This window comes from Hafnia alvei, from assembly GCF_034424155.1.
Lineage (GTDB): Bacteria > Pseudomonadota > Gammaproteobacteria > Enterobacterales > Enterobacteriaceae > Hafnia > Hafnia alvei.
On sequence record NZ_CP139992.1, the window covers coordinates 4,203,957 to 4,434,642 of the forward strand.

Genomic DNA, 230,686 nt, shown 5'->3' on the forward strand with positions numbered 1-230,686 from the left:
TCACGGCAGTAAATGGATTAACGTTAAATTTCTTCGCAGCGGTGTAAGCCACCATCACCGGCAGGAAAGTAAAGCCGGTCCATGAAACGAAGTTCAAGATACGGTACGTTCCGCTGGCAGGATCCATCCAGCCTAAAACGGCAAACAGCGAAATCAGCCCCTGCAAAACACCACATGCCGCCAGCGGGTAGAGGAAAGGCGCAAAAATACTGGAAATGATATCCATCAGACGGCTAACAATGCCGACGTTAGGTGCGCTGACGGCGGCATTTTCATCCACCTGAATCAGCTTTAGCACTTCTCGATAGGCATCACCCACATGGTTCCCAATCACCACCTGTAATTGCCCGCTAGACTCAATAACCGTAATAACGCCTTTAACACGCTTAAGGGTTTCTTTATCTACCTGCGAATTATCTTTTAATACAAATCGTAGACGCGTTGCACAATGTGTGACATTAATCACATTATTATCGCTACCAATTAATTTTACAATTTCCTTGGCCGAGTCCGCATAATTAATTGCCATAGAATGAGTCCTTCTGTAGGAACAGAACCCCCTTTTAATAAACGGAGGGGAATATTTATGATTTATAATTTGGATAGTAGCAAAGAATTAATTAATGTCACGATATAACAAAAAAACGCAAATGTGATTTGTTACGTCAAAGAAACACGCTGTTTTTTATCAGATCAATGTCTCAATTATTAACTAGAAATATTCTTTGCTAATTTCTTTCCTATTGCCTCTAGCATATAAATAACCGGAACCTGAGTGGTGATATTATATTCACTGGCAATCAGGATTTGTGGCATGTGATAGGAAAGATTGAAGTCTGCCATGCGGGCTAAAGAGGAGGTTTCACTGTTGGTAATGCTGATGATTTTACAGTGATGTAGGCTAAACTGGCTCGCCAGTTTTAATATCTCTGGAGTTTCACCAGAAACGGATAAAATAATCGCAATCGCGTTTTTATACATATCCGTACTAATAGGATAATAGGGATCATCAATATAATTACTAAACTTGCCTACGTTAGAGAAAAAACGTGCACCGTATTTCCCTAGCGTGCCGGACGTACCAGCACCAACAAATATTATTCTTTCCGCCTCAGCAATTTGTTCCGCCGTGCGCGTAATAAGTTCTTCAAACTCATCATTATGAATACTTTTAAAGAAGCTCATTATTTCACTCGCTCCGGAGGTCAATAATAATTTCTCTTCTTGCTCAAGATAAAGTTTAAAACGAATACGAAATTCAGAATAGCCACTGCAATTCATTTTTTTGCAAAAGCGTAATATGGTGGTGGTGGAGACATCCGCTTCATCCGCCAACTCGCGGATAGTCATATACATCACCTTATCTTTATTTTTGATGACATAGTTATATACCATCAATTCCAAGCCATTCAGCGTCGATAAGGCGATATGGGTAAACATGCGAGTATCCAGTAACAAGTTATCGTGACAAAGTATCAGAACATCATAGCGATGACAAAGTATCTCAGACCTCAGAGGCGAAGCCCCCCTAAACAAGCTTTATGCCTGAGCACAAAAAATATGCGCGTGCTCAGGCAGATTATCTTTACTCTCCTTGAATGTCTTTCGCTATCGCGGTTTTAAAATCATCCATTGGGCAGAAACCGTTGGCATCAATTTTACAACCATCGATTTGTAAAACCACACGCTGAGCCGGTGATGACAATGATAACGGCGTAGCATTGCGGATTTGATCGGTTGACTGATATACGTATTCAATCTTCATCAAATCACGATTGTCGTTTTTATCATGCCAACGTTGGAAAACAATTTTCCCGCTGATTGGGGTTTTCTCATATTGCTTAGGCAGTTCATATTCGGCCGTTTTCATGGCTGCTAATAAAGACGCAATGTTGGAATCATGCCCCACCAGCACCGCAACCTTCGCTTTATGAGCGTCTGCCGCAAGCGCGTTGTTATCTGGCGTTCCCACCAGCGCTGCGCTGACAAAACGCATCAAAGGTGCCGCCGCATTTTGGGCGACTGCCGACGAGCCAAACAGGGTTTCATGATAAAGATTCTTTATCTCTTCCAATTGCTGCCACTGTTTTTCATCGGTGATTTGTCCCCAAGCCACCTCTTTCAGCGGATATCCTTCGTAATACTGCAGCATAAACCCATCAGATGCGCCGGTTCCTACGCGTAGCGGCCCCGTAATCCCAGGTTCTTTGTCCTGAACGATATTGACCGTATTTGGCTGTTCCGCCAAAGAGCAGGTTTTTTTCTCGGTACAAACTTTCGATTGCCCGTAGTCCATCACCTGCTGAAGTACCGCATAGTTAGGTTTCAAGCGCTCGTTAAGACCGTCAATCCCCCCCTGTCCCGCATGTTGGTTAATCGACTCGATGGCTTTTTGTTTGAACTCATCAGTGACTTTCGCGGTAATTATCGGGTTAAACGTTGGGTCCATGGTGCCAATTTTGGCCTGATGATTCACCTTGAGTGAACACTCGGGAAATGCGCCGCTGACAAAGCTTTTCGCGGTATCAATGGTGCGAGGTAGGCTATTCGCATAAACAAATACGGCACCGTCGGTTGGGCAACCCCCCGCAGGCAAAATGCCGGTTTGGGCAAGCCAATCGCGCATATATTTACCAAAGAGTGTTTCTACTTCAGCCCCTTTCGGCGTCAGCAATCCCCCTTCCGTTTTCCATACTGGCCATTGGTGTGGCGTCGATTCTGCCAAGATATCGCCATATCCCACCAGCGGTGCACGAATACCATGACGGCTAAAAATGAGAACTTGCTCTAGCTGGTAACCCTCAGGCGCGGCGGGAGAAACATCCGCAGACTGAGCCGCCAGCGGAATGAATAACGCCAATGCGCTCAGTGAGAAAAAGCCCTTAGTTATTTTTTTCATTTGCTCGTTTCCTTATACAAATTGAAGGGTTACCGAATGGAATTAACAGGACTTAGTGTAGATAGGTATCTCCGTGATGTTCTTGTCACGCTTCACATAACAGGGCTAATCATGCTCATTGCGCAGAGCGCCATGCAGGATCTCTCTTCCAGAAAAGTCCGGTTGTCCCACATTTTCAATCCGCTATGGTCTGTGCCTATAAGAGAGAACAATGGGAGAGTCAGCATGTATTTACGCCCTGACGAAGTCGCACAGGTACTTGAACGAACTGGGTTTATTAGAGATTACGTGACCGATAAAGCCTATGGTTTTCACAAAGGCGATCACTACGTCTATGTTAACCGTGAGGCCAGAATGGGCCGAACTGCGCTGGTAATCCACCCAGCGCTCGGACAGAAAAGTCTTAAATTTGCGCACCCCGCCGAACCACTACGTAGCAGCGTGGCCTATACGCGTTTCCCTCAGGATCCCCATGCCGTAGAGACCGCGTTCGTTGGTATTCCACATGGTTTTACCTCGCGCGCGCGCCTCAGCCAGTATTTGGAAAAAATGTTCCAATAGCGACAGCGCTGAAAATGGGGCAAAAAAAACCTCTGCCGTGCGGGTGCTAGGCAGAGGCAAACTCTTGCAGCTATAGCGCTGTTTTATACAGGCTTATTATTAAAATTCATGACCACATCACATGGCCGATCAGCGGGGCTAGAACCACGGTCACTACCCCCGCTAACATCATAACTAAACTTGAAACCACGCCTTCGGTCTGCCCTATTTCATAGGCTTTCGCGGTCCCCGCGCCATGCGACGAAGCCCCTAATCCGGCTCCTTTCGCCATACCGCTGCGCACCGCCAACCGTAGGAATAAAATATCGCCAACCGCCATACCGAAAACGCCGGTAATCACCACAAACAGCGCCACTAAATCAGGTTGCCCACCTAGCTGTTTAGCCGCTTCCAACGCAAATGGCGTGGTGATTGAACGCACAGCCAAGCTGCGCTGAACTTCCTCCGGCAACGTTAACAACCGAGCCAACCAAACCGAACTGCTCACCGCAACGACCGTTGCCGTAATCACGCCCGCGCTCAATGACATCCAGTGGCGGCGAATGACCGTCATGTTTTCATAAACTGGCACCGCAAACGCGATGGTGGCTGGGCCCAATAGCCAAAGCAGCCAATGGCTCTCTCCCATGTAGTCCTGATAGGAAACATGTGTTACCACTAAAAACAGCACCAAGATCAGCGGCGTTAAAACCAGCGGCATCATCCAAATGGTGTGAAGGCGACGGTATATTTTCTTATTGGCAAAATAGAGCGCTAACGTCATCAACAGGCACAGCACACTAATACTTAAACTGCTCATGCGCGATCTCGCTTATAGGCCGCAGATTGCTTTTTACGCTGTAGATAAATCTCGAAACGATAAACCCGATCCACTACCAGCGCGGTCAAACCAAGCGTAAGTGTGGTACTCACCGCAATCACGGCAAAAATTCGCCAACCTTCTACCATTAATAGCGAAGCGTAATTCACTACCGCGACCACGGCAGGAACAAAAAACAGCAACATTTCAGCCAATAACCAACGCGACCCTGCCTTTACCCACTTGATAGGCAAAACGCGTAAAACGATCATCGCCAGCAGCATCAGCATACCCACGATATTGGCAGGAAGAGGAAGGTGGAATCTAACCACAGCCCATTGTGCAACCAAAAACAGTGCGGCATACAAAGCAACCTGAACAGGCACCTGTAAGCGGCTTAGGACGAACGGTGCGCGAGAGCGCAACGCCAGAGACATGATAACCTCAGAATGAGCAAAAGTGTGAATGAGCGCACAGTATAGGCAGTAAACAATACCTGCATAAAATGAATTAATATTATTGCCTTTATGCCAAATTGGCATACTTTGTTATTCCATCAACAAAACGCTCTTATGGAGACACCATGGACGTCAGAACGCTGCGCTATTTTGTCGAAGTGGTACGCCAACAAAGCTTTACCCGCGCGGCGGAAAAACTGTTTGTTACCCAGCCAACCATCAGCAAAATGCTGCGCCATCTAGAAGATGAGCTGGGATGTACGCTGCTCATTCGTGAAGGACGCCGTTTACATCTTACCGACAGTGGACAAGCGGTTTATCAACGCGGCCTAGCCATACTGGATCAATTTAGCCAATTAAGAGCAGAGCTAGAAGATATCAGCACGGTGAAACGCGGCCAGCTTAAGTTAGGTATTCCTCCAATGGTCGGTACCCAAATGGCCGGATTGATTAATGAATTCCGCCATAACTATCCGGGAATCGAACTGATTATCTCCGAGTTTGGCGGGCTTACCGTTGAGCAGGCCGTATTATCAGGTGAACTCGATCTCGCCCTGACCGCGCTCTCCGGTGATACCGACGGCGACATCGCGTCGCTGCCGCTGTTCAGCCACCCGCTATGCGTTTTAGTGCCTCGCACCGAAGAGTGGCTATCGCGCACCAGCATTGCTATGCCCGAACTCGCCGAGCAAAACATTCTGATCTACAACGAAGATTTCGCGCTCTACAAACAGCTAATGCAGGCCTTTGCTGCCCATAATGTAACGCCACAAATTGCGGTTCGCAGCGGACAGTGGGACTTTCTCGCCGCCATGGTTCAGGCTGGCGTAGGCATCGCGATTTTGCCAGAACCTATCTGCCAACGACTCGATCCAAAGACCCTACTTTGGCTGCCATTAGAGCCAAAACTGATGTGGGAGCTAGGTTTGATTTGGTGTGAGGGCAGGTACTTGTCGCACAGTGCTCAGGCGTGGATCGCGCGCTGCCGCGAATATTGGCCGAACGGCGAGATGCATCCAGAGTGGATAACGTTGAAGTAATTAGATGACCCCACCCTAACCCTCCCCTTAGCAGGGGAGGGAATCGTTCAGCGTTGATCGAAAGATTCTCGAGCAACTCCTCCCCCTGCGAAGGGGAGGCTGGGAGGGAACCGTTCAGCGTTGATTGAAAGATTCTCGAGCGGCTCCTCCCCCTGCGAAGGGGGAGGTTGGGAGGGGGTTATATTTCGATAAGTGGAAGTAAACCTAAAATACCCTACCCACTCTTCTCCACCAGCAACGCTTCCAGCAAATCAAGGTCGTGCAGCAGCTTCTGCAACGTTTCATTGCTGATTTTTTGTGTGGCACGCAGATGGTAAAGCTCGCCGCGCTCAGCGCGTAGCGCGGTTAAACGGAAGCGACGTTCAAGGTTTTCCACCTTACGCATCTCTTCGGCATTTTCCTTGGTGCTAATGCGCCGACGCAGGCTCCCTATCACTCGCGAGCTCACCTCTGTCAGCAACTGAGGATCGATATTTTCCTCGGTATCAACTTCCAAGCGTTCCTGCATTTTCTTCAGGCTCTCAATCGCGACTTCTGCCGTCACCGATTTGGCCATCGACTCTTCTTCACGATAGGTATTCGTATCGTTGACCTCCATGCCTTTCAGCAGCAATGGTAGCGCAACGACCCCGACGATAAGCGAGAACAAAATCACTCCGGTGGCGATAAACACAAGCTGATATCGGCCAGGGAACGGCGTGCCATCGGTCAAGAACAGCGGGATAGAGAGCACACCGGCTAAGGTAATTGCACCGCGCACACCCGCAAACGACGCAATCCACAGGTCACGCAGGCTGTAGCTGGCGAACTGAAGCGGATTACGTTTGATGAAGCGCAAACTTAAGCGACGCATGCACCATAGCCACAGGAAACGTAATACCAGCAGCACGCCGTACACTAACGCAACGTCAGTGAACAGGAACCATGTCTGGATGGTAGGATCGCGCTCCGCCTGAATAATGGAACTCTCCAAAATCCCCGGCAGTTGCAGCCCCAACATGATAAAGACCATGCCGTTAAACACAAACTCGAGCATTGCCCAAACGCTGTTAGCGCGCAGTCGCATCGTCAATGGTGCATTACGAATCACGCCCGACTGGCTGATGGTCATGCCCGCCGCAACCGCGGCCAAAATACCGGAAACGCCCACGTGTTCAGCAATCAGATAGCTGGCAAACGGCAGCAGCATCAAGAATACGATTTGCGTGGCAGGATCATCGCCCGCCCAGCGGCTCATAAGGCGCAGCGATTTACTGTATAGCCATGTCACGGCAACACCGGCGAGCAGACCACCAATCGCGACTTTAAGGAACTCAAGCGTCGCACCGCCCACGGTGAACACCATCGTGCCCATCGCAACGGCGATAGCAAACTTCAGCGCAACCAGACCAGACGCATCGTTCATCAGGGCTTCGCCTTCCAGCACGCCCATAATGGTTTTTGGAATGCGGCCTTTGCCCACGATCCCACCTAACGCCACGGCGTCAGTTGGCGAGAGCACGGCGGCCAGAGCAAACGCAGCCACCAAAGGAACTTCAGGCAACAGGATGTGCAGGAAATACCCGACGCCAACCACCGTGATGAGCACCAGCACCAGCGCCAGACCTAAGATCTCACGCCCGTGGTGTAAAAATTCTCGCGTTGGCGTTTTCCACCCGTCAGCAAACAGCAGCGGAGGGATAAACAGTACGAGGAAAAGTTCAGGGTCAAAATCGACGTGCAGGCCAAAATGCGGCCATGCCAGCAGAGCCCCGATAGTAATCTGCATCAGCGGCAACGGTATTTGGAACGGCAACATACGCGTTACCACCCCAGATAAAGACACCACTAGGATCAGGATCAGAATAGTAAAGAAGATTTCCATGCTTTCCTTAGTCTCACTACAAAATACAACCGCGTTTTGCTTATAAATACCCTTCCAAACATATCACCTTATGATTTTTGTCCTAAAGGAAAAAGTGTGCAAATAGGCTGAGATTTACCTGAAAGTAACCAATGGTATTATTTCTGTTGAAGATAGCGACCGCAAGCGGTCATCACATAAAAACAAAGAGCGCCCTTAGGCGCTCTTATAAACGTTATCGGTTTTCACGCAGCAAACTTAAATTGCCCAGCCGCCTGCATAAAATGCCACCAAGGCAATCGCAATGATTACCGTGCCCACATTCAGCTTGCGCCACTCATTGGAGAAGATACGCCCAACCACTAAAGTGGTGAAGCCCAGCATAATACCGGTCACGATGTTACAGGTCAGAACGATAAACACCGCGCATACCAAACCAGACATCGCATCAACGAAGTCATTGAAATCCAGCTTGGAAACATTGCTCAGCATCAGCAGGCCAACATACATCAGCGCCGGTGCCGTTGCGTATCCCGGAACCAAATAAGACAGCGGAGACAGGAATAAAATCAGCAGGAACAGCACGCCAACAACGGTAGCCGTGAGTCCGGTTTTACCACCGGCTGCCGTACCCGCCGCAGATTCGATATACACGGCCGCAGGGGAAGCACCCACAAAACTCGAAACAATGCTGCTTACGGAGTCAGCGGTTAACGCCTTGCCACCGCTGATGATTTGGCCGTCTTTATCCAACAGGTTTGCCTGACCAGCCACCGCACGGATCGTACCGGTCGCATCAAAAACTGCCGTCATCACTAACGCCAGCACGCTTGGCAGTACCACTGGCTGCAATGCCCCCATGATATCGAGGCTAAAGATCAGCGATGAACCATCGGCTGCAGACAGGCTTGGCAATGCAAACAGTCCCTGATATTTCACGCTTGGGTCAAAAATCAGCCCGACGATTGAAATACCAATGATCACCAGCAAAATTCCGCCTGGAACTTTTAGCTTTTCCAAGCCGAAGATAATGGCAAGCCCTAGCAAGGACATCATCACAGGGAAAGAAGTGAATGCCCCCAGCGCCACCGGCAGCCCTTCAAGTGGGTTTTTAATCACTAAGCCCACGCCATTTGCGGCAATCAATAGCAGGAATAGCCCAATACCAATCCCCGTTCCGTGAGCAATCCCCATCGGCAGGTTATGTAATATCCACGAACGGATCCCCGTGACCGAAATCAGGGTAAACAGAACGCCCATCAAGAATACAGCGCCTAAAGCCACTGGAATACTGATGTGCTGCCCAAGCACCAAACTAAACGCGGTAAACGCCGTCAGGGAAATCGCACACCCGATGGCCATTGGCAGATTCGCCCACAGCCCCATTAGCAAGGAACCAAAAGCCGCCACTAAACACGTTGCAACGAACACGGCTCCAGGGGGGAATCCCGCCTTACCCAACATGCTCGGCACAACGATAACGGAATACACCATGGCAAGAAAAGTAGTCACCCCCGCCAACACTTCTTGGCGAACGCTGCTGCCACGAGCCGAAATTTTAAAGTAAGCGTCAAGCGAACCGCCCGATTTACCCGCTGACCCTTCTTGAGATGAATTGCTAGACATATTGATGTCCTCTGAGTGTTTTAACATTGCGCATGATGACAATAATGTTGTTCAAGATTGCTAACGCCTGAACCTGCGTTTTTCTTATTACCGTAACTTTGCGATATCCATTTGCGGTATCTATAACTTGCTACGAAACCACAAAGCAAACGATTACCCCATCAAGCACATCAGTCATAAAAATGGGACGGTTATTTAAGGCAAACGATTATCTGGCCTATAAACCGTCATTTCAACTAAAGATATCGACATTTTAGGTGCGTTCGTACACTAATTGTCCATCCACGTAGGTTCTGTAGATCGAACGGTCATCGCCAAGCGTCATCATCACGAATAATTTGTCCATGAGAGTCACAGAGTTATCGTAACGGAGCTGCTGTAACGGCGTTGCCGTTGGCTCTAAAACCACAAAGTCAGCCTCTTTGCCGACATTGAAATTACCGATGATGCCATCAAGCCCTAATGCTTTGGCACCGCCTAGGGTCGCCAGATAAAACGCTTCATAGGCCGACATTCGCCACCCTTGAAGCTGCATCACTTTGTACGCCTCATTCAGCGTTTGCAGCATATTGAAGGTGGTTCCAGCGCCGATATCCGTTCCCATGCCGACTTTAATCTGCTTATGCCACGCTTTTCTCAGGTTGAACAAGCCGCTGCCGAGATACAAATTCGACGTTGGACAAAACGCGATCGACGAGCCGGTGTCGCGCAAACAGTCCCACTCGGGCTCTTCTAAATGTACGCAGTGCGCAAAAACGCTATTTTTACCGGTTAACCCATAGTGATGGTAAACGTCTAAATAGCCCTTCCGCTCTGGATACAGAGCTTTAACCCACTCAATTTCGTCTTTATTTTCACAAAGATGGGTATGTAGATACGTGTCGGGATACTCTTCACGCAGCCGCTGCGCCATTGCCAGCTGTTCTGGCGTTGACGTTGGGGCAAAGCGCGGCGTAATGGCATAGAGCAAACGCCCATTGTGGTGCCAGCGTTCGATCAGCGCCTTGCTTTGGCTATAGCTGGTTTCCGCCGTATCGAGCAAATAATCAGGGGCATTGCGATCCATCATCACTTTGCCCGCAATCATTCGCATATTGATGTTATGCGCGGCCTCAAACAGCGCATCAACCGATTCGGGGTGAACGGTGCCAAATACCAGCGCCGTGGTGGTGCCGTTGCGCAATAGCTGCTTGATAAAGAAAGCTGACATTTCGCGCGCGTATTCAATGTCGTTGTAACGCCGCTCGGCGGGAAACGTGTGTTTATTCAGCCATTCCAGCAACTGTTCACCATAGGCCCCCACCATTTCGCTTTGCGGATAGTGAATATGGGTATCCACAAAACCGGGCACGATCATTTTTCCGCTGTAGTCACGTACGCGGATACCTTCTGGAATGAGATGCTTACCTTCCTGCCATGTGCCAAACCACTCAACTTTCCCACTGCGGAGCAGCATTAAGCCGTCTTCAATAAAACGCAGATGAGATTCAATTTCCTCAGGCTGCTCTACTGTTTTGACGATATCTAAAAAATTACCGCGTATCGCTTTCAAAGAATGTTGTCCAGACATGATGTTTTCTCCATAAACATGTCAGTGTGATGAACGACTACTTCGCTTGAGTAAAATTCTCAGTCACGGGCTTAATCAGTTCTTCCAACTCATCTTCTTGACCACGCTTATTCACTCTAGGGATCAGCAGGTTAAGAATGATGGCGGTTACGCCACCCGCACAGATAGGGTTTTCAAACAGCACATAAATAGAATCAGGAAGAACACGGAAGATTTGCGGATCGTAGGAAACACCCAGCCCAATCCCCAGCGCAGTTGCCACAATCAGGGTTTCACGCCGATCCATACCGCCACACAGAATGATTTTTATCCCGGCGAGGGCAATCATCGAAAACATCAGTGTCATTGCGCCGCCTAAAATAGGCGCGGGGATAGTGGTAAAGAAACGCCCAATAACCGGAAACAGCCCAAGGATCACCAATATCGCCGCGATGTATTTCCCCACGTGACGAGAGGCCACGCCGGTCATTTGGATCACGCCGTTGTTTTGCGCAAACGTGGTCAGCGGCAGGGAGCCCAATGCACAGGCAATCACCGAAACCAAACCATCTGCCAGCACACCACCGGATAATCGTCGGTCGTATTCCTCACCCACGATTGGGCGTTCGGAAATAATCGCCGTTGCGGTGATGCTGCCCACCGCTTCCAAAATGCTTAAAAGATAGATGGTAGCGGCAACCAAAAAGGCATGAAAATCAAACGAGAAACCATATTTAAACGGCTGAGGAATGGTGATAATCGGCAGATCTTTTAGAGGCGAGAAATCAACAATACCCATAAATAACGCACAGACATATCCCACGATTAAGCCAATGGCGATCCCCCCCATCCGCAACAGCGCGTTCTGGCAGCAGTTGAAGCCAATCACCACGCACAGCACCAGAAATCCCAGACCGAGATTTTGATAGCTGCCAAAGGAGCCATCGCCTTTGGCGGGCAAACCTCCGCCAAAATCAATAATGCCGACTTTGATCAGGCTAAGACCAATCATCAGAACCACAACGCCGCTCACGGTGGGCGTGATCACGCGTTTGAGATAAGGAAGAACCTGTGACGAGGCAACAACCAGAAACGCGCCGACAAAAGCCACACCGAGTAGAGCGGAGATAATCGCCTGTTCGTCGAGCCCGTCTTTTTTCATCGAACCACCCAGCGCAATCATGACGGTCACGAACGAAAAATTGACCGACTGAATGGAGAGTAACCCTGAGCCAACGCGACCAAATCGATTTACCTGGATGAACGTACCAATCCCCGAGGCAATCATCGCCATAGAAACTAAATAGGCGGTGATCTCTGAAGATAGCCCTAGTGCAGTGCCGACAATCAGCGCAGGAGCAACCATGGGGACGAAAATGGCGAGAAGATGCGTCACAGCGCCGATCAACATTTCATGCAACGGCGGTTTATCATCAAGATGGTAAATAAGCTCTGAATCCCCAGAATATAAGGACTCATTTTTAACGGTTTTATCTGCAACTTGCTGTACATCAGACATTTTCTACTCCAGTGAGAAATTGAATATCTGATTCAATAAATGCGGGAAAAACCATGCAGAAACCCTGCCCAGATTAAAGTGAATCCAGACTTAAGCTCATGCTTAGTTAACTATTGAATCGTAGAGGCGCGGGAATGCTCTCCCCGCGCCTTATTACGCTTACGCCTCGAGTTTGTTCAGTCCTCGGAGGATTTTTTCCGGTGTAAAGTGCCACTCGCGTAGCCAAACACCGCAGGCGTCGTGAATCGCCGTCGCTATTGCAGGCGCTGCGCCGTTGACACCGATTTCAGAAATGGATTTGGCGCCGAATGGGCCAACCCTATCGTCGCTGGGCACCAGAAATGCGCGGAAATCTCGTGGGATATCACCAATTTTGGGTGCCCCGTAGGTCTGTAGATCGCGCGTTATTGGGCTACCGTTTTCATCGTAAAACAGCTTTTCTGTCAGGCTGTGTCCGATGGCACGCATAGAGGCGCCATAGATTTGCCCTAACGCCAGTTCTGGATTAACCGGCGTACCGCAGTCGAGCAATGCATAGAACTTATCGAGCCGAATCTCACCGGTTCGCACATTGACCGCAACCTCGGCAAAGTTCGCGCCAAACGGGAAAGCAAAATCAGGCGTGATATAACACGCGGTAGCAACCAGCGTACCAAAGCCCGTCCCCGTTTCCGCTTTATGTGCAATCTCAGCAAAGCTCACTTCGCCCTGTTTACCCCGCACGATGCTTGGGTGGACGATCACCACGTCGTCGATAGGTTCACCCAACATCTGGGCTCCGTGGAAACGGATTTTTTCTTTCAGATTTTCAGCCGCTTTCTTGGCAGCGTTGCCGGAGAAACACGTACCTGAGGACGCATAAGCCCCCTTATCAAAGAGCGCATGATCGGTGTCACCCGAAATAACATGCACATCAGCCAGTGAACAACACAACACTTCTGCGGTAAGTTTAGTGACAACCGTATCCAATCCCGTACCGATGTCTGCGCCGCCAGAATGAACGATAATCGTGCCGTCAGATTCCAGCTTCACCATGCAGTTTGCTTGGTCGATATCTGGAATGCCGGATTTCTGCATGATAATCGCCACGCCTTGCCCAATTCGCCAATCTCCCTGTGGTGCCTTATTGGCTCCCCAATTCATCAGCTCACGTCCTTTACGCAAAATCGGTTCTAACGCACAGCTCGCTGCGGTGGGTACCGACGTTGGCATTTTACCTTCGCCAATCGCGCCCAGTATTTTCAGCTCTTGCCCTTCGATGACGCGGTTGAGTTCAATCATATCCAGCAGATCGATATCGAGCTGTTCAGCTAACTCGGCCAGCGCCATGGTTAGCGCAAAGTTTCCTTTCGGCGCACCGTAGCCTTGGTAAGCACCGGTTGGGCAGATATTGCTGTAGTACGTCGTCACTTGGAAATTGACGTTGTCGCAAGGATAGAGGGGCAATGAAAGCGCGGGACCATTGCTGGGAACCGTTAACGAATGGTTGCCATAAGGGCCAGTGTTGGCACGGAAATCCATATCAATGGCGGTAAGCTTCCCTTCTTTCGTTGCCCCAATTTTCACCTTCACTTTGGCAACGTGTCGCGTGGTGTTACTGATAAATTCTTCTTCGCGAGTGTAATGGAAATAGACTGGGCGCCCCGTCACACAGGTTGCCCATGCACAGACTTCCTCTAACAGAATGTCCTGCTTAGAGCCAAATCCACCACCCACACGCTCTTTGATAACGTGGACTTTATTTTGCTTCAGCCCAACCAAGCGTGCTACCTGACGACGAACATGCCACGGTACCTGCGTAGATGCGTGGATCACCAACCGTTCACCGTCCATATAGGTGAAACAGACATGAGTTTCCGTCGGGCACTGCTGAGCTTGGGTCGATTCATACGTGCGTTCAATCACGACATCCGCCTGAGCGAATCCCTTTTCAACATCCCCAATACGGCCGTGAACGCCAGCGGCAATATTGCTATGTGGTTTTGCACCAATCGGGAAGTTGATAATCATGTGCTCGCCCCGCGTCGCCGAGCCCCGATTCTGCACCTCAAGGTCAGCCGGTGCGCCGTTCACATAAACAATAGGTTCATCATGAACAAGCGGAGCACCGTCGGCCATTGCCTCATCAATCGACATGACCGGTTTCAATACTTCAAAACTGACGTCTATCAACGCTAATGCCGCCAACGCAATCTCTTCGCTTTCAGCCACGACCGCAGCCACACGATCGCCCACATGGCGCATCTTCTTACCAAACATACGGCGATCGAGCGGAGAAGGCTCAGGCGCGCTTTGTCCACCCGGCGTGTAATAAATATCAGGGCAGTTTAAATGCGTAATCACATGTACTACGCCCGGCAATGCTTCCGCCTTGCTCACATCTAAATGCGTAATCAGCGCGTGCGGATGCGGGCTGCGCAGCATCTTGATAATGCAGGCATTGGCAGGGACGCGATCTTCAACATAGCAAGGTTTAGCCTGCACCATTTTGGCAGAATCGACCTTTGGGCACAGCTTGCCCACCACCTGTAAATCATCGCGAAACTCCGGCGCGATCTCCTGCTGGCAGAAAGGATCGGCCATACGAGCCTGGGCTAATTCAACCACCTGATAAAACTGCTGATAGCCCGCATCGCGGCTAAATAATCCCGATAATGCATCATCGATCTGAGCTCGCGTTGGCGACGGAATGCGCTCAAGCAACTCGGTAAGGATTAACGCTGCGGCAGGATCGTTATAGCCTGATTGCACAATCCCCACATCCACCATAGCCTGTTGTACTGGGCTAAGTTGATTCCACGTGCCCAGTGATTCTGCGGTGCGTACCACAGATCCCTCAAGTTGGGCTGCGATCAACAGTGAAGCGTTAACCACCACACCGTCGAAAATAATGGCGTCTGAACCCGCAAATCCAAACCCATCGTCACTGTTACGTACAGAATGCAGGCCTAGATTAAACAAGACCTTCTGCACGTTATCCCCCGCCTCACATGACAACGTGCAAGGGGTACCATTTAGCGTAAAGCGAATATTCATATCACTTTTCCTCACTCATCTGCTGACAGTCAGCCAACAGTTCTGCAACGACAACACCCGCGATATAGCGTTTGTATGCTTCGCTGCCTCCGATATCAGCACGTGGGGAAATGGCATCGCTCACGGCCTTCTCTAGTTCGTCATCACTTAGGCCACGAGACTCCACGTCACGCAGTCGTATTGCTCGTTCAGACACACCATCTAGCGCAATTTTCATTTCACCATGGGAGCCGGTTGCTACCGCCGCGGTTATCACGGCCAAGCCTGCCGCAGAGCGTGCGATCTTACGCGTTGAACAGTTTTGGTATGGATCGGGGAGGATCACCTCTAGCAGAAGATCGTCACGATCGTTATCCAGATACTCTTCTAGATTGAGCGTTTCACCTGTAGCCGTTACCACCTGCGCATCAAGCACTAACAGCACGGGAAGTAGAACGCGCTCTTTCTGCTTGGCGACAATTTCGCCTGCTAAAGTGGCCTGATTACGGAGATGGCGAGAGTAGATAAACCCCAGAGCATGACGCAGCGCGTCGGGGATCAGCGGGGTATCAATCAGCCGCTGTAGCGTTGCCTGAGAACCAATGTGTAGTTTTCCCTGCTGCAAACTCACCTTATCAAGTCCGAGCTTTGATAAAGCGATACCAAACTTCTTTGTCGTTTTGGTCGGCGTCGCATTTAACTTGCTACCTCCGCCAAAATAGACCGCCTCATCCTGAAACTGGCGCTTGAGTTCAAGTGCCTGCTTAACGGATTCTGGCCAGAAAAATTGCTCAATCATTTTTCATCCTCTTGTTATTTGCCCCTAGAAGGACAAACCGCCCCTAATAAGGGGCGGTATAACAGTTATGCTAAGTCATCCATCCGCTTCCATAACCGTGCCGCCACCTTGCTGGCTTCGGCATAAATTGGCGTTACATCAAATGGGAATTGACCGTTTTCATAAACGAAGCGTCCTTCAACCATCACACTTCGGACGCTGCCTGAGCCCATACCAAACGCGAGATGTCCGCCAATATTTTGGGCCGCTAGCGGCGTTGGCTCTGGATAATCACACACGGTAAGATCGGCTTTGTAGCCTGCGGCTAAGCAACCGAATTGAGCGCCGAAGTTGCGTTCCAGTAAGCGATTACCATTCCATAAGAAACGCGTGAAACTGTCTGGCCACATTGGACCTCCGGCATCACGGTGTTTAAAGAAGGCAAATTTCAGCTCTTCAAACATATCTGAGCCTATGCCGTCCGTTCCCAAGGCCACATTCTGGTATTCGCCAATGCGATGGTTATAGCCAACGTGATTGTTCATATTGGAACGGGCGTTATGCACCAAAAATGCATCCTGCTGGTTGATGATCTGAATATCGGCCTCAGAGAGATACAGACCGTGCGCCACCAGCGTTTTGGCGTCGATCAGATCGTGCTCCGCCAAGCGTACAATCAGATCCTTGCCATATTTATCGTGGCTGTGAGATACGTCATAACTGTCTTCCGCCGCGTGAATATGCAGGCCTCGCCCCGTGGCTTTAATCGCTTCACGCAGCATATCCAGACCCGCATCCGACACGGTGAAAGGCGCATGAGCACCAATATGTGCCTCCACCAAATAGGGCTCACTCCCCTGCTTCTTCGCGTTATCAATCAACCGGGCAAAGGCAATGTTCTCTTCCACACCCGCCTGAAGCTCTTTATTGCCACCGTTACGATCGGTGGTTTCAAAGCAGGTCATACCGCGCAGTCCTGCTTTAATAAACCCCTTACGCAGCGTATTTAATGACCCCGCGATGTAGTTAGGCGAAGCATGGTGATCGATAACAGCGGTACAGCCGCTTTTGATGGCTTCCAGCGAACAAATTAGCCCACTGTAATACAGCGACTCCTCATCTAAGGCGCGATCCAAGCGCCACCACAGATTTTTCAACGTGGAGATAAAATCAGGGCTAGGCGCAATATTGGCCATAATCCCGCGCGATAATCCGGAGTAGAAGTGGTTATGCGCGCAGACAATGCCCGGCATAACCCATTTACCCTGCATATCTTTCACATCTGCCTGCGGATATTTGGCAACCAGCTGGCTGCCTACCTCTTTGATAAGCGAGCCTTCAATCGCAATATCAATACCGTGTTGTACCCAAGCCGGTTCGAACTGAACCGCCGTCACATTTTTTAGGATCAGCATAATTAAACCTCCACTCGGCCAAGCAGGTAGTGATGATGGTTGTGAACATGGCTAATGATGCGGCACATGTCTTCCAGCTCAGGGGGAACATCATCAAGCTGGCCTTGTTTATCAATATGCAAATGCCAGATTTGCTTACCTTGTCGAACGCTGACGTTATCGTTATCGACAAAGAATCCTGGGTTGGTGCTGTTGGTAAAATCTTCTGGCAGGCTGTAGATGGTAATTTTGTCTTTGTAAGGTTTTCCCTGCCACGGACAGAACTGCGCACAGTTGCCACACTCGTTGCAGTAAGCATCTAAATGCAGGGTTTGGAAACGATCGTGGAAGCCGGGAACGGCGATAGACACGTTGGCGCGGTTTGGGCAAACGTCGACACACTTGCTGCAGATATAGTTACACTCCAAGCAACGCTGCGCTTCCTGAGCCACAAAGGCTTCACGCTCTTCTTTATCCACCATCAGCACGCTGATCGCACCTTTACGCTGGTAAATCTCCGCCGGATCGACGTTAGACCACTGCTTATCGCTGTGATGAGTACGGATATTTTCACGCTTGAGCACTTCGTCCGTCGCACGGCGAGCAGTACTGATAGCCGCAACGATGGAGGATGGACCACTTTGCACATCACCAATTAAGAACACGTTAGGACGTGGAGTTTCACCGGTCTCTGCGTTTACCGCAGGCCAACCCTCGGCATTTAATGGCACACCCATCGCGCTAAGCGCCGCGCAGTCGGCCTGTTCACCAATGGCGGTAATCAGCGCGTCCATGCGTAGTTTGATGGTTTTATCCGTGGCCACTGGGCGACGACGGCCTTTCTCATCGGGTTCGCCGAGCTCCATCACCCGCGCAGTGAGCGTGCCGTCGGCATCGAACTGCTCTGGGTTAGTTAGGAACATAAACTTCACGCCGTCTTCAACCGCTTCTTCATACTCTTCGCGGTAGGCTGGCATTTCATTTAAGGTGCGACGATAAATGACGGTCACATCTTCTACGCCGGGAACCTTCAGCGCAGCACGCGCGCAGTCCATGGCGGTATTCCCCGCGCCAACAACGGCCACATGACGGCCTAAAGAGAGTTTATCGCCACGGTTATAGCTACGCAGGAACGGCAGCGATTTATAGACATTGCGGTTGTCACCCGCCAGTTTCACACCGCTGTTTTTATCGGTGCCCACCCCAATAAAGACATAGCGAAAACCTTGCTGGGTAAGCTTATCGACGGTTAATGCAGGATCGCAGCCGAACTCAAACTTCACCCCGTGTGCGGCAACAAAATCGATATCATGCTGGATAGTTTCAGCCGGAATACGGAACTGAGGAATAATGTTTTTCACCACCCCACCCGCGTTGGCTTCACGCTCAAACAAAGTGACCTGATAGCCCGCTCGCGCCAAGAAATATCCTGCGGAGAGTCCTGCTGGCCCTGCGCCTAGCACCGCAACCGGATGCTTAGAGCCAGAGCCCGCAGGTTTATGCCAGCGTTTCTGATATTCATCCCAGCCTTTTTCCAATGCCACCTTTTTCAGCTCGCGAATGTTTAGCGCGCTGTCATAGTCCATACGAGTACAGTTGTACTGGCACTGATGATCGCAGATGTGCCCGGTGATGGCAGGCAGCGCATTGCGCTGATAAATCAGCTCTAACGCATCGGCGTAGCGTTGTTCACCGAGCAAACGAATATATTCAGGAATATCTTGTTTGATTGCACAGGCGGTGACGCACGGTGCCACATAGCAATCGGTCATTGGCAATGGGCCGCCTGCATCAATACGATCCTGCGCTTTCCAATGTTTCTGGGTGTATTCCATGCTAACGGCTTTCTTCGCCAGCGCTTCCAAACGCTCAACGTCGACTTTAGTCATACCCCACGAATCAGACTGATCCAGCTCACGCATGCACTCTAGCTGGCGTAAGTACCCGCCCGGCTTGAGTAAATCCGTTGCCATCGTGATAGGACGAATGCCAGTATCAAAGATATCGCGAATATTAAATTTGCTCGCGCCGCCGGAGTACGAGATTGGCAGCTTGCCGTCGAACGCACGTGATAAGACGGCAGCCACGTTGATAGACAGTGGGAATAGCGCACGCCCAGACATATACATCTCTTCACCCGGCAGCGCGCCTTTGTGATTGATGGTGCCGAGCGTGTTGGTGAGTTTCACCCCGAAGCTAAGCTGCTTTTGCTGGCCTAGAGCCGTCAATCTTTGCAGCATAGAAATGGCCTGCTCTAGCTTCAAATCATGCTCAAAGGACTCTTCTTTCAGGCCAATATAATCAAAGCCGCAGGTGTCGAGAATTTCACGCACGCGAGGGTAGCCAAGCAGCGTTGGGTTTAATTTAACAAAGGTGTTGAGCCCTTTTTCCTCCAGCATATAGCGGCAGATCGCCTCAATTTCATTAGGTGGGCAACCGTGCATCGTGGAGAGCGTGACCCCATGAACCATTTGCGCGGGGATTTGCTGTGGTAGTTGGCTGAGCTGCGCTGAACGCGATTCAAACTGTTCGCGAATGAAATGAGACAGGATAGACTGATATTCGGCATATTTCGGATGTTGGCCTGAATCCATCATGCTATGAATAAAGTTCTGCATGGCGGGCTGCTTGATGCCTTCAAGGTTATAGCCAACGCTCATATTGAAGATGAATGACTTAGCTTCACCCTGTGTGCGAGGGTCAAAAAGAGCTTCGAGTAAATGCAAAACAAACCAGGCTTTCAGATATTCGTCATGGGCTTTTTGCAGCGTGAATTCCGTTGACCATTCGGTGTTAAAGCATTCGTCTTCAGCATCGATACACGGTTTGTCTAATTCTAAGCGGTCAAGAATTTGCACCGTTTTCAACTCAATAAAGCGCCCACCGGTCAACCAAGACACAATGATATTTTGCGCAAGCTGTGTATGCGGCCCTGCGGCTGGCCCCATAGGCGTTTCACAGGTTTCGCCAAATACCTTGATAAGTCGGTCGTTATCTTTGCGATAGAACTGCTGTTCCGGTATCCCGAAGATTGAGTGGCTTTCGTTATACTCGTCGAAAACACGCGTCAAAAGTTCCTTGAAAGGAACGGGGCGCATAATATCTCCCATGACTATCTCCTTGCTGCGACATGCTCAAATGTAAAATGGCAGAGGATTCTCAATCCTCTACGGATAGGAAATATGGGAGCAACAATCGAGCCAAAGGTTTTCTAGCCATAAGAAAAAAGCTAATTCCGTGAGCCAACTCGAATAGTGATTTTTATTTGTGAAATTGCTCACTAAACAAATGAGAATATAAATCAATGCGGCAGTAACACATAATTAGCCAATTATCTAACTCAGGAATAAATTATCAAATTAGAATAATACGGTATCAGTTTGATAAAAAATAATAAGCGTTACTTTGAAAAATGAGAGCGCAATCGATAAACCGAATTAAAACATCTATTCCTTACTAAATATCCAGTAAGGAATAAAATACCCCACGACCATATAGATTATATTTTTAGCAAGCGCTGATATGCCTCTGGTGTATCTATATCCATAATCGTTTGCGGCTGCGGCATATTAAGATAGCGGTACTCCCCCGCGAGTAAAAACTCGCGCATTGATGATACAGACACATCATCTTGGCAAGCTCGCTTTATAATGTTTTGAGGCAGCAAAACAGGGTGTCCCGGCGTTCCTTGGTGGCAGGGCAACAACGCGTATGGTCCGCGTTTAAGCCAAACTTGATGGAAAATATCACGGTTCAAACAAGGAATATCACCGTGAGTGATAAAGCAATAATCTGTTTTAACGATCGGACCTGCCGCCTGTATGGAAGAGAATAGCCCGCTGACGTAATTATTATTTACAACAACTGTGACATCACTCGCAGTATTATAACGGTCATACAGTTCATCACCGCGATATCCAACTACTAATATAATACGGCTACAAAATTGCCTCGCATTTTCTATACTTGAATCAAGAATTGTTCCCTCTTTATAAGGTAGCATCATTTTCCATTGCCCCATTCGAGAGGAAAGGCCCGCAGCGGTAATGATACAGTCAACATTTTCACGCGGTTTCAAATTCTCAACCGGAGATATATTCGCGTACGGATGTTTTCCTCTTTTCTGATTCATCATTCCCTCTCTGCATAACCTTTAATGAATGCTTATGAACTTTGACCTAGACGTACTATTTAATGATGTACTTTCAAGCGTGAAAAATAATAAGTCATACCTGATAAGCCTCATTGGAGCCGGAGGTAAAACCAGTACGCTTTTTTGGCTTGCCCAGCGATTTTCTCAGCAAGGCCTGAGCGTATTAATCACCACCACCACGCATATGTACCGACCTGAACCGTCACAGGCCCAGACTATCATTGAAAAAGAGGAGTGGCATGCTCTGCTTACCCACCAAAAAGCATCATCCTCCACTCCTAGGATCGTAGCACTATTCACTGAATATAACGCGGCCACTCATAAAGTTTCAGGCATTACACCTGAGCAGGCCGACATGCTACAAGCTGCTCAACTCTTTGATGTCATCTTAGTTGAAGCTGACGGTGCTCATCAGCAATTACTCAAAGCGCCAGCAGGGCATGAACCTTGCATCCCCCAAAGCAGTAAATGTGTCATTGCACTGACTGGAGGCCTTGTCATTAATAATCCTGCCGATCCTGAGCAAATCCATCGTTGGCCGATTTTTGCCGATCTTTGCGGCATAAAAGCTGGAGATAGATTAAATATTTCGGTATTTGAGCGATTCATCGCCCATCCGGATGGAATGTTTAAAGGCACCCCACCGCACGCGTTACGGGTTTGGTTTATTAACCGACTTTATCAGATTGATAATGCGCTATTGGGTTCATTGACTGCGCTGCTAAAGGCACGGCCTGAGCTCAACACTATTTGGATTGGCGCAGTTCAAGAGTCACCTCCGATTACACACCAGTTATGTCAGTCGCAAACCACATAAAGGAATTGACGAACAATTACGGGGATCTTGAGGTTGCTATGAACATTTTTGCACAAGCAGCACGACTGGAAGAAGAGAACAAACCCTTTGCTTTGGCACAGATTATTGAGAGTCGAGGATCAACGCCGCGTCACTCAGGCCAAATGCTGGTATTGGCCGATGGCAGCATCGTTGGCACTATCGGCGGCGGCATGGTTGAGCGCTTGGTCATCGATCAGGCACTCGAAGCCTTATCTGAACGCAAAGCACGTGTTTTCCATGGACGCATGGCGCGTAACGGCCAAGATGCCGTTGGTTCTGACTGCGGTGGGGCTATGTCGGTTTACATTGACGTGCATGGTTTACGCCCTCGCTTAGTTTTAATTGGTGCTGGCCATGTTAACCGCGCAATTGCTCAGGCCGCAGCCTTGCTCGGTTTTGATTTGCACGTTGCTGATACCTACGCTTCCAGTCTTAATCCATCACTGTTTCCTGCGGGCACTACGCTGGTTCATGCAGAGACCTTCAGCGCGGCCATTGAAAAACTGAATATCGAAAAAGAAAACTTCGTCATCATTGCAACCAACAACCAAGACAAAGAAGCCCTTGATGTCTTAATCGAAAAACCCGTTAGCTATCTCGGTCTGCTCGCGAGCCGCAGAAAAGTGCAAACGTTCACACAGGCTTTACGTCAGCAGGGCATCACGCAAGAACATCTTGAACGGCTGCACGCCCCGATTGGCTACAACATCGGAGCAGAAACGCCGGAAGAGATCGCCGTCAGCATCATGGCCGAAGTTTTACAGATAAAAAACCATGCTGCCGGTGGGTTAAAACAGGATGATGTGAGATTGAAGCGCGACAAACTCGTCGTCATTCGCGGGTCTGGCGATATCGCCACCGGCGTCGCGTTACGGCTTTATCATGCAGGTTTTCATGTCATCATGTTAGACATTGCTAAGCCCACCGTCATCCGCCGAACCGTCGCGTTTGCTCAGGCTATTTTCGATAACGAAATGACGGTTGAAGGCGTAACGGCGAGAAAAGCGAGCAGCATCGACGAGGCTTTCAGCATACTTGATCGCGCTGAAATTCCCGTGCTTGTTGATGAACAAGCCAGCTATCTCAGCGAACTCAAACCGCGTTTTTTAGTGGATGCCATTTTGGCGAAACAGAACTTAGGCACCCACAAAGATATGGCGCCGGTGACTGTCGCTCTGGGCCCCGGATTTAATGCCGGACATGACTGCGACGCCGTCATTGAAACCAATCGCGGACACTATCTTGGCCGCGTCATCTATCAAGGTTACACCCAACCCAATACGGGTATCCCAGGCAATATTGCCGGTCACACCACGCGCCGTGTTATTCGAGCCCCAGCCTCTGGCATCATGCATTGCTGCGTTGCGCTGGGTGACTTAGTCAAAGAAGGTGATGTGATGGGGCATATCGGAGAAACACCGGTGTTTGCTCCGCTGTCAGGAATGGTGCGCGGTTTATTGAGTGAAGGATTAGAGGTGAGTGCCGGATTTAAAATTGGCGATATCGATCCGCGCGGCGCTGAGGCTGACTACACCACAGTTTCAGATAAGGCGCGCGCCATTGGTGGTGCGGTTCTGGAAGCCATGATGAAGCTGAGTCGAAAACACTAACTTCTTCTTTCTAAATGACTTATTCGCTCGCTCCATCTCTTTTCTTTAGTCTGGTAAGGCATCAAGAAAAGAAAATGGAGCGAGCTCACTACTTCACAATTTAATGAGAAATCACCGTTCCGGTTTTTCCCTCAATGCCTTGCTGGGCTTTACTCAACACGGTAATCAGAGCTTGGCGACCAGGGCGAGACTCTGCAAATGAAACCGCAGCTTCGACCTTAGGCAACATCGAACCCTTGGCAAAATGTCCCTCTTCAATGAAACGCTGAGCATCGGCGATACTCAGTTGATCAAGCCATTGCTCATTGGGCTTACCAAAGTTAATCGCCACTTTTTCAACCGCGGTTAAAATAATCAGCATATCTGCATCAATCATTTCAGCCAGTTTGGCGCTCGCCCAATCTTTATCGATAACCGCGCCCGCGCCGCGTAAGTGATTGCCTTCACGCAGAACAGGAATACCGCCACCGCCAACCGTAATCACCACTTGTCCCGCATTTAGCATCGCGGCCACGGTTTCTTTCTCAACGATATCAACCGGTTTTGGCGAAGCTACCACTCGGCGATAGCCACGACCTGAATCCTCCTTCATGGTGTAGCCATTTTGCGTCAGCAGTTTTGCTTCTTCCTGTGAGAAGAAAGAGCCTATTGGCTTCGTTGGGTTAGCGAAAGCGGGATCTTTGGCATCAACGATGACCTGCGTAATAATCGTGGCAACCGGCGTATGTAATCCACGGTCGAGCAGTTCTTCACGCAGCGCATTTTGCAGATCGTAGCCAATGTAGCCCTGACTAAGCGCGACACAAACCGACATGGGCAGCATTGGCGTATGCGCTTCCGTTTTCGCCGCGGCTTCAAAAGCCTGATTGATCATTCCCACCTGTGGGCCATTGCCGTGCGTCACCACCACTTGATGACCATGGGCAATCAAATCCACAATCGCTTTCGCCGTCGATTTCACCGCCTGCATTTGCTCGGCGAGTCCTTCACCTAACGCATTGCCGCCCAGCGCAAGCACAATTTTCTTTTTCATCCTATCCCTCGCAAATATTGGTGACGTAAGTTAAACGCTTAAATAATGGTGGATTGAGCAAAAGGCTGACGGTGAATAAAGCGACCAAAGCCAGCCTGCCCGGTAAATTTTTTGTCTTGATATACGCATTCACCCCGGCAAAGCGTGGTGATAATTTCACCTTGGCAGCGATAGCCTTCATAGGGTGAATAATCAGCATTATCATGGAGGTGAGCGTGTTCGATGGTGACGTTTTTCTGTGGGTCGATAATGATGACATCAGCATCAGCCCCCACAGAGAGATTGCCTTTCTGAGGCCACAAGCCAAACAGGCGAGCAGGATTGGTACTGGTTAGCTGCACAAAACGCGCTGGCGAAATTCGGCCTGTCATCACCCCCTCAGAGAACAACAGTTGCATACGGTTCTCAACACCGGGCAAGCCGTTTGGGCTGCGGGTAAAATTCCCGTCCGACATCGTAATGCGTTGTTGATAAGGGAACGTGCAGTGGTCGGTCGCAACCGTATCAATAGCGCCGTCAGCAATACCGCACCACAATTTGTCCTGCTCTCGATGGTTACGTAGCGGAGGGCTGAGAATAAACTTCAGCGCATCTTCCCGTTGATAGCTACGTTCATCTAGCAGCAAATATTGCGGGCAGGTTTCCACCCAAACAGGCTGGTGCCTTTCTCGCGCCAATCGTAAATAGTCCAGCCCCAATCCGTTGGAGAGATGAACGATATACAACGGTGCATTTCCCGCGAGCTGGGCTAGATTAATCATTCGGCTAATGGCCTCAGCTTCGCACTCAAGCGGGCGGCTCAATGCATGGTACATCGCCGCCGTTTTGCCTTCGGAGATAAACTGCTCGCGCCGCAACGCAATCGCAGCGTCATTTTCAGGATGCACCGTCGCCAACGCGCCGACCTTATGTAGCTGCTGCAAAGCGCGCAGCACATCGGCATCGCCTAGCTTGTAGTTGTACGTCAGATAGAGCTTAAAACTGCTAATCCCTTCTTCATGCACCATGGATGACATTTCATTAAGAATGTCGTCATCAATATGCTGGATCACCCCGTGAAAGCTATAATCCACCACGGCTTTTCCCGCCGCATATTGATGATAAGCGTTTAGCTGGTGATGCAAATTGCATCCCGCTGGCCCAAAGCCCATATGGTCAATAATGGTTGTTGTACCGCCGCAGGCTGCTGCGCGTGTGCCGGTAAAAAAATCATCACAGCTACGGGCTATTCCAACATCGATATTAAAATGCGTATGAACATCAATTCCTCCGGGCATCACGTAGCACCCATTGGCATCGATCACCTCTTCAGCCTCATCGTCGGAGATGTGTGCTGCCACGCGTGCAATCACCCCGTTCTCGATCAGCAGATCCTGACGAACTTCACCGTTTTCGCTAACGACTACGCCATTTTTAATCAGCTTTTTCATTGAAGCAGTTTCCTTGAATGCCATACTGAAAAAACCACTCCAGCCAAATTTCGGCGGGAGTGGGTTACGCAATAAACGCTAATTATTTTTTCAGTTCATCAAGGTAAGACAGAGGGATAGCAGCGTACATGGCAGCACAGGTCACCAAATGATCTTTCCAAGTTTTTTCATTTGGCGCATGCGCTTCTGGCTCTTTGCCTGGGCCAAAACCGATAACTGGAATGCCATGACGACCCATGATAGAAACGCCATTTGTCGAGAAGGTCCACTTATCTACAACCGGTTTTTTGTTAAACAGTCCTTCGTAGGCTTTGCTCAGGGTTTTCACCGTGATGTGGTCTTCTTCCACTTTCCATGTTGGGAAGTAGCACTCGGTTGGATAGACCAAGCCGGTGTAAGAAGGTCGTTCATAGTTGTACATTGATACCACGGCATTTGCCGCTTTCACCGCTGGCAGCGCACGGATCTCGTCCAGTGCCCCTTCCCATGTTTCACCCCAGGTCAAGCGGCGGTCAATGGAAACTGCGCAGCTATCAGCAACGGCGCAACGGCTTGGTGAGGTGAAGAAAATTTCAGATACGGTTAACGTCCCTTTGCCCAAGAAATCATCGTTACCTAAATGGTTCGACAGTTCTTTTAATTCATTAAGAATTGGGCCCATTTTGAAAATGGCGTTGTCACCGCGTTCTGGCGCCGAGCCGTGGCAGCTGATGCCTTGTACGTCCACGCGAATTTCCATACGTCCACGCTGGCCGCGATAGATTTGGCAGTCTGTCGGTTCAGTACTAACAACAAATTCAGGGCGAATTTTGGATTGCTCGATAATGTACTGCCAGCATAGGCCATCACAGTCTTCTTCTTGCACAGTCCCGGTCACCAGCAGCGTGTATTGATCTTCCAGCCCCAGATCTTTAATGATCTTACCGGCATAAACCATCGATGCCATGCCGCCTTCCTGATCCGATGCACCACGTCCACCGATCAGCTCATCATCTTCCATCCCCTGATAAGGATCGAAGTTCCAGTTTTTAATATTACCAATCCCAACGGTATCGATATGGGCATCCATTGCAATCAGATGCGGCCCATGGCCGATATACCCTAAAATATTACCCATTGGGTCAATTTCTACTTTATCGAAACCGACTTTTTCCATCTCTTTTTTAATGCACTGTACAACCAGTTTTTCATCGCAGCTTTCACTTGGGATAGCGATCATATCGCGCAGAAAGCGGGTCATTTCATCTTTGTACTGATACGCTTTTTCCAACACCATTTCGAAAGGAACTTGCTTAGCCATTTTCTTAAACTCCAATGTGTTAGCTCGCTTACGGCGAGAAAATAAAGGTCAAAAAGTCGTTAATTTCATCGCTTTCAGCTACAGGCGGGATGTTTCCCTTCCCAAACGACTTCTCGGTAATGTTTAACGTCGGTATCGCCTTCCGTGCTAATAAGCAACACAACGGAATCATGATTTAAACCCAGTTGTTGCATCAGCTCTTCACTTTTTGGATGGTGGTGAACGGCGGCCAAGACGCCCAGCCCTACGGCACCAGATTCACCAGAAACAATGCGCGGATCGCTTCCCAGCGGATTGCCGAGAACGCGCATACCTAACGCAGCGACTTTGTCTTGGCAGGAGATAAACTGAGTGGCGCAGTTGCGCAGCAGTGGCCATCCGAGCGGGTTAGGTTCGCCGCAGGCTAAACCAGCCATAATGGTGGCCATATCGCCGCCCACATTGACGATTTCACCTTTCAAACCTGAACGGAAAACACAGTCGGCAAGATCGGGTTCAACAATCACGGAATGCAGTTTTTCGGCACCGAAGACATCAACCAGATAGCCCAAAACGCCGCCGGCCATTGCGCCTACGCCCGCCTGTAAGAAGACGTGTGTTGGTCGCTGAATGCCCATCGCCTGCATTTGTTCGACGGCTTCATCGGCCAGCGTGGAATAGCCCTGCATAATCCACGTTGGGATCTTGGTGTATCCCTCCCACGCAGTGTCTTGCACGATTTCCCAGCCGCGTTCTTTGGCAGTTTTCATGGTCAAACGCACTGTGTCGTCGTAGTTCATATCGGTGACGATGCACTCCGCACCCAGATTGCGGATATGATCTACGCGCTCACGCGCGGAGCCTTTCGGCATATAAATCACGGCGTTTTGACCCAGTTGCTGAGCGGCCCATGCCACGCCACGTCCATGATTACCATCGGTAGTGGTGGCGAAGGTCATTTTTTCCGTCAGCGTCGACTTCAGCTTTTCGAAAGAAAACGTATTGATGTCGATCTGGTATTTTTCACACAGCAAACGCGCAATCGCGTAAGCCCCGCCCAACATTTTGAAAGCGTTCAAACCGAAACGCTGAGACTCGTCTTTGACTAAAATTTTATTAACGCCAAAAAGCTGAGCCAGTTCGTCTAAAGAACAGAGCGGCGTAGGCTGATAACCCGTTATTTTTTTGTGGAAGGCACGGGCCTTTTGCGCTTCTGCGCGTGAGAAAAGTGGAGACGTTTCACCGTTGAAAAAACGGTTTTGCGCAATATCCACTTTCATAGAGAAAACAGACATAACCCATCCTCATCAGGAGAGTATCCGCCAGAGGCGGAAATACCGACGCATCGACAGATGCGCCGGTGCAGACAGTATTACTTGATACGTTTTTGCGCTTCTTTCAGCAGTTGTTCTAACACCAGACCTGGTTTCGAGAATTTACGCGCGACGATCATGGCGGCGATGATATAAGGCTTCCAGCTGGCTTCTTTGTAAGTAGCAATACGGTATTTTTCAAAGACGCCTTCGGTGACTTCGCCTTCCTTACAAGACACGCCTGAGATATCCGCTGGCAGGCAGTGCATATAGAGCGCCTCGCCGCCTTTGGTGTGCTTCATCATCTCTTCGGTGCAGTGCCAATCTTTATGTTTGGCATTCTCTGCTAAACACTGTTTTTCTAATGCTTTGAGACCGTCATGATCGTTCGCACGCAGCAGTTCGGTGCGCTCTTCCATGACTTTATAAGGCGCCCAAGATTTCGGATAAACGATATCAGCGTCTTTGAATGCTTCAGCCATAGAGTTCACCTGACGGAAGCTGCCACCAGAGGATTCAGCGTTTTGTTTTGCCACCGCAACCACGTCTGGAATGAGGTCATAACCTTCTGGGTGAGCCAGCGTGACATCCATGCCAAAGCGGGTCATTAGACCGATGATGCCCTGCGGCACAGAGAGCGGCTTGCCGTAGCTTGGTGAATACGCCCACGTCATCGCAATTTTTTTGCCTTTTAAGTTTTCTAGACTGCCGAAATGTTCTTGGAGCCAAGCCAGATCGGCCATCGACTGCGTTGGGTGGTCGATGTCACATTGCAGGTTTACCAATGCCGGACGCTGTGGCAGAACGCCTTGTTCATAGCCTTCATCCAGCGCGGCGCCGACTTCGCGCATATAAGCGTTACCTGCGCCGAGGTACATGTCATCACGAATACCAATAGCATCAGCACAGAAAGAGATCATGTTCGCGGTTTCACGCACGGTTTCGCCATGCGCAATCTGTGATTTACCTTCATCCAGATCTTGTTGGGTTAATCCCAGCAAGTTCAGGGCTGATGCATAAGAAAAGCGCGTTCTTGTGGAGTTATCGCGGAAAACGGAGATGCCTAAACCACTGTTGAAAATCTTGGTCGCAATGTTCTCTGCGCGCATGGTTTTTAATGCTTCGGCCAGATCCAGAACCAGTTTCAGCTCATCTGGGCTTTGCTCCCAGGTCAGCAGAAAATCTTTTTCATGCAGATTCGACTTAAGCGCATTGATATCCTTAATTAATTCGTTAACTGTTCTCATCTCATGGCCCTACAAAGTAAGTGATTGGCGTTTGATTTAATCTGCTATGGCGTACGTATGGCGGGTGGTTCAACGCTCGCCGTGAATAGCGACTGTTAACTCTTAAACAATAACTATGCCAAGCTGTGATTAATGGAGAGAGAACGTATGAAATAGGGGGGATAATGTGAGCCACGCCTCATTATTTATTCAAAATCAGCGTGTGCAGTTATGAATATCAGTAATAGTTGCATTATTAACTCACTAAGAAAGCTATTTCACTTTGCATACATCGCAAATAAAAACGTTATTCTCAGATGGGTGACAACCCAGAATGATAACAAAAACCATATTCTTATCAGTTTGATAATAAAGTGTGATGCCAACAACAGAAACTCATCCTAGTTAAGAAAAGGCAATTGATGTTTATCAAACCACACTTTCTATTCATGTATTATCGTAAGGTGAAAAGGACATAATTCCCGCTAACCATAAACGCGAATAATTTAGCGTTAGAGAAAGGTTCTGATTATGACACCCGTAAATGCTCAGTCCATATTGATGCAAATTCAGCCGACGATCTTACGCTTCACAAAAATGCTCGCCAGCGTCTTACAATTGGAAGTCGAAATCGTGGATGCCAATATGACGCGAGTATCGGGCACCGGCCCCTACGGGAAATTTTTTGGCCGAAAGCTCAACAGTAATTCAAGACTTCTTAGGTATGTTCTTGATACAAAGCAGGAAAAAGTTGTTATCCATTCACGATTCGATCCGGTTTGCGACGGCTGCACCAGCAAAGACAGCTGCAAAGAAAAAGCCTTTCTTGGGATCCCCATTATTTTTCAAAACGCCTGCATCGGAGTGATCAGCTTGGTGGCATTTACGCCCGAACAACAAGAGAGAATAAAAGATAATATTCATGAGTTCTCTGACTACGTCCGCCATATATCCAATCTTTTTGTCTCTAAGCTCCTAGAAAACCAAGGAGGTAGCGATGGAATAAATAAAATACTCATGAGCCTAATTGAGAATATGGACCAAGGCGTACTGGTTATTGATAATGAGAATAGAGCTAAATTTGCTAATCCCACGGCATTAAAACAGCTTAATGCGTCTCAAGATCAAATTATGGGTAAAACCTTTAATATCAGACCTCTTACTTTTCAACAAAATTATACCAGTGGCCATCTGCAACATATTATTTCCTTTGATGAACAACAGGAACTTATTATTGGTCAGCTGCATGATATTCAAGACCATCAGCTTTTTTTAATGGCATTTCATCAATCTCATTCACCGATGAATGTTGATTTTAATCCTGACGATCCACGCATTGAACATTTAGTTGGGGAATGTCGCCCAATTCGTACTTTAAAGCGTCTGATCACCCGCGTTGCACCTAGTCCATCCAGCATTCTCGTGGTTGGTGAAAGTGGAACCGGTAAAGAAGTGGTGGCGCGTGCTATACATCAACTGAGCGATCGTAATAACAAACCATTTATTGCCATCAACTGCGCAGCTATTCCAGACCAACTGCTAGAAAGTGAATTATTTGGCTATGTGAAAGGCGCATTCACCGGTGCTTCGGCGAATGGGAAAATAGGCCTGATTCAGGCGGCTAACAATGGCACGCTTTTTTTAGATGAAATCGGAGATATGCCTCTGACGCTGCAGGCTAAACTACTGCGTGCGATTGAATCCCGTGAGGTCCAACCGATTGGTTCCAGTAAGCCAATCCCTGTAGATATCCGAATTATTTCCGCGACTAACCAAAATCTTGAGCAATACATTGCCGACGGAAAATTCCGCGAAGACCTCTACTATCGCTTGAACGTTATTCCTATGACGCTACCACCGCTGCGTGAGCGCCAAGGTGATATTGAGCTCCTAGTGCATTATTTTTTAAATTTGCATACCAAACGTATCGGGATTGTTTATCCCGGCATGGCGCCAGAAGTAATGTCTTTGCTCAAGCTTTACCGCTGGCCGGGCAACGTGCGCGAACTCAGCAATTTGATGGAATATTTGATTAACGTGGTTCCAAGCGGAGAAGTGATTGATATCTCGCTGCTGCCTCCGAATTTGGTCAATGGGCAGGTGATACGCAGCTATAGAGAAGATGTCCCCTATCAAAGCGCGGCAGCGTGCGAAGAGCACGGCGCAACAGGGCTTGAAGACATGGAGCGGCAGATGATCCGCGAAGCGCTAAGCCGCCACAATAATAAAAAACAGGCCGCAGACGAACTTGGCATTGGTATCGCAACGCTGTATCGGAAAATCAAAAAATACGAACTCACGTCATTGTAGGCACTGAGCCCCTTGCGCTAAAGCTGTGCAGGGGCTTGCCCACATTCCACATTTGGCACGATAGCCAATGCGCAGGTCGTGTTAACCGTGAACCAACAACATGCCCATAAGGAACAGGCACAACATCATCGGCAGAGCTAAAATCAGTAATTCCAGCATGCGCTTGCCCGGATGCAAAACCTCGTCCTCTTTCGTTTTGGCTAGCGCCATCGCCCCCAGCAGCACCGCCAGCAAAGACAGAGCACCGGCAAAGCTAAAATCGGCAAACAGCACCGACATCTTCCATGCATTATAAGCTTCTGGCGATACCGTTGCTTGATGCTGCCCTTCTGCCATCCATTGCCACAGCAGCAATACCAGCGGCAGCAGCCATGAGCCTGCGCCAGCAATCCATGAAATACGTCTAATCATTGCCTTCTCCCTAAAACCAAACCCGAGAAAGAGTTAAATCTCGATTTCCACTCAAAAAAAAGCCCCGCAATGCAGGGCTATGAGCTGATTTCTTTAACAGAAATCAGAATGGAATATCGTCATCGAAATCCATTGGAGGTTCATTGCTTTGTGGCTGAGCTGCCGGTGCATTCTGTGGGCGAGCCGCTGGCTGAGAACCGCCGCTAAACTGATTGCCCTGTGGCTGCTGAGGCTGACCCCAACCGCCCTGCTGCCCTTGTGCCTGACCGCCGCCCATAGGAGCGCCGCCGCCTTGACGTCCACCCAGCATTTGCATGGTGCCGCCAACGTTTACGACGATTTCAGTGGTGTATTTTTCAACGCCAGCCTGATCGGTCCACTTACGGGTCTGCAAAGCACCTTCGATGTAAACCTGAGAACCTTTGCGCAGATATTCACCTGCAACCTCTGCCAGCTTGCCAAACAACACTACACGGTGCCATTCGGTTTTTTCTTTCTGTTCGCCGGTTTGCTTGTCGCGCCAAGTCTCGGAGGTGGCCAGAGTAATATTGGCTACAGCACCACCATTCGGCATATAACGGACTTCTGGATCTTGACCCAGATTCCCGACAAGAATCACTTTGTTAACGCCTCTGCTGGCCATTTCGATTCTCCTGATGAAGTAAATTTGTACGCACTCAAAATAATTATAGCGCGTAGTCTAAACCGTTAATTCTATCACGCCAGAGCCCTAACAGCATCACTGTTCGCTTCTGTGAAGTGGATTCCTTAATTGTTTAAGCATAGAACAATTTTGCATTTATATACTGGATATTCATTCAGGTTTTATTGTGCCATAATTGATCGTTTCAAGCATCGTTGTGTACTCCTAAACTGGCTAAATATTGCAGCAGACCGCGCCGTTACTGGTCTCAGCCCATTTTACCGACCGAGAGCACAACGCTGTACTAAGATTATCCAGAGCCTATCCCAATAGGTACTCCGCTGTTGCCCGCTGTGTACGATTTATCAGCAAACTGCGGTAGGTAAGCCTAATGAGATGGGTTCTTCATCCGGGAAGTCGTTAATGGATAAAATAGAAATACGGGGTGCTCGCACCCACAACCTGAAAAATATCAATCTGATCATTCCTCGCGACAAGCTGATTGTTGTGACCGGTCTGTCAGGCTCAGGCAAGTCCTCTCTGGCGTTTGATACGCTGTATGCTGAAGGTCAGCGTCGGTATGTCGAATCGTTGTCTGCCTATGCGCGTCAGTTTCTTTCTTTGATGGAAAAGCCAGACGTTGACCACATTGAGGGTCTATCTCCGGCAATTTCCATTGAGCAGAAATCTACCTCGCACAACCCGCGCTCAACCGTGGGGACAATCACTGAAATCCATGATTATCTGCGTCTACTGTTTGCCCGCGTTGGTGAGCCACGCTGCCCGGATCATGATGTTCCCTTGGCCGCACAAACCGTTAGCCAAATGGTTGATAACGTACTGACGCAGCCAGAAGGCAAACGTCTGATGCTGCTGGCACCGATCGTCAAAGATCGCAAAGGTGAGCATACTAAAACGCTGGAAAATCTGGCGGCACAAGGCTACATCCGCGCCCGTATCGACGGCGAGGTCTGCGATCTTTCCGATCCTCCTAAGCTGGAGCTTCAGAAAAAACACAGCATTGAAGTTGTGGTCGATCGTTTCAAAGTGCGTGATGACATGGCTCAACGCTTGGCGGAATCTTTTGAAACCGCGCTAGAGCTGTCTGGCGGCAGCGCCATTGTTGCCGATATGGATGACGATAAAGCGCCTGAGCTTCTGTTTTCCGCTAACTTTGCCTGCCCAATTTGTGGCTACAGCATGCGTGAGCTTGAACCACGGTTGTTCTCGTTCAACAACCCGGCTGGCGCTTGCCCAACCTGTGATGGTTTGGGGGTGCAGCAATATTTCGATCCCGATCGCGTGGTGCAAAACGCCGAGCTGTCACTGGCCGGCGGCGCAATTCGCGGCTGGGATCGCCGTAACTTCTACTATTTCCAAATGCTGAAATCGTTAGCAGATCATTATCATTTTGATGTGGAAGCGCCATTCGGTAGTTTGGATGCTAAAACGCAGAAAGCCGTGCTGTATGGCTCCGGCAAAGAGTCGATTGAGTTTAAATATATCAATGACCGCGGCGACATTACGGTACGCAACCATCCGTTTGAAGGCGTATTGCACAATATGGAGCGCCGCTACAAAGAAACGGAATCTTCTGCGGTACGCGAAGAGCTGTCGAAATTCATCAGCAACCGTTCATGCGCATCGTGCCACGGCACCCGTCTACGTGAAGAAGCACGTCATGTATTCGTTGAGAACACTACGCTACCTGTGATTTCAGATCTTAGTATTGGCGATGCTCTAACGTTCTTCCGCGATCTTAAACTACAGGGCCAGCGTGCCCAGATTGCCGAAAAAATCCTGAAGGAAATCGGCGACCGCCTGAAGTTCTTGGTTAACGTGGGCCTGAACTATCTAAGCTTGTCTCGCTCTGCTGAAACACTGTCCGGCGGTGAAGCGCAGCGCATTCGCTTGGCGAGTCAGATCGGCGCAGGTCTGGTTGGTGTGATGTACGTACTGGATGAGCCTTCAATCGGCCTCCATCAGCGCGACAACGAACGACTTCTGGAAACCTTGATCCACCTGCGCAATCTGGGTAACACCGTGATTGTGGTTGAGCATGATGAAGATGCCATTCGCGCAGCAGATTACGTCATTGATATCGGCCCAGGCGCGGGCGTGCACGGTGGTGAAGTGGTTGCTCAAGGCTCCGTGGATGAGATTATGGCGGTGCCTGAATCTCTTACCGGCCAGTTCCTTAGCGGCAAGCGTGAAATCGCGGTGCCTGCGGAACGCGTTCCTGCCGATGCCACCAAAGTGCTTAAGCTGATTGGTGCCAGCGGAAACAACCTGAAGGACGTTACGCTGACGCTACCTGTCGGTCTTTTCACCTGTATCACCGGCGTTTCTGGCTCCGGTAAATCCACGCTGATTAACGACACCCTGTTCCCGATTGCGCAAACCCAGCTAAACGGTGCAACGCTCGCGGAACCTGCGCCTTATCGCGCGGTGGAAGGAATGGAACATTTCGATAAAGTTATCGATATTGACCAAAGCCCAATCGGCCGTACGCCGCGCTCGAACCCAGCAACCTATACCGGCATCTTTACGCCGGTACGCGAGTTGTTTGCAGGCGTTCCAGAATCACGCGCGCGCGGTTATAACCCAGGACGCTTTAGCTTTAACGTTAAAGGCGGACGTTGCGAAGCCTGCCAAGGCGATGGGGTTATCAAGGTCGAAATGCATTTCTTGCCGGATATCTACGTACCTTGCGATCAATGTAAAGGTAAGCGTTATAACCGTGAAACGCTGGAGATTAAATACAAAGGCAAGAGCATCCACGAAGTGCTGGATATGACGATTGAAGAAGCGCGTGAGTTCTTCGATGCGGTTCCGGCGCTAGCGCGTAAGCTGCAAACGCTGATCGATGTCGGCCTGTCCTATATTCGCTTAGGTCAGTCAGCAACCACGCTGTCTGGCGGCGAAGCACAGCGCGTGAAGCTGTCTCGCGAACTCTCCAAACGCGGAACCGGCCAAACGCTGTATATTCTGGACGAGCCAACTACCGGCCTGCATTTTGCTGATATTCAGCAACTGCTGGCGGTATTGCATCAATTGCGCGATCAAGGCAACACCATCGTGGTCATTGAGCATAATTTGGACGTGATTAAAACGGCTGACTGGATCGTTGATTTGGGGCCAGAAGGCGGCGGCGGCGGCGGTCAGATTCTGGTATCAGGCACACCGGAAACGGTGGCTGAGTGTGAGCAATCACATACTGCTAGGTTCTTGAAACCGTTACTGAATAAAAAATAGAGTACCGTTACAAGCCTAAAATTAATGCGCCCCGATGAGAACGATCACCGGGGCGTTTTATATTTTGGCATTCGCTATCCGCTTACCTATTAAAAAAGATTACAGCCCTTGGCGGGTTTGCTCACCGATATGGTTAAGCGCTAAAGAATAAGAGCCATCAACCAGTTTATAGAGCAAAGAATCCTTGAGGGTGCCGTCGAGGAAAATCGTACTCCAATGTGCCTTATTCAGGTTAGGGCTTGGAACGATATCTTTATGTTCGCTGCGCAGTTGCGCTGCCTGCTCACAGCTCATTTTAAGCGCCACTGCAGGGCGACCTTCAACATGGTCGACCATCGCAAACATCACGCCGCCTACTTTAACCTGATTGGCTCGCCAACGATTTTGAACGCTTTGCTCCGCTCCCGGTTTAGCCATGCAGTATTGCAAAAATGCCGAATTATTCATGAACAATATCCCCTTGTATAGTTGCGACGATCCGGCGCGTACCGCCGTGCACGCGGTGTTCGCCAAACCATATCCCCTGCCAGGTTCCCAACTGTAGCTTTCCCCGACATATCGGTAACGTTAGGGAGGCCCCTAACAGCGAAGACTTAATATGCGCAGGCATATCATCATCGCCTTCATAGTCGTGCTCATAGGGAGCATCTTCGGGGACCGTTCGCATGAAGTGTCGCTCCATATCGTAACGGACAGTGGGATCACAGTTTTCGTTGAGGGTTAACGACGCGGAGGTGTGCTGCAGCAGCAGATGCAATATCCCAACCTCGACAGAGGCTAGCTGTGGGAGTTTTTCGATAATTTCATCGGTGACCAGATGGAAACCACGCGGCTTTGCATGCAAAACAATAGTGTGCTGATACCACATCTTCAGACGTCCTTAACTAGTATATTCTTTGTACAATAGTCGGCAACTTTTGAGCGTCAAAAGTTATGTAAAGACCTATTTAGCCTACGCCCCAGACAGACAGTTTGCAGCAGTCAATTTTCCTCTCTATGCAAAATACGCATAAAAAAGCCCATGTGCTTTTGCTACATGGGCTATAGAAATCTTAATCAACTTATTGAATATTAATTAGTTAAACTCATCTGCCAGCGATTTGCCATCCATGTTCCGCTGCTTTGCATCAGGAAACCGAATATTCCTCCTAGGCACAACGCCAAAACTACCGCTAGCCACTCGGACTGTGAGCCAAACAGCGCACAGGCACCGATAAAACTGCCGGGAACAAAGCAAAGCAGGCGAAACCGAGATTGGGCACACATCATGAAGGATATCGCCCCAGTAATGACTGCAGCATAGCTAAAATCGGTCGAGGCAGTCAGTGCCATAGCCATCGAAGCCCAGCTTGCACCACTCACATTAGCCGCAAGGCCACGACATAAACCGAGTAGTCCTTTGCTAGGAATAGCAAAATAGGTTGTACAACCTAAAAAGCCAATCCAGCTCATGAGTACCAACTGTTCAGCTAGCCATGCCCAAACGCCGGATAAAATGCCGGTGCTTAGCGCAAGACAAAGCAGCAATCGCATGTCTTTTGTCATCATGACGCTATCGCTAATGCCCCAAGACCGATAAACAGCCCAGCAATCGTTGCACTCATCAAGTTAGAGAGCGTCGCCGCAAGCAAAGCGCGTAATCCTAAGCGTGCAATATCCGATGCACGCTCTGGAGCAACGGCGCTAAATGCCCCCACCACCACCGCAATCGAGCCGAAGTTGGCAAAACCGCAGAGTGCAAAAGAGATAACGGCAATGGTTTTTGGATCTAAGGCACCGGCCGCTTCCTTGAGATAGGGAGAGAAATTCACATACGCGACAAATTCGTTAATAGCCAGTTTCTGCCCAATCAAACCGCCGGCCAGCGCAGAGTTATCCCAGCTTACGCCCATGATGTATGCCAACGGTGAGAAGAGATAACCTAGCAGGCTTTCCAAGCTGACGCCTGACCAACCAAACAAACCACCAACCCCGCCGATGATGCCGTTAATCAACGCAATTAACGCAACAAACGCCATCACCACCGTCGCCACACCAACGGCAATCTTAAGACCTAACATTGCCCCGCTCGCCGCCGCTTCAATAACACTCGCGGGGCGCTTATCGCTAAACGACATCTGGCTAAATTCAACCTGAGACTCCTCCGTGGCGGGGCTGAGCATGCGCGCAAACAAGATCCCGCCCGGAATCGCCATCAACGATGCAGCCAACAAGTACTCAATGGGCACGCCTAAGCCTGCATAACCCACCAACATGGAACCTGCAATTGACGCCATCCCACTACAAATGACCGTAAAAAGTTCGTTGCGGTTCATTTTGCTAATAAATGGTTTGAGCACCGCCGGGAGTTCGTTTTGCCCAAGAAATATCGTGGTGACCGCTGCAAACGCCTCTACTTTGCTCACTCGCATCATTTTCTGGAACACATAACCAAGAATATTAATAACCCAGCCCATCACGCCAATATAATAAAGAATCGAGATCAGCGAGGTAATAAAAATAATGGCGGGCAATACATGAAATGCGAAAACGAAACCAGCACCGTCAAATAACACATTCATTTTAGGGCCAACCAGACCACCAAAAATAAATGAACTACCGGCATCACTGTATGAGATAACCTTATTAACCCCACTCGCAATGGCGTTAATCAGCCATTTCCCCGCAGGTACATAAAGCATCACCGCACCTAGAACAATCTGTAATAAAAGTGCTGCACCAACCGTTCTTATTTTAATTTTTCTTCGATTATTAGAAAAAATAAAAGCGATTAAAAGAAGTATACCAATACCAAGCAAGCTGCGTAATAAGTCCATAAATCCGTCCCTTCGATATATGCAGCCATAGCCAAAATAATTCGAGTTATATTGAGGCGGTAAGTAAATCCCGATGAGCTTACTCAAGTAAGTGATTCGGGTGAACAAACGTAGCCAACAAAAATGCAGCTTGAAGTATGATGGATATATACCTGAAAGAGGATAAGCGTAGAAACCCATCCACCTTTCAGGTTGGCATTTTATTTAATTGTTAATATCAGGATAAAACTTAAGGAGTAACGCTATTTTTATGCTGCGGTCTCCTGGTAGCAACATGCAATCTGAGCGGCTAGTTTTGCATTATTAAATACCAATTGGATATTGGAGTGCAGGCTATCGCCCCCCGTGAGTTCAGCCACTCTGGCCAGCAAGAATGGCGTGCTGTCTTTCCCATGAACGCCCTGTTCTACCGACTCCTGAACGGCTTGCTCAATCGCCGCATTGATTTTAGCTTCAGGCATCGCAAATTGTTCGGGGATCGGATTAGCAATCACCATTCCACCATCCAAACCAGACTGCCACTTGGTCGCCATTGCCTTCGCTATCTGCTCGGGCTCATCTAATTGAATGCTGACGGAGAACGGACTAGTACGGCAGAAAAATGCGGGTAGCACCTGAGTTTGATAGCCAATCAGCGGCACGCCGTGCGTCTCAAGATATTCGGTGGTTAACCCTAAATCCAGAATCGATTTGGCTCCGGCACAAATTACGGCCACGTTGGTTTTTGCTAGCTCTTGTAAATCAGCTGAGATATCAAATGTTTGTTCAGCCCCGCGATGAACACCGCCGATACCACCGGTGGCAAAGACATGAATACCGGCCATTTCGGCAATAATCATGGTCGAAGCCACGGTTGTTGCACCGTTTTTGCCTGCTGCAACGATGAATGGCAAGTCACGGCGGCTCACTTTCGCCACGTTGTGGCCTTCTTTGCCGAGCAGCTCAATCTCTTCGCGGGATAAGCCTGCTTTCATACGGCCGTTAATAATCGCAATCGTCGCAGGCACTGCACCATTTTCACGAATTTGCTGCTCAACCGCCAACGCCGTTTCGGCATTTTGCGGGTAAGGCATACCATGGGAAATAATGGTAGATTCTAAAGCCACAACGGGGCGGTTATTGGCTAGTGCCTCAGCAACTTCCGGCGAAATATCCAGATACTCATTGGTCATAATGTTATTTTTCATGATTGTAATTCCAACAGTTTTTGAACACTGCCATTCGACAGATTAGGGTTATTAGTAAATTCAGAGGAAAGAGTTAACGCGGAGCATCCCTGCGCAAAACGGATACTTTCGGCAAGCGTCATATCTTCAAGCCAACAGCTAGCCAGCCCGGCCATCATGGCATCACCAGCCCCTGTCACATTGACGATATTCACCGGCAAAGGACTCGACCAACCGCTTTGCCCATCAATCTCGCTGTAAAAAACACCGGCCGCTCCCATGCTTAGCGCAATTCGCTGTACGCCTTGTTCATGGAACCATTTAGCCGCTTTAGGTGCATCTTTTGGGCTCGTAATCGTCATTCCACTGAGGATTTCGGCCTCAAGGCGATTAGGCTTCAAGGTATGAATATGTGATAGCCAATTTCGGATCTTGGGTGCTTTAAATGCAGATACGGTATCAACAAATATTGGCACACTGCCTGCATGGCTAAATAACCATGCCAAAGCATCTTCGGTAAGGTTGCAGTCAACGATCAATACACCGGCATGCTGAATAAGATCTTTTGACGTTGCTAATAATGCTGGCGTCAGTTTTTCTAAAATGCGCATATCATTAATAGCGACCAGCATTTCACCGCCTTCGTCTAATAACGAGACATAGGTCGATGTGGTTTCACCATGCAGTTTATGGAAACTATCAATATGAACACCGGCTAATTTGGCCTGTTCTAATAAGGTATCCCCATAAAAATCATCGCCTACCACAGAAATCAAATGGCACTCTCGACCCAATAAGGCAATGTTTTGTGCTATATTTCTGCCGACGCCGCCGGGAGTACATTTTATTTTCCCTGGATTAGAATCTTCATAAACTAATTTAGAGGATGAGTATCCACAAACATCCATATTCGTAGAGCCGACGGTAACAACATAGCTGTGCTCAGATAATATATATCCTTTTCCTTTTATATATCCTTTCTTCATTAAGTTCATAATATGTCCTGCTACACCAGAGCGGCTAATACCTAAAACATCGGCAATTTCCTGCTGTGGGATCAAAGGATCACGTCTCAGAAGCTGCAATATCTGCTTTTCTCGGCTAGTCATATTGGACACTTGTTTGTTTTTAAACATGCGTTTGTTTTAATCTGCCATTGAAAAACAGTAAAGTGGGATTTAGAAGTTTAAGAAGGAATTGGGAAGGCGATCGTAATTAGGGTGAATACGTTTTCATTCATTATTTTGTGAGCAACATCAAGCTATCAACCACTCGATTTAAACCTAATAACCACAAAAACAAATCATTAAAAATAATGCAGAATTTTATTCTTTTAATAAATATTAAAAATCATAGAGATGGGAATTTTCTTATAAAGCGCTAACTTTTGTTTGCATGGACACTCATTATCGATTTTGAGTGATCCATCAGCATCTGCTATTTAAATTACAACGAGATCTGTCTCACAGTCGGCATCGCTGTTTTCAGTGGAACTCTGCTGGGGATGAGAAATAAAAAAGCTCCCTAAAATATCGGGAGCTTCATTAACGATAGGAATTAAACGGCAGCAAATGACTGGGCAACGCGCTGCGCATTAGCGTGATTCATTCCCGCTACGCACATGCGACCGCTGGCGATCAGGTATACGCCAAACTCTTCACGTAGCCGGTCCACCTGCTGAGCACTGAGGCCGGTATAGCTAAACATGCCGCGCTGCGACATCAGGTAGTCAAAGTTGCGCTGTGGTAATACGGTTTTCAAACCATCCACCAGCGTGCGGCGCATTTCGATAATGCGCAGGCGCATACTTTCAACTTCATCAAGCCACAAAGCTTTCAGCTTCGGATCGTTAAGCACCGTTGCCACCACCTGTGCGCCGAAGTTAGGCGGGCTGGAGTAAATGCGGCGCACGGTTGCTTTTAACTGGCCTAATACTCGGTTTGCGGCTTCTTCGCTTTCACACACAACGGATAACCCGCCAACGCGTTCACCGTAGAGGGAGAAAATTTTTGAAAACGAATTACTCACGAGGCAAGGCAACTCTGCCTGCGCCATCGCGCGGATAGCATAGGCATCTTCTTCCATTCCGGCCCCAAAACCTTGATAAGCAATATCAAGGAATGGGATCAGTTCACGCGCTTTCGCGATTTCAATCACGCGATCCCATTGTGCATCGGTGAGATCTGAACCTGTTGGGTTATGGCAGCATGGATGCATCAACACAATGCTACGCGCTGGCAGTTGATTGAGCGTGTTGAGCATCGCATCAAAATTTACCCCCAGCGTTTCAGGGTCAAAATAGGGATACTGATGCACTTTGAAACCCGCCCCCGAGAAGATCGCAATATGGTTTTCCCACGTTGGATCGCTGACCCATACCTCTGAATCAGGGAAATAATGTTTTAAAAAATCAGCTCCAACTTTCAGCGCACCGGAGCCACCAATGGTTTGCACTGTAACAATTCGCTTTTGAGCAACCATAGGATGTGTATCACCAAACAACAGGCTCTGAATGGCGCTACGGTATGGCGCTAAACCTTCCATCGGCAGATACAACGACGCAGCACCCTCGCGAGCATTCAGGATCTCTTCCGCAGCAGCAACGGCTTTCAACTGTGGAATGGTTCCCTTTTCGTCATAGTACAGACCGATACTGAGATTAACTTTATCGGCTCGAGGATCCTGTTTATAGGTATCCATCAGCGAGAGAATCGGATCGCCTGCATAGGCGTCTACATGCTGAAACACGGGTGCTCTCCTTGAAATCACGGGGGTAAAAATAGCTTTAACAACACAATAACCTTGTCGCAGGTCATAAAGCTATAGCCAATTACTTCGTCCATACCGATCTTTTTGAGCTAGGCTTAAAGGATAGGTTTCATCATATCCAAAATAATTTGAGCTACCTTGAGGCGGCAAAGAGGCAGCAAATTCAGCGCGGCCATCAAAAGTGCAGCTTGAAGTACGGCGGGTATGGAACGGATGGGGCTTCTATTTAGCCTCTCCAGCAGAAGGAGAAAACGATGTCCACACAACCTCTTATCAAGCTGAGCGACGGAAATACCATGCCACAGCTCGGTTTAGGCGTATGGCAAGCCTCGAATGAGCAAGTCATCACCGCTATCGAAACCGCGTTAGAGACAGGTTATCGCTCAATCGATACTGCGGCCATTTATGCTAACGAAGAAGGCGTCGGCAAAGCGTTAGCAAACTCGTCAATTGCTCGCGACGAGCTTTTCATCACCACTAAATTATGGAATACAGACCAAGACAACGCGGCGAAGGCGCTGGAAGAAAGCCTGAAAAAGCTGCGGTTGGATTACATCGATCTGTATCTGATTCATTGGCCAGCGCCTGCGCAGGATAAATACGTTACCGCATGGAAGTCGCTGATTGACCTCAAGAAACAAGGGCTGATCAAGAGCATCGGCGTATGTAATTTTAATATCCCACACCTACAACGCCTGATCGATGAAACGGGCGTTTCACCCACCGTGAACCAAATTGAGCTTCATCCTTTGATGCAGCAAAAAACCATGCACGCATGGAATGCCACACATCACATTGCTACCGAATCTTGGAGCCCGCTGGCACAGGGCGGCGAGGGTGTTTTTGATACTGAAATCATTCATAAGCTGGCGCAGAAGTATGAGAAAACCCCAGCTCAAATTGTCATTCGCTGGCACTTGGATTCTGGATTGATTGTGATCCCTAAATCCGTTACGCCAAAACGCATTCAAGAAAACTTTGGGGTATTTGATTTTCGGTTGGATAAAGATGAGCTGAGCCTGATTGCCAAGCTCGATAGCGGAAAACGCTTGGGGCCCGATCCTGATACGTTTGAAAAGCTGTAATGAATCGGTAAAAAAATCCCCGCGCTGCGGGGATTTTTTATCGTTATTTACCTTTGGTCACGCGAGGTGCCTTGCGCCCTGATGGCTTCGCAGCCGTTTTTCCCGCTGGCGTATGCGCCGTTGGTCTAGCCGCTTGCGGTTTACCTTTAACAGGCTTGCCCGCCGGAGAAGCCTTATCATGCGCTTTTCCATTGCGCTCCGCTGACGGCGCTTCACCGCGAATCGTTTTAGGTTTGGCTGCACGCTGTTCAGGCTTCGCTGGAGCACCGGTATGCTTAGTCATCGCCGGACGCATATTTCTCTGGTATCCACGACGCGCTTCGCGTTGTTCTTCAAGCGTTGGGGCCGGTACTAAACATTCACGGCGCGAACCGATCAAATGCTTCATACCCATCTCTTCCAGCGCACCACGGATCAGCGGCCAGTTGGCTGGATCGTGATAGCGCAGCAGCGCTTTGTGTAAGCGGCGCTGGCGATCGCCTTTCGGCACCACAACATCTTCGCTTTTATAATCGACTTTACCCAGCGGGTTTTTACCCGTGTGATACATCGTGGTGGAATTCGCCAACGGCGACGGATAGAAGTTTTGTACCTGATCCAAACGGAAACGGTTTTTCTTCAACCACAGCGCTAAGTTGACCATATCTTCATCTCGCGTTCCCGGATGCGCTGAAATGAAATACGGGATCAAATACTGCTCTTTGCCAGCCTGCTTGGAATAGGTATCAAACAGCTCTTTAAAGCGATGATAGCTTCCCATGCCCGGCTTCATCATCTTAGACAGCGGCCCTTCTTCGGTATGTTCTGGCGCAATCTTCAGATAGCCCCCCACATGATGGGTTGCCAGCTCTTTGATATAACGCGGATCTTCAACCGCCAGATCATAACGAACCCCAGAAGCAATGAGGATTTTCTTCACACCGTCTAGATCACGCGCACGACGATACAAATTGATGGTCGGCTCATGGTTGGTGTCCATGTGCTGACAAATCTCAGGGTAAACGCAGGATGCACGACGGCAGGTTTGCTCGGCGCGCGGTGACTGGCAGCGCAGCATATACATGTTGGCCGTTGGGCCACCCAAATCGGAAATCACGCCGGTAAAGCCAGGGACTTTGTCGCGGATCTCTTCGATTTCACGAATAATTGAGTCTTCTGAACGGCTCTGGATGATGCGGCCTTCGTGTTCGGTAATCGAACAGAATGAGCAGCCGCCGTAGCAACCACGCATGATGTTGATGGAGAAGCGGATCATCTCATAAGCAGGAATACGGGTGCTGCCGTAGGCTGGATGAGGAACACGCTGGTAAGGCAGCGCAAATACGCTGTCCATTTCTTCCGTGCTCAATGGGATAGCCGGAGGGTTAATCCAAATATAGCGATCGCCATGTTTTTGCATCAAAGCACGCGCGCAGCCGGGGTTAGTTTCATGATGCAAAATGCGTGACGTGTGCGCATACAGTACTTTGTCATTTTTAACTTTTTCATAAGACGGCAGCAGCACGTAGGTTTTTTCCCACGGCTTAGGCTTTGGCGCACGCACGGTGATGGTTTGTACGCTATCGTCTTTCTTCTTATCGGCATCTGGCGCACAGGCCAAATCGTCGCCGTAAGGGTTGGGAATCGGTTCGATACGGCCCGGTTTGTCTAAGCGAGTGGAATCCACGCCGCTCCAGCCCGGCAACGCCTCTTTGCGCATGACCGCGGTATTACGCACGTCGATAATGCTGGCAATCGGCTCACCGGAGGCCAAACGATGCGCAACTTCCACCAGTGGGCGTTCGCCGTTGCCATACATCAGCATATCGGCTTTAGAGTCCACCAGCACCGAACGGCGTACGGTATCAGACCAATAATCGTAGTGAGCAATACGGCGCAGGCTGGCTTCAATCCCACCTAAAATCACCGGAACATCGCTGAAAGCTTCTTTACAGCGTTGGGTATAAACCAGCGTTGCACGATCTGGACGTTTGCCGCTTTCATTGTTTGGCGTGTAAGCATCGTCGTGGCGCAGTTTGCGATCGGCGGTATAGCGGTTAATCATCGAATCCATGTTGCCCGCAGTGACGCCATAAAACAGGTTCGGTTTCCCCAGACGCATAAAATCGGCTTTGCTGGTCCAGTCCGGTTGCGCAATGATCCCCACACGGAAACCCTGAGCTTCCAGCATGCGGCCAACGATTGCCATTCCAAAGCTTGGATGGTCAACGTAGGCATCACCGGTAACTAAAATGACGTCACAGCTATCCCAGCCGAGAGTATCCATTTCCTCACGCGACATCGGTAAGAACGGGGCCGTGCCGTAGCACTCTGCCCAATAGGGCGTGTAGGAGAACAAATCACGTTCTGGCTGGATCAGGCTGATACTACTCATGACATCACTCTTTTCTATTTATCTGGGGAAGTTTGCGCTGAAGCGGAACTGCAATACGTTGTGCCGTTAACAATTTGGGTGGTTAACAAAGCATCAATATCAGGGCGGCGATTATACGCATTTGCACACGTAAAAGAGAGGGATATTTGAGATTGGCCTGTTATCACCCCTATCGTTCCCTGAATGAGCTGCGGCAAAGTTCATGACGGGGGCTTGCCTTAGCGGCTTTTACCCACAACAATAGCATTCTTATCACTGACTTTGCGTGGCGTTACGTTATGTCCGAACGATTGACGATTAAAGATATTGCTCGCCTCAGCGGCGTGGGTAAATCCACCGTTTCTCGGGTGATCAATAAAGAATCTGGCGTGAAACCTGAAACGCGGGCGCGGATCGAAGAAATCATCAGTCAACATAACTTTGCCCCATCAAAATCGGCTCGAGCCATGCGCGGGCAAACGGATAAAGTCGTCGCCATCATTGTTTCGCGTTTAGATTCCAACGCTGAAAATCAGGCCGTGCGCGCCATGCTTCCCCTGTTGTATGCCCAAGGCTACGACCCTATTTTATTAGAAAGCCAGTTTGAGCCGGAGCGAGTGCAGGAACATTTGACCGTTCTATCGCGTCGTCACGTTGATGGCATTTTGCTGTTCGGCTTTACCGGTCTGGATGAATCAATGCTGCTGCCGTGGCGAGAGAAAATCGTTGTTCTGGCATGGGAGTATGAACAGCTGACCTCGGTACGTTATGACGATAGCGGCGCTGTCACCTTGCTGATGAACGCGCTCATCGCCAAAAAACATCAACACATCGCTTTCGTTGGGGTCAAACTTTCGGATGCCACAACGGGTGGACGCCGTTACGACACCTATCACGCGCACTGCAAAAAGCACCAGATAACGCCTTGTGCCGCGCTCGGGGAGCTTACCTTTCAGAGTGGATATCAGTTGGCTCAGCAGGTTATCTCTGAGGATACCAGCGCTATCATCTGCGCGTCAGATACCATTGCTCTCGGCGTAAGTAAGTACTTACAGGAGCGGTCAAAAAACGATGTGATCGTCTGCGGCATGGGGAATAACTCGCTGCTGGAGTTCTTGTATCCCAAGACCTTTTCCGTCGACTTAGGCTATGCCGAAGGCGGACGAATGGCGGTACAACAGTTACTCTCCCTGCAAAGCGCGCCACAGCCCGGCAAGCACATTACGGTGCCTTGCACATTACGCCGCCCAAACTGATTAACGCTGTGCAAATCGGCGCTTACGTCGATAGGCAAAGACATCATCAACCACGCCGTTACTGATCCGCTGCTGCAAACTACGCCAATAGTTTGCAGTAAATAAATCACCGTGCATTTCGGCAAACAACGTTCTAATTCGCGCATCACCGCATAAGAAATGCTGGAACTCTTCAGGAAACACATCATTTGGCGACACGCTATACCATGGCTCGCTGGCCATTTCGTCCTCAGGATAACGCGGCGGTGGAATATCGCGGAAGTTAACCTCAGTCATGTAGCAAATTTCGTCGTAATCATAAAACACCACTCGCCCATGTCGGGTTACACCAAAGTTTTTAAACAGCATATCGCCGGGAAAAATATTCGCCGCAGCTAGCTGCTTGATCGCATTGCCATACTCTTCAATGGCGTCATGTAACTGGCGCTCATCGGCCTGCTCCAGATAGATATTGAGCGGAATCATGCGACGCTCAATATACAGATGACGGATCACGATACGATCGCCTAAATCTTCCAATTTCTCAGGAACTTCCCGTTGTAATTCCGCCATCAGCTCAGGGCTGATGCGCCACTTTTCAATCACAAAGTTTTCATATTCTTGAGTATCAGCCATGCGGCCAACGCGATCGTGTTCCTTAACTAGCTGGTAGCAGGCTTGAACCCGTGCAGGATCGACCTCTTTTTGCGGCGCAAACTTATCTTTGATGATCTTAAATACGCGGTCAAACGAAGGCAGCGTGAAAACCAGCATCACCATTCCTCGAATGCCTGGAGCAATAATGAATTGTTCTTTAGATTCGGCAAGATGCTTTAAATACTCGCGGTAATATTCTGTTTTCCCATGCTTTTGGCAGCCAATCGCCATATAGAGCTCAGCGGTTGTTTTCCCCGGTAAAATCTCGCGCAGCCAGTCAACCAACGCGGCCGGCAAAGGTGCATACACCATGAAGTACGAACGAGCGAAGCCAAAAACAATGCTGGCCTCATCTAAACGCGTTAAGCAGGTATCGACAAACAGCGCGCCTTGTTCGTTATGATGAATCGGCAGCAGAAAGGGATAAATGCCTTCTGGCGTGTGCAGCTTCCCCACCAGCCAAGCCGCTTTATTGCGATAAAACAGCTCATTGGCTACCTGTAGGCGGCTGTGATTCAGCGTATTTTCACCGAAGGTACTTTCTAAATGGCTGAGAATATAGTCCACATCACGGGCGCGATCCTCCCACGGTAATCGAAGTGGCAGTTCGCCGAGTAAATCATTGATTAGCGCATGCCAACCGGCATCAGGCTTAAAGGTTCTGGCTAATGGACGGGGAAATTCGCGCCAATGGCGCTCTGGCTGGGAGCTAAAAACAAATAGCTTATCTGGGGTTAGCTCACGATGATTGAATAAGCGGCAGTACACGGAGTTAAAAAAGCTTTCGGCAATTTCAAAACGCGGATATTCAGGCAGCATGTCGGTGTAGACCGTCTTCACGCGAGCCAAGAATTCAGCATCATGACATAAAGGCCCCGTCATCCTGCGTAGCTGCTCCACCACCAGCCCCACATGGTGATCGTAGAGGTGAATACGTTTTTTCATCGCCAGTTGAACAGCGCCCCAGTTAGCTTTCTCAAAGCGCTGTTGGGCTCCCGCGGTCACTTCGAGAAAACGACCATACTGAGCATCGAAGCCCTGTAAGATCGTCTGCGCAATCAGTTGTTCCATACCAATAGCCATCTCGGTCACCTCGCTGACTCTCAGACAAAACGGGCAGAGCGCATTGCCCTGCCCGTTTTAGCGTTCATGCTTACCCGTGTTTTTAGAATTGCTGCTCTTCAGTTGATCCGGTCAAAGCCGTTACCGATGATGCACCACCCTGAATCACATTCGTCACTTTATCAAAGTATCCCGTGCCCACTTCCTGTTGGTGGGAGGCAAAGGTATAACCCTGTTTCTGTGCCGCAAACTCGCGCTCCTGCACTTTCTCAACGTAGTGTTTCATGCCCTCTCCATTGGCGTATGCGTGCGCCAGATCAAACATGTTGAACCACATGCTGTGAATGCCTGCCAGCGTGATGAACTGGTATTTATAGCCCATCGCAGAAAGCTCATCTTGGAAGCGTGCGATAGTCTGATCGTCGAGGTTCTTTTTCCAGTTAAAGGAAGGTGAACAGTTGTAGGCCAGCAGCTTGCCCGGATACTGGGCGTGAATCGCATCGGCAAAGCGCTTCGCCGCGTCTAAGTCTGGGGTAGACGTTTCGCACCAAACTAAATCGGCATAAGGCGCGTAGGCGAGGCCACGACTGATAGCCTGTTCAATACCAGCATGAGTACGGAAAAAGCCTTCAACGGTACGCTCACCGGTAACAAAAGCGCTGTCGTAGCTATCGCAATCTGATGTGATCAGATCGGCAGCATCGGCATCGGTACGGGCAATCACCAGAGTTGGAACACCCAATACGTCTGCGGCTAAACGCGCGGCGACTAATTTTTGAATCGCTTCCTGCGTCGGAACCAGTACTTTGCCGCCCATATGACCGCATTTTTTCACCGATGCCAGTTGGTCTTCGAAGTGAACTCCGCCTGCACCAGCTTCAATCATCGATTTCATTAATTCAAACGCATTCAGCACGCCACCAAAACCGGCTTCAGCGTCGGCAACAATCGGTAAGAAGTAATCGGTAAATTTGCTATCACCCGGCTCCACGCCGTTCGACCATTGGATTTGGTCTGCGCGACGGAATGAATTATTGATACGTTCAACTACCGCTGGCACCGAATTAACGGGATACAGTGATTGATCCGGATACATGCTGGATGCCAAGTTGGCATCCGCCGCCACCTGCCAGCCAGAGAGATAGATGGCTTCGACACCGGCTTTTGCCTGCTGTAATGCCTGTCCACCGGTTAATGCCCCGAGGCAGTTAACATAGCCTTTGCGTGAACCGCCATGCAGCAGCTCCCAAAGTTTAGCGGCGCCCTTTTGCGCTAAAGTACATTCTGGATTCACCGAACCACGCAGATTAACCACGTCATTTGCGCTGTAGGGACGCGTAATGCCCTCCCAACGCGGGTTAGTTTTCCAATCCTGTTCCAACTGCTGAATTTGCTGATTACGTGAGGTAGACATGGCAAGCGCTCCTTGGCTTTTTTCTCTATTTTATGGTTTCGGTGTAGGGTTAATTTTCGTGCTTAATTCAACAGTTCATAACCAGGTAGTGTCAGGAAATCGATCAGCTCATTGCTGGTTGTAATACGCTCCATCAGACTGGCAGCCTCAATAAAACGGCCGCTGTCGAAACGTTTATCACCAAGCTCTTGACGAATAACCTGCATTTCTTCTTTCAATAACTGACGGAAAAGATCTGGGGTAACCTGCTGGCCATTGCTCAGCGTTTTCCCGTGGTGGATCCACTGCCAGATTGATGTGCGAGAGATCTCCGCCGTCGCCGCATCCTCCATCAAGCCGTAGATTGGCACGCAGCCATTACCCGAAATCCAAGCCTCAATGTATTGAACGGCAACGCGAATATTGGCACGCATCCCCTCTTCGGTACGTTCACCAGGGCAAGGTTCCAGCAGTTGAGCTGCGGTAATAGGTTCATCCTGCGAACGCGTTACCTCAAGCTGATTGCTGCGCTCACCCAACACGCGGCCAAAAACCTGCATCACTTCATCTGCTAAGCCCGGGTGTGCAACCCAAGTGCCGTCATGGCCGTTATTTGCTTCAAGTTCTTTATCAGCACGGACCTTATCCATCACCCATGCATTGCGCTCAGCGTCTTTGCTAGGGATAAATGCCGCCATTCCGCCCATCGCAAAAGCGCCGCGTCTGTGGCAGGTTTTGATCAGCAAACGTGAATAAGCACTTAAGAACGGTTTTTCCATCGTCACGGACTGGCGATCGGGTAAAACACGGTCGCTATGGTTTTTCAGCGTTTTGATATAGCTAAAGATGTAATCCCAGCGACCGCAGTTCAAACCAACGATGTGATCACGCAGGCTATGTAAGATCTCATCCATCTGGAATACCGCAGGCAGGGTTTCAATCAATACAGTGGCCTTAATTGTTCCACGCGGTAGATCAAAACGATCTTCGGTAAAGCTGAAGATCTCACTCCACCATGCAGTCTCATGGTAAGACTCTGTTTTAGGCAGATAGAAATAGGGGCCGCTGCCTTTTTCCAAGAGTGCTTGGTAGTTATGGAAAAAGTAGAGCGCGAAATCAAACAGCCCTCCGGGGATAGCCTCACCCTGCCACGTTACATGCTTTTCAGGCAGATGAAGACCACGCACACGAGCAATCAGCACCGCAGGATTCGGTTTTAGCTGGTAAATTTTTCCTGCTTCATTGGTGAAGCTGATCGTGCCATTCACGGCGTCACGCAGGTTAATTTGGCCCTCAATCACTTTGTCCCAGTTTGGAGCAAGTGAATCCTCAAAATCAGCCATAAAAACTTTAACGTTCGCATTAAGCGCATTGATCACCATTTTGCGCTCGACCGGCCCCGTGATTTCAACGCGGCGGTCTTGAAGATCGCGAGGAATACCGCGAATTTTCCAATCGGAATTTTTAATGGAATTAGTTTCCGAAATAAAATCTGGCAGTTCACCGCGATCTATTTTTTGTTGTTGCGCCTGACGAGCCGTAAGTAACTGCTTGCGTTGAGGCGCAAATCGAGCGACTAAATCAGTTAAAAACTCAATAGCCTCTTCGGTAAGAACTTGCTGCTCCTGACTGCCAAATTGCTGGGTAAATGCCAGCTCAGTATCAACGATCTGTTGTGTCATATGTTTGTCTCCGCCCTCTGCTAGGGGTACAACCAGAACCCCACTCCTGTCATTTAGCTCACTTTTGCACTTCTCATTAGCGACTAAATTTCGTACCAACAGATTAAAGCGTAGACAGTGATTCAACAAAATCAAAAACAATTTCCATTTTTATTATAATTATTTTTATATTCTTTAAATTTCATATGGATAGGTAAATATATTAATAACAATAAGAAGAAAACCGGTTCCATTAGATTGTTTAAACACAATAGACTGTTAATTAAGAAAAAGAATTGAGGGGAGATAAAATTTGAGGATGCTGCTAAACAGACATTCAGCAGCATTAGGGAAAAGTTGAAAATATAGTGAAGTAGGCTTATTCCAGCGTAGGGTTCATATAACGCAGATCAAACGGCGTGATCTGGTAAACATAGTAGTTCAGCCAGTTAGTAAACAGTAAGTGTCCATGGCTACGCCATGACGCTTTGGGGCTATGTTCAGGATTATCATCGGGGAAGTAATTCACAGGAACATCTGGAGAAAGGCCCGCCGCAACATCGCGGAAATACTCTCCCGACAAAGTATGTGCATCATACTCAGGATGCCCCGTCACAAAAGCCATCCGCTTATCTTTGGTCGCAAATAGGTAAGCGCCTGCCTGCTCAGACTCAGCCAAAATATCGAGATCGCTATATTCTCGCAGCACCTCGGCTGGGAAGTCAGCATAGCGAGAATGTGGAGCCAAGAAAGTTTCATCAAAACCGCGGGTCAGAAGCGCTAACGGCTGTAGCGTTTGATGATGATAAACACCTGAGAGCTTAGTCTCACGCGTCAGTTTAGGAATGCCATAGAGAACGTTTAATGCGGCCTGAACCGCCCAGCATACAAACAGCGTAGAGGTTACGTGCTCTTTAGCCCAGTGAACGATCTGTTCAATCTGCGGCCAATACGCTACGTCACAAAAATCGACCAGACCGAGAGGTGCACCGGTGACAATCAACCCATCAAAATTTTGGTCTTTAATGTCTTCAAAATTACAGTAGAAATTATCCAGATGCTCGGCAGGCGTATTTTTCGACTCACGGCTATCAATGCGCAGTAGCTGTATATCAATCTGTAACGGCGAATTCGAAAGTAATCGAAGAAATTGGTTTTCTGTCTCGATCTTTTTAGGCATCAGATTGAGTACCAAAACTTTAAGCGGACGGATCTCCTGCGTTGCCGCTCGTGAGGAGGGCATGACAAAGACATTTTCATTCCGCAAAAAGCTTACGGCAGGTAATTCATCTGGCACCCTGATTGGCATAATCGCTAGCTCCTAGACTCTGTTAAGAAAGCATCCATATAAACGTTTAGACTTCTAGATGCCTGAAGATAACGAGTTTTCACCAGCTTGTACAGCATGCAGGATGAAGTTGAAAATCTTTCATCCTGCATTTTGCTAGCAGCAATGCTTACATCCTGATTTCTTGGCCTTTTTTATGTAATAGCAATGAAACCAGCATCGCCATAAAGCACATACCTGAAACGTACCAGAAGAAAGCTGTTTCAATGCCAGCCGCTTTCATCGACAAGGCGACATATTCAGCAGAACCACCAAACAAAGCGTTACCAACGGCATAGGAAAGGCCAACGCCTAATGCGCGAACCTCCGGCGGGAACATTTCTGCCTTCAGCAGCCCACCGATTGAGGTGTACAAGCTCACAATCGTTAGCGCAGCAACGATGAGGACAAAGGCAAGATAGGGATTCGTCACATCTTGTAGCGTGGTAAGTATCGGTACCGTCAGCAATGAAGCCAAGGCGCCAAAAGCGATCATTGAGTTTCGACGCCCAACTTTATCTGACAATCCGCCAAAAATAGGCTGCAACAACATAAAGACGAACAAGGCAGCCGTCATTATTCCGCTCGCCATTTTGGCATCCATACCTGCGGTGTTGACCAGATATTTCTGCATATAGGTTGTAAACGTATAGAAGCTCAGCGAGCCCCCTGCGGTAAAACCAAGTACCATCAGAAAAGCTTTTTTGTTATTCCATAATCCAGATAACGTTCCTGCATCCTTACGCGTTCTGGTTTCTTTGGTTGATGTCTCATGCAGTGAACGGCGCAGATAAAGTGCCACCACCGCTAATAACGCGCCAAGCACAAACGGGACTCGCCAGCCCCACGAGCGTAGCTCTTCGGTGCTCAGCGTCTGCTGTAAGACCACCAAAACCAGCAGTGCTAGCAGTTGGCCGCCAATCAGCGTGACGTATTGAAACGATGCATAAAATCCGCGCTTACCTTCTACCGCAACTTCACTCATATAGGTGGCACTGGTTCCATACTCACCGCCGACGGAAAGCCCCTGAAATAATCTAGCAAGCAACAGGAGTGCCGGGGCCCAATTCCCTATTGCGGCATAGGTTGGGAGGCAAGCGATCACTAACGATCCGCAACACATCATGCAGACCGAAATCATCATCGATGTTCGACGGCCATGTTTGTCTGCAATGTAACCGAACATCCACCCACCAATTGGGCGCATGAGAAAACCTGCCGCGAACACGCCAGCGGTTTGTAAGAGTTGTGTCGTGGAATCCCCACTGGGGAAGAATACGGGAGCAAAATACAACGCACAAAACGAATATACGTAAAAATCGAACCATTCGACGAGATTGCCTGATGATGCACCAACAATCGCCAAAATACGCTTACGCGTGTCTTGATCGTCAGGTTGCTGCTCCGCCAGCGACGGGGTGGTATCTGCCATAACAATATCCCTACAGAGGTAAAGTGTGCGGTGGTCATGTCGCCACGCGCTTCAATGCAAGTTAATTGTTATATATTGGTTAAATAAAGACTTCAATAGCCAACTAACCAATGAAAAAATCATCGGTCACTTGCAGAGTATTTTGTGATATTGGGTGGGAAATAGCCGCGTTAGCGGTTATTTATTTGATAACTTTTTCAAATTCCCCATAGCAAAAAACCCCAGTCTTTCGACTGAGGTTCTTTCGATGACGTTTGACCGTTCCCTACAATACTCGTCTCATCCTGAGACTCGCCCTTCGGGCCAACGCTGCGCGTTGTTCAAAATCGTTCCCGACGATTTTGTCGCATGATACGCCCCTGCGGGCCGTTCCATGCTCAAGTCGGCAATTATCAAATTATATAAAGCAAAAAACCCCAGTCTTTCGACTGAGGTTCTTTACTTTATTTAAAGCCTGGCAGTTCCCTACTCTCGCATGGGGAGACCCCACACTACCATCGGCGCTACGGCGTTTCACTTCTGAGTTCGGCATGGGGTCAGGTGGGACCACCGCGCTATCGCCGCCAGGCATATTCTGTTAATTAACCCGTGCTCCGTATTTCTACAGCTCACCAGCTAATCCAATCTGTTCACAAGCTTACTCTTTGTGTTTTCGCGTCTCTGCGTCTTAAAACACCTTCGGTGTTGTAAGGTTAAGCCTCACGGATCATTAGTACTGGTTAGCTCAACGTATCGCTACGCTTACACACCCAGCCTATCAACGTCTTAGTCTTAAACGTTCCTTTAGGAGACTCAAGGTCTCAGGGAAGACTCATCTCGAGGCAAGTTTCGCGCTTAGATGCTTTCAGCGCTTATCTTTTCCGCATTTAGCTACCGGGCAATGCCATTGGCATGACAACCCGAACACCAGTGATGCGTCCACTCCGGTCCTCTCGTACTAGGAGCAGCCCCTCTCAATCTTCCAACGCCCACGGCAGATAGGGACCGAACTGTCTCACGACGTTCTAAACCCAGCTCGCGTACCACTTTAAATGGCGAACAGCCATACCCTTGGGACCTACTTCAGCCCCAGGATGTGATGAGCCGACATCGAGGTGCCAAACACCGCCGTCGATATGAACTCTTGGGCGGTATCAGCCTGTTATCCCCGGAGTACCTTTTATCCGTTGAGCGATGGCCCTTCCATTCAGAACCACCGGATCACTATGACCTACTTTCGTACCTGCTCGAGCCGTCACTCTCGCAGTCAAGCTAGCTTATGCCATTGCACTAACCTCACGATGTCCGACCGTGATTAGCTAACCTTCGTGCTCCTCCGTTACTCTTTAGGAGGAGACCGCCCCAGTCAAACTACCCACCAGACACTGTCCTCAATCCCGATTAGGGACCGGAGTTAGAACATCAAACATTAAAGGGTGGTATTTCAAGGTTGGCTCCACGCAGACTGGCGTCCACGCTTCAAAGCCTCCCACCTATCCTACACATCAAGGCTCAATGTTCAGTGTCAAGCTATAGTAAAGGTTCACGGGGTCTTTCCGTCTTGCCGCGGGTACACTGCATCTTCACAGCGAGTTCAATTTCACTGAGTCTCGGGTGGAGACAGCCTGGCCATCATTACGCCATTCGTGCAGGTCGGAACTTACCCGACAAGGAATTTCGCTACCTTAGGACCGTTATAGTTACGGCCGCCGTTTACTGGGGCTTCGATCAAGAGCTTCGCCTTGCGGCTGACCCCATCAATTAACCTTCCAGCACCGGGCAGGCGTCACACCGTATACGTCCACTTTCGTGTTTGCACAGTGCTGTGTTTTTATTAAACAGTTGCAGCCAGCTGGTATCTTCGACTGGCTTCAGCTCCATCCGCAAGGGACTTCACCTACGCGCCAGCGTGCCTTCTCCCGAAGTTACGGCACCATTTTGCCTAGTTCCTTCACCCGAGTTCTCTCAAGCGCCTTGGTATTCTCTACCTGACCACCTGTGTCGGTTTGGGGTACGATTCAATGTTACCTAGAGCTTAGAGGCTTTTCCTGGAAGCTTGGCATCAACTACTTCATCACCGTAGTGACTCGTCATCACGCCTCAGGGTTAATAAAAGCGCGGATTTACCAACGCTTTCCCCCTACACGCTTAAACCGGGACAACCGTCGCCCGGATAGCCTAGCCTTCTCCGTCCCCCCTTCGCAGTAACACCGAGTACAGGAATATTAACCTGTTTCCCATCGACTACGCCTTTCGGCCTCGCCTTAGGGGTCGACTCACCCTGCCCCGATTAACGTTGGACAGGAACCCTTGGTCTTCCGGCGAGCGGGTTTTTCACCCGCTTTATCGTTACTTATGTCAGCATTCGCACTTCTGATACCTCCAGCAACCCTCACGAGCCACCTTCAACGGCTTACAGAACGCTCCCCTACCCAACAACACAATGTGTCGCTGCCGCAGCTTCGGTGCATAGTTTAGCCCCGTTACATCTTCCGCGCAGGCCGACTCGACCAGTGAGCTATTACGCTTTCTTTAAATGATGGCTGCTTCTAAGCCAACATCCTGGCTGTCTATGCCTTCCCACATCGTTTCCCACTTAACTATGACTTTGGGACCTTAGCTGGCGGTCTGGGTTGTTTCCCTCTTCACGACGGACGTTAGCACCCGCCGTGTGTCTCCCGTGATAACATTCTTCGGTATTCGTAGTTTGCATCGAGTTGGTAAGTCGGGATGACCCCCTAGTCGAAACAGTGCTCTACCCCCGAAGATGAGTTCACGAGGCGCTACCTAAATAGCTTTCGGGGAGAACCAGCTATCTCCCGGTTTGATTGGCCTTTCACCCCCAGCCACAAGTCATCCGCTAATTTTTCAACATTAGTCGGTTCGGTCCTCCAGTTAGTGTTACCCAACCTTCAACCTGCCCATGGCTAGATCACCGGGTTTCGGGTCTATACCTTGCAACTTGACGCCCAGTTAAGACTCGGTTTCCCTACGGCTCCCCTATTCGGTTAACCTTGCTACAAAATATAAGTCGCTGACCCATTATACAAAAGGTACGCAGTCACCCCATAAAAGAGGCTCCCACTGCTTGTACGTACACGGTTTCAGGTTCTATTTCACTCCCCTCGCCGGGGTTCTTTTCGCCTTTCCCTCACGGTACTGGTTCACTATCGGTCAGTCAGGAGTATTTAGCCTTGGAGGATGGTCCCCCCATATTCAGACAGGATGTCACGTGTCCCGCCCTACTCATCGAACTCACAACGTATGCATTTTCAAGTACGGGGCTATCACCCTGTATCGCCGGACTTTCCAGACCGTTCCTCTGACACATACGCTGATTAAGGTTCTGGGCTGCTCCCCGTTCGCTCGCCGCTACTAGGGGAATCTCGGTTGATTTCTTTTCCTCAGGGTACTTAGATGTTTCAGTTCCCCTGGTTCGCTTCGTTAAGCTATGTATTCACTTAACGATAGTGCAACGAATTGCACTGGGTTTCCCCATTCGGAAATCGTCGGTTATAACGCTTCATATCAGCTTACCGACGCTTATCGCAGATTAGCACGTCCTTCATCGCCTCTGACTGCCTAGGCATCCACCGTGTACGCTTAGTCACTTAACCTCACAACCCGAAGGTGTCTTTTTAGTGAACGCGGTTACGAACCGGTTCAAGACAGCATTCAAGATTGCAAAAAATTGAGAGACTGCTTAATGCAAACTGTGTCAGTGTGTCTCACAGTTGCTTAAGCTTTCAAATTTCAGCTTGTTCCAGATTGTTAAAGAGCAATATCTTAAACACGACTTAATAAAGTCATCTTTAAGATATTCAGGTGATAATGTCTTTCACTCATTATCGGAATGGCGTCCCCAAGGGGATTCGAACCCCTGTTACAGCCGTGAAAGGGCAGTGTCCTAGGCCTCTAGACGATGGGGACACGAAAATACCGACAAAGCTTTCGCCTTCTCGCTTCGTATCAGCATGAGTCTTAAAAACTCACAACATCAACAGGTGCTCTTGCTCATTAATTTCATCAGACAATCTGTGTGGACACTGCACTTAACGCTATCTTTAGGTAAGGAGGTGATCCAACCGCAGGTTCCCCTACGGTTACCTTGTTACGACTTCACCCCAGTCATGAATCACAAAGTGGTAAGCGCCCTCCCGAAGGTTAAGCTACCTACTTCTTTTGCAACCCACTCCCATGGTGTGACGGGCGGTGTGTACAAGGCCCGGGAACGTATTCACCGTAGCATTCTGATCTACGATTACTAGCGATTCCGACTTCATGGAGTCGAGTTGCAGACTCCAATCCGGACTACGACATACTTTATGAGGTCCGCTTGCTCTCGCGAGTTCGCTTCTCTTTGTATATGCCATTGTAGCACGTGTGTAGCCCTACTCGTAAGGGCCATGATGACTTGACGTCATCCCCACCTTCCTCCGGTTTATCACCGGCAGTCTCCTTTGAGTTCCCACCATTACGTGCTGGCAACAAAGGATAAGGGTTGCGCTCGTTGCGGGACTTAACCCAACATTTCACAACACGAGCTGACGACAGCCATGCAGCACCTGTCTCAGAGTTCCCGAAGGCACTAAAGCATCTCTGCTAAATTCTCTGGATGTCAAGAGTAGGTAAGGTTCTTCGCGTTGCATCGAATTAAACCACATGCTCCACCGCTTGTGCGGGCCCCCGTCAATTCATTTGAGTTTTAACCTTGCGGCCGTACTCCCCAGGCGGTCGACTTAACGCGTTAGCTCCGGAAGCCACGCCTCAAGGGCACAACCTCCAAGTCGACATCGTTTACAGCGTGGACTACCAGGGTATCTAATCCTGTTTGCTCCCCACGCTTTCGCACCTGAGCGTCAGTCTTTGTCCAGGGGGCCGCCTTCGCCACCGGTATTCCTCCAGATCTCTACGCATTTCACCGCTACACCTGGAATTCTACCCCCCTCTACAAGACTCTAGCTTGCCAGTTTCAAATGCAGTTCCCAAGTTAAGCTCGGGGATTTCACATCTGACTTAACAAACCGCCTGCGTGCGCTTTACGCCCAGTAATTCCGATTAACGCTTGCACCCTCCGTATTACCGCGGCTGCTGGCACGGAGTTAGCCGGTGCTTCTTCTGCGAGTAACGTCAATCACTGCGGTTATTAACCACAATGCCTTCCTCCTCGCTGAAAGTACTTTACAACCCGAAGGCCTTCTTCATACACGCGGCATGGCTGCATCAGGCTTGCGCCCATTGTGCAATATTCCCCACTGCTGCCTCCCGTAGGAGTCTGGACCGTGTCTCAGTTCCAGTGTGGCTGGTCATCCTCTCAGACCAGCTAGAGATCGTCGCCTAGGTGAGCCATTACCCCACCTACTAGCTAATCCCATCTGGGCACATCTGATGGCGTGAGGCCCGAAGGTCCCCCACTTTGGTCCGAAGACGTCATGCGGTATTAGCTACCGTTTCCAGTAGTTATCCCCCTCCATCAGGCAGTTTCCCAGACATTACTCACCCGTCCGCCGCTCGTCACCCAGAGAGCAAGCTCTCTTGTGCTACCGCTCGACTTGCATGTGTTAGGCCTGCCGCCAGCGTTCAATCTGAGCCATGATCAAACTCTTCAATTAAAAGCTTGATTTGCTTCAACAAGTGAAGCGATGCTCGAAAATTAACTTTCGTAATAATTCACTAAATGAATTACTGCTTGGTCACTCTTCAAGACTTTAATATTTTATCGTCCGAGGACGTTAGATATTGTCTTGTGAGTGCCCACACAGATTGTCTGATAAATTGTTAAAGAGCAGTGAGTTAGGAGACTAAGCTTGCTAACTCGAGGTGGCGTATAATACGCTTTCCTCTTTCAGAGTCAACCCTAAATTTCAGGATTTTTTCTCTTGCGATTTCTTATCGAAACCGCCGATACGGTGTGAAGTGATTCACATGTTCCGTGTCGATGGAGGCGCATTATAGGGAGTTCTCGCGGGCTGACAACCCCTAATTTTCATTAAATTGATCGTTTGCTGCATTCCACAGCAAAACCCCGCTTTATACCCATTTGTGCACAAACTTATCCACAGATATAAGGATCCATCAGTTGAGTTTTCACTTCTGCGCGATAGTATTGGGTGTATCCATCTTTCTTTTGGCGCTCTTTTTATGTCTTTTTCTATTCGTCCCTATCTCTCTTTACATCCAAAGATCGCAAATCGCGTCTTTATTGATCCCACCAGCACAATAATTGGTGCAGTAGATCTGGCAGACGACGTCAGTATCTGGCCTCTGGTCGCGATCCGAGGAGATGTTAACTCTGTTTCCATTGGTGCGCGTTCCAATATTCAGGATGGGACAGTTATTCACGTCACCCATAAATCGGCAAACAGCCCTGAAGGCTTACCTACGATTATTGGCGAGGATGTCACCGTAGGTCATAAAGTCATGCTTCACGGCTGTACCCTTGGAGATAGAGTGCTGGTTGGTATGGGGAGCATCATCTTGGATGGTGCAATAGTAGAAAACGATGTGATCATTGGTGCAGGGAGTTTAGTTTCGCCAGGTAAACGCTTGGAGAGTGGGTATATGTATTTTGGTAGCCCTGCTCGCCAAATTCGCCCATTAACGGAGGAAGAGAAAGCAGGGTTGCTATATTCAGCGAATAACTATGTCCGTTGGAAAGACGATTATCTCTCTCAACCAGAGATCCATACCCAGCCATCATCGCTATAATCTTCATTCAGGATCTTGTGTTCTGCTATATCTTCAAGATCCCAGCGTAGCGATCTAAAAAGAACGAGAGGATCAACATTCTGTCGCTCCTCTGACATGCGTTGAAGTTCTTCTATATAGATAGCACAACATATTTGAAAACCGTTTAGTGTTGCAGGGAATAATACGGCTCTCTTATTCGCATCCCATTCTTCTTGATCGGGAAACTGTATCGCTTGATTCATAACGCCGATTCTTCACGCATGATTTGCAGCACCGGTGAGATTTCAGGCATTACATCATTCCACAATAAGAATGCATGAGCAGCCTGCCCCACCAGCATGCCAAACCCATCGGCTAGCTGACCCGCGCCTTGTGCTTTTGCCCAAGCTAAGAAAGGTGTAAGTCCTTTCTGATAGAACATGTCATAGCAGGCCGTGTGCTCATTAATGACGGCTTCGGGTATTTGCGGGATTTCACCGTGAATACCCGAAGCTGTAGCATTGATGATGAGATCAAAGCGCCTTGTTGATAGCGCGCCAAACTCCACGGCGTCTATATTTCCCAAATGGCTAAACACGCTTGCCAGCTCTTGAGCCCGGCTATCGGTTCTATTCGCTATCGTGAGATCACAATCTAAAGAGAGAATCGGCTGGATTACACCTCGAGCGGCACCGCCGGCCCCTAACAGCAAAACTTTTGCCTGAGGAGCGATCATGCCTAAACGTTCAAGATCGCTAAGCAAACCGATGCCGTCGGTGTTATCACCTAGTAATCGGCCATCACCTAATAATTTAAGTGTATTAACCGCCCCCGCCAGTGAAGCTCTTTCCGTTAGTTCATCGGCGAGTTCATAAGCTTGCTCTTTGAAGGGGGTAGTTATGTTTGCCCCAGTAGCGCCACCAGCAAAGAACAACTGGATACTTTTCAGAAAATCATCAAGTGGAGCGAGCCGAGTTTCATAATTAAGCTCAATCCCAGTCTGCTGGCTAAACAGCTGATGAATGCGTGGCGACTTGCTGTGTTTAATCGGATTACCGAAGACGGCAAACTGCTTCATCACTATTATCCTTGTCTAAACAATTCGCCGGTCAGCGCATCACGGATTTCGGATGGGTTCAAACGCCCACCCACATCCGCATCAACGACAGGGAACGCGTCACCAAACTGCACTCGAACCTCTTGAGCTGTGCGGCAAGGTTCTAGGCCACTGAGGTTGGCACTTGTCGATACCAGCGGTTTACCAAACTGCGAACATAAGGTTTGAACCAATGGGTGATCGCTAACTCGAACCGCTATCGTTGAGAACCGGCCCGTAAGCCACTTTGGCGTAGTGCTTTTGGCAGGCATCACCCATGTGACGGGGCCAGGCCAATAAGAAAAGACCTCTGCGCGTCTTTCTCCCGACAATTTGGCATCATCGACATACGGCAATAACTGCTCATAATTTGCGGCAATCAGGATCAGACCTTTTTCCCATGTCCGTTGTTTTAGGTCGAGTAATGCATGCACAGCACGTTCACTATCAGGATCACATCCCAAGCCAAAAACAGCCTCGGTAGGGTACGCCACAACTTTTTCATTTTTTAGCGCATTCAGTACTTTCTCTAACGATGTATTTTGTTCTTTATTCATTATCTTCTATTCATTTACCACGGCTTTGCCGCAGAGTTTGCTAGCACAAAATAATTTAACGCCCTGTGCAGTCCGTTTTTCTACTAACAGCGGGTAGTGGCAATAAACACATACCCCCTCGATAGGTTTTAGATTTATCGCGAATTGGCACTCTGGATATCGATCGCAAGCGTGGAAAATTTTGCCATAGCGAGATTTTCGTTGAAGTAGCTGTCCTTGTTGGCACTGAGGACAAGTAATCGAGGTGGTATCCGGTTTATCGATAACTTCAGTATGGTCACAATCAGGATAGGCACCACAGCCAATGAACATCCCATAGCGCCCCTGCCGCAATACCAACGTTGTGCCACATTTTGGACACAGCTGACCATCCAGAACTTTAACGACGTGTCCATCCGCCTGCGGTTTAAGCGGCCGAATGAACTGGCATTCTGGATAGCGTGAACAGCCGAGAAATGGCCCATGTTTGCCGCTGCGCATAACTAACTCAGCGCCGCACTCTGGGCAATTTTCCGTATTTTTAACCGCAAGCAATGTTGCCTGACTCATAAATAGTTTCTTAATTCTTAGGGCATCCTTTAGTGCAGGTAACCCTCGTTAACTTCAAACAGCAGTTCTTCCATCTGTTCATAGGCGTGCTCATGGCCAGGTACATTAAACAAAACCATCAGCACTACCCATTTCAAATCTTCGAGATCGAACTGATCCGCATCCAGCGCCATCACACGATCAATGACCATTTCTCTTGTCTCTGGGGTTAACACCTGTATTTGTTCAAGAAAAAGTAGAAACCCTCGGCAGGCACAATCAAGGCGTATAGCCTCATCATCCGTATAAATGCGCATAACATGGGGGTCTGCGCATGAAATATACGGCATAGCGTCAGCTTCTTGCATCATAGCAAGTTTTTCTAACCAACCGAGGGCACTATATATATCTTCCCGCTCAAACCCCGCACGCGTTAAATCATCGGTTAACTTATCTTGATCAACCTGCATCCCTGATGCTGTGTGTATATAGGTTTCAAACAGGTACATTAATACGTCGAACATGGCTAGCCCTCTTCAGTCGGACATAGCCGCCGGACACAGCTTTAATCCATCCTGCTAACTCCAGATCGAGCAAAGCCACCGCAATCTCTGGCACAGGTTGGCCGACACGTTCGGCGACGACGTCAACAGATGTCACCTCATATTCTACGTTAGCCAACACCTCGGCAAATGGCAATTCCGCAACGTCTTGCTCAGGATAAATAATTTCTGGGTTAGGGCTTGGTAACCAATGCAAACCACCAATTTGTTCAATAATATCCTTAGGATGCGACACTAAATAAGCGCCCTGCTGAATCAGCCAATTGGAACCTGCACTTTGTAGACTCTCAATAGAACCAGGGATCGCAAAAACGTCCTTTCCCTGCTCGAGGGCACAACGCGCAGTTATCAACGTGCCACTTTTCTCTGCAGCCTCAACAATCAGCACTCCCTCACTCAATCCACTAATGATACGATTCCGACGCGGGAAATACTCCGCTCTTGCTTTGGTGCTAGGAGGAAACTCAGAAACAATCGCACCATGGTTTGCCACAATGCGCGACGCAAGATGTTCATGACAGGCAGGATAAAGCTGCGCTATTCCACAACCCAATACCGCAATAGTTGTACCCTGAGTTTCTAGGCAAGCACGATGCGCGATACCATCAATTCCTAATGCAAGACCGCTGGTTATCACCAGACCCGCCGCTGAAAGTTCACTGGAAAAATAGGTCGCGCACGTTTCGCCATAATCGCTATAACGCCGGCTCCCTACGATAGCAATTTGAACCAGAGAGAGGCATTCAACGTTTCCCTTCACAAACAAAACCGGTGGTGGATTCGCTATATTTTTCAGTTTTTCTGGATAGCGAGGATCATCACAGGCAATTAACGCGTTTTCCTGCTGACTAAGCCAGCGTAGATCGGCCTCAATATGTTCAGCGGCTAGAAATTTCTGTGCTTGGGTCTGCGTCAGCCCCAGTTTTCTCAACAAGAGAACGTTTGGTTTACCTTCAGAACAATGCTGCGCAATAGCAAGACACTGCGGCAAAGAGACTTTTTGCAATCGACTTAGTCGAAGCCATATTTCCTGAACATCCATGTTTGCCCCTTGTGCAGCCTGCACCTATGTGTTCAATAGGTGAACAATACTGTCAATCAGGGCCGGAAATGTCTAGAATAGTGAGTGACAATCATTCCACTACTCAGAGACAGATCGAATAATTTATGGCGGTATTGCAGGTATTACATTTCCCCGATGAGCGGCTCCGCACAGTGGCGCAGCCGGTAAAAGAAGTCACTCCAGAAATTCAGCGTATCGTTGATGACATGTTTGAAACCATGTACGCAGAAGAAGGTATTGGTCTGGCTGCCACCCAGGTAGACGTTCACCAGCGTATTATCGTCATTGATGTGTCTGAAAACCACGATCAGCGCTTAGTTCTGATCAACCCAGAATTACTCTCCAGCGAAGGTGAAACGGGTATTGAAGAGGGTTGCCTCTCTGTTCCTGAACATCGCGCATTGGTTCCACGCGCTGAGCGAGTCAAAATTCGTGCTCTCGATCGCGAAGGTAAACCTTTCGAGCTTGAAGCAGACGATCTGCTCGCTATCTGTATTCAGCATGAAATGGATCATTTGATCGGAAAATTATTTGTCGATTACCTCTCGCCTCTGAAGCGTCAGCGTATCCGTCAGAAACTGGAGAAGCTGTATAAACAGCAAACCAGAGGCTAATTAGTCCATCATTAGCAGGAAACAACATTGTCTGATTCTTTGCGTATTATTTTTGCGGGAACTCCCGATTTTGCAGCGCGTCATCTTGACGCGCTTTTGTCTTCCCAGCATCAAATCGTTGGCGTATTTACTCAGCCCGATCGCCCTGCTGGACGTGGCAATAAACTTACACCAAGCCCAGTCAAGGTATTAGCACAGCAGCATGATCTGCCGGTGTACCAGCCCGCATCGCTACGTCCTGAAGAAAACCAGAAATTGGTTTCTGACCTTAACGCGGATGTTATGGTCGTGGTTGCCTATGGATTGATCCTGCCTAAGGCCGTATTAGACATGCCTCGCCTTGGCTGTATTAATGTTCATGGTTCTCTGCTTCCACGTTGGCGTGGCGCTGCGCCTATCCAGCGTGCACTCTGGGCGGGCGATGCAGAAACCGGTGTTACCATTATGCAAATGGACGTAGGTCTAGATACCGGCGACATGCTGCATAAAGTCTCTTGCCCAATTACCTCTCAAGATACCAGCGCAACGCTGTACGATAAGTTGGCAGACTTAGGTCCACAGGGCCTTATCACCACGCTGTCTCAATTAGCCAACGGAACCGCGGTACCAGAGAAACAAGATGAAGCATTAGTCACCTATGCTGAAAAACTCAGCAAAGACGAAGCTCGTCTGGATTGGACTCTTTCAGCCGTTCAGCTTGAGCGCTGCGTTCGCTCTTTCAATCCATGGCCTGTCAGTTTCTTTATGATTGATGAGCAACCGGTAAAAGTGTGGCAATCTCAAGTATTAGACGCTGAGCATAACCAAGCACCGGGGACCATCATCGGTGCTGATAAACAGGGCATCGCCGTGGCTACCGCACAAGGTATCTTACTGATGACTCAGCTACAGCCTTCCGGCAAAAAAAGCATGTCCGCACAGGATTTACTGAATTCTCGTCGCGAATGGTTCACTCCAGGCAATTGTCTCGAGTAAGCGATTTACGATTGCGTAAAGGGCCCATTTGGGCCCTTTTTGTTTGAAATTGACGCAAAGCGGTCTCTAAACTTCAAACCAGCCCCTTATTCGCGGTAAACTTCGCGTAATTATTCAAATTCTTAATTTATGCTGCAATGGTCAGCCTTACGCTATGAAAAACACTCCTTATAATTTGCGTGCTATTGCTGCTAAAGCTCTCAGTTCGGTGCTCGATCAAGGGCAATCCCTCAGCACGGCTCTTCCTGCACTGAGCAAAGAAGTCAGTGAAAAAGATCGCGCACTGCTGCAAGAACTTTGCTTCGGGGTGCTACGCGTGCTACCTCAGCTTGAATGGTATATTCAGCAATTGATGGCCAAGGTTCTTACCGGCAAGCAGCGCTCACTGCATTACCTCATCATGGTGGGCATTTACCAGCTGGTTTATACCCGAATTCCGCCTCACGCCGCTTTGGCAGAAACGGTCAATGGTGCGGTAGCGTTAAAGCGTCCGCAGTTGAAAGGATTGATCAACGGCGTACTGCGTCAGTTCCAACGCCAAGAAGATCAGTTAAAAGAGCGGTCGCAAAATAACGAATGCCGTTTCCTCCACCCTTCTTGGTTACTTAAACGCTTGCAGCAGGCTTATCCAGAGCAGTGGGAATCTATCGTTGATGCCAATAATCAGCGCCCGCCGATGTGGCTACGCGTTAATCGTCTTCATCACACGCGCGATGAATATCTGACATTGCTGACAAACGCTGAAATCAACGCTTTTGCCCATCCACAGTTTCCTGATGCAATTTGCCTTGAAGAAGCCTCCCCTGTCGGACGCCTGCCAGGATTTGAACAAGGGTGGGTCACAGTACAAGATGCCAGCGCCCAGCACTGCGTCGATCTTCTTGATCCACAAAACGGCGAACAGATCCTCGACCTCTGCTGTGCACCAGGGGGAAAAACGACCCATATTCTGGAAGCAGCACCAAAAGCACATGTGCTTGCCGTTGATGTTGATGAAAATCGCCTGAAGCGCGTAAAAGAAAACCTGCAACGTTTGCAACAGCAGGCCGAAGTGAAATGCGGCGATGGACGCTATCCTGAAAACTGGTGTGGCGACAAACAATTTGATCGCATCTTGCTTGATGCCCCGTGCTCCGCGACCGGCGTAATCCGTCGTCATCCTGATATCAAGTGGTTACGCCGCGATCGCGATATTGCAGAACTCGCTGCGTTGCAGAAAGAGATCATCGAAGCTATTTGGCCACGCTTAAAATCAGGCGGTGTGATGGTGTATGCAACCTGCTCCGTTTTACCTGAAGAAAATGCTCAACAGATGCGCGAGTTTCTTGCCCGCCATCCTGAAGCAAAGCTTGTGGCCACCGGAGATAAAGAAAATCCAGGGCAGCAACATCTTCCCCATGCACAGGATGGTGATGGGTTCTTTTACGCTAAGCTGATTAAAGCATGAATGTGTCTGCCTGCGGACGACACAGGCTTATAGATAGCGCAAAGCAGAGAGCACAATGAAGATAATTATTCTTGGCGCCGGACAAGTGGGCGGCACACTGGCTGAAAACCTAGTGGGTGAAAACAACGACATAACCATTGTCGATACCAATAGCGATCGTCTTCGCCAATTGCAGGATAAGTTCGATCTCAGAGTCGTTCAAGGCCACGGTTCTCACCCGCGCGTATTACGAGAAGCGGGCGCAGATGATGCAGACATGCTCGTGGCAGTGACAAGTTCTGATGAAACCAACATGGTTGCCTGTCAGGTTGCCTACTCGCTATTTAATACACCTAACCGTATCGCCCGTATTCGTTCGACAGAATATATACGCGAAAATGAGCGTTTGTTTAATGCTGAAGCAGTCCCTATAGACCATCTCATATCACCTGAGCAGCTGGTGACTGATTATGTCTATCGCTTAATCGAATATCCTGGTGCATTGCAGGTTGTGAACTTTGCTGAAGGAAAAGTCAGTCTTGCGGTGGTAAAAGCCTATTATGGTGGCCCACTGGTGGGTAACGCATTGGCTTCCCTAAAAGAACATATGCCGCATATTGATACGCGCGTTGCTGCTATTTTCCGCCAAGATCGCCCGATCAGGCCTCAAGGTTCTACGATCATTGAAGCCGGTGATGAAGTCTTTTTTGTTGCCGCATCACAGCATATCCGCGCCGTAATGAGCGAGCTTCAGCGCTTAGAGAAACCTTATAAGCGTATCATGATTGTTGGCGGCGGGAACGTCGGCGCAGGTCTAGCGCATCGCTTAGAAAAAGACTACAGCGTGAAGCTGATCGAGCGTAATCAACAACGCGCTGCTGAATTAGCTGAAATTTTGCATGACACCATCGTATTCTACGGCGATGCCTCTGACCAAGAATTGCTGATGGAAGAGCACATCGATCAGGTTGATGTATTTATTGCCCTGACTAACGATGATGAAGCTAATATCATGTCAGCGATGCTAGCTAAGCGCTTAGGTGCCAAAAAAGTCATGGTACTGATTCAAAGAAGCGCATATGTCGATTTGGTTCAGGGCAGTGTTATCGACATCGCAATCTCGCCACAGCAAGCCACTATTTCTGCCCTGCTCGGGCACGTTCGAAAAGCAGACATCGTCAGCGTTTCTTCTTTACGCCGTGGCGTTGCTGAAGCCATCGAAGCCATCGCGCACGGCGATGAAAGCACATCGAAAGTCGTCGGACGTAGAGTCGAAGAAATCAAGCTGCCACCGGGCACAACTATCGGCGCTATCGTTCGTGGTGACGACGTTATCATCGCCAATAGTGAGTCTAAAATTGAGCAAGGTGACCATGTCATTATGTTCTTAACAGACAAAAAGTTTATTACCGACGTCGAGCGCTTGTTCCAACCAAGCCCATTCTTCTTATAGCAATACAAATGAGTAATAGCGTTGTATTCATGTCTGGACGCTTTAGGGACTGTTAATTTTGCATCTGAATTTTGTCAATTAATGCTATGTTTGTTAAGCTTGTGTTATTGATTTTATAAGGGGTGGTCTATGAGTTTATTAAAAGAGTTTCGTGAGTTTGCCATGCGTGGCAACGTGGTTGATTTAGCGGTCGGTGTTATTATCGGTGCGGCTTTCGGCAAAATTGTCTCATCTTTGGTTGCCGATATTATCATGCCTCCATTAGGCCTGCTCATTGGCGGTGTTGATTTCAAACAATTCCATTGGGTCATGCGTGCCGCCGAAGGAGCAACACCGGCGGTCATCATGAACTATGGCCAATTTATCCAGAATATCTTTGATTTTGTTATCGTTGCTTTCGCTATTTTCTTAGCTATTAAGCTGATGAACAAAATGCGCCGCCAAGAAGCCGATGTCCCAGCAGCACCGCCTGCCCCAACCACAGAAGAAAAACTATTAACTGAAATTCGCGATTTGCTGAAACAGCAGCAAAAATAATTTGTTGGTGTTAATAAAAAAGCCGCTTAATAAAGCGGCTTTTTTGTTTCTGATAGAAAACAGAAGGCTGTAGGTAAAATACATCATCATTAATGCAGTTTGCCTACAGCCTCCCAGCTGCCTTTTTTGCCATGTTTAGCTTTACGGCTATAGCTGCCTTTACCTTTGCTATTTTTCTCTACGCGCTGTTTAAACAATGGATCATGCAAAAGAGCCTGAATAGCATTATCAGTAATTACGCCTTTGGTGTGTTGATATCTAGTCGTCATAACTTCCTCACTAACAATATGATGGTTTGGGATAAACCCCGCGTAAATCTATACTCGTCAATCGCTCGGCAGCCCCCTGTTCCAAGGCTTCAAGAATAGAACAGTAAGTGCTCGTATGCGCTTTTCCACAACAGGCATCACTTAAACGTTTTAAAGAACTACGCATAAGCTCCAGCTCACTAATCTTACTTTCCACCTCAACCAATCTGGCGTCAACGATCGATTTCGATTCTTGACAAGTATGATGCATAGGATCGACTCGGATCGAAAGTAACTCGCGGATCGACTCTAACGTAAAACCCAGTTGCTTAGCATAACGGATAAAGCGTAATCGTTGAAGATCATGATCGGTGTAGAGCCGATATCCACCTTCGGTCCGCACTTCATGATCCATCATCTTTTGCTTTTCGTAATAACGAACGGTGTCTGGCGTTACGCCAGCAAGCTTCGCTAATTGCCCGATACGATACATAATTTATCTCTACTCAGGATCAAAATGCTGTTTAAATTTATCCGCATACTCAGTATGCAAAAAGTCAGTGCTCATGCCTGATTGCCGCAAACGAAATTCTAATACAGCCAATCTTTTATTAAGCTCTATAAAATCAGGATGCTCACGAGAAAGGCCACGAATTAGTGATGCTAGCGTTGCGGCTTCCTTTCTTTGCTCGATCTCAGGAGGTAAACACCCAGCATTTTTTAAAAGACGGTAACCAGCACGCAAGTCTGCCGGAACATGAGAGTCATCATCCAGCTGCAGAGGTTTGCCCTCACCAGATAGATTCTCAAGCTCACCGCGTTTCAATGCTGAACTAATATGGCGCTCGGCCCATTCATCGATTAAAAACATCGCACTCAACCCAAATAAATCTATCTATAGCTTATAGCAGGATGGCAGTAAAAATGAAGGAGTACGTGGAGGATTAAGTAAAGGCGATAAGTTTTAGATATAAAAAAGCCGGGCCTAAGCCCGGCATTTTCATTGCTTCTACAGATTACTCTGCAGTTGCTTCTGCATCAGATACAGAACGATCAACGAGTTCGATGTAAGCCATCGGCGCGTTGTCGCCTGCACGGAAGCCACACTTCAGAATTCGAGTGTAACCACCGGCGCGGCTCGCGAAACGCGGGCCTAGCTCGTTAAACAGTTTTGCCACGATCTCGTTATCACGAGTACGGGCGAATGCCAGACGACGATTAGCAACGCTGTCGGTCTTGGCAAGAGTAATCAGCGGCTCAACCACGCGACGCAGCTCTTTCGCTTTCGGCAGGGTCGTCTTGATGATTTCATGACGAACCAAAGAGCCGGCCATATTGCGGAACATAGCTTGGCGATGGCTGCTGTTACGGTTCAGTTGACGACCACTCTTACGATGGCGCATGACCTTATCCTTCTCAGTAAAACCTTAACCTGTGACCTAGTTACTCGTCAGCAATGCTAGCTGGCGGCCAGTTTTCGAGGCGCATGCCCAGAGACAGACCACGTGAAGCCAGCACGTCTTTAATCTCAGTAAGAGATTTTTTACCCAAGTTCGGCGTTTTCAGCAACTCAACTTCGGTACGCTGTACTAGATCACCGATGTAGTGGATAGCTTCTGCCTTGAGGCAGTTAGCAGAGCGGACAGTCAATTCCAGATCGTCAACAGGGCGCAGCAGGATCGGATCGAACTCCGGCTTCTCTTCTTTAACTTCCGGCTGACGCACATCACGTAGGTCAACGAAAGCTTCAAGTTGTTCAGCCAAGATAGTTGCCGCACGGCGGATTGATTCTTCCGGATCAATCGTACCATTGGTTTCCATCTCGATAACCAGCTTGTCCAGGTCGGTACGCTGTTCAACACGAGCCGCTTCAACATTGTAAGCAATACGCTCCACAGGGCTGTAGCAAGCATCGACTAACAGACGGCCGATCGGGCGCTCATCTTCTTCCGAATGAATTCGGGCAGAAGCCGGCACATAACCACGACCACGCTGAATTTTGATACGCATACTAATTGATGCATTTTCATCAGTCAGATGGCAGATCACATGCTGCGGCTTGACGATTTCGACATCACCATCATGGGTGATATCGGCTGCAGTCACAGGGCCAATGCCAGACTTATTCAGGGTAAGAATAACTTCATCTTTGCCTTGAACTTTCACCGCCAGCCCTTTCAGGTTGAGCAGGATTTCCAGGATATCTTCCTGTACACCTTCTTTGGTGCTGTACTCATGTAGTACACCATCAATCTCAACCTCGGTCACCGCGCAACCCGGCATAGATGAAAGCAGAATACGGCGCAGTGCGTTACCAAGAGTATGGCCAAAGCCACGCTCTAACGGCTCAAGGGTCACCTTGGCGTGCGTCGAACTCAGTTGCTCGATATCTACCAGGCGCGGTTTTAGAAACTCTGTCACAGAACCCTGCATTGTGTCCTCTCTTTGGTACTAAGCTTTACTTAGAGTAAAGCTCGACGATCAGGTGTTCGTTAATGTCCGCAGACAGGTCGGAACGTTCAGGATTACGTTTGAACACACCTTCCATCTTAGCAGCATCAACTTCCAGCCAAGTCGGCTTTTCACGCTGCTCAGCCAGCTCCAGAGCGGCCTTCACACGAGATTGCTTTTTAGCTTTCTCACGTACGCTGACTACGTCATTAGGAGATACCTGATAAGAAGCGATGTTAACAACGCGACCATTTACTACGACTGCTTTATGGCTAACCAACTGACGTGCTTCTGCACGAGTGGCGCCGAAGCCCATACGGTAAACGACGTTGTCCAGACGACCTTCCAGCAGTTGCAACAGGTTTGCACCAGTGTTGCCTTTAAGGCGGGCTGCTTCTTTATAATAGTTACGGAACTGACGCTCCAGAACGCCGTAGATACGACGAACTTTTTGCTTCTCACGTAACTGAACACCATAGTCAGACAGACGCGGTTTACGCGCACCGTGCTGGCCTGGTGCCTGCTCAATTTTACACTTGGTATCGATCGCACGAACGCCAGACTTAAGGAATAAGTCTGTGCCCTCACGACGGCTCAGCTTGAGCTTAGGACCCAAATATCTTGCCATTTTCTTTCTCCAACAATCCGAGGAACGACGTTATACGCGACGTTTCTTCGGCGGACGACAACCGTTATGAGGGATCGGAGTCACATCAGTAATATTAGTGATGCGGAAACCAGCCGCGTTCAACGCGCGGATAGTAGACTCACGGCCAGGACCAGGTCCTTTAACCATAACTTCCAGATTCTTAATTCCGTACTCTTTTACTGCTTCGGCGCAACGTTCTGCTGCTACCTGTGCGGCAAACGGAGTGGATTTACGAGAACCACGGAAACCGGAACCACCGGCTGTTGCCCAACCCAGTGCGTTACCCTGACGATCAGTAATGGTAACAATGGTGTTGTTGAAAGAAGCATGGACGTGAGCCACACCGTCAGAGACTTGCTTTCTTACACGCTTACGTGCACGAATAGGTGCCTTTGCCATTATTCAATCACCCCGATTATTTCTTGATCGGTTTACGCGGACCCTTACGGGTACGTGCGTTGGTCTTAGTACGCTGACCGCGAACCGGTAGACCACGACGATGACGCAAACCACGATAGGTACCAAGATCCATCAGACGCTTGATGCTCAGGGTTACTTCACGACGCAGGTCACCTTCTACAGTGTACTTGGCAACTTCGTCACGCAGCTTATCGATTTGCTCTTCAGACAGCTCACTGATCTTAACATTTTCAGCAATGCCCGTTGCTTCACAGATAGCCTGTGAACGGGTCTTGCCGATACCGAAGATCGCAGTTAATGCGATTACAGTATGTTTCTGATCAGGAATGTTAATGCCTGCTATACGGGCCACTATGCACTCCTAAATTTTTATACAACAGCACCACTCTGAAAAGCCCGTTTTCAGGATACTCAAATGATACTGTAGCAACATACAAAAGATTGGCTGGCTAATCTAGCCAGCTCAACCCAACTTTGCAAGAAAAATATGCGAGATAATCAGCCTTGACGCTGTTTATGCTTCGGTTCTACGCTGCAAATCACACGCACAACACCGTTGCGCTTAACAATTTTACAGTTACGACATAATTTCTTGACGGAAGCACGAACTTTCATTTTACTCTCCGTAACTTCTCAAACTCACCAAGATTAGCGGTTATAGCCTTTCAGGTTCGCTTTCTTCAATGCAGACTCGTACTGACTTGACATCATTAGAGTTTGCACTTGAGCCATAAAGTCCATGATGACCACAACTACGATGAGTAGTGATGTACCACCAAAGTAGAATGGTACTTTCATTGCATCACGCATGAACTCCGGGATCAGGCAGATAAAGGTAATATACAACGCACCAATTAAGGTTAAACGAGTCATTACTTTATCGATATACTTCGCCGTTTGCTCTCCCGGACGAATTCCTGGTACGAATGCACCGGACTTCTTCAGGTTATCAGCTGTTTCTCTTGGGTTGAAAACCAACGCCGTATAGAAGAAACAGAAGAAGATGATTGCAGACGCATAGAGTAACACATAAAGCGGTTGCCCAGGCTGCAAATACAGCGAAATTGTAGTCAGCCAGTTCCAACCGGTGCCGCCCCCGAACCAAGATGCAATCGTGGCTGGGAACAGAATAATGCTGGAAGCGAAGATAGCAGGGATTACACCGGCCATATTCACTTTCAACGGTAAATGTGTGCTCTGTGCTGCATAAACACGACGACCTTGCTGACGCTTCGCATAGTTAACGACAATACGACGTTGACCACGTTCTACGAAAACAACGAAGAAGGTTACTGCAAATACTAACACTGCAACCAACAGCAACAGGAGGAAGTGCAGGTCGCCCTGCCGCGCTTGCTCGATAGTATGGCCAATTGCCGGCGGTAAGCCCGCTACAATCCCCGCAAAGATAATGATTGAAATACCGTTACCGATACCACGCTCAGTTATCTGCTCACCTAGCCACATTAGGAACATCGTCCCTGTAACCAAGCTCACGACTGCAGTGAAGTAGAACGCAAAGCCAGGGTTTATAACCAGACCTTGCATTCCTGGCATATTCGGAAGACCGGTAGCAATACCGATCGACTGGAATATGGCTAAAACCAGCGTACCGTAACGGGTGTACTGACTAATCTTACGACGGCCAGCCTCCCCTTCTTTCTTAATTTCCGCTAACGCTGGATGAACCACCGTCAGCAACTGGATAATAATTGACGCAGAAATATACGGCATAATACCCAGAGCAAAGATAGAAGCACGGCTGAGAGCACCACCAGAGAACATGTTAAACATTTCAATGATGGTGCCTCTCTGCTGTTCGAGCAGTTTGGCAAGTACAGCGGCATCAATACCAGGGATCGGAATGAAAGAGCCAATACGGAAAACTATGAGCGCCCCAATTACAAACAATAGTCTGCGCTTGAGTTCGCCAAGTCCACCCTTGGCACTTTGAAAATCTAATCCTGGTTGCTTAGCCATCTGCTACTTATTCCTCAATTTTACCGCCAGCAGCTTCGATAGCAGCACGAGCGCCTTTGGTGACACGAAGGCCACGCAAAGTCACAGCACGATTGATTTCACCAGAAAGCATAACTTTCGCGAATTCAATCTGTGGGCCAACTACGTTAGCGGCTTTCAGAGTGTTCAGGTCGATAACATCGCCTTCAACTAAAGCGATCTCTGACAGACGAACTTCTGCAGTGATCATTGCTTTACGAGAAGTAAAGCCGAATTTCGGCAGACGACGGTACAGAGGCATCTGACCACCTTCGAAACCACGACGTACGCCACCGCCAGAACGTGAGTTCTGACCTTTGTGACCACGACCGCCGGTTTTACCCAGGCCAGAACCGATACCACGACCCAGACGCTTGGAAGCGTGCTTGGACCCTTCGGCCGGAGACAGAGTATTTAAACGCATCTCTTACTCCTCAACTTTAACCATGTAGGAAACCGCGTTGACCATACCACGTACAGCAGGAGTATCCTCGCGCTCTACGGTGTGGCCAATACGACGCAGACCCAGGCCAAGCAGCGTTGCCTTGTGTTTCGGCAAACGACCGATTGCACTGCGGGTTTGAGTTATTTTAATAGTCTTTGCCATGGTCAATTACCCCAGAATTTCTTCAACGGATTTACCACGCTTGGCAGCGACCATTTCTGGGGACTTCATGCTAGCCAGACCATCGATAGTTGCACGAACCACATTAATTGGGTTGGTGGAACCATAGGCCTTAGCTAGAACGTTGTGCACCCCAGCGACTTCCAGAACGGCGCGCATTGCACCACCGGCAATAATACCGGTACCTTCGGAAGCCGGCTGCATGAACACACGAGAACCCGTATGAGCACCTTTAACAGGATGCTGCAGGGTGCCGCTGTTCAGCGCGACATTCATCATGTTGCGACGGGCTTTTTCCATCGCTTTCTGGATCGCTGCTGGAACTTCACGCGCTTTACCGTAACCAAAACCTACGCGACCATTGCCATCACCCACTACAGTTAGTGCGGTGAAGCTAAAAATACGGCCACCTTTTACAGTTTTAGATACGCGATTTACCGCGATCAGCTTTTCCTGCAGTTCGCCAGCTTGTTTTTCGATGTGAGCCATCTTACACCTCTACCTTAGAACTGAAGGCCAGCTTCACGGGCAGCATCTGCCAGTGCCTGGACACGACCATGATATTGGAAACCAGAGCGGTCAAAAGATACGCCTTTGATGCCCTTCTCCAACGCGCGCTCAGCAATAGTTTTACCTACAGCGATTGCAGCATCTTTGTTCCCAGTATATTTCAGTTGTTCACTGATTGCTTTTTCTACAGTAGAAGCAGCGACCAGAACTTCAGAACCATTCGGAGCAATTACCTGTGCGTAAATATGACGCGGGGTACGATGTACCACCAGGCGAGTTGCACCCAGCTCTTTGAGCTTGCGGCGTGCGCGGGTCGCACGACGGATACGAGCAGATTTCTTATCCATAGTGTTACCTTACTTCTTCTTAGCCTCTTTGGTACGCACGACTTCGTCGGCGTAACGGACACCCTTGCCTTTATAAGGCTCAGGACGACGGTAAGCGCGCAGATCTGCTGCCACTTGTCCGATCAACTGCTTATCAGCGCCTTTCAGCACGATTTCAGTCTGGGACGGGCATTCAGCAGTAATACCTGCTGGCAGAGCATGTTCAACTGGGTGAGAGAAGCCTAAAGCTAAATTCACAGAGTTGCCCTTAACTGCTGCACGGTAACCGACACCTACCAACTGAAGCTTCTTAGTGAAGCCATCGGTAACACCAACAACCATTGCGTTAAGCAGCGCACGAGTGGTACCCGCTTGGGCCCACGCATTTGCAAAACCTTCGCGTGGAGCGAAAGTCAGTGCGTTATCAGCATGCTTAACTTCAACGGCGTCGTGGACTGTACGAGTCAGCTCGCCGTTTTTACCCTTAATCGAAATTACCTGACCGTTGAGTTTGACCTCTACGCCGGCAGGAATGACGACGGGTGCTTTTGCAACACGAGACATTCTTTCCTCCCGATTAAGCTACGTAGCAGAGAATCTCGCCACCAAGACCAGCCTGGCGAGCTGCACGATCAGTCATAACACCTTTAGAGGTAGAAATAACAGCGATACCCAAACCGGCCATAACTTTTGGCAGCTCATCTTTTTTCTTATAGATGCGCAGACCTGGACGGCTGATACGTTGAATGCTTTCTACCACTGCCTTGCCCTGGAAGTACTTCAGTACTAATTCCAGTACAGGCTTGGTGTCGCCTTCGATTTTGAAATCTTCAATAAAACCTTCTTCCTTCAGCACGTTGGCAATTGCCACTTTCAGCTTGGAGGAAGGCATGGTGACCGCAACTTTGTTCGCGGCTTGACCGTTACGGATACGGGTCAGCATATCCGCGATCGGATCTTGCATGCTCATCTGTCTTTACTCCCGTGATTCAATTGGTGACAATTACCAGCTAGCCTTTTTCAGACCCGGGATTTCACCGCGCATAGCGGCTTCACGGACCTTAATACGGCTCAACCCGAACTTACGCAGGAAAGCGTGCGGACGGCCAGTTTGACGGCAGCGGTTACGCTGACGGGACGGGCTGGAATCACGCGGCAGAGTCTGCAGCTTAAGAACAGCATCCCAACGATCTTCGTCAGAAGCGTTCACGTTAGAGATGATCGCTTTCAGTTCAACGCGTTTGGCAAAGAACTTATCAGCTAATTTCACGCGCTTGACTTCGCGTGCTTTCATGGATTGCTTAGCCATTAGTAACCCTACCTTACTTGCGGAACGGGAAGTTGAAAGCAGTCAGCAGCGCACGGCCTTCATCATCGGATTTCGCAGTAGTGGTAATGGTAATATCCAAACCACGAACGCGATCGACTTTATCATAATCGATTTCCGGGAAGATGATCTGTTCACGCACGCCCATGCTGTAGTTACCACGACCATCGAATGACTTAGCAGACAAGCCACGGAAGTCACGGATACGAGGTACAGCAATGGAAATCAGACGCTCAAAGAACTCCCACATGCGTTCGCCACGCAGAGTTACTTTACAGCCGATCGGATAGCCCTGGCGGATTTTGAAGCCTGCAACTGATTTGCGTGCTTTAGTGATCAACGGCTTTTGACCGGAGATTGCTGCTAAGTCAGCTGCTGCATTATCCAGCAGTTTCTTATCAGCGATCGCTTCACCAACACCCATATTCAGGGTAATCTTCTCGACCCGTGGGACTTGCATGACAGAATTGTAGCCGAACTCAGACATGAGTTGCTTGACTACTTCGTCTTTGTAGTAATCATGCAGTTTCGCCATCGTACTACTCCAAATTACTTGATAGTTTCGCTGTTAGATTTGAAGAAACGGACTTTTTTGCCGTCTTCGAATCTAAAGCCTACACGGTCAGCCTTACCGGTTGCCGCATTGAAGAGAGCAATGTTAGAAACCTGAATAGCAGCTTCTTTTTCAACAATGCCACCTGGTTGGTTCAGGGCCGGAACCGGCTTCTGATGTTTCTTAACCAGGTTAATACCTTCAACGATGACCTTGCCAGAAGACAGGACATTTTTTACTTTACCGCGCTTACCTTTATCTTTACCGGTTAGCACGATAACTTCGTCATCACGACGGATTTTCGCTGCCATGGTTCGCTCCTTAGAGTACTTCTGGTGCCAGAGAGATAATTTTCATGAACTTTTCATTACGCAGTTCACGAGTTACCGGCCCAAAAATACGCGTACCGATAGGCTGCTCAGAGTTATTGTTTAAAATAACACAAGCATTGCCATCGAAGCGAATGACAGAACCGTCCGGGCGACGAACACCCTTCTTGGTGCGCACCACTACCGCCTTCAGCACATCGCCTTTCTTGACCTTGCCACGAGGAATTGCTTCCTTGATGGTGATCTTGATGATGTCGCCGACGCCTGCGTAGCGACGGTGCGAGCCACCTAGAACCTTGATACACATTACGCGACGTGCACCGGAGTTGTCGGCCACGTTCAGCATAGTCTGTTCTTGGATCATGTTAGTGCTCCGCTAATGTCAACTACAACTTTGGACCCAGAATGGGTCGTTTGAAATCCCCACAATTGAGGGCGCAGCATTATAACACCGCTTCCAGAATATGGGTAGAAAAAATAAACGGCTCAGTTTTTGAGCCGTTTATAGTACTCGAGATGCGTACTGTATTACAGAACGGCTTTCTCTACAACGCGAACAAGTGTCCAAGACTTAGTCTTTGACAGTGGACGGCATTCGCGGATTTCTACCACGTCACCGATACCACATTCATTGTTCTCGTCGTGTACGTGCAGCTTGGTCGTACGTTTGATGAATTTACCATACATTGGGTGCTTCACCATACGCTCGATCGTAACAACAACGGATTTCTCCATTTTGTCACTAACTACTCGACCTTGCAGAGTACGGATTTGATCAGTCATTACGCACCCGCCTTCTCAGTCAGTAAAGTCTTAACGCGTGCGACATCACGACGCACTTGCTTCAACAGGTGAGATTGTTGCAGCTGACCGCTTGCCGCTTGCATGCGCAGGTTAAATTGCTCACGCAGCAGGCTCAGCAGTTCAGTGTTCAGCTCTTCAACACTTTTCTCACGCAGCTCTTGTGCTTTCATTACATCACCGTCTTAGTTACAAAGGTGGTTTTGATAGGCAGTTTCGCTGCTGCCAGCTTGAAGGCCTCACGGGCCAGCTCTTCAGGCACGCCGTCCATTTCGTACAGGACTTTACCCGGCTGGATCAAGGCAACCCAATACTCTACGTTACCTTTACCTTTACCCATACGAACTTCAAGCGGCTTTTCAGTGATCGGCTTGTCTGGGAACACACGGATCCAGATTTTACCCTGACGCTTAACTGCACGAGTCATCGCACGACGAGCTGCTTCGATTTGACGAGCAGTCAGACGGCCACGGCCAACAGCTTTCAGACCGAAAGTGCCGAAGCTAACATCCGTACCTTGCGCCAGACCACGGTTGCGGCCTTTGTGCACCTTACGGAATTTTGTACGCTTTGGTTGTAACATTCAGCGACTCTCCTTACTTGCGGCCTTTACGCTGCTGCTTTTTAGGTTGAGCAGCCGGTTTTTCCGGTTGTTCAACTGCAGCCATACCACCCAGGATCTCACCTTTGAAGATCCATACCTTAACGCCGATTACACCATAAGTGGTGTGCGCTTCAGAGGTGTTGTAATCGATATCCGCACGCAGAGTATGCAACGGAACACGACCTTCACGGTACCATTCGGTACGCGCGATTTCAGCACCGCCGAGGCGGCCGCTTACTTCAACTTTAATACCTTTAGCGCCCAGACGCATTGCGTTCTGTACAGCACGCTTCATAGCACGACGGAACATAACACGACGTTCCAGCTGTGAAGTGATGCTATCAGCAACCAATTTTGCGTCCAGTTCTGGTTTACGAACTTCGGCGATATTGATTTGCGCAGGAACGCCAGCGATATCCGCTACGACCTTACGCAGTTTTTCGACATCTTCACCTTTCTTGCCGATAACGATGCCTGGACGAGCAGTGTGAATAGTCACACGGATGCTCTTCGCAGGACGCTCGATAACGATGCGAGAAACGGAAGCCTTCGCCAGTTCCTTAGTCAGGAATTGACGAACTTTAAAGTCGCTGTCCAGGTTGTCAGCGAACTCTTTGGTATTCGCGAACCAAGTAGAGTTCCAAGGTTTGACAATACCCAGGCGAATACCATTAGGATGTACTTTCTGACCCATTGCTAGTCTCCAGAGTCTCAGCGATCGGACACAACCACTGTAATGTGGCTGGTGCGCTTCAGGATACGATCTGCACGACCTTTAGCACGCGGCATAATGCGCTTCATGCTTGGGCCTTCGTCGACGAAGATTTTCGTCACTTTCAGATCATCGATGTCAGCGCCATCGTTGTGTTCTGCGTTAGCAATAGCAGACTCAAGTACTTTCTTAACCAGACCAGCAGCTTTCTTGTTGGTGTAGGCTAAAGTTTCCAGAGCTTGCGACACTTTCTTACCGCGGATCAGGTCAGCAACGAGGCGAACCTTCTGAGCAGAAGAACGAGCGTGGCGATGTTTAGCGATAGTTTCCATCTCTTCCTCCTACCTTAGCGCTTTTTAGCTTTTTTATCAGCCGCATGGCCGCGATAAGTACGAGTCGGCGCGAATTCACCTAACTTGTGACCGACCATTTCATCGGCTACAAATACTGGAACGTGCTGACGACCATTATGGACAGCGATGGTCAAACCGATCATGTTTGGAAAGACCGTTGAACGACGGGACCAAGTCTTAATAGGCTTTTTGTCTCCGCTTTCCACCGCTTTCTCTACCTTCTTCAGCAAGTGCAGGTCAATGAAAGGACCTTTCTTGAGAGAACGTGGCATGGCTTATCCTCTAATTATTTTTTACTACGGCGACGTACGATGAATTTATCAGTACGCTTGTTGCTGCGGGTCTTCTTACCTTTGGTCTGCAGGCCCCATGGGGAAACAGGGTGCTTACCAAAGTTACGACCTTCACCACCACCGTGTGGATGGTCGACTGGGTTCATCGCAGTACCGCGAACGGTAGGACGAACACCACGCCAGCGGCTTGCACCTGCTTTACCCAGAACGCGCAGCATATGCTCAGCGTTACCAACTTCGCCTAAGGTAGCACGGCAGTCGGATGGGATTTTACGCATTTCACCAGAACGCAGACGCAGGGTGACATATGCACCATCGCGAGCAACGATCTGAACGTATGCGCCAGCAGAACGAGCTAGCTGACCACCTTTGCCTGGTTTCATTTCTACGTTATGAACGGTAGAACCAACCGGGATGTTACGCATCGGCAAGGTGTTGCCAGGTTTGATAGCAGCATCAACACCAGACTGAATCTGGTCACCCGCTTTCAGGCCTTTAGGCGCCAGGATATAACGGCGTTCGCCGTCTTTGTACAGAACCAGTGCGATATTCGCAGAACGGTTCGGATCATATTCCAGACGCTCAACAACAGCAGGGATACCATCTTTGTTGCGTTTGAAGTCAACCAGACGATAATGCTGTTTGTGACCACCACCGATGTGACGAGTGGTGATGCGGCCATTGTTGTTACGGCCACCGGATTTGCTCAGTTTTTCAAGCAACGGGGCATACGGTTTGCCCTTGTGCAGCTCAGGGTTAACCACTTTAACAACGTGGCGACGACCCGGAGATGTCGGTTTACATTTAACAATTGCCATTGTTCGCTACTCCTCCGACTTACTCTGCGCCGCCGATGAAGTCCAGATTCTGGCCTTCTTTCAGGGTGACGTAAGCTTTTTTCCAGTCGCTACGACGACCAACACGCTGACCGTGACGCTTCACTTTACCTTTAACTACCAGGGTGTGAACTGCATCAACTTCAACTTCGAACAGTTTCTTAACTGCGGCTTTGATTTCTGCTTTAGTTGCGTCTTTAGCAACTTTGAGAACGATGGTGTTGGTTTTTTCCATCACCATAGACGCTTTTTCAGAAACGTGCGGCGCGCGCAGTACTTTCAGCAGACGTTCTTCACGGATCATGCCAGCATCTCCTCAACTTGCTTCACAGCGTCAGCAGTCATAACCACTTTGTCGAAGGCGATCAAGCTAACTGGGTCGATACCTGTAACGTCACGCACATCAACCTTGTACAGGTTGCGAGCGGCCAGGAACAGATTTTCGTCGACTTCGCCGGTTACAATCAGCACGTCTTCCAGCGCCATGTCTTTCAGTTTCTGTGCCAGCAGCTTAGTTTTAGGCGCTTCTACAGAGAACTTCTCGACGACGATCAGACGATCTTGACGTACCAGTTCGGACAGAATGCTTTTCAGCGCGCCGCGGTACATCTTTTTGTTAACTTTTTGACTGTGATCCTGAGGCTTCGCAGCGAATGAAACGCCACCGGAACGCCAGATCGGGCTCTTAACAGAACCAGAACGAGCGCGACCAGTACCTTTCTGACGCCACGGTTTTTTGCCTGAACCAGTTACTTCAGCACGGGTCTTCTGAGCACGAGTACCTTGACGGGCACCAGCTGCATAAGCAACTACAACCTGGTGTACCAGCGCTTCGTTGAAATCACGACCGAAGGTAGTTTCGGAAACAGTCAGCGCGCTTTGCGCGTCTTTCAATACTAATTCCATTCCTATCTCCTCACGCCTTTACAGCTGGTTTAACGATCAGGTCGCCACCGGTTGCACCCGGAACAGCACCCTTAACCAGCAGCAGGTTGCGCTCAGCGTCAACACGTACTACATCCAGGCTCTGAACGGTTACGCGTTCGTTACCCAGTTGGCCTGCCATTTTCTTGCCTTTGAACACTTTGCCCGGAGTCTGGTTCTGACCGATAGAACCCGGAACGCGGTGAGACAAGGAGTTACCATGGGTAGCATCTTGGGTACGGAAGTTCCAGCGCTTAACTGTGCCAGCAAAACCTTTACCTTTAGAAGTACCGGTAACGTCAACTTTTTTAACGTCAGCAAAAATTTCAACGCTAATGCTCTGACCTACGGTGAACTCTTCGCCTTCATTCAGACGGAATTCGCGCAGGGTGCGGCCAGCTTCTACGCCAGCTTTAGCGAAGTGACCAGCTTCTGGCTTAGATACACGGTTTGCTTTTTTAGCACCCGTAGTTACCTGTACAGCGCAGTAGCCGTCGTTATCCAGGCTTTTCACCTGAGTAACACGGTTTGCTTCGATTTCGATAACGGTTACTGGGATAGATACGCCATCTTCAGTGAAGATGCGGGTCATACCCACTTTTTTACCGACTAAACCAATCATTGTTTCAACCTCTCAATCGTTCAATGACCTGATTAACCCAGGCTGATCTGCACGTCTACACCAGCAGCCAGATCCAGACGCATCAGAGCATCAACGGTTTTCTCGGTTGGCTCAACGATGTCAACCAGGCGCTTATGAGTGCGAATCTCGTACTGATCGCGCGCGTCTTTGTTGACGTGCGGAGAAATCAGAACGGTAAAGCGCTCTTTGCGGGTCGGCAGCGGGATCGGACCACGGACTTGCGCACCAGTGCGCTTAGCAGTCTCGACGATTTCCGCAGTTGATTGATCGATCAGACGATGATCAAACGCTTTCAGGCGGATACGGATTCTTTGGTTCTGCATGAGACCAGAGCTCCAATTATTTTATAAACGTAAAAAATTACTCCTCACACCCATTTCGATTGATGGGGGAGTGTAATCGTTCAACATATAACCCCCATATCGGGAGTATTGTTCGATAGTCTAGGACTATCTCTGATTCAGAATCAGACTTACCAAGATTAGGTAAGCCCGCGCATTATACGTAAACCAGCTCAGGAAGCAACCTAAATGCGCAAAAATAGTGGAAAGGCTCTTACTCTATCCTGCCTGCACGATCTGATATCCTTCAAATACGCACGTATAAAATACCCGTCCGAGCCTTGAATTGCATAAAATTCATACAGCCCTGTGACAATGATTCCAATAAAATGTCCTCTATAGCTCAATATGCTCAGATATGATGGTGTGCATATTGAATGGAGGAAATACAGATGGAATTGCTCACGGATATCTATTCTTGCGTCATTTCTGATAGCGGAAAACGTGTAGCGCTATGTATCGTATTTGCTGTTTGCAGTGGTTGCGCCGCTTACATTGCAAGACAAGCGATACCTAGGCAAATTCTTTCTCCAGCTCCAACTGCTCTTCTCACTTTGGGCACGCCGTCGTTTTCTTCAATCTACAGAGGCAGCTTAAAGGCGCAAATCGGCTATGGACTGTTTTTTCTGGCTATATCCTTCTGGCCTCATATTAGTCTATCAATCGTGCCCATTGTTTGGCTAATCAGCTGGTTTCTCATCACCTTGTCTCTTTTGGATTTTCAGCATTACCTATTACCGGATGTATTGACACTCCCCCTACTCTGGCTCGGCCTTTGTTTTAATGCATACACTAACGCGACTCCAATAGAACACGCCGTTGCTGGCGCAGTCGCGGGTTATATCTTTATTTGGTTTCTAGGCTGGATAACTAAGCATTTAGCAGGAAAAATGGGTATCGGATTAGGTGACGCTAAACTGTTGGCCGCACTCGGTGCATGGGCAGGGTATGAAAACTTGGCATTGATATCTGCCAGTGCGTCCTTTGGTGGAATTGTTTGGTGGGGAGTCCGGAAGTTTTGTTCACTGAAAAAGAACCACCCTCTGCCTTTTGGTCCTTGCTTGGCCATCGCCGGCTGGGTGGTTATTTTCGATATATTGCAATCATGGAAATTAAGCTTCTTCTTTAACCTGAGCTAATAGGTAATTTTGGATTCCCAGACGTTGGATAAGATCTAACTCAGTTTCCAGCCAGTCGATATGTTTTTCTTCATCAGACAGGACTTCAATCATAAGATCACGGCTGACATAGTCATGGACTGAATCTGCATAAGCGATACCTTCACGTAAGTTTTTTGCACCATCGAGTTCTAATTTAAGATCGGATCTCAACATTTCTTCCACGTCTTCTCCGATATTAAGTTTCCCTAAATCTTGAAGATTTGGCAGTCCTTCTAAAAAAAGAATTCTTTCGATGTAACGGTCAGCATGTTTCATCTCATCGATCGACTCGTGGTACTCAATGTCATTGAGTCGTGTGAGCCCCCAATTCTTAAACATACGGGCATGAAGGAAATACTGATTGATGGCTACGAGTTCATTTCCAAGTAGCTTATTGAGGTGGCCAATAACTTTTTTATCGCCTTTCATAAACAAAACCCTCCGCTTCCAGTTCTTTTAGTGTAGAACCAGAGTCTGAAGAGTCAAAAAATAACCATACTTTTATGCCACGTTTATGAAGCTACTTTGAAGTACCGTGGTTTCCTCATCGAAAATCTCTCGAGCCTGACGGATACATTTGCCGCATTCAGATCCTAATGGAACTATTTTACGCAAATGATGGAGAGAGCTCGGCTGATATTTACGGATTGCATGACGTATTGTTTTGTCCGAAATCCCATTACATAAGCAAACGTACATATTTTACTCTTTACTGATTTGATAATAAGAGTCTAAATAATAAACGTTATCATTTCAATAAAAGCATCTCATTTTACTGCTTATAAATCGTACTGACCTGAATCAGTTCATGTTTTTCTTGTAATAAAAAAGGGCGCCTAAGCGCCCTTTTACTGCATTTGGTTCAAAAGCTAAATATTAGCTCATTACCTTAGCAACAACACCAGCACCAACGGTACGGCCGCCTTCGCGGATTGCGAAACGCAGACCATCGTCCATTGCGATTGGGTGGATCAGGGTAACGATCATTTTGATGTTATCGCCTGGCATTACCATTTCCACGCCTTCTGGCAATTCGATGGTACCGGTCACGTCAGTTGTACGGAAGTAGAACTGTGGACGGTAGCCTTTGAAGAACGGAGTATGACGGCCGCCTTCATCTTTGCTCAGAATATAAACTTCTGATTCGAACTTGGTGTGTGGCTTGATAGAACCTGGTTTAGCCAGAACCTGACCACGTTCGATGTCTTCACGCTTGATACCACGCAGCAGAACACCAACGTTCTCGCCTGCACGACCTTCGTCCAGCAGTTTACGGAACATTTCAACGCCGGTACAAGTTGATTTAACGGTATCTTTGATACCAACGATCTCAACTTCTTCACCAACTTTAACGATACCGCGCTCTACACGACCGGTAACAACAGTACCACGGCCAGAGATAGAGAATACGTCTTCGATTGGCAGCAGGAATGGCTTGTCGATAGCACGTTCTGGTTCTGGGATGTAAGAATCCAGAGTTTCAGCCAGTTCTACGATCTTAGCTTCCCACTCAGCTTCGCCTTCCAGCGCTTTCAGAGCAGAACCACGGATGATTGGAGTATCATCACCTGGGAAGTCGTACTGAGACAGAAGTTCACGAACTTCCATTTCTACCAGTTCCAGCAGCTCTTCATCATCAACCATGTCGCATTTGTTCAGGAATACGATGATGAAAGGAACGCCAACCTGACGACCCAGCAGGATGTGCTCACGAGTCTGAGGCATAGGGCCGTCAGTCGCAGCAACAACCAGGATAGCGCCGTCCATCTGTGCAGCACCGGTGATCATGTTTTTAACGTAGTCAGCATGCCCTGGGCAGTCAACGTGCGCGTAGTGGCGTGACGGGGTGTCATATTCAACGTGAGAAGTGTTGATGGTGATACCACGTGCTTTTTCTTCTGGCGCGTTATCGATCTGGTCGAATGCACGTGCAGAACCACCGTAGGTTTTAGCCAGAACGGTAGTGATTGCAGCAGTCAGGGTAGTTTTACCGTGGTCAACGTGGCCGATTGTACCAACGTTAACGTGCGGTTTTGTACGTTCAAATTTTTCTTTAGACACGGCTTTATTCCTTACTCTTGTGCTCTCCCTTCATAGAGAGAGCACGGGATCAATGTTTTAAACTAGTAGCTTATTTGCCACGAGCTTCAATAACGGCCTGAGCAACGTTGTTCGGCGCATCATCATACTTCAGGAATTCCATGGAGTAAGATGCACGACCTTTGGTCAGAGAACGCAGCTGAGTTGCGTATCCGAACATTTCAGACAACGGCACTTCAGCGTGAATCTGAACGCCAGTAGCGTTAGATTCCTGACCTTTCAGCTGGCCACGACGACGGCTAAGGTCACCGATAACGTCACCAGTGTTCTCTTCTGGAGTTTCAACTTCAACCTTCATGATAGGCTCAAGCAGAACTGGTTTCGCTTTCTTAAAGCCATCTTTGAAGGCAAGAGAAGCGGCCAGTTTAAACGCCAGCTCAGAGGAGTCAACGTCATGGTAAGAACCGAAGTGCAGACGCACGCCGAGGTCAACAACCGGATAACCCGCCAGTGGACCAGATTTCAGCTGCTCCTGGATACCTTTATCAACGGCAGGGATGTATTCGCCAGGAATTACACCACCTTTGATGTCGTTGATGAACTCGTAACCTTTCGGATTTGAGCCCGGCTCCAGTGGGTACATGTCGATAACAACATGACCATACTGACCACGACCACCAGACTGCTTGGCGTGTTTACCTTCGATATCAGTAACTTTCGTGCGAATAGCTTCACGATAAGCAACCTGAGGTTTACCGACGTTCGCTTCAACGTTGAATTCACGCTTCATACGGTCAACGATGATGTCGAGGTGCAGCTCACCCATACCTGCGATGATGGTCTGGTTAGATTCTTCATCAGTCCATACGCGGAATGATGGGTCTTCTTTAGCCAGACGGCCCAGAGCCAGACCCATTTTTTCTTGGTCAGCTTTGGTTTTCGGTTCTACTGCGATGGAAATTACCGGTTCAGGGAATTCCATACGCTCCAGAATGATCACGTTATCCGGATCACAAATGGTGTCACCAGTAGTCACGTCTTTCAGGCCGATTGCCGCAGCAATGTCGCCTGCGCGAACTTCTTTGATCTCTTCACGCTTGTTAGCGTGCATCTGAACGATACGACCAAAACGCTCACGCGCCGATTTTACCGGGTTAAATACGGTATCACCGGAGTTAACAACACCAGAGTACACGCGGAAGAATGTCAGGTTACCAACAAACGGGTCGGTAGCAATTTTGAACGCCAGAGCAGCAAATGGCTCTTCATCGCTCGCATGACGCTCAGCCGGAGTATCTTTACCGTCGTCCAGCATACCGTTGATTGCAGGTACGTCAGTCGGTGATGGCAGGTAATCAATTACCGCATCCAGCATCGCCTGAACACCTTTGTTCTTAAATGCAGAACCACAAGTAACAAGAATAATCTCGTTACGCAGTACGCGTGAACGCAGGGCAGTTTTGATTTCTTCCTCGGTCAGCTCTTCGCCGCCCAAGTATTTATCCATCAGCTCTTCAGAAGCTTCTGCTGCAGACTCAACCAAATTCTGGTGCCATTCAGCAGCCAGCTCAGCCATATCAGCTGGGATCTCTTCGTATTCGAAGGTCACGCCCTGATCGGCATCGTTCCAGTTGATCGCTTTCATTTTCACCAGGTCAACAACACCGGTGAAACCTTCTTCAGCGCCAATTGCCAATTGAAGCGGAACAGCGTTCGCGCCCAAACGGGATTTGATCTGGCCTACAACTTTCAGGAAGTTAGCACCCATGCGGTCCATTTTGTTAACGAACGCAATGCGTGGAACTTTGTATTTATTAGCCTGACGCCATACGGTTTCAGACTGTGGCTGAACACCACCAACCGCGCAGTAAACCATTACCGCACCGTCAAGAACACGCATGGAACGTTCAACTTCGATGGTGAAGTCAACGTGCCCTGGGGTGTCAATGATGTTTACGCGATGCGGTTCATACTGCTTAGCCATACCTGACCAGAACGCAGTAGTTGCAGCGGAAGTGATGGTGATACCACGTTCTTGTTCCTGTTCCATCCAGTCCATGGTGGCAGCGCCGTCATGAACTTCACCGATTTTATGGTTTACACCGGTGTAGAAAAGGATACGTTCGGTAGTAGTAGTCTTACCGGCGTCGATGTGTGCGCTGATACCGATATTACGGTAGCGGGCAATGGGTGTTGTACGAGCCATTTGATTCCTCTATTCCTAGGACGTTCAAGTTAAGTTACCCACAGCGGGCGGCTTGCTTGAAGCGCCCGCTTGGTGACTAACACTATGAAGGGATTACCAACGATAGTGAGCGAACGCCTTGTTGGCTTCGGCCATACGGTGAACGTCTTCACGTTTCTTAACTGCAGTACCTTTGTTTTCTGCAGCATCAGAAAGTTCGTTCGCCAGGCGCAGAGCCATGGATTTATCACCGCGTTTACGAGCAGCTTCAACGATCCAACGCATTGCCAGAGCATTACGACGAACCGGACGGACTTCTACTGGTACCTGATAAGTAGAACCACCAACGCGACGGGATTTAACTTCGACGGTTGGGCGGACGTTGTCCAGGGCTACTTCAAAAGCTTCCAGTTCGTTTTTACCAGAACGCTGAGCCAGGGTCTCCAGCGCGGTATATACGATTGCTTCTGCGGTAGATTTTTTACCATCTACCATCAGGATGTTTACAAATTTAGCCAGCAGTTCTGATCCGAACTTAGGATCCGGCAGAATTTTACGCTGACCAATGACGCGACGACGTGGCATGGAAATACTCCGTTGTTAATTCAGGGTTGTCCAAAACTCTATAGTTCGAGTTTGACATTAAAGTTAAAACGTTTGGCCTTACTTAACGGAGAACCATTAAGCCTTTGGCTTCTTCACGCCGTATTTGGAACGTGATTGCTTACGGTCTTTAACGCCGGAGCAGTCAAGCGCACCACGAACGGTGTGGTAACGAACACCTGGCAAGTCTTTTACACGACCGCCACGGATCAGGATCACGCTGTGTTCCTGCAGGTTATGACCTTCACCGCCGATGTAGGAGGTAACTTCAAAACCGTTAGTCAAACGCACACGGCAAACTTTACGCAGTGCGGAGTTTGGTTTTTTAGGAGTGGTGGTATATACGCGAGTACATACGCCACGTTTCTGCGGGCAAGCTTCCAGCGCAGGAACGTTGCTTTTAGCAACCTTCATGGAGCGTGGTTTGCGTACCAGCTGATTAATTGTTGCCATTAATAGCTCCTGGTATTTGCTTCGTTTTTTGCTTCGTAAACAAGTGTGATAAATCTCCCCATAAAGCCATGGGCAAAATATGAGGACGCAGAATTTTATGGCTGCCCAGTATAGGTGTCAAGAAATATACAAGATCGCATTCTCACCAAGATACTTGCTGAAGGTGTTTGGCACTCAGTTCAACGAACTGATTATAGTCTAACAACACGATATTGGATGAAATTCGAGCACTCAAACCTCGAGCAATAACATCGACATTCAGCGCATATAGGGATGTGGAGGCAGAAATGAGCTTTTCAAGGGCATGGGTATTTGCTAGCCCGCACAGAACACCATCCTGAAGAAGCACGATAGCGTCATTATTGCCCACAATAGCGCAAAGAGTTGTCAGATCTGCTGAGGTTGGAGACTTTGCCAGCGTATGTAACATGTAAAATATCACCAAAGGCTAAAAGGTTAGCACAACATCGCGTTGTTCAAGATTTTGTCGAATCTGTGCCGCAGTTCGCAGTTGAACGTCGATAATCCACTGCTCATTGTCATGTAAACCTCTTTCACGCAGTGACTCGGAACAGATATAAACGTCTTCAATATCGTAAAGCGGCATCACGCCAAAGGTTGAAACATAGTCTCGACAAAGAATTTCAGCCGGTTTTTGATTGGGCAAAAGTTGGAAAACACCATCCCCAACAAAAAACACCTGAATATCCTCGCTAAAGGCAGAAGCAGCCAATAAGGCATCCAATCCTTCACGTCCTGCGCTTGATGTATGCGGAGGCTGAGTAAAAATAAAAGCTAAACGTTTCATCCCATCCCCTCAGAATTGCATGATGCGATCGCAGGTCAATGCGGCTTCAGCCAGTGAACCTAACCCACTCAAGACAAAGCCATCCTGCAAATTGGCGGCAGGTAAGCCCAATTGTGCAGCCTCATCTTTCGAAACCACACCGCGACGCAGCGCTGCCGCGACGCACACATTCAGCACCACGTTATGTTCCTGCGCTAATTTATGCCACGCACGAACGAGATCGAATTCATCACTCGCCGGAGATGTCAGCTGATTAGCGTTACTCACGCCCTCTCGGTAGAAGAACACGCTGACCAATTGGTGCTCGCTGGCCACCAGTGCCTGAGCAAACTGGTAGGCGCTACTCGCCGCCTGCGTGCCATAAGCAGGGCCTGTCACAAACAAGGAGTAGCTAAGCATTAGCGATCGCTGCCCTGTAGGTCGCCGCTTTTGAACTGACGAATATACAGATACACCGTGTGCTTAGAGATATTCAGACGGTCGGCAACCTGATTAATGGCGTCTTTGATATCAAAGATGCCTTTTTCATGTAGGTTCAGCACAATTTGGCGATTCTTCGCATTGTTTGATACAGAACGGTCAGCATTCACTTCTTCGATGGTGAACTCTAACGTCTGCGCCACTAAGTCATCCACGGAAGAGGCAAAATTCACTGAAGAAGCAACGTCTTGTGAAGCCTTAGGAATAAAGGTTTCCATGATCTGTGAGAAAGGCACATCCAGATTCATGTTGATACATAGCAGACCAATAACGCGCTGCTCTTTGTTACGAATGGCAATCGTAACCGACTTCATCAACACGCCGCTTTTTGCGCGCGTGAAGTACGCTTTTGACACGCTGCTATCTTCACCGGCCATATCGTGCAGCATGCGCAGGGCTAAATCGGTAATCGGCGAGCCGATTTTGCGCCCCGTATGTTCACCGTTTGCAATACGTACCGCTGAACATTTCAAGTCCTCAAGCGAATGCAAAACGATTTCGCAATGAGAGCCAATGAGCATAGCAAGACCATCAACAACGGCTTCGTATGATTTCAGAATTTCATGATCGGTCTGGCTGAACGGACGCTCATCCAGTAAATCGAGCTCACTGGTGTCACCAGGCATAAGCGTATTGGACATTGAAGACAACCCCCACGGAGGATTTAGCTACGCATCCATCGATGGATGCAGATTCAAGAAAACGTGCTAGTTAGCAAATAAAGTTTAGCAAAGCTGCCCTATTAAAATCCTTGAGGCCAGCGGGGTAAAAGTTTTTTTTACCTTCCAACGATAAAAAACAAAAAAGCCGTGGAATATTCCACGGCTTTTTTTAAACATTCAAGTTAATTACTTGCCTGCTTTCGCTGCGTCAGCTTTTGCTGGAGCTTCTGCTTTCGCGTCAGCTTTTGGTGCAGCTTTAACATCCAGCAGTTCTACATCAAATACCAGCGTAGAGTTTGCAGGGATGCCTGGGACGCCAGTTTTGCCATATGCCAATTCTGGTGGGATGACCAGCTTGATTTTGCCGCCTTTTTTGATGTGTTTCAGGCCTTCAGTCCAGCCTGGGATAACGCCATCAAGACGGAAAGACAGTGGCTCACCGCGGCTGTATGAGTTATCAAACTCAGTACCATCGGTCAGAGTACCTTTGTAGTTAACCACTACGGTATCGCTGTCTTTTGGCTCAGCACCGGTGCCTTCTTTATCAACTTGATACATCAGGCCAGTTTTGGTGGTTTTAACGTTTTTCTCTTTAGCGAACGCATCACGGAATTTTTTACCCGCGTCTGCGTTAGCTTTAGCATCCTGTTCCATCTTAGCCTGTGCAGATGCTTTTACGCGTGCTTCAAAGCCCTGCAGAGTGCCTTCGATTTCTTGGTCGGTCAGCTTGCTTTTACCTGCGAAAGCATCTTGGACACCGGAGATCAACTGGTCTTTATCCAACTTGATGCCCAGTTTTTCCTGCTCTTTCAGGGAGTTTTCCATATAACGTCCCAGAGAAGCACCTAATGCGTATGCTGCCTGCTGATCGTCATTCTTGAATTTGCTGTTAGTTGCTGTCGGCGCAGCATCTGCAGCTTTAGCTGCGTCAGCGGCGAACGCTGATGCATTCAGAGCCAGAGCCATTGTGGTTGCCAGCACAGTAACTTTAAAAAAAGATTTCATCCATTTCTCCAAACTTTAAGGCAAATTACCTTAAATAACGATGAGCTAAATGTAGTTGGCTACTATAGCGGTCTGTTGACGCATAAAACAATCACTAAGCGTGCCAGTCTGATAAATTCAGACTACAACATGCCCAAAAAGTTTCACTCGCTTAGCCAATCAACAAGCGTAACGCGCAATTCGCCTGCTTTACGGGTAAAATAACGATTATGAGGTGAAATTTCACCTATGAAATTGTGAACAGAAACTACACCGTTTTCAGAGGAAAGATTATGCAACCATCGGCTTGGGATCGCGAAGAGCTTGAATCCCGATTTGAAATGCTCGAAAGCCGACTGGCTTTTCAGGAAATAACGATTGAGGAGCTCAACCAAACGGTTATTGCTCTTCAGCTAGAGATGAATAAATACCGCGAGCAAATGCATTTACTGGTGGATAAGCTTAAAGCAGCTCAGCCGTCGATGATGGCTCACCCATCAGAAGAAACACCGCCGCCCCACTATTGAGCGATGATTTAACAACAAAAAAGCGGCCAAGGCCGCTTTTTTCATTCTGCTTATCAATCACAGAATTAATGACAGCCGCAACCACCGTTGCCTTTGCCATTACCACCACAGCAACCACCTTCTTCACCATGGTCGTGACCGTGTTCGTGGCCATGACCACCACAGCAGCCTTCGCCGTGTTCGTGGTGATGATCGTGCTCGCCGTGTACGTGACCATGCTCCAGCTCTTCAGCAGTTGCTTCACGGATGGCGATCACTTCAACGTGGAAGTTCAGGTTCTGGCCAGCCAGCATGTGGTTACCATCAACAACAACGTGGTCGTCGTCAACTTCGGTAATTTCTACTGGAACTGGACCCTGATCGGTTTCAGCCAAGAAACGCATGCCAACCTGCAGTTCGTCAACGCCCATGAAAACGTCTTTAGGAACGCGCTGAACCAGATTTTCATCGTAGTTACCGTAAGCGTCATTGGCGCCAACGTGAACGTCAAAGCTATCGCCTTCAGCGTGACCTTCCAGAGCTGCTTCCAGCCCAGAAATCAGGGAGCCATGTCCGTGCAGATAATCCAACGGTGCACTCACCGGAGATTCATCAACTAAAACACCGTCTTCTGTACGTACCTGATAGGCCAAGCTGACCACCAGGTCTTTTGCTACTTTCATGATATCTCCTAGCGTTGGAAACTAAATTGGCGCAGATTGTAGCGGAATTTTGCGCCACTGTACCCACAAGGATAAAAAATCCCTCGCAGAAACGCCACCCTTGCCACTTATTCTGGCTTAAAAATACCGATCATTTGGTTGTTATGCTGAACATGGTCACTGACATTCGCTTCTGGCTGACTTAGCTGATGCCCGCACTTAACACACTCAGCATGCTCAATATTATTCTCTCGCCATACCACCAACGTATCCTGTGCCTTACAGCTGGGACAGGTTGCTCCTGCAATAAATCTCTTTTTCATTTTGTTACCCTATTCGTAGGCCTTTTCACAGGTCTTCTTCGTCCCAGTCATTCATCTGCCGCCGCTCATGCTGCATCTCGCGCTGAAAAATATCTTCCAGTTCGCGTCTGGCCTCTTTAACACGCGAAATTTGCGTCACATCTCCCTGATGATGCGGCATCAACTCACGCAGCATGCGCATATCTAAACGGCGAAAATGCTGCTGTGCCCGATGCGCCTGATGAGGATGCATACCCAGTTCCATCAGCGCCTTACGCCCCAGTTCTAGCGCGCTAGAAAACGTTTCACGGCTAAATTGATTCACACCAGCCATCAACAATTCATGCGCCTCAACGCGGCCACGCGCACGCGCCAGAATTTTCAAGTGTGGGAAATGCTGCTGGCACAAATGCACCACGGCGAGGGTGTCTTCTGGCTCATTACAGGTCACAACAATCGCCTCCGCTTTCTCTGCCCCAGCTGCGCGCAGCAGCTCAAGCTCAGTGGCATCACCGTAATAAACTTTATACCCATAGCGACGCATCATACTGACAGCGCTCACATCACGTTCTAAAACCGTGATCCGCATTTTATTCGCCATCAGTAGGCGACCAATCACCTGACCAAAACGCCCAAAGCCGACGATAATCACCTGGGGATCATCATCCTCCACAAACGGCGCCTCTTCGTCCTCTTCCTGCGGGTTGTAGCGTTTCTCTAAAATACGGTCGACCAACTGCATTAACAGCGGCGTAGTCACCATTGAAAGCGTTACAATCACCAGCAGCAGCGCCATCTGATCGCCCTGCAATAATTTTTGCGTGCTAGCCGCTGAGAACAGAACGAAGGCAAACTCTCCCCCTTGGCTCAACACCGCCGCAAACTGCATTCGCACCGAGCGGCGGATGCCGGCTATGCGAGCAAGCAGATATAACACGCCGCCTTTTACCGCCACCAAAATGGCGACACCAGCCAATACCTCAGGTAAATGGGTGTAGAGAACCCCCAAATTCAGCGCCATACCGACTGAGATGAAAAATAGCCCCAGCAATAGGCCCTTAAACGGTTCAATCGCAATTTCTAATTCATGTTGGAACTCGCTCTCCGCCAACAGCACACCCGCGATAAACGTCCCCATCGCCATCGACACGCCTAACGCGTCCATGAACATGGCGGAGCCAAGCACTACTAAAAGTGCGGCGGCGGTGAAAATCTCACGCACGCCGGTCGCGGCAATATAGCGAAAAATCGGTCGCAGTAAGTAACGGCCACCAATCAACATGCCCAGCAAAGCACCCACTTTGATGGCAATAAACGTCCAATCCGTATCTTTATTGCTGGAACCGACTAAAACAGGAATTAGCGCCAGCGCAGGGATCACGGCCATATCTTGAAACAGTAATACCGAGAATCCGAGCTGACCGCCTTCGTTGCGGTTCATCCCCTTCTCGCGCATCATCTGCAAAGCCATCGCGGTGGAAGACATCGCCAACCCAATTCCACCAATAACCGCAGCCTGCCATGAAAAATCCGTTAACAGCAATAAACCGCCCAGAATGACTGCGGTAAGTAAAACCTGCCCAGCCCCCACGCCAAAAATCGAGCGTCGAAGCGACCACAGCTTGCTAGGATTAAGCTCTAAGCCAATGATGAAAAGCAGGAATACAACACCCAGTTCCGAAAAATGCAGGATCTCATCCACGTCACGGATAAACCCTAACCCCCACGGACCAATCGCAATACCCGCAATCAAAAAACCCAGCACGGTACCAATACCAATCCGCCGAGCAATCGGCACTGCCACGACGGCTGCAAATAGGAACAGCAGTATCGCTGGTAAGAGTGAGCCCTCTTCGGTCATAAACTACCGCCTCCCGCCAAAGGTGATTCCAACCATTGCCCGTAGGCTTTGGCATGCGTTTGCAAAACGTCGGGCTTAAGCCGGCGAGCCCAATAAACCACCATCGGCGTCATCCAATGCATATGGCACATGCCTGCCGTTAACTCAAATGGACGCAAAACTTCATCCATGGTGTAACGGTTATAGCCACCCATTTGATAAGCCCCCTCAGGCTCACCGGTTGTAACGACGCTACGCCAATATTTTCCGCGCAGAGCATTTCCGCCAACGCCGCTGGCAAAACCGCGCGACAGCACGCGATCCAGCCACTCTTTCAATAAGGCAGGACAGCTATAGGTATAAAGAGGATGTTGAAAAACAATAACTTGATGCTCACGCAGCAGTTTCTGCTCATGGTGAATATCAATAAAAAAATCAGGATAGTGCGCGTAGAGATCGTGCACGGTGACATGTTCTAGCTGCTGTGCCGGCTGCAGTAAAACTCGGTTTGCAACCGAGTCCTGTGATTCCGGATGGGCATACAGCAGCAATACTTTCGGTGGCTGCGACATCTATTCCCCTCCCCAAAGCGTCGTCATCGGTGAGCATTTCAGCTACCATGCAGCGCTAAGATTAAAATTAATAGTGTGCGTGTTCTGAAAACTTATTATTGTTCACGCAAAAACAACCGTAATTTAACACATTTCTAATAGACGGCGCTTTATGATTGTTTTCTCATCGCTACAAATTCGACGCGGTACCCGCGTTCTGCTAGACAATGCCAGTGCAACGGTTAACCCCGGCCAGAAAGTGGGTCTGGTGGGTAAAAATGGCTGTGGGAAATCAACGCTGCTGTCGCTGTTAAAAGGTGAAATGAGTGCCGATGCTGGCAGTTTCAACTTTCCTGGTAACTGGGCGCTGGCGTGGGTCAATCAAGAAACCCCTGCACTCGACGTGCCCGCTTTAGAGTATGTACTCGACGGCGACCGTGAATTCCGCCAGCTAGAGTCTGAGCTCAACGATGCAAACGAAGGCAACGACGGCAACGCCATCGCATTAGTGCATGGCAAGCTAGACGCCATTCAAGCGTGGACCATCCGCTCTCGCGCTTCCAGCCTGCTACACGGTTTAGGCTTTAGCCAAAGCCAGCTCGAAGAGCCGGTAAAATCCTTCTCCGGCGGCTGGCGTATGCGCCTTAACCTTGCACAAGCGCTAATTTGCCGCTCCGATTTACTGCTGCTCGATGAGCCCACTAACCACCTCGACTTAGATGCGGTGATTTGGCTAGAACGCTGGCTAAAAAGCTACACCGGCACACTGATTCTTATCTCCCATGACCGTGATTTCCTCGATCCGATCGTCGACAAAATCTTGCATATCGAGCAAGAACAGATGTTCGAGTACACCGGCAACTATTCATCGTTTGAGCTACAACGCGCCACTAAGCTTTCACAGCAACAATCGATGTATGAAAGCCAGCAGCAGCGCGTCGCGCATCTGCAAAGCTACATCGATCGCTTCAAAGCCAAGGCATCAAAAGCTAAACAGGCGCAAAGCCGCGTGAAGATGCTAGAGCGAATGGAGCTCATTGCGCCAGCTCACGTCGACAATCCATTCCACTTCAGCTTCCGCGAGCCAGAAAGCCTGCCAAACCCATTGCTGCGGATGGAAAAAGTGAGCGCTGGCTACGGTGACAAAACCATTCTGGATTCCATCAAGCTGAATCTCGTTCCCGGTTCTCGCATTGGTCTGCTAGGCCGCAACGGCGCAGGTAAATCCACGCTAATCAAGCTGTTGGCGGGTGAACTAGCACCGCAAAAAGGCGAAATCGGTTTAGCCAAAGGCGTGAAGCTGGGCTACTTCGCTCAGCATCAGTTGGAATATTTACGCGCAGATGAATCACCGTTGCAGCATCTTACCCGCATCGCCCCACGCGAAACGGAACAGCAACTGCGTGACTATCTAGGCGGTTTTGGTTTCCGCGGCGATAAAGTCACCGAGCACACCGCGCGTTTCTCCGGTGGAGAAAAAGCACGTCTGGTATTAGCACTGGTTGTTTGGCAGCGCCCTAATTTGTTGCTGCTCGATGAACCCACTAACCACCTCGATTTAGACATGCGCCAAGCGCTGACCGAAGCCCTCATCGACTTCGAAGGTGCATTGGTGGTGGTTTCCCATGACCGTCACTTACTACGTTCAACGACCGACGATCTGTACTTGGTACACGATGGTCAAGTTGAGCCGTTTGCTGGCGATTTGGAAGATTATCAACAGTGGATGATTGACCTGCAACGTCAACAGGCACAGCAAGACTCCAATAAAAGCGAAAGCGAAACTAGCGGGAACAGCGCTCAGGCGCGCAAAGATCAAAAGCGCCGTGCAGCCGAATTCCGCACCCAGACTCAGCCGATCCGCAAGCACATCATGAAGATGGAACAGCAAATGGAAAAACTGAGCGCTCAGCTAGCCGTACTCGAAGAAAAATTAGCCGATAGCGAACTGTATGATATCAGCCGCAAAGCGGAGCTGACCGAATGCCTACAGCAACAGAATCAAACCAAGGCCGCGCTCGAAGAAGCTGAAATGGAATGGTTAGATGGGCAGGAAAAGCTGGAAGTCATGACCCGAGCCTTTGAGGCTGAAAGCGAATAGGCCTCGCAAAGAGGCTGTAATCGATTGCCAGCGATGAAATATTCGCTGGAATCCACTTCGCATAATCTCATAGACCCACTGTTAAGCCCCCGAAAGCGCATTTACTCTGCGCTTGGGTGCTTAGGACTGTCTGTCTTAAGCATAGAGTGGTATGGCAGATAGGAAAAAGCCCCACCTGATATTAAATCAAGGTGAGGCCAACCCTCATACGCAGCAGTGTGAGGTTAGCCTCTTCCCCGTTGCAAAACAAGGAAAAGGAAAACCAAAAATGCCACAAAAAACTGTTATTTGGTGTCTATTGATCGTCTGTATAACACTTCTGACGTTCATTAGAATCACACATGGATACCTGTGTGAAATACACATCAAAAACGGTAACAAAGAGGTTGCCGCCGTTTTAGCCTACGCATCTAAACGGTAAGTGGCCTTACGTCGAGGTATTCCACTAGGAATACCTCGTTCGTTGGCTGGAATCTGTTGTGTATCAGTCTCTAAGCACCCTTCGTTTCGCTGCGATAAAACGGCTTATCCCCCAGAATAGTCGCTCGATGCATAATTCGCCGCTGAGGCAAATAGTCTGCATTGGCATAATGCTGCGTCACGCGGTTATCCCAAATCGCGATATCGTCTTGCTGCCAACGCCAGCGAACTTGGAATTCAGGCTTCGTCGTATGCTGGAAAAGGAACTGTAACAGCGCATCGCCTTCCTGCTGAGGGATACCCACCAGACGCGTGGTAAATCCTTCGTTCACAAATAGCGCCTGACGCCCGCTCACCGGATGCGTTCGCACCACCGGATGCAACAGCGGTGGATGCTGACGTTTTGCCTGCAGCCAGCGCTGGTGCTCCTCTTCCGAGCGAAGATGCTTATATTCAGGGAACGACTTTTCAAAATCATGCTCGGCTTGCAGGCCACTCAATAATATCTTGAGCTGAGGTGAAAGCGCCTCGAAGGCGGCAATGCCGCTCGACCACAGCGTATCACCGCCCACCTCTGGCAGACGTTTGGCGGCCAAAATCGCGCCCAGCGGAGGATTCTCGATAAAGGTCACGTCGGTGTGCCAGTTATCGTTGTCCGGAGGATTATCGTTATGCGTGTCGAGCTCAATGATCTCCTCCACGCCCGCCGCATGCGGATAGACAGGATGTATATGCAGATCGCCAAACCGCGATGCTAGCTCGCGCTGCTGTAACGGCGTAATAGCCTGCCCACGCGCAAACAACACCTGATGTTTTAGCAGCGCATGATAGAGCTGTTCAAACTGCGAATCACTCAGCGGGCGGGTGAGGTCTATATTGCTAACGACTGCACCAATGGCAGGGCTTAAAGGCTGAATAGCGATACGTTCATTCATTTTTTCACTCCATGCCACGGGGTTAAGCGGCGCTGCAAGGCTCTCAGGCCCAATTCCAATGCAAAAGCAATCAACGCAATAACGCTAATGCCAGCGATAACGACATCCGTGGCTAAAAATTCACCGGCGGACTGAATCATAAATCCTAAACCGCGCGTCGCGGCAATCAGCTCTGCGGCCACCAGCGTAGACCAACCCACGCCGAGCCCGATACGCAAGCCGGTTAAAATCTCAGGTAGCGCATTGGGAAGCACTACATACCACAACACCTGCCAGCGGTTTGCCCCTAAAGCTTGAGCCGCTCGCACGCGAACCTGTTCGACGCTCCGCACACCTGCGGCAGCAGCCAGCGTGACCGGCGCAAAAATCGCGAGATAAATCAGCAATATCTTGGATGTTTCACCAATGCCAAACCAGATAACCATCAACGGAAGATAGGCTAACGGCGGCACCGGACGATAGATTTCAATAATGGGGTCCAAAATACCGCGCACGGTGGGGTTGAGCCCCATCGCAATTCCCACCGGAACGCCAATAACCACGGCGGCAAGCAGCGCGACCAGGATGCGTCCCAGGCTAGCGGCTAAATGCTGCCCCAGCGTGGCATCCATAAAGCCCTGCGTGCTGATGCTTACCAGTTGCTTCAGCACCTGCTGGGGTGCAGGCAGAAACAGCGGGCTGATAAGCTGCATCGCGGTTACGCCCCACCACACCACTAAGATGGCCAGCAACGTGAGTGCGCTGATGACCACGTTTGATGGGATAGTTCTTTTCTTCTGGTATACGGTCAGCTTATGCGCGTTATCAGCGGTATTACCCTTCAGCGTGGAATGAAGACTCATGACCAAACTCCTTGCGCATGCGGTGTTCGCTGCTCGAAGACGCGGCTAAGCACATATTCCCGGCGCGCAATAAACGCGGGATCGGATTTAATCGCTCGGCACGGCTCACCATCGGCATAGCGCTGGCCAAAATTCAGCGCCAAACGTTCAACAATGCGTCCCGGCCCCGGCGACAACAGGATCAGTTCAGAGGCCAAAAATACCGCCTCTTCAATGTCATGGGTAATCAGTAAGATCTGTTTACCCGTTTTACGCCACACGCCCAGCAGCAATTCTTGCATTTGCTCACGCGTGAACGCATCAGTGCACCGAAAGGTTCATCCAATAACAGCAGTTGAGGATTTGCCGCCAGCGCACGGGCGATACCTACTCGCTGGCGCATTCCGCCCGATAGCTGCCAGATAAAGTGCCGTTCATAACCTTCCAGCCCAACCAAGCGCAGCATCCGTAGCGCAATAGCGTTTCGCTCATCGCGTGCCACACCTTGTAGCTGCAAACCAAATACCACGTTAGCTAAAACATTTCGCCACGGCAGTAGGCCTTCATTTTGAAATACCACGCCACGCTCAGCGCTTGGCCCTGTAACTTCGCGACCAGACAGCGTTATCGAACCCGAATCTGGCTGGCTAAATCCCGCCACCAGATTCAACAACGTGGTTTTTCCACACCCAGACGGCCCGAGCACCACCACCAGTTGTCCACTCGCGATTTGTAATGAGACGTCTTCCAGAACAGGTTTTCCATCATAGGAAGCACTGAGATGATTCACTGACAGCATGGGTAACTCCTTATGACTGAGGCTCAGCCTGCACTTGCTTCACAAACTGGTTATTCACGAAGCTACGATAATCTGCTGCCACCTGAGGAATTTTGCCCTGCTGCTGTAAAAACACGGCGGTATCATGAATGGCTTTATCAACCGGCTGGCCCAGTTCATTAACCTGCTCGGCAACGGGCAGATAGCGGTTTCCCTTCACTAACCCCGGAACCTGATCTTGCGGTACGCCGCTCAGCTTGGAGAGCTTGTCGACGTTCTGTCCGTCTTGCAGCCACTGTTCAGGCGCTGCCAAATAGGCCTTCTGTGCCGCTAACGTCGTGCGCGCAAAAGCCGTTACTACATCGGGATGCTGTTGCGCGAAATCTTTGCGTACTACCCATACGTCCAGCGTCGGTGCACCCCATTTGCCGACCTGTTCTGAGTCGGTTAACACGCTACCGGTTTTCGCCAATTCGTTAACGGCAGGTGCCCAAACATAAGCGCCATCAATATCACCGCGCTGCCATGCCGCCGCAATCGCCGGTGGCTGAAGGTTTAAAATGGTGAGCTGATCGGGTTTGATCCCCCAATGCTTAAGCGCTGCAAGCAGGCTGTAGTGCGTGGTTGAAACGAAAGGAACGGCAATACGCTTCCCGATAAGATCCTGCGGGGATTTAATCTCTTTTTTCACCACTAGCGCTTCTGAGTTCCCCAACTGCGAGGCCAACAGGAAAACTTCAATTGGTAGTCCTTGGCTCACCGCAGCGGCCAACGGGCTAGATCCGATATTGCCAATCTGCACGTCGCCGGAAGCTAAGGCTTTCACTACGCTTGAACCGCTATCAAACTTGCGCCAATCCACCTTCGCGCCTGAGGCTTTGGCAAAGGCGTTATCCGCCTGTGCCACTTTGGCCGGTTCCGCAGAAGTTTGATACGCCACGGTCACATCAAGTGCATAGGCACTCGTGGCGGCTAACGAGAGGGTGAGAAACGCAGCCACGCTACGTAAAGAAAAGGGTTTGTTCGCCATCATCTGCTCCGCTTATTTTTCGGTGTCAGGAGCACAATGCCCCGCGTTGAACACAGTTTTAGCTGAGCAAGATTTAGTTAAGAAGGAATAAAAAAGTATTCTTTATTCCAAATAGAGATAATTGAAGTTTGATGTCTGAGCGACTAGTGTCAATGCTATCGACGGTATACAACGAAGAAATAAGCGCGTCTCCAGCGAACTGGAGACGTCAAAATCAGTGCCAAATAAGCAAGACGCAGGCTGCTGTTAGCAGTCCCATGGAGATATTGAACGTAAACCAGGCGCGACGGCTGTTCAGCAAGCGGCCAATCACAGTGCCAAAACCTAGCCAAATAATGCCGGAGACTAAATTGACTAAGAACATTGCGATGCTGATCGCAATAATAGAATGGTTATATTCAGAGCCCGACAGGCTGAAACTGGCGACGGCGCCTAATCCCATCAGCCATGCTTTGGGATTTAAAAATTGAAGCAACCAGCCTTGGTACCAGTTAACCGGCTTTTTGACTTTTACCGCGGTAGGGTCAAGCTTTTCATAGCTGGAGGTCGCTATTTTCCAAGCGATGTACAGCAGATATAAGCTACCCAATATTTTTAGGGTGGTATGCAACGTAGGGTAAACCAGCAGCAGGCTACCAACACCAAACGCCACTAAAAGCAGCAGCGACTGCATTCCAAGCATAATACCCAACATCAACGGCACCGAACGCATAAAGCCAAAGTTCGCCCCCGACGAGGTCAGCAGCATATTATTTGGCCCAGGCGTGATCGCCGCTACCCACAAAAACCCTAGCATTGAAAGAAATAGACCAAGTTCCATTTGTTGGGCACTCCCACCCCTTTATGTTTGTCGTGACCTTGAAGCTATCAGTGTGATATTGATCGCACAAGAACGATGACATGAAAATTAATCACCTTATGAATAATCAATTCTCTCCTATGCGCGGAATAAGTAATCCGCACCTGCAAACCATTTTGCCAAGGCTATTCCGCCGCAAGCCGTTGCTACAGCCACATTGGCAGCGCTTAGCCTTACCCGACGGCGACTTTATTGACTTAGCGTGGAGTGAGCCACCAGAGCAGGCGCAGCATAAGCCGCGAGTGGTGCTGTTCCATGGTTTAGAAGGGAGTTTCTACAGCCCCTATGCACATGGTTTGCTGCACGCATGGAAAGAAGCCGGATGGCTGGGCGTAGTGATGCATTTTCGCGGCTGTAGCGGCGAGCCAAATAAAATGAACCGCATCTACCATTCAGGCGAAACCGAAGATGCTCGCTTCTTCCTCAACTGGCTACGGGAAACTTACGGTGAGGCGCCCACTGCCGCGGTGGGTATTTCACTCGGCGGCAATATGCTGGCTTACTATTTAGGCCAAGAAGGCGCCAATGCCACGCTCAATGCTGCCGTCATTGTATCCGCCCCGCTGATGTTAGAGCCTTGCTCATATCGGCTAGAACAAGGCTTTTCGCGCGTTTATCAAAGTTATCTCTTAGGCCAGCTAAAGCAGAACGCCCAGCGTAAGCTCGAACGCTACCCAAACACCTTACCGTTGAACTTAAAAACGCTGAAAGGCTTAAAACGCATTCGCGATTTCGATGATGTAATTACCTCACGTATCCACGGATTTGATAACGCCACAGACTACTACCGTCGCTGTAGCGCCCTACCGCTGCTGCCAAAAATCACCGTGCCGCTGCTCATCATCCATTCTAAAGACGATCCGTTTATGACACCGGAAGTGATCCCACGGCCGGAAGATTTACCGCCTAATATTGAATATCAACTCACCGAATTTGGTGGACACGTTGGCTTCATCGGTGGCAGTTTTAACAAACCTCAGATGTGGTTAGAACAACGCATCCCCTCTTGGTTAACCCCATTTTTGGAGAACACGCAGTGATTATCCCTTGGGAGAATTTAGCCGCAGATACGCTGGATAGTTTGATCGAATCCTTCGTTCTGCGCGAAGGCACCGACTATGGCGTGCATGAAAAGTCATTGACGCAAAAGGTTGAGGACGTACGTCGACAGCTAAAAAATGGTGAGGCCGTTTTGGTGTGGTCAGAGCTACATGAAACGGTGAATATCATGCCCAAAGGGCAGTTCCGAGATACACCGGAAGAGTATGAGTAACCTTTAAACATCCGTTTAATAAAACCAATATTAAGTAAAGGCATCCAAATATTTTGGCTGGTTTGATGTCAAAAACGGCGCTTAAACAATCAGGAGAAGCATGGATGTCTCTACTTTCACAACACGTCACCCAACGTAGTTCAGAATCTAAAATATCGCCCTCTGAGTTACCATTCAACACTCGCATATTGATTATTATCACCTGCCTCATACAGGGTGCATTACTCTACCTAAGCAACGACTTTAGCACTCAAGAGTGGAGGCTAGACCATAAAACCACACTGCTGTATGTGCTGGTATTATCACTATCTCTACCTTTAGTGTTCGTCTTGTCGGTGAATACATTACGCAACAAAACGCTCTGGAAAGTACTGCTTGCCTACGCCGTGATTTTTATCGCCATGACAACGTGGGTAAATTGGAACGATGTTGGTCTAAGAGATTATGGAACCGGCATTTTAGCGACATTTTATTTTTCTCTTGCCGCGATTATCTTTGTTACACTGCCATGGCTGCAGGTGCGAATAGAAAACCCAAACTCGCCAGTCAACTATCCTGATTTGCACGACGCTATTTGGCAAAATACCATCACCGTAGTATTAACCCTGCTTATTGCGGGTTTGATGTGGGGGATTTTGTCGCTGGGCGCAGGTCTCTTCAAATTGATTGGTATTGATTTCTTTTACAATCTTTTCTTTGAGCACCAAATATTCACCTACCTTGCCAATAGCTTAGTTCTCGCCATCGGCGTTCTAATCTGTCGAACCAACTCAAAGTTAATCATCACGGTACGCAAGCTACTCTCTCTGGTGGTGAAAGGCTTGCTTCCTCTACTGTCGTTTTTCGCGCTGATTTTTATCTTCAGTCTGCCGTTTACAGGAATAAACACCTTAGCCAAGCAGTGGTCGTCAGCCACTACGCTGCTGACCACTATGTCTCTGCTATTGGCTCTGTTGGTCAATGCGGTACACCTTAGCGCTGATAATGCTGAGCAAAAAACCTATCCCAAAATCATTCGCTATATCATCAACGGCTCCCTGCTTGCTTTGCCCATCTACGCGATATTGTCCACGTATTATTTAGGTCTACGGATCGTGCAATACGGCTGGACACCCGAGCGGCTATGGGCTGCTGTCGTCGTTGGTTTGTCGCTTTGTCTGAGCCTTGCCTATGCAACTGCCGTAGTACGCAAAAACACGATCTGGCTTCACTCGCTGGGCAATATCAACAAAAAGATGATGTGCCTGATCGCGGCTATTCTCATTCTGTGCAATTCGCCCATCATCGATCCGTATCGCATTAGCGTGAACGATCAAATGCAGCGTTATGCCACTGGCAAAATATCACCGGATAATCTGGATCTCATCATGCTGCGGTTTGACGCAGGCCGCCGAGGCAACGATGCACTTCAAGCACTACGCCATGATGCCAAATTTATCAGCGATCCCGCCCGGAAATTAAGTCTGGAAAAAATACTGATACAAACCAATCGCTGGGGGAGTTATGACGATGATGACAATAAACAAAAACCCGCGATATTTACGGTGGAGCGCGCGCGTAAAAACATACTGCTAGCAACAGGCGTAACGCCGCCAGATTCCAGTTGGTGGGCATCGCTATCAGAAAATAACTATCAGGCAGAGCGCATGAGTGATTGCTATCTGCTAGCCAATAGCTGCGTTTTAACAACGTTGGATCTCAATGCCGATGGAAAGCCAGAACCTATCCTGTGCAGTTTCAGCGCTCCTCAAGCGCCATTCTGCCAAGTTTATGCCCTAAGTGAGGGGAAATGGGTCGTAATTAGCAGAATGGATTTTGACGAGTATTTAGCTCAAAACAAGTCTGATAGCGCTAAGCTCAAAAGCCTCATCTTGAATGGCCAATTAAAAACAAAGCCAAAAGAGTGGAGCGATATCCAGATTCAGGATAAAACCATAGAGATGAACTATTACGGTTTAAGATAAACCGTTAATCCCTAATTATTGGAGCCGTGTTACCTATGTCAGCCAAACACCCAATTATTGCAGTAACCGGCTCCAGTGGTGCCGGTACCACCACCACCAGCGTCGCCTTCCGCAAAATCTTTCAGCAATTCCATCTTAAGGCGGCTGAACTGGAAGGCGACAGTTTTCACCGTTACACGCGGCCAGAAATGGACGCGGCTATTCGCAAAGCTCGCGAACAAGGCCGACATATCAGCTATTTTGGCCCAGAGGCCAATGATTTTTCTTTTCTAGAACAAAGCTTTCTTGAATACGGCCAGCACGGTCGCGGGCGTTCCCGTAAATATCTGCATACCTACGATGAAGCCGTTCCCTACAATCAGGTTCCGGGTACGTTTACCCCGTGGGAAGCACTGCCAGAACCTACCGACGTGCTCTTTTACGAAGGGCTACACGGCGGCGTCGTCACCCAGCAGCATAACGTGGCGCAGCATGTCGATTTACTAGTGGGCGTGGTGCCGATCGTCAATCTGGAGTGGATCCAAAAATTAGTACGAGACACCGGCGAGCGCGGCCATTCACGTGAAGCCGTGATGGATTCGGTGGTGCGTTCAATGGAAGATTACATCACCTACATTACGCCGCAGTTCTCTCGCACCCACATTAACTTCCAGCGCGTGCCGACGGTTGATACTTCTAATCCTTTTGCCGCCAAAGCGATCCCTTCCTCCGATGAAAGTTTCGTCGTGATCCATTTTCAGGGCTTAGACAACATTGATTTCCCTTATCTATTAGCGATGCTGCAAGGGTCGTTTATTTCACACATCAACACGTTAGTGGTTCCCGGTGGAAAAATGGGGCTGGCGATGGAGTTGATCATGACGCCGCTGGTGCAGCGTCTGATCGAAGGGAAAAAAATCGAATAACCGCGCGGGTTATTCAGCCATTAATAGATACTGAATAAAGCCCAAATGTAGCTTCAGGCCGATACGCATAGCGTCCTCATCCAATTTAAATTTTGGATTGTGGACGCCATAAACCGCACCCAAATCTTCATTCCCGCTGCCGATAAACAGAAAACAGCCCGGTACTTTTTCCAGATAAAAAGAGAAGTCCTCGCCGCCAAACATCGGCGCAGGCATTTCAAGCACGCTTTCTTTTCCGAGTTGCTGTTCAATAACTTCGCGCGCAATCCGGCTCGCCTCAACGTCGTTATTGCCGATGGTATAGCCTCGCGTCCAGCGAATATCATAATCCGCGCCGTGCGCCTGCGTAATTCCGGCAACGGTTTGCTCAACCAGCTGTGGTACTTTCTCGCGCACGCTCGCCACATGGGTGCGTAAAGTGCCTGCCAAAGCAGCCGTTTGCGGGATCACGTTGTAGCCGCCCTCTGATTTAAACGTCGCCACGGTTAATACCGGTGTCTGCAAAGGATCGATTTTACGCGCGACAATATTTTGCAGCGCAGTCACCACCTCAGCGCCAATGACCACCGGATCGATACACAGCTGCGGCATAGAGCCATGGCCGCCTTTTCCTTTGATGGTGATATCAAAGTTGTCGCTGGATGCGCAAAACACCCCCGATTTCCAGCCCACGACGCCCGTTGGGAAGTTCGGCATGACGTGCAAACCAAAAATCATGTCCACGCCGTCTAAAACACCGAGTTTAATCAGCTCTTGTGCGCCACCGGGCGGAACTTCCTCGGCGTGCTGAAATATAAAGCGCACCTGCCCACGTAATTGGCGGTGACATTGAGCTAAAACACTGACCGCCCCCATCAACATGGCCGCATGTGAATCATGTCCGCATGCGTGCATCACACCAGAGTGCGTTGAGGCAAAAGGCTCTTCGCTCTCTTCCTGAATCGGCAATGCATCAATATCAGCACGTAGCGCATAGCGAGGGCCACTCAATGCCCCGACTAAATCAACCACCACGCTGTTATTCGTCGGGCGCGATATCGAAATGTTCTCTACATGAGACAGTTCTTCGGCAATATAGTCGGCTGTTTTCTGCTCTTGGAAGGAGAGTTCAGGGTTTGCATGAATGTGCCGACGCCAACGAATAACATCCGGCATAACAGATAACAACATAGCATCAAGTTCACGTTTCATCGTACATCTCCCCTGTTACGCAGTTTCACGAACTGGGCTATAGGTTTTTCCTGCCAGCGGCAGGATCACCAGCCCAGAGACAATCATGACCACAACCAGAAAAACAAAAGTTGAAAAATAACCTTGGCTCATCTTCACCAGATACCCCATGGCAATCGGCGCAACAAAACCGCCCAAGGTGCCACCGGTGTTAATAATCCCCATCGCGGCGCCCATTACGTCAGTCGGCAAACGTTTCATTGGTAAAGTGAAGACGGTGACAAACGACGCCATGAGGAACACATAGCCGAAGAATAAAAACAGGCTGGCCGAAATAGCCGAAGATGTGGCGTAAACCAACCCAATACAGACCGCGCTCAGCAACGAACACGAACAAACCACTTTGTGCTCTTTACCCTGCATGTATTTGCCAACGAAATAGCCGGTGCACAAAGACGAAATCCACATCCCCAGACCGCCCGCCGCGGCCACTAAGCTGGATACGCCCAACGGCAGCCCACGGTTTTGCACCAAGAATTTAGGCAGCCATGCCATCAGGCCGTAGGACGGAATGTTCAAACAAAAAATGGCGATAAACAGCAAAATAACGATAGGGCTTTTCAACAGCTGGCGATAAGGCCCGCTTTTCTGCTGGGTAGAAGATGTTGGCCATGCCTTCTGTGGATTTGGCACCAGCCACAAAATGCAGCCCGAGATGATAAAGGCCAAAATACCCAACGAAGCAAAAGACCCGCGCCAGCCAATATGCTCAAGACAATATACCGCCACCAACGGGCCTAACGTCATCGCCAGCCCCGCCGAGGACAGCAGAATAGACTGCGCAAAAGTGCGCTGCTCAACGGTGAAATTTGCCGTCACCGCTTTCGCACAGGAGGTCGGATAGCCCGCATGTCCCATACCCGCCAGAAAACGAAACGTCAGCAATAAACCAAAAGTGAGCCCCACCCAGCCGAAGCACATAGCAAACCCACCCAGCAGAAAGAGTGAGCTACACAAGACTTTTTTGAATCCAAAGCGATCGTTCAGCCAACCGGCGGGGATCTGAAAAATGGAATAGGCGAGAAAAAAAACGCCGGTGATATAGCCTAATTGCTCAGGCTGGAGAGAAAACTCCCGCTCGATAGGCAACAGAGCAAACCCCACCACGGTTTTGTCGATATAAACAATGGCGTAACCGATAAACAGTAAAAAAATCATCAATGAACGGCGCTGAAATTGCATAGCCAAACTCCTCGCTGAACGGCGTCAACCCTGACAGAGGCTCAAACGCATAGGGGTGCTTATGTGATGTGCATCGCTTTCTTTTTATTAACTGCGCGCCAGATGGCATTGATGAAAATATCGTCTTTACCCACACCGTGTAAGATGTCATTTTTTTTGGGGTGATGCTTTTTATTGATAGGGGAAGCGCGGTGAAATATCTGCCAAAAATTCAGCAGCTAAAAACGTTTCAGGAAGTGATTCGTCGAGGAAGTATTCGCGCCGCCGCGCGCGCGTTAAACCAGTCACAGCCTGCAATAAGCAGAGCGATCAAAGAATTGGAACATACGCTGAATACGCAGCTTATCGTGCGCGGAGCCAAAGGAATGATGCTGACTGAAACAGGAAGCGCGTTTGCGGCACGCTCGCAGCTTATTTTGGAAGAACTCCAGCGCGCGGCAGATGAAATTGAGCAAATAAGCCAATATTCTCAAGGGTCGGTGTCTGTAGGCTTTTCATCGCTGATTGCGCTAACCGTGTTTCCTCAGGCCGCTGATACCTTTAAGTCTCAGTTTCCACAGGCCAATATACACGCCAAAGAAGCGCAGCTCTCGACGCTTCTACCGGCCTTGCGTGAAGGGCGACTCGATTTTGCCATCGGCACGCTAACAGTCGAAACTACGCCAATAGATCTGGTCCGTGAGCCGCTATTTGAATCGCCCTTTTGCATTATCGCTCACCGCGATAACCCATTTTCTCAGGCTAAGTCGTTAGAAGAGCTGAAGCACGCAAAATGGCTGATACCTGAAACCGATATGGGCTACTACCAGCAGCTAGAATCAGCCATGGGGAATTTTTACCACCAGCTTAGCCAATCACCGATCCGAACGGACTCCGTGGTGTGCGGATTAAGCATGGTGCAACAGGCACAATACCTCACCATCGTGGCCCGGGCGATGCGGGAACCGCTGGGATTAGACAATACGCTCTGTGCATTGCCTATCGACGATTTACCCACCGCCCAGTATTGCGTGTTCTATTCACAAAAATCGCCGCTGACCTTAACGGCGCGGCGATTCTTGGATTTATTACGTTGGGAATGCCAAAACTATGCTTGGGAGTAAAAACGTTACTCAACCACGATAGTTTCAAAGCTGTGGGTAATATTCACCGCTTGACCCAACATCAGCGCTACCGAGCAATACTTCTCGGCCGATAAGGCGACTGCGCGTTCAACGGCTTTATCAGTCAGTCCTTTGCCGGTAACCACGAAATGCAGATTGATGTGAGTAAACAAACGAGGGGCTTCTTCGCGGCGCTCAGAGGTTAATTTTACTTCACAGTCGCGCACGTCCAGTCGCCCTTTCTGTAAAATAGAAACCACGTCAATCGCGCTGCATCCACCCGCAGACATCAGCACCATTTCCATTGGGCTTGGTGCTTTATCGCCAGCGTTTCCATCCATAAGAATTTGATGCCCTGAAGCGGATTCACCCAGAAAAGTCATCCCTTCAACCCATTTCACTCGTGCCTGCATGTTTATCACCCCTTTGGTTAAATTTTGGCATCAGACTACGCTTTCTATAAAAAACAGGCAATCCGAGGCCTCACTTCTTGATGCTGAAGCGAGACAACACAAGACACCTGCACAAAGCTGTGCTACAAACTATGCCGAAATGGATCTTTATGGATTGAAACGGGTATAGATCAATAACTCTAGGAAATAATTACCTTAGCCTATTACTCTATATCTCGATTATGAAGTGCTATACAAGTTAATAAGCAAAGCCCCGTGCCACGATAAGCACACTGTCAGGATCAGTATCCCGATATTAGGGCAGCGATAACAACAGAGGATAATAGCGAATGGTTCTCGGCAAACCGCAAACAGACCCGACTCTTGAATGGTTCTTGTCTCATTGCCATATCCACAAGTATCCGTCCAAAAGTACCCTGATCCACCAAGGTGAAAAGGCTGAAACCCTGTACTACATCGTTAAGGGCTCCGTTGCTGTATTGATTAAAGATGAAGAAGGCAAAGAAATGATCCTTTCTTATCTCAATCAGGGCGATTTCATTGGTGAACTAGGCTTATTTGAGGAAGGGCAAGAACGTAGCGCCTGGGTTCGTGCAAAAACCGCCTGTGAAGTGGCTGAAATTTCTTACAAGAAGTTCCGCCAGCTCATTCAGGTCAATCCAGATATTCTGATGCGCCTGTCTGCTCAGATGGCTAGCCGTTTACAGGTTACCTCTGAAAAAGTCGGCAACCTTGCATTCTTGGACGTAACCGGTCGTATCGCTCAGACCCTGCTGAATCTGGCCAAACAGCCAGATGCCATGACTCATCCAGATGGTATGCAGATCAAGATCACTCGTCAGGAAATTGGCCAGATCGTTGGCTGCTCCCGTGAAACCGTTGGTCGTATTCTGAAGATGCTGGAAGATCAAAATCTGATCTCCGCACACGGAAAAACCATCGTCGTTTACGGCACTCGCTGATAGATGACGCCCGTGTAGCCTTGCTGCACGGGTTTCTTTAGCTATGTGGCGGCGGTTCATCTACCACCCGGAAGTCAACTACGCACTGCGTCAAACGCTGGTGCTGTGTCTTCCTGTGCTATTCGGCCTGTTGATAGGTAATCTACAACTTGGGCTGATGTTCTCTTTAGTTCCCGCCTGCTGCAATATCGCCGGGCTCGATACTCCGCATAAACGCTTTATTAAACGATTAGTCGTTGGCGGCAGCTTATTTGCCTTCAGCAGTTTTCTGCTACAGCAATGCTTACTCTGGCAAATTCCCCTACCGCTGATCATGCTCGGTTTAGCCTTGTTGCTTGGCGTTAACGGTGAAATTAGCCCGCTACACGCACGGCTTATGCCTGCCGCGCTGGTTGCCTCTATTTTTACCCTGAGCATGGCGGGAAGCGTGCCGATCTGGCATGGGCCACTGCTGTATATTGTCGGCACTATTTGGTATGGCGCTTTCACCTGGTTTTGGTTCCTGCTGTGGAAGGGGCAACCGATCCGCGAAAACCTCAGCCAGCTCTACGTTCAGCTTGGCGACTACATGGAAGCCAAATACAGCCTGCTAACTCAGCATATCGATCCTGAAACCGCGCTGCCTCCGTTGCTACAACGCCAGCAAAAAGTGATGGATCTCATTGCTCAGATATACCAACAAATGCACATGCTTTCATTGGTGCATAACCCTGAATACAAACGCCTGCTGCGTTATTTTCAGGTCGCATTAGACTTGCAAGAACACATCACCGTTAGCCTGTCTCAGCCCGATGAAGTGCAGAAGCTGGTCGAAAAAAGTCAGGCCGAGGCGATATTACGCCGCAATGCTCAGGTCATTACCGAGCGACTTAAAACGGTTGCCGACGATATTTTGTATCACCGTTATCCCCAACATTTCTCGATGGATAATGAGCTATCGGCGCTAGAAAAACTGTCTAATCAGCACCCAGATAACCCCGTTGGCAAATTCTGTTATTATCATTTTAGCCGTGTGGCTCGCCTGCTAGAGCGCCAACGCCCACTATATCAACGCAATCTGATGTCCACTCAGCAGCGGCTTCCCTTCTGGCCTGCGCTGCGCGCCTATCTTTCGCTGAAGTCGGTAGCACTGCGCAACGCCGCACGATTAGGTATTACGCTGGCTGCGGGCAGTAGCCTCGGCATGTTATTCCATCTGCCAAAGCCCTATTGGGTTTTGCTGACCATCATGTTGGTGATTCAGAATGGCTATAACGCGACGCGCGTTAGGATCCAGCACCGTGCGCTAGGCACCTTTGTTGGATTAATTGTTGCCGCAGGACTACTGCAGCTCAACCTACCGTTGAACGTCACGCTTAGCTGCATGCTGGTAATTACCATCGCGGCTTATTTGGTGCTCAGGAAAAACTACGGTCTGGCCGTGATCGGTTTCACCATCACGGCGGTGTACACGCTTCAGCTGTTACAGCTTAACGGATTACATTTCTTGGTTCCGCGCCTCATCGATACGGTTCTCGGTTGTATTCTTGCCTTTGCCAGCACCATCTGGCTGTGGCCACAGTGGCAAAGCGGCTTGCTGCGCAAAAATGCGCATCAGGCATTGGAGGCCTACCAAGACGAACTGCGCCTTTTACTGTCGCCTGAGCCAAAAACGTCCGCGCTGGCCTATGCGCGTATGAAAGTGAATCAGGCACACAATGCCGTCTTTACTTCGCTAAATCAGGCGATGCAGGAACCGGGATTTGACTCACGTTACTTAACGGATATGCGCCTGTGGATCACCCACAGTCAGTTTATCGTTGAGCATCTCAATGCCATGACGATCCTCGCACGCGACCACTACATGCTCACCGAGAATCTAGCACAGGATTATTTACAGCGTTGCGAAATTGCGTTGCAGCTTTGTCAGCAACGTTTGGAACATGATGGTCCAACGCTCAATGACAACGCCGCCGTATTTCAGTCTGACGATCAAGAAACTAACGGTATGCCCGTTACGCAAATTGAAGTGCATCTTCGACGCATCATTGCGCACTTACGCGCCATGCATACCATTTCGTCGATAGCATGGCGGCAACGGCCACATCACGGGATTTGGATGAGCCGTAAACTCAGGGATTAATTGCCACCCACGACTTTGGCAATCGCTTTTTCCAGCCGTGCCATGCCCTCATGGATATCGGCAAACTCGATAACCAACGAGGGCGCAAAGCGCAAAATATCCGGTCCCGCGTTCAGCAGCATAAGTCCTTCACTCGCGGCGGCATGCAAGATATCTCGCGCCTTACCGTGATAGGCAGGGCTCAGTTCAGCGCCCAGCAACAGCCCCATTCCACGCACCTGAGTGAAGATATTGTACTGGGTATTGATCTTCTCTAGGGCCTCCACAAACAGGCCGTGGCGCTCTTCAATTCCCGCCATCACCTCAGGTGTATAGATCACGTCCAGAGCCGCCTCTGCAACCGCACAGGCCAGTGGATTACCGCCATAGGTGGTACCGTGGGTACCCACCTGCATGGCGCTGGCAATTTCGTGGGTTGTTAACATGGCGCTAATCGGAAAACCGCCCCCCAGCGCTTTGGCAGTGGTGAGAATATCCGGCGTCACACCGTAGTGCATGTAGGTAAAGAGTTTACCGGTTCGGCCCATACCGCTTTGTACTTCATCGAAAACCAACAGCGCCTGATGCCGATCGCAAAGTTCACGTACGCCTTGCAAGAAGCTTTGCGTCGCAGGCATCACGCCGCCTTCGCCTTGAACGGGCTCAAGCACCACTGCACAGGTATGATCGTCGATAACTGCACGAACGGCGTCTAAATCATTAAATGGCACATGCACGATGTCGGCAGGCTTCGGGCCAAAGCCGTCTGAATATTTTGGCTGCCCCCCCACGGAAACCGTAAATAAGGTACGGCCATGAAAGGCATGGTGGAAGGCAATAATCTTGGATTTGAAAGGGCTAATTTTGCTGGAGGCATAGTAACGAGCCAGTTTAAACGCCGCTTCGTTTGCCTCCGCGCCGGAGTTTGCAAAGAAGACACGCTCGGCAAAGGTGGCATCAATCAGCTTTTGTGCCAGACGTAGCGCAGGCTCATTGGTGAAAACATTACTTACATGCCACAGCTTTTCGCCTTGCTCATGCAGTGCAGCAACCAGCGCAGGATGGCAATGCCCTAAGGCCGTCACGGCAATCCCCCCCGCAAAATCCACATACTCTCGCCCTTGCTGATCCCACACTCGGCTTCCTTTACCGCGCACGGGAACGAAATCTGCCGGTGCATAGATAGGCAACATCACCTTTTCAAATGTGTCTCTTGCAACTGACTGCTGCTTCGCCATCACTTTTCCACCTTATTCACATCGCCAACAACGATTTGCCAGCTATTAAATGAAAATATAATCATAAAATATGCATAATAAATCATTTTATGGCAACCGTAATTTGCGTTTGTTTTGCCAAAACCTCCCCGTTCAATAACAGCGGTTAAAGTTGAGACTAAGATTCAGCGTGCTTATACTTTGAACTTGGAAGTTACGTTCCGCCTCTTCACTTAAGGACTGACCATGAGCGCTCCGCTTACCATTGCTAAGAATCAAAAAGTCACGCTGCAACTACTTCCGGCGCTGGCCAACCGCCACGGACTGATTACCGGCGCAACGGGTACGGGGAAAACCGTGACCCTACAAAAAATGGCAGAGCAGTTCTCTCGTATTGGTGTTCCCGTATTTTTGGCCGACGTAAAAGGCGACTTGTCCGGTATTGCCGCTGCCGGCACGCCTTCCGATAAATTACAGAAAAGATTAGATGCTTTGCAGGTGACCGACTGGTCGCCGCAGGCGTGTCCGATCATTCCGTGGGATATTTTTGCCGAAAAAGGTCACCCTATTCGTGCCACGGTGTCAGATTTAGGCCCGCTGTTGCTGTCTCGCCTGCTGGATTTAAACGACGTGCAATCCGGCGTGTTACAGCTGGTGTTTAAGATTGCCGATGACAGCAACCTGCTGCTGCTCGATATGAAAGATCTCCGCGCCGTGGTGCAGTTTGTGGGGGACAATGCCAAACAGTTCACCACCCAGTATGGCAATATTTCTACCGCGTCTATTGGCGCGATTCAGCGCGGATTACTGACGCTGGATCAGCAAGGCGGCGATCATTTCTTTGGCGAGCCGATGTTGGATATTAAAGATCTGATGCGCTGCGACGCCAATGGGCAAGGCATTATTAATCTACTGGCCGCCGACAAACTGATCAATCAGCCGAAGCTCTACTCGGTATTCCTTCTGTGGCTACTGGCGGAGTTATTTGAACAGCTGCCTGAGGTCGGTGACGTTGAGCAACCAAAGCTGGTGTTCTTCTTCGATGAGGCTCATCTGCTGTTTAACGACGCGCCTAGCGCCCTACTGGATAAAATAGAACAGGTCGTGCGCTTAATCCGTTCTAAAGGCGTAGGGATCTATTTCGTTACCCAGAACCCACTGGATATCCCTGACAACGTTCTCGGACAACTGGGCAATCGCGTTCAACATGCGCTACGTGCGTTTACCCCACGCGATCAAAAAGCCGTGAAAGCCGCAGCACAAACCCTGCGCGCAAATCCCGAATTCAGCACCGAGCAGGCCATTACCGAGCTGGGCGTAGGCGAAGCATTGGTTTCATTCCTTGATGAAAGCGGTCGCCCAACCATCGTTGAGCGCGCAATGGTTATCGCGCCCAAATCCCGTATGGGGCCGTTAACCGCCGATGAATTGAATCACGCCCTAAATCATTCACCGTTATATGGTCGCTATGACGAAGCCGTCGATCGTGAATCTGCCTATGAAAAAATCACCCAGCAGGGCTTCAGCACGGTTGAAAGCGGGGATGAAAAAGCCAGCGCTGACGACGTGAAAAAACCAGAGGCCAACGCGCAAGAAGGCGGCGGATTGATGGGCAGCTTGAATGAAATTCTGTTCGGCACCACCGGCCCTCGCGGTGGTAAGAAAGATGGCGTGGTACAAACCGCCGCAAAAAGCATGGCGCGTCAGGTAGGAAGTTCGCTCGGCCGCCAAATTTTGCGCGGCGTTTTAGGCTCGATTATGGGCGGACGTAAATAACTCCCTGCTTTCTTATGCTCTTACTTATGCCCTGCATGATTTATCATCGGGGCATCTGATGTCATTTCCGTACAAAGCGAACCTCTGATGCTGTTGCTGATCGATAATTACGACTCCTTTACCTACAACCTCTACCAATACTTTTGCGAACTCGACGCCGACGTTATCGTCCGCCGCAACGACGATCTCACGCTTGAGCAAATCGAAGCGCTGGCGCCTTCACATCTGGTGATATCACCTGGACCTTGCACACCAAACGATGCTGGGATTTCTTTAGCAGCCATCGAACACTTTGCGGGGAAAATACCGTTGTTAGGCGTGTGCTTAGGTCATCAGGCACTGGGGCAGGTTTTCGGTGCCAACGTGGTTCGCGCCCGTCAGGTCATGCATGGCAAAACCAGCGCAATTCGCCATACCAACGGCGGCGTATTCCATGGCTTAAACAATCCGCTAACGGTAACGCGCTACCATTCACTGATTCTGGAAAAAGAGACGCTGCCCGACTGCTTGGAAATTACCGCGTGGAGTGAACGCAACGGCGAACCCGACGAGATTATGGGCGTACGCCATCGCACCTTAGACGTTGAAGGCGTGCAGTTTCACCCTGAAAGCATTTTAAGCGAACAAGGCCACCAGCTATTGAAGAATTTTTTGCAGCGCTAGAAACAAAACTCCCGCCAACAGCGGCGGGAATCTCAGCTCATAACATCAAACCGAATATCAGAGATTATGGCAGTACTTTTGCCGATGTAATCACGATCGGCTTAGAAGGGACATTCTGGTATGGGCCGACGTTCTCAGTACGCACCTGAGCAATTTTGTCGACAATGTCCATCCCCTTCGTCACTTTACCAAATACCGCATAGCCAAAATCACGCTGGCCGTGATCTAAGAAAGCATTGTCGGCAACGTTAATGAAGAACTGGCTGGTTGCGCTGTCTTTTTCAGCAGTACGCGCCATAGCGATGGTGCCGCGCAGGTTACGCAAACCGTTATCCGCTTCGTTTTTGATTGGTGCATTCGTGGTTTTCTGCTGCATATCCGCAGTAAACCCACCGCCCTGCACCATAAAACCAGGGATCACACGATGAAAAATCGTGTTGTTGTAATACCCGCTGTTCACGTAGTCGAGGAAGTTCTTCACCGACACCGGCGCTTTTTGACTATCCAACTCAATTTCAATATTACCAGCGGTCGTCGACAGTAAAACATGGCTGTTGGCAGCCAATGCGGCCGGAGCCAATACCGTCAGCGAAAATAGCGCGGTTAGGGTGACGAATACTCTCTTGAACATGACACATCCTTTCTCTGCGGGCTTTTTCAAAGCAGGTGAACAACAAATTAACTTATCGATTCTAATTAGGCGCTAGCCTATTAGCTACCCATTTACTCACATTTACTTAACGATGGGATAAGTCTGAAAAAATGCCGCCTCTTAGCGACGAAAAACACCTAGTTTTGCAATCAAGATCACACTTCATCCCCTACCTAATTATTCAAAAATGAATTTTTGCGAACTGACTCGCAAACCGATTGATGGAAGTTGCTAGTCTTAAACTTAAATGAGAGCGCTCTCATTTTATGATCAACGCAAAATACGCTATCTGATTTATCAGGTTTATGAGGCGGGTGATAAACCCACGCTATTTATCTCGCTGCTCCTCGTGTTGTCCTGATGATCATCGAAATCCTCATTGCCAGATAAAACGGAGATACTCGCATGATCCCGATAAAAGTTGCCATCATCGGCGGAGGCAGTAGTTATACACCGGAGTTGGTTGAAGGCATTATCCAGCGGGCTAAGCAAATTCCGCTGTCTGAGCTGGCATTGGTTGACGTTGAAGCAGGTCGTCACAAGGTTGAGATCATTGCCGACCTCACACGCCGAATACTGGCACGCAATGGCTTTGAGCAGGTCAAGGTCAGCATCCATTTCACCCCCGACGATGCTATTCGTGGAGCCAGCTTTGTATTAACTCAGCTGCGCGTAGGCCAGTTACCGGCACGTGCTGCCGACGAACGTCTCGGCTTAAAGTTTGGATTAATTGGGCAAGAAACCACCGGCGTCGGCGGTTTTGCTAAAGCGCTCCGCACGATCCCCGTGATGCTAAACATCGCCCGTAAAGTTGAACAGCTGGCTCCCGATGCCTGGATCATTAACTTCACCAATCCAGCAGGTATCGTTACCGAAGCGGTTTCTCGCTATACCAAGGCCAAAATCATTGGTCTGTGCAATGTTCCCGTCACCATGCACCATATGATTGCCAAAATGCTGCAACGGCCCTATCGAGACGTCCAGCTACGCTTCGCCGGTCTAAACCATATGGTTTGGGTGCATCAGGTCACCGCTGATGGGCAAGACCAGACGCAACGGGTGATCGACATGCTCTGCGATGGCGCGGCGCTCACCATGAATAACATCAAAGAAGAGCCGTGGCCGCCGGAGTTTCTGCGCGCGCTTGGTGCCATCCCTTGCCCCTATCATCGCTATTTCTATCGAACCCGCACGATGCTGAAAGATGAAATCACTGAGGCTAGCACCGAAGGCACCCGCGCGGAACAGGTGATGGACGTTGAGAAAGCGCTCTTTGCGCTGTATGCCGACCCGAATTTAGACCACAAACCAGAGCAGTTAAGCTTCCGTGGCGGCTCATTTTATTCAGAGGTTGCGCTGGAACTGATGTGTGCGATTCACAACAATCTCGGTACCCGTTTAGTGGTCAACACGCCAAACCGCGGCGCCATTCACGATCTGCCTGCTGATGCCGTGATTGAAACTGACTGTATCGTGGATGCCCAAGGCGCGCATCCTCTCGCATTCGGTTCGCTCCCCGTGTCCATGGTCGGTCTCACGCAACAGGTGAAATCGTTCGAACGTCTGACGATCGAAGCCGCCGTACACGGTGATAGAAAATCCGCGCTGCTAGCGCTGGTCACCAACCCATTAATTGGCGATGCCGGACTGGCTTCACCTTTATTGGATGAAGTCCTAGCCGTAAACAAAGCGTATCTGCCACAATTTAATTAACCGCAATCCCCTCGTTGCTTTGCCGCAAGGAGGGATTTGGATCCCATCATCATAAGGAATTTGACCATGACGACGCTTGAAGACGTTGCTGCATTTGCCGGTGTTTCTCGCGCCACCGTTTCACGCGTGGTGAATGGCGATAGCAACGTCAAAGAAAAAACGCGTCTCATGGTGGAAGCCGCTATCACCGAGTTAGGCTATAGCCCACACCCGGCCGCCCGGGCGCTGGCGTCTAACCAAAGCCAAACGATCGGTTTAGTCACAACCACTTACCGCGGTGGTTTTTTTGGCGCACTGATGGATAACGTGCAAAGCGAAGCCGAAAGCCGCCGTAAACAGCTTCTAGTGACTCAGGGAAAAAATAGCGCTGACAATGAATGGCAGGCCATTCAGCGTTTATACAACCTACGCTGTGATGGGCTTATCCTGCACGTGAGAGCGCTGAGCGATGAGCAACTCTGCAAGCTGGCGCAAGAAGGCAAAGCCTTTATGATTTTGGATCGTTTGGTGCCGGGCCTTGAAGATCGCTGCGTCGCCTTCGATCATCACCGCGCCAGCCAAATGGCCACAAAACGGCTGATTGATTTAGGCCATACAAAAATAGCCTGTATCAGCGGCCCTTCCTCTCGTCATTCCAGCCAGCTACGCCGCCAAGGTTTTCTCGATACGATGGACGCCGCCGGACTGCTGCCCGTAGCCTGTTTAGAAGGCGATTATGATATGCAAAGCGGTTATCAGATGGCGGACAAACTTTTGCAAAGCCGACGACCTACCGCGATCTACTGCTGTAATGAAGAGATGGCGATTGGCGCACTGCTGGCGATCACCGAGCATCGCTTAACGATCCCAAATGATATCTCACTGATTTGCTATGACAGCGGAGAACGGGCGGCTTTTGTGCGTCCGGCATTAACCAGTATTCATTTCCCCATCACCGATATGGCTCGCCATGCCACCGAGCGTCTTATCGATCCCGAATGCATACCGGAAGTTTTTCTGCCTATCCTCATCGATCGTGGTTCGGTCATTTCCGCAAAAAGGTAATCTGTGACGATCTGAGAGCAATAATTTCTACTCAGATCGCTTTTGTAAGAAACTCATTCATATCGTTACAGCAAAAAATCGACATATATCACAAAAATCGCCTACAACTATGCTAGGATTCGCCGCCTTGTGGGATCGATTATTCTTAGTTTGATCCTTCGTAAATACTTTCCTATTTCTCAATACTACTGACACGGGCCTTGCTATGACCAACAGCAACCGCATTCGCCTAACATGGATCAGTTTCTTCTCCTATGCACTTACCGGTGCATTGGTGATCGTCACCGGGATGGTGATGGGCAATATCGCAGAATACTTTAATCTGCCGATTTCCAGCATGAGTAACACCTTTACGTTTCTTAATGCCGGTATTTTGGTCTCTATTTTCCTTAACGCATGGTTAATGGAAATTATCCCTCTTAAACGCCAGTTGATTTTCGGCTTCGTGCTGATGATCTTAGCCGTTGCGGGCCTGATGGTCGGCCACAGCTTGGTGATGTTCTCTCTGTGCATGTTTGTACTGGGCGTGGTGAGCGGGATTACTATGTCTATCGGTACCTTCCTCATTACCCATATCTATGAAGGTCGCCAGCGTGGCTCACGCCTGCTGTTCACCGACTCCTTCTTCAGTATGGCGGGGATGGTATTCCCCATCGTTGCCGCTACGCTGCTGGCGAATCACGTGACGTGGTACTGGGTTTACGCCTGCATCGGCGTGCTGTATCTGGCCATTTTCGTCCTGACGCTGATGTCTGACTTCCCTATTTTGGGTCAGAAAAAAGACGATCAGAGCGAGCCAGTGGTAAAAGAGAAATGGGGTATCGGCGTTCTCTTCCTGTCGATTGCCGCACTGTGCTACATCCTCGGCCAGTTAGGCTTCATCCAGTGGGTACCAGAATACGCCAGCAAACATTTCAACATGAGCATCGAAGAAGCTGGCGCATTAGTCAGTAACTTCTGGACGGCTTATATGGTTGGGATGTGGATCTTCAGCTTCATTCTGCGTTTCTTCGATCTGCAACGCATCGTGACCGTTCTGGCCGCGCTCTCTACCGTGATGATGTACCTGTTCGTCACCACCGAGCAGGTTGGCATGCTGAGCCTGTACATTCTGGGTCTGGGCTTTGTTAGCAGCGCAATTTACACCACGCTGATCACGCTGGGCTCGCTGCAAACCAAAGTGTCTTCACCAAAACTGGTGAACTTCATTCTGACCTGCGGCACCATCGGTACGATGTTGACCTTCATTGTGACTGGCCCAATCGTGGCGAAAAGCGGTGCTCACGCAGCGCTGGCAACCGCCAATGGCTTGTACCTTGTGGTCTTCGTGATGTGTTTACTGTTGGGCTTCGTGACGCGTCACCGCCTGCACGGCCACAGCACTAAATAAATCGGGTTCTTCCTGATAAAAAAACCGGCCTATAACAGGGCCGGTTTTTTATTGTCGCAATAACGCGATTAACGTTTAAAGTCGACGGTTTCAGACGCCCCTAGATGCAGCGTGGTTTTCGCTGGCTGGGTGCAGGCAATCACTGCGCCGCGACGAACGGAATAGCGCACAGGAACCTGACGACGCACGGCATCAAAACCACTGTCTGCCGGTAATACAATCAGATTCGCACTGTTCCCCGCCGCAATACCATAATCCGTTAGATTCAACGTTTTCGCACTGTGGTGAGTAATCAAGTTCACCCCATCGTCAATTTGACCATAGCCCATCAGCTGACAGACATGTAGCCCCATATGCAGCACCTGCAGCATATTTGCCGTACCCAGCGGATACCATGGATCAAACACGTCATCATGGCCGAAGCAGACGTTAATGCCAGATTCCAGCATCTCTTTCACGCGGGTAATACCACGGCGCTTTGGATAGGTATCGAAGCGCCCTTGCAGATGGATATTCACCAGTGGGTTCGCCACAAAGTTAATCCCAGACATCTTCAGCAAGCGGAATAAACGCGAAGTGTAGGCGCCGTTATAGGAGTGCATCGCCGTTGTATGACTCGCGGTTACACGTGCGCCCATGCCTTCTCGGTGTGCCAGCGCGGCAACCGTTTCAACAAAGCGCGATTGTTCGTCATCAATCTCATCGCAGTGAACGTCGATCAGACGGTCATATTTTTGCGCCAACGCAAACGTCTTATGCAGAGACTCCACGCCGTATTCGCGAGTGAATTCAAAGTGTGGGATAGCACCAACCACATCAGCGCCCAGACGCATCGCCTCTTCCAACAACGCTTCACCGTTGGGATACGACATAATCCCTTCTTGTGGGAAAGCAACGATTTGCAGATCAACCCACGGAGCCACTTCCTGCTTCACTTCTAACATCGCTTTCAGCGCCGTTAGCGTGGCGTCAGAAACATCCACGTGAGTACGCACATGCTGAATACCGTTGGCAATTTGCCATTTTAGGGTTTGCCATGCGCGCTGTTTCACATCTTCATGGGTCAATAACGCTTTGCGCTCGGCCCAGCGCTCAATACCTTCAAACAGGGTTCCAGACTGGTTCCAGCTTGGCTGCCCCGCCGTTTGGGTGGTATCCAGATGGATATGTGGCTCTACAAAAGGCGGTAACACTAAGCCCTGCTCAGCATCCAAACATTTAGTTGAAGCAGGCATCACGCCAGATTGCGCTTCAATTGAGGTTATTTTTCCGTCTTGAAGACCGATCTGCCACAGCCCTTCTTTCCCCGCCAAGCGAGCGTTAATCACCGCCTGTAATGTGTTATTCGGCACCGTTAGCCTCCGCATTTGTTATTGTTGATACTGCCGTCATTGCAGTTTTACGATTTAGAATTGGATTAAGCACCAGATAGCTCAGCGCCCCGCCCAGCACCGCATTCACGGGCACCACGCCCGGCAGCCAATGACCGGCGGCAATCCCCAGCGCGACGGCCAGAATAGCCACCCAGTTTACGTTCATCATACGCGCGGTAGCAAAGTGCTCATAGCGGCGACGGTTCATCAGGTAGTCAGCGATGATAACGCCGCCCACCGGAGGGATAGCCGCAGACAAGAACGTCAGCCAGCCAACAAAATTGTTATACAGCCACAGCGCGCAAATAGTGCCGATGATGCCGTTAATGATCGACAGCGTTTTACTCGACATACCGGTAATGTTGGCAAAACCCAATCCCGAGGCATAGAGCGCATTGTCGTTGGTGGTCCAGATATTCAGCCCCAGCACTACAATGGCAGGTAGCAACAGACCTTGAGCAATCATGACATCAGAGATATCCGCCATGCCCAATGCCGCCGCACCGGCCGCGCCGAAAATAAACATCAAAGAGTTGCCGAGGAAAAACGCCACCATTGAAACCAGCACCGCCATTTTGGCATTGCGCCCGAAGCGTACAAAGTCGGCGGTGAGCGTTCCTGCGCTGACAAAAGAGCCCACCACCAGCGCCAAAGCCACGTTAAAATCTAACGGCTCAGCCGGAACCACAGATCTCAGCGCGTCTAATCCGCCCATGCCATGCACCGCGAGCCAGACTGAGTAGCCCCCTAAGCAAGCAATAGCAGGAACCGCAATCACCGAAAGCACCGTTAACGCTGAAATACCAAAGAACACCGTCACCGTCATCAGCAAGCCAGAGATCGCGATCAGCCAATTGATATCCAGCCCGGTGGCTTTTCCTACCGGAATGGCAAACATCGCCACGCCGACGCCAAACCACCCTACCTGCGTTCCGCCCAGCAGCAGTGATGGCAGCCAAGAGCCTTTAACACCAAAAGAGAATCGCGCAAGAAGATGTGTGGTGAGGCCCGTTTTAGCGCCGATGTAACCGAGAATAGAAGTGTAAATACCGAGGAGAAGATTACCGAGGAGTACTGCGAGGAAGAAATCATGATAACTAAGACCGGTTCCGAGAGCGCCTCCGGTCCACATACTGGCGGAAAAGAAGGTTAATCCCAGCATGACGAACGTCAATGCTAATACCCCTTTCCGCGCCGATTGCGGTACAGGCCCCTGACTATAGTTGTTATCTTGCGACACGACATTCCTCCTTTCGCTGTTTTCAGGCCAAAAAATCCGCCGCATTCTATTCCTCTGCCGACAAAAAGCAATCGTTTTCGTATGGGTAATAAGAATTTTATATATTTCTCATGATTGAGCCGCTCCGCTTTCAAGATTGCTTAAAAATAAAACAAAATAGCATTTCACTTTTTATAGCTCATCCATTATCAAACTGACACGTTTCAGCTAAAGTTGCGAAAAATCCACAACTTAACAAAATATCAATGAAATCAGACAACTACCACCTTAGAGGTATATAGGGGTCAAATTGATTTACATCAATAAGTACAAACTTCGGAGGATTATGGTAGGCGTAGGATTCTTTTCATATGCAGCAAATTTTGAGGCAAAAATGAGCAAAATTAGACTCGCCATTATCGGTAACGGGATGGTCGGCCATCGCTTCATCGAAGAACTATTAGAAAAGGCTGAACCGAATCAATTTGAGATTACCGTTTTCTGTGAAGAGCCTCGTGTCGCCTACGACCGAGTTCATCTCTCTTCCTACTTCTCACATCACACCGCTGAAGAACTGTCGCTCGTTCGCGAAGGCTTCTACCAAAAGCACAACGTCACCGTGCTAGTCGGTGAACGTGCGATTACGATCAATCGCAGCGAGAAAATTATCTATTCTAACTCTGGCCGTACTATCCAGTACGACAAGCTGATTATGGCAACCGGATCATACCCGTGGATCCCGCCAATTAAAGGCAGCGAAGGCCAGGATTGCTTTGTTTATCGTACTATCGAAGATCTTAACGCCATTGAAGCCTGTGCACGTCGTAGCAAACGTGGTGCCGTGGTAGGCGGCGGCCTTCTCGGCTTAGAAGCCGCTGGTGCGCTGAAAAACCTAGGCGTTGAAACTCACGTTATCGAATTTGCGCCTGTATTAATGGCTGAGCAGCTCGACCCGATGGGCGGCCAGCAACTGCGTGAAAAAATTGAGCGTATGGGCGTGCGCGTTCATACCAGCAAAAATACCCAAGAAATTATCCACTCCGGTAGCGAAGCGCGTAAAACCATGCGCTTTGCCGACGGCACCGAGCTTGAAATCGACTTCATCGTTTTCTCAACCGGTATCCGCCCGCAAGATAAGCTGGCGCACCAATGTGGATTAGCCACCGCTCGTCGCGGCGGGATCGTGATTAACGATCAGTGCCAAACCTCCGATCCTGACGTCTACGCTATCGGCGAATGCGCATCATGGAACGACCGTACTTTCGGCTTGGTTGCTCCTGGTTACAAGATGGCTCAGGTCACCGTTGACCACCTACTTGGCAACGAAAACGGCTTCCACGGCGCAGATATGAGCGCCAAGTTGAAACTGCTGGGCGTAGACGTCGGCGGTATCGGTGATGCACACGGCCGCACCGAAGGCGCTCGCAGCTACGTTTATCTCGATGAAAGCCAAGAAATCTACAAACGCATTATCGTCAGCGCTGACAACAAACGTCTGCTCGGCGCGGTGTTGGTAGGCGATACCAGCGATTATGGCAATCTGCTCCAGCTCACGCTCAACGATATTGAACTGCCAGAACACCCAGATAGCCTGATTCTGCCTGCGCACGCGGGCAAAGGTAAACCGGCTATCGGCGTGGAATCATTGCCGGAAACGGCGCAGATCTGCTCCTGCTTTGACGTCAGCAAAGGCGACATTATCAAAGCGGTAAACGCGGGCTGTCATACCGTTGCAGCGATTAAATCAGCCACGAAAGCCGGTACCGGCTGCGGCGGCTGTATTCCACTCGTGACTCAGGTGCTCAACGCCGAATTAGCGAAGCAAGGTATTGAAGTTAATAACCACCTATGCGAACACTTTGCCTATTCGCGCCAAGAGCTGTATCACCTCATCCGCGTAGAAGAGATTAAATCCTTCAACGAACTGCTGGAAAAATACGGCAAAGGCTACGGCTGCGAAGTGTGTAAACCAACGGTCGGTTCTCTGCTGGCTTCATGCTGGAACGACTACATTCTGCAACCGGAACTCACTCCGCTGCAGGACACCAATGACAACTTCCTTGCCAACATTCAGAAAGACGGCACCTACTCGGTGATCCCTCGTTCTGCTGGCGGTGAAATTACCCCAGAAGGCCTGCTGGCCATCGGCCAGATCGCACGCGAATACAATCTGTATACCAAAATCACCGGTTCACAGCGTATCGGTATGTTTGGCGCACAAAAAGACGATTTGCCCGCTATCTGGAGCAAACTGATTGAAGCTGGCTTTGAAACCGGTCACGCCTATGCCAAAGCACTGCGCATGGCAAAAACCTGCGTCGGCAGCACCTGGTGTCGTTACGGCGTAGGCGACAGCGTTGGCTTCGGCGTGGAATTGGAAAACCGCTATAAAGGTATTCGTACACCACACAAAATGAAATTCGGTGTCTCCGGCTGTACTCGTGAATGTTCAGAAGCACAGGGCAAAGACGTGGGTATTATCGCCACCGAAAATGGCTGGAACCTCTACGTATGTGGTAACGGCGGGATGAAACCGCGCCATGGTGATTTGTTAGCTGCCGATCTCGATCGCGAAACGCTGATCAAATACCTCGATCGCTTCATGATGTTCTACATCCGTACCGGCGATAAATTACAGCGTACGTCTGTTTGGTTAGAAAGCTTGGAAGGCGGTATCGACTACCTGCGTTCCGTCATCATCAACGATAAACTCGGGATGAATGCGTTGCTAGAGCAAGAAATTGCCCGCCTGCGCGAAAAAGTGATCTGCGAGTGGACTGAAACCGTAAACACCCCTGAGGCGCAGGTACGCTTCGCTCACTTCATCAACAGCGATCAACGTGACCCTAACGTTCAGATCGTGTCTGAACGTGCTCAGCATCGTCCTGCACGCCCAGATGAGCGTATTCCTGTCACCCTGATCGCAACCGAGGAGGCTAACGCATGAGCCAGTGGATTAATGTTTGCCCGTTAAACGATATTCTGCCCGGCACCGGCGTGTGCGCCTTGGTGGGCACTCATCAGGTGGCGGTGTTCCGTCCTTACCAAGATGAGCAGGTTTTTGCCATCTCCAATATCGATCCTTTTGCCGGTTCAAGCGTGCTATCTCGTGGCCTGATTGCTGAACATCAGGGCGAACTGTGGGTTGCTAGCCCGCTGAAAAAACAGCACTTCCGCTTGGTCGATGGGCTTTGTCTCGAAGATGAAGCCCATTCCGTGCCGCATTTTGCAACCCGTTTGGTAGATGGGTTTGTGCAGGTACGTTCGGCGGATTAATCATCGCAAAATCCCCCTCCTAACCTCCCCCTTCTCAGGGGGAGGGACAGACGGTGCCATACCGAAACATAAATAGTTATCCTCTCTTACACAGATGAGGACAGGTAAACGGTGCGCAACGCTTTCCTCTGCAAGGGGAACAATGAGGGGGACATTCAAGAATTCGTTTTTTAACCTTAAATCATGGAAGCCAGTATGTTTACCGACACCATCAATAAATGCGCAGCCAATGCGGCACGCATTGTTCGCCTGAACAAAGATAACCCGTTTGGATTTTGGATTAGCTCTGCGATGGCGGGGGCTTATGTTGGCCTCGGCATCATCCTGATCTTCACGCTCGGCAATATGGTTGAACCCGCACTGCGTCCTTTGCTTATGGGCGCAACGTTTGGTATCGCCTTAACGCTGGTGATCATTGCCGGTTCTGAGCTGTTTACCGGTCACACCATGTTCCTCACGCTGGGTGTTAAAGCAGGCACCATTAGCGGAGGTCAGTGGTTAGCCATTCTGCCGCAAACGTGGTTGGGCAATCTGATCGGTTCAATCTTCGTCGCCGTTTTATATTATTACGGTGGCGGAAATTTACTGCCAGTGGATAGCAGCTTAGTGCACACCGCCGCACTGGCGAAAACCACGGCGCCTGCTGCCGTGCTGTTTTTCAAAGGCGCGCTGTGTAACTGGCTGGTCTGTTTAGCGATTTGGATGGCGCTGCGCACTGAAGGTGCAGGCAAATTCTTGGCCATTTGGTGGTGCTTGCTCGCATTTATTGCCTCCGGTTACGAGCACTCGGTTGCCAACATGACCCTTTTTGCCCTATCTTGGCTCGGCAACCACAGCGAATCCTTTACCCTGAGCGGTATCGGTCATAATCTGCTGTGGGTAACTCTGGGTAATACCTTATCCGGTGCGGTCTTTATGGGCCTTGGCTACTGGTATGCAACGCCGCGCGCACAGCGTCCGGTAACGGAAGCCACTGCACAAAAAAATCAGACTGCTTAATGATTTTATGGCGCATCGCTCAGGCGGTGCGCTATTTTTTGCCGAAGCAAATTTCCGTAGTGAGGATTGTTGGATGGACTATTTACCGATTTTTTGTCAACTGCAGCAAAAAGCCTGCCTGCTGGTCGGCGGTGGCGAAGTCGCTGAACGCAAGGCACGACTGCTGATGGATGCAGGGGCAGATATCACGGTTAACGCCAAAGAGTTCACCCCACAATTTGACCTATGGGCACAAGATGGCAAGCTAAAACAGGCACATGGCGAATTTTCTCCCGCTTTGCTCGAAGGCGTTTGGCTGGTCATTGCTGCAACCGATGATGAGAGTGTTAACGATCTCGTCTACCAGCAAGCCAGCGAACGTCAGATCTTCTGCAACGTGGTTGATGCGCCTAAACGCGCCAGTTTTATCATGCCCTCTATTATCGACCGCTCCCCGCTGATGGTCGCGGTTTCTTCCGGCGGTAAATCGCCGGTGCTTGCTCGATTGCTACGTGAAAAGCTTGAAGCTATTTTGCCTCAGCACTTGGGTCAGTTGGCACGCCTTGCCGGTGACCTACGCCAGCAGGTGAAAGATAAATTCTCAACGATTACGCTACGTAGGCGTTTTTGGGAACGCCTGTTCGCCCACGATCGTCTCGCTCAGTCTTTAGCAAACCAAGACGCAGAGATGGTGGATAAGCATCTCACCGATCTATTTGAACAGCCATTGGAGCAGCGTGGCGAAGTGGTTCTGGTTGGCGCGGGGCCAGGAGATGCAGGACTACTGACGCTGAAAGGCTTGCAGCAGATCCAACAGGCTGACGTGGTGGTTTATGACCGTCTGGTCTCTGACGACATCATGAATTTAGTCCGCCGTGACGCTGAACGTATTTTCGTGGGCAAACGCGCAGGCTTCCACTGTGTACCTCAGGATGAAATCAACCAAATCCTGCTGCGCAACGCCCGCAATGGCAAACGCGTGGTGCGATTAAAAGGCGGCGATCCCTTTATTTTTGGGCGCGGAGGCGAAGAGCTGGAAGTGCTAGCAGATGACAGCATTGCCTTCTCCGTTGTCCCTGGGATTACGGCGGCGTCCGGCTGCTCAGCCTACAGCGGCATTCCACTCACCCACCGCGATTACGCTCAAAGCGTACGCTTGGTCACGGGTCATGCCAAAAAAGATACCTCGCTCGATTGGGCAAATTTAGCGGCTGAAAAACAAACCTTAGTGTTTTATATGGGGTTGAACCAAGCCGCTGAAATCCAGACACAGTTAATCAAGCACGGAATGAGTGAGTCCATGCCTATCGCCTTGGTGGAAAACGGTACGTCGGTGCAGCAAAAAGTAGTCACCGGAGAACTTGCTGCCTTAGGCGAACTGGCACAACAGGTCGAAAGCCCGAGCTTGATTATCGTTGGCGCCGTCGTTTCCCTGCGCGACAAACTGAATTGGTTCAGTGGGATAGCTAAACAATAAAGGCGTAAAGATTAGCGTCTAGAGCACCAGCAAAAACCAAACACAAGAAAGGCCTTGAGATGACTCATTTCAAGGCCTTTCTTGATACTTTAGACCAATACACTACAAAGCCGTATTAATTACTCTGCGGTAACAATCTCTCTTAACGATGATCATAAATAGTTGTAGATGTATTATTTTTGTATGTCGTATTATATTTATACGGATAATAATCACCATTTTAATAACAGTTTAATTTTTCTTAAATAAGCTTTCATTACTTATAGGGTAATTAAATAGCCAATTAACTTGTCAGTATATTTTTTATAATTTATAGTGCAGCCGTTCTATTTTACAACCTAGTTTATATTTATTATTTTCATCCAAATGGAATATATTTAAAAGCTATCAATACGCATTTAAGATAAGGAATATCTAATGAACAAACTGATTAAAATTGCCATTGTCGCCGCAGTTCTTTCAACACTGACCGCATGCAGCGGACACATTGATAACAAAGCAAAAAACTGTAGCTATGACTATTGGTTCACCCCTGCCCTTTCTATTTCTAAAATGATCGGCGGCTGTGGCCCAGTGGAAAAACAACCATAGAATTATTCGGTTGAATGAACAAATCAGAAATTAACCTATTTATGCTTGCCAGTTTATTACTGATGAGCATAAATAATATTAAGCTACGCCGCCTATCGTTATAGTTTATTTCCTTTCTTATTTAGTCCGAACAAACAAGAATAACTTTCTTAATATTATAAATTCACATTTCAATAAATAGAGAACTCATGGGATTATTGGAAATAAAAAACCCGCTATCGATAAGCGGGTTTATGTATTATAGCTTAGCTGTCACACCTTACGGCTGAGCGACAAAACCAATAGCATCGTAGACTTTTTTCACCGTTTCTTGTGCACGCGCGCGTGCTTTCTGAGCTCCATCACGCATGACCTGCTGCAAGAAAGCCTCATCATTACGGAAACGGTTATAACGCTCCTGTAGCTCTGTCAGCATTCCAGAAACTGCGTCGGCAACGGCACCTTTTAAATGGCCGTACATCTTGCCTTCAAACTCTTGTTCCAATTCTGGGATAGTTTTACCCGTGACGCCAGACAGGATATCAAGCAGGTTAGAAACACCGGCTTTGTTCACGACGTCATAACGCACTACTGCTGGCTCATCAGAATCGGTTACCGCACGTTTGATCTTCTTAATAACAGACTTAGGATCTTCCAGTAAACCGATGACGTTATTACGGTTATCATCCGATTTGGACATCTTTTTGGTCGGTTCTAACAGAGACATCACGCGTGCACCGGATTTAGGAATAAACGGCTCTGGCACTTTAAAGATATCACCATAAAGTGCGTTGAAGCGTGCTGCTACATCACGGCTCAGTTCCAGATGCTGCTTCTGATCTTCACCCACCGGTACCTGAGTCGTTTGGTACAGCAAGATATCCGCCGCCATCAGTACAGGATAATCGAACAATCCCGCATTGATATTTTCAGCATAGCGCGCCGATTTATCTTTGAACTGGGTCATGCGGCTCAGTTCACCAAAGTAGGTGTAGCAGTTAAGCACCCAACCGAGCTGAGTATGTTCAGGAACATGAGACTGAACAAAGATGGTGCTTTTCTCTGGATCGATACCGCAGGCCAGATACAATGCCAGCGTATCCAAGGTCGCTTTACGCAGCTGCTGAGCATCTTGACGCACGGTAATCGCGTGCTGATCGACGATGCAATAAATGCAGTCGTATTCATCCTGCATCTGCACCCACTGGCGCAGAGCACCCATGTAGTTACCAATGGTCAGTTCACCAGATGGCTGTGCGCCACTGAAAACGATGGGCTTACTCATGTCACAGTTCCTATACGTCTTAGCTTAAAGGGGGCAGCCCGATCAGGGGCAACAAGTCAGAAAATTGGTTTAGCACACAGCTTGGCTCACTTCGTTCGATGGGCTCACCGTAGTTATAGCCATAGGTCATCCCTACCGATGGACACCCAGCAGCATGCGCAGCCTGAATGTCGTTACGAGAATCACCGACAAACAGCAATTCACTTGCCAGTACACCAGTTTTAGCCAGTACCAGATATAACGGGGCGGGATGAGGTTTTTTCTTCACCACGTCATCACCACCCACGATATGAGTGAAATAACCATCGATGCCGAGGGAGATCAGCAATGGTCGAACAAACGGCGTAGGCTTATTGGTAATCAGTGCGAGTAAATAGCCATGACGAGATAACGAAGCGAGCGTTTGTGCCACTTCATGGTAAAGCTGACTGCCGGTTTCAACCGTGCTGACATAATAAAAATCAAATGCAGCTCGGGTTCGCTGACACAGTGCATCGGTCGGCTCTTGATCCGCCCAAACTAAGGCGCGATTCACCAGCATATCTGCGCCGTTTCCGATCCAGTTCTTTACACGCTCCAATCCTGGAATAGGCAGCCCTAATTCCTTCATGGCTTTGTCCATCGCAGCCGCTAGGCCCGAAGCACTATCCACCAGCGTGCCATCCAAATCGAAAGCAATCGCCTGAATGCCTTCAAAACGTTTGGTTATGAACTGGGTAGAGCCGGAGCTACTCATTACACGCCTTGGCGATTTCACCACGCATCTGAGTGATAATCTGTTCGTAGTCAGGATGGCCAAAGATCGCGGAGCCAGCAACAAACATATCTGCACCAGCGGCAGCAATGGCACCAATATTATCGACCTTCACGCCGCCATCGACTTCTAAACGAATATCGCGGCCGCTGGCATCGATAAGCTTACGTACCTGACGCAGTTTATCCAACGTCGCAGGGATAAACGACTGACCGCCGAAGCCGGGGTTTACCGACATCAGCAGGATCACATCCACTTTATCCATTACGTATTCAAGATAGCTCAGCGATGTCGCAGGGTTAAATACCAAACCAGCTTTGCAGCCCAAGGATTTAATCAGCTGTAATGAACGATCAACGTGCTCAGAGGCTTCAGGATGGAAAGAGATAATGCTAGCGCCTGCCTCAGCAAAGTCAGGAATGATGCGGTCGACGGGCTTCACCATCAAGTGCACATCAATAGGCGCAGTAATACCGTAGTCACGCAGTGCCTTACACACCATCGGGCCGATGGTTAAATTCGGGACATAATGATTATCCATTACGTCAAAATGAACAACGTCAGCGCCTGACGCCAAAACTTTGGCAGTATCTTCCCCTAAACGGGCAAAGTCTGCAGACAAAATCGACGGGGCAATTAAATACTGTTTCATCCGTTTCTCCATGTGCTCGGTTCAGACACTGTGCAAATTTCAGGAATACAGCGCCAGCAATTCGTCTACTTTATTACGTCCACCGACTTTGCTGCTAATCGTTCGACGCGCGCTTACAACAAACAGATCGGCCTGTGCATACCAGAGACGTGTCAGCTCGGTATCATGATTGGAGATCAGCACCGGGATCTTATGCTGCAACGATAAATTTGATGCCACTTCAGCGAGCTTTAATTGATCTGTCATGCTGAAACTGTTGGTGTGATAAGCCGTAAAGTTCGCGGTTGCAGACAGTGGCGCATAAGGCGGATCGCAATACACCACCGTTCCATCCACCGCTTGGCTCATCGACTGCGTGTAGTGTTCGCAGACAAAAGTCGCTTTCTGCGCTTTCTGCGCAAACCAATACAATTCAGCTTCAGGGAAATAGGGTTTCTTGTAGCGACCAAACGGTACATTGAATTCACCACGAGAGTTATAGCGGCATAATCCGTTATAACAATGACGGTTCAAGTACAGGAACAACACCGCTCTACGGTATGGGTCTTGGCTATGATTAAACTCAGACCGCAGGGCATAAAACATCTCAGATTGATTAAACTCTCCGCTAAACATCACCTTAGCGTCACGTACGAAGTTATCAGGCTGAGTTTTAACGATGTTGTACAGACTGATCAGGTCAGCGTTAATATCCGCTAACAGGTATTCTTCATAATCCGTATTCAAAAATACGGAACCGGCCCCAACAAAGGGCTCGATCAACCGCTTTCCGGCAGGCAAATATCGACGAATTTCGTCTACCAGTGGATACTTTCCACCAGCCCATTTTAAAAAAGCGCGGTTTTTCTTCATGCCGTCAGTAAGCTACTTTTACAATTCAAATCGGCGGATCAAACACTGTTCTAGACAGCACATCAGCGCGCATTTATACCGTTCTTATTCGCAGCTGCGATGGCCAAAATGGCCTCGCAGCTGTAATAACTGAGGTATACCACTGTTTATTTTTTAACGTCTTTTTGTACCTGACTCATCGGACGTACCCAAGGGTTCTTCGCCTGAACATCAGCAGGCAGCGTAGACACCGCCCGTTTTGCTTCAGCTGAACTTGAGTAACTTCCGCTCACCAGTACATACCAAGGCTTGCCGTTACGGGTGGTTTCATAAACCCAATAATGAGCCAAATTCTGTTTTTTCGCATAGGCGTTCAGAGAGTCTGAACGCGATGCGCTGCTCAGCTGTAACGTATAGTGATTAGAAGGCGCACCTTTCAATGACGTATTCGCACCGCTAACAGCAGAACTCACCGCGTGCGTCGCCGGTTTAGTTGCCGTCGTCACTGGCGTCTTGGTGTTCGTTGGTTTCGCAACGTTTGCCGTATGAGCAGGCGTTTTGCTAACCGTTGTTTTACCAGAATGCGGCTTGGCTGCATTACTGTTCGCCGTAGATGCTGGCTTGGTCTGGATCGGGCGAATATTTTGCGCGGTTCCGCCGTTGGTAACAGGCTTAGAAACAGCAGCACCCGAGCCCAACGTAGCCGGAGCCGTTGGCAATGTTGAAGCATTAGCTCCACCATCAACACCTTGTACCGCAGAGTCAACCTGACCTTGCTGTTGAGTCAGTGCATCCGACATATTGTTGCCCGCGAGATCGATACGCTGTTGCCCTTGCTCACCTTGAACAGGTGCGGCCTGAGTTGGCGTATTGGAAATCGGCGGAACTGAAACATCTTGCGGCTGCGCAGCGGGCGCGTTACCAGCGTCAGCGGAATGGTCAATCATACCTGAGTTGTTAACACCGCTACCATCGTGGGCATCAGTGGTATTACTCGCAGTATTATTGGATAAGGTAGAAGATCCCGACAGGCTGATATCTTTGGTTGCGCCATTGTTAGCCTGCTGACCTGCATCACCTTTCGAGGGTGATTTCAACGCTGAACCAATGCCGATGATCAACACCAACAGCACTAAAATACCGATCCCCATCATCATATGCTGACGAGATACCGCTAATTTTGGCGCTGAAGGACGAGCCTTGCGTGTGCGAGTCGGACGACGATCGCTTGCGTCAGGCTTTAGATCTTCATCAGGTTTGAACTCTTCTTCTTCCATATCCACCCTCCAGTCAGAGGCAAAACCGGTGGGGCGTTTTGATTCTCACCGGTCAATTCAATATTCAATGATTCAACAACATCATCAACCGCGGCAATCCGCAATCGCAGCCAAGACAATCTCATGGGCTACGCCTGAACGTACTTCTGACTGACCAATCGCTGTTGGCAGCACCAGACGCAGTTCACCCGCCAGCACCTTCTTATCACGCATCATGTGTGGTAAATAAGATTCTGGAGTCATACTTTTTGGCCCGGTAACCGGCAGCCCCGCACGCGCTATTAGCGTTCTTACGCGAGCGACATCCGCTTCACTGAATTGGCCCAGACGACGCGCAGTTTCAGCGGCCATCATCATACCCGCCGCAACAGCTTCACCGTGTAACCAATTACCGTAGCCCATTTCTGCTTCAATCGCATGACCATATGTATGGCCAAGATTCAGCAATGCACGAACACCCTGCTCTTTCTCATCCGCAGCAACAACTTCGGCTTTTAGCTCACAGCAGCGACGAATGCAGTACGCCATTGCTTTATTATCAAGTGCCAACAGCTCATCCAGATGCTCTTCTAGCCATACGAAGAATTCACCATCAAGAATGATGCCGTACTTGATAACCTCAGCTAAGCCTGAAGCAAGTTCGCGCGCTGGCAGCGTTTTCAAACAGTCGATATCCACCACGACAGACGCGGGCTGGTAAAAGGCCCCGATCATGTTCTTACCCAGTGGATGGTTAACGGCTGTTTTTCCGCCAACGGAAGAGTCTACCTGAGACAACAATGTTGTTGGCACCTGAATAAAACGCACTCCGCGCTGATAGCACGCAGCCGCAAAACCGGTTAGATCGCCAATAACACCGCCGCCCAAAGCGATAAGCGTGGTATCACGCCCGTGGGGCTTTTGCAGCAATGCAGTAAATACTTGCTCCATCACAGACAACGTTTTGTATTGCTCGCCGTCCGGCAAGATCACCTGATCTACCCGAACACCGGTCTGCTCAAGCGCATGTTTGACACGTTCAAGATATATCGGCGCCAATGTTTCGTTGGTCACTAACATAGCCTGATCGCCTGCCTTTAGAGGCAGAAATGAAGCAGGCTCCTCAAACAAACCAGAGGCTATCGTTATCGGGTAGCTACGCTCCCCAAGAGTGACGGTAATCCTTTCCATGGTGTGCTCAGAACCTTTTTCAGATTAAGAATTCAGTATATAGCCAAATTAGCTGGGGCAGTTGACAGCCAGCAAGTGAACGAACCCCGACCAACCTACACCAGTAAGTTATTCCGGCGAACGCACACAGCTAACGTCGCGGCAACCCAAGTAACAAGGGTATAATTAGTTGCTTTCCAGCATATGAATAATCTGGTTAGCAACAACTTTAGCACTTTGATCATCCGTACGGATGGTCACATCAGCAATTTCTTCGTACAGCGGATTGCGTTCTTTTGCCAAGTCTTCCAGCACTTCACGCGGTGTATCTACCTGCAACAACGGACGTTTTTTATCACGCTGCGTACGAGCCAATTGCTTCTCGATAGTGGTTTCAAGATAAACAACCACGCCGCGAGCTGACAAGCGGTTACGGGTCTCGCGAGATTTCACGGAACCACCACCAGTTGCCAGAACAATGCCTTGTTTTTCAGTCAGTTCATTGATGACTTTTTCTTCACGATCGCGGAATCCTTCTTCACCTTCCACGTCGAATACCCAGCTAACATCAGCGCCGGTGCGTCGCTCAATTTCTTGATCGGAATCGAAGAACTCCATATTCAGTTGCTGAGCTAACTGACGACCAATAGTACTTTTGCCGGCACCCATAGGCCCAACCAGAAAGATATTGCGTTTCTCTGCCATGTTTTTCGGTACTACTAAGACAATTCGTTAATGATAACCCGCCCCGCCAATCAAATTAGCGACGGGACCTAAACTGAAACCTCATGAGCGATAGTGTGAGATCAGACGAAAAATTATCTCAACACTCTAGGTAGTTTGGCAACCGAATAAATCACAGCGCACGCCAAAGGTTACTTCACGGCGATAACGCTTTGGCCGGGGTACGGAAAAGCTCGGTGCTTAATTCGCTACCCTTGTAAGCTAAATCAAGCGCAGCGTCAAACGCGGAAACCATTCATGTGATAAAAATTTTTACCTTTTGAGCAAAAAAAGTATTGAATGCTTATTTCCTGAGTAATGCAGTGGGCATTTCCGTTTTTACTAATCTTGGCGTGATAAAAATCACCAGTTCGCGCCGTTTTGCCTCTTCCGTTGAGTCGCGAAACAGTGCACCAAGCAAGGGAACATCGCCCAATTTCGGCACCTGTGTTTTTCCATGCACAGCTTGCCGTTGAAAAATCCCGCCTAGGATAACAGTTTCACCATCATTCAGGGTGACCTGTGTTTTGATCTCCTGCTTATCGATGGCCAAAGCCTCACCGTCACCCTGCTTAATACTCCTGCCTGGCATATTTTGCGTAATCTGCAACATCAGCGTGATTTTGCCATTACGCATCACCCGAGGCGTGACCTCCATTCCCAGCACCGCCTCTTTAAACTCTATCGAGGTCGATCCACTGGCACCGCTAGAAACCTCATAAGGAATTTCAGTTCCCTGCTTAATACTTGCCGTTTGTAGATTGGTCGCCATCAGATGAGGACTGGCAATAATTTCCACGTTATCTTCTTGTTCCAGAGCCGAAAGCTCCAGCTCTAATAAGCGACCACCGATACGCGCAACTTGAAAACCTGCATTAAATGCACGCCCTTCCACCGGCAATCCCATGTTGAATTGGTTCAGCCGAAAGCCGCTTGAGTCAGACGCTGCGCCATCATCAGACTCCGAGGTCCCCCAACGTATCCCTAGCTCATTCAGGCTTTCACGATTGATTGTCACAATATGGGCAGTTAACTGCACCTGTGAGACGGGTTGATCGAGTTCCTCAATCCAAGCCTGAGCCGCTCGGGTGTTTTCAGGAAAATCCCGCACCAAAATCGTATTAGTCCGTGGGTCGGCACTAATACTGCCTTGCGCGCTTAACAACCCACTTTTTTGCTGCGTCAGGCTTTTGACCACGGCGTCCACATCCGCCTGCTGCAATGCAATGGAGACGGACGTTTTCTCCTGATCTTTCTCTTGCTGCTGTTTTTTATGCGCCAACTCTTGCTGTCTATCGACGGCCTCGGCTGTCTGCACAAAGAGAATATTGCCTGTTTGTTCAATTGATAACTGATTCATACGTGCTATTGCTTGTAATGCCCGCGGCCAAGGCACATCAACCAATTTCACTGAGGTATTCCCTTTAACCTCTTCGCTCACGATTAAATTAAGGTGACGATTATCCGCTAGCGCCTGCAGCACATTAACCAAAGGCGCGTCAAAGAAGGCTAGGGTTATCCGCGCACTATCACGCGACAGCGCGGCGAGTGCCGAAAACGAGCTAAGCCAGAGCAAACAACCATACCAAAATTCCTTTTTGACCTTTTTCATTCCATGGACTCCCTTTCAGCGCTTATCTTCGGACAACTAAACGGATAAACAGCAGGCTTTTCGAACACTGAAAATTCATTGTTTTTTGATATATCTTCCGCATCACTACGCGGCGAGAACAACGGCACAGCAACCATTGCGTCTCCGTTCGTTAACGCCACCCACACTCGCCAACAACGGCCATCACCAATCACGCCCAAAACCTGCCCCGTATCTGGCTCAACGGATATTGATGGCGGTATCAAAGGATGAAAAGGATCTCTATCCGCCTGAGAGGTGCTGATCGACATCACACCGAGGCATACAAGCACAGGAACTTGCCAGCCATGACAAAAGAGCGCTGCCTTCATATTCCATCCCCCGCGAGCGCTAGCTGTCCTGAGATCGTTTCCGATTCCGACTCAAGTTCTAGCTGTGTGATTAGCCGAGCACAGCCAGCCAGTTCATTCAGTAATTGCACAAGCTGAGGAAAACTTAGCGAGCCTTTCACGCCCCAACCTGTGCCTTTTTCACCGCCAGCACGCGGATCTTTCTGCCAAGTCATCTGCTGAGCAAAACGTTCACTAACGGGTAAATCAGCACACTGCGCCACTAACGGTCTTATCGATATGGCGCTAATAGAAAGCTGCAACAGCAAGGCCTGCTGGTTTAAAACATGAGTACTCAATCGCTCCCACGCGGCTTGTGCATCTTGTTGACGCTGCCAAGAAGGTGATTCAGCCCGATGAGACAATGCGGCCACGCCAAGTCCACCTAACGCGCCGCAAAATAGAAAGATGGCGCAGATAACTGCATAAAAATGGTGTGGGCTTAACTCGCATAACCAGCCAATCATGCGATCGGCAACGCTATTCATGCTGGCCACCTTCAAGCAAAAATTTTTGCAGCCCTGATTCAGCCACGCTCATTTTCATAAGTTGTAACTCGGGTAAAGCGGCGCTTTGATTGAGGTGTTGTGTGAAAGCAGAAATGACGACCGGCGTTGATGTCATCCCCTCAACTTCTAAGTGATGTGAGCGCCATGAAAAACGGGTCAACCACACCTGCGCAGGAATATGACGTTGTAGCGCTAAAATAAAGGTCAGGATCTGCAGATTGGTTTTACGGTTGCGATCATATTGTTGATTCTGGCGCAGCTGATTTTTAGCCTGTAGTGTCCACGCGGCGAGTTGCCCCTGTTGATGCTTTAGTTGCTGGCTTTGGCGTTGCGACACGGCGGTTGCAGCCTCCCAGCATTGAACTCGACGATGCACTTGATAAGCGGAATAACTGGCTATCAATATCAGTAGAACCACCACGGCAACCAAACACAGCATACAAAGCCGTAGTCGCTGAGCACGCAAAGTCGAAAACCAAGGACAAAGGTTTATCTGCTCCATGAGGTTCTCTCCTCACACAGCGCCAGCCCGACGGCCAAAGCAAACAACTCCGGCTGCGAAGGTAAAGGTGGTTGTAGATAGGTCAGAGCACGAAATGGCGACCAGCCTGAGGCGTTGTCAGCGGCACAGGTTAGTGTCTCAGTGCCGCCAATCCCTTGGAGTGCGGCGTTCGAAACGGCTCGCTCGATGAGTTCAGGCATCGATTCATGGTTCTGACGCGCGATAAACCCAAACGCCAGCGGCTGAGAGAAAGGTGCTGCCCACGTCAGCACATGCTCTCCAACATGCAGTAATAATGCGGTTGGCGACTGCCCGCTAAGGGCTGCCGCTCGCCGTAATGCACAAGGGGTGATATCCGCAACGCTCGGCGTCAGACCGGCAGCAATCAATGGTGTTTGCCAATCGCGCATATCTTGCTGGCGCACAGCGGTCATTAGCCAGGCTTTCGGTTGAGAAGGCAAGCGAGTGTAGTCACAAACAAACTCCGAGCGAGGCAGCATAAGGCTGCGCTCTGCGGCTAAATCGAGAATGTTGCGCTGTAAATTAACCGGCAAATTCATCTCTGGCGTCGAAATGCTTTGCTGCATAATAATTTCCGGCGATAGGCCGATACGTACCGAGGTTTTGCCTGGAAGCTGGCGACGTAAGTCAGAAAGTCGATTATTCAGCCATTCCGATTGGCATAATCGTCCACTTTCGACCACATTTATGTGTGATGAAAACTGCCACCAACGCCTGAGCTGCCAGCCTTTACGCTGATAACTGACTGCCACGGCACAAAATGTCCGAGGCTGAATATCTATCCCTAACTGCCAAGTCCGTGCGAACATATGCAGCGATCTCCGTATCGTCAATGAAAGAAAAGAACGTATCCTCCGTGCTAGGTTGCCTTTATACTACTGCGCGTTTGTTTATAAACTGCCCAATTGACAAGTGATGGGAAATTCTAGGTGAAGTTCGTAAAGTATCTAATCATTCTTGCAGTCTGTTGCATTCTGCTGGGAGCGGCCGCAGTATTTGGTCTGTACAAATACGTTGAGCCACAGCTGCCCGATGTCGCGACGCTTAAAGACGTCCGTCTGCAAACACCGATGCAAGTCTATAGCGCCGATGGGTATCTCATCGCGCAATACGGTGAAAAACGCCGTGTACCTCTGCCGCTGAAACAAGTTCCGCCGCAGATGGTAAATGCCTTTATCGCGACTGAGGACAGTCGCTTCTTCGAACATCATGGTGTTGACCCGGTGGGGATTTTCCGCGCCGCTTCCGTGGCGTTATTCACCGGTCATGCCTCGCAAGGTGCGAGTACCATCACCCAACAGCTGGCGAGAAACTTCTTCCTGAGTCCAGAACGTACGCTGATGCGTAAGATCAAAGAGGCCTTCCTCGCGATCCGCATTGAGCAACTGCTGACTAAAGATGAAATTCTCGACCTGTATCTCAATAAAATTTATCTGGGTTATCGTGCCTACGGCGTTGGCGCCGCTGCACAGGTCTATTTTGGCAAAACCGTCGATCAGTTGACGCTGAGCGAAATTGCCATGATTGCCGGTCTGCCAAAAGCACCGTCAACGTTTAACCCGCTGTATTCTCACGATCGCGCTCTCGCCCGCCGTAACGTGGTGCTGAGCCGTATGCTGGATGAGAAATACATCACCCGCGCTGAATATGACCAAGCACGTAGCGAGCCGTTAGAAGCGCGCTACCACGGGCCAGAAATCGACTTCTCTGCACCTTACCTATCTGAAATGGTGCGTCAGGAGATGCTGAAACAGTACGGTGAAAATGCCTATACCGATGGCTATAAGGTTTACACCACCGTCACCAAGCGCCTGCAGTTAGCCGCTCAAAGCGCATTGCGTAACAACGTTATCGCCTATGACATGCGCCACGGCTACCGTGGGCCGTCTAATGTGCTGTGGAAAGTAGGTCAGCCAACATGGTCGCGTGAGCAAATCATGAACTCGCTAAAAACATTGCCAACCTATGGGCCATTGCTGCCTGCGGTTGTCACTGAATCCAGCGCAGATGAAGCCACTGTCATGCTAGCCAACGGCGATAATGTCACGCTGCCAATGGCGACAGTTCGCTGGGCACGTCCGTTCAAAACCGATCGCGTCCAAGGCCCTACGCCGCGTCGCGTCAACGATGTTATTCAGCCGGGCCAGCAAATTTGGGTTCGTCAGGATGAAGAGCAGAAATGGTGGTTGGCTCAGGTTCCAGATGTGAACTCGGCGCTGGTTTCCCTTAACCCGCAAGACGGTGCTGTCAAAGCACTGGTGGGTGGTTTTGACTTCAACCAAAGTAAATTTAACCGCGTTACTCAGGCTCTGCGCCAAGCAGGCTCTAACATCAAACCGTTCTTATATACAGCGGCGATGGACAAAGGCTTAACGCTGGCATCGATTCTGAACGACTTGCCGATTTCTCGCTGGGATGCGGGAGCTGGCACCGATTGGCGTCCTAAGAACTCGCCGCCAACGTATGCAGGCCCAATTCGCCTGCGTCAGGGCTTAGGTGAATCGAAGAACGTGGTGATGGTGCGTGCGATGCGTGCGATGGGAGTTGATTACGCAGCGGAATATCTGCAGCGCTTCGGCTTCCCTGCGCAAAATATCGTGCACACCGAATCCTTAGCGTTAGGTTCTGCGTCGTTTACTCCAATGCAGTTGGTTCGCGGCTATGCGGTATTTGCTAACGGCGGTTACTTAGTTGACCCTTACTTCATCACCAAAATTATCGACGGTGAAGATAAAGTGGTCTTCGAAGCTAAACCGAAGGTTGTTTGCGAAAGCTGTAATCTGCCAGTGATCTATGGGCAAACGCCAAAATCCGTTGCGCTTACCGATGATAGCGTCGAAAACGTCGCCGTATCTCAGGATAGCAACGCTAACGCAGCGGTGCCGATGCCTCAGCTTGAGCAAGTTACACCAGCTCAGATGAATCAGGATTCGGATCAACAATATGCGCCGCATGTGATCAACACGCCGCTGGCGTTCCTGATGCATGACGCGCTCAACAGTAACATCTGGGGTGAACCCGGTGGCGGCTGGATGGGTACCGGCTGGCGTGCAGGGCGTGATTTGAAACGTCATGATATCGGCGGTAAAACCGGCACGACCAACAGTTCAAAAGATGCATGGTTCTCTGGCTATGGTCCAGATATCGTGACCAGCGTTTGGATTGGTTTTGACGATCATCGCCGCGATTTAGGCCGCACCACCGCTTCTGGCGCGATTAAAGATCAAATCTCCGGCGGCGAAGGCGGTGCGAAAAGCGCTCAGCCAGCGTGGGATGACTTTATGAAAGCCGCCTTAGAAGGCGTTCCTGAGCAGAAAATGGCACCACCACCGGGTATTGTTAGCGTAACTATCGACAAATACACCGGCAAACTCTCAGGCGGAGGCGCTGGCAGCAAGTCTGAATACTTCATTGATGGCACTCAGCCAACGGAGTACTCGGTACATGAAGCGGGTACCACGGTGACCGACAGCGGTGGCGAAAGCCACGAACTGTTCTAGTGCAGAACCACTGATACGTTAAAGGGGCCAATTGGCCCCTTTTTTATATTCAGCGTTTGCATTAATCAGCTAACGTTAACGGCTCGTGCAGCCAAAAGCTCTCGCACTAAGAACAATGCACTTACGCTGCGAGCTTCGCGGAAATCAGGATCGTCAAGCAGCTCCATCATGCGCGCTATCGGCCAGCGTACAACCGGCATCTGTTCGGGCTCATCCCCTTCCAAACGCTCAGGGAAGAGGTCTTCCGCTAAAACAATATTCATCCGGCTGGAAAAATAGGAGGGCGCCATCGTCAGTTTATGCAAAAAAGTAAACTGCTCGGCACCAAAACCCGCCTCTTCCATTAACTCTCGGTTTGCCGCCTGAAAAATGTCTTCTCCAGGATCAATCAGTCCTTTAGGAAAACCAAGCTCATAGCTCTCAATCCCGACAGCATATTCGCGGATCAGCAGCAGATCGTCGCCGAGAATAGGCACAATCATCACTGCTTCGCGTTCTGAGGGACGCATACGCTCATACACACGGCGCACACCATTGCTAAACTCTAAGTCCACCGACTCCACATTAAACAGGCGTGAGCGTGCAATGGTTTCCACGCTGAGAATTTTTGGCTTTTGTGGGAGTTTTTCCATGATGGCCCCGAATTAATGGTTTCCCGTCGATTATCGTAATACTGCAATATCCAAATCATGGGAATGGCGACTGACAGGCGACATATTTTGATTCGATATTTTCGTTTATAGATGCAGATCACAGTATTTAGTTACTCTGCATTGTGCGCAGAAGGTGTGAGATTCGCAACAATTGTTGAGTATATTTTGCAGTCTTGTTTCCAGCCAGCCTGAGCCAAAAAATTCCACTCAATATGCCGCTATTACTTGCCACACATGAGAAAAATCGGATAATGCCGATATAATCAGCAGACTCCGGCTGCTAACCTTTTTACTTGAATATGCGACAATCTTTGCAAAACTATAAATAAAATCATTTCATAACATATATTTATATTCGCTTTATAATTCATCCGTATAATGTCCTTTTGGACAAGGTGGAAAGGTGATGATTACCAAACGGGGTCGGCATGAGCGCACCAGTTATCGCATCAATCCTACTGATCCTTTGCCTGCTGATTGCCGGATGTGCCTATTGGTCTAAGATGAAAAAATCTGCCTTATTAACAACATCTTTCCCATTTCTTAAAACTAAACTGCGCAAACTGCAAAAAGATGAACTTCAGGCCATTGAGCAATATCTCAATAAGCTAGAGTCTCCTTCAGGTTCTTCTCATGCACCCATGCCCGTAGCTCAACATCGCCTGATGCCTCAGGGGGATCGCGTTTACCCGCTTGTCCACGCGATAACCCGCTACGAACTCACTACCGACGATCCCAATAAAAGACGCTATTACCTTGATAATATTGAGGTTCACCTGCCTGTTTTTTGGGAACAATATATCGCCGACGATAACCAGCTTGAGGTGATCAAAACTCATAGCATTCCTTTGGTTATCTCCATCAACGGTCACTCGTTGGTTGACGCTGCACAAGAGGATTTACTTCCTCCTCCCGATAGCACCAGCAGCGCTTCAATTCGTCAGACCGAAAGTGAAAAAGTCGAGCTGCAAGGCGTTCGCAAAGAAACCCAGTTGGAGTATCAGCTCAGCCAGCAAGGCGGCATCCGCGAATCTATCGTGATCGTGGTGGCATTACTGATGTTGTATGCCAGCCTAATGAGCCCTAATGCTTTAATGCCGTGGCTGCTGACCGTCGCTACGGGGCTGATTGCATGGGGTATTTGGCGCTTGTACAGTCGCCCTTCTGAACGCGACCTGAAAGAAATCCACTGCATCCGCGGGATCCCCAAGCGCTGGGGGTTATTTGGCGAGTCTAACGTTGGGCAAATCAACAACGTCTCGTTAGGCACCTTAGATCTCATCTACCCAGCACATTGGCAGAACTATATTCAAAAAGATCTCGGGCATAAAACCGATATCGAGATGTATCTCAGTCGACACGTGGTGCGTCAGGGCCGCTTCCTCTCGCTGCACGATGAGGTAAAAAACTTTCCCCTGCAGCGCTGGGGACGCAATATCGTGCTGCTAGGCGGAGCGCTTCTTACGCTCACGTTGCTGCTCACAACTCAGCCTCTCAGCATCCCGTTCAAACTCAGCTCGGCATGGCTACATGGAACACACAGTGTTGATGTGAATAGCGTGAAATCGCTGGCTGCGCTGCCGCTGCACGTTGGGGATACTTTAAACATTCAAGGTACCGGCATGTGCCGTGTTCCTGCTTCTTATCAAGACGGCGTACGTTATCCCTTTATGCCTTTCGATTGCTCGGCGATTTATTGGAGCAATGCGACCCCGATGTCTGCACCCGCGTCTGATATCGTTGATAACGCAGCGGCATTGCTTGCAACGGTGAACCGCCAGTTGAACGCGAACAATGAAGACCAGAAAGTTAACCCTGGACTGGCTAGCGCCATTCAAAAATCCGGCATGATCTTGCTGGATGATTTTGCCGACATTGTTCTGCGTACCGAAGATCTCTGTGCGCAGCAGTCAGAATGCACAAGGCTAAAAAATTCGCTGGTGAATCTTGGCAACAGCAAGTCATGGAACGCTCTGCTGAAAAAGGCGCAAAACGGAGGGTTGGACGGTGTGAACGTGCTGCTACGTCCAGCAAGTGCCCAGCTATTATCAAACATCGTCAATAGCGCCGTCTCTTCGTTCTATTATCGCGAAACACATCAGGCCGCACAGTCACTCACCGCAACGCCGCCGGGCGGATTTTTGATTATTAGCGATGAAGGTAAGCAGTTGGTTAATCATCCACAGCCTGCCATTTCACTCTACGATTACACGGCTATCGATCAGTGGCGTGAGCTGGAATCACTTTCACAACAGCTGCTGATGACACCATTTAAAGCCAGCGGCGTGATCACCGAGCTCAGCACCGATGCCAACGGTACTCGGCATATTATGTTGCATAGCGAACCCGATGGTCTAACGCTGTGGCGATACATCTTAACCTGCGCGCTGCTGCTCGCAGTGACACTGATTATTATCGTTAACGCACTGATGTTTATGTTCAGAATACAAAAATCGATGAATCGTATTCCTGAAATACAGCGCTACTACGACCAGTGCATTAACCACAGCATCATGCCTTTTGATACCGCCCCGCGACGTTAATTTCATCGGCTGGCATGACAAGCCAATAGAGTAAAAATATAATTCCTTAAGGCCAGCATCCGCTGGCCTTTTCGCCTATCTAGCAGGAGCCTGTATGTCCCCTACCCTGAACCATCAGCCTAATTTTAATTGGCAAGAAATCGAAACCGTATTGCTAGATATGGATGGAACATTGCTCGATCTGGAGTTTGACAGCTATTTTTGGCTTAATCTGGTGCCGCAGACCCTGAGCGAGCGCCGCGGCATTACGCTCGATGAAGCCAAAAAACTCATCCGCCATGAATATAACGCGGTGCAACATACGCTCAATTGGTACTGTTTTGACTATTGGAGCGATCGTCTAGACTTAGACATCTATCAAATGACCTCCGAAGTCGGCGCTCGTGCGCGTTTACGCCAAGATACCCAACCGTTTTTAGAGGCACTTCGTGCCAGCGGCAGAAAAACTATTTTGCTGACTAACGCCCATCCACACGGGCTTGCGGTGAAGTTGCAGCACACCGGACTCGATCAGCATCTTGATTTATTATTTTCCACCCACACATTTGGTTATCCGAAGGAAGATCAGCGACTGTGGCAGGCGGTACAAAAACGTACTGGTTTTAATCCTGCAACTACGCTGTTTGTCGATGATGCCGAACCCATTCTGGATGCAGCCCAAAGCTATGGTATTCGCTACTGCCTTGGTGTTCGCAACCCGGACTCAAGCATGGCCGAGAAGCAATTCTCACGCCATCCGTCCATGAATGATTACCGCACATTATTGCCAGCCTTTCAGCCACAGTAGCTCGCTACGGCAGCAAAAGCTCGGCACCTTGGGCGAACTCATACAGGTAGGAGCCGACATGAAAGGTAAGAACGAACAGGAAGACAGCGCCATTCGTTTGGATAAATGGCTCTGGGCCGCACGGTTCTATAAAACCCGCGCCATTGCCCGCGACATGGTCGACGGCGGTAAAGTCCATTACAACGGACAGCGCGGCAAGCCTAGTAAAGCCGTGGAGATTGGCGCTGAAATCAAGCTACGCCAAGGCAATGACGACCGAACCGTTATCGTCACCGCGCTCACGGCACAGCGACGCGGCGCCGCAGATGCTCAGCAGCTTTATGAAGAAACAGCGGCCAGCATTGAAAACCGCGAAAAGGTTGCACTCGCACGCAAGATGAATGCGCTAACCATGCCGCATCCCGATCGCCGACCTGACAAAAAAGAGCGTCGTACGTTGCTGAAATTTAAAAGCGAACAAGCTTCAAACGAATAAATTTAAAAACGGCTAGCTGGATAAACCGGCAGTCCTAAGAGAGAAAACCATGTCTAATCACGACCAATTACATCGCTATCTGTTTGAAAATATGGCCGTTCGCGGCGAGCTGGTCACCGCCAGCCACACTTTCCAGCAGATGCTCGAAAACCACAGCTATCCGGCACCGGTACAAACGCTGCTGGGCGAACTGTTGGTTGCCACTAGCCTTCTAACCGCTACGCTGAAATTTGACGGTGACATCACCGTTCAGCTTCAGGGCGATGGACCATTAAAAATGGCCGTCATCAACGGTAACAACCAGCAGGAAATGCGCGGCGTTGCACGTTTGCAGGGCGATATCGCCGAAGGCAGCAGCATGCGTGAAATGTTAGGTAATGCGGTGATGGTTATCACCATCACACCAAGCGAAGGCGAACGTTATCAGGGCGTTGTGGGTCTGGAAGGTGAAACGCTGGCTGAATGTTTAGAAGCCTATTTCATGCAGTCCGAACAGTTGCCAACCCGTTTGTTCATCCGTACCGGTGAGCATGATGGCAATGCATGTGCAGCCGGTATGCTGTTGCAAATCATGCCTGCACAGCCTAACAACGTGGAAGATTTGTCGCATCTGGCTCAGCTGACCGCAACGGTAAAATCCGAAGAGCTGTTCGGTCTTCCGGCGAACGAAGTGCTTTATCGTCTTTATCATCAGGAAGAAGTCACCCTGTATGAGCCACAAGACGTCACTTTCCGCTGCACCTGTTCACGTGAGCGCAGCGCCAGCGCACTGCTGACCGTTCCGGTGGAAGAGCTGAACCACATGTTAGAAGAAGATGGCAACATCGATATGCACTGTGATTACTGCGGTAACCACTATGTATTTGATAAAATTGATATCGAATCATTACTGGCAGGTGGACAAAACCACAACGACGAGTGCGTTCATTAAGCATTAATGTCGTCATGCCGAACACCAAGCCCGCCATTGTGCGGGCTTTTTCATTGATCCTGCTCAGCATATATAGATTATCTACGCGCAAATTCCGTGGCATCCATCTCATAACTGAATGAAAGCCGGATGAAAATTGTTTTTTTTGATGGCTCTCTCGGTTAAACGGGCTCCAATCTTTGACACTAGACCTAGTAAAAAATCTAATCTTACAAGGAAAGGAGTAGTGTCATGCATACGAAAGGCTTAACCCCACAGGATTTAGCAGAATATGGAATTACTGACGCAACTGAGATCATCTACAACCCTAGCTATGACCTGCTCTTCCAAGAAGAAACCGCTCCAAATCTAGAGGGATATGAACGCGGGACAGTGACAACGCTTGGCGCAGTTGCCGTTGATACTGGGATTTTCACCGGTCGTTCACCGAAAGATAAGTACATTGTGCGCGACGATGTGACTCGCGATACCGTTTGGTGGTCAGACCAAGGGAAAGGTAAAAACGATAACCATCCTCTTTCCGTTGAAACTTGGCAGCATCTGAAGTCACTCGTCACCAAAGAACTTTCAGGTAAGCGTTTATTTATTGTCGACGCATTCTGCGGAGCAAACAGCGACACTCGCCTAAGCGTTCGTTTCATTACCGAAGTAGCGTGGCAGGCTCATTTCGTTAAAAACATGTTTATCCGCCCTACTGACGAAGAACTGGCGAGCTTCAAGCCCGATTTCATCGTCATGAACGGCGCCAAATGCACCAACCCGCAGTGGAAAGAGCAGGGATTAAACTCTGAGAACTTTGTTGCGTTTAACCTTACTGAACGCATCCAGTTGATCGGCGGTACATGGTACGGCGGCGAGATGAAGAAAGGGATGTTCTCCATCATGAACTACCTGCTGCCGCTGAAAAATATCGCGTCTATGCACTGCTCTGCCAACGTGGGCGAAAAAGGCGACGTGGCGATTTTCTTCGGCCTGTCTGGCACGGGTAAAACAACGCTTTCAACCGATCCAAAGCGCCAGCTCATTGGCGATGATGAGCACGGCTGGGACGATGACGGCGTATTTAACTTCGAAGGCGGTTGCTACGCGAAAACCATCAAGCTGTCTGAAGAGGCTGAACCAGATATCTACCACGCGATCACCCGCGATGCACTGCTGGAGAACGTGGTCGTGCTGGAAGATGGCACGGTCGATTTTAACGACGGTTCAAAAACTGAAAACACCCGTGTTTCTTACCCGATTTATCATATCCAGAACATTGTTAAGCCGGTTTCAAAAGCAGGCCACGCGAAGAAGGTTATTTTCTTAACCGCCGACGCATTTGGCGTGCTGCCACCGGTTTCTCGCTTAACCGCAGACCAAACTCAGTATCACTTCCTGTCTGGGTTTACCGCCAAACTGGCTGGTACCGAGCGTGGCGTAACAGAACCAACGCCTACCTTCTCCGCCTGTTTCGGTGCTGCATTCCTGTCTCTGCATCCAACCAAATATGCAGAAGTGCTGGTTAAGCGCATGCAAGCGGCGGGCGCTCAGGCCTATCTGGTGAATACCGGGTGGAACGGAACTGGCAAACGTATTTCTATCAAAGATACACGCGCCATTATCGATGCCATTCTGAGCGGCGAGATTGATAACGCTGAAACCTTCACGCTGCCAATTTTCGATCTGGCAGTACCCACGGCGCTGCCAGGTGTGAATCCTGACATTCTGGATCCACGCGATACCTACGCCAGCAAAGAGCAGTGGCAAGAAAAAGCGCAAGATCTGGCGCAGCGTTTTGTCACTAACTTTGATAAATACACCGACACGCCAGCAGGTGCAGCACTGGTAAAAGTCGGCCCTAAGGTTTAATTTCGCAGTACAAAATACAAAAGGAGCCATTTGGCTCCTTTTATTTTTCTAGCTTGTTTATCTCAACTAATTCACATCGGCAAAGACGGCGAATCATCAGTGATGGGACTCTTTGTCTTTCTTCTTATGACTTGATTTTGAGTCATGCGATGTAAGAGGATCTGACTCCGGCATCAATAACAATGCGCGGATACGCAGCCCACCGCGTTCGCTGGTGCCGATATCCAAGCTGCCAGAGTGCCCGTCGATAATACGTTGCAGGATCGCCAGACCCAGCCCTGTTCCGCTGGTTGTTCGGGCGCTTTCGCCCCGCACAAAAGGCTGGAAGAGATGCGCTAACTGCTCTGGAGCGATACCAGGGCCGTCATCTTCCACTTGGAACCATGCTCTTTTGCCTTCGGTGCCGCTGCTCACTTTGATCCAGCCGTTACCGTAGCGGGTGGCGTTCACCACCATATTGACCGCGGCACGCTTAATCGACAGCGGATGCACATCAACCAGCAGTTCACCCTCGGCAAGATCGGTGTCGATCACCCTTTCATAACCACTTTCAGCGGCCACGACTTCGGCTAATATACCGTTCAGATCGCAAACCTCGGTCTGCATTTCCTGCCCGGTGCGCAGATAGTCAATGAACTGCTCAATGATGGCATTACACTCTTCGGTATCTTTGTTAATCGACTCCGCCAGATAGCCATCTTCGCTGCTCATCATCTCCGTCGCTAACCGAATGCGCGTGAGCGGCGTGCGTAAATCGTGGCTCACACCCGCCATCAGCAAGGTACGATCGTCGGCAAGCTGCTTAACCCCTGCCGCCATTTGGTTAAATGCCCGCGTCACAGAACGAACTTCAGACGCGCCATATTCACGCAGCGGCGGGGGGATATGCCCTTTCCCCACCTGTATGGCAGCATGTTCGAGTTCCACCAAGGGTCGGTTCTGAATACGAATGAACAGCCATGCGCCACCAATCGCCAGCAGCATAATCGCCAAGGTATATCTGAACAGCGGAGAGAAGTCTCCCTGATGGATTTCCGTCAGCGGAACGCGTACCCAAATATCAGGCGATAACCATGTTTTGAGCCACACCACCGGTGTGTTCTTACTTATTTCAACGCGAACATCGGTTGGGCCACCCAGCTGCTGCGCCATCTGCTGGCTGAGGAATTGATAGTGCTGCGCCCAGCGCAGGCCACTCTCCTCCGCCGCAGAATTGGTGTACAGAGAAATGCCCAGCTCACGATAAATTTCGCGCCGAAACGCCGGAGGAACCTCCAGCTGTGTACCATCCTCAAGCTGTAGCTTGTCCGTCATCAACATACGGACTTCATACGCCAGCACCTTATTGAATTGCTGTAGGCTGGGCAGAATCGCGAAATTCAGCACCACCAAATAGGTTGTCACCAAACTGACAAACAGTAAGGTGACAATCAGCAACAACGTGCGGGCAAATGAGCTACGCGGCGAGAAGCGCAGTCGCCTCATGCTTTACTGCCGTCCGGCACAAAGACGTAGCCCAAACCCCAAACGGTTTGGATATAGCGAGGATGTGCAGGATCTTCTTCAACCATGCGGCGCAGGCGTGAAATTTGCACGTCGATAGAACGTTCCATCGCGCTGTATTCACGGCCACGTGCCAGATTCATCAGCTTATCGCGAGACAGCGGCTCGCGCGGATGACTGACTAACGCTTTCAGTACCGCAAATTCACCGCTGGTTAATGGCATAGGCTCATCTTCACGGAACATCTCGCGCGTACCGAGGTTCAATTTGAATTTGCCGAAGGAGATCACCGCATCTTCTTGAGATGGCGCACCCGGCAATTCATTGGCCTGACGGCGTAACACCGCACGGATACGAGCCAGCAGCTCACGCGGGTTAAACGGCTTAGGAATATAGTCATCGGCGCCAATTTCCAGCCCAACGATACGATCGACCTCTTCACCTTTTGCCGTCACCATAATGATCGGCATTGGGTTGCTTTGGCTGCGCAGACGGCGGCAGATAGACAAACCATCTTCGCCCGGTAGCATTAAATCCAGCACCATCAGGTGGAAAGATTCACGGGTTAGCAAGCGATCCATTTGCTCGGCGTTGGCGACACTGCGCACCTGAAAACCCTGTTCGGTCAGGTAACGCTCTAACAACGCACGTAGGCGCATGTCGTCATCAACAACTAAAATCTTGTAGTTCTCTTGCATGGTGTACTCCCAAAGGCGCCAAAGGCGGTATGCCCGACACGCTGAGCCGATATAATTAAAGCGATCTTTTTAAGGATGCCTATTGTTCAGAAACTGTGGCAATTGAGACAGCAGATAATGGTTTATATTCTAGCCTAAATTGTTACAAAGGTTATTTATCTTATGCTTACGGGCAGTTATTACACTTTTTATCACAAAATTTATCGCAAAATGCGATCAAATTAGCATCGCCAGATGAAGCTTCTCGCCGCGAATTGTAATCTTACGATTCGTGATATAACGTTCCATCCCCGCCTCATACAGGCAGAAATGAATACCTCGACTTCTTTTTCATGTGTTTTACAGGGCAGCAAAGAATGAAAACGCAACTGATTACACGCGGCGGCTACGAAAAGCTCAAGCAGGAGCTAGATTATTTGTGGCGCGAAGAGCGTCCTGAAGTGACAAAGAAAGTGACATGGGCAGCCAGCCTCGGTGACCGCAGCGAAAACGCAGACTATCAATATAACAAAAAGCGCCTACGCGAAATCGATCGTCGAGTCCGCTATCTCACCAAATGCCTTGAGCAACTGCGTATCGTTGATTATTCACCGCAGCAGGATGGAAAGGTCTTCTTCGGTGCATGGGTAGAAGTCGAAAATGATGAAGGCGTTATTAAGCGTTTTCGTATCGTTGGCTACGATGAAATTTTCGGCCAAAAAGACTATATCTCTATCGACTCACCGATGGCGCGCGCGTTGCTAAAAAAAGAGGTTGGCGATGCGGTTACCGTGACCACGCCGGTAGGTGAAGCGGTGTGGTACATCAATGAGATTGACTATCCGAAAGCATAATTCGGTATTATCCGAGCGCTTCGCGGCCCCTTGAGCTGGCATGTTTATGCATCAAAAAGTATATACTTGCCCATAATTTTTAAACTTACGGACATACTGATTCTATGAATGATTCATTGAGCCGCATTATTGCGAGTGAACTGCAAGCGCGACCAGAGCAGGTTGATTCAGCCATTCGCCTCTTGGACGAAGGGAACACCGTCCCTTTTATTGCTCGCTACCGTAAAGAAGTTACCGGCGGTTTAGATGATACCCAGCTACGCCAGTTAGAAACCCGCTTAGGGTATCTGCGCGAGTTGGAAGAACGTCGCGCCACCATTCTGAAATCTATCGACGATCAGGGCAAACTGACCGAGCAGCTTGCCGATGCCATCAACGGCACCATGAGCAAAACCGAGCTGGAAGATTTATATCTTCCCTACAAGCCTAAGCGCCGCACCCGTGGGCAAATCGCGATTGAAGCAGGTCTTGAGCCGCTGGCCGATTCGCTGTGGCAAGACCCGCAGCAAGATCCTGACACGCTGGCCGCCCGCTACGTTGATGCCGATAAAGGCGTTGCCGACACCAAAGCCGCGCTCGATGGTGCTCGCTATATTCTGATGGAGCGTTTCTCTGAGGATGCCGCACTGTTGGCTAAAGTGCGTAACTATCTCTGGAAAAATGCTCATCTGGTGTCCAAAGTGGTCGAAGGCAAAGAGGAAGAAGGGGCGAAATTCCGTGACTACTTCGACCATCACGAGCCGATTGCCAATGTGCCTTCCCACCGCGCACTGGCGATGTTCCGAGGCCGCAACGAGGGAGTATTACAACTCTCCCTGAACGCCGATCCTCAGTTTGAACAAGCCCCACGCGAAAGCTATTGCGAACAAATCATTATCGATCATTTAGGTTTACGCCTAAACAATGCACCGGCTGATGCTTGGCGCAAAGCGGTGGTGAACTGGACTTGGCGTATCAAAGTGTTGCTGCATCTTGAAACTGAGCTGATGGGCACCTTGCGCGAACGTGCCGAAGATGAAGCCATTAACGTTTTCGCCCGCAACATGCACGACCTGCTTATGGCTGCTCCGGCAGGTATGCGAGCAACTATGGGCCTCGATCCTGGTTTACGTACCGGCGTTAAAGTGGCCGTGGTTGACGGCACGGGTAAACTCGTCGCAACAGATACCATTTATCCACACACCGGACAGGCCGCAAAAGCCGCCGCCTCAGTAGCAGCGCTGTGTATCAAACACAACGTGGAACTGGTGGCGATTGGTAATGGCACCGCATCTCGCGAAACTGAGCGCTTCTATTTAGATGTACAGCGCCAGTTCCCTGAAGTTAAAGGCCAAAAAGTTATCGTCAGCGAAGCGGGCGCATCCGTTTATTCCGCGTCTGAGCTCGCTGCGCAAGAATTCCCAGACTTGGATGTGTCGATCCGCGGAGCGGTATCTATCGCCCGCCGTCTGCAAGATCCACTGGCTGAGCTGGTGAAAATCGATCCGAAATCAATCGGGGTTGGTCAGTATCAGCACGACGTTAGCCAAACCCAGTTGGCACGAAAACTGGATGCCGTTGTAGAAGACTGCGTGAACGCCGTTGGCGTCGATCTCAACACCGCATCGGTTCCATTGTTGGCTCGCGTTGCAGGACTCACACGTTTGATGGCGCAAAATATCGTCGGATGGCGTGACGAAAATGGCCGCTTCAGCAACCGTGAGCAGCTGTTGAAAGTCAGCCGTTTAGGCCCTAAAGCGTTCGAGCAGTGCGCTGGCTTCCTGCGTATTAACCACGGCGATAATCCGCTGGATGCATCAACCGTTCACCCGGAAGCCTACCCTATCGTTGAGCGTATTTTGGCAGCCACACGCCAAAGCCTACAGGAATTGATGGGCAATCCAACGGAGCTACGCGGTCTGAAAGCCAGCGAGTTTACCGACGAGCGTTTTGGTGTGCCAACGGTCACCGATATCATTAAGGAACTGGAAAAACCAGGACGCGATCCGCGCCCTGAGTTCAAAACCGCGACCTTTGCCGACGGCGTTGAAACCATGAACGACCTGCAGCTGGGGATGATTCTGGAAGGCTCGGTCACCAACGTCACCAACTTTGGTGCCTTCGTTGATATCGGCGTCCACCAAGATGGTCTGGTGCATATTTCTTCACTGGCGGATAAGTTTGTCGATGACCCGCATAAAGTCGTGAAAGCTGGCGACATTGTTAAGGTCAAAGTGATGGAAGTCGATCTGCAGCGTAAACGTATTGCATTGACGATGCGTTTAGACGAGCAACCTGGCGAAAGCGGTTCGCGTCGCAGCAGCACAGAACGCACGCCAGATCGTCAACGTCCGGCGAACAATCAGGCTCGCCAAGCGAGAAATGACAAAAAACCTGACAGCGGTAATAACAGCGCAATGGGCGACGCGCTCGCCGCCGCCTTTGGCAAAATGAAGCGTTAACCGCGCAATAAGCCAATCTCCTTTCCCTCGCCAATATCGCGAGGGAAAGTGAGATGCATCACAATTTACAAATCTAAATGAGTATTCATTGCAATTACACACGTAAAGTTCAAATGCATATGTATCTGCATTGAAAATAAATAGTTAATGGATTTATTTTTAAAGCGTAATTTTTAACACCGTTAATATTTCGAAACTCAGTTTTATTAACGCACAAATATTCCCGCCACGCAGTCAAACCGCCGTTATTAATTCTCAAATCGCCGCTTACCCCTACATTTGCTATTGATTCCATCAAATATATTGAATATATGCTTTGTATATCGCCTTAATTCAAACGCATAAATCATGAAAATAAGAACAAATCCTTAACCGTTTTAACCAATGATTCTCATTTGCGATAGCTGAAAAATAGTGCTAAAACGGCATAATAAGGACCGAATCATAGTTGAAACGCCGAGAGAACTGGAAACACACTTCAGTATGAACTCGGCGGTTTTTTCCCTGTGATTATAATAATAATTCTCAATATTATTATTTTACGCATTCTCTGTTGCCAACTTGCATCACCTATCTAGAATGCACGGCGCTATCGCCAAGGATAAAGATAATCCGGTTCTCCTGTCTGACCTATAAGCTTCAGACCCGAGTGTTTCCTCGTAGCAAATTACCGAATGTAAGAAGGTTTTTTATGCATCAGCTTCTTCCGGGCCACCAATATAAAATCATTGGCTTCTCGCCTTTAATTAGCCCTGCCTATCGTCAGAAATTACTTTCTCTGGGTTTTTTGCCTGGTTCTCCATTTAGCGTGGTACGTATTGCACCGCTAGGCGATCCCATTGAGGTGAAGTCTCGCCGCGTCAGCCTTGTGCTGCGTAAAAAAGATCTGGAGTTATTGATGATTGAGCCAATCGCTCAGGCAGACGCCAATCAGACTCACGTCGTCACCTCACAGATTACCGCTAGCGGCGCATAAATAAACGACTCACTTTGCTGCTGACCTTTTACCAGCAGCCATTTTTAGGGATGGCGACAGTACGGCCTGTGGTCTTGTCGTCGACGACAAACTCTTCTTATACAATGTTGGATTATGAAACAGCTCACCATCGGGTTAATCGGTAACCCCAACTCGGGAAAAACCACGTTATTCAACCAGCTTACGGGCGCTAGGCAGCGCGTAGGTAACTGGGCTGGCGTCACCGTGGAGCGCAAGGAAGGCCATTTTTCTACCCTAGAAAATCAGGTCAAACTGGTAGATCTACCAGGGACTTACTCCCTGACCACAATTTCTGAGCAAACGTCGCTGGACGAGCAGATTGCTTGTCACTACATCCTGAGCGGCGACGCTGATTTAATCATCAACGTGGTTGATGCATCTAACCTAGAACGCAACCTCTATCTGACTTTGCAGCTGCTTGAGCTGGGTATCCCGTGCATCATTGCACTCAACATGCTGGACATTGCTCGCAGCCAGAAAATTGATATTGATATTGATGCGCTGTCCAAACGCCTTGGTTGCCCGGTCATTCCTTTAGTATCGACGCGCGCCAACGGAATCGCCGAGCTGAAAAAAGCCATTGATTTGCCTCCAACCTGCGCAGTTGAAGCATTGGTTGAATATCCGCCGCTGCTGTTGGGTCAGGTCGATCGCCTGTCTCAGGCTATGCCGGATACGCTTGCCGTTCAGCAACGTCGTTGGCTGGCATTGCAACTGCTCGAAGGAGACATCTATAGCTCCACTCGCGCCAGTAATGCGTTGAAAATCCTGCCAGAAGTTCAGGAAACGCTAAAGCGCACCCTTAACGAAGATCCGGCGCTTATCATTGCTGACTCACGCTATAAAAGCATCACCGATATCTGTGATTCTGTGAGCAACACGGCCACCGCACTGCCGAATATTTTGACGGAAAAACTGGACCGCATCATTCTTAACCGATGGCTGGGAATACCTATTTTTCTGCTGGTGATGTATGTGATGTTCGTTCTGGCGATCAACATCGGTGGCGCACTTCAGCCGCTGTTTGATGTGGGTTCATCAACCATATTTATTCAGGGTTTACAATGGGTTGGCTACACCCTGCACTTCCCAGAATGGCTAACCATTTTCCTTGCTCAAGGGATCGGTGGCGGTATCAACACCGTGCTGCCGCTCGTGCCACAAATCGGCATGATGTACCTGTTCCTCTCCTTCCTTGAGGATTCCGGCTACATGGCGCGTGCCGCCTTCGTGGTCGACCGCATGATGCAGGCGTTGGGCTTGCCGGGTAAATCATTCGTTCCTTTAATCGTTGGCTTTGGCTGCAACGTGCCTTCCGTGATGGGTGCTCGTACTCTGGATGCACCTCGTGAACGCTTAATCACCGTATTGATGGCACCGTTCATGTCCTGCGGCGCACGCTTGGCCATTTTTGCCGTCTTCTCTGCCGCATTCTTTGGTCAGGGCGGCGCACTGGTCGTCTTCTCGCTATATATGCTCGGCATTGTGATGGCGATTCTGACCGGACTGATGCTCAAACACACAATCATGCGTGGCGAAGCCTCACCGTTCGTGATGGAACTGCCGGTTTATCACGTACCACACCTAAAAAGCCTGCTACTGCAAACTTGGCAGCGCCTGAAAGGCTTCGTGATGCGCGCCGGTAAAGTCATCATCATCGTCAGTATTTTCATTGGCGCGCTCAACAGCTTCTCCTTTAGTGGTAAAGCCGTTGATAGCATCAACGACTCAGCGCTGGCTTCAGTGAGTAAAGTGATGACACCGTTGCTGAAACCGATCGGCGTGCATAGCGACAACTGGCAGGCTACCGTCGGTTTAGTGACCGGTGCGATGGCGAAAGAAGTGGTCGTGGGTACGTTGAATACCCTGTATACCGCTGAGCAAATCCATGAAGAGGAGTTTGATCCAGCCGCATACAGCTTGATTGGTGGACTTGAAGGTGCAGTTGGTGAAACTTGGCAGAGCCTGAAAGACACCTTCAGCCTAAGCGTGTTTGCTAACCCAATTGAAGCCAGCAAAGGCGACGGCGAAATGGAATCCGGCTCCATGGGCGTGATGGGCAGCAAATTCGGCAGCGCCAGCGCCGCCTATGCTTATCTGATCTTCGTGCTGCTATATGTACCTTGCGTATCGGTAATGGGTGCGATTGCGCGTGAAAGCAGCCGTGGCTGGATGACCTTCTCCATTCTGTGGGGACTCAACGTCGCCTACTCACTGGCAGCCGTGTTCTATCAGGTGGCTAATTTCGCCTCTCATCCGCAGTACAGCTCAATCACGATTGCAGCGGTGGTGATATTCAATGCGCTGGTGTTAGTTGCACTACGCCGCTCACGCGACCGCGTGACCGTACGCTTAGTCAATGATCCGGCCAGCGAATGCTGCTGCGATACCGGAAAAGGTAGCTGCCACTAGTGGCAGCTACGCGTCATTGAGCAAAGAGGACGACATATGGCAAGCCTGTTAAAAGTACGCGATACGGTGGCCCTACATGGCCGTATCGAACTCAACCAGCTCTGCCGCGAAGTCAACGGATCGCCAGCCATGGTGCTGGCGATGCTACAACGCTTAGAGCAAATGGGTTGTGTGGAAAAGGTCGATGATATCGACAACGGTTGTGTCAGCGGCAGTTGCAAAGGCTGCCCTGAAACCAGTAAGAACTGTGAGATGGTGGTGTATCAGGCGAAAAATGTTCACTGAATGTCTATGAGCTTGTGGTGTAAGATTTCGTCCGCCTATTCTTTATGTGATCACGATGTAAGGTTTCGACCGCCTATCAGTAACGGTATTCATATACAAACTAAGTCGAAGGCGTCCGTTGAGGGGCGCCAGCGCGCGCCCCTTCAATCCTCGCGCTTTTTATCCGTGACGCCATCTCCGCTCCGGTTTGGTATCGCCCATCCAGGGCGCCCCAAACTCCGCCGGTACATCCCTGTACCGGCGGCTCTTCCTACCAAGACTTAAACTATTAAAAGAAAAATAGAGAAATAAACTAAAAAGATAAGAAGACAAAAATGTCTTTTGCTTTTTTATGTTTAAAGAATGCATTTTAGAGCCGCCAGCAGGGATGCTGGCGGCAGGTTGAGGGCGTACAGGATGTACGCTCCGAGACCGGTCGGACAAACGGCTCGGTAAAAAGCGCGAGAGTCGAGAGGTTGCGCGCTGGCAACCTCTCGTCGGACGCCTACGCCAGCGGTTTCATAGAGCCGTATTTGCTCATGGGCGGACGAAAACCTTCACCGTTCTAATATGAAAACCTTCACCACTCTAATAAAGGCACCCGAGATTTTCACCGAAACCTAAATAATTACCTTAACAAACTCTTCCAATACCCCACAAAACTCCCCCGGATGTGACACAAACGGCGCATGTGCCGATTTCTGAATAACAACAGATTCGCTATTCGGGCAAGACTCGTCGAGCAGCACAGCAACCTTACGCGGCACCAATCCATCCAAATAACCGTAAATACGCAGCAACGGCATTTTCAAACCAGCTATTTGCTCACGTAAATCCACGGAGCGCAGAATATCGAGTCCACCGTTTAATACCTCCACGGAAGGCATCGGCTGAGTTAGTACCACGTCTTTTAAAATACGCGCATCCTGTCGAGCGCTTTCCGTACCTAAGGTTTGCAAGGCTAAAAAACGTTCTACGGTACGTTTAAAATCTTCACTCAGTTGGCGTTGAAACCCGCTTAACACTTCACTTTTTATACCCGGCCACTCGCCTTGAGCGGTGAAACATGGCGACGACGATACGGTCACCAGCGCGGCAACACGTTCTGGGTAACGCAGTGCAATATCACTGGCCACCAAGCCGCCCATTGACCAACCGAGCCAAACCGCATTTTCAGGCGCCTGCTGCACCACAATATCGCTCATTTGCTCTAGCGCTAAAGCACCAAAGCCTTGGCTGCGCCCATAGCCTGGCAAGTCGATGACGTGCACGCGAAACTGCGTACTCAATCGCGGCAAAATGCAACGCCATACCTCTGCGTTCAATCCCCATCCATGCAATAACACAAGATCGCGATCGCCTTCGCCACAGGTATGCCAATAAAGCTTATTCATCAGGTATTGTCCGTCTGTTTAGTATTATCTCAGGAGGAGAAATATGTTTAACCTCAGCGCGCATTGCTGGATTTGCCAGCTCCCGCTCGTCATGCCTACGCAAGGGATCTGTAGCTTTTGTTCCGCGGCCTGCCTGCTAAAACCTCGAGTTTGCCCCTGCTGCGGATTACCTAGCGAGCACACCACGCGAGCCTGTGGCCGCTGCATACAAAAGGCACCTTACTGGCAGCAGCTGATATTTGTTAGTGATTATCAGCCCCCGCTCCGCCAGTTAGTGCATCGTCTAAAATATCAGGGCAAATGGCAAATCGCATCGGCACTCTCGCGCCTGATGCTGTTGAGTTATCTGTACGCACGCCGTACTCGGCACCTGCCAAAACCCGATCTTATCACCGTGATCCCTTTGCACCATCAACGCCAATGGCGACGAGGATTCAACCAAAGTGACCGCTTAGCTCGCCCTCTAGCCCAATGGCTAAGGTGCGCCTATTTCCCCGATGTCATTAAACGCACGCGGAAAACCAAACCACAGCAGAGTCTCAATGCGATCCAACGGCGACGTAATTTGCGCAATGCATTCAGCTGCCAACAAAATCTGAGCGGCAAACATGTTTTAGTGGTCGATGACGTGCTTACCACTGGTAGCACGATGGGAGAAGTTAGCCGCCTTCTTCTTGCCCAAGGCGCTAAATCCATACAAGTTGTATGCCTTTGTAGAACCTTGTGAGCACTTTGCAATCGGCGTATTATAACCAACCAGATAAGTCAACTATTGAGCAAATGCCATGATCCGTATTACCGAAGCTGCCCAAGAGCACTTTGCCAAGCTGCTGGCAAACCAAGAAGCAGGCACCCAAATCCGTGTTTTCGTTATCAATCCAGGCACTCCAACCGCTGAATGCGGCGTGTCTTATTGCCCACCGGATGCGGTAGAAGCGAACGATACCAAGCTCGATTTTGAGAAATTATCGGCCTATGTTGACGACGTGAGTGCGCCGTATCTGGAAGACGCGGAAATCGATTTTGTGACCGACCAATTGGGCTCTCAGCTAACGCTGAAAGCGCCAAATGCCAAAATGCGCAAAGTAGATGACGATGCACCGTTGATCGAACGCGTTGAATACGTGCTGCAATCACAGATCAACCCACAGCTGGCTGGCCACGGCGGCAAAGTGACGCTGATGGAAATTACCGAAGAAGGTATTGCAATTCTGCAATTCGGTGGCGGTTGTAACGGTTGTTCTATGGTCGATTACACGCTGAAAGAAGGCATCGAAAAAGAACTGCTGCAGAAATTCCCTGAACTCAAGGGCGTGCGTGACCTCACTGAACATGAGCGTGGCGAGCACTCTTACTACTAATATTAGCCGCTGCTAATAGTAAAGCCCTGCTCTTATTGCTAAGAAGCAGGGCTTTTAAAATCGGGTACGACTTAAACCAAAATCACCTCAACGCCCTGCGCTTTCAATTGCTCAATCACTTTCTCGTCGGCATCTTTGCCAGTAATCACAATATCAATCTGCTCTGCGCGACTAAACAGCATACCAGCACGCTGGCCCACTTTGCTGCTATCGGCTAATACCACCAATTTTCCCACGTAGTTCAACATCTTCTGCTCGGCCATCGCCGTGAGCATGTCGGTTTTATACAAGCCTTCGGCGGTCAACCCTTTGCCGCTGGTAAACATCCAATGTCCCGCATAAAGAGAAGATTCGCCCTCCTGTGGTGCCAGCGTAATCGCCTGACTGCGGTTATATTGGCCGCCCATAATGACAACGCTATCGTGCTCCTGCTCAATCAAAAAATTGGCCAGCGGCAGGTAGTTAGTGATCACCTGAGTATCTTTACCACAGATTTCGCGCCCCAGCGTGAAGGCCGTCGATCCACAGTTAATGACGATACTTTCGCCGGGCTGAACCAGCTGTGAAGCCGCGCGCGCAATGCGTACCTTTTCTTCATGATTCTGTGCCTGATGAATGTTCATCGGCGTCCAAGCCACACGATTTTGGCTTACGGCTTCTGCGCCGTTGCGAACTTTTTTCAGTTTGCCACTGTCGCCGAGCTTATTAATGTCACGACGCGCCGTTGCAGGTGAAACCTGAAGGCGATCAATCACCTGCTCAACGGTAACAAACCCCGTTTGTTGCAGCATTTCCAGTAAAGTCTGGTGTCTTTGCGATTCAGTCATGATTAATTCCAGCGCATAAATGATTATTTGGTGATTATATTTGAAAACGATCAAAAATAACACGCTTAAAAACACAAAAGCCGAGCATATAGCCCGGCTTGAGATACCGATATTATACTGATAACTATAAGAATGATTTGAACGGCAAGTCCGGCTCAATGGTGAAACAATCATCAAACCCACGCGGATAATGATACTCAAAATTATCCTTATCCAACGGATAGGTAAACTTGCCTCCTACCTGCCAAATAAACGGCTTAAAGCCATATTTCAGGCGATCTTTCTTCATCTCCCACAGCACACGAATTTCCTGTGGATCGGCTTGGAAGTTTGACCAGATATCATGGTGGAAAGGAATCACCACCTGAGTTTTAAGCGACTCAGCCATACGCAGAATATCAGAGCTGGTCATTTTATCCGTAATACCTCGCGGATTTTCTCCATACGATCCTAACGCCACATCAATTTTATGCTCATTGCCGTGTTTAGCGTAGTAGTTAGAATAATGTGAATCTCCGCTGTGATACAGGTTTCCACCAGGTGTTTTAAATAGATAGTTAACAGCACGTTTATCCATGCCATCGGGTAAAACACCGGCTGCTTTTTCATTTGCTGGCAGCGTAATTAACGCTGTACGGTCAAAAGCATCAAGCGCATGGATCTCAACATCTTTGATTTTCACCACATCACCGGGCTTCATGACGATACAGCGTTCACGCGGCACGCCCCAGCCAATCCATAAATCCACACAGGTCTGCGGGCCAATAAACGGCACGCTGCTGTCGCAGTTTTGCATTACCGCAGCGGCAACGTTAACGTCAATGTGGTCATTATGATCGTGAGTAGAAAGCACTGCATCAATCTGGCGAATTGCAAAAGGATCCAGTACAAACGGCGTTGTGCGCAGATTAGGCTGTAGTTTTTTCACCCCAGCCATGCGCTGCATCTGATGACCATCTTTCATCAACGGGTTACCGTGGCTCTGTTTTCCTGTGCCGCACCAGAAATCGACGCAGATATTGGCACCACCTTCAGATTTCAGCCAAATGCCTGTGCAGCCTAGCCACCACATCGCAAAAGTTCCAGGAGCAACGTTCTCTTGTTCGATTTCTTCGTTTAGCCAAGAACCCCACTCAGGGAATGTGCTCAGGATCCAAGACTCACGGCTGATGCTTTCAATCTTACTCATGGTATGCCCCTCATAATATTCACGTCTGCGATAAGTAAATAGCGTTACCTTCGCGCTAATTAATCAATATAAATCACAAAAAGATTAAATATGATTTGTTGTGAAAAATCTACCACGATTACGTGACTGAGCAAAAGCAAATTTTTTATGATTTAGTTCACATAAAAACCATCACTTAAAACAATCATAAACGCTAAAACTCGCCTCATGAATAGGTAATATTTTGTTTTAAATAGTAAAAACAAACACACCGTTACTTTTCATCTTTTATTTTATATCCACACAATTCAAGTTGAGATACAAATCACAAATAATCAAATTAAATCTTTAAGTGATTCTTTGTGATTGCTAGAGTGATTTTGTACAAAACAGAACCTGTCTGTGACACAAGAAAGAAAAACACGGCAGGAATGAAAGCCAAAAGCCGAGCGGAGTGCTTTATGGAAACCCTCTACAACATCTTCACCATATTTTTTAATCAGGTCATGACCAACGCCCCACTGCTACTGGGCATCGTGACATGTTTGGGATATTTGCTGTTACGCAAGAGTGCAACGGTCATTATCAAAGGCACCATTAAAACCATCATCGGTTTTATGCTGCTGCAAGCCGGTTCGGGGATCCTGACGGGCACATTTAAACCTGTTGTTGCCAAATTATCCGAAGTCTATGGCATCAACGGTGCCATCTCAGATACTTATGCAGCAATGATGGCGACCGTCGAACGTATGGGGGATGCTTATAGCTGGGTCGGCTACGCCGTGCTTCTCGCTCTAGCGCTTAACATTCTCTACGTGCTTTTCCGCCGCGTGACCGGCATCCGCACCATTATGCTCACTGGTCACATCATGTTTCAGCAGGCGGGTCTAATTGCCGTATTTTTCTATATCTTCGGCTACCCGATGTGGACAACCATCATCTGCACCGCAATTCTGGTATCTCTCTATTGGGGTATAACCTCCAATATGATGTTTAAACCCACGCAGGATGTTACCGAAGGCTGCGGGTTTTCAATCGGCCACCAGCAACAGTTTGCCGCATGGATAGCCTGTAAAATCGCACCTTATCTGGGAAAAAAAGAAGAGAGCGTTGAAGAGTTAAAACTCCCCGGCTGGCTCAACATCTTCCACGACAATATTGTGTCCACCGCCATCGTCATGACCATTTTCTTCGGCGCAATCCTGTGCTCCTTTGGGATTGATACCGTACAAAAAATGGCAGGAAAAACCCACTGGACGATTTATATCCTACAAACTGGTTTCCAATTCGCCGTCGCCATTTTCATCATCATCCAAGGCGTGCGTATGTTCGTGGCCGAACTCTCTGAAGCCTTCAACGGGATTTCTCAGCGCCTGATTCCAGGAGCTGTACTGGCAATCGACTGTGCGGCCATCTACAGCTTCGCGCCTAATGCCGTAGTTTGGGGATTCATGTGGGGTACCATCGGACAGCTCATCGCCGTCGGCATTTTGGTTGGAATCGGTTCTTCAATCATGATCATTCCGGGATTCATTCCGATGTTCTTCTCAAACGCAACCATCGGCGTATTTGCTAACCACTATGGTGGCTGGCGAGCAGCGCTGAAAATCTGCCTGCTGATGGGCATGGTTGAAATCTTTGGCTGCGTATGGGCGATAAAACTCACTGGGCTGAGCGCATGGATGGGAATGGCTGACTGGTCAATTTTGGCACCACCGATTATGCAAGGATTTACCCTTGGTCTGTGGTTTATGGGCGTCATTATCGTTATTGCACTGATTTATATGTTCTTCGCGGGTCGTACTCTACGAGCCGAAGAAGACGCCGAAAAAATAGCACTCAACGAATCTTCTACAAATTAATTAACTGGAGCACAAATCATGACAGTACGAATCCTCGCGGTATGCGGTTGTGGGCAAGGCAGTTCCATGATTATGAAAATGAAAGTTGACCAGTTTCTGACGCAGCAAAATATCGACCACAGCGTTAATAGCTGCGCCGTTGGAGAATATAAATCGGAACTCAGTGGTGCTGACATCATCATTGCATCGACCCATGTCGCCGATGAAATAACCGTTACAGGCAATAAATACGTGGTTGGCGTGCGCAACATGCTTTCTGCCGCCGACTTCGGCCCTAAGCTGATGGATGTAATTACAGCGCACTTCCCTAAAGATATTAAGTCATAGGAGTAGATATGAAACTGCGCGATTCACTGGCACAAAACCACTCCATTCGTTTGCAGGCCGAGGCAAACACTTGGCAGGAAGCGGTAAAAATCGGTGTCGATCTGTTGGTGCAGGCCGACGTCGTCGAGCCGCGTTACTATCAAGCCATTTTGGACGGCGTTGAGCGCTTCGGGCCTTATTTCGTGCTGTGCCCCGGCTTAGCAATGCCGCATGGCAGACCAGAAGAGGGCGTGAAGAAAACAGGGTTCTCGCTAGTCACGCTAAAAACGCCGCTTTCGTTTAATCATGAAGATAACGATCCCGTCGATATCCTGATCACTATGGCTGCCGTTGATGCCAACACTCACCAAGAGGTGGGGATCATGCAGATCGTTAACCTATTCGAAGACGAAGCAAACTTTGATCGTCTACGTGCATGTCGCACCGAACAGGATGTTTTAGATCTGATCGATCAGACCAACGCCGCACAGGCCTAACACTTACCTTTCGCCCTAGCCCTCCCCTGCATTGGGGAGGGAATGCAATGTACCAATTTGCTCCTCCCTTAAAACGGGAGGCTAGGGAAGATCATGCCAAAAATTGGCTTTTGGAGTAGAAAAATGTCTCATTCATTACCGATGCTGCAAGTTGCTTTAGATAACCAAACCCTAGACGACGCGTATAAAACCACCCGCCTGATTGCGGAAGAGGTCGATATTATTGAAGTCGGCACAATCCTTTGCGTTGGTGAAGGCGTGCGCGCCGTTCGCGATCTAAAAGCGCTCTATCCACACAAAATCGTACTGGCCGATGCCAAAATCGCCGACGCAGGAAAAATTCTTTCGCGCATGTGCTTTGAAGCCAACGCGGATTGGGTCACCGTTATTTGCTGCGCCGATATCAACACCGCCAAAGGTGCACTCGACACCGCGAAAGAGTTCAACGGCGATGTGCAAATTGAGCTGACCGGTTTTTGGACGTGGGAACAAGCCGCAGAGTGGCGTACCGCAGGCATTCAGCAGGTGGTTTATCACCGCAGCCGTGATGCGCAGGCCGCTGGCGTTGCATGGAGTGAAGCCGATATCTCCGCTATCCGCCGCCTCGCCGATATGGGCTTTAAAGTCACCGTCACCGGTGGATTGGCGTTAGAAGATTTGCCGCTGTTTAAAGGCATCCCAATTCACGTATTTATCGCTGGCCGTAGCATTCGCGATGCCGCAAGCCCAGTTGAAGCGGCTCGCCAATTCAAACGTTCTATCGCCCAGCTGTGGGGCTAAGGTAAATATCATGCTCCAGAAAGCCGTTCCTCTCGGAATTTACGAAAAAGCGCTCCCTGCGGGAGAAGACTGGCTGCCTCGATTGCAGTTAGCAGCCGAACTCGGTTTCGATTTTGTCGAGATGTCAGTTGATGAAAGCGATGCACGTCTGGCACGGCTTGACTGGAGTCGTGAACAGCGTTTGGCATTGGTGAACGCCATTGCCCAAACCGGCGTGCGCGTCCCCTCGATGTGCCTAAGCGCGCATCGCCGTTTCCCTTTGGGTTCTGAAGACGACAGCGTTCGTGCTCAAGGCCTAGAAATCATGCGCAAGGCTATTCGCTTGGCACAAGACGTCGGCATTCGGGTGATCCAGCTCGCAGGGTACGACGTTTACTATCAAGAAGCCAACAACGCGACCCGCGAACGCTTCCGCGCAGGATTGAAACAGTCGGTCGAGATGGCTAGCCGTGCTCAGGTCACGTTGGCCATGGAAATCATGGACTACCCGCTGATGAATTCAATCAGTAAAGCTATGGGCTATGCCCATTATCTGAATAATCCTTGGTTCCAGCTCTATCCAGACATCGGCAATCTCTCTGCGTGGGATAACGATGTGCAAATGGAATTACAGGCTGGAAGCGGCCACATTGTGGCGGTTCATGTCAAAGATACTCAGCCAGGCGTATTCAAAAACGTACCGTTTGGTACCGGCGTCGTTGATTTTGAACGCTGTTTTACCACCCTCAAAGAAACCGGCTACTGTGGCCCTTATCTGATTGAAATGTGGAGTGAAACGGCTGCCGATCCGGTCAAAGAAGTTAAGGCCGCACGCGACTGGGTGAAACAACGTATGACCAACGCCGGGCTTCAGGTTGAGGAGACTCTCTAATGCAGCAGCTCAAACAGCAGGTTTTTGACGCCAATATGGCCCTCCCTCATTACGGTCTGGTCACGTTCACATGGGGCAACGTCAGCGCGATCGATCGCGAGCGCGGTTTGGTAGTTATCAAGCCGAGCGGCGTGCCGTATGAAACCATGCAGGCTGAAGACATGGTGGTGGTAGATCTTCAGGGCAATATCGTCGAAGGCCGCTATCGTCCCTCCTCCGATACGCCGACGCACCTTGAACTCTACCGCCGCTATCCACACCTCGGCGGCATTGTGCACACCCATTCCACTCACGCTACCGCATGGGCGCAGGCAGGGTTATCCATTCCCGCGCTTGGCACTACCCATGCAGACTATTTCTTTGGTGATATCCCCTGCACTCGCGCCCTAACCGCCGCTGAAGTTGCAGGGGAATATGAGCTCAACACCGGCAAAGTGATTGTGGAAACGCTGGGCGATACCAACCCACTGCATACGCCTGGGATCGTGGTGTATCAGCATGGGCCGTTCTCATGGGGCAAAGATGCCGTCGATGCAGTGCATAACGCCGTCGTGATGGAAGAGGTGGCAAAAATGGCGTGGATTGCCTGTGGTATTAACCCACGGCTACGCCACATTGACGGATATCTGATGAATAAGCATTTCAGCCGCAAACATGGGCCGAATGCCTATTACGGGCAGAAGTAATTCTTTGATATCTAAGGAAGGCTACCATGACAATTAACGCGTTATTTGTGCAAAGCAATCCGGCACGTCGTCGCTATGGTGTGGCAACACTGGTCGGTTTTGCCACGGGGATTATGTCGGCGTTTGTGAAATGGGGGGCTGAAGTTCCCCTACCGCCACGAACGATTACCGATGGCCGCGCTGAGTTTAATCCGCCCTATCTGTTTTTACGTGATTATCTTGGCATCGATCCAACCACGACGGTGTATACGTTCTCAGAACATATTATTAATCCAGTGATGGTGACTCACATTATCTTCTCATTGGTCTTTGCCATCGGCTATTGCATCGTGGCAGAACGTTTCCCAAAGGTGAAAATGTGGCAAGGACTGATGGCGGGAATTATTTCAACGATTGCGGTTCACGGTATTAGTTTCCCCTTGCTGGGGCTCACACCGCCGCTGTCTCAACTCCCCGTTGATGAATATATCTCGGAGATTTTGGGGCATCTCTTTTGGTTCTGGTCAATTGAGCTGATTCGCCGCGATCTGCGTAACCGAATTACCCATGAGCCAGATGCAGAAGTACCTATCACGGCCATGAGTCGGTAAATCTAGTCCATTCTCCTGTAGCCCTCGCTGGCCTTCCCTGTCAAAGGGGAAGGTTAGATGGGGTTAACTACACGCCATACCCCATCATTTTCATAATATTTTGCGCCTGTTGAACGGCCTCTTGGCGATGCGCAACGCCGAGCTTTTGATACAAATTACGAATATGGGTTTTAATGGTGGTTGCGGCAACGTCAAGTTCACCGGCGATTTGTTCATTGCTATAGCCAGAATAAATCAGCCCCAGAACCTGCCATTCTCGCTGGGTTAACGGGCTGGTACGAATCAGCTCCGGCACCTGTGGGTGATTGAGCAGTCGTTCAACAAAGCCCTCATCAAAATGCGCAAACTTATGCCGATGATGCTGGTTGATATCACGCAGAATGCGCTGAGCGCGGTGCTGATCTAGCTCTGGCAGCGTATTGAGCTGCAATAGCTGACGCAGCTGCTGTGCCATCACTTCGCCCTCAACCACGAAATGACTGACAAAACCGGTACGATTAGCCAAACTTAGCGCTTCAATCAATACGCGCAGCGCTTCGCTTTTGCGATCGGTGCTCCAATACAGCAAATTACACAGCAGCAGGTTACGATTGAGATCGCTCACCAAGCGCAAACGCCTGGCCTCTTCGTTTAGCTCATCGAGCACCACTTCGGCTTCTTCATAGCGTCCCAGCAGAATTTGTACTCGCGCAATGTTGCGCCACTGCCCTTGTAGGAAATGGTTATCTGCCCGCGATGGTTTTTCCGCCTGCATCAGCCACTGCGTAGCGGCAGCACGGTCGCCGGTCATCTGCCACGCAATCACCCGCGGCTTGTCGGTATTGGTTTGCCAGTCTCGATGGTAATGACCAGCCTGCAATAAATTCTCACAGCGCCGCAAATATTGGTTAGCGTTGTCCAGATTGCCACGCGCCAAAGAGCACTTGGCTAACATCGCCAAGCATTGCAGCTGCTGCTGTGGTTCATAGTTCGCTAGCACTTCCAGACCTTTACGGGCGGCTTCTTCGGCTTCGTCTAAACGCATCCACGACCACAAAACCTGCGAGCGAATTCGCAACAGGAATTCATGCATCGGCAATTGCTCTAAATGCTGTTCATGGATCAGCTCAAAAGCTTTGTCTTGAGTCTCATAGGCCGCTTGTAAAAAGCCCTGCGCAATGAGAATTTCGCTTTGTTGCAGCATCGCCCACAGCGCGTAATGGTAGGCCTGATGGCGACGCGCAACCTGCTCCGTTTGTTGCATCATCGGCAGCGCACGGGCTAAATCACCTTTGCAGTGGTGGACTTCCCCCATCACCGAACTGGTAACAATACGGCTGTAATAGCTGCTGATCGGCAAATGTTTTAACGCTTCCACGGCCAGCCGTTCGGCATCGTCAGGGCGACCATCGTTGATCGCCACCTGTGCCCGTAATGCATCAAACTCGGCTAACATCACACCATCTATTTCAATTTTCTGCACATGCATTTCATGCTCAGCGCGCTCCAGCAGAGTATTCACCTCGCTGTAACGATGCTGGCTCTGTGCCAGCCACGCTTGTAGCAGCGCCAATCGAGGGTTTTGAATCAGTTTTTCATACGGCAGGGCTTTTAAGCACTCTTCCAGCAACGAAAGCTCGCTTTGATGGAACAGCTCCCATGCATGCTGGAGTAGCACATCGCGCAGCATCTCGACGTCGCCTGCCGCTAATGCATGATGGATTGCCTCGGCGGGAAAGCCCTGATCGAGCCAACCCTGCGCCGCTCGACGATGAAGATCGGGCAAATCTGCTGCCAGTTCCCATTGGCAGCGCTGACGTAAAAAATTGGCAAATAATGGATGGAAGCAAAACCATTCGCCATCGGCGTCCATTCGATGAATAAACAACCCCTGCCGCTCAAGCTCTTCCAACTGCTGTTGACCGTTATCCTCACCGGTTAAGCGAGTCAGCAACACATCATTCATCGAACGCAGCACTGAGCAGCGCAGCAAAAAGTTACGCGTCGTCGCATCAACGCGATCGAGCACTTCATCCACCAAATAATCAGAAAGATGGCTAGCGTTGATCTTCGCTAAACGTCGCGCTGACTCTTGCGCCGTGGTGGTTGATTGGCGCACGGAAAGCGCAATCAGCTGTAGCGCCGTCGGCCAACCTTCAACCTCATCGCACAGCTGATGGCTTTCAGTGTCTGCCATCGGCGCTTTCAAACGATGATTGAAAAATTGTGATGCTTCTTGATGAGTAAAGGCCAGCTGCTTAGTGCCCACTTCTAAAAGCTGCTCGCGCACGCGTAAATTAGCGATGCCCAGTGGGGGAAGCGTGCGTGACAATAAAATGACGGTGAGATTATCTGGCTGATGGCGCAGGAAAAAGCGCATCGCCTCATGGATTTGCGCATTAGTGATCAGATGATAATCATCAATAACCAAGCATAGCGGTGCCGACCAATCTGAAAGCTCAATAAAAAGCTGGGCAAATAACGCCGACAGCGTGGCGTACTGATGTTTTTGGCTCATTGCTTCGCTTTTGCTGCAATGTCCGCCGGTAGCTTGCTGCAAGGCCGCAATCAGATAGCTGGCAAAGCGCTCGGGCTGGTTGTCGCTCTCATCTAAAGAGAACCAACCTAAATGCGCATTTTCCTCTGCCCACTGCGCTAATAGCGTGGTTTTACCATACCCCGCCGGCCCATTAACCAGCACCAGACGGTAGTTACCGGCTGACGCAAGCTTGGTTAATAACCGTTCGCGTACCACCGTATTTTGCAGTCGCACAGGGCGACTTAATTTCGACGGAATGAGCATGGTAAATTCCCACAAAGAAAGCCCAAAGCAAACCACAGCAATATATAAGTTTTAAATATTGCTTAATTATTTCGCGCTTCGTAATTAATTAGTCCTGTTTAACTTGGGATATCACACCAATTAATGCAACAGAGCATGACGACTAGGTAGCAGGAAATTGCAGTCGATCACACTTCTCACATCTTCTTACATCTTTGCTGAGAAAATGACTCAGTACGGTTTCATTGATTCTCTGTTTAGGTTAGCGCTTCATCTTTTTCTCTTGCTGGCGCGAAGCCGCATTTCAGCACGGCTTCCCTCGACATAGGAACATTTTTGCTCCTATTCTTAATCCTTTAGTTGCGAGTTTATTGCACAGCCTTTGTCGATTTTATGGGCTACATCTTGGTAATCAGAGCTGAATTTACACGCCTGTGACGCGGAATATAACGGGTTTGGATCACAGTTTTGCCTACGCCCCGCCCCTCCTCCCCGCCTCATCCCCCTTCGGGAGGATGTTATAAAACCGGTGGGTCGGCAGGATAACGTCAATTCCTGAACTTTATGCTTTGAGAGAGACTGATATGTCGCACATACCATTTGATAAGGACGTATTCTTGGCGGCGCTGACCCGCCAATGGCAGCACTTCGGACTAACCGCATCAAACCAGATGACGGAGCATCAATGGTGGCAGGCTGTGAGTGCGGCAATTGCCGAGCAGCTGTCTGCATTACCGCAGCCAAAGGCCGTGGCAAAAAGCGAACTGCGCCATGTTAACTACCTATCCATGGAGTTTCTGATTGGCCGCTTAACCGCAAACAATTTGATTAATCTGGGCTGGTATGACGCCGTAGAAAAAGCTCTCGCAGCGCATGACGTTCTGCTCAGCGATTTATTGGAGCAAGAAACCGATCCCGCGTTGGGCAACGGCGGCTTAGGTCGTTTAGCGGCCTGCTTCTTGGACTCCATGGCAACCGTTGAACAACCGGCAACAGGCTATGGCTTGTGCTATCAATATGGCCTCTTCCGTCAGTCCTTTAGCGAAGGTCACCAGATGGAGGCGCCAGACAACTGGGAGCGCGAAAGCTACCCGTGGTTCCGCCATAACAGCGCCCTGAACGTAGACGTTAACTTTGGCGGTAAGCTGGTCAAACAGCCAGACGGTTCAATGCGATGGCAGCCAGCGCTCACGCTGCGCGGCGAAGCATGGGATTTACCGATTCTGGGCTATCACAACGGCGTGAGCCAACCGCTACGCCTGTGGCAGGCCACTCATGCGCACCCGTTTGATTTGACTAAGTTCAACGATGGCGAGTTCCTCAAAGCAGAAAGCGACGGTATTGAAGCTGCCAAGCTCACCAAAGTGCTTTACCCCAATGACAACCATCAGGCCGGTAAACGCTTACGCCTGATGCAGCAATATTTCCACTGCGCCTGCTCCGTGGCTGACATTCTGCACAAACACCATCTGGCAGGCCGCAAGCTGGCCGACTTACCGAAATATGAGGTGATTCAGCTCAACGACACGCACCCAACAATTGCGATCCCCGAACTGCTGCGCGTGCTGCTAGACGAACATCAAATGTCGTGGGATGAAGCGTGGGCCATCACCAGCAACACCTTTGCCTATACCAACCATACGTTAATGCCTGAAGCGCTGGAATGCTGGGACGAGCGCTTAGTTCGCAGCCTGCTGCCACGCCACTTTGACATCATCAAGCAGATCAATGCGCGCTTCAAAAAACTGGTTCAAAAGCAATGGCCTAACGATGAAGCGGTATGGGCTAAACTGGCCGTTCACTACGATAAACAAGTGCGCATGGCTAACCTATGCGTGGTGGGCGGTTTTGCGGTCAACGGCGTTGCCCAGCTGCATTCTGATTTAGTGGTTAAAGATCTGTTCCCTGAATACCACCAGCTCTGGCCCAACAAATTCCATAACGTCACCAACGGCATCACGCCGCGCCGTTGGCTAAAACAGTGTAATCCTGCGCTGGCGAGCCTTATCGACAAGACGCTGAAAAAAGAGTGGGCTAACGATTTAGACGTGCTCAAAGGCCTTGAATCCTATGCCGACGATGCGAAGTTCCGCCAAAAATATCAGGCCATCAAGCGTGACAACAAAATCGCATTAGCCAAATACGTTAAAAACGTGATGGGTCTGGAGCTTAATGTCGATGCGATCTTTGATGTGCAAATCAAACGCCTGCACGAATACAAACGCCAGCACCTGAATCTCTTGCACATTCTGGCGCTCTATCACGAACTACGCGACAACCCTCAGGCTGACCGCGTACCACGCGTTTTCCTGTTCGGCGCAAAAGCCGCTCCTGGCTACTATTTGGCTAAAAATATTATCTACGCGATCAACAAAGTCGCGGAGAAGATCAATAACGATCCGCTGATGAAAGGACGTCTTCAGGTCGCATTCATTCCTGACTATCGTGTTTCTGTCGCCGAGCTCATGATCCCTGCGGCTGATATCTCTGAGCAGATCTCCACGGCGGGCAAAGAGGCCTCAGGCACCGGCAACATGAAGCTCGCCCTCAACGGCGCATTAACCGTCGGCACGCTGGATGGTGCGAACGTCGAAATTGCGCAGGAAGTGGGTGAGGAAAATATCTTTATCTTCGGCCAAACCGTAGAGCAGGTGAAAGCCACGCTCGCCAAAGGCTATCAGCCTAAGGCGATTTATCGTAAAGATAAGCAGCTGAAATTGATTCTGGATGAGTTGGCAAAAGGTCATTACAGCAACGGCGATAAGCAAGCGTTCGATCAAATGCTGCATAGCCTGTTAGACGGCGGTGACCCTTACTTAGTCTTGGCTGATTTTGCTGACTACTGCCGCGCGCAAAAGGAAGTGGACGTCTTGTATCGCGACCAAGAGCAATGGACACGCGCCACAATTTTAAATACCGCACGCGTCGGTATGTTCAGCTCTGACCGGTCAATCCGCGATTACCAGAAGAGAATCTGGCAGGCAAAGCGTTAAGGAGCTGTTCCATGCAAGAGAAAACAACGCCACCAATGGAACAAATAACGGAGCACCAGCAGGCCGAGCGGAAGCTGCTGGAAAGTCTGGCGGCGGAAGCCGGTATCGCGGCCAGCTATATCAATGCTCATGGCAAACAACAGGCGATCAGTGCAGAAACCAAGCAGCGCCTGCTGGAAGCGATGCATCCCTTCACGCCGACTCAGGTCGGCTCACCGGTTCCGCCGGTGATGGTGTTTACCCAAGGCCGCCCATGCATTCTCAATCTTTATATCACCGGAGAATACACTTGGACGCTCGCGCTAGAAGCCCACTCGTCAGATAAATCGGCACCTACCGCGACTCGTTTCCAAGGAAAAATACAGCGACGCAAAACGCTGACGCTGCCGCGTGACCTACCGCTGGGCTATCATCAGCTCACGTTAAGCGATGAAACGCAGCAGTGGACTTGCCAGATTATCGTGACACCTCAACGCTGTTATGAGCCAGACGCCTTGCTGACCGGCCGTAAACTTTGGGGTGCCTGCGTACAGCTTTATACGCTGCGATCTGATAATAATTGGGGCATCGGCGATTTCGGCGATCTCAAACAGATGGTGCTAAACGTGGCGAAGCGTGGCGGAGCGTTTGTCGGCCTTAATCCGATCCATTCGCTCTACCCTGCTAACCCAGAAAGTGCCAGCCCCTACAGCCCATCCTCGCGTCGCTGGTTGAACGTGGCCTACATTGATGTCAACCAAGTCGAAGAGTTTAAGCTCAGTGACGAAGCACAAACGTGGTGGAACAATACTGAAACGCAGCGACGCCTAAGCGAAGCTCGCGCCAGCGAATGGGTCGATTATTCCAGCGTTATCTCGCTAAAGATCAATGCGCTACAGCGCGCATTCCCCGCGTTTATCCAGCAGAAAGGCAGCCATAAGCGCCTGAAAGCGTTCCGTCAGTTTGTTGAACAAGGCGGTCATAGCCTGTACCAGCAAGCAGCGTTCGATGCATTACATGCGCATCTGAATGCCCAAGATCCCACCATGTGGGGCTGGCCAGTATGGCCCGATAATCTGCGCAGCGCAGACAGCAGCAGCGTAGCCGATTTTTGCCGTCAGCACGCGGATAAAGTCGATTTCTACCTCTGGCTGCAATGGCTCGCCTACAGCCAGCTTTCAGAATGTTTCGAAGTTTGCCAGCAACAAAAGATGCCGATTGGGCTGTATCGCGATCTCGCCGTTGGCGTCGCCGAAGGTGGTGCTGAAACTTGGGGTGAAACCGGGCTATATTGCCTGAAAGCCTCGGTAGGCGCACCGCCGGATATTCTTGGCCCACTGGGGCAAAACTGGGGACTTCCGCCGATGGATCCCCACGTGATGGCAGCGCGGGCCTATCAGCCGTTCATTGATATGCTGCGCGCGAACATGACCTGCTGCGGCGCATTACGTATCGATCACGTCATGTCGATGCTGCGCCTGTGGTGGATCCCCTATGGCGAAACCGCCGATAAAGGCGCCTATGTGCGCTATCCGGTTGATGATTTACTGGCCATTTTAGCGCTAGAAAGCCAGCGCAATCAGTGCATGGTTATCGGTGAGGATCTCGGCACGGTGCCCGTTGAAATCATCGCTAAACTGCGTGATTGTGGCGTCTACTCCTACAAAGTCCTCTATTTTGAGCACGATCAGGAAAACAGTTTCCGCGCGCCGCAGTCATACACCGTACAAGCGATGGCAACCATCACCACCCACGATCTGCCAACGCTGCGCGGCTATTGGCAAGCCGATGATTTGCATTTGGGCAGGGAGCTGGGGCTTTATCCCGATCTTGAGGTGCTGAGAAAACTGCATCAGGATCGCGAGGCGGCTAAGCAAGGATTGCTAGATGGTCTGCATCAATATGGCTGTATACCGCAAAAGGTTGGGCGACGAGCTGACCGCTTAGCCATGAGTCCGGTCCTCAACCGTGGTTTGCAGCGTTACGTGGCGGATAGCGCCAGCGCTTTACTCGGCCTACAGCCAGAAGATTGGCTGGATATGGAAAAGCCCGTCAATATTCCGGGTACCAGCGACCAATATCCTAACTGGCGGCGTAAGCTTACCCAAACCCTAGAACAGATGTTTAGCGATCCTGATATTAATCTGCTTATCAGCGATTTAGATAAACGCCGCCGCAAGGTTTCTGCGGCTTAACTCAACGTCTCTGCCAATAGACCGTGAAAACGATTTTCGCGGTCTATTTTTCCGCTAATACTTTTTTCCCATTCGATATCACAAAAAATAACCCTCCGTTTAGCAAATGTATCTAGAAAAGCTGGCTATGCTTAAAAATGGTTAATTTATAAGTTAGCCACCCAATAAAAAAGCCAGCAGGCGGTGATGCTGTAGCGATTTGTGCCTTTGTGTTTTTACTCAAAAATTATCGAGTAACACTCACAAAAAATATTCTGAATGGCGGGCATGATGTCTATTAGCAATTATTCAGAAACGAATGATTGAATGATGGATTCATGCTGTGAATCTAAGGAAGAATGCCATGTCCGTACTTCCCAGCAGTCAAATGCTGCAACAGCTTCTAGCGGGTCATTGTGCTGACCCTTTTTCTATCTTAGGCATGCATCAAACCTCCAAAGGTTTGGTGGTACGCGCTCTGCTGCCTGATGCAACGTCCGTGCAGGTGCTCGACCGCAAAACAACGCGTATGGTTGCTCAGCTTGATCTGATCGACGAACGCGGCTTTTTTACGGGCCTGTTGCCTCGCCGTAAAAATCCGTTTGATTATCTGCTCAACGTCGCATGGAACGATCATCAACAAATTATTGAAGACCCCTACCGTTTTGGCCCCTTACTCGGCGAAGTCGATAATTGGCTGCTCACCGAAGGTAAACATCTACGTCCCTATGAAAGTTTAGGTGCCCACCCCACGCATCTGGCTGATATCAGCGGCGTCAGCTTTGCCGTTTGGGCACCGAATGCGCAGCGGGTTTCCGTGGTTGGCGAATTTAATTTTTGGGACGGCCGCCGCCATCCCATGCGTATCCGACAAGAGAGCGGCATTTGGGAGCTTTTCATTCCCGGCGTGCAGGCGGGTCAACTGTATAAATTCGAGCTTATTGATGCACATGGCAACACCGTGCTTAAAGCCGATCCCTATGCCTTTGAAGCACAAATGCGTCCAGATACCGCCTCGCTAGTGACCCCATTACCAGACAAAGTTCCACCGGATGCAAAACGCAGCGCGGCTAATCAGCTCAACGCGCCGGTCTCCATCTATGAAGTGCATTTAGGCTCATGGCGACGCCACAGCGATAACAACTTCTGGCTCAGCTATCGTGAAATGGCAGAACAGCTGGTGCCCTACGTCAAAGACATGGGCTTCACCCATATCGAACTGCTGCCGATTAACGAACACCCGTTCGATGGCTCATGGGGCTATCAGCCGCTGGGCATGTACGCGCCAACTCGCCGTTTCGGTACGCCAGAAGACTTCCGCTACTTTATGGATAAAGCCCATGAAGCGGGGATCAACGTGCTGCTGGATTGGGTTCCCGGCCATTTCCCTAGCGATACTTGGGGGCTGGCAGAGTTCGACGGCACCGATTTATATGAATATTCAGATCCGCGCGAAGGCTATCATCAGGATTGGAACACCTTGATTTATAACTATTCACGCTATGAAGTGCGCAATTTCTTAGCCGGAAACGCGCTGTACTGGATGGAGCGTTACGGCATTGACGGCCTGCGCGTAGACGCCGTTGCGTCGATGATCCACCGCGATTACAGCCGCAAAGAGGGAGAATGGATCCCAAACTGCTTCGGCGGAAACCATAACCTCGAAGCCATCGATTTTCTGCGCTATACCAATAAAACCATCGGTGAACAGCGCCCCGGCGCCGTCACGATGGCAGAAGAGTCCACCGATTTTCCCGGCGTTACGCTGCCGCCAGACGCCAACGGTTTGGGCTTCCATTACAAGTGGAATATGGGCTGGATGCACGACACGCTGGACTACATGAAGCTCGATCCGGTCCATCGTAAATATCACCATAACTTAATGACGTTTGGCTTGCTGTACGCATGGAGTGAAAACTTCGTACTGGCGCTGTCGCATGACGAAGTCGTGCACGGTAAACGCTCCATGCTCGACAAAATGCCCGGCGATGCATGGCAAAAATTTGCCAACTTGCGCGCCTACTACGGCTTTATGTGGGCTCATCCGGGCAAAAAACTGCTGTTTATGGGCTGTGAATTTGCCCAAGGCCGCGAGTGGAATTTCGAGACCAGCCTTGACTGGCATTTGCTAGAAGGTGAAGACAACTGGCACAACGGCGTACAGCGGCTGGTGCGCGATCTCAACCATTGCTATCGAGACTATCCGGCGCTGCATCGCTGGGATTGTGATGCGCGCGGCTTCCACTGGCGCGTCGTCGACGATCATGAGAATTCGGTGTTTGCCTTCGTTCGCCGCGATGAAACAGGCAACGAAGTTTTGGTTGTCAGCAACTTCACGCCGGTACCGCGCGAGCATTATCGCATCGGTGTTGAGCATGCAGGGCACTACCAAGAAATCATGAACACCGATTCTTACTATTACCACGGCAGCAATGTGGGCAATCAAGGCGGCGTTGATAGCCAACCCGTTGGCAGCCACGGCTGTCAATATTCTATTGAGATCGCCGTGCCACCGCTGGCCACGCTCTATTTGCAGCTAGCGCCTCAACCAGCGCCATCCTCGGAGGCTGTGTCTGATGCTAAAACCCGGTAATCCGGGCCCGTTGGGAGCCCACATCACGCCTGAAGGCGTCAATTTTGCGCTCTTCTCGTCTCACGCGACGCGGGTTGAGCTGTGCATTTTTGACAAAACTGGGCATCAGGAATCCTACGAGCTTCCGGCACGCAGCGGCGACGTTTGGCACGGGCTGTTACCTGGGGCAAAAGCGGGGTTGGAATATGGTTATCGCGTTCATGGCTCGTGGCGTCCTGAAAAGGGCCAGCGCTTTAACCCCGCTAAATTGCTGATCGATCCTTACGCTCGCGAACTCACGGGCACATTACCCTTGGACGATCGCCTGTGTGGCGGCCTACACGAGCCAGACTGGCGTGACGATCGCGATGTCGTCCCCCACTGCATCGTGCATGAAGAGATCTACGACTGGGAGAACGATCGTCCCCCTCATGTTTTATGGGGGGATACCGTGATTTATGAAGCTCATGTCCGCGGGCTTACCCAGCAACATCCGGGAATTCCAAAGGAATTACGCGGCAGCTACGCCGCTCTTTCTCATCCGGTGATGATTGAATACCTAAAACGTTTAGGCATTACCGCGTTGGAACTGCTGCCGGTACAGCTTCACGCCGACGAGCCTCGTTTACAGAAAATCGGCCTAACCAACTATTGGGGCTACAACGTTCTCGCCCCTTTTGCCATCGAGCCTAGCTTTCACTCTGGCCGCAGCAAGACCACCCCGTTGAGTGAATTTCGCGACGCGGTCAAAGCGCTGCACGCCGCCGGAATTGAAGTCATTCTCGATGTTGTGTTTAACCATACCGCCGAGCTGGACGAGACCGGCCCGATGGTGTCATTGCGCGGCATCGATAACCGCAGCTATTACTGGCGAAACGCGCAAGGCGCGTTAGAAAACTGGACCGGCTGTGGCAACGCGCTGAGGTTAACGCAGCCGCATAGCGTGCAGTGGGTCATGGACTGCCTGCGCTATTGGGTTGAAGAGTGCCATGTGGATGGTTTTCGCTTTGATTTAGGCACCGTGCTTGGACGCAACGCTGATTTTCATCGGCATGCGCCGTTGTTTATTACCATCGCCCAAGATCCTGTTCTCTCTCGGGTGAAGTTCATCGCCGAACCGTGGGATATCGGCCCCAATGGCTACCAGTTAGGGCATTTTCCTCTCACCTTTTCGGAATGGAACGATCGTTATCGGGATGAAGTTCGCCAGTTTTGGTTACAGGGCTCTGTCAGCGCAGGCGCGTTTGCCGAGCGTTTTGCAGCCTCAAGCCAGTTATTTCGCCATCACGGGCGCGCACCGTCGTCGAGCATTAACCAAATCACCGCTCACGACGGCTTTACGCTGCACGATTTAGTGAGTTTTAACGACAAACATAATCTGGCTAACGGCGAGGAAAACCGCGACGGCACTAACAGCAATTACAGCAACAACCACGGCGTGGAAGGGATAGACGCCGATGAGGACGTTCAGCGCCGAAGAAGCCGTAGCCAGCGGGCATTGCTTGCCACGCTGCTGCTCTCACAAGGCGCACCGATGATTCTGGCCGGAGATGAAATGGGTCACAGTCAGCAAGGCAATAACAATGCGTACTGCCAAGACAATGAAATCGCTTGGCTAGATTGGTCCTGCGCAGATACCGCCTTAACGGAGTACACCGCCTCGCTAATTCAGCTGCGTAAGCGCATACCCGCGCTCTGCGCCAACCGGTGGTGGGATGAAAACGATGGCAACGTGGTCTGGCTGAACGCCCATGCACAGCCGCTCACGCCCGATGAATGGCAGGCTATCGGTCCGTCACTGCTACAGATTCAGCTATCTGGCGACTGGTTAATGATCGTGAATCCAGCGCAGAACGACGCTGAGGTTTGCCTTCCTGCGGGTCATTGGCAAGCGTCTGCGCCATTCAACGCATTGGATACCGTAAACAACACTGAACGCGTGGTCATGCCTGCACACAGCATATGCGTACTGATTCGTTCATAGCCCTACAACGCGCAGTCCAAGGCCTAAAGAGCGGACTGCACGCATAAAAACAAGGAGTCAGAAATGGTTAAGTCAGAAAATCAGAACCAGTTGATGTTGGCCCGTCAATTACCTCAGCAGTCTGTGGCCCTGATTCTGGCAGGTGGCCGCGGCTCTCGCTTGAAGGATCTCACCAAAACGCGTGCGAAACCGGCCGTTCACTTTGGCGGTAAATTTCGTATCGTCGATTTTGCGCTATCGAACTGCATCAACTCAGGCATCCGTCGCATTGGGGTAATCACCCAATATCACTCTCATACCTTGGTGCAGCACATTCAGCGTGGTTGGTCGTTCCTGAACGAGTCAATGAATGAGTTTGTCGATCTCCTGCCCGCTCAGCAGCGCGATGCCTCAGAACATTGGTACAAAGGAACCGCCGATGCGGTGTATCAAAATCTGGATATCATTCGGCGCTATGACGCTGAATTTGTGGTTATTCTTGCTGGCGACCATATCTACAAAATGGACTATTCGCGCATGCTGATCGACCACGTGGAGAGCGGTGCAGAATGTACCGTGGCCTGTATCCCCGTGCCGCGTAGCGAGGCAAGCGAATTTGGTGTGATGGAAGTTGGCGACGATCACCAGATTTTGAAGTTTCTGGAAAAACCACAGAATCCACCCGCCATGCCCGGCAACGAAGATATGTCGCTCGCCAGCATGGGTATTTATGTGTTTAACGCAGAATATCTTTATCAGCTGCTGGAAGAAGACATGAGCCTCACGGATTCCTTCCACGATTTTGGTAAAGACCTGATCCCCAAAATTACCGCTCAGGGAAAAGCATGGGCGCATCCCTTCACGCTTTCCTGCGTTACCAGCACCGACGAGCACGACGTGGCCCCGTACTGGCGCGACGTTGGAACCCTAGATGCCTATTGGCGCGCCAATCTCGATTTGGCTTCAGTCACGCCAGAACTCGACATGTACGACAAACGCTGGCCAATTCGAACCTATATGGAGTCACTGCCGCCCGCCAAGTTTGTCCAAGACCGTTCAGGCAGCCACGGCATGACCATGAACTCCTTGGTATCAGGCGGCTGCATTATTTCAGGCTCCGTGGTCGTTCACTCGGTGCTGTTCCCTCGGGTTCGCGTTAATTCGTTCTGCACCATTGATTCATCTGTTTTATTACCTGACGTCAACATTGGCCGCTCATGCCGCCTACGCCGCTGCATTATCGACCGCGCCTGCGTTCTGCCTGAAGGCATGGTGATTGGCGAAAACGCAGAAGAAGATAGCAAGCGTTTTTACCGCTCTGAAGGCGGCGTTGTCTTGGTCACGCGCGAAATGTTGGCTCGTTTATGAGATGAAATTGTGGATGTAGCTCCCTGCAAACAGAAAAGCGGATGGGAGCAACCGCCACTCTGACTGAGGACTACCGATGTACGTATTGCACGTCTGTTCCGAACTGTTTCCCCTGCTTAAAACAGGTGGATTAGCCGACGTTGTCGGTGCAATGCCTGCTGCGCAAATTGCTCAGGGAGCGAATGTCCGCGTTCTTCTCCCTGGGTTTCCGGCGCTGAAAGAGGGTATCCCTGAAACCCATGAAGTCGCCACGCTGGATACCTTTGCCGGTCGCGTTACGCTGCGTTTTGGTCATTATCAAGGCGTGGGTATCTATTTGATTGATGCCCCGCATCTTTATGACCGCCCCGGCAGCCCGTATCACGATCAGGCGATGTATGCCTACTCTGACAACAATCGGCGTTTCGGTTTGCTGGGATGGGTTGCGGCAGAGCTAGCCAGCGGCTGTGACCACTTTTGGCGTCCACAGGTCGTTCATGCTCATGATTGGCATGCAGGCCTTGCCTGCGCGTATCTGGCGGCGCGTGGTCGCCCTGCTCGCTCTGTATTTACCGTGCACAATCTTGCCTATCAGGGCTTATTTTCAGCCCATCACATGGCTGAGCTGTATCTACCACAGGATTTCTTCCAGATTTATGGGCTGGAATTCTATGGCCAAATCTCATTCTTAAAAGCCGGGCTGTTTTACGCCGATCACGTCACCACGGTCAGCCCTACCTATGCAAAAGAAATCACCCGCCCTGAATTCGCCTATGGCATGGAAGGGCTATTACAGCAGCTTGAACGCGAAGGCAGGCTTAGCGGCATTCTCAACGGCGTTGATGATGCTATTTGGGATCCCGCGACCGATAAACTCATCGCCAACTGCTATCAGCGGGAAAATCTCAAAGAGAAGGCGCTAAACAAACAGCATCTGCAAACCGCCATGGGTTTAGACGTCGATCCGGAGAAACCGATCTTTGCGGTTGTCAGCCGTTTAACCAGCCAAAAGGGATTGGACTTAGTGCTTGAAGCGCTGCCCACGCTATTAAACGGCGGCGGGCAGCTAGCGCTGCTCGGTGCGGGCGACGCTCCTTTACAAGAGGCATTTCTGGCCGCTGCGGCCGCCTATCCCGGTCAGGTTGGCGTGCAAATCGGTTATCACGAAGCCTTCTCACATCGAATCATTGCGGGATCCGACGTTATTTTAGTTCCGAGCCGCTTTGAGCCCTGCGGGCTGACCCAACTGTACGGACTGAAATACGGCACCCTGCCACTGGTGCGCCATACCGGCGGTTTAGCCGACACGGTGAACGACTGCTCGCTGGAAAATCTCTCCGAAGGCAGCGCCAGCGGTTTTGTCTTTAATGATTGTGATGCCAAAGATTTGTCGAATGCGCTACGCCGCGCCTTTGTTCTCTGGACGCGCCCAACGCTGTGGCGCTACGTGCAGCGCCAAGCCATGGCGCAAAACTTCAGCTGGGAAAAAGCGGCCGTGAGCTATTTAGATCTCTACCGCCGACTTTAGCCAGATACAGAATTCATCGGCATGGCTGGCGCTAATTGCATGACTTGCCATCGATGCTGTAACCCATATTTTTCATTATCGGGGTGTACTGATTATGACTTCACCGTTTAGCTATACTTCGCCCGTTGTCAGCGTCGAGGCGCTTAAACACTCGATTGCTTACAAACTGATGTTTGTGGTTGGTAAAGATCCGTCCATCGCTAACCAGCATGACTGGTTAAACGCCACGCTATTCGCGGTGCGAGACAGAATGGTCGAGCGCTGGCTACGTTCCACACGCGCTCAGTTCTCGCAGGATGTACGCCAGGTTTACTACCTTTCTATGGAGTTTTTGCTTGGTCGCACGCTTTCTAACGCCTTAATGGCGATGGGCGTGTATGACGAAACCAAGCAAGCCTTAGACGAAATGGGACTCGACCTTGAAGAGCTTATCGATGAGGAGATCGACCCAGGTCTTGGCAACGGTGGCCTTGGTCGATTAGCGGCCTGTTTTCTCGATTCCATGGCAACGCTCGCCCTACCGGCACGCGGCTACGGTATCCGCTATGAATACGGCATGTTCAAACAGAACATCGTTAATGGGCAGCAGGCGGAGTCCCCCGATAACTGGCTGGAATACGGCAATGCATGGGAGTTTGTGCGGCATAACACGCGCTATCGAGTTCGATTCGGTGGACGTATTCAGCAAGAGGGCAATCGCGCCCGCTGGTTGGAAACTGAAGAAGTGCTGGCGCTAGCTTTTGACCAAATTATTCCAGGCTTTGACACCGATGCGACTAACACTCTGCGTTTATGGTCAGCGCGCGCCAGTAGCGAAATCAATTTAGGTAAGTTTAATCAGGGCGATTACTTTGCCGCGGTAGAGGATAAAAACCACTCGGAAAACGTGTCCCGCGTGCTCTACCCGGACGATTCAACCTATTCAGGCCGTGAGCTGCGCCTGCGTCAGGAGTACTTTCTCGTCTCCGCGACGGTGCAAGATATTCTCCATCATCATTGGCAAACGCATCACACTTTGCAGAATCTCGCCGAGAAAATTGCCATCCACCTGAACGACACCCACCCAGTGCTTTCGATTCCCGAATTGATGCGGCTACTCATTGACGATCATAAATTCACGTGGGAAAGCGCTTGGTCTATCGTGGTGCAGGTTTTCTCCTACACCAACCATACGTTAATGAGCGAAGCCCTCGAAACGTGGCCGGTAGACATGTTGGGCAAAATTTTACCGCGCCATCTACAGCTTATTTTCCAGATCAACGACCATTTCCTGAAAGACGTGAAAGAGCAATATCCTAATGATGATGCGTTGCTGTCACGCGTTTCTATTATCGATGAAACCAATGGCCGTCGCGTGCGTATGGCATGGTTGGCGGTGATTGCCAGCCATAAAGTAAACGGTGTATCTGAGCTGCATTCCGAACTGATGGTGCAATCACTGTTTGCCGATTTTGCTCGTCTGTTCCCGAACCGTTTCTGCAATAAAACCAACGGCGTCACTCCACGTCGCTGGCTGGCGCTGGCTAACCAGCCGCTGTCAAAAGTGCTGGATGAAAACATCGGACAAAGATGGCGCACCGATTTAAGCCAGCTTAATGAGCTGTTAGCGCACATCGACTACCCGACCTTCATTCGCGATGTGCAACAGGCCAAGCTGCACAATAAAAAACAGCTCGCCGTATACGTCGCGCAAAAGCTTAATGTAGTGCTAGATCCTAATGCGCTATTCGACGTGCAGATCAAAAGGATCCACGAATATAAGCGCCAATTGCTGAACGTGTTGCATGTCATCACCCACTACAATCGTATCCTGCAAGATCCTGAAAACGATTGGACACCACGGGTGAAGATCTTTGCCGGTAAAGCGGCCTCGGCCTATTACAACGCTAAGCAAATAATCCATTTGATCAACGATGTGGCTAAAGTGATCAACAACGATGAGCGCATCAAAGGCAAGCTCAAAGTTGTTTTCATCCCTAACTATGGCGTCAGTTTGGCACAGATGATTATTCCAGCCGCCGATCTTTCAGAGCAGATTTCCACGGCGGGCACCGAAGCATCGGGTACTAGCAACATGAAATTTGCGCTCAACGGCGCATTAACTATCGGCACGTTAGACGGCGCAAACGTGGAAATGCTCAAGCACGTAGGTGAAGAGAATATCTTTATCTTCGGCAATACCACCGAGCAGGTTGAAGCGCTGCGTAATAATGGCTATAACCCGCGCCAAATCTACGAACAGGATCCTGAGCTAAACCAAGCGCTCACCCAAATTGCGACGGGCGCCTTCAGCCCTGAAGATCCGCGCCGCTATGCAAGCCTCTTTGATTCATTGGTGAACTTCGGCGATCACTATCAGCTACTGGCGGATTACCGTAGCTATATTGATACACAAGACAAAGTGGATGAGCTTTATAAAACGCCAAATGAATGGACACACCGCGCGGTGATGAATATCGCCAATATGGGATATTTCTCGTCTGACCGAACGATTCAGGAGTACGCGGATGAGATATGGAATATTAAAGCGGTGAAGTTGTAGAGAACGAAGAAAAGACCCCCTTTCAGCCTCCCCCTTCGCAGGGGGAGGAGCCGATTGAGGATCTTACAAGCATCACCGAACAGTGCCCTCCCCTGTGAAGGGGAGGGCTAGGGTGAGGTCATGCAGTCATTATGACTTATGCTCTGCCAGCCACTGCGCGACGCGCTGTTTCTGGGCATCATCCAGCCACATACCTAACTTGGTTCGGCGCCAGATCGCATCATCAAGCTCAACCACCCACTCTTCGGCAACCAGATAACGCAGCTCAGCTTCATACAGATGATGGCCAAAGTGCTCGCCCAGATCTTCCAGCGATTGCGCAGTTCCGATCAGTTGTTCAGCGCGAGTGCCGTAAGTGCGCACGTAGCGGCGGGCTAACGCTTCTGGCAACCACGTAAAGCGGCGACGCAGCTGCGCAGCATAGCTATCACGATCGGTGCCTAAATCGCCCCCCGGCAATACACCGTTTTTAGTCCATGCAGGACCACAGTTATCGTAATAACCAGACAGTTTTTCTAGCGCATGTTCAGCCAGTTTACGATAGGTGGTGAGCTTACCGCCAAATACGGAAAGCAGCGGCGCTTTACCATCCTGATCGTGCACGTCGAGCGTATAGTCACGGGTGATCGCCTGTGGAGAATCTGATTCGTCATCACACAGCGGACGCACACCGGAATAAGTCCAGACGATGTCGTCTTTACTCAACTGTTTCTTGAAGTGATCGTTATAAACCTTCAGCAGGTAATTCACTTCATTATCATCAATCTTCACATCATGCGGATCGCCGTTATATTCCACGTCGGTAGTCCCGATGATAGAAAACTCATCCATCCACGGGATCACAAAGACGATACGATGATCTTCGTTTTGCAGGATATAAGCCTGCGGCTGATTATGGACACGCGGAACCACAATATGGCTGCCTTTGATCAGACGAATACCATAAGGAGATTTCAGCTCCAATCCATTATCGAAGAAATGTTTAACCCATGGGCCGGTGGCATTCACCAGACCTTTGGCACGCCAGGTAAAGACTTCACCCGTGTCTGCGTTTTTGGCTTCAACCACCCACAATCCATTTTCACGATAGGCACGAGTGACCTGAGTACGAGTGCGAACTTCACCACCCCGCACCACAACTTCTTGCGCGTTTAACAGCACCAGACGAGCATCATCAACCCAGCAATCTGAATACTCAAACCCACGCGTTAAGCTGGATTTCAAGACTGATTCAGGGCCAAAGCGCAGGCCTTTGCTGCTTGGTAAGCTGGTACGTTTGCCCAAATGATCATAAAGGAACAAGCCTGTACGAATCATCCAAGCTGGGCGCAAATGTGGCTGATGTGGTAAGCGGAAACGCATCGGGAAGGCGATATGCGGCGCAAGTTTCAGCAGAACTTCACGCTCTGCCAAGGCTTCGCTCACCAAACGAAACTCATAGTGTTCCAGATAGCGCAGGCCACCGTGGATTAATTTGGAGCTCGCAGATGACGTGGCACAGGCCAAATCTTTTGCCTCCAGCATCAGAACGGAAAGCCCGCGTCCTGCCGCATCCGCAGCGATACCGGCACCGTTAATGCCACCACCGATAACGATCAAGTCTTTGGTTTCCACTTTCCCCTCCGGATGCTCGAAACAGTTCTAATTTTGTCGTTGATGATAGAAAAACAACCGAACAATGTTCGTTTACGAGCATTATAATACTCACAAACCAACATTAGCGCCAGAAATTAACCAAACAAAAACATTTCAGCGTGATGAAGATAACAGTTGAGAGATAATAAAATTACATACTGTGTGGGTATTAGAAAGCATAGCCGCCCAAGCTGATAAACTTAGGCGTCGAAAGGGAAAGACTAGTTACGAATTTCTTCGAGCAATTCTGGATATTTATCAAGCAATTTTAACAACTTGATGGTCGATACATGGGGCAGCGCTTTGCCTGTTTCGTAGCGCGAAAATGCGTTCACACCGCCGCCAAAGATCTCACCGGCTTCACTTTGGGAAAGGTTCAGCTTTTTTCGCATTGCCACCACGTACTCAGGATCGATGATGGAAGCATTAACCTGCTTGTTGAACTCCGTCAAAATGCTGTCGATACGCAGAGACTCTTCTTTAAAAATCACACCTTCCCCGCAGTCTAAACACCAGTCAGCGCCCCATGCCTTGATTATCATCGTTTGGCCTTTATAGGTGTAGGGAGTATCACGGTACTCCTTCACCGTGTTGGACGATCCACATTCAGGACATATCATCATCTAGCTCCTTAAAAGACACGATTAACACTTCATCCACTACCGTTAGTTTCAGATAGAGAGATACCTTTTCCAGATGGCAGTGGTACACATCCTGCCAAATTTTGTGGTTTTGATACGTTGTCATACTTTTATAAAAGTCTTTAGCAGATAACTCACTCACGACTCGATACATATCTGCACAGCTAAAATCGAGGCGCTTCGCATTCAAATAAGCGACTTTTGTGGCTTTAATCATCCCCTTCCCAATCAAGTTCCGTACCTTTTCCAAGCTACAATGCGGCGTTCGCTTCTCCATCGGCTCTCCTTAGCAATATAACCTAATAGGTTAATTTGATCGATTAATAAACCATCAATAACAATTTATTGGAGCTTAAAATTGACTCAAGGACAGCCGCACGTAACTGCGAAACCGATTCAGAGAAATTCGTGAGACTTACAGCGCTGCAGGCGCTTTTGGAATCCACCGCGCATTAAAAAGCTATGGGAAAAGACAAAGCAAAACGCACAGACCAAACTGGCTCTGTGCGTTTAGAAATAGAGAGGGAAAGGCTTAGCAGATTTCGAGCTGAACTTCGTGCTGCTCAATGATTTTCTGAATACTGGCCGGTGGCTGTTCATCGGTGAACAGGTAATCAATCAGATCCATGTTGCCTAGATTCACCATCGCATTACGGCCGAATTTAGAATGGTCAGTCACTAAAATGACGCAGCGTGAGTTTTCGATAATAGCGCGCTTGGTGCGTACTTCATGGTAATCAAACTCCAGCAATGAGCCGTCCATATCAATACCGCTGATGCCAAGAATGCCGTAGTCCAAACGAAACTGAGAGATAAAATCTAGCGTGGCTTCGCCCATGATGCCACCGTCACGGGTTCGCACTTCGCCACCCGCCAGTATCAATCGAAAGTCTTCTTTGCCCATCAGCAAAGTCGCAACGTTAAGGTTGTTGGTGACGACACGCAAATTACGATGATTCAGCAATGCATGCGCGACCGCTTCCGGCGTGGTGCCAATATCAATAAACAGCGTGGCACCATCAGGGATCAGGCTGGCAACGTGCTGTGCGATACGCGCTTTTTCCGCCGACCACATGATTTTGCGATCGTGATAAGCCGCATTCACCGAGCTGGATGGAAGTGCTGCGCCACCGTGATGACGCTGAATTTTGTTTTGCTCCGCCAAGTCGTTCAGATCGCGGCGAATCGTCTGCGGGCTCACCGCAAAGTGCTCGACCAACTCTTCCGTGCTCACATATCCTTGCTGGCGAACGAGATCGATTATCGCGTCATGGCGCTGTGTCTGCTTCACATCAATTCCCCTGAGTTACCGGATGTCCGGCGGTTAGACGTTGCTCTTACGCTGATGTCTTGCGCTGATGATGGGCATCCCAAAACGCCATCAACAGTCCAATCACTAAGCCTGCAATATGCGCACCGTTTGCGACCGACATTCCAAACCAATCAAAATGTCCGGCCACCAGCCATAGCACTGAAAAAACCATCAGGCCCCGTGGCATATTGATACCCATTTGCGGAGCGCGTTCACCACACCACCACACATAGCCCATCAACGCATACACGACGCCAGACAGACCACCAAAATTAGACCCACTAAACAGTGACTGCGCCCAGCCGCTCATAAAGGCAGCAACTAACGCAATTTGCAACAGCTTGCCTGCACCTAAGCGTTTTTCAACCTGCCCACCAAGATACCACCACCACATGAGATTAAAGATGATGTGCACCGCTGAGAAATGCAAAAACGCATGGCTCACCCAGCGCCAAACCTGAAAATATTGGCTTGAATCTGCGGGCCACGCTAGCCAGTTCATGACGGTTTCATCACCCAGCATTAGCATTAACAGATAGACCACTACGCAGATAGCCGTAACTCCTACCGTTAAGGGGCCGGTCTGTCGGGTAAAACTTTTCAGATAGCTAAAGCTGCCATATTTCAAGCCGCTGTGCGTTGATCCCGCATGCCAGCTGGCCGCCTGATAGCGTGGATGCAAAGGCTCTTGCAAAAAGCGCGCAAGCTCTTGTTCAACCTGCGTCTGTTGAGCGTCGTCAGCGAGCCAAAGCACAACCTCGTCGTTGTGTACTTCTAACTCTAAACGCACGCCCTGCGTCGCCATATAATCAATAAACGCCTGCGCCAGCCTTGGGTTAGGCAGGGAAATAATACGAACCATGAATACCTGCTTGTTAAAATTGGCACCCTACTGATGCCTAATTGGCGCTACAGGGATGAGCTCTCGACCTGCTGCGGATAAGCACGGGCCCATGCTTCAAATCCGCCATCGATGCTGTATACCTCTTCAAATCCTTGGTGCAGCAAATACTGCGCTGCGCCACGGCTGCTATTACCGTGATAGCACATCACCATCACCGGTGTATCGAATTCATTGTTTTGCATAAAGTTTTGCAGCGTTTCATTGGTCAAATGAAATGCGCCTTGGGCATGCCCGGCGGCATAGCTCTGCGGATCGCGAATATCCACCAACGCTACACCCGATTGTTGTAACTTTTGCTGTGCTTGTTCAACTGAAATAACGACAAACTGTTCCATAACACCATTCCATTACTGTATTCAAATTGCCCGCATTGTAACGAACATGTTACTGACAAAAAACCGCATTAAGCATATGGAATTGTTGCTAAAACCGTAGGACACAACAACCTAAAGACCATCAAGAGATTGCGGTTTTTAGCCAGAAATGCAAGAACTAAACGAACGATTACGAAAATTCATGGTATTTAATCGCTCATTTTTCCCTTCTCTTGCCACGCAAACCAAGGCGAAATGCCATAGACTTAAGGGAATAGCATCACAGGAGGTCTTATGAAAAACCTAATTCGTGCTGTGCTCCCCGCTCTGTTGCTTTCTCCATTGTCACTTTTTTGCAGTGTAAATGCCTATGCGCAGTCGGCCGTCATACAGCAGCAACAGCAAATGATCCAACAACAGCAACAAGGTTTCCAAAACCAAAACAGCAGTTTCAATCAACAGCAGCTGCGTAATACGCAAACTCAAATCCAGCGAGATAACCAAGCGCAGCAGATACACCAGTTGAATGAAAACATGCGTCTGAATGCCGATCAGCAGTGGCAGAATAACAATCAGCAACGCATGCTCAATAATCAGAATCGCCAGCAACGTCAACAGCAGCTACAACTTAATCAAATGGATCAGCAGAAAAAAGTGAATAATCAAAGAATGCTGAACCAGCAGAATACCGTGGATCAGAATAGAAAAAATAACGGTGGGCAGTAGGCCATATATATTGAATGACCCCACCCTAACCCTCCCCTTCGCAGGGGAGGGAACTGTTCGGTGATGTTTATAAGTATCTAGATCTGCCCCTCCCAAGCCAAGGAGGAGGTTGGGAGGGGGTCAGCTCCCCAATTTAAACGGATTCACGGTCTGCAAAATCAGCACCAATCACATCAATTTTATCAGTACAGATGCAATCAACGCCCCAATCCAGCAGCAATCGGGCGCGTTTCGGGTTATTCACCGTGTACACCAGAATACGCAGCCCGGCAGCTTTGATATCCGCAACGCGTTCCGCAGTCAGCTCATTGTGATCGATATGCAATGAAACGCAGCCTAAGCGCGTGGTTAACGCCAGCCACTCTTCATTCCATGTTTCAAGCAGCAAACCGCGTGGCAATTCAGGAACCGCTTCTTGCGCCGCGGCCAATGACTCAACCGAAAAAGAGGAGAGCAAAGGCGGAACCGGATGCGTTGCCCATAGCGTTTTCGCCGCTAGTGCAACGACCCGCCCTGTTTCACGTTCAACGCCGGTCGTGGGTTTAATCTCAATATTCGCCGCTAGGCCAAATTCACGACAGCGATCGGCAACCTGCGAGAGCAGCGGCAAAGGTTCATCGCGGAACGCGCGGCCAAACCAGCCTCCGGCATCGAGACTCACCAGTTTTTCCCAAGGCAAATCACCGGCGACGCCCCAACCATTAGTGGTACGTTCCAGATTATCGTCGTGCAGCAAAAAAATTTGCCCATCGGCGCTAAGTTTGGCATCAAACTCAATCATTTTATGCCCATACTCCGCGCCAATATCAATGGCCGCTAAGGTGTTCTCTGGCGCCAGTTTGCCACCACCGCGGTGGGCGATAATTTTTGGATAGGGCCAATATGTTGTCATCTTGTACTCCGCCATAAAGGCTTTACTTCAGGTTCACGGCTCAATACGCAAACCGGTTGTTATATCGAAGAAATGCAGGTTTTCCTGTGGCAGAACCAACCGCAGTTCGCTTCCTGACTCAGGGAGAATTTGATGAGGCAAGCGCAGGATCACGCCGTGCTCCCCCCACTGCCCGTGCGCTAGATTATCGGCGCCCAGCAGCTCCAGCGTCATTACCGTAAACGGGTTTCCGCCTTCTGACTCAAACGCACGACGCAGATGCTCAGGACGAATACCGAGCGTCAGCGCTTGCCCTGCCAGCTTGTTCAATGGCTGTTCTAACCGCAGCTGCGGGCCATTGTTAACCTCGAAAGTCAGTCCGTCTGCGCTAATCTGACCATCAAGCAAATTCATCGCAGGCGATCCCATAAAACCAGCGACAAAGCGACTGGCTGGGCGATGATAAATCTCGGTCGGCGTTCCTATCTGCTCAGCGACACCCTTGTTAAGCACAATCACGCGCTGGGCGAGCGTCATGGCCTCAACCTGATCATGCGTCACATATAGGCTGGTCGTTTTTAAGCGGCGGTGCAACTGTTGCAGCTCAAGGCGCATCTGAACGCGCAGTTTTGCATCAAGATTGGATAACGGTTCGTCGAACAGGAATACCGCTGGCTCACGCACGATTGCGCGCCCCATCGCGACTCGCTGGCGTTGCCCGCCAGATAGCTCGCTTGGCTTGCGGGTTAAGTGCGGCCCTAATTCAAGAATAGCGGCCACCTCTTCCACCTTGGTGCGAATGAGTTCTTTGCCCAAACCGCGAATTTTCAGGCCGTAGGCCATATTATCAAATACGCTCATATGCGGATAAAGCGCATAGTTTTGGAACACCATCGCCACGCCGCGATCTTTAGGTTCTTTATGCGTCACGCGATCGTCATCGATATAAATATCACCGCCGGTGGTTTCCTCAAGCCCGGCGACCATCCTTAGCAGCGTCGATTTCCCACAGCCAGACGGGCCAACCATTACGATAAACTCACCGTCGGCAACATCCAGATCGATCCCTTTGATTATCGCATTCTTGCCGTCATAGCTTTTGCTAACGGTCTGTAATTTTAAACGTGCCATTCAGTTATTTCTCGCTATCAACCAGACCACGGACGAACCAGCGCTGCATACCCAATACCACCAACAGCGGAGGTAATAACGTCATCAGCAATGCGGCCATCACAAGTTGCCACTGCGTTGCGCTTTCTCCACTGGAGATAGCGCTTTTAATACCCGCGACCGCCGTTCCCATTGAGGGATCGCTAGTTATCAGCAATGGCCAAAGATATTGATTCCACCCATAGATAAACGTAATAACAAACAGCGCCGCTAAATTCGTTTTAGAAAGTGGAAACAGCACATCGCGGAAAAAGCGCATCGGCCCCGCACCGTCGATACGCGCAGCCTCTAGCAGCTCATGCGGCAACGTCATAAAAAACTGTCGAAATAAAAACGTGGCGGTTGCCGAAGCCATCAGCGGCAGCGTTAATCCCGTGTAGCTATCCATCAGATTTAGGTTTGCCATCACTTCAACCGTGGGAAATATCCTCACCTCAACCGGCAACATTAGAGTGATGAATATCAACCAGAAGAACAGGTTACGCAATGGAAAACGGAAATAGACAATGGCAAATGCTGAAAGCATCGAGACCGTAATTTTCCCCACCGTAATCACGAGCGCCATAATAAAGCTATTCATCAACTGAATGCCAAACGGTGCTCCAGCGCTACCCACGCCCTGATGCCAAACCTGCGAAACGTTATGCCACAGCTGTGAACCGGGGATCAGCGTCATCGGCACATCAAACACCTGTTGCTTATCGAGCGTTGCAGCAACGAACGCCACATACAGCGGGAATAAAATCACCATCACGCCCAACACCAGCATAATGTGGCAAAACACATCTAAGCCTTTACGGTTCTCAATCATTGGTAACGTACCTTACGCTCAACGTAGCGGAATTGGATCAGGGTTAACGCAATGACCATCAGCATCAGAACCACCGACTGCGCGGCTGAGCTGGAAAGATCGAGCCCCGCAAATCCTTCACGGTAGATTTTATAAATAAGCGTTGTCGTGGATTGCCCTGGCCCACCGCCGGTGGCTGCATCAATAACCGGAAAGGTGTCGAAGAAGGCGTAAACCAGATTAACCACCAACAAGAAGAAGCTCACCGGAGAAATCAGCGGCAACACAATATGAAAGAAGCGGCGAATCGGCCCCGCACCATCGATGGCGGCAGCTTCGAGCAAAGACTTAGGCACAGACTGTAATGCGGCGAGGAAAAACAAGAAGTTATAGCTCATCTGTTTCCATACCGAGGCCAGCACCACCAAAAACATGGCCTGACCGCTGTTTTGTGCATGGTTCCAGTTATAGCCCATCGCACCAAGAAAATGCGATACCAACCCCAGCCCCGGATTAAACAAAAACATCCACAGCACGGCGGCGATAGTGGGCGCAACCGCGTAAGGCAAGATAAACAAGGTTTGATAAATGCGGCGACCGCGCAAAACATGATTCACCAGCGCGGCAAAAAATAGCGACAGCACCAATCCAAAAAACGTGACCAAGCCGCTAAACCATAGCGTGGTGCGAAACGCGCCCAAATAGTAAGGATCGTGCCAAAGCGAAACAAAGTTTTGCCAACCGACAAACTCACTGGAAAGGCCGAAAGGATCGAGACTTTGTACCGAATACCACAGCGCCTCACCCGCAGGCCACAGGAAGAAAATCGCGGTGATTAAAAGCTGTGGAGCCACCAGCGCATAGGGCAACCAGCTGCATTTAAACGTGGGAGTTAGGGAACTCATAACACCTCAAAATTTGCTACCAGATACAGGCACCTGCCAATCACCTCATCTCTAAGGCGATTGGCAAGGTAGAACCAAAAACTACTTCGCCGATTTTTCAAAGCGCTCTAACAGCTGATTGCCGCGTAATACCGCTTCATCCAGTGCCTGCTGTGGCGTTTTCTTACCGGTCCAAACACCCTCAAGTTCTTCATCAACCACGGTACGAATTTGCGGCATATTGCCTAAACGGACGCCCTTGGTGAACGCCAACGGCGGCTTGTTCAGCATTTGTCGCGTGGCGACATCTGCGCCCGGATTTTTATCATAGAAGCCCTGCTGTTTGGTCAGCTCATAGGCCGCCGTCGTGATCGGCAGATAGCCGGTTTTTTGATGCCATTCGGCGGCAATCTCTGGCTTGGCCAAGAATTGGAAGAACTCCGCTACGCCTTTGTAAGTTTCAGGCTTTTTGCCGTTCATCACCCACAGGCTAGCACCGCCGATAATGGCATTTTGCGGGGCATCTTTTGCGTCGGCGTCGTAGGGCATAAAGGCCACGCCGTAGTTAAATTTGGCATACTGTTTAATGTTGGCAAGCGAGCCGGAAGAGCCGGTCATCATGGCACAGTCGCCGTTATAGAATTTCGCCGTTGGCTCATCTTTACGGCCAAAGTAGCTGAAATCGCCTTTTTTGAGCATGTCGGACAGCAGCTGAATATGCTTCACCTGCAACGGCTTGTTAAACTCTAAACGCGCCGACGGGCCGCCAAAGCCGTTGTTTTCCGTGGCAAAAGGAACACCGTTCCACGCGCTGAAGTTTTCCAGTTGTACCCAGCCCTGCCAGCCAGACGCATATCCGCAGCTCATGCCGCTAGCGCGTAGCTTCGCCGCGTCGTCTGCCAGCGCCTGCCATGTTTTTGGTGGCTCATCCGGATTTAAACCCGCCTTTTTAAAAGCGTCTTTGTTGTAGTAGAGAACCGGCGTTGAACTATTGAACGGCTGAGAAAGAAGTTGCCCAGAAGTATTATCGGCGTAATAGCCTGCGACGGTTGGAACAAACTGGGACTCATCGAAAGGAATGCCCGCCTCTTTGAATACCTGATAAACCGGCTTAATCGCCTGTTTAGCCTGCATCATGGTGGCGGTGCCGACTTCATAAACCTGCAAGATTGCTGGCGCTTTACCCGCGCGGAAAGCCGCAATCCCCGCCGCTAGGCTTTGCTCATAGTCGCCTTTGTAAACCGGCACCACTTTGTATTCATTTTGAGATTGGTTAAAACGCTGAGCAAGGCTATCGACTTCAGTACCGAGCTCCGCCTCCATCGAATGCCAGAACGGAATTTCAGTGACCGCCAACGCGGGAGCGCTGAGGCAAAATGTGACCGCCAAGCTACAGATGCTGCGTTTTATTGTCTTATTCATCATGCTAAATCCCCGTCGAATGAGTGTTATCACCGTAAAAGTTGAGTGATAAAGAACGTCTTATTTTCGGGATGTACCATGACATGCGCGTATGACAGAAAAATAACCGATAGGTGAAGGAAATGTGACGGAGGGATGACGGTAACAAAGGAAAATCAGCCATCCTCAAATAAACGAAGATGGCCGAGAATTCTATCCGCCCAAATAGGCACTACGCACGGCGCTGTTTGCTAACAGCGCTGAGCCGCTGTCTTCCAGCACCACGTGCCCATTTTCAAGCACGTAGCCACGGTCGGCCAGCTTGAGCGCCTGATTGGCATTTTGTTCGACCAGAAATATGGTCATGCCCTCTTCGCGCAGCTGTTGAATGGTATCGAAAATTTGCAGAATGATGATGGGCGCTAGGCCCAGCGACGGTTCATCGAGCAGCAACAGCTTAGGCTGGCTCATCAAGGCACGCCCGATTGCCAGCATCTGCTGTTCGCCACCGGACATGGTGCCTGCGCGCTGTATACGACGTTCATACAAACGAGGGAAGAGATCGTAAACTCGCGCAATACGCTCTTGATACTGGTGGCGATCGGCAAAGAACCCGCCCATCGCCAAGTTCTCTTCCACCGTCATGCGCGAGAATACCCGACGCCCCTCCGGCACAATCGCTATTGCCTCACGCATAATGCGGGCCGTCTGCCAGTCGGTGATGTCTTGCCCAAGAAAATTAATACGCCCAGAGGTCGCTCGCGGCTCACCGCATAACGTGCCCAGCAGCGTCGTTTTTCCTGCACCGTTTGCACCGATAAGCGTAACGATTTCACCCTTCTGGATCTGAATACTGACGTTGTGCAGCGCCTGAATTTTTCCGTAATGAGCCGAGACATTGTCTAAAGTCAGCATAGTTACGCCTCTCCCAAATAAGCACGAATAACATCCGGATTATTGCGCACCTCTTCAGGTGAGCCTTGTGCCAGCGGGGTTCCCTGATTCACCACGTAAATTCGGTCTGAAATATCCATCACCAATTTCATATCATGCTCAATCAACAGCACAGAGACCTGATGATGATTGCGTAAATCGGCGATCAGCTCGTTAAGCTCATCGGTTTCTTTTGGGTTAAGCCCTGCGGCCGGTTCATCCAGCATCAGCAATTCAGGACGCGTCACCATACAGCGGGCTATCTCTAGTCGGCGCTGCTGACCATAGGCTAAATTCCCCGCCTGACGGTTTGAGAACTCCAGCAATCCCACGCGATCTAACCATACGGCGGCACGCTCTAATGCATCGGCTTCAGCGCGGCGAAACGTTGGCGTTTTTAGCAGGCCCGCGAACACCCCGCTTTTCAGATGCTGATGCTGTGCAACCAGCAGGTTTTCAACCACCGTCATCTCTTTGAACAAGCGGACATGCTGAAACGTGCGTACCACGCCCATTCGTGCAATTTGCTGCCCAGCCAACCCCGCAAGCTCACGGTCGCGCAGTTTAATCGAGCCGCTGCTCGGGCGATAAAAACCGGTTAAGCAGTTAAATACCGTGGTTTTCCCCGCCCCGTTAGGCCCGATAAGTGAGACAATTTCCCCCTCATTAAGCATCAGCGCAACGTTATTCACCGCTAGCAATCCGCCGAAGCGCATGCATAAATTATTCACTAGCAACAGAGGTTTTTCGCTCATGCTCGGCCTCCTTTGCGTGCGGCAAATTTCAGCTGTGGACGTTTCATTGGCAGTAATCCTTGCGGCCGCCAAATCATCATCAGCACCATCAGAGCGCCGAGCAACAACATGCTGTATTCATTTAAATCACGCATCAGTTCGCGAGACACCACCAAGATCACCGCGGCCAGAATCACCGCAAACTGCGATCCCATCCCGCCTAATACCACAATCGCCAGCACAAAGGCCGATTCCACGAAGGTGAAGGATTCAGGGCTAACAAACCCCTGCCGCGCCGCAAATAAGGTTCCCGCAAAGCCGGCAAACGCCGCGCTGATAGTAAACGCCGTCAGCTTGATCCGCGTTGGGCTCAGGCCTAATGAACGACAGGCAATTTCGTCTTCACGCAGCGCTTCCCACGCTCGCCCAAGCGGCATCCGCAGCAGTCGATTAATCACAAACAGCGTGATGACCACCAGCAGCAACGCCACGAGGTATAAGAAAATAATGCGATCGCTTGGATCATATTTCAGACCAAAAAATTCATGGAATGATCCCCAGCCACCGTCGCGCACGCTGCGGTTAAATTCCAGCCCGAAGAAGGTCGGTTTTGGGATCTGGCTGATACCGTTTGGGCCGCCGGTAATCTCCGTGTTGTTAAGCAGCAAAATACGTACAATTTCGCCGAAGCCTAACGTAACAATCGCTAAGTAGTCGCCGCGCAGTCGCAATACGGGGAATCCCAGCAACAGACCAAAGGCTGCGGCAACGATCCCCGCAATTGGCAGGCTTTCCCAAAATCCAATGCCATAATAGTGATTGAGCAGCGCGTAGGTATAAGCGCCGATGGCATAAAAGCCGCCGTACCCCAACACCAGCAAACCAGACAGCCCGACCACGACATTCAGACCTAGCCCCAGCATGACGTAGATAAGCGTCAGCGTGGCAATATCCACGGTGCCGCGTGATACCACGAATGGCCACACCACCGCGGCGATAAGGATCAGCGCCAACACCAGTTTTTGCTTCGGCGTGGATCCATCCAAGCTTGGCAGCACTAGAGAGGGGCCGGAGACTTTTTTGAAACCCTGCTGGATCATCGGGCGCATCAATTGGAAGAAGAAGACCACCACGCAGCCCGCGCCAATCCATTCCCAGCGCACAGAATCCGCCAGATTAACCACCAAATGGGTGCCATCTAGGCCAAGCTGAACGCCCATAATAAATGACGCTAGAACAAACATCGTGATGGTGGAAATAATCGCATTAACCAGATTGAGCTGTTTCATACTTTCTCAACCTCCGGGCGTCCCAAGATGCCGGTAGGCATCACCAGCAGCACCACAATCAGCAAGGCAAAAGACACTACGTCTTTATATTCCGTACTCAGATACGCCGAGGTTAGCGCTTCCGCCACGCCTAGAATCAGGCCGCCAATCATCGCACCAGGAATACTGCCAATGCCTCCCAATACCGCCGCGGTAAAGGCTTTCATGCCCGCCATAAACCCAATATAGGGATTGATAACACCGTAAAACTGCCCCAGCAATACGCCAGCCACGGCCGCCATAGCAGCACCAATCACAAAGGTCAGTGAGATAACGCGATCGGTGCTAATACCCAGCAGGCTCGCCATTTTGAGATCTTCGGCGCACGCACGGCAGGCACGCCCCATGCGGGAATAACGGATAAATAACGTCAGCGCCAGCATGGCGAGGAACGTCACCACCCAGATAATGATTTGCATGGTGGAAATGCTAGCGGCAAAGCCGTTGCTTTCCCCTAGCGTCCATTGACCGGTCACCAAGCGCGGCAGCGCCAGATCGCGCGAGCCCTGCGTAAGGCTGACATAGTTTTGTAAGAAGATGGACATCCCAATCGCGGAGATCAGTGCAATGAGACGTTTTGACGAGCGAACGGGTTTATAAGCCACGCGCTCGATGCTCCAACCATAGGCACTGGTGATGACGACCGCCACAATGAATGCCGCGCCGATCAATAACCAACTGGCATCGATACCGAGCATCATCAGCGCCGCAATCACAATAAAGGAGACATAGCTGCCAATCATATAAACCTCGCCATGCGCGAAGTTGATCATGCCGATAATGCCGTAAACCATGGTGTAACCAATGGCGATCAGCGCATAGGTGCTCCCCAGCGTTACGCCGTTGAACATCTGCTGAATGAAATAAAGGAACTGTTCTGACATACCCTATCCTTATAATGCAAGGGGGTGGCATCGATGTTCTACGCCTCTTCTTCGCAGGGAAGAGTTGGGGTTTAACAAGTAACGACTTCTGGTAATGACTTCAGCTATCTTCTTTACCCGCATTGCCGCAGCCGATCGCCGTTCGGCTCCCTCCCCTGACAAGGGGAGGGCTGGGGTGGGGTTAGCGCTCAGAACTTACTTCACCGCAGTTGATGAACCATCGGCGTGCCATTCGAAGATACCGAACTCGAAGCCTTTCAGATCGCCTTTGTCATCCCAACTCAATGGCCCCATCACGGTATCAACCGGTTGAGCTTTGAGGTTTTTGATGATGTCAGCAGGCTCTTCGCTTTTACTACGCTCCATGCCGGTGGTCAGCGATTGCAGCGCGGCATAGGTGGTCCACACAAACGGGCCAGTTGGATCCAGCTTTTTAGCTTTCAGCGAGTCCACGATGGCTTTGTTAGCCGGAGCCTGATCGTAGCGCTGTGGCAGCGTGACCAGCATGCCTTCGGAAGCATCCCCCGCGATGTTAGACAACGAAGAGTTACCCACGCCCTCAGGCCCCATAAACTTAGCCTTCAGACCAGCTTGCTTAGCCTGACGCAAAATTTGCCCCATCTCTGGGTAGTAGCCACCGAAGTAAACAAAATCGACGTTCTCTTTCTTCAGTTTGGCCACCAGCGTGGAGAAATCTTTATCGCCTGCCGTCACACCTTCAAACAGCACAGGCTTCACATTGGATTTCTCCAACGCATCTTTAACCGAACGAGCCAGACCTTCACCATATTGCTGTTTGTCATGCACTACGGCGATACGCTGCGGTTTAATGGTGTTGAGAATATATTTCGCCGCCGTTGGCCCCTGATCGGAATCCAGCCCGGTGGTACGCATAATCAGCTTATAGCCGCGCGTGGTGAGATCGGCGTTGGTCGCCGCAGGAGTTATCATCAACACGCCTTCATCTTCGTAGATATCCGAAGCGGGCTGAGTGGAAGAAGAACATAGATGGCCGATAACGTAGCGAATACCATCGTTAATCACCTTGTTTGCCACCGCTACCGCTTGCTTAGGATCGCAGGCATCGTCATATTCCACGCCGACCAATTTGTCGCCGTTCACGCCGCCTTTCGCGTTGATATCAGCAATCGCCTGCTTAGCACCGGTAAATTCCATATCGCCATATTGCGCCACTGGGCCAGACATCGCCCCCACGATGGCAATTTTGATGTCCTTCGCCATCACGCTGCTGCTCATGGCTAACGCCATACAACCCGCCAGAAAAACCTTACCCTTATTAATATTCATCCGCTCATCCCCGCCTGTCGTTATGTTTATTGTGTTTGCTTTGATGTGTTATCACGCAACATATTATTAACATAAAACGCTTTTATGCATAAGAAATAATGAATTATGTGATTTCACAGCAATGTTTTCTAATAAGGCTTTATTTTTCATGTCATTAAACAGGAGATTTCTTCTGTAAATCAAATCAGAAGACTAGGAACAAGCGGTGTAAACAGCACAAAAATCGGAGAATTACGGCAACATTTATCACTAGGCGAGCACGTTCATCTGTTAAACAATTCATTTACTAATTTTTTACTCTGAAAATTGTAGAAGGATAAAAATAATCAGCTCAAATTTTGTACATAAAAAGTTACACCGCCAATGGATGCAGATCACTTACAATGCTTATCAATTATTCTCGGCAGAAGATAAAACATGAAACTCACCATTGAGCGCTTAGTAGAATTAAATTCAGACGACATCCGTGACTTGGGAAAAGTGTGGCCAGAACAGCAGCCAGAAGCATGGCAAGCGTGGCTCGAAGCGGGAAATGCCCTATTCGCCGCCCGTTTCAATGACCGACTATTAGCTGCCGTAAAGGTATTTGCCGATAAACCCAAAGGTTTCGCCACGCTGCATGACCTGTGCGTGCGTGAAGTGACCCGTCGCCGCGGCGTAGGTTTATATCTGATTGAAGATACTCTGCGTCAGTTGCCTGATATCAACGTTTGGCAATTGGCCGCAAGCGAGGTTCCAAGCGAGAACCGTGAAGAGATGGATGCTTTCATGAAGGCGTGTGGGTTTAACTTCTGCGAACTGAGCAACGGCGAACAGGGCTGGCAGAGTTAGGGTGAAAATGACAAACAAAAAAGGCGATGCCAAGCATCGCCTTTTGTCGGACTGTCGTGCATTTAAAGCTTAAGCTTCAATTGCTGCACGCAGTTTTTTCATTGCGTTCTTTTCAAGCTGACGCACACGCTCTGCAGACACACCGTATTGATCGGCCAGTTCTTGCAGCGTTGCTTTGTTGTCGTCGTCTAACCAGCGGGCACGGATAATGTGCTGGCTACGCTCATCCAAGCCTTCCATCGCTAAGCTCAGCTTGTCGGCGGCGTGGCTATCCCAGTTGTCATCTTCGATATCGTTAGCGAAATCAGAAGATTTATCCTGAAGGAATAGCACTGGCGCAGCAGGTGAGCTGTCATCGTCGTCGTTAGACATGTCAAAAGCCATGTCCTGCGCGGCCATACGCGATTCCATTTCCAGCACGTCTTTTTCAGACACACCCAGCTCGCGAGCAACCAGTTCCACTTCGTCCTGATTGAACCAGCCTAAACGCTGCTTGGTTTTACGCAGGTTGAAGAACAGCTTACGCTGGGCTTTGGTGGTCGCAACCTTCACGATGCGCCAGTTACGCAGCACGTATTCGTGAATTTCAGCTTTGATCCAGTGAACCGCAAAGGACACCAGTCGTACGCCCATTTCTGGGTTAAAACGACGCACAGCTTTCATCAGGCCGATGTTACCTTCCTGAATCAGGTCTGCCTGCGGCAACCCGTAGCCGGCATAGTTACGGGCAACATGAACAACAAAGCGCAGGTGCGACAGAATCAGCTGTTTTGCTGCATCCAAGTCACCCTCGTAATGCAGTCGTTCACCCAGTTCTTTCTCTTCCTCTGCTGTCAGCATCGGATAGGTGTTGGCCGCACGAACGTAAGCTTCCAAGCTACCTTGAGGAACTAAGGTTAAAGTTTGCATCTCTTTGGTCATTCAAACCCTCTCAATATTCAATCCAGCCGTACTAGTAACGCCGTAGCAATTCTAACGATATAACAGCGCGGACACTAACACGATTCTGCAAAATTTGACCGTGAGTTACCCCACAAGTTCAATGTTGCGTGCATAAATTTAGCACAATTCTACAACAGACATGAACTCATTGGGAACGTGATGGGGGGAGTATAGGATGGAGAACCGGTATCGGGTTTAACCAGAATGGCTCTTCCCCCGTCAGCAACTCAACGAGGGAAGAGTATAACACTATTTCGCTATTGTGGTGTAAATCGGCGTAAATGTTGGACGGTTGCCAGCCACGCGGCAATCCAGCCAATCATGGCAGAAACCAGCACCAGCAATAGGCACTCATCCCAACCTAAACCGTGCAGCACAAACGTGGTGCCAAATACCGAGGCGACTTTAGCAACCGCGGAACCCAACTGCCAGACCATCGCCTGAGACAAAATCAGCGATAGAATTGCACCACTAAAGCCTAACAGCGCACCGCCATTAAGGAATGGCCGAAGAATAAATCCGTCGGTCGCCCCAATCAGCTTCATCACATTGATGGTGTCGCGACGGCTGAATATGCTCAGACGCACGCTGTTACCAATCACCAAGAACACGGCCACAATCATCAAAATACCGATCATCGCCGCGACCTGCCCGACCAGCCCAGTTAGCGCAGCCAAACGCGCAAACCAGCTGTCGTCCATGCGAACTTCATCAACCCCTTTCACGGCCGCCACGCGATCGCGCAGAGTGTTGAGGGTATCACTGCTTTCGAAATTCATTTTTGGCGTAATGATAGCCACGGCCGGAAGCGGGTTTTCTTCCAGCATATCCAGCGCGCCGCCAAAACCAGACCAGTTGCGGAATTCGCCCAGCGCTTCTTCTCGTGAGAGGTAGTTAACTTTATCCACGCCCTCTTCGCCTTTCAGCACCGTCATCACTTGTTCGGCAGCGTCATCATCCAGCGCTTTATCCAGATAAACCGTTAGCTGCGGCGTTGGATACCACTGCGAAGCCGCTTCGCTGACGTTTTTGTAGACCAGATAACACACGCTGGGCAGCGTTAGTGAAATAGCGATAACCATCACCGTAAGCAGAGTCGCCAACGGCTGGCGCATCATATCAGCCAGCGTGTTAACCCATGCATAGCGCCACTGTTCACGCCAACCGCCACGCAGCGCCTTGGCTTTGTCAGGCATTTTCGCGCGCGAGGCCGAACGATTTGGAGCCTTAGCCATGCGAAATACCTCCGTCCATACGTCCCTGACTGAGCGTCAGCATACGGTAGCGACGGCGCGCAATCAGCCCCATGTCATGGGTTGCCATCAGCACCGTAACGCCCACACGGTTGAACTCTTCGAACAGGCGCAAAATACCTTCCGACAGCGCCTCATCCAAGTTACCGGTTGGCTCATCCGCTAACAGCACGGCAGGCTTGTTAACCACCGCACGGGCGATCCCAACGCGCTGCTGTTCACCGCCGGAAAGCTGGATCGGGAAGTTTTTGGCTTTATCCAATAACCCCACTTTATCCAGCGCCGCAGAGACACGGCGGCGAATATCTTCGCTGCTGGCACCTGAAATAATCAGCGGCATCGACACGTTGTCGTATACCGTTCGGTCCATCAACAGATGATGGTCTTGGAAAATCATGCCAATCTGGCGACGCAGAAACGGAACTTCTGAGTTCCGTAAGCGGCTGATGTCATGACCACCAAAAAGAATATGTCCTGCGCTTGGACGCTCAATGCCACATATCAGTTTAAGCAGGGTACTTTTCCCTGCGCCTGAGTGGCCGGTGAGAAACGCCATCTCGCCCTGGCGTAGATGGAAATCTACGCCTTGCAGAGCCTGACGCCCGCCCAGATACGCTTTACTGACCTGTTCGAAGCGAATCATCCGTATTAATCCTCACGGGCAAAAAGTGCCTCAATAAAATCGTCGGCCTTGAATGGCCGTAAATCTTCGATACCTTCACCAACCCCGATATAGCGGATTGGAATGCCAAACTGATCGGCCACGGCAAAGATCACCCCGCCTTTAGCGGTGCCATCCAGCTTGGTTAACGTAATACCGGTCAGACCAACCGCTTCGTTAAACAGTTTTGCCTGACTCACCGCGTTTTGTCCGGTGCTTGCATCAATCGTCAGCATAACCTCATGTGGCGCATCTTCGTCCAACTTTTTCATTACACGAACAATTTTCTTCAGCTCTTCCATCAAGTGCGATTTGTTCTGCAAGCGTCCTGCGGTATCGGCCAGCAACACATCAATATTACGTGCTTTGGCCGCTTGAATCGCATCAAAGATAACGGAAGCAGAATCAGCGCCGGTATGCTGTGCAACTACGGGAATATTATTGCGCTCCCCCCAAACCTGCAGCTGTTCAACCGCCGCCGCACGGAAGGTATCGCCCGCAGCGAGCATTACAGATTTGCCTTCGGCTTGGAACTGGCGAGCCAGCTTACCAATCGTGGTGGTTTTACCCACTCCGTTAACGCCGACCATCAAGATGACAAACGGCGTACGGCCACTGACGTCTAGCGGTTTATCTACGGTGCTTAAAATCTCACCCATCTCTTCTTTCAGTTTGCCATACAGCGACTCTGCGTCTTTGAGTTCTTTACGGCTAGCATGTTCCGTCAGAGATTTGATAATTTTGTTAGTGGTTTCAACGCCCACATCGGCAATCAGCAACTGTTCTTCCAGCTCTTCAAACAGATCGTCGTCGATTTTCTTACCACGGAACAAGCCGAAAAATCCGGAACCCAGATTTTGTTTTGTTTTCAGCAGGCTGCGTTTGAGACGAGCGAAGAAACCTTCTTTCGTTGGGCGTTCCTGTTCATGCTGAACAACTACCGCAGCTTCTGGCTGCGCGTCAGCGTGAGATTCATCCTCATCGGCTTGATCAACCTCTACGTCATCAACGACGTCGGTATCCAGATCGACAACTTCTTCCGAGCGCGCAATCTCAGCGATTACGTCGATGGCTTCAGGCTCAGGCTCGGAAACGGACTCCCCCACCACTGGCTCATGTTTAATCGCATCATCTTCAGCGATTTCCTGCTCAACCAGCTCTTCGATGTAGGGCTCGTCAATAACCGGTTCTTGATGAACATGCGGATGCGCCGCTGCAGTCAGCGTAATCACTTGCTCGGCAAACACTTCCGCATCATGTTCGAGATGCTCACCGCCGTGGTGATTGTCGTGCTTGTTCACCAGCGGTTCGCTGGCATGAATAATAGTTTCAGCGGTTGTCTGGGCGGAAACTGGCGTATGCTCAGATTCGGCCGGTTCAGCGGTAGCTTCCGGCGCAGATGCCTCTTCGTGATGCGCCTGAGTAAGCTCTACAATTTGCTCAGCAAAAACTTCGGCACCTTGCGCATCGGGACGATGCTCGTGGCTTGATGCTAAATGCTCCGTCGTTTCAGCCAGTTCATCAGCCAATACTTTAGCTGGCGCTTCTCGCTGGGCATGCTGCTCCGCCAACGGCAGATTTTCAGCGGCATGCTCTGGTGCAACGGTGGCATCCCATTCGCCGGGAGTTTCCACTGAAGCCGCATAGTCAGATTCACGCTCAGGCAGTTTGTCATCCAGCGATTCTGGCGTAGTGGTCTGCTCTGATGGCGCATCAGCTTGATGTTGTTCTGTTTCTTCTACCACTGGTGGTGTTTGCTGTTCGTCTTCTTGCGCCTTTTCCGGCTGCTCTTCCTGACGCCCAAACCCTAACCAGGAGAAAAAACCACGTTTTTTATCTTTTGCCATAGTGCGACGACTCTCCCGCCTGAAATTCAAAATTATTGATAAACTGCAATTGAACAAGTTTATCACTTAACCCGTTATCGCAACATGCATGCCGATGGGTTTCAAGTGGCATTTCCATCAATAAACGGTTACCTTGCACGGCAACAATGAAGATTGGCCTGTAATGGCACCGTCTAATACTGCAACCCAAACAAAAAATACCGCATTCATGGCAAAAAAACCTGCATCCCAATCCAGCGGACAAATCCGCATCATTGGCGGCCTATGGCGTGGCCGAAAACTTCCTGTGCCAGACAGTCCCGGCCTGCGCCCCACCACGGATCGCGTGCGTGAAACGCTGTTTAACTGGCTGGCTCCCGAGCTGAATGGCGCTCGCTGTCTCGATTGTTTTGCCGGCAGCGGTGCTTTGGGCTTTGAAGCCGTTTCTCGCTATGCCGAGCATGCTACGCTGCTTGAAGCCGACCGCACGGTGGCTACACAGCTCAAAAAAAATGTCGCGCTGATTGGCACCGATAAAATCATGGTGCAAAACACCGATGCGCTAAAATGGTTGTCACAGCCGGGTACGCCCTATCAGGTGGTTTTTCTCGATCCTCCCTTTAGAAAAGGGCTATTGGCAGAAACGATTACGCTGCTAGAAACACATGGCTGGCTCGCAGACGAAGCCTTTATTTACGTGGAGGCCGAAGCCGAAAGCGCAGCGGCAGATGTGCCCGCAAACTGGGCATTGCATCGCGAAAAAGTGGCGGGTCAGGTCGCTTATCGTTTATATACGCGCAGCGCGTCATAATTCGAGGAAATCACAATGGGAATTAATATTGGCCGCTTGCTCATGCTGTGCGTATGGGGGTTTATGCTGGTTAACATCATCCATCCTTACACCCGCCCGCTGAATATCTTTATGAACGTGGCGCTAGTGTTTATGGTGTTGATGCACGGTTTACAGGTCACAATGCTGAAAACCACGTTAACCAAAGACCAGCCGAAGATCGGCAAATGGCAGGAAGTGCGTATTTTCCTGTTTGGCGTTTTTGAACTGCTGGCTTGGCAGAAAAAGAATACTCCGCCGAAGAAATAATGAATGGCTGGATAATCCTCCCCTACAGGGGAGGTTTTAGCTATTACGCCTGTGGTTCAAAACTCACGAAGCGCGTGCCCTGCGTGCTGAGTGTACCGCGCGCACCTTTGTCTATCTGATGATAGGTTTTTTCCGGTACGACAAACTTCAGCTCACTTCCCCCCATTATTGGCTGGAAATAAACCTCATAACGCATATCTTCACCCGCAATCACTTCGCGCTGGCGTGAACGCCGATTGGGCGCAGGAAACTCGCGCTTAGCGCTCACTTCAACCTGTTGAGTGCTCAGCGGTGCGGCATCGTTAATGGCATTTTGACGGCGTTGCTGCATGAAGCGTTGGGCAGCAAATACCACAATAACAGCAACGATCACGACGAATATCAGCGGTGGTTTACTCATGGTTTTTTGCCGGGGAGATAAGGGAAGACGGTGACATTATCGCCTAAATCAGAGATTCGTGCGCTGCCGCGTTCGGTGACGGCATCAATGCGAATAACGGCCTGAATAGGAATATAGCTGCGCTCTACGCCAGAGAATTCGTTCTTCAACTTCTCTTCTGAAGGATCGACCAACACGGCGCTTTGGGTATCAAAAACAAAATCGGCGATTTCGAGAAAACCAAACAAATTGCTTTGTACAATTTCACGCACGTAAAGCTGATAGTTTTTACCGTTGTTCATAAACTGAATTCGGTATAAAGGCGCTTGACCAGACATGACGTTCCTCATCACTGCCAATGGGCAATTTCAAATTCAATAACTTTGTAACGACCACAACGCCTGCTCAGCAGCATATGCGCTATGGATACAGCGGGTTAACATAACATGAAGTTGTTTACACTTCATCCGCACCGATAGCAGGTAAAGTGATTGTCGCCGCCTGCGGTGATCCCCTACACTCAGAAGATAAGTGACTATCTATTTATTCTTATTCTTGATGCGACGTCAGCATCATAAGAATCAGAAAATTAACCTGCTAATTAAAAAAAGGATAAATGATGAGTTGGGCTTTTCTTGCAGTTTTATTTTCTGGCTGGCTATTTGTTGATGCCAGCTATCGTGGCCCGCGCTGGCAACGTTGGGTCTTCAAACCCGTCACCCTGCTGTTACTGCTTTTGCTGGCATGGAGCGCGCCCAATATTCAGGCCAGCGGCTATTTGATTCTACTTGGCCTGCTCGCCACACTTGCCGCTGATGCGCTGTTATTGCTGCCACGCGAGCGCGTGCTGTATGCCATTGGCGCGTTTTTCTTATCACATCTTCTGTACACCATCAGCTTCGCCAGTGCCTTAACGGTCTCGTTCTATCTGCCGATGTTGGCGGTATTAATCATTATCGGGATTGCTTTGATAGCCACCATCTGGACGCGTTTAGACGATATGCGCTGGCCAGTGGTGACCTATATTGCGATGACGCTGTTGATGGTGTGGATGGCTGGCGATCAATACTTTGCACGCGGCACCGATTTTGGTTTCTCACTGTTGGTGGGAGCATCGCTATTGCTGTTGTCTAACGTGGTATGGCTGGTCAATCGTTATCGCTTCACTTTCCGCGCCGCCGACGCCATTATCGCCGCCAGCTATTTTGCCGGTCATTTCCTGATTGTGCGTTCGTTGTATTTGTAAGCTCCGCAGATAACCCTCAGATAGATATAGAAACGGGGCAGCTTGCCCCGTTCGCCTATTTATCGCACCAGCGACTACACTTTCGCCGCAGAAAGATATTTCGCCATCTCATCTGCTGGCACCATGCCTCCACCCGTTGCCCATACCAAGTGAGTCGCATTTTGCATTTTCTGTGCGTCTAATCCGTGGCTCTGTAGATATTGAGCATCCCCACAGACTCGTGCTGCTCCCGGCATTCCCGCCAGCGCCGAAGGTTCTAGCTGAATACCTTGCTGCTGATTTAAAAGTCCCAACAGGTTATACATTTCCTGATCGCTTAAGGTATACAGACCATCAAGCAGGCGCTCCATCGCTCGCCCAACAAAGCCGGACGCACGTCCCACGGCTAAACCATCGGCGGCGGTGATATTGTCGATCCCAATATCCTGAACTGAAATTTCATCATGCAGGCCTGTATGAATACCCAGAAGCATACACGGTGAATGAGTCGGCTCTGCAAAGAAGCAATGCACGTTGTCGCCAAAGGCTAATTTCAGGCCAAATGCCACTCCGCCAGGGCCACCACCAACGCCGCACGGCAGATAAACAAACAGCGGATGTTCGGCATCAACGTGAATATTCATTTGGCTAAACTGTTGGCGTAAACGCCCACCGGCAACGGCATAACCTAAAAATAGCGTGCGTGAATTTTCATCATCAATAAAGAAACAATGAGGATCTGATTCCGCCTCTTTGCGCCCTTGAGCAACGGCCACGCCATAATCCTGCGCATACTCCACCACATTCACGCCGTGCTCACGCAGTTTTTGCTTTTTCCACGCTCGCGCATCAGCCGACATATGCACACTAACGCTGAAGCCAAGTTTGGCGCTCATAATGCCGATCGACATGCCTAAATTACCAGTAGAGCCTACCGCAATACTGTATTGGCTAAAGAATTGGCGGAACTTGTCGGAATACAGCACGCTGTAGTCATCATCTTCTGACAGCATTCCCGCTTCAATGGCCAGCTTTTCAGCGTGGGTAAGCACTTCATAAATCCCGCCACGCGCTTTGATCGACCCAGAGATAGGCAAATGACTGTCTTTTTTCAGCATCAGCTGACCAGCAATTTTTTGCTGATAGCGCTGTTCCAACGCAGCCTGCATCTCCGGGATCGCAACGACTTCTGACTCAATAATACCGTGCGTTTTTTGCGTTTCTGGGAACGCTAAGCAAAGGTATGGCGCAAATCGTTTAAGGCGCGCTTCCGCCTGCGTAACGTCATCCTGCGTCAAACCAACGTAAGGAAGCCCCTCAGCCAACGTGGTGGTATTTGGGTTAAACCATGTAACTGCATCTAAGTTAATCAGCTTTTTAACCAATGGATATTGTTCAACCAAATGTTCAATTTCAAACGTATTCATAAATAGTATCTTCTCGATTAAACGATATAAGAGAGTAGGAAAGTCGTGCCTAAAGCGATCAGCGACGCGATGAAAGTCGCCACTGTGTAATATTTAAATGTCTCACTCAGCGTTGCACCACAGTATTGCTTAACCAGCCAAAACAGGGAGTCGGTGACGATGGTGCAGCCAATCGCACCAGAGCCAATGGCTAGCGTGATAATTTCAGGGCTCACGTTGGGATAAAGCGGCAATACCGGCGCAACAATCGCTGTGGCCCCCATCATGGCCACCGTGGCAGAACCCACTGCGGCATGAAGAATGATCGCCACCAACCAAGCCAGCAAAATTGGATGCATATGCATATTGGAGAGCAGCACCGCCAAAGTATCAGCAAGGCCACTGGCTTTAAGAATGCCGTTAAATGCGCCGCCCGCACCGATAATCAGCAAAATGTTAGCAATTGAAGAGAAACCATCTTCCGTTTTGCTCAGCAGTTTACCCATGCCCATATGCTGACGGATGCCTAAAACGTAATAGGCAACGAAGGCAGCGATAAACATCGCCGTAATCGGGTTACCAATGAATTCAAAGAAGTTATACAGCGCTGAACCCTTGGTCATATTGAGTTCGGCCGCCGTCTTGATCAGCATCAGCACAATCGGCAGCAGCACGGTAAATAACGTGGCGCCCAACGATGGTAGATCCTCTTCTCGGCGCACTTCCAGCTCAGAAAACGCGGCAGGAACGTGTTTAAACGGAAGGCGATGACCGACAAACTTCAAAAATAGCGGGCCACCGATCAGCGAAGCCACAAGACCCACCAACAGGCCGTATACAATGACGGTTCCAATATCAGCGCCTAACGCATTGGTCACATACAATGCCGCCGGATGCGGAGGGACAACGCAATGCACGGCCATTAATGCGGTACACAGCGGGATTGCCAGCTTCAGCAAAGAAGTGTGGGTCTTTTTAGCAATTGAGAATGCCAGAGGGATCAGCAACACCACACCCACTTCCACAAACAGCGTAATACCGCATACCAAGCCAACTAAAACCATAATGACGTCTGGTGATAACCAACGGCATTTTTGCAACGTAATGCCGATACGCTCAGCGGCACCAGAAACCTCCATCATTTTGCCCAGAATAGTTCCCAGACCAATCACGGCGGCTAAAAAGCCTAAGGTTCCACCAATCCCACCTTCAATGGCATTCACCATTTCCAACGGGTTCATTCCCATTAACACGCCGACATAAAAACTGGCCAGCAGTAGTGCTAAAAATGGGTGAATCTTAAATTTAACGATGGTTAATATAATTATTATGATGCTTGTTAATAGCGTTCCAACGACCCAAATTTGCGAGCTCATTTCCAACCTCACCCTGTAATAAATCACCTGTCTATTGGATAAGAAGTGAACATCGCTGACAAACGATCAAATTCAGCCTTCACATGAGCCAGATTGAATCAAACGGGTGATATTGGTCAAAATAGAAAGGAATTATCGCGATTGAGTCACATTAACTCATCTGTGAGCACGCTAAAACGCTCCGCTAGCGTATGCTGATGCTCTGTCCAAACGAGGTCGCTATGTTCGAGCATTCAAAATACATCGCACGTAACAAACTGCTTAATGGCTATCAGCTATCAAAACTCTATACCTTTGAGGTTGCGGCCAGACATGAGTCTTTTGCGCTCGCGGCGGAAGAGTTATCGATAAGCCCTAGCGCCGTTAGCCATCGCATCAATCAGCTTGAAGAAGAGTTGGGATTTAAGCTATTCCAACGATTTCATCGCCGTATTGCGCTCACGCCTGAAGGAGAGCGGGTATTTTGGGCGCTAAAATCTTCTCTCAGCTATCTCAATCAAGAAATTCTTGAGATAAAAAGCCAGGAGCTGTCGGGAACGCTGACGGTTTATTCTCGCCCCTCGATCGCGCAATGTTGGCTGGTGCCTAAACTGGCTGATTTTGCTAAACAATATCCGGCGATCAGCTTAAACATTTTAACCGGCAACGAGATGGTTAACTTCAACGGCGCGGGAATCGATCTGGCGATTTATTTTGATGATAAACCGCCTGAAACCCTGTCATGCCAGCACCTGATGAATGAGTCAATGATACCGGTGTGTAGCCCTGAATATGCCAAACAGCACGATCTCGTTGGCAAGCCATTTAATCTGCGCCAAAGCACGTTGCTGCACGATCGTCAGGCCTGGAGCTATGACTCCAACGAAAGTGAATGGCATTCATGGGCGCGGAATTTTAACGTTGATATCGCTGAAGATCAGCGAAGTATGGGGTTTGATCGTTCCGATCTGGCGGTGATCGCTGCAATGAACCATGTGGGTATTGCGATGGGGCGTAAAAATCTGGTGAACAAGCGGCTTGAGAGCCAAGAGTTAATTGCGCCCTTCCCAGAGTTTGAAATGCAGTGCGAGCAACGCTACTACATTTCAACTCTTTCGGAGCGCCAGTGGCCAAAGATCAACGCTTTTGTTCAATGGCTTAAAACGATGGCGGGCAATACTGAAGGTTAAATACTAAAAGCGTTAAATACTAGGGGTTAAACCCCGAGTAACCTTCGATTCATATCTTCAATTTTGCCGTTGAGAACCCGCATTTGCAGCGTTTTACTCCAGCTAGCTGAGATCCCAGCCGCACGCATCAGTCGGCGATACTCTTCTTCGTCAAACGGCATATGGAAGCAGATAGAAATTGCTTCTGCCACGCTGATGTCGCTGTTGCGCGAAACGAGTTCCAGCGGCTGATCTTCGCTGACCATACCTTCACCAACGATGCGATACAGCCAGCCGCAGCGGCCAGTTTGTTGCATCTGAACGGAAAACTCATCGATGTCCATGTGATAGTTGAGTTTATAGCACGGCGAACGCGGCTGAGTGACCTGAATCAGCGCCTCTCCCCAACGGTAGATATCACCGATAAAAACACTCTCTTCGGTCATCCCTTCAGTGGAAATATTTTCGCCTAAGGCCGGAGCGCAAAATTGCTCAGCTTGCTGGGGATACTGCCGTTGCCAAAACTGATAATGCTCACGCGGATACTGACACAGCGCCCGATCGGGGCCGCCATGGACTTTTTTCTCTGCCTGTTCATCACCTTCCAACCCAAGGCGGTTAAGCATCACGCCACCGGAAACCTGACGTTTGCCAATTGCACTCGGCTTGCTGCCTTCATAAGGAATGATGGTACCGGTGTAAATCGTTGGATAGTGCATGAAAAGCTCCCGAAAGCGGATTCATCAAGAAAATGACAATACCCTTACTATACCGTTCCCATCGGGTTTAAAAACAAAAAAAGCGTGGGTTTCCCCACGCTCCGATCACAGCTGTCTCACTATGGACAATGAGTACAGACGATTACTTTTTCGCTTCAGCAAAACGTTTTGCAGCTTCGTCCCAGTTCACCACGCTCCAGAACGCTTTGATGTAGTCTGGACGACGGTTCTGATATTTCAGGTAATAAGCATGTTCCCACACATCCAGACCCGCGATTGGGTAGCCGGAAGCACCAGAAACCGCTTCGCCCATCAGCGGGCTATCTTGGTTTGCAGTTGAAACCACGGCCAGTTTGCCGTCTGCTTTCAACACCAGCCACGCCCAGCCGGAGCCAAAGCGCGTTGCTGCTGCTTTTTCAAATTCTTCTTTAAATTTATCAACGCTGCCGAAATCGCGTTCGATAGCCGCTTTTAGGTCGCCCTTCAGCTCAGTACCAAGTTTCAAACCTTTCCAGAAGAAGCTGTGGTTTGCATGACCGCCTGCGTTGTTACGCAGCGCAGTACGTTTTTCAGCAGGGACTTTATCAAGCTGAGCAATCAGCTCTTCTGCGGTTAATTTAGCTAATTCTGGCAGAGACTCCAGCGCGGCGTTCGCGTTGTTGACGTAGGCCTGATGGTGTTTGCTGTGATGGATTTCCATCGTTTGCTTATCGAAGTGAGGCTCTAATGCGTCGTAGGCATAAGGTAGGGATGGCAGGGTATAGCTCATATTCATCTTCTCCAGATTTCAAAGGAGCAAAACATCCGCTCCGGTTAAGCAGTCTGGTCATTATAGTTAATTAAATGATATTGAAAATGATTATCAATCGCTTGTAAGCGGTAAGGGTATTATTAAAATCGGCGGGAAAATCACGTACATTCAGCCCTAGCAAGGCTCTCAGCCCGATGTTCGCGTTCAATTTTAGCACCATCGTTAATATCAATAGTTGCGATTGCCAGTGCCAATGGCCCCACGATGTAGTGGTAACGAGTTAAAAGTGAGCAAAAAACTGTGACTTCATTTGCAACTCTTAACTGCTATCTTAAACATTGTGCATTTGCACAATGTTTACCGGTATCCGTCTCGGTATGCTCGGAATATTCTACTTAACATACACGGAGCGCAGCATGGCGACCTATCATCTCGATACCCGACTTGCTCAGGATATCGTGGACCGAACCATGAAAATCATCGATAGCAACGTTAACGTCATGGACGCACGGGGCAGAATAATAGGCAGTGGCGCTCAAGAACGCATTGGTGAATTGCACGAAGGTGCATTGCTGGCTATCTCGCAGGAAAGAATTGTCGATATTGATGAAAATATGACCCGCCACCTGCACGGCGTTCGCCCCGGCGTGAATCTTCCTCTGCATTTTGACGGTGAAATTGTTGGCGTGATTGGGCTCACCGGCGATCCTTCTGAGCTAAGGCGATATGGTGAGCTGGTGTGCATGACCGCAGAAATGATGCTGGAGCAAGCGCATCTGATGCACATGCTGGCACAAGACACTCGCCTGCGCGAAGAGTTAGTGCTTAATCTTATTCGTGCCGAAAAACTTTCTCCTGCGCTTCAGGAATGGGCTCAGCGCCTAGGGATAGATCTCAATCAGCCACGCGTTGTTGTGGTGGTAGAAGTGGATAGCGGCCAGCTTGGCGTGGATAGTGCCATCGTCGATCTTCAGCAGTTGCAGACGTTACTCACCACCGCCGAACACGATAATCTTGCGGCAATCGTCTCGCTCAATCAGATGGTGGTTCTCAGACCTGCTTTTAGCTCGCTCGGGCGCTGGGAGCCAGAAAGTCAGCGTAACCAAATTAATCTTTTGCTCAAAAAATTAGCCAAAAATAGCCAGTTGAAAATCAGAATCGCATTGGGCAACTACTTCCCAGATGAAAGCGGCATTGCGCGCTCATACCGCACGGCCTACACCACCATGATGGTAGGCAAACAGCGCACGCCAGAACAGCGCAGTTATTTTTATCAAGACCTGATCCTGCCCGTTTTACTCGATAGCCTGCGTGGCGGATGGCAAGCCAAAGAGCTGGTTCGCCCCCTATCACGGCTACGAGCCATCGATAGCAACGGCGTACTTAGAAAAACACTTACCGTATGGTTTATGAATAACGTCCAACCAAGCGCAACCGCCAAGGCACTCTTTATTCATCGCAACACCTTGGAATATCGCTTACACCGCATCTCTGAGCTTACGGGGCTCGATCTCAATAACTTTGACGATCGCTTGCTGATTTATATCTCATTACAGCTAGATAGCGGCTTCCTTTACCCTGCTGGCGATGCGGATTCAATTAGCCACCTTCCTCAAGCAGGCCAATAAAAAAAGAGCAATACGATCAACGTATTGCTCTTTCATAGGCTTATGTCTGTATATTTACGCGCGTGCAATCTTTAGCAGTCTGCCAATATTTTCGCAGGTTCTTTCAACATTGGAGCAGCCATTCTTGAGCAGCGCATCAATGTTCTCAGCGCCTGGCACGATACCAAAAATGGCATCAATACCTTCGCTATAAAGCTCACTCACGCCTTCACCGATATAGCCAGCCAGAGCAATAACCGGTACTCCCTGTGCTTTAGCCGCCTGAGCAACACCATAAGGCGTTTTGCCAAACTTGGTTTGGAAGTCGATGCCCCCTTCGCCGGTAAAGCAGTAATCGGCACCCACCAACTTTTCATTTAAACCTGAGTATTGGGTCACGATATCAATGCCTCGCGCCATTTTGCAGTGGGTGAATGCCATCAAGCCTGCACCCAAGCCTCCCGCAGCGCCCGCTCCTGGGACGTCTTTCACTTGACGTCCCAGCTGCGAATCAATCACGTCTGCATAGTGAGCCAAAGCACTGTCCAGAATCGCCACAGTTTCTGGTGTAGCACCCTTTTGCGGGCCAAACGTTTTTGATGCACCCGTGTCGCCACACAGTGGATTGGTCACGTCGCTGGCAACCAAAAACTCTACGTCTGCCAGCCGTGGATCTATGCCATCCAGATCGATTTTGCACAGCGAGCCCAACGCGCCACCACCCGCTGGCAGTGGTGAACCGTTTTTATCTAAGAAGCGAACCCCAAGCGCAGCAGCCATACCCGCCCCGCCGTCATTGGTGGCGCTGCCGCCGATGCCCAAAATGATCTTGTTAATCCCTTTATCGAGACAGGCCTTAATCAGTTCGCCGGTTCCGAAGGTCGTCGCCGTTAACGGATTTTTGGTTTCTTTGGTGGTGAATTGAATGCCGCTCGCCGACGCCATTTCGATAACCGCCGTTTGCTGGCTCCAAATAATCCCAAACTGTGCATCAACCGGCGTACCTAACGGCCCAGTAACCTCTTGGTGATAAATTTCGCCATCGGTGGCATCGATCAACGATTGAACCGTTCCCTCACCGCCGTCAGCCATCGGTACATGGATGAACTCAGCGTCGGGGAATGCGACTTTGAGCCCGGCTTCCATTGCCTTGCACACTTCTTTAGCGGTCATGCTTTCTTTAAACGAATCTGGAGCCAAAACAAACTTCATTCTTTTCATGGTTATTCCCTTAGATGAACCCATACATAATTGTTGCCACAATCGTCATTGTTCCGCCCACCATCGCTTCATAAGGGATTAATGCCATACGCTGTCTAATCGACATATGCATGCTGTCTGCGGTAACGTGGAAATAGTTGCCTTGTGGTAAAGAGTCAATGACGGTAGCACCCGTATGAACCATCACCGCAGAGGCCAATGGAGATAGCCCTACCTGCGAAATGGCGGTCCCGAAGGTACCTGTTGCTAAAATGACGCCGGTTGACGTTGAAGCCGTGGCGGCAGCCATGAGGATCCCTGATATTGGCGCTAAGAAAGTGCCTGAAATGCCCGAAATATCGATTAATTTAACAACTTCCATTGAAAGGTTTGACGCACCAATTAGCCCGGCAATCGCACCCGCACCAATCAGAATTAATACCGTCGCCGTCATTTTTTCAACGCCAGAGGTTGTATAGGATATTATTTTATTTTTTTGTCCCATCGCTATCATGCCAACAATACCGGCAAACGGCAGAACATATAATGCATCGAGCTTAAAGTGAGATAATGCGTCAATATTAAGAATAGAACCAATCGGGTTCACCATCAATAATACAATTGCAATCACCGGAGTAATAATAGCTTTATTCAACGGTGGTCTTGTTTGGTCGTCACCCTCTGTTTTAGACGAAATTAAATTAGCTTCTTTATCTGTGACCATCACCCCACGATGTTTAATCATGGAAGCAACAATAACGGTCATCGCGAGCCCAAAAAGTGCAGGAATAAAGCCGCCAATCATTACATCGCTCAGGCTAATATGAAAACCATTTGCTGCGGCTATCGTGTTTGGGTTTGGCGAGATAATGTTCCCTGCCTTACCGCCACCGGAGAGCGCCAGCAACAGTGCCAGCTTTGAGATCCCCATCTTATTGCCGACTTCCAACGCGATAGGTGCCACAATAAGCACCGCAACAGGGATAAATACGCCAACGGCGGTGATCACCATCGTTGCTAGGGCAAGCGCAAGAATCGCTTTTTTCTCACCCATTTTTTTAACGATAGCCTGCGCAATCGTACCCGCAGCACCCGACTGCATCATCACACCCGCTAATACACCTGCGGCTAAGACGCGAATAACCGTCCCCATCACGCTTTGGGTACCGGTAATAATAATGCTTATAGTTTTACTTAAATCAGCGCCACCAATTAAACAGCCAACAATCGCGCCAAAAAATAATGAATATACCGGATTGAATTTTTTTAGAATAAGAAATATTGCGACAAACAGCCCTATTAGGGCGCCATACCAACTCAGTAGGTCTTCCATTGTTATTCCCCAAGATGTTCTATCGTTTATATACGTATTTTATAAGAGTAATATTCACCAATATATTGGTGCTTTAATAGTAAGGGATTAATCAAACCGAAGGTATGTGCTATTGCCTAGAAGATAGAGAGTAAAAGTTTTATTTTTTGGATAAGTGCACAACGCAAAGTGACGGCGATCGTACTTTTGGCTCTTCGAGGCAAAGTAGACAATCCTCATGGCTTCTAAACACTCCGATGCCTGAAGTCAAAAGACAGCAACATAGCGATAGCTAGAATACAAGGCTATAGTCACATAAATAGAATTTATTAATCAGTGTAATCCTGCAAAAAGTAACGATAGCTAAAATCATCAAGTTGGCTTACGTCCTTGTCTCGGCGTTGATAGTGTTGCAGTTCTCGCAATCGCCCTCTTTTCCTTTCTGGTAAGTTTAGCCCGTAGTGCTCAATGGTGACCTGTGCACGTCTCTGATGATTAGAATCAACTGCCGCGGAGGGCTCAATAGCGCCAGTGCGGTAATCGAGCATGAAGTAGCCATCAAATTGATAAGCGATATCGTCGGCAATGAGCAAGTCAGGATCAAATCGCTCCCGCTTTTGGCTTTGGCATTGATCGCAACACGGGTAAAGGTTTTCCCACTTATAAGCTAAATCTGGGAAAAGGCTTTTAGGCTTAAAATGTTCAATGGTCTTACGGCTTTGTTCGCCAATTCCGCCACCGTCACAAAACGCACAATGACCGACATTCATTGTGAATAGTATGTCTAGTGTCGTGCCATATTTGAAACCCGCATACCAATCAAACTTATGTTTAGGGTTATTTTCTTTGGCTTGACGGTGTTGAGCAGTGAGTGACTCCCAACATAAGGCTAAGTACTCAGGGCACTCACTGCGGATAAACTTATACATACTTGGTATTTAACCTTTCTTCACCAACCGCGTTATTTGACGCAGCTCCATGCTCACAATAGTTGCAACTTCAGAGCCTTTGCTGCTTAATTCTGCCGCCAATGCAACGAGCTGGCTATCATCTTGTGGATTGGATAAATAAGCCTTTTTTAGCTGATAGAATTTTTCAAGCAACGCTTCAGTTTCAACGTCAAATTGCTCTTCAATGCCAAACACTTCATCTAAAATCAGCTGATAGCTTTTACCTGCAGCAGACGGCGTTGGCGTTATCACCTCTGCCGATGCAGGATCTCTACATACCGTTCTCTGAGGATCTGGCAGGCGGTAAACAAAGGCATCCTCAACGGAGCCCACTACAAAAGGTGAGTGAGTTGAGACAAACACTTGAGCATTTGGTAGCAGTTTTTGAATGGCAGGAAGAATTCGGCGCTGCCATTTAGGGTGCAGATGAATATCAACTTCGTCGAGGAATAAGATAATTGGCTGGGAAAAGATATCGCGATTTTCTTGCCAAGGAATAGATTCAAGGCGGAGAGCTAAATCAGAAATCCAACAAATTATAGACTTAAGCCCTTCAGGCAAAGCATCAAAAGTTACTTTCAAACCGTCCATATTGATAATAACTTCGAGCGGTAAACGCTTAAGTTGAAACGATACATCTAAGGAGCAGATATTACGAATAAACTGGCTAATACGTAATAATGCTAAATCATAATGTTCTGCTTCTAAAACCTCCCCATCAGCGCGCGCAAGCGCAGCCTGAGTTCTATTATTAGCAATCCATTGAGTTAACACCTGTGGTCGCACTGTTTGCCCAAAAGACAATGAACTCTCAAAAGGCGAGTTAGTAATATTTTGAATTGCAGAAACATTAAAGGAAGATTGCATATCACGATTACCAGAATATGCAAAAGCAGCAAAATCAAACTTCTTTGTTGAATATTCTTGGCTATGATTAAAATAGCTAACGTTACGCCACAACACACTACGTACGCCATTAGTCACCGCATAGTAGAAACTATCAGTATTGTATATTTGCTGAACAGAATCAGGAGATGCCATATTTTGCACACCAAATACGCCCTGCTCTTGGTAAAAAATAAATCTAATGCTGCTATTTTCACCACGATAGCGTTTTCTAACAAGCCTTCCACCATCATTAGGATCAGGCTGAAACACCGCAGCCAACGCATACAGCAGAGTACTTTTCCCACAGCCATTTGGGCCGGTGAAAATATGGATTTCCGCTTTCTCAGCGTCTTTTTCTTCGCTTTTGATCTGTGGAAAATCAAAATGGGTATGCTCAAACACGCCAACATCGCGCAGTGTTATGCTTTCTAACCGGTATTGTTGACGCATCTGATGTTCCTTGCCATGTTTGAGTATAAAACGCTGGTTATTTTATACAGCAATTGCCTTCAAAGCACCGCTCTAGCGTGACTTCTGCGCAGCGCTCCGCAAACTACCTCAGCCGCTGCGGGTGAGTAAATACCGTGCCACGCCCTGGTTTACTAAAACCAACCAGCGTGAGATTGCATTTTTCGGCAACATCGATCGCCAGCGTGGTCGCTGCCGAGACGGCAAACAAAATTTCGACACCGCACATCGCCGCCTTTTGTACCATTTCATAGCTTGCTCGGCTGGAAACCAATACCGCACCTTGCGTCCACGGCTGCTTGGCACGTATGCCCAACAGTTTATCCAGCGCCACATGGCGGCCGATGTCCTCGCAGCCTCCGAGCAATTCACCTTGCGGATCAATCCACGCAGCAGCATGAGTACAACCGGTGAGATCGCCGATTTGTTGCACGCTACGCAGCTGGCGCAATGCCTGATCCAGATTTTGTAGATCAAACGTTTGGGTAAACGGCAATGGCTCTAGCGGACGAACGACGTCGGTGATCTGCTCAACGCCACACACGCCACAGCCGGTTCGCCCAGCCATCGAACGTCGACGCTCTTTGAGTGCCATAAAACAGCGGCTTGAAAGCTCAATTTGCACCTCCACGCCGTTGCAGGCTGGCACCACGTCCATACCGTAGATATCCTGCGGGGTACGAATAATGCCTTCTGAAAGCGAAAATCCGAGCGCGAAGGCCTCAAAATCCTTCGGCGACGCCATCATCACCACGTGAGAGATGCCGTTATACACCAGCGCAACCGGGACCTCTTCCGCCACCCAGTCAGGCTGAGAACTGTGCAGCTGCCCACGTTGTTGCACCATGGTCTGGCGAACGCCATTAACTGGATTATTATTTAAAAAACTCATCTTATTCACGTCTTTGATACCTACCTGTAACAACCACAGGATTCATGTGGTAGTATTTAAGCACAAAGCGACTCCGCTCGCCGCTAAGAGTGAGCAAGTCCGTTAAGTTCTTATGACTCTAAACCTGCCATATCGAAAAATCGTGCGCGGGTTTAACGATGAATTTGTAAACAAACCAAATAAAACACACTTTTTGAAGCAATGTGATAGGAAGGAGATCACCATGCAGGTCAGCAGAAGACAGTTCTTTAAGATCTGCGCTGGCGGTATGGCAGGCACCACGGCGGCGGCGCTGGGCTTTGCTCCAGCGGTAGCGCTCGCGGAAACTCGGCAGTACAAACTGCTGCGAGCACGCGAAACCCGTAATACCTGTACATACTGTTCTGTCGGCTGTGGGCTGTTGATGTACAGCCTCGGCGACGGCGCAAAAAACGCAAAAGAGAGCATTTTCCACATTGAAGGGGATCCGGATCATCCGGTAAACCGTGGCGCTCTGTGCCCGAAAGGCGCAGGTCTGGTGGATTTCATCCACAGCGAATCTCGTCTGAAATACCCTGAATACCGCGCTCCCGGCTCTGATAAATGGCAACGCCTCACTTGGGACGATGCTTTTGAGCGCATCGCCAAGCTGATGAAAGCCGACCGTGACGCCAACTTTATTCCGACCAACGATCAGGGAACCACGGTTAACCGCTGGCTCTCGACCGGTATGCTCTGCGCCTCTGCATCGAGCAACGAAACAGGTTTATTAACCCAAAAATTTAGTCGCGCCCTCGGCATGCTTGCCGTGGATAACCAAGCGCGCGTCTGACACGGACCAACGGTAGCAAGTCTTGCTCCAACATTTGGTCGCGGTGCGATGACAAACCATTGGGTTGATATTAAAAATGCCAACCTGATCGTCGTTATGGGTGGCAACGCCGCCGAAGCGCATCCCGTTGGGTTCCGCTGGGCGATGGAAGCCAAGATCCATAACAAAGCTAAGCTGATCGTTATCGATCCACGCTTTACCCGAACTGCCTCGGTGGCAGACTTTTACACGCCGATCCGCTCCGGTACCGACATTGCTTTCCTGTCGGGCGTATTGCTGTATCTGATAACCAACAACAAAATTAACGCTGAATACGTTAAGAACTACACCAAC

At 49.7% G+C, this 230,686-nt stretch carries 217 protein-coding genes, 1 tRNA gene, 3 rRNA genes and 1 pseudogene (2 of these 222 only partly in view); 70 read left to right on the top strand and 152 right to left on the bottom strand.

The features are described 5' to 3' along the window. The 3 genes from U0008_RS19405 to agp form a co-directional block, all read right to left on the bottom strand. Positions 1–529: the 5' portion of a PTS transporter subunit EIIC gene (locus U0008_RS19405; RefSeq protein ID WP_025798493.1), read on the bottom strand. Its footprint begins 989 nt before the window's first position; the window shows 529 of its 1,518 coding nt (coding positions 1–529); it begins with the start codon at positions 527–529; its stop codon lies beyond the left edge, outside the window. Between the two features lie 179 nt (positions 530–708). After that, positions 709–1,440, bottom strand: a complete 732-nt coding sequence (locus U0008_RS19410; protein WP_025798495.1) for a MurR/RpiR family transcriptional regulator — start codon at positions 1,438–1,440, stop codon at positions 709–711. Positions 1,441–1,585: 145 nt separating this feature from the next. Then, a complete protein-coding gene (gene agp / locus U0008_RS19415) occupies positions 1,586–2,899 on the bottom strand; it encodes a bifunctional glucose-1-phosphatase/inositol phosphatase (RefSeq protein ID WP_043488911.1) in 1,314 nt (437 codons plus the stop codon). 225 nt (positions 2,900–3,124) lie between these two features. Here agp and U0008_RS19420 point away from each other — a divergent pair, with 225 nt between their 5' ends. Beyond that, on the top strand, positions 3,125–3,460 hold the full coding sequence (locus tag U0008_RS19420) for a DUF2002 family protein (RefSeq protein ID WP_043488909.1): 336 nt from the start codon (positions 3,125–3,127) through the stop codon (positions 3,458–3,460). A gap of 106 nt (positions 3,461–3,566) precedes the next feature. On the opposite strand, the gene U0008_RS19425 is transcribed toward U0008_RS19420, so the two are convergent. Together U0008_RS19425 and U0008_RS19430 are read right to left on the bottom strand one after the other, a co-directional pair. After that, a complete protein-coding gene (locus tag U0008_RS19425) occupies positions 3,567–4,259 on the bottom strand; it encodes an LrgB family protein (RefSeq protein WP_043488906.1) in 693 nt (230 codons plus the stop codon). Beyond that, positions 4,256–4,696, bottom strand: a complete 441-nt coding sequence (locus U0008_RS19430; protein ID WP_040045637.1) for a CidA/LrgA family protein — start codon at positions 4,694–4,696, stop codon at positions 4,256–4,258. The genes U0008_RS19425 and U0008_RS19430 overlap by 4 nt, the downstream gene beginning before the upstream one ends. Before the next feature lie 146 nt (positions 4,697–4,842). On the opposite strand from U0008_RS19430, the gene U0008_RS19435 reads away from it, so the two are divergent. After that, positions 4,843–5,757: a LysR family transcriptional regulator gene (locus U0008_RS19435; RefSeq protein ID WP_025798504.1), complete on the top strand. Its 915-nt coding sequence runs from the start codon at positions 4,843–4,845 to the stop codon at positions 5,755–5,757. A gap of 214 nt (positions 5,758–5,971) precedes the next feature. Here the strand turns inward: U0008_RS19435 and U0008_RS19440 are convergent, their stop codons facing one another. The 9 genes from U0008_RS19440 to U0008_RS19480 form a co-directional block, all read right to left on the bottom strand. Then, on the bottom strand, positions 5,972–7,621 hold the full coding sequence (locus U0008_RS19440; RefSeq protein WP_043488897.1) for a Na+/H+ antiporter: 1,650 nt from the start codon (positions 7,619–7,621) through the stop codon (positions 5,972–5,974). Between the two features lie 237 nt (positions 7,622–7,858). Further along, positions 7,859–9,226, bottom strand: a complete 1,368-nt coding sequence (locus U0008_RS19445; protein WP_025798509.1) for an NCS2 family permease — start codon at positions 9,224–9,226, stop codon at positions 7,859–7,861. Between the two features lie 253 nt (positions 9,227–9,479). Continuing rightward, a complete protein-coding gene (gene guaD, locus U0008_RS19450; RefSeq protein ID WP_043488893.1) occupies positions 9,480–10,796 on the bottom strand; it encodes a guanine deaminase in 1,317 nt (438 codons plus the stop codon). A 37-nt stretch (positions 10,797–10,833) separates the two neighbouring features. Further along, on the bottom strand, positions 10,834–12,294 hold the full coding sequence (locus U0008_RS19455) for a nucleobase:cation symporter-2 family protein (RefSeq protein ID WP_043488890.1): 1,461 nt from the start codon (positions 12,292–12,294) through the stop codon (positions 10,834–10,836). Between the two features lie 159 nt (positions 12,295–12,453). Beyond that, complete coding sequence (locus U0008_RS19460; RefSeq protein ID WP_043488888.1) at positions 12,454–15,330, bottom strand: molybdopterin-dependent oxidoreductase Mo/Fe-S-binding subunit; 2,877 nt, start codon at positions 15,328–15,330, stop codon at positions 12,454–12,456. 1 nt (position 15,331) lies between these two features. Then, positions 15,332–16,108, bottom strand: a complete 777-nt coding sequence (gene ygfM / locus U0008_RS19465) for a molybdopterin-dependent oxidoreductase FAD-binding subunit (protein ID WP_043488886.1) — start codon at positions 16,106–16,108, stop codon at positions 15,332–15,334. Between the two features lie 65 nt (positions 16,109–16,173). Further along, positions 16,174–17,502, bottom strand: a complete 1,329-nt coding sequence (ssnA, locus tag U0008_RS19470) for a putative aminohydrolase SsnA (RefSeq protein WP_043488884.1) — start codon at positions 17,500–17,502, stop codon at positions 16,174–16,176. A gap of 2 nt (positions 17,503–17,504) precedes the next feature. Beyond that, on the bottom strand, positions 17,505–20,591 hold the full coding sequence (gene ygfK / locus U0008_RS19475) for a putative selenate reductase subunit YgfK (protein ID WP_043488882.1): 3,087 nt from the start codon (positions 20,589–20,591) through the stop codon (positions 17,505–17,507). 389 nt (positions 20,592–20,980) lie between these two features. Beyond that, positions 20,981–21,616 carry an NTP transferase domain-containing protein gene (locus U0008_RS19480; RefSeq protein WP_051874022.1) on the bottom strand — a complete coding sequence of 212 codons (636 nt, stop codon included), beginning with the start codon at positions 21,614–21,616 and terminating at the stop codon, positions 20,981–20,983. A 31-nt stretch (positions 21,617–21,647) separates the two neighbouring features. Between U0008_RS19480 and yqeC the strand changes: the two genes are divergently transcribed. Beyond that, a complete protein-coding gene (gene yqeC, locus U0008_RS19485; RefSeq protein ID WP_043488880.1) occupies positions 21,648–22,451 on the top strand; it encodes a selenium cofactor biosynthesis protein YqeC in 804 nt (267 codons plus the stop codon). A 38-nt stretch (positions 22,452–22,489) separates the two neighbouring features. After that, on the top strand, positions 22,490–24,082 hold the full coding sequence (yqeB, locus tag U0008_RS19490; RefSeq protein ID WP_043488877.1) for a selenium-dependent molybdenum cofactor biosynthesis protein YqeB: 1,593 nt from the start codon (positions 22,490–22,492) through the stop codon (positions 24,080–24,082). A 100-nt stretch (positions 24,083–24,182) separates the two neighbouring features. Here the strand turns inward: yqeB and arcC are convergent, their stop codons facing one another. From arcC to ygeW, 5 genes are all read right to left on the bottom strand, one after another. Continuing rightward, on the bottom strand, positions 24,183–25,115 hold the full coding sequence (arcC, locus tag U0008_RS19495; protein WP_043488874.1) for a carbamate kinase: 933 nt from the start codon (positions 25,113–25,115) through the stop codon (positions 24,183–24,185). A gap of 38 nt (positions 25,116–25,153) precedes the next feature. After that, the gene (gene hydA, locus U0008_RS19500; RefSeq protein WP_043488871.1) at positions 25,154–26,545 is read right to left on the bottom strand and encodes a dihydropyrimidinase; all 1,392 of its coding nucleotides are present in this window, start codon (positions 26,543–26,545) and stop codon (positions 25,154–25,156) included. A gap of 82 nt (positions 26,546–26,627) precedes the next feature. Further along, positions 26,628–27,845 carry a YgeY family selenium metabolism-linked hydrolase gene (locus U0008_RS19505; protein ID WP_025798532.1) on the bottom strand — a complete coding sequence of 406 codons (1,218 nt, stop codon included), beginning with the start codon at positions 27,843–27,845 and terminating at the stop codon, positions 26,628–26,630. Between the two features lie 74 nt (positions 27,846–27,919). Continuing rightward, entirely contained in the window at positions 27,920–29,119 is a 1,200-nt protein-coding gene (gene dpaL, locus U0008_RS19510) for a diaminopropionate ammonia-lyase (protein WP_043488869.1), read from the bottom strand. A 77-nt stretch (positions 29,120–29,196) separates the two neighbouring features. After that, complete coding sequence (gene ygeW / locus U0008_RS19515; protein ID WP_040045589.1) at positions 29,197–30,384, bottom strand: knotted carbamoyltransferase YgeW; 1,188 nt, start codon at positions 30,382–30,384, stop codon at positions 29,197–29,199. A gap of 510 nt (positions 30,385–30,894) precedes the next feature. Between ygeW and U0008_RS19520 the strand changes: the two genes are divergently transcribed. Beyond that, positions 30,895–32,673 (top strand): sigma-54 interaction domain-containing protein, encoded by a 1,779-nt coding sequence (locus tag U0008_RS19520; RefSeq protein WP_025798538.1) that lies wholly within the window; start codon positions 30,895–30,897, stop codon positions 32,671–32,673. Between the two features lie 81 nt (positions 32,674–32,754). Here the strand turns inward: U0008_RS19520 and U0008_RS19525 are convergent, their stop codons facing one another. Both U0008_RS19525 and U0008_RS19530 read right to left on the bottom strand, forming a co-directional pair. Continuing rightward, on the bottom strand, positions 32,755–33,084 hold the full coding sequence (locus U0008_RS19525; protein WP_043488866.1) for a hypothetical protein: 330 nt from the start codon (positions 33,082–33,084) through the stop codon (positions 32,755–32,757). 103 nt (positions 33,085–33,187) lie between these two features. Beyond that, positions 33,188–33,727 carry a single-stranded DNA-binding protein gene (locus U0008_RS19530; protein ID WP_043488863.1) on the bottom strand — a complete coding sequence of 180 codons (540 nt, stop codon included), beginning with the start codon at positions 33,725–33,727 and terminating at the stop codon, positions 33,188–33,190. A gap of 423 nt (positions 33,728–34,150) precedes the next feature. Here U0008_RS19530 and uvrA point away from each other — a divergent pair, with 423 nt between their 5' ends. After that, a complete protein-coding gene (gene uvrA / locus U0008_RS19535) occupies positions 34,151–36,982 on the top strand; it encodes an excinuclease ABC subunit UvrA (protein ID WP_025798543.1) in 2,832 nt (943 codons plus the stop codon). 99 nt (positions 36,983–37,081) lie between these two features. Here uvrA and U0008_RS19540 read toward each other — a convergent pair whose 3' ends face one another. The 7 genes from U0008_RS19540 to U0008_RS19570 form a co-directional block, all read right to left on the bottom strand. Then, positions 37,082–37,429 carry an MmcQ/YjbR family DNA-binding protein gene (locus U0008_RS19540; protein WP_025798545.1) on the bottom strand — a complete coding sequence of 116 codons (348 nt, stop codon included), beginning with the start codon at positions 37,427–37,429 and terminating at the stop codon, positions 37,082–37,084. Further along, a complete protein-coding gene (locus U0008_RS19545) occupies positions 37,422–37,850 on the bottom strand; it encodes a secondary thiamine-phosphate synthase enzyme YjbQ (RefSeq protein WP_043488862.1) in 429 nt (142 codons plus the stop codon). Before U0008_RS19545 ends, U0008_RS19540 begins: the two co-directional genes overlap by 8 nt. Positions 37,851–38,053: 203 nt before the next feature. Continuing rightward, positions 38,054–38,530: a DUF1097 domain-containing protein gene (locus U0008_RS19550; protein ID WP_193065846.1), complete on the bottom strand. Its 477-nt coding sequence runs from the start codon at positions 38,528–38,530 to the stop codon at positions 38,054–38,056. Continuing rightward, positions 38,527–39,798: a NupC/NupG family nucleoside CNT transporter gene (locus U0008_RS19555; RefSeq protein ID WP_043488857.1), complete on the bottom strand. Its 1,272-nt coding sequence runs from the start codon at positions 39,796–39,798 to the stop codon at positions 38,527–38,529. The genes U0008_RS19550 and U0008_RS19555 overlap by 4 nt, the downstream gene beginning before the upstream one ends. 248 nt (positions 39,799–40,046) lie before the next feature. After that, entirely contained in the window at positions 40,047–40,985 is a 939-nt protein-coding gene (locus U0008_RS19560) for a pseudouridine-5'-phosphate glycosidase (protein ID WP_043488855.1), read from the bottom strand. Next, positions 40,982–42,100: a PfkB family carbohydrate kinase gene (locus U0008_RS19565; protein WP_043488853.1), complete on the bottom strand. Its 1,119-nt coding sequence runs from the start codon at positions 42,098–42,100 to the stop codon at positions 40,982–40,984. The genes U0008_RS19560 and U0008_RS19565 overlap by 4 nt, the downstream gene beginning before the upstream one ends. A 421-nt stretch (positions 42,101–42,521) precedes the next feature. Then, positions 42,522–43,712: an amino acid aminotransferase gene (locus U0008_RS19570; RefSeq protein ID WP_043488850.1), complete on the bottom strand. Its 1,191-nt coding sequence runs from the start codon at positions 43,710–43,712 to the stop codon at positions 42,522–42,524. A 275-nt stretch (positions 43,713–43,987) separates the two neighbouring features. Between U0008_RS19570 and dkgA the strand changes: the two genes are divergently transcribed. Then, positions 43,988–44,818 carry a 2,5-didehydrogluconate reductase DkgA gene (gene dkgA, locus U0008_RS19575; RefSeq protein WP_043488848.1) on the top strand — a complete coding sequence of 277 codons (831 nt, stop codon included), beginning with the start codon at positions 43,988–43,990 and terminating at the stop codon, positions 44,816–44,818. A gap of 43 nt (positions 44,819–44,861) precedes the next feature. Here dkgA and U0008_RS19580 read toward each other — a convergent pair whose 3' ends face one another. Next, a complete protein-coding gene (locus tag U0008_RS19580) occupies positions 44,862–47,192 on the bottom strand; it encodes a YgiQ family radical SAM protein (protein ID WP_043488847.1) in 2,331 nt (776 codons plus the stop codon). A gap of 278 nt (positions 47,193–47,470) precedes the next feature. Here U0008_RS19580 and treR point away from each other — a divergent pair, with 278 nt between their 5' ends. Beyond that, positions 47,471–48,427 carry a trehalose operon repressor TreR gene (treR, locus tag U0008_RS19585; RefSeq protein ID WP_043488845.1) on the top strand — a complete coding sequence of 319 codons (957 nt, stop codon included), beginning with the start codon at positions 47,471–47,473 and terminating at the stop codon, positions 48,425–48,427. On the opposite strand, the gene aceK is transcribed toward treR, so the two are convergent. From aceK to U0008_RS19630, 9 genes are all read right to left on the bottom strand, one after another. Beyond that, the gene (gene aceK / locus U0008_RS19590; protein ID WP_043488842.1) at positions 48,428–50,146 is read right to left on the bottom strand and encodes a bifunctional isocitrate dehydrogenase kinase/phosphatase; all 1,719 of its coding nucleotides are present in this window, start codon (positions 50,144–50,146) and stop codon (positions 48,428–48,430) included. It abuts the gene before it with no gap. Between the two features lie 82 nt (positions 50,147–50,228). Further along, on the bottom strand, positions 50,229–51,539 hold the full coding sequence (aceA, locus tag U0008_RS19595; RefSeq protein WP_025798567.1) for an isocitrate lyase: 1,311 nt from the start codon (positions 51,537–51,539) through the stop codon (positions 50,229–50,231). Positions 51,540–51,601: 62 nt separating this feature from the next. Continuing rightward, complete coding sequence (gene aceB / locus U0008_RS19600) at positions 51,602–53,200, bottom strand: malate synthase A (RefSeq protein ID WP_043488840.1); 1,599 nt, start codon at positions 53,198–53,200, stop codon at positions 51,602–51,604. Positions 53,201–53,558: 358 nt separating this feature from the next. Continuing rightward, entirely contained in the window at positions 53,559–54,488 is a 930-nt protein-coding gene (gene metA, locus U0008_RS19605) for a homoserine O-acetyltransferase MetA (protein WP_025798570.1), read from the bottom strand. Positions 54,489–54,636: 148 nt separating this feature from the next. Then, positions 54,637–55,938: an MFS family transporter gene (locus U0008_RS19610; RefSeq protein ID WP_043488837.1), complete on the bottom strand. Its 1,302-nt coding sequence runs from the start codon at positions 55,936–55,938 to the stop codon at positions 54,637–54,639. A 452-nt stretch (positions 55,939–56,390) separates the two neighbouring features. Beyond that, positions 56,391–56,506, bottom strand: a 5S ribosomal RNA gene (gene rrf / locus U0008_RS19615). Positions 56,507–56,626: 120 nt separating this feature from the next. Further along, positions 56,627–59,534 (bottom strand): 23S ribosomal RNA (locus U0008_RS19620). A 237-nt stretch (positions 59,535–59,771) separates the two neighbouring features. After that, positions 59,772–59,847 (bottom strand) — tRNA-Glu (locus U0008_RS19625). A gap of 139 nt (positions 59,848–59,986) precedes the next feature. Beyond that, positions 59,987–61,529: ribosomal RNA gene (locus U0008_RS19630) — 16S ribosomal RNA — on the bottom strand. The 16S, 23S and 5S rRNA genes sit together here with 1 tRNA gene alongside, the layout of an rRNA operon. Before the next feature lie 529 nt (positions 61,530–62,058). Between U0008_RS19630 and U0008_RS19635 the strand changes: the two genes are divergently transcribed. Next, positions 62,059–62,625 (top strand): gamma carbonic anhydrase family protein, encoded by a 567-nt coding sequence (locus tag U0008_RS19635; protein ID WP_043489537.1) that lies wholly within the window; start codon positions 62,059–62,061, stop codon positions 62,623–62,625. On the opposite strand, the gene U0008_RS19640 is transcribed toward U0008_RS19635, so the two are convergent. Genes U0008_RS19640 through dprA form a run of 6 tightly spaced genes read right to left on the bottom strand, consistent with a single transcriptional unit; the run spans position 62,589 to position 66,372 of the window. Then, positions 62,589–62,849: a DUF1488 family protein gene (locus U0008_RS19640; protein WP_043489347.1), complete on the bottom strand. Its 261-nt coding sequence runs from the start codon at positions 62,847–62,849 to the stop codon at positions 62,589–62,591. The two genes, U0008_RS19635 and U0008_RS19640, sit on opposite strands and share 37 nt — an antisense overlap. Continuing rightward, positions 62,846–63,664 carry a shikimate dehydrogenase gene (gene aroE / locus U0008_RS19645; RefSeq protein ID WP_043489350.1) on the bottom strand — a complete coding sequence of 273 codons (819 nt, stop codon included), beginning with the start codon at positions 63,662–63,664 and terminating at the stop codon, positions 62,846–62,848. The genes U0008_RS19640 and aroE overlap by 4 nt, the downstream gene beginning before the upstream one ends. A gap of 5 nt (positions 63,665–63,669) precedes the next feature. Next, positions 63,670–64,239: an L-threonylcarbamoyladenylate synthase type 1 TsaC gene (gene tsaC / locus U0008_RS19650; protein ID WP_043489351.1), complete on the bottom strand. Its 570-nt coding sequence runs from the start codon at positions 64,237–64,239 to the stop codon at positions 63,670–63,672. 6 nt (positions 64,240–64,245) lie between these two features. Continuing rightward, positions 64,246–64,788, bottom strand: coding sequence for a DNA topoisomerase family protein (locus U0008_RS19655; RefSeq protein ID WP_025802625.1), 543 nt, complete (start codon positions 64,786–64,788; stop codon positions 64,246–64,248). Positions 64,789–64,817: 29 nt separating this feature from the next. Next, a complete protein-coding gene (locus U0008_RS19660; protein WP_025802627.1) occupies positions 64,818–65,291 on the bottom strand; it encodes a DUF494 family protein in 474 nt (157 codons plus the stop codon). Next, positions 65,263–66,372 carry a DNA-protecting protein DprA gene (gene dprA / locus U0008_RS19665; protein ID WP_043489354.1) on the bottom strand — a complete coding sequence of 370 codons (1,110 nt, stop codon included), beginning with the start codon at positions 66,370–66,372 and terminating at the stop codon, positions 65,263–65,265. The genes U0008_RS19660 and dprA overlap by 29 nt, the downstream gene beginning before the upstream one ends. A gap of 125 nt (positions 66,373–66,497) precedes the next feature. Between dprA and def the strand changes: the two genes are divergently transcribed. The 5 genes from def (at position 66,498) to mscL (ending at position 71,398) form a co-directional block, all read left to right on the top strand. Then, positions 66,498–67,007 (top strand): peptide deformylase, encoded by a 510-nt coding sequence (def, locus tag U0008_RS19670; RefSeq protein ID WP_043489355.1) that lies wholly within the window; start codon positions 66,498–66,500, stop codon positions 67,005–67,007. A gap of 27 nt (positions 67,008–67,034) precedes the next feature. Then, complete coding sequence (fmt, locus tag U0008_RS19675) at positions 67,035–67,982, top strand: methionyl-tRNA formyltransferase (protein ID WP_043489357.1); 948 nt, start codon at positions 67,035–67,037, stop codon at positions 67,980–67,982. A 154-nt stretch (positions 67,983–68,136) separates the two neighbouring features. Next, on the top strand, positions 68,137–69,429 hold the full coding sequence (gene rsmB / locus U0008_RS19680) for a 16S rRNA (cytosine(967)-C(5))-methyltransferase RsmB (protein ID WP_043489360.1): 1,293 nt from the start codon (positions 68,137–68,139) through the stop codon (positions 69,427–69,429). 55 nt (positions 69,430–69,484) lie between these two features. Next, positions 69,485–70,861 carry a Trk system potassium transporter TrkA gene (gene trkA / locus U0008_RS19685; RefSeq protein WP_025802637.1) on the top strand — a complete coding sequence of 459 codons (1,377 nt, stop codon included), beginning with the start codon at positions 69,485–69,487 and terminating at the stop codon, positions 70,859–70,861. 129 nt (positions 70,862–70,990) lie between these two features. Continuing rightward, positions 70,991–71,398, top strand: a complete 408-nt coding sequence (mscL, locus tag U0008_RS19690; RefSeq protein WP_043489362.1) for a large-conductance mechanosensitive channel protein MscL — start codon at positions 70,991–70,993, stop codon at positions 71,396–71,398. A gap of 89 nt (positions 71,399–71,487) precedes the next feature. Here the strand turns inward: mscL and U0008_RS19695 are convergent, their stop codons facing one another. The 31 genes from U0008_RS19695 to rpsJ all read right to left on the bottom strand — a co-directional run bounded on the left by U0008_RS19695 (position 71,488) and on the right by rpsJ (position 86,323). Continuing rightward, the gene (locus U0008_RS19695) at positions 71,488–71,667 is read right to left on the bottom strand and encodes an alternative ribosome-rescue factor A (RefSeq protein WP_043489365.1); all 180 of its coding nucleotides are present in this window, start codon (positions 71,665–71,667) and stop codon (positions 71,488–71,490) included. 10 nt (positions 71,668–71,677) lie between these two features. Beyond that, positions 71,678–72,139, bottom strand: a complete 462-nt coding sequence (gene zntR / locus U0008_RS19700) for a Zn(2+)-responsive transcriptional regulator (protein ID WP_025802643.1) — start codon at positions 72,137–72,139, stop codon at positions 71,678–71,680. Between the two features lie 9 nt (positions 72,140–72,148). Continuing rightward, positions 72,149–72,517, bottom strand: coding sequence for a DnaJ family domain-containing protein (locus U0008_RS19705; RefSeq protein WP_043489367.1), 369 nt, complete (start codon positions 72,515–72,517; stop codon positions 72,149–72,151). Positions 72,518–72,662: 145 nt separating this feature from the next. Further along, positions 72,663–73,049: a 50S ribosomal protein L17 gene (gene rplQ / locus U0008_RS19710; RefSeq protein WP_008815460.1), complete on the bottom strand. Its 387-nt coding sequence runs from the start codon at positions 73,047–73,049 to the stop codon at positions 72,663–72,665. A gap of 40 nt (positions 73,050–73,089) precedes the next feature. After that, positions 73,090–74,079, bottom strand: coding sequence for a DNA-directed RNA polymerase subunit alpha (locus U0008_RS19715; protein ID WP_004846552.1), 990 nt, complete (start codon positions 74,077–74,079; stop codon positions 73,090–73,092). A 25-nt stretch (positions 74,080–74,104) separates the two neighbouring features. Continuing rightward, positions 74,105–74,725: a 30S ribosomal protein S4 gene (rpsD, locus tag U0008_RS19720; RefSeq protein ID WP_025802647.1), complete on the bottom strand. Its 621-nt coding sequence runs from the start codon at positions 74,723–74,725 to the stop codon at positions 74,105–74,107. Between the two features lie 30 nt (positions 74,726–74,755). Next, positions 74,756–75,145: a 30S ribosomal protein S11 gene (gene rpsK, locus U0008_RS19725; RefSeq protein WP_002438687.1), complete on the bottom strand. Its 390-nt coding sequence runs from the start codon at positions 75,143–75,145 to the stop codon at positions 74,756–74,758. Between the two features lie 16 nt (positions 75,146–75,161). Further along, the gene (gene rpsM, locus U0008_RS19730) at positions 75,162–75,518 is read right to left on the bottom strand and encodes a 30S ribosomal protein S13 (protein ID WP_008815461.1); all 357 of its coding nucleotides are present in this window, start codon (positions 75,516–75,518) and stop codon (positions 75,162–75,164) included. 146 nt (positions 75,519–75,664) lie between these two features. Beyond that, positions 75,665–75,781 (bottom strand): 50S ribosomal protein L36, encoded by a 117-nt coding sequence (rpmJ, locus tag U0008_RS19735; RefSeq protein WP_008815462.1) that lies wholly within the window; start codon positions 75,779–75,781, stop codon positions 75,665–75,667. Positions 75,782–75,814: 33 nt separating this feature from the next. Then, a complete protein-coding gene (secY, locus tag U0008_RS19740) occupies positions 75,815–77,146 on the bottom strand; it encodes a preprotein translocase subunit SecY (RefSeq protein WP_025802655.1) in 1,332 nt (443 codons plus the stop codon). A 7-nt stretch (positions 77,147–77,153) separates the two neighbouring features. Then, positions 77,154–77,588, bottom strand: a complete 435-nt coding sequence (rplO, locus tag U0008_RS19745; protein WP_025802657.1) for a 50S ribosomal protein L15 — start codon at positions 77,586–77,588, stop codon at positions 77,154–77,156. Positions 77,589–77,591: 3 nt separating this feature from the next. Then, positions 77,592–77,771, bottom strand: a complete 180-nt coding sequence (rpmD, locus tag U0008_RS19750) for a 50S ribosomal protein L30 (RefSeq protein WP_004846568.1) — start codon at positions 77,769–77,771, stop codon at positions 77,592–77,594. A 6-nt stretch (positions 77,772–77,777) separates the two neighbouring features. After that, positions 77,778–78,278, bottom strand: coding sequence for a 30S ribosomal protein S5 (rpsE, locus tag U0008_RS19755; RefSeq protein ID WP_004846569.1), 501 nt, complete (start codon positions 78,276–78,278; stop codon positions 77,778–77,780). A gap of 14 nt (positions 78,279–78,292) precedes the next feature. Beyond that, on the bottom strand, positions 78,293–78,646 hold the full coding sequence (gene rplR / locus U0008_RS19760; protein ID WP_004846572.1) for a 50S ribosomal protein L18: 354 nt from the start codon (positions 78,644–78,646) through the stop codon (positions 78,293–78,295). Positions 78,647–78,655: 9 nt separating this feature from the next. Next, the gene (gene rplF / locus U0008_RS19765; protein WP_025802661.1) at positions 78,656–79,189 is read right to left on the bottom strand and encodes a 50S ribosomal protein L6; all 534 of its coding nucleotides are present in this window, start codon (positions 79,187–79,189) and stop codon (positions 78,656–78,658) included. A gap of 13 nt (positions 79,190–79,202) precedes the next feature. Then, positions 79,203–79,595 carry a 30S ribosomal protein S8 gene (gene rpsH / locus U0008_RS19770; RefSeq protein ID WP_025802663.1) on the bottom strand — a complete coding sequence of 131 codons (393 nt, stop codon included), beginning with the start codon at positions 79,593–79,595 and terminating at the stop codon, positions 79,203–79,205. A 33-nt stretch (positions 79,596–79,628) separates the two neighbouring features. Further along, complete coding sequence (gene rpsN / locus U0008_RS19775; protein WP_004846582.1) at positions 79,629–79,934, bottom strand: 30S ribosomal protein S14; 306 nt, start codon at positions 79,932–79,934, stop codon at positions 79,629–79,631. Between the two features lie 13 nt (positions 79,935–79,947). Then, a complete protein-coding gene (gene rplE / locus U0008_RS19780) occupies positions 79,948–80,487 on the bottom strand; it encodes a 50S ribosomal protein L5 (RefSeq protein WP_004846583.1) in 540 nt (179 codons plus the stop codon). 14 nt (positions 80,488–80,501) lie between these two features. Continuing rightward, positions 80,502–80,816, bottom strand: a complete 315-nt coding sequence (gene rplX, locus U0008_RS19785) for a 50S ribosomal protein L24 (RefSeq protein WP_004846586.1) — start codon at positions 80,814–80,816, stop codon at positions 80,502–80,504. Positions 80,817–80,826: 10 nt separating this feature from the next. Then, positions 80,827–81,198 (bottom strand): 50S ribosomal protein L14, encoded by a 372-nt coding sequence (gene rplN, locus U0008_RS19790; RefSeq protein WP_000613954.1) that lies wholly within the window; start codon positions 81,196–81,198, stop codon positions 80,827–80,829. 164 nt (positions 81,199–81,362) lie between these two features. Continuing rightward, on the bottom strand, positions 81,363–81,617 hold the full coding sequence (gene rpsQ / locus U0008_RS19795; RefSeq protein WP_004846590.1) for a 30S ribosomal protein S17: 255 nt from the start codon (positions 81,615–81,617) through the stop codon (positions 81,363–81,365). Then, on the bottom strand, positions 81,617–81,808 hold the full coding sequence (gene rpmC, locus U0008_RS19800) for a 50S ribosomal protein L29 (RefSeq protein WP_004846592.1): 192 nt from the start codon (positions 81,806–81,808) through the stop codon (positions 81,617–81,619). Before rpmC ends, rpsQ begins: the two co-directional genes overlap by 1 nt. After that, positions 81,808–82,218 carry a 50S ribosomal protein L16 gene (gene rplP, locus U0008_RS19805; protein ID WP_002438716.1) on the bottom strand — a complete coding sequence of 137 codons (411 nt, stop codon included), beginning with the start codon at positions 82,216–82,218 and terminating at the stop codon, positions 81,808–81,810. The genes rpmC and rplP overlap by 1 nt, the downstream gene beginning before the upstream one ends. A 13-nt stretch (positions 82,219–82,231) precedes the next feature. Further along, on the bottom strand, positions 82,232–82,933 hold the full coding sequence (gene rpsC, locus U0008_RS19810; RefSeq protein ID WP_004846598.1) for a 30S ribosomal protein S3: 702 nt from the start codon (positions 82,931–82,933) through the stop codon (positions 82,232–82,234). A 17-nt stretch (positions 82,934–82,950) separates the two neighbouring features. Beyond that, entirely contained in the window at positions 82,951–83,283 is a 333-nt protein-coding gene (gene rplV / locus U0008_RS19815; RefSeq protein WP_004391423.1) for a 50S ribosomal protein L22, read from the bottom strand. 14 nt (positions 83,284–83,297) lie between these two features. After that, a complete protein-coding gene (gene rpsS, locus U0008_RS19820; RefSeq protein WP_004846600.1) occupies positions 83,298–83,576 on the bottom strand; it encodes a 30S ribosomal protein S19 in 279 nt (92 codons plus the stop codon). Between the two features lie 14 nt (positions 83,577–83,590). After that, positions 83,591–84,415: a 50S ribosomal protein L2 gene (gene rplB / locus U0008_RS19825; RefSeq protein ID WP_025802669.1), complete on the bottom strand. Its 825-nt coding sequence runs from the start codon at positions 84,413–84,415 to the stop codon at positions 83,591–83,593. A gap of 19 nt (positions 84,416–84,434) precedes the next feature. Then, a complete protein-coding gene (gene rplW, locus U0008_RS19830) occupies positions 84,435–84,737 on the bottom strand; it encodes a 50S ribosomal protein L23 (RefSeq protein ID WP_004846604.1) in 303 nt (100 codons plus the stop codon). Continuing rightward, on the bottom strand, positions 84,734–85,339 hold the full coding sequence (gene rplD / locus U0008_RS19835; RefSeq protein ID WP_004846606.1) for a 50S ribosomal protein L4: 606 nt from the start codon (positions 85,337–85,339) through the stop codon (positions 84,734–84,736). The genes rplW and rplD overlap by 4 nt, the downstream gene beginning before the upstream one ends. A gap of 10 nt (positions 85,340–85,349) precedes the next feature. Continuing rightward, on the bottom strand, positions 85,350–85,979 hold the full coding sequence (rplC, locus tag U0008_RS19840; RefSeq protein ID WP_025802672.1) for a 50S ribosomal protein L3: 630 nt from the start codon (positions 85,977–85,979) through the stop codon (positions 85,350–85,352). A 32-nt stretch (positions 85,980–86,011) separates the two neighbouring features. Further along, the gene (gene rpsJ, locus U0008_RS19845; RefSeq protein WP_001181005.1) at positions 86,012–86,323 is read right to left on the bottom strand and encodes a 30S ribosomal protein S10; all 312 of its coding nucleotides are present in this window, start codon (positions 86,321–86,323) and stop codon (positions 86,012–86,014) included. Between the two features lie 410 nt (positions 86,324–86,733). On the opposite strand from rpsJ, the gene U0008_RS19850 reads away from it, so the two are divergent. Then, positions 86,734–87,480 carry a prepilin peptidase gene (locus tag U0008_RS19850; RefSeq protein ID WP_043489539.1) on the top strand — a complete coding sequence of 249 codons (747 nt, stop codon included), beginning with the start codon at positions 86,734–86,736 and terminating at the stop codon, positions 87,478–87,480. On the opposite strand, the gene bfr is transcribed toward U0008_RS19850, so the two are convergent. The 11 genes from bfr to fkpA form a co-directional block, all read right to left on the bottom strand. Then, the gene (bfr, locus tag U0008_RS19855) at positions 87,454–87,930 is read right to left on the bottom strand and encodes a bacterioferritin (RefSeq protein WP_025802675.1); all 477 of its coding nucleotides are present in this window, start codon (positions 87,928–87,930) and stop codon (positions 87,454–87,456) included. The two genes, U0008_RS19850 and bfr, sit on opposite strands and share 27 nt — an antisense overlap. 72 nt (positions 87,931–88,002) lie before the next feature. Continuing rightward, the gene (gene bfd / locus U0008_RS19860) at positions 88,003–88,200 is read right to left on the bottom strand and encodes a bacterioferritin-associated ferredoxin (RefSeq protein WP_072008131.1); all 198 of its coding nucleotides are present in this window, start codon (positions 88,198–88,200) and stop codon (positions 88,003–88,005) included. Positions 88,201–88,377: 177 nt separating this feature from the next. Beyond that, positions 88,378–89,562, bottom strand: coding sequence for an elongation factor Tu (gene tuf / locus U0008_RS19865; RefSeq protein ID WP_038502512.1), 1,185 nt, complete (start codon positions 89,560–89,562; stop codon positions 88,378–88,380). A 70-nt stretch (positions 89,563–89,632) separates the two neighbouring features. Beyond that, entirely contained in the window at positions 89,633–91,747 is a 2,115-nt protein-coding gene (fusA, locus tag U0008_RS19870) for an elongation factor G (protein ID WP_025799189.1), read from the bottom strand. A gap of 93 nt (positions 91,748–91,840) precedes the next feature. Then, positions 91,841–92,311 carry a 30S ribosomal protein S7 gene (rpsG, locus tag U0008_RS19875; protein WP_017803037.1) on the bottom strand — a complete coding sequence of 157 codons (471 nt, stop codon included), beginning with the start codon at positions 92,309–92,311 and terminating at the stop codon, positions 91,841–91,843. A gap of 96 nt (positions 92,312–92,407) precedes the next feature. Next, a complete protein-coding gene (gene rpsL / locus U0008_RS19880) occupies positions 92,408–92,782 on the bottom strand; it encodes a 30S ribosomal protein S12 (RefSeq protein ID WP_002212323.1) in 375 nt (124 codons plus the stop codon). Between the two features lie 142 nt (positions 92,783–92,924). Continuing rightward, a complete protein-coding gene (tusB, locus tag U0008_RS19885; protein ID WP_043489374.1) occupies positions 92,925–93,212 on the bottom strand; it encodes a sulfurtransferase complex subunit TusB in 288 nt (95 codons plus the stop codon). A gap of 18 nt (positions 93,213–93,230) precedes the next feature. Continuing rightward, the gene (tusC, locus tag U0008_RS19890) at positions 93,231–93,590 is read right to left on the bottom strand and encodes a sulfurtransferase complex subunit TusC (protein WP_043489377.1); all 360 of its coding nucleotides are present in this window, start codon (positions 93,588–93,590) and stop codon (positions 93,231–93,233) included. A 9-nt stretch (positions 93,591–93,599) separates the two neighbouring features. Beyond that, on the bottom strand, positions 93,600–93,989 hold the full coding sequence (tusD, locus tag U0008_RS19895; protein WP_043489379.1) for a sulfurtransferase complex subunit TusD: 390 nt from the start codon (positions 93,987–93,989) through the stop codon (positions 93,600–93,602). Beyond that, positions 93,989–94,711: a helix-turn-helix transcriptional regulator gene (locus U0008_RS19900; RefSeq protein WP_008815470.1), complete on the bottom strand. Its 723-nt coding sequence runs from the start codon at positions 94,709–94,711 to the stop codon at positions 93,989–93,991. Before U0008_RS19900 ends, tusD begins: the two co-directional genes overlap by 1 nt. Before the next feature lie 207 nt (positions 94,712–94,918). After that, positions 94,919–95,737, bottom strand: coding sequence for an FKBP-type peptidyl-prolyl cis-trans isomerase (gene fkpA, locus U0008_RS19905; protein ID WP_043489382.1), 819 nt, complete (start codon positions 95,735–95,737; stop codon positions 94,919–94,921). 272 nt (positions 95,738–96,009) lie between these two features. On the opposite strand from fkpA, the gene U0008_RS19910 reads away from it, so the two are divergent. After that, positions 96,010–96,243: a SlyX family protein gene (locus U0008_RS19910; RefSeq protein ID WP_025799204.1), complete on the top strand. Its 234-nt coding sequence runs from the start codon at positions 96,010–96,012 to the stop codon at positions 96,241–96,243. A 65-nt stretch (positions 96,244–96,308) separates the two neighbouring features. On the opposite strand, the gene slyD is transcribed toward U0008_RS19910, so the two are convergent. From slyD to kefG, 4 genes are all read right to left on the bottom strand, one after another. Further along, positions 96,309–96,905, bottom strand: coding sequence for a peptidylprolyl isomerase (gene slyD / locus U0008_RS19915; protein ID WP_025799206.1), 597 nt, complete (start codon positions 96,903–96,905; stop codon positions 96,309–96,311). 107 nt (positions 96,906–97,012) lie between these two features. Then, positions 97,013–97,207, bottom strand: coding sequence for a YheV family putative zinc ribbon protein (locus U0008_RS19920; RefSeq protein ID WP_025799209.1), 195 nt, complete (start codon positions 97,205–97,207; stop codon positions 97,013–97,015). 25 nt (positions 97,208–97,232) lie between these two features. Then, complete coding sequence (kefB, locus tag U0008_RS19925; RefSeq protein WP_025799211.1) at positions 97,233–99,047, bottom strand: glutathione-regulated potassium-efflux system protein KefB; 1,815 nt, start codon at positions 99,045–99,047, stop codon at positions 97,233–97,235. Then, positions 99,044–99,598, bottom strand: coding sequence for a glutathione-regulated potassium-efflux system ancillary protein KefG (gene kefG, locus U0008_RS19930; protein WP_043489384.1), 555 nt, complete (start codon positions 99,596–99,598; stop codon positions 99,044–99,046). The genes kefB and kefG overlap by 4 nt, the downstream gene beginning before the upstream one ends. Before the next feature lie 151 nt (positions 99,599–99,749). On the opposite strand from kefG, the gene U0008_RS19935 reads away from it, so the two are divergent. Next, on the top strand, positions 99,750–101,678 hold the full coding sequence (locus tag U0008_RS19935; RefSeq protein ID WP_043489386.1) for an ABC transporter ATP-binding protein: 1,929 nt from the start codon (positions 99,750–99,752) through the stop codon (positions 101,676–101,678). Between the two features lie 268 nt (positions 101,679–101,946). After that, complete coding sequence (locus U0008_RS19940) at positions 101,947–102,099, top strand: Hok/Gef family protein (protein ID WP_043489542.1); 153 nt, start codon at positions 101,947–101,949, stop codon at positions 102,097–102,099. 70 nt (positions 102,100–102,169) lie between these two features. Here the strand turns inward: U0008_RS19940 and tauD are convergent, their stop codons facing one another. From tauD to U0008_RS19965, 5 genes and pseudogenes are all read right to left on the bottom strand, one after another. Then, positions 102,170–103,033 (bottom strand): taurine dioxygenase, encoded by an 864-nt coding sequence (gene tauD, locus U0008_RS19945; protein WP_043489389.1) that lies wholly within the window; start codon positions 103,031–103,033, stop codon positions 102,170–102,172. Further along, entirely contained in the window at positions 103,030–103,875 is an 846-nt protein-coding gene (gene tauC, locus U0008_RS19950) for a taurine ABC transporter permease TauC (RefSeq protein WP_025799222.1), read from the bottom strand. Before tauC ends, tauD begins: the two co-directional genes overlap by 4 nt. Beyond that, positions 103,872–104,653: pseudogene (gene tauB / locus U0008_RS19955) on the bottom strand (taurine ABC transporter ATP-binding subunit). The gene tauC and the pseudogene tauB overlap by 4 nt, the downstream one beginning before the upstream one ends. 10 nt (positions 104,654–104,663) lie before the next feature. After that, positions 104,664–105,662: a taurine ABC transporter substrate-binding protein gene (gene tauA, locus U0008_RS19960; protein WP_043489391.1), complete on the bottom strand. Its 999-nt coding sequence runs from the start codon at positions 105,660–105,662 to the stop codon at positions 104,664–104,666. 214 nt (positions 105,663–105,876) lie between these two features. After that, positions 105,877–106,482 (bottom strand): LysE family translocator, encoded by a 606-nt coding sequence (locus tag U0008_RS19965; RefSeq protein WP_043489394.1) that lies wholly within the window; start codon positions 106,480–106,482, stop codon positions 105,877–105,879. Positions 106,483–106,580: 98 nt separating this feature from the next. Here U0008_RS19965 and U0008_RS19970 point away from each other — a divergent pair, with 98 nt between their 5' ends. The 4 genes from U0008_RS19970 to U0008_RS19985 all read left to right on the top strand — a co-directional run bounded on the left by U0008_RS19970 (position 106,581) and on the right by U0008_RS19985 (position 110,663). Then, positions 106,581–107,561, top strand: a complete 981-nt coding sequence (locus U0008_RS19970; RefSeq protein ID WP_043489544.1) for a hydrolase — start codon at positions 106,581–106,583, stop codon at positions 107,559–107,561. Continuing rightward, positions 107,558–107,794 (top strand): YheU family protein, encoded by a 237-nt coding sequence (locus U0008_RS19975; protein ID WP_043489396.1) that lies wholly within the window; start codon positions 107,558–107,560, stop codon positions 107,792–107,794. Before U0008_RS19970 ends, U0008_RS19975 begins: the two co-directional genes overlap by 4 nt. 104 nt (positions 107,795–107,898) lie before the next feature. Beyond that, positions 107,899–109,758 (top strand): DUF4153 domain-containing protein, encoded by a 1,860-nt coding sequence (locus U0008_RS19980; protein ID WP_043489398.1) that lies wholly within the window; start codon positions 107,899–107,901, stop codon positions 109,756–109,758. A gap of 35 nt (positions 109,759–109,793) precedes the next feature. Further along, positions 109,794–110,663: a phosphoribulokinase gene (locus tag U0008_RS19985; RefSeq protein WP_025799235.1), complete on the top strand. Its 870-nt coding sequence runs from the start codon at positions 109,794–109,796 to the stop codon at positions 110,661–110,663. 9 nt (positions 110,664–110,672) lie between these two features. On the opposite strand, the gene U0008_RS19990 is transcribed toward U0008_RS19985, so the two are convergent. Then, a complete protein-coding gene (locus tag U0008_RS19990) occupies positions 110,673–111,854 on the bottom strand; it encodes an amidohydrolase (RefSeq protein WP_051874036.1) in 1,182 nt (393 codons plus the stop codon). 15 nt (positions 111,855–111,869) lie between these two features. Next, the gene (locus tag U0008_RS19995; protein WP_043489400.1) at positions 111,870–113,075 is read right to left on the bottom strand and encodes an MFS transporter; all 1,206 of its coding nucleotides are present in this window, start codon (positions 113,073–113,075) and stop codon (positions 111,870–111,872) included. Positions 113,076–113,266: 191 nt separating this feature from the next. Here U0008_RS19995 and U0008_RS20000 point away from each other — a divergent pair, with 191 nt between their 5' ends. Next, the gene (locus tag U0008_RS20000; protein ID WP_043489403.1) at positions 113,267–114,178 is read left to right on the top strand and encodes a LysR substrate-binding domain-containing protein; all 912 of its coding nucleotides are present in this window, start codon (positions 113,267–113,269) and stop codon (positions 114,176–114,178) included. A gap of 5 nt (positions 114,179–114,183) precedes the next feature. On the opposite strand, the gene U0008_RS20005 is transcribed toward U0008_RS20000, so the two are convergent. After that, the gene (locus U0008_RS20005) at positions 114,184–114,591 is read right to left on the bottom strand and encodes an OsmC family protein (protein WP_025799244.1); all 408 of its coding nucleotides are present in this window, start codon (positions 114,589–114,591) and stop codon (positions 114,184–114,186) included. 329 nt (positions 114,592–114,920) lie between these two features. Between U0008_RS20005 and crp the strand changes: the two genes are divergently transcribed. Then, on the top strand, positions 114,921–115,553 hold the full coding sequence (crp, locus tag U0008_RS20010; RefSeq protein ID WP_004090925.1) for a cAMP-activated global transcriptional regulator CRP: 633 nt from the start codon (positions 114,921–114,923) through the stop codon (positions 115,551–115,553). Between the two features lie 43 nt (positions 115,554–115,596). Beyond that, positions 115,597–117,675, top strand: a complete 2,079-nt coding sequence (locus U0008_RS20015) for a YccS/YhfK family putative transporter (RefSeq protein WP_025799248.1) — start codon at positions 115,597–115,599, stop codon at positions 117,673–117,675. Here the strand turns inward: U0008_RS20015 and argD are convergent. Further along, on the bottom strand, positions 117,672–118,892 hold the full coding sequence (gene argD / locus U0008_RS20020; RefSeq protein WP_043489405.1) for a bifunctional acetylornithine/succinyldiaminopimelate transaminase: 1,221 nt from the start codon (positions 118,890–118,892) through the stop codon (positions 117,672–117,674). The two genes, U0008_RS20015 and argD, sit on opposite strands and share 4 nt — an antisense overlap. A 225-nt stretch (positions 118,893–119,117) precedes the next feature. Here argD and U0008_RS20025 point away from each other — a divergent pair, with 225 nt between their 5' ends. Together U0008_RS20025 and U0008_RS20030 are read left to right on the top strand one after the other, a co-directional pair. Next, entirely contained in the window at positions 119,118–120,647 is a 1,530-nt protein-coding gene (locus U0008_RS20025; RefSeq protein WP_043489407.1) for a helicase HerA-like C-terminal domain-containing protein, read from the top strand. An 87-nt stretch (positions 120,648–120,734) separates the two neighbouring features. Beyond that, a complete protein-coding gene (locus tag U0008_RS20030; protein ID WP_043489408.1) occupies positions 120,735–121,310 on the top strand; it encodes an aminodeoxychorismate synthase component II in 576 nt (191 codons plus the stop codon). 64 nt (positions 121,311–121,374) lie between these two features. Here U0008_RS20030 and ppiA read toward each other — a convergent pair whose 3' ends face one another. Beyond that, on the bottom strand, positions 121,375–121,941 hold the full coding sequence (ppiA, locus tag U0008_RS20035) for a peptidylprolyl isomerase A (protein ID WP_040046992.1): 567 nt from the start codon (positions 121,939–121,941) through the stop codon (positions 121,375–121,377). Between the two features lie 426 nt (positions 121,942–122,367). On the opposite strand from ppiA, the gene U0008_RS20040 reads away from it, so the two are divergent. The 3 genes from U0008_RS20040 (at position 122,368) to tsgA (ending at position 126,109) form a co-directional block, all read left to right on the top strand. Then, a complete protein-coding gene (locus tag U0008_RS20040) occupies positions 122,368–123,675 on the top strand; it encodes a 6-phospho-beta-glucosidase (protein WP_043489411.1) in 1,308 nt (435 codons plus the stop codon). Between the two features lie 66 nt (positions 123,676–123,741). Continuing rightward, complete coding sequence (locus tag U0008_RS20045) at positions 123,742–124,719, top strand: LacI family DNA-binding transcriptional regulator (RefSeq protein ID WP_043489414.1); 978 nt, start codon at positions 123,742–123,744, stop codon at positions 124,717–124,719. A 205-nt stretch (positions 124,720–124,924) separates the two neighbouring features. Beyond that, entirely contained in the window at positions 124,925–126,109 is a 1,185-nt protein-coding gene (tsgA, locus tag U0008_RS20050) for an MFS transporter TsgA (RefSeq protein WP_025799261.1), read from the top strand. Between the two features lie 68 nt (positions 126,110–126,177). Here tsgA and codA read toward each other — a convergent pair whose 3' ends face one another. Next, the gene (gene codA, locus U0008_RS20055) at positions 126,178–127,461 is read right to left on the bottom strand and encodes a cytosine/isoguanine deaminase (RefSeq protein WP_096388605.1); all 1,284 of its coding nucleotides are present in this window, start codon (positions 127,459–127,461) and stop codon (positions 126,178–126,180) included. Next, positions 127,451–128,722, bottom strand: a complete 1,272-nt coding sequence (gene codB / locus U0008_RS20060; RefSeq protein WP_043489419.1) for a cytosine permease — start codon at positions 128,720–128,722, stop codon at positions 127,451–127,453. The genes codA and codB overlap by 11 nt, the downstream gene beginning before the upstream one ends. A 373-nt stretch (positions 128,723–129,095) precedes the next feature. On the opposite strand from codB, the gene nirB reads away from it, so the two are divergent. The 5 genes from nirB (at position 129,096) to U0008_RS20085 (ending at position 135,023) form a co-directional block, all read left to right on the top strand. Then, entirely contained in the window at positions 129,096–131,648 is a 2,553-nt protein-coding gene (nirB, locus tag U0008_RS20065) for a nitrite reductase large subunit NirB (RefSeq protein WP_043489549.1), read from the top strand. Next, entirely contained in the window at positions 131,645–131,977 is a 333-nt protein-coding gene (nirD, locus tag U0008_RS20070; protein ID WP_025799268.1) for a nitrite reductase small subunit NirD, read from the top strand. The genes nirB and nirD overlap by 4 nt, the downstream gene beginning before the upstream one ends. Before the next feature lie 195 nt (positions 131,978–132,172). Next, entirely contained in the window at positions 132,173–132,976 is an 804-nt protein-coding gene (gene nirC, locus U0008_RS20075) for a nitrite transporter NirC (protein ID WP_025799270.1), read from the top strand. Between the two features lie 73 nt (positions 132,977–133,049). Further along, complete coding sequence (gene cysG / locus U0008_RS20080; protein WP_043489552.1) at positions 133,050–134,432, top strand: siroheme synthase CysG; 1,383 nt, start codon at positions 133,050–133,052, stop codon at positions 134,430–134,432. A gap of 417 nt (positions 134,433–134,849) precedes the next feature. Next, on the top strand, positions 134,850–135,023 hold the full coding sequence (locus U0008_RS20085; protein ID WP_025799274.1) for a YhfL family protein: 174 nt from the start codon (positions 134,850–134,852) through the stop codon (positions 135,021–135,023). 259 nt (positions 135,024–135,282) lie between these two features. Here U0008_RS20085 and trpS read toward each other — a convergent pair whose 3' ends face one another. From trpS to U0008_RS20145, 12 genes are all read right to left on the bottom strand, one after another. Continuing rightward, positions 135,283–136,287, bottom strand: coding sequence for a tryptophan--tRNA ligase (gene trpS, locus U0008_RS20090; protein WP_025799276.1), 1,005 nt, complete (start codon positions 136,285–136,287; stop codon positions 135,283–135,285). A 19-nt stretch (positions 136,288–136,306) separates the two neighbouring features. Further along, positions 136,307–137,023, bottom strand: a complete 717-nt coding sequence (locus tag U0008_RS20095; protein WP_043489422.1) for a phosphoglycolate phosphatase — start codon at positions 137,021–137,023, stop codon at positions 136,307–136,309. After that, a complete protein-coding gene (gene rpe, locus U0008_RS20100) occupies positions 137,016–137,693 on the bottom strand; it encodes a ribulose-phosphate 3-epimerase (RefSeq protein ID WP_025799279.1) in 678 nt (225 codons plus the stop codon). The genes U0008_RS20095 and rpe overlap by 8 nt, the downstream gene beginning before the upstream one ends. Before the next feature lie 39 nt (positions 137,694–137,732). Beyond that, positions 137,733–138,545, bottom strand: coding sequence for an adenine-specific DNA-methyltransferase (gene dam, locus U0008_RS20105; RefSeq protein WP_025799281.1), 813 nt, complete (start codon positions 138,543–138,545; stop codon positions 137,733–137,735). 146 nt (positions 138,546–138,691) lie between these two features. Then, positions 138,692–139,801: a cell division protein DamX gene (damX, locus tag U0008_RS20110; RefSeq protein ID WP_043489425.1), complete on the bottom strand. Its 1,110-nt coding sequence runs from the start codon at positions 139,799–139,801 to the stop codon at positions 138,692–138,694. A gap of 84 nt (positions 139,802–139,885) precedes the next feature. Continuing rightward, positions 139,886–140,971, bottom strand: coding sequence for a 3-dehydroquinate synthase (gene aroB / locus U0008_RS20115; RefSeq protein WP_040047001.1), 1,086 nt, complete (start codon positions 140,969–140,971; stop codon positions 139,886–139,888). A gap of 165 nt (positions 140,972–141,136) precedes the next feature. After that, positions 141,137–141,655 carry a shikimate kinase AroK gene (gene aroK / locus U0008_RS20120; RefSeq protein ID WP_004090980.1) on the bottom strand — a complete coding sequence of 173 codons (519 nt, stop codon included), beginning with the start codon at positions 141,653–141,655 and terminating at the stop codon, positions 141,137–141,139. Between the two features lie 322 nt (positions 141,656–141,977). Then, complete coding sequence (gene hofQ, locus U0008_RS20125) at positions 141,978–143,285, bottom strand: DNA uptake porin HofQ (RefSeq protein ID WP_051874037.1); 1,308 nt, start codon at positions 143,283–143,285, stop codon at positions 141,978–141,980. Continuing rightward, positions 143,282–143,635: a hypothetical protein gene (locus tag U0008_RS20130; RefSeq protein ID WP_051874038.1), complete on the bottom strand. Its 354-nt coding sequence runs from the start codon at positions 143,633–143,635 to the stop codon at positions 143,282–143,284. Before U0008_RS20130 ends, hofQ begins: the two co-directional genes overlap by 4 nt. Continuing rightward, positions 143,632–144,141: a hypothetical protein gene (locus tag U0008_RS20135; RefSeq protein WP_043489429.1), complete on the bottom strand. Its 510-nt coding sequence runs from the start codon at positions 144,139–144,141 to the stop codon at positions 143,632–143,634. The genes U0008_RS20130 and U0008_RS20135 overlap by 4 nt, the downstream gene beginning before the upstream one ends. After that, positions 144,134–144,664 carry a PilN domain-containing protein gene (locus tag U0008_RS20140; RefSeq protein WP_072008132.1) on the bottom strand — a complete coding sequence of 177 codons (531 nt, stop codon included), beginning with the start codon at positions 144,662–144,664 and terminating at the stop codon, positions 144,134–144,136. Before U0008_RS20140 ends, U0008_RS20135 begins: the two co-directional genes overlap by 8 nt. Further along, positions 144,652–145,494 carry a type IV pilus biogenesis protein PilM gene (locus U0008_RS20145; protein WP_043489431.1) on the bottom strand — a complete coding sequence of 281 codons (843 nt, stop codon included), beginning with the start codon at positions 145,492–145,494 and terminating at the stop codon, positions 144,652–144,654. Before U0008_RS20145 ends, U0008_RS20140 begins: the two co-directional genes overlap by 13 nt. Positions 145,495–145,614: 120 nt before the next feature. Here U0008_RS20145 and mrcA point away from each other — a divergent pair, with 120 nt between their 5' ends. Beyond that, a complete protein-coding gene (mrcA, locus tag U0008_RS20150; protein WP_025799298.1) occupies positions 145,615–148,185 on the top strand; it encodes a peptidoglycan glycosyltransferase/peptidoglycan DD-transpeptidase MrcA in 2,571 nt (856 codons plus the stop codon). A gap of 65 nt (positions 148,186–148,250) precedes the next feature. On the opposite strand, the gene nudE is transcribed toward mrcA, so the two are convergent. After that, the gene (gene nudE, locus U0008_RS20155; protein ID WP_025799300.1) at positions 148,251–148,817 is read right to left on the bottom strand and encodes an ADP compounds hydrolase NudE; all 567 of its coding nucleotides are present in this window, start codon (positions 148,815–148,817) and stop codon (positions 148,251–148,253) included. 449 nt (positions 148,818–149,266) lie between these two features. Here nudE and U0008_RS20160 point away from each other — a divergent pair, with 449 nt between their 5' ends. The 5 genes from U0008_RS20160 to pckA all read left to right on the top strand — a co-directional run bounded on the left by U0008_RS20160 (position 149,267) and on the right by pckA (position 155,425). Further along, entirely contained in the window at positions 149,267–151,381 is a 2,115-nt protein-coding gene (locus U0008_RS20160; RefSeq protein WP_025799301.1) for an IgaA/UmoB family intracellular growth attenuator, read from the top strand. 94 nt (positions 151,382–151,475) lie between these two features. Next, positions 151,476–152,168 (top strand): GMP/IMP nucleotidase, encoded by a 693-nt coding sequence (gene yrfG, locus U0008_RS20165; RefSeq protein WP_025799303.1) that lies wholly within the window; start codon positions 151,476–151,478, stop codon positions 152,166–152,168. Between the two features lie 58 nt (positions 152,169–152,226). Beyond that, positions 152,227–152,643: a ribosome-associated heat shock protein Hsp15 gene (hslR, locus tag U0008_RS20170; RefSeq protein ID WP_040047008.1), complete on the top strand. Its 417-nt coding sequence runs from the start codon at positions 152,227–152,229 to the stop codon at positions 152,641–152,643. A gap of 49 nt (positions 152,644–152,692) precedes the next feature. After that, entirely contained in the window at positions 152,693–153,574 is an 882-nt protein-coding gene (hslO, locus tag U0008_RS20175; protein ID WP_040047009.1) for an Hsp33 family molecular chaperone HslO, read from the top strand. Positions 153,575–153,805: 231 nt separating this feature from the next. Next, positions 153,806–155,425, top strand: coding sequence for a phosphoenolpyruvate carboxykinase (ATP) (pckA, locus tag U0008_RS20180; RefSeq protein WP_043489435.1), 1,620 nt, complete (start codon positions 153,806–153,808; stop codon positions 155,423–155,425). A gap of 96 nt (positions 155,426–155,521) precedes the next feature. Here the strand turns inward: pckA and envZ are convergent, their stop codons facing one another. After that, on the bottom strand, positions 155,522–156,910 hold the full coding sequence (gene envZ / locus U0008_RS20185; RefSeq protein WP_043489437.1) for a two-component system sensor histidine kinase EnvZ: 1,389 nt from the start codon (positions 156,908–156,910) through the stop codon (positions 155,522–155,524). Further along, a complete protein-coding gene (gene ompR, locus U0008_RS20190; RefSeq protein ID WP_004091002.1) occupies positions 156,907–157,626 on the bottom strand; it encodes an osmolarity response regulator transcription factor OmpR in 720 nt (239 codons plus the stop codon). The genes envZ and ompR overlap by 4 nt, the downstream gene beginning before the upstream one ends. 356 nt (positions 157,627–157,982) lie before the next feature. Here ompR and greB point away from each other — a divergent pair, with 356 nt between their 5' ends. The 5 genes from greB (at position 157,983) to U0008_RS20215 (ending at position 164,594) form a co-directional block, all read left to right on the top strand. Beyond that, the gene (gene greB, locus U0008_RS20195; RefSeq protein WP_025799313.1) at positions 157,983–158,459 is read left to right on the top strand and encodes a transcription elongation factor GreB; all 477 of its coding nucleotides are present in this window, start codon (positions 157,983–157,985) and stop codon (positions 158,457–158,459) included. Between the two features lie 104 nt (positions 158,460–158,563). Beyond that, positions 158,564–160,900: a Tex family protein gene (locus U0008_RS20200; RefSeq protein WP_043489440.1), complete on the top strand. Its 2,337-nt coding sequence runs from the start codon at positions 158,564–158,566 to the stop codon at positions 160,898–160,900. Between the two features lie 691 nt (positions 160,901–161,591). Then, complete coding sequence (gene feoA, locus U0008_RS20205; protein WP_025799318.1) at positions 161,592–161,876, top strand: ferrous iron transporter A; 285 nt, start codon at positions 161,592–161,594, stop codon at positions 161,874–161,876. Between the two features lie 114 nt (positions 161,877–161,990). Continuing rightward, positions 161,991–164,309 carry a Fe(2+) transporter permease subunit FeoB gene (gene feoB / locus U0008_RS20210; RefSeq protein WP_025799319.1) on the top strand — a complete coding sequence of 773 codons (2,319 nt, stop codon included), beginning with the start codon at positions 161,991–161,993 and terminating at the stop codon, positions 164,307–164,309. Between the two features lie 36 nt (positions 164,310–164,345). Continuing rightward, positions 164,346–164,594 (top strand): FeoC-like transcriptional regulator, encoded by a 249-nt coding sequence (locus U0008_RS20215; protein ID WP_043489442.1) that lies wholly within the window; start codon positions 164,346–164,348, stop codon positions 164,592–164,594. A 599-nt stretch (positions 164,595–165,193) separates the two neighbouring features. Here the strand turns inward: U0008_RS20215 and bioH are convergent. Then, positions 165,194–165,967, bottom strand: coding sequence for a pimeloyl-ACP methyl ester esterase BioH (gene bioH, locus U0008_RS20220; protein ID WP_043489444.1), 774 nt, complete (start codon positions 165,965–165,967; stop codon positions 165,194–165,196). 43 nt (positions 165,968–166,010) lie between these two features. Here bioH and gntX point away from each other — a divergent pair, with 43 nt between their 5' ends. Both gntX and nfuA read left to right on the top strand, forming a co-directional pair. Next, on the top strand, positions 166,011–166,694 hold the full coding sequence (gene gntX, locus U0008_RS20225; RefSeq protein ID WP_072008133.1) for a DNA utilization protein GntX: 684 nt from the start codon (positions 166,011–166,013) through the stop codon (positions 166,692–166,694). Between the two features lie 58 nt (positions 166,695–166,752). Further along, positions 166,753–167,328 carry a Fe-S biogenesis protein NfuA gene (nfuA, locus tag U0008_RS20230; protein ID WP_025799326.1) on the top strand — a complete coding sequence of 192 codons (576 nt, stop codon included), beginning with the start codon at positions 166,753–166,755 and terminating at the stop codon, positions 167,326–167,328. A gap of 71 nt (positions 167,329–167,399) precedes the next feature. Here nfuA and ulaR read toward each other — a convergent pair whose 3' ends face one another. Both ulaR and ulaG read right to left on the bottom strand, forming a co-directional pair. Then, positions 167,400–168,155, bottom strand: a complete 756-nt coding sequence (gene ulaR / locus U0008_RS20235) for an HTH-type transcriptional regulator UlaR (RefSeq protein WP_040047039.1) — start codon at positions 168,153–168,155, stop codon at positions 167,400–167,402. Positions 168,156–168,279: 124 nt separating this feature from the next. Next, positions 168,280–169,344, bottom strand: coding sequence for an L-ascorbate 6-phosphate lactonase (gene ulaG, locus U0008_RS20240; RefSeq protein WP_040047018.1), 1,065 nt, complete (start codon positions 169,342–169,344; stop codon positions 168,280–168,282). A gap of 440 nt (positions 169,345–169,784) precedes the next feature. On the opposite strand from ulaG, the gene ulaA reads away from it, so the two are divergent. The 7 genes from ulaA to U0008_RS20275 all read left to right on the top strand — a co-directional run bounded on the left by ulaA (position 169,785) and on the right by U0008_RS20275 (position 174,915). After that, positions 169,785–171,185, top strand: a complete 1,401-nt coding sequence (ulaA, locus tag U0008_RS20245; protein WP_043489449.1) for a PTS ascorbate transporter subunit IIC — start codon at positions 169,785–169,787, stop codon at positions 171,183–171,185. Positions 171,186–171,203: 18 nt separating this feature from the next. Beyond that, positions 171,204–171,512, top strand: a complete 309-nt coding sequence (gene ulaB / locus U0008_RS20250; RefSeq protein ID WP_025799334.1) for a PTS ascorbate transporter subunit IIB — start codon at positions 171,204–171,206, stop codon at positions 171,510–171,512. Between the two features lie 8 nt (positions 171,513–171,520). Further along, the gene (gene ulaC, locus U0008_RS20255; protein ID WP_025799335.1) at positions 171,521–171,988 is read left to right on the top strand and encodes a PTS ascorbate transporter subunit IIA; all 468 of its coding nucleotides are present in this window, start codon (positions 171,521–171,523) and stop codon (positions 171,986–171,988) included. Positions 171,989–172,111: 123 nt separating this feature from the next. Further along, complete coding sequence (locus U0008_RS20260) at positions 172,112–172,768, top strand: 3-keto-L-gulonate-6-phosphate decarboxylase UlaD (protein ID WP_096388616.1); 657 nt, start codon at positions 172,112–172,114, stop codon at positions 172,766–172,768. A gap of 10 nt (positions 172,769–172,778) precedes the next feature. Then, complete coding sequence (locus U0008_RS20265; RefSeq protein ID WP_043489451.1) at positions 172,779–173,639, top strand: L-ribulose-5-phosphate 3-epimerase; 861 nt, start codon at positions 172,779–172,781, stop codon at positions 173,637–173,639. Further along, positions 173,639–174,325 carry an L-ribulose-5-phosphate 4-epimerase gene (locus tag U0008_RS20270; RefSeq protein ID WP_043489453.1) on the top strand — a complete coding sequence of 229 codons (687 nt, stop codon included), beginning with the start codon at positions 173,639–173,641 and terminating at the stop codon, positions 174,323–174,325. Before U0008_RS20265 ends, U0008_RS20270 begins: the two co-directional genes overlap by 1 nt. 26 nt (positions 174,326–174,351) lie before the next feature. Beyond that, positions 174,352–174,915, top strand: coding sequence for a YagU family protein (locus U0008_RS20275; RefSeq protein WP_043489455.1), 564 nt, complete (start codon positions 174,352–174,354; stop codon positions 174,913–174,915). Positions 174,916–174,982: 67 nt separating this feature from the next. Here the strand turns inward: U0008_RS20275 and malT are convergent, their stop codons facing one another. Continuing rightward, on the bottom strand, positions 174,983–177,697 hold the full coding sequence (gene malT, locus U0008_RS20280; protein ID WP_043489458.1) for an HTH-type transcriptional regulator MalT: 2,715 nt from the start codon (positions 177,695–177,697) through the stop codon (positions 174,983–174,985). Positions 177,698–178,260: 563 nt separating this feature from the next. Here malT and malP point away from each other — a divergent pair. From malP to glgP, 7 genes are all read left to right on the top strand, one after another. Continuing rightward, positions 178,261–180,669, top strand: a complete 2,409-nt coding sequence (gene malP / locus U0008_RS20285; RefSeq protein WP_043489460.1) for a maltodextrin phosphorylase — start codon at positions 178,261–178,263, stop codon at positions 180,667–180,669. A gap of 35 nt (positions 180,670–180,704) precedes the next feature. After that, positions 180,705–182,843, top strand: a complete 2,139-nt coding sequence (gene malQ / locus U0008_RS20290) for a 4-alpha-glucanotransferase (RefSeq protein ID WP_043489563.1) — start codon at positions 180,705–180,707, stop codon at positions 182,841–182,843. A gap of 343 nt (positions 182,844–183,186) precedes the next feature. Next, on the top strand, positions 183,187–185,415 hold the full coding sequence (gene glgB, locus U0008_RS20295) for a 1,4-alpha-glucan branching protein GlgB (RefSeq protein WP_043489463.1): 2,229 nt from the start codon (positions 183,187–183,189) through the stop codon (positions 185,413–185,415). Next, positions 185,399–187,378 (top strand): glycogen debranching protein GlgX, encoded by a 1,980-nt coding sequence (gene glgX, locus U0008_RS20300; RefSeq protein ID WP_043489465.1) that lies wholly within the window; start codon positions 185,399–185,401, stop codon positions 187,376–187,378. Before glgB ends, glgX begins: the two co-directional genes overlap by 17 nt. A 63-nt stretch (positions 187,379–187,441) precedes the next feature. After that, entirely contained in the window at positions 187,442–188,725 is a 1,284-nt protein-coding gene (gene glgC, locus U0008_RS20305) for a glucose-1-phosphate adenylyltransferase (protein ID WP_025799356.1), read from the top strand. Between the two features lie 76 nt (positions 188,726–188,801). Beyond that, positions 188,802–190,232 carry a glycogen synthase GlgA gene (glgA, locus tag U0008_RS20310; protein WP_043489468.1) on the top strand — a complete coding sequence of 477 codons (1,431 nt, stop codon included), beginning with the start codon at positions 188,802–188,804 and terminating at the stop codon, positions 190,230–190,232. 94 nt (positions 190,233–190,326) lie between these two features. Further along, positions 190,327–192,774, top strand: coding sequence for a glycogen phosphorylase (gene glgP, locus U0008_RS20315; protein ID WP_025799360.1), 2,448 nt, complete (start codon positions 190,327–190,329; stop codon positions 192,772–192,774). Positions 192,775–192,903: 129 nt separating this feature from the next. Here the strand turns inward: glgP and glpD are convergent, their stop codons facing one another. The 6 genes from glpD to glpE form a co-directional block, all read right to left on the bottom strand. Beyond that, complete coding sequence (glpD, locus tag U0008_RS20320; RefSeq protein WP_025799362.1) at positions 192,904–194,388, bottom strand: glycerol-3-phosphate dehydrogenase; 1,485 nt, start codon at positions 194,386–194,388, stop codon at positions 192,904–192,906. A 242-nt stretch (positions 194,389–194,630) separates the two neighbouring features. Then, the gene (locus U0008_RS20325; protein ID WP_226930139.1) at positions 194,631–195,032 is read right to left on the bottom strand and encodes a type II TA system antitoxin MqsA family protein; all 402 of its coding nucleotides are present in this window, start codon (positions 195,030–195,032) and stop codon (positions 194,631–194,633) included. Continuing rightward, positions 195,016–195,327, bottom strand: coding sequence for a type II toxin-antitoxin system MqsR family toxin (locus U0008_RS20330; protein WP_043489473.1), 312 nt, complete (start codon positions 195,325–195,327; stop codon positions 195,016–195,018). Before U0008_RS20330 ends, U0008_RS20325 begins: the two co-directional genes overlap by 17 nt. A gap of 255 nt (positions 195,328–195,582) precedes the next feature. Next, positions 195,583–196,341, bottom strand: a complete 759-nt coding sequence (locus U0008_RS20335) for a DeoR/GlpR family transcriptional regulator (protein WP_025799366.1) — start codon at positions 196,339–196,341, stop codon at positions 195,583–195,585. A 46-nt stretch (positions 196,342–196,387) separates the two neighbouring features. Next, positions 196,388–197,224, bottom strand: coding sequence for a rhomboid family intramembrane serine protease GlpG (gene glpG / locus U0008_RS20340; protein WP_043489475.1), 837 nt, complete (start codon positions 197,222–197,224; stop codon positions 196,388–196,390). A 47-nt stretch (positions 197,225–197,271) separates the two neighbouring features. Next, positions 197,272–197,601 carry a thiosulfate sulfurtransferase GlpE gene (glpE, locus tag U0008_RS20345; RefSeq protein ID WP_025799370.1) on the bottom strand — a complete coding sequence of 110 codons (330 nt, stop codon included), beginning with the start codon at positions 197,599–197,601 and terminating at the stop codon, positions 197,272–197,274. Between the two features lie 273 nt (positions 197,602–197,874). Between glpE and U0008_RS20350 the strand changes: the two genes are divergently transcribed. Further along, positions 197,875–198,306, top strand: coding sequence for a hypothetical protein (locus U0008_RS20350; protein WP_043489478.1), 432 nt, complete (start codon positions 197,875–197,877; stop codon positions 198,304–198,306). A 133-nt stretch (positions 198,307–198,439) separates the two neighbouring features. On the opposite strand, the gene ugpQ is transcribed toward U0008_RS20350, so the two are convergent. From ugpQ to U0008_RS20400, 10 genes are all read right to left on the bottom strand, one after another. Beyond that, complete coding sequence (gene ugpQ / locus U0008_RS20355; protein WP_043489481.1) at positions 198,440–199,198, bottom strand: glycerophosphodiester phosphodiesterase; 759 nt, start codon at positions 199,196–199,198, stop codon at positions 198,440–198,442. A gap of 33 nt (positions 199,199–199,231) precedes the next feature. After that, positions 199,232–200,308: a sn-glycerol-3-phosphate import ATP-binding protein UgpC gene (locus U0008_RS20360; protein WP_043489483.1), complete on the bottom strand. Its 1,077-nt coding sequence runs from the start codon at positions 200,306–200,308 to the stop codon at positions 199,232–199,234. Positions 200,309–200,312: 4 nt separating this feature from the next. Next, positions 200,313–201,158, bottom strand: a complete 846-nt coding sequence (gene ugpE / locus U0008_RS20365) for a sn-glycerol-3-phosphate ABC transporter permease UgpE (RefSeq protein ID WP_025799379.1) — start codon at positions 201,156–201,158, stop codon at positions 200,313–200,315. Continuing rightward, on the bottom strand, positions 201,155–202,042 hold the full coding sequence (ugpA, locus tag U0008_RS20370) for a sn-glycerol-3-phosphate ABC transporter permease UgpA (RefSeq protein WP_043489485.1): 888 nt from the start codon (positions 202,040–202,042) through the stop codon (positions 201,155–201,157). Before ugpA ends, ugpE begins: the two co-directional genes overlap by 4 nt. A gap of 81 nt (positions 202,043–202,123) precedes the next feature. Beyond that, positions 202,124–203,446 (bottom strand): sn-glycerol-3-phosphate ABC transporter substrate-binding protein UgpB, encoded by a 1,323-nt coding sequence (ugpB, locus tag U0008_RS20375; RefSeq protein WP_043489487.1) that lies wholly within the window; start codon positions 203,444–203,446, stop codon positions 202,124–202,126. A 189-nt stretch (positions 203,447–203,635) separates the two neighbouring features. Beyond that, positions 203,636–204,337, bottom strand: a complete 702-nt coding sequence (gene livF / locus U0008_RS20380; RefSeq protein WP_025799385.1) for a high-affinity branched-chain amino acid ABC transporter ATP-binding protein LivF — start codon at positions 204,335–204,337, stop codon at positions 203,636–203,638. Between the two features lie 2 nt (positions 204,338–204,339). Then, positions 204,340–205,110, bottom strand: coding sequence for a high-affinity branched-chain amino acid ABC transporter ATP-binding protein LivG (gene livG, locus U0008_RS20385; protein WP_043489490.1), 771 nt, complete (start codon positions 205,108–205,110; stop codon positions 204,340–204,342). After that, positions 205,107–206,378 (bottom strand): high-affinity branched-chain amino acid ABC transporter permease LivM, encoded by a 1,272-nt coding sequence (locus tag U0008_RS20390; RefSeq protein ID WP_043489493.1) that lies wholly within the window; start codon positions 206,376–206,378, stop codon positions 205,107–205,109. The genes livG and U0008_RS20390 overlap by 4 nt, the downstream gene beginning before the upstream one ends. Further along, complete coding sequence (gene livH, locus U0008_RS20395; RefSeq protein WP_043489495.1) at positions 206,375–207,301, bottom strand: high-affinity branched-chain amino acid ABC transporter permease LivH; 927 nt, start codon at positions 207,299–207,301, stop codon at positions 206,375–206,377. Before livH ends, U0008_RS20390 begins: the two co-directional genes overlap by 4 nt. Before the next feature lie 195 nt (positions 207,302–207,496). Continuing rightward, a complete protein-coding gene (locus tag U0008_RS20400) occupies positions 207,497–208,609 on the bottom strand; it encodes a branched-chain amino acid ABC transporter substrate-binding protein (RefSeq protein WP_043489498.1) in 1,113 nt (370 codons plus the stop codon). A 417-nt stretch (positions 208,610–209,026) separates the two neighbouring features. On the opposite strand from U0008_RS20400, the gene panM reads away from it, so the two are divergent. Further along, positions 209,027–209,440, top strand: coding sequence for an aspartate 1-decarboxylase autocleavage activator PanM (gene panM / locus U0008_RS20405; protein WP_025799394.1), 414 nt, complete (start codon positions 209,027–209,029; stop codon positions 209,438–209,440). Between the two features lie 69 nt (positions 209,441–209,509). Here panM and rpoH read toward each other — a convergent pair whose 3' ends face one another. From rpoH to ftsY, 4 genes are all read right to left on the bottom strand, one after another. Next, positions 209,510–210,361: an RNA polymerase sigma factor RpoH gene (rpoH, locus tag U0008_RS20410; RefSeq protein ID WP_025799396.1), complete on the bottom strand. Its 852-nt coding sequence runs from the start codon at positions 210,359–210,361 to the stop codon at positions 209,510–209,512. A gap of 278 nt (positions 210,362–210,639) precedes the next feature. Continuing rightward, entirely contained in the window at positions 210,640–211,617 is a 978-nt protein-coding gene (ftsX, locus tag U0008_RS20415; RefSeq protein WP_025799398.1) for a permease-like cell division protein FtsX, read from the bottom strand. Next, on the bottom strand, positions 211,610–212,278 hold the full coding sequence (gene ftsE / locus U0008_RS20420; protein ID WP_004090701.1) for a cell division ATP-binding protein FtsE: 669 nt from the start codon (positions 212,276–212,278) through the stop codon (positions 211,610–211,612). The genes ftsX and ftsE overlap by 8 nt, the downstream gene beginning before the upstream one ends. 5 nt (positions 212,279–212,283) lie before the next feature. After that, positions 212,284–213,732 carry a signal recognition particle-docking protein FtsY gene (ftsY, locus tag U0008_RS20425; protein WP_408582322.1) on the bottom strand — a complete coding sequence of 483 codons (1,449 nt, stop codon included), beginning with the start codon at positions 213,730–213,732 and terminating at the stop codon, positions 212,284–212,286. A gap of 619 nt (positions 213,733–214,351) precedes the next feature. Here ftsY and rsmD point away from each other — a divergent pair. Together rsmD and U0008_RS20435 are read left to right on the top strand one after the other, a co-directional pair. Further along, positions 214,352–214,933, top strand: coding sequence for a 16S rRNA (guanine(966)-N(2))-methyltransferase (gene rsmD, locus U0008_RS20430; protein WP_043489565.1), 582 nt, complete (start codon positions 214,352–214,354; stop codon positions 214,931–214,933). Between the two features lie 15 nt (positions 214,934–214,948). Then, complete coding sequence (locus U0008_RS20435; protein ID WP_025799404.1) at positions 214,949–215,221, top strand: DUF1145 family protein; 273 nt, start codon at positions 214,949–214,951, stop codon at positions 215,219–215,221. Between the two features lie 43 nt (positions 215,222–215,264). Here the strand turns inward: U0008_RS20435 and U0008_RS20440 are convergent, their stop codons facing one another. Together U0008_RS20440 and U0008_RS20445 are read right to left on the bottom strand one after the other, a co-directional pair. Then, positions 215,265–215,621 carry a DUF2500 domain-containing protein gene (locus tag U0008_RS20440; protein WP_043489504.1) on the bottom strand — a complete coding sequence of 119 codons (357 nt, stop codon included), beginning with the start codon at positions 215,619–215,621 and terminating at the stop codon, positions 215,265–215,267. Continuing rightward, positions 215,618–215,938, bottom strand: a complete 321-nt coding sequence (locus tag U0008_RS20445; protein WP_025799408.1) for a DUF1820 family protein — start codon at positions 215,936–215,938, stop codon at positions 215,618–215,620. Before U0008_RS20445 ends, U0008_RS20440 begins: the two co-directional genes overlap by 4 nt. A gap of 281 nt (positions 215,939–216,219) precedes the next feature. Between U0008_RS20445 and U0008_RS20450 the strand changes: the two genes are divergently transcribed. After that, the gene (locus tag U0008_RS20450; protein ID WP_043489507.1) at positions 216,220–216,846 is read left to right on the top strand and encodes a lysoplasmalogenase; all 627 of its coding nucleotides are present in this window, start codon (positions 216,220–216,222) and stop codon (positions 216,844–216,846) included. Positions 216,847–216,920: 74 nt separating this feature from the next. Here the strand turns inward: U0008_RS20450 and U0008_RS20455 are convergent, their stop codons facing one another. Both U0008_RS20455 and dsdX read right to left on the bottom strand, forming a co-directional pair. Continuing rightward, positions 216,921–218,252 (bottom strand): D-serine ammonia-lyase, encoded by a 1,332-nt coding sequence (locus U0008_RS20455; RefSeq protein ID WP_043489509.1) that lies wholly within the window; start codon positions 218,250–218,252, stop codon positions 216,921–216,923. A 17-nt stretch (positions 218,253–218,269) separates the two neighbouring features. After that, positions 218,270–219,607: a D-serine transporter DsdX gene (dsdX, locus tag U0008_RS20460; protein WP_043489512.1), complete on the bottom strand. Its 1,338-nt coding sequence runs from the start codon at positions 219,605–219,607 to the stop codon at positions 218,270–218,272. A gap of 221 nt (positions 219,608–219,828) precedes the next feature. Between dsdX and dsdC the strand changes: the two genes are divergently transcribed. After that, entirely contained in the window at positions 219,829–220,776 is a 948-nt protein-coding gene (gene dsdC / locus U0008_RS20465) for a DNA-binding transcriptional regulator DsdC (RefSeq protein ID WP_043489514.1), read from the top strand. Between the two features lie 26 nt (positions 220,777–220,802). Here dsdC and yiiM read toward each other — a convergent pair whose 3' ends face one another. Continuing rightward, a complete protein-coding gene (yiiM, locus tag U0008_RS20470; protein WP_025799420.1) occupies positions 220,803–221,474 on the bottom strand; it encodes a 6-hydroxyaminopurine reductase in 672 nt (223 codons plus the stop codon). A gap of 142 nt (positions 221,475–221,616) precedes the next feature. Then, positions 221,617–222,243 (bottom strand): superoxide dismutase [Mn], encoded by a 627-nt coding sequence (gene sodA, locus U0008_RS20475; RefSeq protein WP_043489517.1) that lies wholly within the window; start codon positions 222,241–222,243, stop codon positions 221,617–221,619. A 398-nt stretch (positions 222,244–222,641) separates the two neighbouring features. Between sodA and U0008_RS20480 the strand changes: the two genes are divergently transcribed. After that, positions 222,642–223,853: a CdaR family transcriptional regulator gene (locus U0008_RS20480; protein WP_025799424.1), complete on the top strand. Its 1,212-nt coding sequence runs from the start codon at positions 222,642–222,644 to the stop codon at positions 223,851–223,853. Between the two features lie 54 nt (positions 223,854–223,907). Here U0008_RS20480 and U0008_RS20485 read toward each other — a convergent pair whose 3' ends face one another. The 5 genes from U0008_RS20485 to fdhD form a co-directional block, all read right to left on the bottom strand. Next, positions 223,908–225,044: a glycerate kinase family protein gene (locus U0008_RS20485; protein WP_394371922.1), complete on the bottom strand. Its 1,137-nt coding sequence runs from the start codon at positions 225,042–225,044 to the stop codon at positions 223,908–223,910. A 19-nt stretch (positions 225,045–225,063) separates the two neighbouring features. Next, positions 225,064–226,365: a GntP family permease gene (locus U0008_RS20490; protein ID WP_043489521.1), complete on the bottom strand. Its 1,302-nt coding sequence runs from the start codon at positions 226,363–226,365 to the stop codon at positions 225,064–225,066. A gap of 308 nt (positions 226,366–226,673) precedes the next feature. Further along, positions 226,674–227,273: an HNH endonuclease family protein gene (locus tag U0008_RS20495; RefSeq protein WP_043489524.1), complete on the bottom strand. Its 600-nt coding sequence runs from the start codon at positions 227,271–227,273 to the stop codon at positions 226,674–226,676. Positions 227,274–227,282: 9 nt separating this feature from the next. After that, the gene (locus U0008_RS20500; RefSeq protein WP_043489526.1) at positions 227,283–228,632 is read right to left on the bottom strand and encodes an AAA family ATPase; all 1,350 of its coding nucleotides are present in this window, start codon (positions 228,630–228,632) and stop codon (positions 227,283–227,285) included. 103 nt (positions 228,633–228,735) lie between these two features. Next, entirely contained in the window at positions 228,736–229,542 is an 807-nt protein-coding gene (fdhD, locus tag U0008_RS20505) for a formate dehydrogenase accessory sulfurtransferase FdhD (protein WP_043489568.1), read from the bottom strand. 223 nt (positions 229,543–229,765) lie between these two features. On the opposite strand from fdhD, the gene fdnG reads away from it, so the two are divergent. Then, positions 229,766–230,686, top strand: partial view of a formate dehydrogenase-N subunit alpha gene (gene fdnG / locus U0008_RS20510; protein ID WP_121626087.1) — the beginning only. The gene runs 2,130 nt beyond the window's last position; 921 of the gene's 3,051 nt are visible here — the first part of the coding sequence; its start codon is at positions 229,766–229,768; its stop codon lies off the right edge, out of view.

Coding starts and splice junctions, on each gene's coding strand:
- U0008_RS19410 (WP_025798495.1), bottom strand. CDS start 1,440: ATGTTTACCCATATCGCCTTATCGACGCTGAATGGCTTGGAATTGATG.
- agp (WP_043488911.1), bottom strand. CDS start 2,899: ATGAAAAAAATAACTAAGGGCTTTTTCTCACTGAGCGCATTGGCGTTA.
- U0008_RS19420 (WP_043488909.1), top strand. CDS start 3,125: ATGTATTTACGCCCTGACGAAGTCGCACAGGTACTTGAACGAACTGGG.
- U0008_RS19425 (WP_043488906.1), bottom strand. CDS start 4,259: ATGAGCAGTTTAAGTATTAGTGTGCTGTGCCTGTTGATGACGTTAGCG.
- U0008_RS19430 (WP_040045637.1), bottom strand. CDS start 4,696: ATGTCTCTGGCGTTGCGCTCTCGCGCACCGTTCGTCCTAAGCCGCTTA.
- U0008_RS19435 (WP_025798504.1), top strand. CDS start 4,843: ATGGACGTCAGAACGCTGCGCTATTTTGTCGAAGTGGTACGCCAACAA.
- U0008_RS19440 (WP_043488897.1), bottom strand. CDS start 7,621: ATGGAAATCTTCTTTACTATTCTGATCCTGATCCTAGTGGTGTCTTTA.
- U0008_RS19445 (WP_025798509.1), bottom strand. CDS start 9,226: ATGTCTAGCAATTCATCTCAAGAAGGGTCAGCGGGTAAATCGGGCGGT.
- guaD (WP_043488893.1), bottom strand. CDS start 10,796: ATGTCTGGACAACATTCTTTGAAAGCGATACGCGGTAATTTTTTAGAT.
- U0008_RS19455 (WP_043488890.1), bottom strand. CDS start 12,294: ATGTCTGATGTACAGCAAGTTGCAGATAAAACCGTTAAAAATGAGTCC.
- U0008_RS19460 (WP_043488888.1), bottom strand. CDS start 15,330: ATGAATATTCGCTTTACGCTAAATGGTACCCCTTGCACGTTGTCATGT.
- ygfM (WP_043488886.1), bottom strand. CDS start 16,108: ATGATTGAGCAATTTTTCTGGCCAGAATCCGTTAAGCAGGCACTTGAA.
- ssnA (WP_043488884.1), bottom strand. CDS start 17,502: ATGCTGATCCTAAAAAATGTGACGGCGGTTCAGTTCGAACCGGCTTGG.
- ygfK (WP_043488882.1), bottom strand. CDS start 20,591: ATGGGAGATATTATGCGCCCCGTTCCTTTCAAGGAACTTTTGACGCGT.
- U0008_RS19480 (WP_051874022.1), bottom strand. CDS start 21,616: ATGATGAATCAGAAAAGAGGAAAACATCCGTACGCGAATATATCTCCG.
- yqeC (WP_043488880.1), top strand. CDS start 21,648: ATGAACTTTGACCTAGACGTACTATTTAATGATGTACTTTCAAGCGTG.
- yqeB (WP_043488877.1), top strand. CDS start 22,490: ATGAACATTTTTGCACAAGCAGCACGACTGGAAGAAGAGAACAAACCC.
- arcC (WP_043488874.1), bottom strand. CDS start 25,115: ATGAAAAAGAAAATTGTGCTTGCGCTGGGCGGCAATGCGTTAGGTGAA.
- hydA (WP_043488871.1), bottom strand. CDS start 26,545: ATGAAAAAGCTGATTAAAAATGGCGTAGTCGTTAGCGAAAACGGTGAA.
- U0008_RS19505 (WP_025798532.1), bottom strand. CDS start 27,845: ATGGCTAAGCAAGTTCCTTTCGAAATGGTGTTGGAAAAAGCGTATCAG.
- dpaL (WP_043488869.1), bottom strand. CDS start 29,119: ATGTCTGTTTTCTCTATGAAAGTGGATATTGCGCAAAACCGTTTTTTC.
- ygeW (WP_040045589.1), bottom strand. CDS start 30,384: ATGAGAACAGTTAACGAATTAATTAAGGATATCAATGCGCTTAAGTCG.
- U0008_RS19520 (WP_025798538.1), top strand. CDS start 30,895: ATGACACCCGTAAATGCTCAGTCCATATTGATGCAAATTCAGCCGACG.
- U0008_RS19525 (WP_043488866.1), bottom strand. CDS start 33,084: ATGATTAGACGTATTTCATGGATTGCTGGCGCAGGCTCATGGCTGCTG.
- U0008_RS19530 (WP_043488863.1), bottom strand. CDS start 33,727: ATGGCCAGCAGAGGCGTTAACAAAGTGATTCTTGTCGGGAATCTGGGT.
- uvrA (WP_025798543.1), top strand. CDS start 34,151: ATGGATAAAATAGAAATACGGGGTGCTCGCACCCACAACCTGAAAAAT.
- U0008_RS19540 (WP_025798545.1), bottom strand. CDS start 37,429: ATGAATAATTCGGCATTTTTGCAATACTGCATGGCTAAACCGGGAGCG.
- U0008_RS19545 (WP_043488862.1), bottom strand. CDS start 37,850: ATGTGGTATCAGCACACTATTGTTTTGCATGCAAAGCCGCGTGGTTTC.
- U0008_RS19550 (WP_193065846.1), bottom strand. CDS start 38,530: ATGATGACAAAAGACATGCGATTGCTGCTTTGTCTTGCGCTAAGCACC.
- U0008_RS19555 (WP_043488857.1), bottom strand. CDS start 39,798: ATGGACTTATTACGCAGCTTGCTTGGTATTGGTATACTTCTTTTAATC.
- U0008_RS19560 (WP_043488855.1), bottom strand. CDS start 40,985: ATGAAAAATAACATTATGACCAATGAGTATCTGGATATTTCGCCGGAA.
- U0008_RS19565 (WP_043488853.1), bottom strand. CDS start 42,100: ATGTTTAAAAACAAACAAGTGTCCAATATGACTAGCCGAGAAAAGCAG.
- dkgA (WP_043488848.1), top strand. CDS start 43,988: ATGTCCACACAACCTCTTATCAAGCTGAGCGACGGAAATACCATGCCA.
- U0008_RS19580 (WP_043488847.1), bottom strand. CDS start 47,192: ATGAGTAGTATCAGCCTGATCCAGCCAGAACGTGATTTGTTCTCCTAC.
- treR (WP_043488845.1), top strand. CDS start 47,471: ATGTCCGAACGATTGACGATTAAAGATATTGCTCGCCTCAGCGGCGTG.
- aceK (WP_043488842.1), bottom strand. CDS start 50,146: ATGGCTATTGGTATGGAACAACTGATTGCGCAGACGATCTTACAGGGC.
- aceA (WP_025798567.1), bottom strand. CDS start 51,539: ATGTCTACCTCACGTAATCAGCAAATTCAGCAGTTGGAACAGGATTGG.
- aceB (WP_043488840.1), bottom strand. CDS start 53,200: ATGACACAACAGATCGTTGATACTGAGCTGGCATTTACCCAGCAATTT.
- metA (WP_025798570.1), bottom strand. CDS start 54,488: ATGCCAATCAGGGTGCCAGATGAATTACCTGCCGTAAGCTTTTTGCGG.
- U0008_RS19610 (WP_043488837.1), bottom strand. CDS start 55,938: ATGGCAGATACCACCCCGTCGCTGGCGGAGCAGCAACCTGACGATCAA.
- U0008_RS19635 (WP_043489537.1), top strand. CDS start 62,059: ATGTCTTTTTCTATTCGTCCCTATCTCTCTTTACATCCAAAGATCGCA.
- U0008_RS19640 (WP_043489347.1), bottom strand. CDS start 62,849: ATGAATCAAGCGATACAGTTTCCCGATCAAGAAGAATGGGATGCGAAT.
- aroE (WP_043489350.1), bottom strand. CDS start 63,664: ATGAAGCAGTTTGCCGTCTTCGGTAATCCGATTAAACACAGCAAGTCG.
- tsaC (WP_043489351.1), bottom strand. CDS start 64,239: ATGAATAAAGAACAAAATACATCGTTAGAGAAAGTACTGAATGCGCTA.
- U0008_RS19655 (WP_025802625.1), bottom strand. CDS start 64,788: ATGAGTCAGGCAACATTGCTTGCGGTTAAAAATACGGAAAATTGCCCA.
- U0008_RS19660 (WP_025802627.1), bottom strand. CDS start 65,291: ATGTTCGACGTATTAATGTACCTGTTTGAAACCTATATACACACAGCA.
- dprA (WP_043489354.1), bottom strand. CDS start 66,372: ATGGATGTTCAGGAAATATGGCTTCGACTAAGTCGATTGCAAAAAGTC.
- def (WP_043489355.1), top strand. CDS start 66,498: ATGGCGGTATTGCAGGTATTACATTTCCCCGATGAGCGGCTCCGCACA.
- rsmB (WP_043489360.1), top strand. CDS start 68,137: ATGAAAAACACTCCTTATAATTTGCGTGCTATTGCTGCTAAAGCTCTC.
- trkA (WP_025802637.1), top strand. CDS start 69,485: ATGAAGATAATTATTCTTGGCGCCGGACAAGTGGGCGGCACACTGGCT.
- mscL (WP_043489362.1), top strand. CDS start 70,991: ATGAGTTTATTAAAAGAGTTTCGTGAGTTTGCCATGCGTGGCAACGTG.
- U0008_RS19695 (WP_043489365.1), bottom strand. CDS start 71,667: ATGACGACTAGATATCAACACACCAAAGGCGTAATTACTGATAATGCT.
- zntR (WP_025802643.1), bottom strand. CDS start 72,139: ATGTATCGTATCGGGCAATTAGCGAAGCTTGCTGGCGTAACGCCAGAC.
- U0008_RS19705 (WP_043489367.1), bottom strand. CDS start 72,517: ATGTTTTTAATCGATGAATGGGCCGAGCGCCATATTAGTTCAGCATTG.
- rplQ (WP_008815460.1), bottom strand. CDS start 73,049: ATGCGCCATCGTAAGAGTGGTCGTCAACTGAACCGTAACAGCAGCCAT.
- U0008_RS19715 (WP_004846552.1), bottom strand. CDS start 74,079: ATGCAGGGTTCTGTGACAGAGTTTCTAAAACCGCGCCTGGTAGATATC.
- rpsD (WP_025802647.1), bottom strand. CDS start 74,725: ATGGCAAGATATTTGGGTCCTAAGCTCAAGCTGAGCCGTCGTGAGGGC.
- rpsK (WP_002438687.1), bottom strand. CDS start 75,145: ATGGCAAAGGCACCTATTCGTGCACGTAAGCGTGTAAGAAAGCAAGTC.
- rpmJ (WP_008815462.1), bottom strand. CDS start 75,781: ATGAAAGTTCGTGCTTCCGTCAAGAAATTATGTCGTAACTGTAAAATT.
- secY (WP_025802655.1), bottom strand. CDS start 77,146: ATGGCTAAGCAACCAGGATTAGATTTTCAAAGTGCCAAGGGTGGACTT.
- rplO (WP_025802657.1), bottom strand. CDS start 77,588: ATGCGTTTAAATACTCTGTCTCCGGCCGAAGGGTCCAAGCACGCTTCC.
- rpmD (WP_004846568.1), bottom strand. CDS start 77,771: ATGGCAAAGACTATTAAAATAACTCAAACCCGCAGTGCAATCGGTCGT.
- rpsE (WP_004846569.1), bottom strand. CDS start 78,278: ATGGCTCACATCGAAAAACAAGCTGGCGAACTGCAGGAAAAGCTGATC.
- rplR (WP_004846572.1), bottom strand. CDS start 78,646: ATGGATAAGAAATCTGCTCGTATCCGTCGTGCGACCCGCGCACGCCGC.
- rplF (WP_025802661.1), bottom strand. CDS start 79,189: ATGTCTCGTGTTGCAAAAGCACCCGTCGTCATTCCTGCCGGCGTAGAG.
- rpsH (WP_025802663.1), bottom strand. CDS start 79,595: ATGAGCATGCAAGATCCGATCGCGGATATGCTGACCCGTATCCGTAAC.
- rpsN (WP_004846582.1), bottom strand. CDS start 79,934: ATGGCTAAGCAATCCATGAAAGCACGCGAAGTCAAGCGCGTGAAATTA.
- rplE (WP_004846583.1), bottom strand. CDS start 80,487: ATGGCGAAACTGCATGATTACTACAAAGACGAAGTAGTCAAGCAACTC.
- rplX (WP_004846586.1), bottom strand. CDS start 80,816: ATGGCAGCGAAAATCCGTCGTGATGACGAAGTTATCGTGCTAACCGGT.
- rplN (WP_000613954.1), bottom strand. CDS start 81,198: ATGATCCAAGAACAGACTATGCTGAACGTGGCCGACAACTCCGGTGCA.
- rpsQ (WP_004846590.1), bottom strand. CDS start 81,617: ATGACTGATCAAATCCGTACTCTGCAAGGTCGAGTAGTTAGTGACAAA.
- rpmC (WP_004846592.1), bottom strand. CDS start 81,808: ATGAAAGCACAAGAGCTGCGTGAGAAAAGTGTTGAAGAGCTGAACACT.
- rplP (WP_002438716.1), bottom strand. CDS start 82,218: ATGTTACAACCAAAGCGTACAAAATTCCGTAAGGTGCACAAAGGCCGC.
- rpsC (WP_004846598.1), bottom strand. CDS start 82,933: ATGGGTCAGAAAGTACATCCTAATGGTATTCGCCTGGGTATTGTCAAA.
- rplV (WP_004391423.1), bottom strand. CDS start 83,283: ATGGAAACTATCGCTAAACATCGCCACGCTCGTTCTTCTGCTCAGAAG.
- rpsS (WP_004846600.1), bottom strand. CDS start 83,576: ATGCCACGTTCTCTCAAGAAAGGTCCTTTCATTGACCTGCACTTGCTG.
- rplB (WP_025802669.1), bottom strand. CDS start 84,415: ATGGCAATTGTTAAATGTAAACCGACATCTCCGGGTCGTCGCCACGTT.
- rplW (WP_004846604.1), bottom strand. CDS start 84,737: ATGATCCGTGAAGAACGTCTGCTGAAAGTACTGCGCGCGCCGCACGTT.
- rplD (WP_004846606.1), bottom strand. CDS start 85,339: ATGGAATTAGTATTGAAAGACGCGCAAAGCGCGCTGACTGTTTCCGAA.
- rplC (WP_025802672.1), bottom strand. CDS start 85,979: ATGATTGGTTTAGTCGGTAAAAAAGTGGGTATGACCCGCATCTTCACT.
- rpsJ (WP_001181005.1), bottom strand. CDS start 86,323: ATGCAGAACCAAAGAATCCGTATCCGCCTGAAAGCGTTTGATCATCGT.
- U0008_RS19850 (WP_043489539.1), top strand. CDS start 86,734: ATGGAATTGCTCACGGATATCTATTCTTGCGTCATTTCTGATAGCGGA.
- bfr (WP_025802675.1), bottom strand. CDS start 87,930: ATGAAAGGCGATAAAAAAGTTATTGGCCACCTCAATAAGCTACTTGGA.
- bfd (WP_072008131.1), bottom strand. CDS start 88,200: ATGTACGTTTGCTTATGTAATGGGATTTCGGACAAAACAATACGTCAT.
- fusA (WP_025799189.1), bottom strand. CDS start 91,747: ATGGCTCGTACAACACCCATTGCCCGCTACCGTAATATCGGTATCAGC.
- rpsG (WP_017803037.1), bottom strand. CDS start 92,311: ATGCCACGTCGTCGCGTCATTGGTCAGCGTAAAATTCTGCCGGATCCT.
- rpsL (WP_002212323.1), bottom strand. CDS start 92,782: ATGGCAACAATTAATCAGCTGGTACGCAAACCACGCTCCATGAAGGTT.
- tusB (WP_043489374.1), bottom strand. CDS start 93,212: ATGTTACATACGCTGGCAAAGTCTCCAACCTCAGCAGATCTGACAACT.
- tusC (WP_043489377.1), bottom strand. CDS start 93,590: ATGAAACGTTTAGCTTTTATTTTTACTCAGCCTCCGCATACATCAAGC.
- tusD (WP_043489379.1), bottom strand. CDS start 93,989: ATGCTTAGCTACTCCTTGTTTGTGACAGGCCCTGCTTATGGCACGCAG.
- U0008_RS19900 (WP_008815470.1), bottom strand. CDS start 94,711: ATGTCCAATACGCTTATGCCTGGTGACACCAGTGAGCTCGATTTACTG.
- fkpA (WP_043489382.1), bottom strand. CDS start 95,737: ATGAAATCTTTTTTTAAAGTTACTGTGCTGGCAACCACAATGGCTCTG.
- U0008_RS19910 (WP_025799204.1), top strand. CDS start 96,010: ATGCAACCATCGGCTTGGGATCGCGAAGAGCTTGAATCCCGATTTGAA.
- slyD (WP_025799206.1), bottom strand. CDS start 96,905: ATGAAAGTAGCAAAAGACCTGGTGGTCAGCTTGGCCTATCAGGTACGT.
- U0008_RS19920 (WP_025799209.1), bottom strand. CDS start 97,207: ATGAAAAAGAGATTTATTGCAGGAGCAACCTGTCCCAGCTGTAAGGCA.
- kefB (WP_025799211.1), bottom strand. CDS start 99,047: ATGACCGAAGAGGGCTCACTCTTACCAGCGATACTGCTGTTCCTATTT.
- kefG (WP_043489384.1), bottom strand. CDS start 99,598: ATGTCGCAGCCACCGAAAGTATTGCTGCTGTATGCCCATCCGGAATCA.
- U0008_RS19935 (WP_043489386.1), top strand. CDS start 99,750: ATGATTGTTTTCTCATCGCTACAAATTCGACGCGGTACCCGCGTTCTG.
- U0008_RS19940 (WP_043489542.1), top strand. CDS start 101,947: ATGCCACAAAAAACTGTTATTTGGTGTCTATTGATCGTCTGTATAACA.
- tauD (WP_043489389.1), bottom strand. CDS start 103,033: ATGAATGAACGTATCGCTATTCAGCCTTTAAGCCCTGCCATTGGTGCA.
- tauC (WP_025799222.1), bottom strand. CDS start 103,875: ATGAGTCTTCATTCCACGCTGAAGGGTAATACCGCTGATAACGCGCAT.
- tauA (WP_043489391.1), bottom strand. CDS start 105,662: ATGGCGAACAAACCCTTTTCTTTACGTAGCGTGGCTGCGTTTCTCACC.
- U0008_RS19965 (WP_043489394.1), bottom strand. CDS start 106,482: ATGGAACTTGGTCTATTTCTTTCAATGCTAGGGTTTTTGTGGGTAGCG.
- U0008_RS19970 (WP_043489544.1), top strand. CDS start 106,581: ATGAATAATCAATTCTCTCCTATGCGCGGAATAAGTAATCCGCACCTG.
- U0008_RS19980 (WP_043489398.1), top strand. CDS start 107,899: ATGTCTCTACTTTCACAACACGTCACCCAACGTAGTTCAGAATCTAAA.
- U0008_RS19985 (WP_025799235.1), top strand. CDS start 109,794: ATGTCAGCCAAACACCCAATTATTGCAGTAACCGGCTCCAGTGGTGCC.
- U0008_RS19990 (WP_051874036.1), bottom strand. CDS start 111,854: ATGAAACGTGAACTTGATGCTATGTTGTTATCTGTTATGCCGGATGTT.
- U0008_RS19995 (WP_043489400.1), bottom strand. CDS start 113,075: ATGCAATTTCAGCGCCGTTCATTGATGATTTTTTTACTGTTTATCGGT.
- U0008_RS20005 (WP_025799244.1), bottom strand. CDS start 114,591: ATGCAGGCACGAGTGAAATGGGTTGAAGGGATGACTTTTCTGGGTGAA.
- crp (WP_004090925.1), top strand. CDS start 114,921: ATGGTTCTCGGCAAACCGCAAACAGACCCGACTCTTGAATGGTTCTTG.
- U0008_RS20015 (WP_025799248.1), top strand. CDS start 115,597: ATGTGGCGGCGGTTCATCTACCACCCGGAAGTCAACTACGCACTGCGT.
- argD (WP_043489405.1), bottom strand. CDS start 118,892: ATGGCGAAGCAGCAGTCAGTTGCAAGAGACACATTTGAAAAGGTGATG.
- U0008_RS20025 (WP_043489407.1), top strand. CDS start 119,118: ATGAGCGCTCCGCTTACCATTGCTAAGAATCAAAAAGTCACGCTGCAA.
- U0008_RS20030 (WP_043489408.1), top strand. CDS start 120,735: ATGCTGTTGCTGATCGATAATTACGACTCCTTTACCTACAACCTCTAC.
- ppiA (WP_040046992.1), bottom strand. CDS start 121,941: ATGTTCAAGAGAGTATTCGTCACCCTAACCGCGCTATTTTCGCTGACG.
- U0008_RS20040 (WP_043489411.1), top strand. CDS start 122,368: ATGATCCCGATAAAAGTTGCCATCATCGGCGGAGGCAGTAGTTATACA.
- U0008_RS20045 (WP_043489414.1), top strand. CDS start 123,742: ATGACGACGCTTGAAGACGTTGCTGCATTTGCCGGTGTTTCTCGCGCC.
- tsgA (WP_025799261.1), top strand. CDS start 124,925: ATGACCAACAGCAACCGCATTCGCCTAACATGGATCAGTTTCTTCTCC.
- nirB (WP_043489549.1), top strand. CDS start 129,096: ATGAGCAAAATTAGACTCGCCATTATCGGTAACGGGATGGTCGGCCAT.
- nirD (WP_025799268.1), top strand. CDS start 131,645: ATGAGCCAGTGGATTAATGTTTGCCCGTTAAACGATATTCTGCCCGGC.
- nirC (WP_025799270.1), top strand. CDS start 132,173: ATGTTTACCGACACCATCAATAAATGCGCAGCCAATGCGGCACGCATT.
- cysG (WP_043489552.1), top strand. CDS start 133,050: ATGGACTATTTACCGATTTTTTGTCAACTGCAGCAAAAAGCCTGCCTG.
- U0008_RS20085 (WP_025799274.1), top strand. CDS start 134,850: ATGAACAAACTGATTAAAATTGCCATTGTCGCCGCAGTTCTTTCAACA.
- trpS (WP_025799276.1), bottom strand. CDS start 136,287: ATGAGTAAGCCCATCGTTTTCAGTGGCGCACAGCCATCTGGTGAACTG.
- U0008_RS20095 (WP_043489422.1), bottom strand. CDS start 137,023: ATGAGTAGCTCCGGCTCTACCCAGTTCATAACCAAACGTTTTGAAGGC.
- rpe (WP_025799279.1), bottom strand. CDS start 137,693: ATGAAACAGTATTTAATTGCCCCGTCGATTTTGTCTGCAGACTTTGCC.
- dam (WP_025799281.1), bottom strand. CDS start 138,545: ATGAAGAAAAACCGCGCTTTTTTAAAATGGGCTGGTGGAAAGTATCCA.
- damX (WP_043489425.1), bottom strand. CDS start 139,801: ATGGAAGAAGAAGAGTTCAAACCTGATGAAGATCTAAAGCCTGACGCA.
- aroB (WP_040047001.1), bottom strand. CDS start 140,971: ATGGAAAGGATTACCGTCACTCTTGGGGAGCGTAGCTACCCGATAACG.
- aroK (WP_004090980.1), bottom strand. CDS start 141,655: ATGGCAGAGAAACGCAATATCTTTCTGGTTGGGCCTATGGGTGCCGGC.
- hofQ (WP_051874037.1), bottom strand. CDS start 143,285: ATGAAAAAGGTCAAAAAGGAATTTTGGTATGGTTGTTTGCTCTGGCTT.
- U0008_RS20130 (WP_051874038.1), bottom strand. CDS start 143,635: ATGAAGGCAGCGCTCTTTTGTCATGGCTGGCAAGTTCCTGTGCTTGTA.
- U0008_RS20135 (WP_043489429.1), bottom strand. CDS start 144,141: ATGAATAGCGTTGCCGATCGCATGATTGGCTGGTTATGCGAGTTAAGC.
- U0008_RS20140 (WP_072008132.1), bottom strand. CDS start 144,664: ATGGAGCAGATAAACCTTTGTCCTTGGTTTTCGACTTTGCGTGCTCAG.
- U0008_RS20145 (WP_043489431.1), bottom strand. CDS start 145,494: ATGTTCGCACGGACTTGGCAGTTAGGGATAGATATTCAGCCTCGGACA.
- nudE (WP_025799300.1), bottom strand. CDS start 148,817: ATGGAAAAACTCCCACAAAAGCCAAAAATTCTCAGCGTGGAAACCATT.
- U0008_RS20160 (WP_025799301.1), top strand. CDS start 149,267: ATGAGCGCACCAGTTATCGCATCAATCCTACTGATCCTTTGCCTGCTG.
- yrfG (WP_025799303.1), top strand. CDS start 151,476: ATGTCCCCTACCCTGAACCATCAGCCTAATTTTAATTGGCAAGAAATC.
- hslR (WP_040047008.1), top strand. CDS start 152,227: ATGAAAGGTAAGAACGAACAGGAAGACAGCGCCATTCGTTTGGATAAA.
- hslO (WP_040047009.1), top strand. CDS start 152,693: ATGTCTAATCACGACCAATTACATCGCTATCTGTTTGAAAATATGGCC.
- pckA (WP_043489435.1), top strand. CDS start 153,806: ATGCATACGAAAGGCTTAACCCCACAGGATTTAGCAGAATATGGAATT.
- envZ (WP_043489437.1), bottom strand. CDS start 156,910: ATGAGGCGACTGCGCTTCTCGCCGCGTAGCTCATTTGCCCGCACGTTG.
- ompR (WP_004091002.1), bottom strand. CDS start 157,626: ATGCAAGAGAACTACAAGATTTTAGTTGTTGATGACGACATGCGCCTA.
- greB (WP_025799313.1), top strand. CDS start 157,983: ATGAAAACGCAACTGATTACACGCGGCGGCTACGAAAAGCTCAAGCAG.
- U0008_RS20200 (WP_043489440.1), top strand. CDS start 158,564: ATGAATGATTCATTGAGCCGCATTATTGCGAGTGAACTGCAAGCGCGA.
- feoA (WP_025799318.1), top strand. CDS start 161,592: ATGCATCAGCTTCTTCCGGGCCACCAATATAAAATCATTGGCTTCTCG.
- feoB (WP_025799319.1), top strand. CDS start 161,991: ATGAAACAGCTCACCATCGGGTTAATCGGTAACCCCAACTCGGGAAAA.
- U0008_RS20215 (WP_043489442.1), top strand. CDS start 164,346: ATGGCAAGCCTGTTAAAAGTACGCGATACGGTGGCCCTACATGGCCGT.
- bioH (WP_043489444.1), bottom strand. CDS start 165,967: ATGAATAAGCTTTATTGGCATACCTGTGGCGAAGGCGATCGCGATCTT.
- gntX (WP_072008133.1), top strand. CDS start 166,011: ATGTTTAACCTCAGCGCGCATTGCTGGATTTGCCAGCTCCCGCTCGTC.
- nfuA (WP_025799326.1), top strand. CDS start 166,753: ATGATCCGTATTACCGAAGCTGCCCAAGAGCACTTTGCCAAGCTGCTG.
- ulaR (WP_040047039.1), bottom strand. CDS start 168,155: ATGACTGAATCGCAAAGACACCAGACTTTACTGGAAATGCTGCAACAA.
- ulaG (WP_040047018.1), bottom strand. CDS start 169,344: ATGAGTAAGATTGAAAGCATCAGCCGTGAGTCTTGGATCCTGAGCACA.
- ulaA (WP_043489449.1), top strand. CDS start 169,785: ATGGAAACCCTCTACAACATCTTCACCATATTTTTTAATCAGGTCATG.
- ulaB (WP_025799334.1), top strand. CDS start 171,204: ATGACAGTACGAATCCTCGCGGTATGCGGTTGTGGGCAAGGCAGTTCC.
- ulaC (WP_025799335.1), top strand. CDS start 171,521: ATGAAACTGCGCGATTCACTGGCACAAAACCACTCCATTCGTTTGCAG.
- U0008_RS20260 (WP_096388616.1), top strand. CDS start 172,112: ATGTCTCATTCATTACCGATGCTGCAAGTTGCTTTAGATAACCAAACC.
- U0008_RS20265 (WP_043489451.1), top strand. CDS start 172,779: ATGCTCCAGAAAGCCGTTCCTCTCGGAATTTACGAAAAAGCGCTCCCT.
- U0008_RS20270 (WP_043489453.1), top strand. CDS start 173,639: ATGCAGCAGCTCAAACAGCAGGTTTTTGACGCCAATATGGCCCTCCCT.
- U0008_RS20275 (WP_043489455.1), top strand. CDS start 174,352: ATGACAATTAACGCGTTATTTGTGCAAAGCAATCCGGCACGTCGTCGC.
- malT (WP_043489458.1), bottom strand. CDS start 177,697: ATGCTCATTCCGTCGAAATTAAGTCGCCCTGTGCGACTGCAAAATACG.
- malP (WP_043489460.1), top strand. CDS start 178,261: ATGTCGCACATACCATTTGATAAGGACGTATTCTTGGCGGCGCTGACC.
- malQ (WP_043489563.1), top strand. CDS start 180,705: ATGGAACAAATAACGGAGCACCAGCAGGCCGAGCGGAAGCTGCTGGAA.
- glgB (WP_043489463.1), top strand. CDS start 183,187: ATGTCCGTACTTCCCAGCAGTCAAATGCTGCAACAGCTTCTAGCGGGT.
- glgX (WP_043489465.1), top strand. CDS start 185,399: ATGCTAAAACCCGGTAATCCGGGCCCGTTGGGAGCCCACATCACGCCT.
- glgC (WP_025799356.1), top strand. CDS start 187,442: ATGGTTAAGTCAGAAAATCAGAACCAGTTGATGTTGGCCCGTCAATTA.
- glgA (WP_043489468.1), top strand. CDS start 188,802: ATGTACGTATTGCACGTCTGTTCCGAACTGTTTCCCCTGCTTAAAACA.
- glgP (WP_025799360.1), top strand. CDS start 190,327: ATGACTTCACCGTTTAGCTATACTTCGCCCGTTGTCAGCGTCGAGGCG.
- U0008_RS20325 (WP_226930139.1), bottom strand. CDS start 195,032: ATGATGATATGTCCTGAATGTGGATCGTCCAACACGGTGAAGGAGTAC.
- U0008_RS20330 (WP_043489473.1), bottom strand. CDS start 195,327: ATGGAGAAGCGAACGCCGCATTGTAGCTTGGAAAAGGTACGGAACTTG.
- glpG (WP_043489475.1), bottom strand. CDS start 197,224: ATGGTTCGTATTATTTCCCTGCCTAACCCAAGGCTGGCGCAGGCGTTT.
- glpE (WP_025799370.1), bottom strand. CDS start 197,601: ATGGAACAGTTTGTCGTTATTTCAGTTGAACAAGCACAGCAAAAGTTA.
- U0008_RS20350 (WP_043489478.1), top strand. CDS start 197,875: ATGAAAAACCTAATTCGTGCTGTGCTCCCCGCTCTGTTGCTTTCTCCA.
- ugpQ (WP_043489481.1), bottom strand. CDS start 199,198: ATGACAACATATTGGCCCTATCCAAAAATTATCGCCCACCGCGGTGGT.
- U0008_RS20360 (WP_043489483.1), bottom strand. CDS start 200,308: ATGGCACGTTTAAAATTACAGACCGTTAGCAAAAGCTATGACGGCAAG.
- ugpE (WP_025799379.1), bottom strand. CDS start 201,158: ATGATTGAGAACCGTAAAGGCTTAGATGTGTTTTGCCACATTATGCTG.
- ugpA (WP_043489485.1), bottom strand. CDS start 202,042: ATGAGTTCCCTAACTCCCACGTTTAAATGCAGCTGGTTGCCCTATGCG.
- ugpB (WP_043489487.1), bottom strand. CDS start 203,446: ATGATGAATAAGACAATAAAACGCAGCATCTGTAGCTTGGCGGTCACA.
- livF (WP_025799385.1), bottom strand. CDS start 204,337: ATGCTGACTTTAGACAATGTCTCGGCTCATTACGGAAAAATTCAGGCG.
- livG (WP_043489490.1), bottom strand. CDS start 205,110: ATGAGCGAAAAACCTCTGTTGCTAGTGAATAATTTATGCATGCGCTTC.
- U0008_RS20390 (WP_043489493.1), bottom strand. CDS start 206,378: ATGAAACAGCTCAATCTGGTTAATGCGATTATTTCCACCATCACGATG.
- livH (WP_043489495.1), bottom strand. CDS start 207,301: ATGTCAGAACAGTTCCTTTATTTCATTCAGCAGATGTTCAACGGCGTA.
- U0008_RS20400 (WP_043489498.1), bottom strand. CDS start 208,609: ATGAATATTAATAAGGGTAAGGTTTTTCTGGCGGGTTGTATGGCGTTA.
- panM (WP_025799394.1), top strand. CDS start 209,027: ATGAAACTCACCATTGAGCGCTTAGTAGAATTAAATTCAGACGACATC.
- rpoH (WP_025799396.1), bottom strand. CDS start 210,361: ATGACCAAAGAGATGCAAACTTTAACCTTAGTTCCTCAAGGTAGCTTG.
- ftsX (WP_025799398.1), bottom strand. CDS start 211,617: ATGGCTAAGGCTCCAAATCGTTCGGCCTCGCGCGCGAAAATGCCTGAC.
- ftsE (WP_004090701.1), bottom strand. CDS start 212,278: ATGATTCGCTTCGAACAGGTCAGTAAAGCGTATCTGGGCGGGCGTCAG.
- rsmD (WP_043489565.1), top strand. CDS start 214,352: ATGGCAAAAAAACCTGCATCCCAATCCAGCGGACAAATCCGCATCATT.
- U0008_RS20435 (WP_025799404.1), top strand. CDS start 214,949: ATGGGAATTAATATTGGCCGCTTGCTCATGCTGTGCGTATGGGGGTTT.
- U0008_RS20440 (WP_043489504.1), bottom strand. CDS start 215,621: ATGAGTAAACCACCGCTGATATTCGTCGTGATCGTTGCTGTTATTGTG.
- U0008_RS20445 (WP_025799408.1), bottom strand. CDS start 215,938: ATGTCTGGTCAAGCGCCTTTATACCGAATTCAGTTTATGAACAACGGT.
- U0008_RS20450 (WP_043489507.1), top strand. CDS start 216,220: ATGAGTTGGGCTTTTCTTGCAGTTTTATTTTCTGGCTGGCTATTTGTT.
- U0008_RS20455 (WP_043489509.1), bottom strand. CDS start 218,252: ATGAATACGTTTGAAATTGAACATTTGGTTGAACAATATCCATTGGTT.
- dsdX (WP_043489512.1), bottom strand. CDS start 219,607: ATGAGCTCGCAAATTTGGGTCGTTGGAACGCTATTAACAAGCATCATA.
- dsdC (WP_043489514.1), top strand. CDS start 219,829: ATGTTCGAGCATTCAAAATACATCGCACGTAACAAACTGCTTAATGGC.
- yiiM (WP_025799420.1), bottom strand. CDS start 221,474: ATGCACTATCCAACGATTTACACCGGTACCATCATTCCTTATGAAGGC.
- sodA (WP_043489517.1), bottom strand. CDS start 222,243: ATGAGCTATACCCTGCCATCCCTACCTTATGCCTACGACGCATTAGAG.
- U0008_RS20480 (WP_025799424.1), top strand. CDS start 222,642: ATGGCGACCTATCATCTCGATACCCGACTTGCTCAGGATATCGTGGAC.
- U0008_RS20485 (WP_394371922.1), bottom strand. CDS start 225,044: ATGAAGTTTGTTTTGGCTCCAGATTCGTTTAAAGAAAGCATGACCGCT.
- U0008_RS20490 (WP_043489521.1), bottom strand. CDS start 226,365: ATGGAAGACCTACTGAGTTGGTATGGCGCCCTAATAGGGCTGTTTGTC.
- U0008_RS20495 (WP_043489524.1), bottom strand. CDS start 227,273: ATGTATAAGTTTATCCGCAGTGAGTGCCCTGAGTACTTAGCCTTATGT.
- U0008_RS20500 (WP_043489526.1), bottom strand. CDS start 228,632: ATGCGTCAACAATACCGGTTAGAAAGCATAACACTGCGCGATGTTGGC.
- fdhD (WP_043489568.1), bottom strand. CDS start 229,542: ATGAGTTTTTTAAATAATAATCCAGTTAATGGCGTTCGCCAGACCATG.